This is a genomic window from Primorskyibacter sp. S187A, assembly GCF_049800955.1.
Lineage (GTDB): Bacteria > Pseudomonadota > Alphaproteobacteria > Rhodobacterales > Rhodobacteraceae > JAKVBH01.
The window spans coordinates 1,968,052-2,192,558 of record NZ_JBNAGA010000001.1 but is presented as its reverse complement, the minus strand read 5'-3'; the positions used below and the strand labels follow the sequence as shown (position 1 = coordinate 2,192,558).

The following is a 224,507-nucleotide window of genomic DNA, read 5'->3' as shown; positions in this document are numbered from 1 at the left end:
CTTCCCGGAGATGAAAGAGGAAGACCTGCTGCGGCGCTTCACGGATGAGAAGCGGAAATTCGTCTGGGTGCGCAAGAAGCTCAGCCCGGAGCAGAAGCAGGCCGTCCATGATATTGGTGAGCCCGGGCTGCTGTTTGGCCCCCGCGAGATGCGTCTTTACCCCAATGGCGCGCTGGCCGCGCATATTCTGGGCGGCACAAGTTTCGGGCGCGAGGGCGTGCATTCTGCCGAAGTCATTGGCACGGCGGGCATTGAGAAGTATTTCGACGCGCTGTTGCGCGATCCCGCCCGCGAAGGTGCGCCTCTGGAATTGTCTCTTGATCTGACGATCCAATCCGCTGTCGAGCAAGTGCTGCAAGGTGGCAAGACGATCATGAATGCCAAAGGCGCAGCGGCGGTCTTGATGGATGCCCATACGGGCGAGGTGATTTCGCTGGCCTCGCTGCCGGATTTCGACCCCAATGATCGACCGCGCCCTGCGGTGGAGGGCGATCCATCGGACAGCCCCTTGTTCAACCGCGCGGTCCAGGGGGTCTATGAGCTGGGTTCGACCTTCAAGATCTTCACCTCGGCCCAGGCGCTCGAATTGGGGTTGGTCAACCCGAATACGATGATCGACATCCGCGGGCCTCTCAAGTGGGGCAAGCACCGTATTCGGGATTTCTCCAACTACGGCAAGGAGTTGTCTACGACGAAGGTGATTGTGAAATCCTCCAACATCGGGACAGCACGGCTTGCCCAGATGATCGGGACCGAGCGGCAAAAGTCCTTCCTCGACCAGCTGGGCATGTTCGATATCACGCCGCTGGAGATTATTGAGGCGCGGGGTGGCAAGCCTCTCTTGCCGCCGCGCTGGTCGGAGTTGTCTACGATGACGGTCTCCTACGGCCACGGCATTTCCACATCGCCGCTGCATCTGGCCTCGGGCTATGCCGCGATTGCCAATGGCGGCCATCTCGTGCAACCAACCTTGCTGCGCCAGAACGGCCCACAGCTTGGCGAACGGATCATCTCCGAGCGGACCGCAGCGCAGTCACGTGCCATGCTTCGCCTCGTGGTGAGCCATCCCGACGGGACCGCCAATTTTGGCGACGTGCCGGGCTATGCTGTTGCGGGCAAAACGGGGACCGCAGACAAGACCAACGCGCGCGGCCAATATTATAAAGACAAGAACATCACGACATTCGCCTCGGTCTTTCCCGTGCACGATCCGAAGTACGTTTTGATCCTCGTGCTCGACGAACCCAAGATTTTTGCCGCTGGTGAAGAGCGGCGCACGGCAGGCTGGACCGTTGTGCCCGTCGCTGCAGAACTCATCACGCGGATTGCGCCGCTTTTGGGGCTGCGGCCCACCGTTGAACCCAAAAGCCTCGCTGGTATAAGCCTCGTGAAAGACTGAAGCCTTGCAAGGCAGGTGAGGCAGGCAAGACGGGGGACGGCGCAGGCATGAGCAAGACATTGGCGGAGCTGGGTCTGACAGCGCGTGGCGGCGCGGAGGCCCGGATCACGGGCTTGGCTGTTGATAGCCGTGAGGTCACGCCCGGAACACTCTTTGCCGCCTTGCCGGGAAGCCGGGTGCATGGCGGCGAGTTCATCCAATATGCCTTGCGCATGGACGCGGCAGCCATCCTCACGGATCGTGATGGCGCCGCAATCGCTGAGGCCGAGCTTGCTGAGAGCGGCGCAGCCCTGGTTGTTGTCGAAGATCCGCGTCAGGCGCTCGCCCATGCCAGCGCGCTCTGGTTTGGCGCGCAACCCAGGAAAATTATCGCGGTCACCGGGACCAATGGCAAAACGTCCGTGACGAATTTTTGCCGTCAAATCTGGATGTTGCTGGATCACAAAGCGGTCAATCTGGGCACGACCGGGGTTGAGGGCGCCTGGGAATTTCCGCTGCAACACACAACCCCCGAGCCCATAACCCTGCACCGCGCGCTGGCCGCAGCGGCTGAGGCAGGCGTGACTCATTGCGCCATGGAGGCCTCCTCGCATGGGCTCGATCAACGCCGCCTGGACGGGGTGCATCTCACGGCCGCGGGTTTCACAAACTTCACGCAGGATCATCTGGATTATCATGGCACGTTTGAGGCGTACTTCGCGGCCAAGGAGGCGCTTTTCTCGCGCGTGTTGCCTGAAGATGGGATCGTTGCGCTGAACATTGAGGACACCGCTGTCGCCCGTGTGGCGCCGGGCGCCAAGGCGCGGGGCCAGCGCATTATGCGGGTTGGCAAGCAGGAAGGCTGTGATTTGCAGCTGCTGCACGCCAGATTTGATGCGACAGGGCAGGACTTGCGCTTTTCCTTTGCTGGAAAAGCCCAGCAGGTGCGGCTGAACCTCATTGGCGGGTTTCAGGCGGAAAACGTGCTTCTGGCGGCGGCGCTTGTGATCGGCGCGGGCGAGAGCCCGGGCCGTGTCTTTGACACATTGGGCGATCTCAAGGGCGTGCGCGGCCGCATGGAGCTCGCAGCCACCCGGGCCAACGGTGCTGCCGTCTTCGTGGATTACGCGCACACGCCCGATGCGATTGAAACCGCGCTGTCGGCGCTCAGGCCCCATGTGATGGGACGGCTCGTGGCGATTGTCGGCGCTGGCGGGGATCGCGACGCAGGCAAGCGCATCCTGATGGGGCAGGCGGCTGCAGCCCATGCAGATCAGGTGATCGTCACCGATGACAATCCGCGCTCCGAAGACCCTGCGGCGATCCGCGCTGCCGTGCGCGAAGGTTGCCCCGAGGCCACCGAGGAGGGGGATCGCGCCAAGGCGATCCTCTTGGGCGTTGATGCGCTGGGGCCGGGTGATGCGCTTTTGATCTGCGGCAAAGGCCATGAGACCGGGCAGGAGATCGCCGGGACGAAACATCCCTTCGATGATGTGGAACAAGCCTCGATCGCAGTCGCGGCATTGGATGGGTTGGGTGCATGACGTTGTGGAATGTCGAAGAGGCCGTTGCCGCTACAGGCGGCGTGGCGCAGGGAGATTGGACCGTTACCGGCGTGTCGATTGACACACGCACGCTTGCGCCCGGAGAGTTGTTCGTGGCGCTCAAGGCGGCCCGGGACGGGCATGACTTCGTGGCCCAAGCCTTGCAAGCGGGTGCTGGGGCCGCTTTGGTGTCGCGCATCCCCGATGACGTCCCGGCGGACGCGCCCTTGCTCGTCGTGCCTGACGTTTTGACAGGCCTCGAAGATCTGGCCCGGGCGGCGCGGGCGCGCACAGAGGCCAAGGTGATCGCCATTACCGGGTCGGTGGGCAAGACCTCGACCAAGGAGATGCTGCGCGCGATGCTGGCCGCGCAAGGCCGGACCCATGCGGCCGAGGCAAGCTACAACAATCATTGGGGAGTGCCCCTGACGCTGGCCCGCATGCCGCGCGAGACAGAGTTCGCCGTCATCGAGATCGGGATGAATGCGCCCGGTGAGATTGCCCCGCTGGCACGACTTGCGCGGCCCCATGTGGCCATGGTCACAACGGTTGCCCCTGCGCATCTGGAAGCGTTTGAGAGCATCGAGGGGATCGCCCGTGAAAAGGCTTCAATCCTTGAGGGGCTCGAGCCTGCGGGTATTGCAGTGTTGAACGCTGATATCGAAACCGCGCCCATTTTGAGGGACTTTGCCGGTCGGCACGCGTCTGAGGCGCTTTGGTTTGGAACCAACGCGCCGGATTATGCCTTGGGCGAGGTATTGCTCGAGGGCGAAACCACCATCGCACAAGCGCGCGTCCCCAGTGGTCCTGTGCTCTACAAGATCCAAAGCGCCGGGCGCCACTTCGCCATGAATGCCTTGGGCGCGATGGCCTGCGTCGCCGGGGTGGGCGGTGATCTGGCCCGCGCCACCACTGCCTTGGGCCAGTGGCGCCCCTACGCCGGGCGCGGCGTGCGCGAAGAGATCGCGCTGGATGCGGGCAATGCCGAGGCGGTGCTGACACTTCTTGATGACAGCTACAATGCCAACCCGACCTCTATGGCCGCCGCGTTGGAGGTCTTGGCCGCTGCAGAGGTTCGCCATGACATTGGGCGTGTGTCCAAAGGACGCCGCATTGCGGTTCTGGGCGATATGAAAGAGCTGGGCAAGACTGCGGCCGCCTTGCATGCGGATGTCGCAAAGCTCGAATGCGTGCAAATCCTGGATCAGGTCCATTGCGTAGGTCCGCTGACCCGGCATTTGCATGCCGCGCTGCCTGAGGCCCGGCAAGGAGTGTGGGCTGAAACAGCCGCGGAGATGGCAGAGCAATTGCCGCGCCGCCTGGATGCGGGGGATGTGGTCATGGTCAAGGGATCGCTCTCTGTCGGATTGGCCGCTGTTGTTGACGCGATCCGCAAAATGGGCCATGGCGAAACACAATAAGATGTGATGAGGGACGAGCAATGCTCTATTGGTTGACGGCACTTTCCGACGGTGGGGATTTCTTCAACCTGTTCCGCTACATCACATTCCGCGCCGGTGGCGCCTTCATGACGGCGTTGATTTTCGGCTTTCTCTTCGGTCGTCCGCTCATCAATGTGTTGCGGCGCAGGCAAGGCAAGGGCCAGCCCATTCGCGATGACGGCCCCGAAAGCCACTTTGTGAAGGCCGGCACGCCGACCATGGGCGGGTTGCTGATCGTGGGCGCGCTTGTCACCTCGACGCTGCTTTGGGCCCGGTGGGACAATCCCTACGTCTGGATGGTGCTTTTCGTGACGCTTTCCTTTGGCCTGATTGGTTTTGTCGATGATTACGCAAAAGTGTCCAAACAGAATACCAGCGGCGTGCCCGGGCGCGTGCGCTTGGCGCTGGGTTTTCTGATTGCGGGCGTTGCGGCCTATTGGGCCGCGCAATACCATCCTGAAGAGCTGCAATTCAAACTGGCCCTGCCGGTCTTGAAAGACACGCTTGTAAACATGGGCTTTTTGTTCATCCCCTTTGCCATGTTCGTGATCGTTGGCGCGGCCAACGCGGTGAACCTCACGGATGGTCTGGATGGGTTGGCGATTATGCCGGTGATGATTGCCGCAGGGACCTTAGGGGTCATCGCCTATGCTGTGGGCCGGGTTGATTTTACCGAATATCTCGACGTGCATTACGTGCCCGGTACAGGCGAGATCCTGATCTTTGCCGCAGGCCTTTTTGGCGGCGGCTTGGGCTTTTTGTGGTACAACGCGCCCCCCGCGGCGGTGTTTATGGGAGACACTGGCTCGCTTGCGCTCGGGGGCGCTTTGGGCGCGATTGCCGTGGCCACGAAACACGAGATCGTTCTGGGGATCGTCGGTGGCTTGTTTGTAGTTGAGGCGCTCTCCGTCATTATCCAGGTGCTGTATTTCAAGCGCACGGGCAAGCGCGTATTCCTCATGGCGCCGATCCACCATCACTTTGAAAAGAAGGGTTGGGCGGAGCCTCAGATCGTCATCCGCTTCTGGATCATCTCGCTGATCCTCGCGATCATTGGCTTGGCGACACTCAAAGTGCGCTGAGGCAGTCTGCTCACCCGTGCCATAAATCCATCGCAGGTTTTGCCAAAAGTCAGCGTCGCGTGCCGCTGGCTCTGCTAGAGCCTTTTGTGAATGGCAGGTCCGACAATTGTCGCATTGCTTTTTTGCGCACTGTAAACTAAAGTTTACATATTGCGATAGGATTAAGTTGACATGTTGGACAGAACGCAGGGGTTGTTCGCGCCGCCTTTAACGGGTGGACCGAGGCCGGGATTGTGCACGGATTGCGGTGTGAGCCGATTGGGCGATGGCAAAGCCTGTGGGCGCGTGTGCCAGTTTATCCAGCCTGACTACCCCGGAATCGAGACCAAAGTGCACGGGCGCCGCGCGAAAGACGAGGGAGAAGAGGTGTATTTTGGCGTCTCGCGCTCCATGCTGTGCGCGCGTCTGGAGCCGGCGGCCGAAGGCGCGCAATGGAGCGGGCTGACAACTGGCCTCGCCGCGATGCTGTTGCGCGCGGGCATTGTCGATGCGGTTCTGGCCACTGCACCGGACCCGAAAGATCGCTGGAAACCGCGCCCTGTGATCGTGACTGAAGCGGAGGATATGGCCCAATGTCGGGGCATGCGCATGGGGTTTGGCCCCTTGCTCGCACTGCTGCATCCCGCACTTGACGCAGGCTATCGGCGGTTGGCGGTCGTGGGGATCCCCTGCCAGGTCCATGCCCTGCGCGCGATGGAACATGAGCTGGGCCTTGAGGCGCTCTACATCATCGGCACCCCGTGTTCGGACAACACGACAACCCCGAATTTCCACAAGTTCCTCGAGTTGCTCGACAAGAAACCCGAGACAATCTCCTATCTGGAGTTTCGCGCCGATTACCGCGTCGAGTTGCGGTTTGATGATGGTCGCAAACCTCGGACAATCCCGTTTCTTTCCTTGCCCATCTCAGATCTTCCATCGGACTTTTTCCCGATGACCTGCAAGACCTGCGTGGATTACACCAACCGCTTGGCGGATGTGACCGTGGGTTATATGGGCGGAGATGGCGATCAATGGATCATCGTGCGTAATGCGCAGGGGCAGATCATGCTCGACGCACTTGGCGAACATCTCAAGACGCGGCCATTGACGGATAAAGGCAAGCGTGAGGCGGCTGTCAAAGGCTTTCTGACCAACACAGAACGCGCGGCAGGCGGCATGCCGTTGCGGCGCTTGCCAAAGGTTCTGCGCCCTTTGGTGAGCTTTCTGCAACCGCGCACAGGCCCGCGTGGCTTGGAATTCGCGCGTGCTCGCGTTGAGATGAAGGCTATCGAGTCCATCCTGCATCTGCGTCGGGCCCATCCGGCAAAGATGAAAAACATGATCCCCAACCATATCTGGCGCCTTGCCGCGCGATATGGACTTGCGCCCGGGAAGGATGAGGTGCGCGAGGACAACTGAGCCTGCTTGCACCTCTAGGTCTTGGGGAGTAGCTCTTGGCTGCTGCTCTTCTTTTGTCTCCAAATACCTCGGGGTCTGGGGCAGAGCCCCAGCGGGGCAGGGTGATGCGCAATGAGGGCCGGATGATACCAGTACGGGGATTTGAGAACGCACGCGTGGCCGTGCTGGGGTTGGGGCGCTCGGGGCTGACGGCGGCACGGGCGCTGCGCGCGGGTAAAGCGAGACCCATCTGTTGGGATGACAACCCTCAAGCGCGCGACGCGGCGGCGCAAGACGGGTTTGAGATCCGGGATCTGTCTCGCGGAGCGGTCTGGGAGAATATCACCTGCCTGATTACTTCGCCGGGCATTCCGCATCTCTATCCTGCGCCCAACCCGGTGATCGCATCGGCGCTGGCGGCGGGCGTGTCTGTCGACAATGATATCGGGCTCTTTTTCCGCTCACTGGCCACGCCTGAGTGGAGCCAGTTTGAAAGCCCGCCGCGCGTGATTGCCGTCACGGGCTCCAATGGGAAATCCACGACCTCGACGCTCATCCAACATGTGCTGGAGCACAGCGGCCGCGAAAGCCAGCTGGCGGGCAACATAGGCCGCGGTGTTCTGGATATTGATCCCCCGGGTGACGGTGGCGTCATCGTGCTGGAGCTGTCCTCCTATCAAACCGAGCTCGCCCGCGCGCTCACGCCTGACATCGCCGTGTTCACCAATCTCTCGCCAGATCATCTGGATCGCCACGGCGGCATGGGCGGGTATTTCGCGGCCAAACGACGGCTATTCGCGGAAGGGGGGCCCGATCGTGCGATCATCGGTGTTGATGAAGCTGAAGGGCAGATTCTGGCCAACCAGCTCAGCGAAGCGCCCGGTGACGACCGCGTGCTGCGCCTGTCAGTGACCCGCAAGCTCACAGGGCCGGGCTGGCAGGTTTTTGCACGCAAAGGCTTTCTCAGCGAATATCGCAAGGGCAAACAAACAGGCAGCATCGATCTGCGCGCCATCTCCGGACTGCCCGGGCAGCACAACCACCAAAATGCCTGCGCGGCCTATGCGGCCTGCCGCTGTCTGGGCCTCGCGCCGCGCCAGATCGAAGCGGCGTTTCAAAGCTTTGGCGGGTTGCCACACCGCTCGCAACGCATCGCGGAGGCCGGGGGCGTCACTTATGTGAACGACAGCAAAGCCACCAATGTGGACAGTGCGGCCAAAGCATTGATGGCGTTCCAGAACATCCGCTGGATTTGCGGCGGGCTGGCCAAGGAAGGCGGTTTGGGCGGACTGGGTGACGGGCTCGGACATGTCCGCAAGGCGTATGTGATCGGGCGCGAGGCGGCGGGGTTCGCCATGGACCTCAAGGGGGTAGACGCGGAGGTCTGCACCACCATGGCCAAGGCTGTCGCACAGGCCATGGCAGAGGCGGAGCCCGGCGATACAGTCTTGCTGGCGCCTGCGGCCGCAAGCTTTGACCAATACGACAATTTCGAATTGCGCGGCGAGGATTTCATCGCCTGTGTGCGCGCGGGGCTTGAGGCGTGAGGCAGGTGGCATGACACTCGCGCGGGGAACCCGCTGCCTCTTGCGGCGCATGTCGGTGGACGACGCTGAGGCTTTTCTCGCCTACCGCAGCGATCCGGAGGTGGCGCGATACCAAAGCTGGCCACCGATGGATGCGACGCAAGCGCATCATTTTCTGGCAGATGTCGCCAAAGCAGAGCCTTTGTTGCGCCCGGGGCATTGGGCGCAGATTGCCATCGCGGATGGTCAAAGCAATGCGCTGCTCGGGGATATGGGGCTCTTTCTGTCGCAAGATACCAAGGAGGCGGAACTGGGCATCACCCTGTCGCGCGGCGCCCAAGGACGGGGCATCGCACATGAGGCTGTGGTCTTGGCGCGGGGTCTGATCTTCGCGCAGAGCCCGGCACAGGTGATCTGGGGGATTGCCGATTTGCGCAATGCGCCCAGCCTCACACTTCTGGCGCGCACAGGTTTTCTGTTTGACCATGACGAGACGACGGATGGTCTCGAAGAGCGTTTCTTCCGTTATCCACGCCCCGCCTCATAGCGCGAGCGCCGCAAGCCCCGCAGCGCGCCGATGTCCAGCGCGCCGGTGTGGATCACGCCCAGTTGCACCGGGATCTCGGGAAGCTCCAAAGCGCGGGCAAGGGCGAAGCGATGTTGGCCACCGCCCGCGCGGACGACTTCGCCCGTGCGCGTCACGTGGACATAGATACCGCCATGTTCGCGCCGGAAATACCCGTTCGGCAGCTCGGCGCGGCTTTTGAGACGCCCGGTTGACCGGGCCTCTTGGGCCAGCCTGTCCAATGCGGCGTATCTGGCGTGGATATCCTGCATCGTCTTGAGCCCGTCATAGCTGCCGTGCCGCGCGATCCGCGCGCGCATCTCCTCCCAAAGGCCCGTCTCTTCCCAAGGCACGCCATCGCGGAAATGCGCCAGACAGGCGCGAAACTTGATGCTCCCGCCCTCACGGCTCAGATGCGTATCCCATTCTCCCGGGACGACGCGTCCGCTGTCGCCGCGCCGGAAGTTGGGTGCGCCTTTGCCGGGCGTGTAGAGCCGCGTGATCTCGGCCGGATCGACGTAGAGGCATTCATCGCTCAACGGGGCCTCAGACCCAAAGCGTAGGCGATTGGTCATGTCGCGCAGGATCTTTGCAGGGACACGGGCCTCGATGCTGCGGGGCAGATTTGCGGGAGACAGGCTTGGAGGGAGCGAAAAGGCCATGGTGCGGAGCTATCGTGTCACAGGCTCTGCTTCAATACCGCGTGGCGATCTCGGTGGCAGCAGCATAGGCGGAGGACCAGGCCCATTGAAAGTTGTAGCCGCCAAGCCATCCCGTCACATCGACGGCTTCGCCAATGAAAAAGAGCCCGCCTTGCGTGCGGCTTTCCATCGTCTTGGAGCTCAGCGCATCGGTGGCCACGCCGCCCAGTGTGACTTCTGCGGTCCTGTAGCCTTCCGTGCCTTGCGGGCGCAGGCGCCACTGGCTGAGGCTTGCGGCAATCTCATCGATGCGCGCATCGGAGTGATCGGCGAGATTTCCGGCCAGCGAAAGCTCCTGAGCCAGATGCTGGATGAGCCGCGCGGGCAGATGCTGGGCCAATTCAGTGGTGATCTGTTTGCGACCAGACGTTTTCTTTTGCGTCTTGAGCGTTTGTGCAAGATCGCCCGTCGGGCACAGGTTGATCTCGATGTCCGCGCCTTCGCTCCAGTAAGAGGAGATTTGCAGGATCGCGGGTCCTGACAGGCCGCGATGCGTGAACAAGACAGCTTCGTCAAACGAGGTTGGGCCACAGCGCACCTGCGCGGGCGCCGCCACACCTGCGAGAGGCTTGAAGCGACCGTCCGGAAAGGTGAAGGGCACGAGGGCGGGACGGGTCTCAGTCAGGCGATGGCCAAATTGCTCCGCAATTTCATAGGCGAGGCCCGTGGCGCCCATTTTCGGGATCGATTTGCCGCCGGTGGCAACCACCAGCTGCGCCGCTGTGATGGTCTGGCGTTGGCCCTCGCGCTCCAGCGTTGCCACGAAGTGACTGCCATCGTGGTGCAGATCAACAAGCGCTGTTTGTAGCCAGACATCATTGCCTGCCGCGCGCACCTCGGACATCAGCATGGCGATGATTTGTTTCGCGCTCTCGTCGCAGAACAGCTGGCCCAGTGTCTTCTCATGCCATGCGATCTTGTAGCGATCGACAAGATCGATGAAATCCCATTGCGTGTAGCGTTTGAGCGCGGATTTCGCGAAATGCGGGTTCTCGCTCAGAAAGCAGCTGGGCTCGACACCGAGATTGGTGAAGTTGCACCGGCCGCCGCCGGAAATGCGGACTTTCTCGGCCGGGTTCTTCGCGTGATCAATCACGAGGGTGTCCGGGCCCGCATGGGCGGCACAATGCAGCCCGGCCGCACCTGCGCCGAGAATGAGTGTGCGGAGGTGCACGGCGTCTACTCCCAGCAGCTGACCAGAACAGTCATGGCCGTGGCCATACGGGTGAGATCTTCCGGGGCCATCGTGCCCGCGCTGGAGGCAGCGCGCGGTGCTAGGCCCGCGCCATTCACGACGGCGCGCAAGGCGTCTGCGTCGGTGGCAAACGCCACGTCATCGGGCAGCTGACGCCCGGCCATCTCGCGCGGTTGCAACAGCCCCACGACAGCGCCTGTGCTATCAACCACCGGGCCGCCTTCATCGCCGGGCAACGCGTTCATGGCGAGGCGATCCAGATAGGTCTCACCGCCCAGCCCTTTGACATCTGCGAGCGTCCCGAAAGTCATCGTGGGGGCCCCAAGGATGCCTTCGAAACTGTACCCTGCCACGGCCACTTCCGCTTGCAATCGCGGGGCAGCGGTGGCGAGCTCTGCAATCGCCATGGGCGACAAATCGGCCTCGGGCGCCAGAAGAGCCACGCCAAGGCTGGCATCAACGCTTGCCACCTGTGCCTTGTATTCGCCGTCCAGCGTTATGGAGCCACACCCATCCACGGCGGCCGATGTCGTCAGAACCCGGCCCGTCCGGTCAATGAAAAAGCCTGACCTAGACCGGATCGGCGTGCGCACCCGCAAGCCCGCGACAAGATCCACGGATTGTGCCGCCTCATCGACGCCCGTGCCGGCGGGCAGAACACCATCGATGCGGCGGAAGCTCTCCTGCATTTCTGCCAACACGCGCGTGCGGCGCTCTTCGTCATTTGCAGGCCAGATCAGGATAAATCCCTTGATCTCATTGCCACGCAGGGTGACCTCGGTATGTGAGACGATCTTGGCATTCTCGCCGATGATGGTGAACCCGTCCCGCCGCCGCTCGCGCGGGCCATCGAGCGGCACGATTTCGAGCGTTTGCAAGATGTCGTAGAGGCCAAAAAGCGTGGTCTGGTTGCCCGGTTGTGAGATCTGCATGACCCGCGCTGGCAGGGCGCCTTGAGGTTCATAGCGTGCGAAGGGCGCTTCATAGGCATCGAAGCGGACGACGCCTTGCGGGATCAGCATCTCGATGCCCGTTGTGGCATCTGTGATTATTTGCAGGTCCATCCCGTCGAGAACCGCGTTGTATTGCTGCAAGAGCAGCGCGCGTTGGCGCGTCGTCAAGACGCCGGTTTCCTCGAAGCCATTGGCCTCTTGCCATGCGGCCATGGAGGCGCGCGTCCCGCGTCCGAACGCACCATCGATGGCGGCGGTGTAGAAGCCCGCCCATTGCAGGGCAACTTGCAGTGCTTCACGTTCGGAGCGGTTGAGCTGCGCCTCGGATGCGCGGGCCTCGCGCGGCGTCTCGTCGGGCTCTGGCGCGGGCTCTGCGGGTGTCTGTGCCGCGGTATCAGAGGCGGTCGTGGTGTCACTTGTTTCGGTGGACGCAGGGCTCACGGGTGTTGCGGCTTCAAGCTGTGCGCCCACAGGCCAGAATTGCTGGCGAAAGGACGAGGCGAAAGCAATAAAGCTGTCAGACGGGATACGGCCTTCGGCACGCAGGCGCTGAAGCTGGCTTTGGGCATCGGGGCGCGTGAAGGGACCAAGCGCAATCGCATACCATCCGCTTCCCAGCGAAAAGCCATTCACGTCCGCAAAGCTTTGGGCGTAATCGCGCACGCGTTCTTCTGCATCAACAAGACTGGGTTGCGCCTCCACCTGAATCCAGACGCTCTCCTGCGCGAAAAGCGCGCGTGCGGAGAAGAAAAAGGCGAGGGCAAGGGAAAGTGTTAGCCGGATCATCGTAATCAAAACTTCTCTTGTATGGGCAACCGTTTGTTGCGCGACACTGTGACGTAATCAAGGAGCGGGCGCACGCAAAAAGCGCGTGATCGGAGGCCGTTTTGTGAAAGCGGCGCGCCCGCATGCGGTGCTGTGCGCCCGCAGACGTTGACCCTGCCCGCGCCACACCCTAACAGAGGCGCAATTGCCAGCCGCGATCAGAGAGTGTGAGAGACATGCCCGATACGCCCCGTTCGTTTCAGGAAATCATCCTGCGTTTGCAGGCCTATTGGGCCTCCAAGGGCTGCGCGGTCCTGCAACCCTATGACATGGAAGTGGGCGCGGGCACCTTTCACCCCGCAACAACCATGCGCTCGCTGGGCTCGCGGCCCTGGGCTGCGGCTTATGTCCAGCCCTCGCGCCGCCCGACCGATGGCCGCTATGGCGACAGCCCGAACCGCTGGCAGCATTATTACCAGTATCAGGTCATCATCAAACCGAGCCCGCCCGATCTGCAGGAGCTTTACCTTGGCTCGCTTGAGGCCATTGGCATCGACATGGCGCTGCATGACATTCGCTTTGTGGAGGATGACTGGGAGAGCCCGACGCTGGGCGCCTGGGGTTTGGGCTGGGAGGTCTGGTGCGATGGTATGGAAGTCAGCCAGTTTACCTATTTCCAGCAAGTGGGCGGACATGATTGCCATCCCGTCTCCGGCGAGCTGACCTACGGGCTGGAGCGGTTGGCGATGTATATCCTGGGTCAGGATGACGGCAATGAGATGCCGTTAAACGATCCCGATTGCCCGATCCCGATGACCTATGGCGATGTCTTCCGCGAGGCCGAGGCGCAATATGCCCGCTGGAATTTCGATGTGGCCAATACCGAGATGCTGCTCAAGCATTTTGAGGATGCCGAGGCCGAATGCGCGGCAATCCTCGCGCAGGATGCAGTTGATCCCAAGACAGGGCGCCGCATCGTCATGGCGCTGCCCGCCTATGATCAATGCATCAAAGCCAGCCATCTGTTCAACCTGCTGGACGCGCGCGGCGTGATCTCCGTCACCGAGCGGCAGGCTTACATCGGGCGCGTGCGCAATCTAGCCAAGGCCTGCGCCGATGCCTTTGTGCAAACCGAAGCCGGAGGCTGGACCGAAGAGACCGCCCCCGAGACAGCATCGTGAGGCGCGCGCTATGATGGGTAAACTCATGGGCGGGGCCATCGTGCTTGTCGCCCTCATCGCAGGCGGCGCGATGTACTATCTGCAGGTTTATGCTTTCTACGAAGAGATCGTGCCCAACGGGACCGATGACGTTGTGCTGCTGCCTTTGGATGGTGGCAGCGCGGAGCCAATCGCCTACGCGGATTTCACGGCCATCGACAGTGACAGCTCGCCCATCCGCTATCGCGCTTGTTTCACCACGACGCTGACCCCCGACGCGGCACGCAAAAGCTATACCCCGTTCGAACGTCCCGTGCCGCGCGTCGCGCCGGGGTGGTTTGAATGCTTTGACGCCGAGGCCATTGCGGCCGAGCTCGATGCCGGCACGGCGCAGGTCTTTTTGGCGGGCAAGAATGTCCGTTACGGTGTCGACCGCGTGGTGGCGCTCACAGATGATGGCCGAGGCTATGTCTGGCACGAATTGAACAATTGCGGCGAGAAAGCCTATGACGGGACCGTCGTGGGCGAGGATTGCCCGCCGCTTGAGGATTTCCAATAATGCCTGATCTTCTGATTGAACTCTTCTCCGAAGAAATCCCCGCCCGGATGCAGGCCCGTGCGGCCGCCGATCTCAAGAAGCTCATGACCGATGGCATGGTCGAGGCGGGTCTGACCTATGCCTCCGCCCAAGGCTTTGCCACGCCGCGCCGCCTGACGCTGACGGTCGAAGGGCTGACGCCTGAGAGCCCGACTGTGCGCGAAGAGCGCCGTGGCCCGAAGGTCGGCGCGCCGGACAAGGCCATCGAGGGCTTCTGCCGTGGGGCAGGGGTCGCGCGGGAGGCGCTGGAGGAGCGTGAGGAAAAGAAGGGCACCTTCTACTTCGCGACCATCGAGAAGGCGGGCAGGCCCGCAGCGGAGATCGTGGCCGAACTTTTAGAGCACACGATCCGCAATTTTCCTTGGCCCAAATCCATGCGCTGGGGCGCGGGCAGCTTGCGCTGGGTGCGTCCTTTGCACAGTATCCTCTGCATCCTCAGCGATGAAGAGGGCGCGCAGGTTGTGCCGCTGGAGGTCGATGGAATCACCGCTGGCAACACCACGCGCGGGCATCGGTTCATGGCGCCGGACGCCTTCGCAGTTACGGGTTTTGACGATTATACCACCAAGCTCAAACGCGCCTATGTGGTGCTGGACCCTGCCGAGCGGGCTGATGCGATCTGGCATGATGCAACGAATATGGCCTTCGCAGCCGGTCTTGAGGTGGTCGAGGACAAGGGGCTCTTGGCGGAGGTCTCGGGCCTCGTCGAATGGCCCGTCGTGCTGATGGGCGAGATCGGCGCGCAATTCCTCGATCTGCCGCCCGAGGTGCTGCAAAGCTCGATGAAGGAGCATCAGAAATTCTTTTCCGTACGCAATCCCAAGACAGGCCGGATTGAGCGCTTCGTGACCGTCGCCAACCGCGAAACGGCGGATCAGGGCGCGACGATCCTTGCGGGCAACCAAAAGGTTCTGGCCGCGCGTCTGGCCGATGGCGTGTTTTTCTGGGAGAACGATCTGCGTGTGGCGCAGGCGGGCATGGGCGATTGGCTCGACAGCCTCGCGAAAGTCACCTTCCACAACAAACTTGGCACCGTTGCCGATCAGATTGACCGCATCGCTGCGCTGGCGCGTGAGCTGGCGCCGGTTGTCGGCGCGGACCCCGATCAGGCGGAAGAAGCCGCGCGACTGGCCAAGGCCGATCTGGCCTCCGAGATGGTTTATGAGTTCCCCGAGCTGCAAGGCATCATGGGGCGGTACTACATCGAGAAAGCGGGCAAGGCCCCTGAAGTTGCACTCGCCGCTGAGGAGCACTACGCGCCCTTGGGTCCGTCCGACGATGTGCCCACAGCGCCCGTTTCCGTGGCCGTGGCTTTGGCTGAGAAAATCGACAAGCTGACCGGGTTCTGGGCGATTGATGAGAAGCCCACCGGGTCGAAAGATCCCTTTGCGCTGCGTCGCGCGGCTTTAGGGATTATTCGGTTGGTGTTGGAGAATGAGCTTAGTTACCGTTTCAAACCACACTTCAAAGTGAATCTATACGGTATAACTTTGATGGCTAAAGCTGCTGGTATGGGTGAGAGAAGATCCGAGGCATTGAACGCATTGGATAAAGCTGGCGAAGAAGAGCTAATTCCTAAACTCGTAGCTGATTGGTTAGAAGCACGTTTTGGTGACATCGATAGTATAACCAAAGAAATTCTTGATGATCTGAGCAACAAGGCTGAAAGTTTGCTCTCCTTCATCCACGACCGCCTCAAGGTCTACCTGCGCGACCAAGGCATCCGTCACGATGTGATCGACGCCTGTATCGCGATGGAGGGCAATGACGATCTGGCGCTGCTCGTGGCGCGGGCGCAGGCGTTGCAGGAGGTGCTTTCGACGGAGGATGGCGAGAACCTCGTGCAGGGGTTCAAGCGGGCCAATAATATTCTCTCCCAGGCGGAAGAGAAAGACGGGGTTGAGTATTCCTACGGCGCAGATCGCAAATACGTGGAAGACCCGAGCGAGACCGCGCTTTTTGACGCGCTGGACGCGGCGGAGCCTGCGATTGCCACGGCGGTTGCCGCGCAGGATTTCGCGCGCGCGATGGGGGCCATGGCGGCCATGCGCCCGGCTGTGGATGCGTTCTTCGAGGCGGTGCAGGTCAATGCTGACAATGAGGTCGTGCGGCGCAACCGCCTGAACCTGTTGTCACGCATCCGGGCTGCCTGTGCGCAGGTTGCGGATCTGACAAAGGTCGAAGGGTAGAGTAACCTGCGCAACGCCTCGCGTTGCGCCGCGCCGTTCCGCCCCCACGGGACGGCGCGTTTGCGCCGTCCCTCGGAACGGCGCTGATTTGCTCTAAAAAGGCTTGGTTGTGTTACCGCCCGCGAATGCGCGGGTCGAGCGCGTCGCGCAGGCCGTCGCCCATATAGTTCACCGACAGCACCGTCAGCGAGATCATGATGCCGGGCAACAGTACGCGTTCGGGGAAGCTTTCCATGCGCGGCACGGCATCGGCCAAGAGCTTGCCCCAGGTCGGGAAGTCGGACGGGAAGCCCACACCGAGGAAGGAGAGCGCGCTTTCTGTAATGATCGCAGTGGCCAGACCCAACGTGGCCGAAACCATGATGGGCGAGATCACGTTAGGCAGAAGGTGGCGCCGGATGATCGCGCCATTGGTTGTCCCGATGGAGCGGGCAGCTAGGATGAACTCGCGTTCCTTGAGCGCCAGCACTTCGCCACGCACGATCCGCGCGGTCTGCATCCAGGACGTGATCCCGATGATCGTCACGATCAGGATGAACATGCCGCCCTCGGGGCCAAATCGTGAGACCAGCGGCTGACGAAACAGCGTCACGGCCACAAGCAGCAGAGGCAGAAGCGGCAGGGACAGGAAGAGATCCGTCAGGCGCATCAAGACGCCGTCGAGCCGTTTGAAATAGCCTGCGGTCACACCGATAAAGGTCCCCAACACCAGACTGAGGACCATGGCGGCCCAGCCCACGGCCATCGAGGCGCGGCCTCCGGCGATGATATTGGCGAGAATATCGCGGCCAAGGTTGTCCGTGCCCAAAGGCCTGTGCCAGCCGATTTTGGCGCTGCTGTCCCACAGGCCCACGTAGATCGGGCGCATGTCCTTGGCGCGGATGTCGAGTTTTTGGGGGTCGACCGTCCAGACCCAAGGGCCAATCAAAACGCCCAGCGTGATGAAGGCCAACAGGAAGGCCCCGATCATTGCCCCTTTGTGTTTTCGGAACTGGTCCCATACGTCGAGCCATTGGCTGCGCGGCGGTTTGTCCGGCGTCGGGTCCGAGAGTGCGGCGATGGGTGTGTCGGGGCTTTGATCACTCATAGCGGATCACTCATATCTGATGCGGGGGTCAAGCAGGCCGTAGAGCACGTCTGCGATGATATTGAAGAGGACGATCAGGAAAGCGAAGATAAAGGTCAGCGTCATGACCATCGGCAGGTCATTGGCGAAGAGCGCCGTGATGAGCAGCTGGCCAATCCCGTTCACCTTGAAGATCACCTCTGTAATGATGGCGCCGCCGAAGATGTTGGGGATTTGCAGAGCAATCACCGTGACAACCGGGATCATCGAGTTGCGCAACACATGCAGCAGCAGCACGACCCGTTCGGGCATGCCCTTGGCGCGGGCGGTGCGGACGTAATCCTGATTGAGATTGTCGAGCACCGAGGAGCGCATGAAGCGGTTGAGCTGCGCAGTGATCTGCAGAGCCAGCACCATGACGGGCAGGAACATCTGTTTGAGCTGGACCACGAAACTGTCCCAATCCACGACCTCATGCACCGTGTTGTAGACCGAGGGGAACCATTGCAGCTGTACCGCGAAGATCACGATGAGCAGCGGCCCGGTAAAATACGGCGGGATGGAAAAGCCGATCATCGACACGAAGGTGCCCACATTGTCGAAGGTCGAATATTGCCGGTAGGCGGAATAGATGCCGATGGGCAGGGCGATCACGATGGCCACGAGATAGGCCACGCCTACAACCCATAGCGTCTGCGGCATGCGTTGCATCACGATATCCATCACCGGCGAACGCGTTTGCCAGGAGATCACGCGCAACTCGCCCTGATAGAGCGCCGTGTCCGGCAGCCAGCCGAGCAAGGCGGACGAGGACGTCAGATAATCGATCAGCACCTTGGGCTCGATCCAGAACATCTGCACGAGCCATTTCCAGTATTGCACATACCAGGGCGCGCCGAGCCCCAGGGCTTCGCGCATCTTTTGCTTGACCTCGGCGGGTACCGTCAGCGGCACCTGAGCCATAGGATCGCCCGGCGCCAATTGCAGGAGCAGGAAGATTGCAAGAGAGATGAACAGAAGCGTCGGTATCGCCAAAAGGGTGCGACGGATCGTGAAGGTCAGCATCTAACGCCTCGGGTCATGTCTCTGGAGGAAGCCCCGCCCGCACGTAGGGTGCGCGCAGGGGCTGGGTCTGGTTGGGCCCGCAGCGTTACGCCGCGGGCCACCGCATCAATCGATACGGTACCAATCGGCCACATTCCAAAGCTCGCTGTCCCAGACATTGAGCTTCACGCCGCCAAGGCTGTTGGCGTGGGCAGACAGACGGCCACGGTGCACAAGCGGGATCATGCCGCCGTTCTGCACCATTTTGTCGTTGAGCTCTTTGCCGATCCGGGCACGCTCTTCGAAATTGGCTGTCTTTTGCAGTTCGGCATGCAGGGCATCGTATTCCGGCATGCAGAAGCGCGAGATGTTTTCACCCTGCCATTGGGTGTCAGGGCGGGGTGCCTTGTCGCACAGGCCATTGCCGAGATAGGCCTGTGGATCTGTGCCGTTGAAGGTGTTGGCGTACATCTGCACATCGGCATAGAACTTCTGGAACGTATCGGGCGAGCCGGGGTCGCCACCGAAGAACACCGACGCATCGATGTTGCGCAGCTCGACTTCGACACCGATCTCAGACCACCACTGCTTGATGAGCGCCTGGAAGTCCTGACGCACGGCATTGGTCGATGTCTGATAGAGCATCTTCATCGGCACGCCATTGGCCTCGCGGACACCGTCGCCATCGCTGTCGACAAAACCGGCCTCATCGAGAAGCGCATTGGCGCCCGCAATGTCCTGTTGGTCGCAGCTCATGGAGGTGGAGTTGAACGCTTCCGGTGCAGGCACCCAGTTACACGTAACCTTACCGGCCTGACCATATCCGACTTCCACGAGAAGCGGGCGATCGATCGCCATGGACAGGGCCTTGTAGACGGCAGGCTCGCGCAGGAACGGATGCGGCTGCGCAGCCGTGGAGCGCTCGCCTTCCGGCAGGTCGGGCGATGGGTTCGTCTGGTTGAGCATGATGCGTTCGACCAGCGGGCCAAAGCCCGCCACTGGCGTGCCCATGCCGCCTTCTTGCATCTTGGCGATGACGTCTGGGGCCAGCTGGAGGTTCCAGCCGTAGTCAAACTCGCCTGTCTCCATGACCGCGCGGCCGGCCGCCGTGGCATCTCCGCCCCCTTTGAAGAGCACCGTCTGGAAGGCGGGCTTTGCAGGATCGCGGTAGTTGGGGTTGGCTTCCATCGTGATCACGTCATTGGGGCGGAACTCCGTGACAACGAAGGGGCCTGTGCCGATGGGCATGAAGTTCTGATCTGTGCAGGTGGAGGCCGCAGCGCCCAGACAATTGGCGAATTGAGCGGCTTGCAGGATCGGGCTCTCACCGCCAACGAAGGGACCGTAAGGGTTTGGCGTCGGGCCGCCAAAATTCACGATAACGGTGGTGGCGTCGGGCGTGTCGACCGAGGTGACGCCTTCGAACTTGGTCACCTGTGCACAACCGCCTTCGGGATGTGTGCAGTATTCATAGGTGAATTTTACGTCTGCGGAGGTGAAATCCGAACCGTCTGACCATTTCAGGCCGGGCGTGATCTTCCAGGTGATGGAGGTCAGGTCTTCGCTGACGCCGCCATTTTCCACTGTGGGAATTTCTTCAACGAGCCAGGGCACCAATGTGCCGGTCTCGTCATAGCGTGCCAGCGGCTCGATGATCATCGACGCGGATTCGACGTCTTTCGTTCCGCCAGACAAGAAGGGGTTCAGAATGGATGGGGCCTGCCAGTAGACAATGCTGACCTGGCCATCGCTGCCGCGCTCGGCAAAGGCCGCAGGGGCCAGTGCAAGCGCTGCGGCTGCACCCATGAGGGCTGTTTTGATCGTCATGTTGATCTCCGTGTTGGACCATTTTTTGGCGTGAGTAGTGCGCCGGTGTGTGGCCTTTTTGATTTTGTTTCGGGCGCTTGCAACGCACGGCGGTTTCCAACCGTTGCGCACACAACTCCCGATCCATGCCGCTATCGAAACAGGATTACCCAAAATTGCAAGCCTTGAGATGCACCTTATCTTCGGGAAAGCGCGGTCAAAGCTCAAGATCAAGGCGTCGGTGCGCAGCTCGGGGCGTGTGACACCGGGAAGGTGTTTGACGCGTGAACGCACGCGCACTAGCGTCACAAGAGCAACAGGGAGTGCGCGCGTGCTGGATAACTCAATCGCCCGGATCGAAAATCTTCGCGTCGAATTTCAGACCAAGGATGGCACTGTCGCCGGCGTGAAGGACGTCTCGTTTGACGTGGCGCCTGGCGAGACTGTGGCCATCGTGGGTGAATCAGGATCGGGCAAGTCGGTCTCGTCGCTCTCTCTCATGCGTTTGATCGAGTTTGGCGGCGGTACGATTGCGCGCGGCAAGCTGCTCTTTGATCGTCGGGAGGGCGGTCAGATCGATTTGGCCGATACCGAACAGGAGATGATGCGCCAGATTCGTGGCAATGAAATCGGAATGATCTTCCAGGAGCCCATGACGGCGCTGAACCCTGTGTTCACGATTGGACGGCAGCTGACCGAGGGTCTGCGCATGCATAAAGGCATGAGCAAGGCCGATGCCGAAGCGCGCGCGGTTGATTTGCTTAAACAGGTGCGTATCCCCGAACCTGAGCGCCGCATCTCGCAATACCCGCACGAGCTGTCTGGCGGCATGCGCCAGCGGGTCGTGATTGCCATGGCGCTGGCTTGCGAGCCGCGTTTGCTGATTGCCGATGAGCCTACGACCGCGCTGGATGTGACGATTCAGGCCGAGATCCTCGCGCTCATGGACCGGCTCAAACGGGAAACCGGCACAGCCGTGATGTTTATCACCCATGACATGGCCGTCGTCGCGCAGATGGCGGACCGGGTTGTAGTGATGTTTCGGGGCGAGAAGGTGGAGGAGGGGCCGGCCTCCCAGATTTTTGAGGCGCCCCAGCATCCCTACACCAAGGCGCTTCTCGCAGCGGTGCCAAAACTTGGCGAGATGAAGGGCAAGCCCTTGCCTGAGCCCATGAAGCTCTTCGGGGTTGAGGATCAGAAGATCGAGCCGATCCCGGGAACCAATGAGCCGCTTTTGACCGTGAAGAACCTCGTGACACGGTTCCCTGTCAAGGGCGGGTTCTTCCGCCGTACGGTTGCGCAGGTGCATGCCACGGAAGATGTCTCCTTTACACTCAACAAAGGCCAGACGCTGAGCCTTGTGGGGGAATCGGGGTGCGGAAAGTCGACGGCGGGCCGGTCCATCCTGCGGTTGGTCGAGCCCAATTCAGGCCAGATTGATCTGGCCGGGACAGACATTATGGCGCTGGATCAACGCGAGTTGCGCGAAGCGCGCCGCGATATGCAGATGATTTTTCAGGATCCCTTCGCAAGCCTCAATCCGCAGATGCAGCTGATGGATCAGGTCGCCGAGCCGATGCAGAACTTCAACGTGGCATCTGGCTCCGAAATGCAGGATCGCATCGCGATGCTCTTTGATCGCGTGGAATTGCCACGCTCGTTCATGCGCCGCTATCCGCATGAGCTGTCGGGCGGCCAACGCCAGCGGATTGCCATTGCCCGAGCGCTCGCGCTCAATCCCAAGCTCATCATCGCGGATGAAGCCGTCTCCGCGCTTGATGTGTCGGTGCAGGCGCAGGTGTTGAACCTGATGATGGAATTGCAGGCGGAGCTGGAGCTGTCCTTCCTGTTTATCTCGCATGACATGGCTGTGGTGGAACGGGTCTCGCATAATGTGGGCGTGATGTATCTCGGGCGCATCGTCGAGCTTGGCCCGCGCGCCGCCATCTTCGAGAACCCTCAGCATCCCTACACGCAGGCGTTGATCAAAGCCGTCCCCATCGCAGATCCGCGCCGGCGCAAATCCGAGACGGAATTGAATTTCAAACCGATCCCGTCTCCGATCCATCCCCTCGAGTATGATCCCGCGCCGTCGGAATACGAGAATGTCGGCCCGGGGCATTTCATTCTGACAACCGACAGCGGCTATTGAATGCGCCTGACGCAGCTGACACCGTTTATCCTGTGCGCAGATCTCGATCGGGCCATTGGCTTTTACGAGGGGATTCTTGGCTTCACTTTGGGGTTTCGCCAGGACAACTACGCCTTCCTGCGCCGGGATCAGGCCGCCTTGCGCCTGATCATGGTCGATGATGACACCGATCTGACCGCGCCTGACCGCGAAAATTCGATCTATATCGATGTGGAAGACCTCGATGCTGTCTTTGCTGAGATGAAACCACGCCTAGATAAACTGAAATCGGACCGCGTGCGCGCGCCCTTCAATCAAGCCTATGGGCAGCGGGAATTCCATATCTATGACGAGGATTGCACTTTGGTCTTCTTTGGTGAGGCAATCACATGAGTGACACGCCTGAACGTCTGTCACCGCGCGCCATTCTGGAAGCGCTCGTGGCGTTCCCGACCGTCAGTCGCGATACCAATCTGCCGCTTGTCGATTGGGTTGAGGCCTATCTGGCATCCCATGGCATCGTGTCTCACAGGTATTTGGACAAGGGCGGCGAAAAGGCGGCACTCTTTGCCCATGTCGGACCCGATATCTCGGGTGGTGTCGTGTTGTCAGGGCACACCGATGTTGTGCCTGTTGACGGTCAGGATTGGGTCAGCGATCCGTTCACTGTCGTGGAAAAAGACGGCAAGCTTTTCGGGCGCGGGACATGCGATATGAAGGGGTTCGATGCGCTGGCGATCTGGGCGCTTGTCGAAGCCCGCTACGCGAACCTGCGCACACCTCTCCAGCTGGCCCTGTCTTACGATGAAGAAATCGGCTGCACGGGCGCGCCACCAATGATCGAGGCGATGCAAGAAGTGTTGCCCAAAGCGTCTGCCGTGATTGTGGGCGAGCCGTCGCGCCTGTCTGCCGTCACGGGCCACAAAGGCGGGCTTGGATGGCAGACCCATGTGCGTGGCCATGAGGTACACAGCTCGATCATGCACACGGGAGTGAGCGCCGTGATGCAGGCCGGGGAGCTCCTGGCCTGGGCCAATGCGCAAAACGCTGCTGCGGCGGCCGCAGAGCCGCACCCATTGGCACAGGATTTCGACCCGCATTGGTCGACCTGGCATGTCGGCGTTATCGAAGGCGGCACAGCGCATAACATCACAGCAAAAGACTGCAGCTTTGCCATGGCGTTGCGCGTGGTGCCGGGCGATGATCCCGCCGAGTTGGAAGCACGCTACAAGGCGAAGGTTCAGGAGGTGCGCACAGCGATGCGCGCGGTGCATCCCGATACATCGATTACGCTGGGCCGTTTCTTCGATGTGCCTCCCTTGGTGCCTGAGGAAAATGGTGCAGCGGAGGCCATCGTGCGCCAGTTGACGGGCGACAATGGCACCCATGTCGTGAGCTACGCCACAGAAGCCGGCCAATTCCAGGAGGCGGGCTATTCCGCTGTTGTGTGCGGCCCGGGCGATATCGCGCAAGCGCATCAGCCCAACGAATTCATCGAAATATCGCAAATGGAGGCAGGCGAGGCCTTTCTCCGCAAACTCATCACATTGCTGCAAGGGGAAGAGTAGCGCATGCCAGTAAAAAACCGTTTTGCCGAGTTGCAGGCTGAAATCACCGAATGGCGTCGGGATTTGCATGAAAACCCGGAAATTCTCTTCGAGACGCACCGCACCTCCGCGCTTGTCGCCGAAAAGCTGCGCGCGTTTGGCTGCGAAGAGGTGGTCGAAGGCATTGGCCGTACGGGCGTTGTGGGAGTGATCAAGGGAAAATCCGATACCACCGGCAAGGTCATCGGGCTGCGCGCTGATATGGATGCGCTGCCGATCCTCGAGGCCACAGGGCTCGACTATGCCTCCAAGACACCCGGCGCCATGCACGCCTGCGGCCATGACGGGCACACGGCCATGCTTCTGGGCGCGGCCAAGTACCTCTCCGAGACGCGAAACTTTGATGGCACTGTTGTGGTCATATTCCAGCCCGCCGAAGAAGGCGGCGGCGGAGGTAAGGAGATGTGTGATGATGGCATGATGGACCGTTGGGGCATCCAGGAAGTTTACGGGATGCACAATTGGCCCGGCAAACCTGTTGGCTCCTTTGCCATTAGGTCTGGCGCGTTTTTTGCGGCGACGGATCAGTTCGACATCGTCTTTGAAGGCAAAGGTGGCCATGCCGCCAAGCCACAGGAAACAGTGGATACAACCGTAATGGCCGCGCAGGCGATCCTCGCCCTGCAAACGATTGCCAGCCGCAACGCCGATCCGGTGGATCGTATCGTTGTCTCCGCCACGTCCTTTGAGACCTCGTCCAAAGCCTTCAACGTGATCCCGCAGAGTGTTCATATCAAAGGCACCGTGCGCACGATGACTGCCGCCATGCGCGACCTTGCTGAACGCCGCATCAAGGAAATCTGCGCCGGGATCGCGGCGACCTTTGGCGGGCAGGTTGAAGTGACGTATCATCGTGGCTACCCGGTCATGGTCAACCATGAGGATCAAACTGCATTTGCCGCAGAAGTCGCCGCCTCTGTCTCGGGCCAATGTGATGAAGCGCCGTTGGTCATGGGGGGCGAAGACTTCGCCTTCATGCTGGAAGAACGCCCTGGCGCTTACATTCTCGTCGGCAACGGGGATAGCGCTTCCGTCCACCATCCTGAATACAACTTCAACGATGAGGCAATTCCTGCGGGATGCTCATGGTGGGCAGAAATCGTTGAGCAACGCATGCCCGCGGCGCAGTAGTCTCAGGTGATTGTCCCGGGGGCGCGGCGCGTGGCCCCCGGCACTGCAACCTCTTAGTTAGCGGTCGCTTCTGCTTTGGATTTGCTCGCTGCTTTTTTGCGGGTTGCGGGCGCTTTTGCCTTGGTGGATGCCACCTTTGGTTTCGCCGCTGCTTTTTTGGCAGGCGCTTTGCGGGCCTTTGGCGTGGGCTGTGCGGATTTCAGGCGCTCAATTGCCTGAGTCCAATGCGCGTCTGCCCGACCGTCGGGCTGCCCCTCTTCTTGCCAGATGTAAAATGCAGCTTCCGCGATCATCGCGTCGGTAATGTCTTTGGTGCTCATGGGTCCTCCAGGTAGCTATATATGCTGCGGCGCAGCAATGTTAACGCTAACGGGTTACTTCAGCGAGGCCAGTCTTGGCAAGCCAATAAAACAGGGGAATCTGCATCCGGATCAAACATGCCTGTTTTGCGGCATGCTGGCGTGTCGCGCGGAACCGCGCTAGACGGGCCGTGACAAGAGCCGACAAGGGGCAAGACATGGCGCAAGCCAACATCATGTGTATCAAGTGGGGCACGCTGTTCGGGCCTGAATATGTCAACAGGCTCTATTCCGGGGTGCGTCGCAATCTCGCCCATGACATTCGCTTCATGTGCATGACGGAACATGCCGATGGGCTGCATCCTGACATCGAAGTCTTGGACCTGCCTGTCGAGCCCTTTGCCGAGCCCATGGCGCAGGCCCTTGCCGTGGCCAACAGGCAGGGCGCGATGCGGAAAGTTTCGCTGTTCAAGCCCGGTCTCGTGCCGGACCTGCAGGGTCCTGTGCTTGGCTTCGATCTGGATGTCGTCATCACAGGTGATCTGGCGCCGATCTGGAGCATGGCGCCGGGCAAGATCGCGATGCGCCATGACTGGACGGAAAAGCGCAAAGGACGTCCAACAGGGCATGGGTCCGTTTTTCGCTTCGATCCGGCGGTGCACGGCTTTCTCTACGACGATCTTGCTGCAAACCCCTATGCCGAAGTCGAGAAGGCGCGCGGCTCGGAGCAGCGCTACACGTCGCACAAAGGCATGGATCGTGACGCTTTCGCCTATATTCCGGAGCCTTGGGTCGTGAGCTTCAAATACGATTGCAACCCGTTCCCAACCAATTACCTGCGCCCTCCGACGCTGCCCGACGAGGCGCGTGTCGTGTGCTTCCATGGACGGCCAAAAATGTCGGACGCGGTGACGGGGTATTCGGGATCCATTATACGGCGCTCAAAGCCTTGCTCCTGGCTGGCAGATCACTGGATCACGCGAACGAAGGACGACCTCGGCGCACAATGGGCGTAAGCCAGATCAAGCGATGTCGGCTTCTTCTGGTTGAAAATACGCAAATCCCGAAGGTGTCGCTTAGCCGCCGGTATGGCTCATATGACGTGTCATTTGCCCATCAAGCCGTTGACGCGAATAGTCAAAATCATGGCCTTTGGGCTTGCGCAGGATGGCGGCACGGATAGCGTCTTCCAGCGGGGCATTGTCCTCTGGATGATTGCGCAGTGCGGCGCGCAGGTCCGCGTTGTCCTCCTGCCCAAGGCACATGAACAATTCGCCCGTACAGGTCAGGCGCACGCGATTACAGCTTTCGCAGAAATTATGGGTCAGGGGCGTGATGAAGCCGATTTTCTGGCCTGTCTCTTCAAGCCGGACATACCGGGCAGGGCCGCCGGTGCTCTCAGGCAGGTCGGTGAGCGTGTAATGCTCGGCCAGCCGGGCACGCAGATCTTTGAGGGGCCAATATTGATCCAGGCGGTTCTCGTTGCCGATGTCGCCCATGGGCATGACCTCAATCCAAGTCACATCCATATCCCGCTCGGCGCACCACTCCGTGATGGGCAGAAGTTCGTCTTCGTTGAACCCTTTGAGGGCCACCACATTGATCTTGACCCGCATCCCGACGGCTTGCGCGGCATCAATCCCTTTGAGGACCTGGGCGAGGCGACCCCAACGCGTGATGTCGGAGAATTTTGCCTCATCCAGCGTATCGAGTGAGATGTTGATGCGCCGTACGCCTGCATCCCAGAGGTCCTGGGCATAGCGCTCCAGCTGCGAGCCATTGGTCGTCAACGTCAGTTCGCGCAGGGCGCCGCTGTCCAGATGCCGGGTCATGGCGCGGAAGAAGGTCATGATCTCGCGGCGCACCAAAGGCTCGCCGCCGGTGATGCGCAATTTCTCGACGCCCATATCCACAAACGCCGTGCAGAGCCGGTCAAGTTCCTCCAGCGTCAAAAGTTCCTTCTTGGGCAGGAACGTCATGTTCTCCGACATGCAATAGACACAGCGGAAGTCGCAACGGTCTGTCACAGAGACGCGGAGATAGGAAATCGGGCGCGCGAATGGATCAATGAGTTTTTCTGTCATATCTACAAGCTAAGGACCGCTGTTTCCTCCGGCAAGCACAAAGCATCATTGAAGGCCCGAAGGCAAAATCGTAAGGCTGAGGAATGAGACAGTTTGTCTGGATTCCTGTTATTGCCCTGTGCGCATGTGCCCAGCTTGCCCCTCGCGCGTCGGCGCCGGAGGTCAAACCCGAAGTTGATTCGGAGCTGCGCCCGCAGGCCCGGCCTGAGAGCCTCGACATAACCGCGCCTCCCGCACCGCCAGTCAATGCGCGCACCGCCGAGCAGTTTGACACGACAAGCGCCGAAGACCGCGCGGCGGCCGCCGCCACGCCTGCCGTCGCACAGGAGCGCGATCTGGGCACCAGCGTGGCCTCTCTGGGGGATCCCGCGCAGCCCGGTTTCTGGTTGGAAACGCCGCTTGTGCGCGAAGAAACGCAAGGGCGCGTCGTCTACAACGGCAAGTCCTCCGCCGTGACCCTGCGACCTATCGAGGGGCCCGCAACAGCCGGGAGCCGGTTGTCCCTGGCGGCCATGCGCCTGATCGGAGCGCCGCTTACGGGTCTGCCGGAGGTTCAGGTGTTCGCGAATTGAGCAATCGCCCCGCTTCCTTGCGGGCGAAAGGCTTCATGCGCGCGCCATGGGTGTCAATGAAGGCTGCGGCTTTCTCCGGATCGTGTTTGGACATGTAGCGGACCCACCAGGCAACGGCCTTTTGGATAAACCAGGCCTTGTCATCGAGATAGCCCGCGGCCCAGCCGAGTATACGATCCTGTGCAGCGCTCTCATGGGGTTTGGGATTGCGCAATTTCGCCCAGGGCAAAGTGATCACAAGGGCCGCGCGTTTGGTCCACATATGCTCAGACGTGGTCCAGAGCGCGACCTCATCGAGGCGGGAGGGATCGGCTGTGAGCCTGCGTTGACCGGCCATGCAGGCGTGATCGGCCACAGCCCAAGCGTCAAAACTGGGCACCCAATCGCAGATCAGCGCCCAGGCCTCGGCGTCGGGCCGCAGCCGGGCTTGGGTGAGCAATTTGGCTGCAAGGATGCGCGCCTCATGGATGTTTGTTGCCCATAGATCGCGCGCCAGAGACACGCGTGCCTCAACCGACAAGCTGCGCCGCCATTCCCGGGCCTTTTCGTCCAAAACCGGATTGGCAACACCCAGATAGGGCCGGTTCACCTTGTGATAGGCGGCCATTTCCTCTGCTTTGCCGGGGATGACATGCGGGTCCAGCGCTGCGAGGGCTTCCGTCGCGCCAAAGGTCATTCCACGGTGACAGACTTGGCGAGGTTGCGCGGCTGGTCCACGTCCGTGCCCTTGGTGATGGCGGTGTGATAGGCCAGCAATTGCGCCGGGATCGCGTAAAGGATCGGCGCCAGAATGGGCGGGACAGACGGCACCGCGAGGCTCCGCCAGACATCGTCACCTGCCGTTTTGATCCCTTCGGCGTCGGAGATCAAAAGCACACGCCCGGCGCGCGCCATGACTTCCTGCATGTTGGAAACTGTCTTGTCGAAAAGAGAATCTGTGGGCGCCATCACCACAACAGGAACGCTGGGATCAATGAGCGCAATGGGCCCGTGTTTGAGTTCGCCTGATGCATAAGCTTCGGCGTGTATGTAGCTGATTTCCTTCAGCTTCAATGCGCCTTCGAGCGCTAGAGGATACATCACGCCACGACCCAGGAACAAGACATCGCGCGCCTCCGCCAACTCCGCGCTGACCGCCTGCACATCGCCTGACATGACCAGCGCATCGTTGATCTGCCCGGGCAGCATGCGGAACTGGCTGAGCGTATCGGAGAGCGCGTCTTGCGTCATTTCCTTCCGGTCAGTCGCCGCGCGCAACGCCAGGGAGAGAAGCACCGTCAGCTGACAGGTGAACGCTTTTGTGGAGGCCACACCGATCTCGGCGCCGGCATGGATCGGCAGAACCACATCGCTTTCCCGCGCAATGGAGCTTTCGGGCACATTGACCACCGCGACGATCTTCTCGGCCTTGCCCTCGACATAGCGCAGCGCCGCGAGCGTATCGGCGGTCTCGCCCGATTGAGACACGAAGATCGCCAGCGTGCGCGCCGGGATCGGGGGCTCACGGTAGCGAAACTCCGACGCAATATCGACTTCCACGGGCAGGCGGGCGGTCTGTTCAAACCAGTACTTGGCGGTCAGGCAGGCGTAAAATGCCGTGCCGCAGGCGACCATGAGAACGCGGTCTACATCTGCGAAGTCCGGCAAACCGTCGGGGAACGTCAGGCCGCCGTCGGTCGTGGTATAGGCTTGCAGCGCTTTTTGGATGACCGTTGGCTGCTCTGCGATTTCCTTGGCCATGAAGTGTTTGTAGCCGCCCTTGTCCGCCGATGCGCTGTCGATGGAGACGGTCTTGATCATGCGGTTGGCGCGCCGGCCCGCTTCATCAATCACGTCGAGGCTGTAACGCGTTAGGATCGCGCGATCGCCTTCTTCCAGATAGGTGATCCGGTCCGTGAGCGGCGAAAGCGCAATCGCGTCAGAGCCTACGAACATCTCACCATCGCCATGGCCAATGGCCAGAGGCGAGCCCTTGCGCGCGGCGATGATCAGGTCTTCTTCACCGTCAAACAGAAAGGCCAACGCAAAAGCGCCTTCGAGGCGATCAAGGGTCGCGAAAGCGGCGTCTCGCGGGCTCATGCCGGCATCGAGATGCTGTTGGGTCAGCAAAGCGACTGTTTCGGTGTCGGTCTCGGTTTGGGCGGGGATGCCATGCTCGGCCAGCTCCGCGCGCAATTCACGGTAGTTCTCGATAATGCCATTGTGCACAACCGCGACCGGGCCCGAGCGATGAGGGTGGGCGTTTGTGACCGAGGGCGCACCATGGGTGGCCCAGCGTGTGTGCCCGATGCCTGATTTGCCGGGCAGGGGATCATGGACCAGCAGATCGGACAGGTTTACCAGTTTGCCCACCGCCCGACGGCGGTCGAGAACCGTGTCATTGACCGTCGCGATGCCTGCGCTGTCATAGCCTCGATATTCCAGCCGCTTGAGCGCTTCCACGAGAATGGGCGCCGCTTCATTGTTGCCCAGATATCCGACAATTCCACACATGTTACTCGCCTTTGACCTGACCGGCTTTCTTGGCGCGCAGCATCTCGAAGAGCTTGACGGCCAATCCGGCTTTGTTGGTTTGTTTTGCGCGCCCGATTGCCAAGGCCTCATCGGGCACATCCGTTGTGATCGTGGACGACGTCGCTGTCATGGCGCGATCTCCGACGCGGACAGGGGCGACGAGCATCGTGTTCGAGCCGATAAACGTGTCAGCGCCAATCTCGGTATGATGTTTCATCACGCCGTCGTAATTGCATGTCACGGTGCCTGCGCCGATGTTGCTGCGGGTGCCGACGCGGGCGTCGCCGATATAGGTCAGATGGTTGACCTTGGCGGCTTCGGCGATCTCTGCGTTCTTGATTTCAACGAAATTGCCAATCCGCGCGTGTTCGGCGATCTCCGCGCCGGGGCGCAGCCGCGCGTAGGGCCCGACAATGGCGCCGCGGCTGACGTGACAGCCCTCAAGATGCGAGAAGGCGCGGATATGCGCGCCGTTTTCCACCGTCACGCCGGGGCCGAAGACAACATGTTGCTCGATAATCGTATCGGGGCCAATGAGTGTGTCGTGGGCCAGATGAACCGTCTGAGGCGCGCTCAATGTCACGCCAATTTCGAGGAGCGTCGCGCGCTGTCTGGTCTGAAAGGCCTCTTCCGCGGCGGCCAGATCGGCGCGCGAGTTGACGCCCAAAGTCTCGCTTTCATCGCAGGCCACGGCGGTTGCCGAGAGCCCGCGCGCTTGGGCCAGAGCAGGCAGGTCGGTGAGGTAGTATTCGCCAGAGGCATTGTCATTGCCAACCTCGGCGATAAGCTCAAACATCACCTTGGCCGGGGCGAGGATCACACCGGAGTTGCAAAAGGAGATCGCGCGTTCGCTCTCATTGGCATCCTTGAACTCGACAATGCGCTCAAGCCGCTCGCCTTGCATGACAAGGCGGCCGTATTTGCCGGGATCGGCCGCATCAAAGCCCAGCACAACGATATCATGCCGCGCGCGCGCCTCCTGCATGCGGGCGATGGTCTCGGGCTGTATGAAGGGCGTGTCGCCATACAGCACGACAACATCTCCCTCAGCATCCTTCAATTGGGCGCGCGCCTGATCTACCGCATGGGCCGTGCCCAATTGCTCGTTTTGCAAAACGACCTGGACATCGGGAGTGTGCGCTTTGGCGGCCGTTTCGACAGCCTCCGCGCCATGGCCCGCAACAATGATCGTGCTCAGCGGGTCCAGCGCCTCGCCCGCCTTCATCGCATGGATCAGGAGCGGCGCATGGGCCACCTGATGGAGCACCTTTGGCAAGTCCGAGCGCATGCGCGTGCCTTTGCCGGCTGCCAAAATAACGAGATGAAGGCCCATATCTGTGTGTCTCAGCGTGTTTGTGTCGTTTTTACTTTGCTCAGCGTCAGCTTTTATCGTCTGCCGCCTTGCCTGCAAGAGGGGCTTGCGTCACATCTCATGTCACTTTGTCATGAATTGGGCATGGACTTGCCGGGAGGGTATTTTGCGCAGTGTGATTTTTGACCTCGATGGAACGCTGGCAGATACCTCCGGGGACCTGCTGGCTGCGGCCAATGCCTGTTTTCGGCAAATGGGGCATGGCGATGTGCTGGGGCCACCGGATGCCGGCATTGCGCTTCGAGGCGGCAAGATGATGCTGCGCACGGGGCTTGCTCGTTTGGGGCGCAGTGATGAGGCCGAGGTGGAGCGGTGGTATCAACCACTGCTGGAGGCCTACGGCGCCGCGCTGGACCAGCACACTTTCCTGTATGATGGCGCCATGGAGGCGGTCGAGACACTCAAGTCACACGGATTTGCCGTGGGCATTTGCACCAACAAGCCGGAAGGGCTTGCCGAAGCGCTCATGACCTCGCTGGGCGCGCGCGGGGCATTTGGTGCGCTCATTGGCGCGGATACATTGCCTGTTCGCAAACCCGATCCGGCACCTCTTGTGGAAACGGTGCGTCGGCTGAATGGCGATCCAAAGCGGACCTGCCTTGTGGGGGACAGCGATACAGATCGCAACACGGCTGCGGCGGCAGGCGTGCCGTCCATTCTGGTGACCTTCGGGCCATCAGGCGAGGATATGGCCGCGCTTGCGCCAGAGGGGCTTTTGCACGATTATTCCGACCTGCCTGCTCTGGCCGCGCAATTGGTTCCGTGAAGGCATGAACCCGACCGGCCCCGCCCGGCGCTTGACGTGGCAGGGGCAGAAACAGGGAAGAGACGATGAAAGACCACGACATACCCGTCGCGCCCGATCACGCCGAGCGTTTTGAGGGAAACTTCACTCAGCAGGAACCGATCCCGGAGACAGCCATTGCGGCGGCTGTGGCCGTCATGCAATCGGGGCGTTTGCATCGTTATAACACGGGCCCGGGAGAGCTGTCGGAGACGGCCCTTCTGGAGCAGGAGTTTGCCGCACAGACTGGTGCCAAATACTGCCTTGCGGTGGCGTCAGGAGGTTATGCCATGGCGACGGCGCTGCGCGCTATGGGCGTGGGGCCCGGCGACAAGGTGTTGACCAACGCCTTCACGCTGGCGCCAGTGCCCGGTGCGATTGCCGCGATTGGCGCACAGCCCGTTTTTGTCGGGGTGACAGAAGCGCTGACCATCGATCTCGATGATTTGGCGGCCAAGGCGGATCAGGCCGATGTCCTGCTTTTGAGCCATATGCGCGGGCATCTGTGTGACATGGATCGGCTGATGGAGATTTGCGCAGCGTCCAATATCGCCGTGATCGAGGATTGTGCGCACACCATGGGTGCGGCCTGGCGCGGCGTGCCGTCTGGGCGGGTCGGGGCGATTGGGTGCTATTCGTGTCAGACCTACAAACACGTCAATTCCGGCGAGGGCGGGCTGATCGTGACCGATGATGCCGATCTGGCAGCGCGCATGATCCTGCTGTCTGGCTCATACATGCTCTACGAACGCCATCTCGCGGCGCCCGAACCTGAGGTTTTTGAGCGCGTGAAATACGACACGCCCAATATCTCGGGGCGGATGGACAATCTGCGCGCAGCAATTCTGCGCCCGCAATTGCAGGATCTTGACCGGCAGGTGGCGCGCTGGAATGAGCGGTATCGCGTTCTGGAGGCCGGCCTGCGCGACGTTCCCGGTTTGACCATTGTCGAGCGACCAGGAGAAGAAAGCATCGTGGGCTCTTCTTTTCAGTTTTTGCTCCTCGATTGGAGCGGGGACAAGGTGCAGGAGGTTGTGTCGCGCTGCGGTGCGCGCGGCGTTGAGCTCAAGTGGTTCGGCGCTGAGACGCCGGTGGCGTTTACGTCCAAATACGATCACTGGCGTTACGCGCCTTCCGAGCCGATGCCAGCTTCGGATCGGGTTTTAGCCGCCGTGGTGGATATCCGTGTCCCACTGACCTTCACGCTTGAGGATTGTGCCCAAATCGCGCGCATAATTCGCGCGGAAACAGGGATTGTTTATCAATCGGGCGAAAATAAGGCTGAAACTGGCGGCTGATTTGGGGATTGCCCCAAGCTGCAGTATTTCTGCACCGTAGAAGTGATTCTGTTATCGACTTGAGAAGGAGAGAATTATGAAATTGTATTCCGTAGGTTTGGCCGTCGCTATGATCGGCCTGGCTGGAATGGCGCAAGCAGCGACGACCACATTTACGGCAGAAGATGTATTGCCAACCGGCCTTGGCACATTGCAAACCGAGCGTAGCAATTGGCAAACGGCAGTCGGATCGCCTGTATCCTCAGAGGGTTTTGAGGGGCTGCAAGGTGCGGTTGGCAACACATTGACCTTCGCCGATTTCACGCTGACCCATAGCGGCGGCGGACTGACGCTTTTCGGGTCCAATAGCCTCACGCGGACGGAAGGTGTGCAAGGTCTTGGCTTTTCGGGCAATGGCTCTGTCACCTTCACCTTCGCCTCCACAATCAATGCCTTTGGGATTGATTGGTCCTCGTTCGACCAAACCTCCACAGTTGTTGACTACAGCGACGATGGCGGCAACAGTCTGTCGGATCTGTTTGTGCCCGTCACGAACGCGGGGGCCGGCTTTTTCGGCATCATCGATACCGGCGGTTTCTCCAGCGTGACCTTCAATGTCTCGCAGACGGAGATCCTGGAGTTCGACAACATCGCATGGGGTACGGTTGCTCCTGTGCCACTTCCTGCGGGCCTGCCACTGCTCTTGGCAGGGCTTGGTGGGTTGGCGATGCTGCGTCGCCGCACGTAATCTCCTCTCTTTTTTTTCCGGTGGACACCAAAGTGAAGGGCGCACAGACATGTGCGCCCTTTTGCTTTGACCCAATGCGCGCCACGCCTTACTATTGAACGAGTGTTCAATAAATGGGATGCGGAGGCGCCTGCGATGTTCAATGCGGTCATGAAATTTGATCTCGGGGAAGATGTGGAGGCGCTGCGCGATATGGTGCATCGCTGGGCGCAGGATCGCGTCAAACCCATGGCGGCAGATATTGATCGAGACAATATCTTTCCGCCGGAGCTCTGGCAGGAAATGGGCGCCTTGGGGCTGCATGGGATCACGGTGAGTGAGGAGGAAGGCGGGGCAGGCATGGGCTATCTGGCCCATGTGGTGGCCATTGAGGAGGTTGCGCGGGCGTCGGCCTCGGTCTCGCTGTCTTACGGCGCGCATTCCAATCTTTGCGTCAATCAGATCAAGTTGAACGGCACCGACGCTCAAAAGGCGCGCTACCTGCCGGGGTTGATCAGCGGGGTCCATGTGGGCGCGTTGGCCATGTCCGAGCCAAGCGCGGGCTCCGATGTCGTGTCGATGAAGCTGCATGCCGAGAAGCGCAACGATCATTTTCGCCTGAATGGCAACAAATACTGGATCACCAACGGGCCGGATGCCGACACGCTTGTGGTCTATGCCAAGACAGATAAGGACGCAGGCTCCAAAGGCATCACGGCCTTTCTGATTGAAAAGACCATGGCCGGTTTCTCAACCTCGCCGCATTTTGACAAACTGGGCATGCGCGGGTCCAACACGGCGGAGCTGATTTTCGAGAATGTCGAAGTGCCATTTGAGAATATTCTGGGCGAAGAGGGACGCGGCGTTGCGGTCCTGATGTCTGGTCTGGATTACGAGCGCGTTGTTTTGGCGGGGATTGGTCTGGGGATCATGGCCGCCTGTCTGGACGAGGTGATGCCTTATGTCTCCGAGCGCGAGCAATTTGGTCGGCCCATCGGGTCGTTCCAGCTGATGCAGGGCAAGATCGCGGATATGTATACGGCGATGAATTCAGCGCGCGCTTATGTTTATGAATGTGCGAAGGCCTGTGATCGTGGCGAGGTCACGCGGCAGGATGCGGCGGCCTGCTGCCTTTATGCCTCTGAGCAGGCCATGGTGCAGGCCCATCAGGCGGTGCAGGCCCTTGGCGGCGCAGGCTTTCTCGCCGATGCGCCTGTGGCGCGGTTGTTCAGGGATGCCAAGCTCATGGAGATCGGTGCCGGGACCTCCGAAATCAGGCGTATGTTGGTGGGTCGTGAGTTGATGGCCGCAATGGGATGAAGGCGGTCTGGATCGTCGCATCAGCGCTGGCGGCTTGCGGGGCTGTGTTTGGGCTGTTGCTCAGCCGTGCAGAGCCTCTGGACGAGGGCAAGGTCATTGCGTTTTACGCCGCGCAATATGTCGCCGAGACGGGTGGGGATCTCACGGATTGCAGGGGTTTGCCCGGGCGCAGGGCCGATGTCTGGCTTATTGTTTTGTGCGAGGGTGCGGCGGGCCGGTTTTCCTATCGCATCGGCCATGACGGCCAGTTGGAACAACCGACCGGAGAGGAAGCATGATTACATTGCACCATTGTCCCCAATCCCGCTCCATGCGCACGCTTTGGCTGCTGCACGAGCTGGGCGTCGACTTTGAACTGCGCAGCTACCCGTTTGACAAGACGTTGAGGCAACCGGAGTTCCTCTCGCTCTCACCCGCAGGCCGCGTGCCTGCCCTCGAGATCGAAGGCGAACGCATGTTTGAGACGGGTGCGATCACCGAATATCTTTGCGAAAGGTTCCCCGAGGCCTGGATGGGCCGCGCGCCTGATGAGCCGGATCGAATGGCATGGCTCGTCTGGGTGCATTTTGCGGAAACCATCAGCCAGCATGTGGCGGCTCTCACGCAGCAGCACATTATGCTTTATGAAGATGCAATGCGCTCTCCCATCGTGATGAAGCTGGAAGCTGCGCGTTTGCGAAAATGCTATGAGGCAATCGAAGCGCGTCTGTCCACGCCGGTCGAAAACCGGGACTATGTGTTGACGTCAGGGTTCTCGGCGGCGGACGTTTCGGTGGGGCAGGCGGTCTACATGGGCCAGCACTTTGCACGGCTGGACGATTTTCCCGAAACCCGGGCCTGGTATGCGCGGATTTCCGAGCGCCCGGCTTTCCAGGCAGCGCTGCCTGAGACGGACGGGGAACGGCTCTACACCCAGGACTTCTATCCCGCCTGGGAAGCGTGAGGGCAATCGTGGGATTTGCGTATTTTTGGCCAGAAGAAACCTATGATGGCGCAAGAGGAGGGGCTCATGGAGAATTTTGTCGAGATCTTTGAAGTGGGTCCCCGAGACGGGCTTCAGAACGAAGAGAAGATCATACCGACCTCGGACAAGATCGCTCTGACAGATCTGTTGAGCCGCGCCGGGTTCAAACGTATTGAATGCGCGTCGTTCGTCTCGCCCAAATGGGTGCCGCAGATGGCCGATAGCGCGGATGTCATGGCGGGCATCGTCCGGGCGCCCGGCGTGTCATATGCGGCGCTTGCGCCGAACACCAAGGGGCTGGAGCGCGCCATTGATGCGGGGGCCTCGGAGGTTGCGATTTTCGGTGCGGCATCCGAAGCATTTGCCAAGGCCAATATCAATGCAACAATCGATGAAAGCCTCGCGCGTTTTGCACCTGTCATGGCGCGGGCGCAGGAAGTTGGCATGCCGGTGCGCGGCTATGTTTCAGTTGCGGTGGATTGCCCCTATTCCGGTCCAGTGGCGCCATCGGATGCGGCGCGTGTTGCAGCCGCTCTGTTCGATATGGGATGCTATGAAATCAGTCTCGGCGATACAACCGGAAGGGGCAGGCCAGATCAGGTGGAACAGATGCTTCAGGCCGTTGTCGATCATGTCCCGGCATCGGCGCTTGCGGGGCACTACCATGACACCGATGGCCTGGCTTTGGAAAATATTGAACTGTCGCTGGAGCACGGTTTGCGCGTCTTTGATGCCGCGGTGGGGGGATTGGGCGGATGTCCTTACAGCCCCGGTGCGAAAGGCAATGTCGCGACGGAACGTGTCGCCGCCCTGTTGGAGAGCCGCGGGATCGAACATGGCCTTGATATGAAAATTGTGAATGAGGCGGCCGCTTTGGCGCAATCCTTGCGGCGCCCGTCCACTTAGGCAGGAGGTCGAAATGTACCAGACGCTCAGCTTCACCTGTGATGCGAAGGGGATCGCCACCCTGACGCTCGCGCGTCCCGATAAGCACAATGCGATGTCGGGCGAGATGCTTGAAGAGATCGCTGATGCCGCCTCTCTCCTGAAGGGGCGGTCGGACGTCCGGGTTGTTGTGCTTGCCGCGGAAGGCCGCAGTTTTTGCGCGGGCGGCGATTTGGCCTGGATGCGTGCGCAGTTCGAGGCGGATGACGAGACCCGTCGCCGCGAAAGTGCGAAAGTGGCCGGGGCGTTGCTGGCGCTGGATCACTTGCCGCAGCCTTTGATTGGCAAAGTGCAGGGCAATGCCTTTGGTGGTGGGCTGGGTCTTATGGCAGTGTGTGATGCCGTGGTGGCTGTCGAAACAGCGGTATTCGGCTTCACGGAAACCCGGCTGGGGGTCATTCCTGCCAATATCGGCCCTTTCGTTGTGCGCCGTATGGGCCCCGGTCCGGCGCGCCGCGTTTTGATGTCGGCGCGGACGTTTGACGCAGTAGAGGCTCAAAGCCTCGGCTTGGTGTCTCGCGTTGTGGCGCGCGATGCCTTGGAGGCTGCCGTCGAGGGCGAGGCCGAGCCGTACCTCTCCTGCGCGCCGGGAGCGGTTGCGGAGACAAAGGCGCTTTTGCGGGATCTCGGGTACGGCGTTGATCAGGCGCAGGTCGATCTGGCGATTGAGGCCTTGGCACACCGTTGGCGCACACAAGAAGCGCAAGACGGGATCGCCGCGTTTTTCGCCAAAACGCCCCCGCCCTGGAAGCAGACATAACCGTCCTGATTGGGGCGGAGATCAAAGAGCTCCACCTTTAGCGCTAACCTAATCCCGGTTGAGACCTGTGCCGACTCGCTATCAGCACAGGAAGGCCGCTTTGTGATCACAAACGACCATTTGCCCCCGCGTCCGCAGCGCGGCCATGCCGACGATTTGCCGCATTTGAAGCATTCCGTTACGGAAGTTCATATATTTCAACGCGCTAGCGCGTTTGGATGGGGGGGGAATTAACCTTCTGTGAGTTGACCAGCCCGGCGCACATCTTTAAACCAGCGAAGCAACCAGATCAGCCATCTGGACGCGCCCTGTGTGGCGCGCGCCGAGAGGGAAAGGACCATCCTCGTGGAAGACATGCTCCGGGAATATCTCCCGATCCTCATCTTTCTGGCCGTTGCCATCGGATTGGGGCTTGTCCTGATCCTTGCCGCTGTGGTGCTGGCCGTTCGCAACCCTGATCCTGAAAAAGTTTCTGCCTACGAATGCGGCTTCAACGCGTTTGACGATGCGCGGATGAAATTCGACGTTCGGTTTTATCTCGTCTCGATCCTGTTCATCATCTTCGATCTCGAAATCGCGTTCCTGTTTCCGTGGGCCGTTGGGTTCAAGGACATCTCGATGCTGGGCTTCTGGTCCATGATGATTTTCCTTGCGGTGTTGACCATAGGCTTTGCCTATGAGTGGAAAAAGGGAGCGCTTGAATGGGAGTAGCCACCGGAGCCAACTCCGCGGGCATGGACCGCGAAGTCGCCACGCAAGAGCTAAACCGGGAATTGCAGGACAAGGGTTTCCTGCTGACCTCCACGGAAGATATCATCAACTGGGCTCGTACCGGCTCGTTGCACTGGATGACCTTTGGTCTGGCCTGTTGCGCGGTTGAAATGATGCACACCTCGATGCCGCGCTATGATGCAGAACGGTTTGGCATTGCGCCCCGCGCGTCTCCACGACAATCCGACGTGATGATCGTTGCCGGAACGCTGACAAACAAAATGGCGCCGGCGCTGCGCAAGGTCTACGATCAGATGCCCGAGCCGCGCTACGTCATCTCAATGGGGTCCTGCGCCAATGGCGGGGGCTATTATCACTACAGCTACTCCGTTGTGCGTGGATGCGACCGGATTGTGCCTGTGGACATCTACGTGCCGGGCTGTCCGCCCACGGCTGAGGCGTTGCTGTATGGTATTTTGCAACTGGCCCGCAAAATCCGTCGCACGGGTACATTGGTCAGGTAGGGGACGAATATGTCTGAAGCCCTCAAAGAGCTGGGAACGCATATTGAGCTGAAGCGTCCCGATTGCGTGCTCGGCTGGGATGTCACTTTCGGCGAGTTGAACATCGATGTCGCTCTGGGTTCGATCCATGGGCTCGTGGAGTGGCTCAAGTCCGATGCGACCTGTCAGTTCTCCTCGCTCGTGGACATCACCGGCGTTGATTATCCCGAGCGCGCGCGCCGTTTCGATGTCGTGTATCACTTCCTCTCGATGTACCGAAATCATCGGGTCCGGCTGCGTGTGGCTGTGCGTGAGGAGGATATGGTGCCTTCGATCACCGATATTCATACATCCGCCAACTGGTTTGAGCGCGAAGTGTTCGACATGTTCGGCATCTTGTTCTCCGGCCACCCCGATCTGCGTCGGATCCTGACGGACTACGGCTTTCGCGGCCACCCGCTGCGCAAGGATTTCCCGACCACGGGATATACCGAGGTCCGCTATGACGAGGCGCAAAAACGCGTGGTTTATGAGCCGGTCAGCCTGACGCAGGAATACCGCCAGTTTGATTTCATGAGCCCGTGGGAGGGCGCGGAGTACATCCTGCCGGGTGATGAAAAGACACAAGGGGAGAGCGCCTGATGTCTGCTCTCGAACGCGCGCTCTGGGTGATCACAATCGGTCCGTTTGTGCTGGCCGTTCCATCTTTGCGCCGCCGCTTTTTCAGCATGCCTGAGCGTGAGGTCGTGTGATGGAAGGCATCCTTTGGCTGATCTTTACGGTCCTCACGATTATCCCGATGCTCAAGCTGTTGCCGTTTTTCGGCATCAATAAGTGGTGGGCCTTGGCAAGTGTTATTCCCTTTGGCGTCCTCGCCCTGTTGTGGGTCATGGCGATGAAGTTGCAAGAGTTGGAGAAGCGATAATGATGGACGGCTCCAAGTTTGATGATGCCCTCACGGGCGAGCAAAAGATCCGCAATTTCAACATCAATTTTGGCCCGCAGCACCCCGCGGCTCATGGTGTTTTGCGGCTTGTTCTGGAACTCGATGGCGAGATCGTGGAGCGCTGCGATCCGCATATCGGGTTGCTGCATCGGGGCACGGAAAAGCTCATGGAGAGCCGGACCTACCTGCAGAACCTGCCTTACTTCGACCGCCTTGACTACGTGGCACCCATGAACCAGGAACATGCCTGGTGTCTTGCGATTGAGAAGCTGACGGGCGTGGAAGTGCCGCGTCGCGCCTCGCTGATCCGGGTGCTCTATTCCGAGATTGGGCGCATTCTCAATCACCTTTTGAACATCACCACGCAGGCCATGGACGTCGGCGCGCTGACGCCACCGCTCTGGGGGTTTGAGGAGCGCGAAAAGCTGATGTGCTTTTACGAGCGCGCCTGTGGTGCACGTTTGCACGCGGCGTATTTCCGGCCCGGTGGCGTGCATCAGGATCTTCCGCAGGACCTGCTCGATGATATCGTCGAGTGGGCCAATGATTTCCCGCGCGTCATCGCTGACATCGACGGTTTGCTGACTGAAAATCGCATCTTCAAACAGCGTAACGCTGATATTGGTGTCGTGAGCGAGCAAGATATTCAGGATTACGGCTTCTCGGGCGTTATGGTGCGCGGCTCGGGCCTCGCTTGGGATTTGCGGCGTGCGCAACCCTACGAATGCTACGATGAGTTCGACTTCCAGATCCCCGTCGGCAAGAACGGCGATTGCTATGACCGCTACCTTGTGCGGATGGAAGAGATGCGACAATCGCTCTCGATCATCCATCAGGCGATCGAGAAATTGAACGCACCGGAAGGCAAGGGCGATATTCTTGCACGTGGGAAACTGACGCCGCCGAAACGCTCGGACATGAAGCAATCGATGGAAGCGCTGATCCATCACTTCAAGCTCTACACCGAAGGGTTCCACGTTCCAGCGGGCGAAGTTTACGCTGCAGTGGAAGCTCCCAAGGGAGAGTTCGGTGTTTACCTTGTGGCGGATGGCTCCAACAAACCCTACCGCGCCAAGCTGCGTGCGCCCGGTTTCTTGCATCTACAGGCTATGGATCATGTCGCGGGTGGTCACCAACTCGCTGATGTTGCAGCCATAATTGGCACCATGGATGTGGTGTTCGGGGAGATTGATCGATGAAACGCTTTATGCTTTTGGCGCCCTTGGGGCTCGTCGCGGCATGTGCCATGCCGCCTGAAGGGGTCGACGAGGCGGCGGTCATGCGCTTTGACGATGCCGTCAAATCCATGGGCTGCGAGCTTGTGACCGAGCCTCATTTCCTTGCGACCGAGCTGCAAACGGGTCTGACACGAGATCAGGTCGTTGCCATGGTGCAATACAAGGTTGCACTGGAGCAGGCCGTCGCTATGGAAAGCGGCGGGCACCGGTTCACCTCCGGAGGATGCGCTGATGCTGCGTAGACTACACCCGGAGCAGCCGGACAGTTTTGCCTTTACGCCTGCCAATCAGGCATGGGCGGAAGCGCAGATCACGAAGTATCCCGAAGGTCGGGAGCAATCCGCGATCATCCCGCTTCTATGGCGCGCACAGGAGCAAGAGGGCTGGCTGACCCGGCCAGCGATTGAGGGCGTCGCAGACATGTTGGGCATGGCCTATATGCGCGCGCTCGAAGTGGCGTCGTTTTACTTCATGTTTCAGCTGCAACCTGTTGGTTCTGTTGCTCATATCCAGGTATGCGGCACAACATCCTGCATGATCTGCGGGGCTGAAGATTTGATTGCTGTCTGCAAGGACAAGATCGCCCAACAGCCGCATGCGCTGTCGGCAGATGGCAAGCTGAGTTGGGAAGAGGTCGAGTGTCTGGGGGCCTGTGCCAACGCCCCGATGGCGCAGATTGGCAAGGATTACTACGAAGACCTCACTGCGGAGAGGTTTGGCGAGATCATTGACGCTTTGGCGAAAGGCGAGGCGCCAACCCCGGGTCCGCAAAACGGTCGCTATGCGGCCGAGCCGTTGATGGGTCTGACGAGCCTGACCGAATATGAAAGCGGTAAAACTGCGCACAACGCATCTGCCCAATTTGCGACAGATATCGGGGACACCATCAAACGCATCGACGGCACAGAAGTGCCGCTTAATGTGTCGTTTCAGGCTGGTTTGAACCACGGACGCGATCTCGACGCGCCGGCAAATATCGCAACGCCCCCACAAGCCGCGCAGCCGAAATCCAGTGCGGCGCCTGCATCTGAGGCCAAAGCGACGCCGGCCCAAATCGAGGACGATCCGCTGGTCAAACCCAGCACAGTCCTTGCCGGTGAGGCAGAACTGGCAAGCCGCAAAGGCACATGGACCTACTCCGGCCAGACTGCGGCCAAACCGGCTGCACAAACCAAGACGTCTGATGCTCCCGCTGAGGGCAACGCGGGTGTCCGGCCTGCGGCATTGACTGCTGCGCGCGATGGCGGTGCCGATGATCTCAAGAAGATCAAGGGCATCGGTCCCAAACTCGAGGCTCTTTGCAACAGCCTTGGCTTTTTCCATTTTGATCAGATTGCCAACTGGACGGCGGACGAGGTCGCTTGGGTGGATGCCAATCTCGAGGGGTTCAAAGGCCGGGTCACACGCGATGCCTGGGTGGATCAAGCCAAAATCCTTGCCTCTGGCGGCGAGACGGAGTTTGCTTCCCGTGTAAGTAAAGGGGATGTCTACTGAGTAGGACGTCTCAGAATGGACAGGGAGTGACGATGATGGACAACAACAATGGAATGAGCTGCCAGGTCGGCTGTTGGGCGCTGGCTGCCGGGATTGGCGCGCTGACCTTCGTGCTTTTGCTGGTGCTTGGCAATTTCGGATTTATTGCATCCGCCTTCCTCGGCGGCATCGTCTTTGCCATCCTTGGCGCATTGTTGAGTTGGTTGTTCTGTACCGACCTGCCCAAAATGGGTGAGGCGCGCATCGTGCCCAACGGCGCGGCGTCCACGAAACCGACAACCGCTGCGGCACAGACCTCCGGGGCCCATGCGTCCTCCGCGCCTGCGCCCAAACCTGCGGCGCCGGCGAAAGAGCCCGCAGCTGAGCCTGCCAAAACTGCGCCCACCACAGCCAAAGAAGCGTCCGCATCGTCAGAAGCATCAACGCTTTTGTCTGGTGAGGAGGAGCTGGCCAATCGCAAAGGCGATTGGAAATATGAGGGCGATGCCTCGGCTGAGAAGCCTGCCAAAGCGGCAACCGCGCCTGCATCAAGCTCTGAAGGCAAACGGCCGGAAGGGTTGAGCGAGGCGCGCGGCGGACAGGCGGATGATCTCAAGCGGATCAAGGGGATCGGGCCGAAGCTCGAAACCCTCTGCAACACGCTGGGTTTTTATCACTTTGACCAGATCGCCAATTGGGGCGCTGACGAAGTGGCATGGGTGGATCAGAACCTCGAGGGGTTCAAAGGTCGCGTGACGCGCGACGATTGGGTTGAACAGGCCAAGCTTCTGGCCGCCGGAGGCGAGACGCAATTCTCGAAGAAGGTGGACAAAGGCGACGTCTACTAAGGGACCATACCGGAGGGTTGATGAGCCGCGAGAAAGATACGGAGATCGCAAAGCAGGGGCGCGTGACTGCGCTTGTGATAGCGGGCTCCATGTTGATCTGGATTGCGGCGCAAGCCCTTGGCCCGGCATTGGGTTTGCCGGGCCGTTATGCGCTCTTGGTGGATTTCTTAGTTCTCGCCGCGCTCTTCTGGGCGATGGTGAACATCTTTCAAATCTGGCGGAAACGCCGGAATAGCCAAGGGTAGCAGGGACCATGCTGCAAGATCAGGACCGGATCTTTACGAACATCTACGGGATGCACGACCGGACACTCGCGGGCGCTCAGGCGCGCGGGCACTGGGATGGCACCAAGGATATCATCGCCAAGGGCCGCGATTGGATCATTGACGAAATGAAAGCCTCCGGCCTGCGCGGGCGTGGCGGCGCGGGATTCCCGACGGGATTGAAATGGTCCTTCATGCCCAAGGAGAGTGATGGCCGGCCTGCGTATCTGGTGGTGAACGCGGATGAGTCCGAGCCGGGCACCTGCAAGGACCGCGAGATCATGCGCCATGATCCGCACACCCTGATCGAAGGTTGCCTGATCGCCTCTTTCGCCATGCAGGCCCATTGTTGCTACATCTACATCCGCGGCGAATATATCCGCGAGCGTGAAGCGCTGCAGGCTGCGATCGATGAAGCCTATGAAGCAGGCCTCGTCGGCAAGAACGCCGCGAAGTCGGGTTGGGATTTCGACATTTACCTGCACCACGGGGCAGGGGCCTACATTTGCGGCGAAGAAACCGCATTGCTGGAAAGCCTTGAGGGCAAAAAGGGCATGCCGCGCATGAAGCCGCCGTTCCCGGCCGGCGCAGGGCTTTATGGGTGCCCGACCACAGTGAATAACGTGGAGAGCATTGCCGTGGTCCCCACGATCCTGCGCCGCGGCGGCGCTTGGTTCGCAGGCTTCGGTCGCCAGAACAACGCCGGTACAAAGCTTTTTGCGATCTCCGGACATGTCAACAACCCCTGTGTTGTCGAGGAAGCCATGTCGATCTCCTTCGAGGAGCTGATCGAGACCCATTGTGGCGGCATTCGCGGCGGATGGGACAATCTCAAGGCCGTTATTCCTGGTGGATCATCGGTGCCCTGCGTGCGCGGCGAGAACATGAAAGATGCCATCATGGACTTCGATTACCTGCGCGGTGAACTGGGCTCCGGCCTCGGCACGGCGGCGGTGATCGTGATGGACAATTCTACCGATATCATCAAGGCGATCTGGCGGCTCTCCAAGTTTTACAAACATGAGAGCTGTGGTCAGTGTACGCCCTGCCGCGAAGGCACTGGGTGGATGATGCGGGTCATGGACCGATTGGTGCGCGGCGAGGCCGAGGTCGAGGAGATCGATATGCTCTTTGATGTGACCAAGCAGGTGGAAGGCCATACGATCTGCGCGCTCGGCGATGCGGCTGCCTGGCCGATTCAGGGTCTGATCAAGAACTTCCGAGACGAGATCGAGGATCGGATCAAGGCACAAAGGTCTGGGCGAACCAGTGCGGTTGCGGCTGAGTGAGGGTTTTCTCAATGCTGAAGCAAACGAGCCTCGCAGTCGCGATCTTTGCCTTTTTGGCGGGATGCCAGACGACGACAACTGGGCCATCTGGGAACTCCATCAATGCGCCTCGTCCGCAGGCACAAGAAATTCCCGAAGACTTCTACCAATTGGCGTTTAATGCTGGTGTCGCATCCACTTTAGGGCAACGCTGTCGGTCGGTTTTCTATTCGAAAACCACGGCTGACCGCGCGGAAAGGGATGCCGTACAAGACTTGATGTCACGCGGCTACATAGCCAATGACATCAAAGCTTGGACTCGCAATTTGCCAAAGGCGCGCATGCAAGCCGACCTGATCAATTACTTGGAAACCAATAACGTTGTTATTGGAGACCGAGACAGTGTGTGTGCTGCGGCACGTCGCGAAATTGCTGCGGGCAGCGCGGTCGGTCGCTTCTTGAGGGAGCGTGGGTGATGCACTTGGCTGAACTCAATGTTGGCCGTCTTCTGGCGCCCGTGGATGATCCCAGGGTGCAGGATTTCATGCGAAATCTGGATCTGGTCAATGGCTTGGGCAAACGCTCGCCGGGGTTTGTCTGGATGATGGAAGGCTCGGGTGAGCCGGGCACGGGCAATACCGAAAACAGCATTGGCGATGATCCGCAGTTTGTAGCGAACTTGTCTGTTTGGGAAAGCGTCGAGACACTGGAGCATTTTGTCTGGAACACTGTGCATCGCCAGTTCTACGAGCGGCGTCAGGAATGGTTCGAGGTGATGGGCGAGCAGCATTTCGTCATGTGGTGGGTGCCCGAAGGACACAAGCCTGCGCTGGAGGAGGCCCTGCAGCGGCTGGAGCATAAGCGGGCCCATGGCGACACCGATCACGCGTTTGGCTGGTCTTTTCTCAAGGACGCAAACGTCTGGCGAGAGCGGTCATGCTCGGACAGTACGGCGGCGGAGTAGGGTTTGAAATGACACGTCTTTTTGCAGGTTTGTTGGTATGCGCGGCTTTGGCGGCATGTGGCGGTCAGGACAAACGCATCACCTTTGACGGCGAGTTTTTCCGCGGCTCCGCCAAGGCGGTGGATCGCTCGGATCGGACTGTGTTTGATGCGGTTGTCCGGGGGGTCTCGAAATCAGAAGCTGGCGCGCGCGAAGCCGTTGCGTATGAGGGCACGAAATACTGCATCAAGTGGTTTGGTGTCTCCGAGATCGTCTGGGAGACCTCGCCGGATGCAGAGAGCTTGCCGCTGGATGGCGACAGCCTGACGTTGCGCGGGAGGTGCATCGAATGATCCGCGCTGCGTTTTTGTCTTTTGCCATGGCCACGCCAGTTCTTGCGCTTCCGCCCTTGTCGGATGTCGCGGAGATAAACGATGGTCTGCGCTCGGTTAAAATCGCCGATGAAATTCGCAGCCATTGCGGTTCGATTTCAGCGCGTATGCTTGTGGCCTGGAGCACGCTGGACGGGCTGAAGCGCCGCGCGCGCAACTTGGGCTACAGCGCTGAACAGATTGAAGATTTCGTGAAATCCAAAGCGGATCGCAAGCGCCTTGAGGGCGAAGCGGATGCTTACATGGCGGCGCGCGGTGTGACCCGTGGCGACGATCAGTCCTATTGCGCGCTGGGGCGTGCTGAAATTCAAAGTGGCACACCGATTGGTGCGCTGCTCAGAGAGAGGTGAGGGCATATGTCTGACCTGAAAAAGATCATTATCGACGACCAGGAAGTGGAAGTTGACGGTGCCATGACGCTCATTCAGGCCTGCGAGCAGGCCGGTATCGAGGTCCCGCGTTTTTGCTATCATGAGCGGTTGTCGATTGCTGGCAATTGCCGCATGTGCCTTGTGGAAGTGGTCGGTGGTCCGCCCAAGCCAGCGGCGTCTTGCGCCATGCAGGTGCGCGATTTGCGCCCCGGCCCCGAAGGCCAACCGCCTGTCGTCAAGACAAACTCTCCCATGGTCAAGAAGGCGCGTGAGGGTGTGATGGAGTTTTTGCTCATCAACCACCCGCTCGATTGTCCGATCTGTGACCAGGGGGGCGAGTGTGATCTACAAGATCAGGCGATGGCCTATGGTGTTGATTTTTCACGCTTCCGCGAGCCCAAGCGGGCGGTTGATGATCTGGACCTCGGCCCATTGGTCGAGACGCATATGACGCGCTGCATCTCCTGCACACGCTGTGTGCGCTTCACGACGGAAGTTGCCGGCATCACCCAAATGGGTCAAACCGGTCGCGGCGAAGACAGCGAGATCACGTCTTATCTGGGCGAAACGCTGAATTCGAACATGCAGGGCAATATCATCGATCTTTGCCCCGTTGGTGCGCTGGTCTCCAAGCCTTATGCCTTTACAGCCCGTCCGTGGGAATTGACCAAGACAGAAAGCATCGATGTGATGGATGCGCTTGGCTCCAACGTCCGTGTGGACACGAAGGGCCGCGAGGTCATGCGTTTTCTGCCGCGCAATCATGACGGCGTAAACGAAGAGTGGATTTCCGACAAAACGCGGTTCGTCTGGGATGGCCTGCGCCGTCAGCGACTGGATAAACCATACGTGCGTGAGAACGGCAAGCTGCGCCCGGCATCTTGGGGCGAGGCTCTGGAAAAAGCGGCCGAAGCGTTGGCGGGGGCGTCCAAGGTTGCTGGACTTGTGGGCGATCTGGCTCCTGTTGAGGCCAGCTATGCGCTCAAGCTGCTGGTCGAAGGTCTGGGCGGGGCTGTTGAGTGCCGCACCGATGGGGCGAAGCTGCCTGCGGGCAATCGCTCGGGCTATGTTGGCACGGCGCGCATCGAAGATATCGATACGGCGGAGATGATCCTGTTGATCGGGACCAATCCGCGCGATGAAGCGCCTGTTCTCAATGCGCGGATTCGCAAAGCCTGGTCCGCAGGTGCGAAGGTTGCGCTGATTGGTGAGCCCGTCGATCTTTCCTATGACTATATCCATCTAGGCACGGGCCGCGAGGCTTTGGCCAAGCTTGCGGAGATGGATCATTCGGACAAGCAAGGCGTGCCGGGCGTGATGATTGTCGGGCAGGGCGCTCTGCGCGAAGCCGATGGAGCGGCCGTTCTCGGGACGGCGATGCAAACGGCGCAAGCCGGTAATTCGAAGTTCATGGTGTTGCATACGGCGGCGAGCCGCGTGGGCGCCATGGATGTCGGCGCGGTATGTGACGGTGGTCTCGAAGGGGCCATCGAGGACGCGGATGTCATCTACAATCTGGGCGCAGACGAAGTGGAGATCGCCGCAGGCCCCACTGTGATTTATCAGGGCTCCCATGGGGATCGCGGCGCGCATCGCGCAGATATTATTTTGCCTGGAGCGGCCTACACGGAAGAATCCGGCCTCTTTGTAAACACCGAGGGCCGCCCCCAGCTGGCGTTGCGCGCGGGGTTTGCGCCGGGTGATGCAAAGGAAAACTGGGCCATCTTGCGCGCCTTGGCAGGACAGATGCGCAACATCCCGATCCCGGGCGGCTTCGGCTTGCCGTTTGATAGTCTGCCACAGCTGCGTCAGGAACTCGTCAAGGCGGTCCCGCATCTGGGCCGGATCGATGAGGTGCCTGAAAACGAATGGGATCCTCTGCCAGCGGGCAAGCTGGGCGACGCTGATTTCCGCAATGCGATCAAGGATTTCTATCTGACCAACCCGATTGCGCGCGCCAGCCAGCTCATGGCTGAATTGTCCGCCGGTCATAAAGCACGCAGCGAGGACAAGATTGCAGCGGAATGAAGCATATCTGGCCCATAGCTGTCATGGCGCTGGCGCTTGCCGCCTGCGAGGCACCGCCGTCGCAGGAGGACGCGCCGTTCGAGCCGCAATATCTCGGCATCGAGACGCGCCTCTTGGAAGGGGACCTCGTGAATTTCCATGTCGAGATGCGCGGTGCGCGCAAAACACGGGATATCGAGGATTATGCGCGATGTGCCGCAGCGCAATACGCCCTCATTCGGGGCTATGGGTTCGCTCAACACGTGCGGACGCAGGTAGAGCAGCGCGAAGGTCTCTGGATGGCCGATGCAGCCTACCTGATTTCGGACGCACTGCCGAAAGGCGTCACAAACATCGATGCGGAGGTGACAGTCGCCGCGTGTCGGGAAACAAACATACCGACTGTGTGAGGGACCATGGCTGAGTTTCTGACAACACCTTTGGGGATCGGCGTCCTCATCCTTGCGCAGTGCCTTGCGGTGCTGGGTTTTGTGATGGTTTCGCTGCTTTTCCTCGTCTATGGCGACCGCAAGATCTGGGCGGCTGTTCAGATGCGCCGGGGGCCCAATGTGGTTGGCGCCTTCGGGCTGCTGCAAACAGTGGCCGATGCGCTCAAATACGTCGTCAAAGAGGTCGTGGTGCCTGCGGGGGCCGACAAGACCGTTTTCATGATGGCGCCGATGGCGTCCTTTGTGCTGGCGGTTCTTGCCTGGGCGGTGATCCCGTTCAATGAAGGCTGGGTCCTGTCGGACATCAATGTGGCCATTCTCTTTGTCTTCGCCATTTCCTCGCTTGAGGTATATGGCGTGATCATGGGGGGCTGGGCCTCCAACTCGAAATACCCTTTCCTCGGCTCCTTGCGCTCCGCGGCGCAGATGATCTCCTATGAAGTGTCGATCGGCTTGATCATCATCGGCGTGATCATCTCCACGGGTTCGATGAACTTCGGCTCTATCGTGAATGCGCAAAGCGGGATGGGCATCCTGTCGTGGTACTGGCTGCCGCATTTCCCGATGGTTTTCCTGTTCTTCATCAGCTGTCTGGCTGAGACGAACCGCCCGCCGTTCGATTTGCCCGAAGCGGAATCCGAGCTCGTGGCAGGGTATCAGGTCGAGTATTCCTCGACGCCGTTCCTGCTCTTCATGGCCGGGGAATACATCGCAATCTTCCTGATGTGTGCCTTGACGACGCTGCTCTTCTTTGGAGGTTGGCTCTCGCCCTTCCCAGGGCTGGCGGACTGGCCGCTTCTGGGTGATGGCGTGCACTGGATGATCATCAAGATGGCGTTCTTCTTCTTCATCTTCGCGATGGTGAAGGCAATCACGCCGCGTTACCGCTACGACCAGCTGATGCGGCTGGGGTGGAAAGTCTTCCTGCCCTTCAGCCTCGTCTGGGTCGTCTTTGTGGCCTTTGCGGCCAAATTCGAATGGTTCTGGGGCGCATTCGCGCGCTGGGTCTGAGGAGAAACACATGACGCAGATCGACTACGGACGGGCCGCCAAGTATTTCCTCCTGCAGGATTTCTGGGTCGGCATGAAGCTGGGGCTGAAATATTTCTTCGCGCCCAAGGCGACGATCAACTACCCCCATGAAAAGGGCCCGCTCTCCCCGCGCTTTCGCGGTGAGCATGCGTTGCGCCGTTATCCCAACGGGGAAGAACGCTGCATCGCGTGCAAACTCTGCGAGGCGATTTGCCCGGCGCAGGCGATTACCATTGATGCTGAGCCGCGCGATGACGGATCGCGCCGGACCACGCGCTATGACATCGACATGACCAAATGCATCTACTGCGGCTTCTGTCAGGAGGCCTGCCCGGTGGATGCGATTGTCGAGGGACCAAACTTCGAGTTCGCCACGGAGACGCGCGAAGAACTGTTTTACAACAAGGACAAGCTCCTTGAGAACGGCGAACGCTGGGAAGCGGAAATCGCGCGCAACCTTGAGCTGGATGCGCCCTACCGATGAGCGAGAAAACCCCCTTTGAGTTGATGATGGAACAGGCGCAGGAGATGGCGAAGGCCTTCAATCCGCAACTGACCTCGTTCTCGCCCAAAGGGTTTGAACAGATGTGGCCCACCATGCCCAAAGACATGATGGAAATGATGTTCGGCAAAGGTCTGTCCAAGGATGGGTTGGATGCCAAGACGCGGCTTTTGCTGACGCTTGCAGGCTTGACCATGCAGGGCGCGCAGGCTGAGGCGCAGGTTCGCATGACCGTACGCCATGCGCAGGAGGCGGGTGCCACGGAAGACGAGATTGCCGAGACCATTGCCATGATGTCCATGTTTGCAGGTCTTCCGGCCATGACACGCGCGATGGAGATGGCGCGAGACGTGATGAATTCAGAAAAGGACGGGGACTGATGTTTGCCTTTGCCTTCTACCTCTTTGCCATATCCTGCGTGACGGGTGGGCTCTTTACGGTGATCAGCCGAAACCCTGTGCATTCGGTGCTCTGGCTCATCCTGAGCTTCCTGTCTGCGGCGGGTCTGTTCGTGCTGATGGGGGCAGAGTTCCTCGCGATGCTGCTCATCATTGTCTACGTCGGCGCCGTGGCCGTGCTGTTCCTGTTCGTCGTGATGATGCTGGATGTAGATTTTGCCGAGCTGAAAGCGGAAATGGCAAAATACATGCCGCTCGCCCTTTTGATCGCGGTGATACTGCTGATGCAGTTTGCCCTGGCCTATGGCGCTTGGGACAGCAATGCCGCTGCGGAAGGGCTGCGCGCGCAGCCAGTGCCGGTTGATCGGCACAATACCGAAGCCTTGGGTCTCATTCTTTACGACGAATACTTCCTGCTCTTCCAATTGTCTGGCCTGATCCTTCTGGTGGCCATGATCGGCGCGATTGTCTTGACGCTGCGCCATCGCTCCGACGTCAAACGTCAGGACGTTCTGGCGCAGATGTACCGCGATCCGGCCAAGGCCATGGAACTCAAGGACGTCAAACCAGGGCAGGGTCTCTGATCGTGATCACGCGGCTTACATATCCCCTTGCTCTGCTCGGTGCGGCGAGTGCGGCTCAAGCGATTGCTGTGCCTGAATGCACGCGCGTGACGCACATCTCGCACGCGGGCGAGGAGGATCATGTGGATCTTGGCGAGGGCCGTGTGATGTGGACGCGGTGGTGGTCTCAGGAAGGGTCCGCCAGCGATATCTTTGTGGTCGATTGCGCTGATGGCGCAGGGCTGCGGTTTCGGGTGGCGGAAGCCAACATGTCGGCGCGATTGCCTTTCGATCGCCGCACCGCAGCGATGCACATCGTAGACATTGTGCACAGCGGTGATCGTGTGTTTGCCACGATGGATCGGCTCGCGCGCGACGTGTCTGAGGTGGCCAAGGATGTGACGCATTTGCGCATGGATCATGAACCCTGCGCCTGTGCGGCCCATTATCCGGACCTGCGCGGCGACAAGACCGGATTTGAATTTGAGCGTTTGCCCGAAGGGTTTGCGCGGAACTAAAACGACACCCGTGTCTCGCGCGGGTCAAAAGACGAAAAAGCCGGGCTGCATGGCCCTAGAGGGACGACATGATCGGACTTGAACATTATCTGACAGTGGCCGCTGCGCTGTTTGTCATTGGCATCTTTGGGCTCTTTCTGAACCGGAAGAATGTCATCATCCTGCTGATGTCCATCGAGCTTATGTTGCTCGCGGTGAATATCAATCTTGTGGCCTTCTCCTGGTACCACGGTGATTTGGTAGGCCAGGTCTTCACGCTCTTTGTCCTGACTGTGGCGGCAGCGGAGGCGGCCATTGGTCTGGCCATCCTCGTGTGTTTCTTCCGCAACCGCGGCACCATTGCCGTGGAAGACATCAACGTGATGAAGGGGTAGGGCCATGGAAACGATCATCCTCTTCAGCCCGCTTCTGGGCGCATTGATCGCCGGGTTCGGCTGGCGCTTCATCACGATCAAAGGCGCGCAGATCGTTGCGACGGGCTTTCTGTTTCTGGCTTGCCTGCTGTCCTGGGTCGTGTTTTTCACGCACAGTTCAGAGACTGAGACGATCAACATCCTGCGCTGGATCGAAAGCGGGACGCTGAGCACGGAATGGGCCATTCGCCTCGATCGCTTGACCTCGATCATGCTCATCGTTGTCACGACCGTTTCCGCGCTCGTGCATCTCTATTCCTTCGGCTACATGGCCCATGACGAGCACTTCCGTGAGGGGGAGGAGAGCTACAAGGCGCGCTTCTTCGCGTATCTCTCCTTCTTCACCTTTGCGATGCTGATGCTCGTGACGTCGGACAATCTGGTGCAGATGTTCTTCGGCTGGGAAGGCGTGGGGGTCGCGTCCTATCTGCTCATCGGGTTTTACTACCGCAAACCATCGGCTGGTGCCGCGGCGATCAAGGCCTTCGTGGTCAATCGGGTGGGCGATTTCGGCTTCGCGCTGGGGATTTTCGCGATTTACTTCCTGACCGATTCCGTGCGCTTCGATGATGTCTTTGCATCCGCTGCACAGCTGGCCGACACGCAGATCACCTTCCTGTGGACCTCCTGGAATGCTGCAGAACTGATTGCCTTCCTGCTCTTCGTGGGCGCCATGGGCAAATCTGCGCAGCTCATCTTGCACACCTGGTTGCCCGACGCGATGGAGGGCCCGACGCCTGTTTCCGCGCTTATTCACGCAGCGACCATGGTGACGGCAGGTGTCTTCCTTGTGTGCCGCATGTCGCCCATCATGGAATTCGCGCCCAATGCCATGGCCTTCGTGACCTTCCTCGGCGCGACCACGGCCTTCTTCGCGGCAACCGTGGGCCTTGTTCAAAACGACATCAAACGCGTGATCGCCTATTCGACCTGTTCGCAGCTGGGCTATATGTTCGTGGCCGCAGGCGTAGGCGTCTACTCGGTCGCCATGTTCCACCTCTTCACGCACGCGTTCTTCAAGGCGATGCTGTTCCTCGGCGCGGGCTCCGTCATCCACGGGATGCACCATGAGCAGGATATGCGGAACTATGGCGGTCTGCGCAAAAAGATGCCGCTGACCTTCTGGGCCATGATGATCGGCACGCTGGCCATTACCGGGGTGGGCATTCCACTCACTGGCTGGATCGGTTTTGCGGGATTTGCTTCCAAGGATGCCGTGATTGAGAGTGCCTTTGCTGCCACGGCAGGGGGCTATGCTTTCTGGATGCTCGTAATTGCGGCACTCTTTACGAGCTTTTATTCTTGGCGGCTTATGTTCCTGACGTTCTATGGCAAGCCTCGCGGGGACAAGCATACCCATGAACATGCCCATGAGAGCCCCAAGGTCATGTTGATCCCGCTGGGCGTTCTCGCCCTCGGCGCGATTTTTGCGGGTGCGATCTGGTACTCGAGCTTCTTCGGCAAGACCAATGAAGTCGTGAAATTCTTCGGCGGCAAGTATGGCGAGCCGACCGAGGCACTGATCGAAGACGTTGCCGAGCGCAGCCCGAAAGCCTCCAAACTGCACTATGTGATGGAGAGCGCGCCAGGCGAGGCTGCGATCTATATCGCTCCTGAGAACACGATCCTGCACGAGGCGCATTACGTGCCCACATGGGTCAAACTCTCGCCTTTCATCGCAATGCTGATCGGGCTGGGCATGTCTTACTGGTTCTATATCGTGAACCCGTCGCTGCCCAAGCGCTTGGCCGAGAACCAGCGTCCTCTGTATCTCTTCTTGCTCAACAAGTGGTATTTCGACGAGATCTACGACTTCATCTTCGTGCGCCCCGCCGTATTCCTTGGACGGTTCCTTTGGAAAAACGGCGATGGCGCGGTGATTGACGGCTCAATCAATGGCGTGTCCATGGGGATCATTCCCTTCTTCACGCGCCTCGCGGGCCGTATGCAATCTGGCTACATCTTCACATATGCGTTCGGCATGGTTATCGGGATCGCTGTTTTGATCACGTGGATGACGATGTCCGGAGGGGCGAACTAATGGACAATCTTCTCTCCATCACCACCTTCGTGCCCGCCCTCGCGGCTCTTATCCTCGCGGTTTTTCTGCGCGGGGAAGATGAGGCGGCGCAGCGCAATGCCAAGTGGCTGGCGCTTGCCGCAACTGTGGCGACGTTCCTGATCTCGCTCTTCATCTACTTCCAGTTTGACCCCAACAACACCGGGTTCCAGATGGTCGAAGAGAGTGAGTGGCTGCTCGGTCTGCAATACAAGATGGGCGTTGACGGGATCTCCGTCCTCTTTGTCATGCTCACAACGTTCATGATGCCGCTGGTCATTGCCGCGTCCTGGGATGTGAAAACCCGGGTCAAGGAATACATGATCGCGTTCCTGCTTCTGGAAACGCTCATGCTCGGCGTCTTCATGGCGCTGGATCTGGTCCTGTTCTACCTCTTCTTTGAAGCAGGCCTGATCCCGATGTTCCTGATCATTGGCATCTGGGGCGGAGCGAACCGTATCTATGCGAGCTTCAAGTTCTTCCTCTACACCTTCCTGGGCTCGGTCCTCATGCTGGTGGCCATGGTTGCGATGTTTGCCGACAGCGGCACGACCGATATCGCGCAACTGATGAACCATCAATTTGGCACGGAAGCCTTCTCGATCCTCGGCATTCAGATCGTGGGCGGGATGCAGACGCTCCTGTTCCTCGCTTTCTTTGCGAGCTTCGCCGTAAAGATGCCGATGTGGCCGGTGCACACGTGGCTGCCCGATGCACACGTGCAGGCGCCGACGGCGGGCTCTGTTGTTCTGGCGGCAATCCTGCTGAAGATGGGGGGCTACGGCTTCCTGCGCTTCTCGCTGCCGATGTTCCCCGTGGGCTCCGAGGTCCTGGGGCCGCTGGTTCTCTGGATGTCCGCCATTGCCATCGTCTACACCTCGCTGGTGGCGCTGGTGCAGGAAGACATGAAGAAGCTCATTGCCTATTCGTCCGTGGCCCATATGGGCTACGTGACCATGGGGATCTTTGCGGCGAACCAGCAAGGCATCGATGGCGCGATCTTCCAGATGCTGAGCCACGGGTTCATCTCAGCCGCGCTCTTCCTCTGCGTGGGGGTCATCTATGACCGGATGCATACGCGCGAGATTGACGCCTATGGCGGGCTCGTGAACCGCATGCCGGCCTACGCGCTGATCTTCATGCTCTTCACCATGGCCAATGTCGGCTTGCCGGGGACGTCAGGCTTCATCGGTGAATTCCTGACGCTCATGGGCGTGTTCCAGGTCAACACCTGGGTCGCGGCGGTGGCCACGACGGGCGTGATCTTGTCGGCAGCCTATGCACTCTGGCTTTATCGTCGGGTTGTCTTTGGCGATCTGATCAAGGAAAGCCTGAAAACGATCACCGATATGACGATGCGCGAGCGCGCGATTTTCGCACCGCTGGTGTTCTTCACGATCCTTCTGGGTGTCTACCCGGCCCCCATTCTCGACGCTATCGGCCCTTCAGTGGCTGCACTCGTTGACCAATATGACACAGCCGTCGCGACCTTTGAGGCCGCCAGCCAAGTTGCTTCGAACTAAGGAGAGAGCGTATGATCTGGGCTGATCTCACGATTATCTTGCCGGAAATCGTCCTGTCGCTCTTCGCGATGGCGGCACTTCTGGGTGTTGTCTACACCGTGAAAGACGCGGCGGCGGGCCTTTTGACATGGGTCACGGCTGCGTTCTTTGTCGTGCTTGCGGCATGGATCGCGACGCGGGGCGGGGGCACCAACGTCGCCTTCAACGGCATGTTCATCGATGACGGGTTCTCGCGCTTTGCGAAAGTCGTGATCTTGCTCTCTGCGGCAGCCGTTTTGGCGATGAGCCAAGGGTATATGGCCAAGCGCGGATTTCTGAAGTTTGAATATCCCGTGCTCATCGCCCTGTCTGCCGTGGGCATGATGATGATGGTCTCTGCCGGTGATCTGATTGCGCTTTACATGGGGCTCGAGCTGCAATCGCTGGCCCTATACGTCGTGGCCTCGATCCGGCGCGACTCTGTCCGTTCAACTGAAGCCGGTTTGAAGTACTTCGTGCTGGGCGCGCTCTCCTCGGGCCTGTTGCTCTATGGCGCGTCGCTCATCTACGGCTATGCGGGGACGACTTTGTTCTCGGGCATCATTCAGACCGCGTCTGAAGGTTCGCTCTCGCTTGGTCTGCTGTTTGGCCTTGTCTTCATGATCGCGGGACTTGCGTTCAAGGTCTCCGCCGTGCCGTTTCACATGTGGACACCAGATGTGTACGAAGGCTCGCCCACACCAGTCACCGCATTCTTCGCGACAGCCCCCAAAGTTGCGGCCATGGGCCTCTTTGCGCGCGTGATGCATGATGCCTTTGGCAGTGCGGTTGCGGATTGGCAGCAGATCATCGCGCTGCTTTCTGTCCTGTCGATGTTTCTTGGTGCGGTCGCGGCGATCGGTCAGCGGGATATCAAGCGGTTGATGGCCTTCTCCTCCATCGCGCATATGGGATATGCGCTGATGGGTTTGGCGGCCGGCACGGCTTTTGGCGTGCAGGCGATGCTGATTTACATGGCCATTTACGTGACGATGAATATCGGCACCTTCGCCTTCATTCTCTCGATGGAGCGGGATGGCCAACCGGTGAGTGATATCGCATCGCTCAACATGTTCTCCAAACGCGAGCCAGGCAAGGCTCTGGCAATGCTCGTGCTGCTCTTCTCTCTGGCAGGTGTGCCGCCAATGGTGGGCTTTTTCGGGAAGCTCTATGTGCTGCGCGCAGCCTATGAGGGCGGGCTGGCCTGGCTCGCCATCGCCGGGGTCATCGCCTCTGTTATCGGCGCGTTTTACTACCTGCGGATCGTCTTCTTCATGTATTTCGGGGAAGAGACCAGCGAGGGGTTGGAGACGTCCAAATCTTCGGTTCTCTCAGGGTTCCTGATGGCCTCTGCGATCATCATGGTGGTCGGGATCATCAACCTCTTTGGTATCGAAACAGCAGCCCAAGCTGCAGCGGCGGCGTTGGTCAACTAGATCCGGGCCTTGGCACGTTCGGCAAGCGACGGACGCTCCGCGGGGAGTTTATCTGGCAAGATGAAGACGGACTGGCCCCAAGGTTATGGACGGCGCGTTTTGGCCCGTGTGGACAGCACGATGCTTGAAGCGGCGCGTGTGGCGCCGGAAATCAGTGGGGCCGAGTGGATATTGGCGCTCGACCAAACCGCCTCCCGCGGTCGGCGCGGCAGGGTCTGGGCGTTTCCGCAGGGCAACTTCGCCGCGACATTGGTTCTGCGTCTCGAGGGCGGGCCCGGTCAGGCCGCATTGCGCTCCTTTGTCATGTCATTGGCGCTCTTCGATGCCTTTGTAGAGACCACGGGGCGGGCTGACCTGTTCGGCTTGAAATGGCCCAATGACGTTTTGCTGAATGGCGGCAAGGTGGCTGGTATTCTGCTTGAAAGCCACATGCTGTCTGGTGGGGGGCATTTGGCGATTGGTGTCGGGATCAATCTTGTCGAAGCGCCGGCCGCGTCAGATGTTGAACCGGGGGCCGTGAGACCTGTTTCACTGCTCTCCGAGGCTGGGGTCCGGGTTACTCCGGAAGATTTTCTGGGGCATCTGGCGCAGGCGTTTGATCATCATGAGCGAACGTTTGAGACCTATGGGTTCGCGCCGATCCGGACCGCCTGGCTGGCACGCGCTACGCGGCTTGGAGAGGTCATCACAGCTCGCACGACGACTTCGGAGACCATCGGGACATTTAGCGACGTCGACATGGAGGGTCAGCTTGTGTTGGACACGGCCAAGGGCCGCGTGTCGATCCCCGCGGCCGATGTCTATTTCTGAAAGGGTGCGCCATGCTGTTGTGTATTGATTGCGGCAACACGAATACGGTCTTCTCGATCTGGGACGGGGAAAGCTGGCTGTGCACCTTGCGCACGTCGACCCATCATGCGCGGACGGCGGACGCCTATTTTACGTGGTTTTCCACATTGATCGCGCATTATGACATCAAGCTCGAGATCGAGGATGTTGTCATTGCATCGACGGTGCCGCGCGTTGTCTGGAACCTGCGCGTTTTTGCGGATCGTTTCTTTGGCGTGCGGCCGCTGGTCGTCGGCAAGCCGGAGTGCCTGTTGCCGCATGCGCCAAGGGTCGATGCAGGCACGGCGGTGGGCCCTGATCGGCTGGCCAATGCCGCCGCGGCTTATGACAGGCATGGCGGCAATTCTGTTGTTGTCGACTTTGGCACGGCCACCAACTTTGATGTTGTCGCTGAGGATGGCGCTTATGTGGGCGGTGTGATTGCGCCAGGGGTCAATCTTTCGCTTGAGGCGCTCGGGAAAGGGGCGGCAGCATTGCCCCATGTGGATATAACCCAGCCGGAGCGCGTGATCGGCACCAATACCGTTGCCTGTATCCAATCCGGTGTTTTTTGGGGCTATGTCGGCCTGATCCATGGTATCACCGAGAAAATCAAAGCCGAATATGGCCGCCCGATGAAGGTCATCGGCACAGGCGGTCTTGCCCCCTTGTTCGCACAGGGGGAACTGCTATTTGACACGATCGAAGATGATCTGACGATGCATGGGCTCACAGTGATCCATGCGTATAACAAGAAGAACGGATAACAGATGAGCACACGCCCTCGCGTGATTTACCTGCCGCTGGGTGGGGCCGGTGAAATCGGCATGAACGCTTATGTCTATGGCTATGGGCCAGAGGACAAGGAGCGGTTGATCCTTGTCGATCTCGGCGTGACCTTTCCAGATATGGACGGCACGCCGGGTGTTGATCTGATCTTGCCGGACATGACCTGGCTGATGGAGCGGCGCGACAGGCTGGAGGCGATTTTCATCACCCATGCCCATGAGGATCACGTCGGCGCTGTTGGCCATCTGTGGGAGAAGCTTGGCGCGCCGATCTATGCGCGTGCCTTCACCGCCAATATCGCCAAGCGCAAGATGGAAGATGCAGGCCAGCCTGAAGGCGCGGTCAAGGTTGTCAGCGCATGGCCACAGCAGGTTGATGCGGGGCCGTTCAAGGTGGGTTTCCTGCCGATCTCGCATTCGATCCCGGAGAGCTCTGCGCTTGTGATCGACAGCCCCGATGGCCGGATGATCCACACGGGCGATTTCAAACTCGACAAGACGCCCATCGTTGGGGAGGCCTTTGATCCCGATCTCTGGGCCGAGGTTGCCAAGTCGGGCGTCAAGGCGCTGATCTGCGATTCGACGAATGTCTTCTCGCGCCATGCGGGCCGTTCAGAGGTGAGCGTTGGCCCGGAGATCGAAGAACTGGTGGCAGGCGCCAAAGGTATGGTCGTGGCCACGACCTTTGCCTCCAACGTCGCGCGTGTGAAAACGCTGGCCGAAGCCGGGCACCGGGCCGGTCGGTCGATCTGCCTGCTGGGCCGCGCCATGCGGCGGATGATCGAGGCGGCGATCGAGACAGGTGTTTTGACCGGGTTTCCCAAGGTCATCGGGCCGGAAGACGCAGCCCATATTCCGCGCGACCATGTCATGTTGCTGGTCACGGGCTCGCAGGGCGAACGCCGCGCGGCCTCGGCGCAGCTCGCGCGTGGCAAGTACAACGGCATCGAGTTGAAAGAGGGGGATACCTTCCTGTTCTCCTCCAAGACCATTCCCGGGAATGAGAAGGGTGTGATCCGGATCGTCAACCAATTCTCCGAGAAGGGCGTGGATGTCATCGATGAGAGTTCGGGCGGGCATTACCATGTCTCGGGCCATGCCAATCGCCCCGATCTGGAAGCAATGCATGATCTGGTGCAGCCTCAAATGGTGATCCCGATGCACGGCGAACATCGACACTTGCGTGAACATGTGAAGCTCGCGAATGCCAAGGGGCGCGCCGGGGTGATCGCGGTCAATGGGATGATGATTGATCTGTCCGGCAATGCGCCCACGGTGGCGGGCTATGTTGAGACGGGGCGGACCTATCTCGACGGGTCTGTCCAGGTCGGCGCGCTGGATGGCGTTATCCGTGACAGGATTCGCATGGCGCTCAATGGTCATGTGACTGTGACGGTTTTGCTGGACGAGGATGACGAGCCGCTGGGCACGCCGTGGTGTGATCTGATGGGCTTGCCTGAGATGGGGCGGTCGCATGCGCCGCTGGTCGATGTTCTGGAGGAAGACCTCAGCCAATTCCTCGGGCGCGCGGGCGAAAAGACGCTGTCGGATGACGGGCAACTCGAGGAAGGCCTGCGCCGGATTGTTCGCAATTCTGCCATGGGCGAGATCGGGAAAAAGCCGGAAGTCACGATCGTGGTCAGCCGTCTGCAGTAGAATTGTTGGCCAGCAAGGCGAGGAGGCTATGGCGCGTTGACCTCGAAGTTGTGCGCTTTTAGTCTTCTGTCATTAATTCCGAAGATTAAGGGGGTGCAGAATGGCACTTATGAAATCGGTCGCGGCGAGCGCTGCTCTGTTGGCATTGGCGTCTGCGGCGCAGGCCGCGAGCTTTTCGTTCACAGGCACATTCGCCAAAGACAATGACGTTCAATTGTTTGACTTCACAGTGGGCGCGGAATCCGACGTTGTCTTGAAGACATATTCCTACGGTGGGGGCGTCATGGCTGATGGCACTGTCATCGACGCGGGGGGATTCGATCCGATTCTGGCGCTGTTTGATGCAAATGGTCTCTTCATTGACAGCAATGATGACGGTTCTGCCCCGGATGTGAATGCCGATCCTGTTACGGGAAGTGAGTTCGATACCTTCCTCGAAGCGACTTTGGCTGCAGGAAATTATACCGTGGCCGTCATGCAGTATGACAATTTTGCACTAGGCGATCTGAGCGACGGGTTCACCTATGATGGACCGGGCAACGAAACCTTCACGGATACCTTTGGTTGCGGCAATGGCATCTTTTGTGACGTCGGTGGCTTTGACCGTACGAACGCCTGGGCCTTTGATATCCTGAATGTTGACGAGGTTGTCGTGACGGCTCCGGTTCCGTTGCCTGCCGGGCTGCCGCTGCTTCTTGCAGGATTGGGCGGGCTGGCGATGCTGCGTCGCCGGTCCTGATCTTCTCAGGGCAGAGACCAGACATGAAAACGCCGGGCGCATGACCCGGCGTTTTTTTTGTCTTTCGCTGCCGATCAGCTTGTCCGGCGCTCGTCAAAGCTCAGCGCGATAAAGCTGGGCAGGTGATCGCCCATGCCTACGACGGGCGGGCCATTGTCCCGGTTGCCACCACGACCCCCGCGGTTGCGACCACCACGGGTGCGGCGCTCCTTGTTCGGCGCATCGTCGCGTGGGTCTGTCTCGGGCGTGGCCGGGGCTTCGTTTGCAACCTCGGCGCTGTCGACCTTGGGTTCATCCTTGGGCGCGTCGGATTTGCGAGAGCGCGAGCGGGTGCGTTTGGGTTTATCCTGCTTGTCCTGCTTGTCCTGCTTGGCTGCGTCTGGCGAGGTCTCTGTCTTGGCCTCTTCCGCGTCCACGGTTTTCTTGCCGGGGACGGGGACGCGGGTGATCTCGCGCTGGATCAGCTTTTCAACAGCGTCAAAATTCTTTTCGTCACGGGGAACGCAGATCGTGAAGGCTTTGCCTTCACGTCCGGCGCGGCCCGTGCGGCCAATGCGGTGAACATAGTCTTCGGCATGGCCGGGCACGTCAAAGTTGAACACATGGCTCACGGAGGGCACATCGAGACCCCGCGCGGCGACATCGGAGGCCACGAGGATACGCAAACCGCCTTCGCGGAAATTATCCAGCGTCTTGGTGCGTTGGGATTGGTCGAGATCACCGTGGATTGGGGCCGCGTCGTAGCCGTATTTCTTGAGCGATTTCGCGGTGATATCCACATCTGTCTTGCGGTTGCAGAAGATGATCGCGTTGGTCAGCGCCTTTCCCTCGCCATCGAGCAGACCGCGCAGAACCCGGCGCTTTTCGGAGCCTTCCCGGTCCTTGCGGGACGCCTTGAACATGACAACGCCCTGCTCAATCGTCTCCGATGCAGTTGCCTGCCGCGCGACCTCAATGCGCGCGGGGTTGGACAGGAACGTATTGGTGATGCGCTCAATCTCTGATGCCATCGTGGCCGAGAAGAAGAGCGTTTGGCGCGTGAAAGGTGTGAGGCCGAAGATGCGTTCGATATCGGGAATGAAGCCCATATCCAGCATCCGGTCCGCTTCATCCACCACCATGACCTTCACGTCCGACAGGATCAGCTTGCCGCGCTCGAAGTGATCGAGCAAACGGCCGGGCGTGCAGATCAGCACGTCCACGCCTTTGTCGATCAGCGTGTCTTGCTCCTTGAAGCTCACACCGCCAATCAGCAATGCTTTCGACAGCTTGACGTATTTCGCATAGGTGTCGAAGTTTTCGGCGACCTGCGCGGCGAGCTCTCGCGTCGGACACAGCACGAGGCTGCGCGGCATACGTGCTCTTGCGCGGCCTCGGGCCAGCATTGAAATCATCGGCAACGTGAAAGAGGCGGTTTTGCCTGTCCCGGTTTGGGCGATGCCCAGAACGTCGCGGCCTTCCATGGCGGGCGGAATGGCGCCGGCCTGAATAGGAGTAGGGGTCTCGTAGCCTGCTTCAACAACAGCCTTGAGGACTTTCGGATTGAGATCCAGATCAGAAAACTTGGTCATATGTGTCCGTTATTTGCGGACAACAATTCGGCCCGCGCGTCTGACAGAATGCGGCCCCTATGGCCCGTGGTTTTCCACATAAAAAGCATTCTTGAGGGGTCTTTTAGCGGGTGCAGCATGGCAGAGTCAAACTCTGGACAGTTCAAAGGGTTAAGCTGCAGGGAAGTGTCGCATGCGTGCCGCGCGCAAGCGCAGGTCGCGGCGGCGCAGGAGGCCTTCGCGCTCCAGCCCGGCAACATGTGAGGGCGTTGCGGCGCAGACTTCGTCGAAAAACGCCCGCAGACCAGCCTCACCATCGCTTTGCAAAATACCGGCAAAGAGCTCATGTGGTGTCAGCGTTCCGCGTCCTTTCAATTCTGCCCGGTAGGAGCCTTTGTCATGCCGGTATGTGAAATGCGCGCGCCAGGCCTCCCAGGAACGTGCATGCACGTGGCACAGATCGAGATCGTCCAGTTGCACCTGACCGGGGTTGTCTGCTTCGCCCTGCCGGACGTTGTGGATTTTGAGCTGCAAGCCCGGATGATTTGTCCGCACGAAGAGTTTGCCCGCTATGTGGGAGACAAATCCGCCGCGCAGGTAATGGCCAAAAACCGGATACAATCGGCGCGCAGCCTGAGAGCGCGCGGCGTGGTCACGGTGGAACGCTTTGAACAGCTCTGGTGCCCCGGCCAGACCTTCTATGGGGCGGACGCGTACGCAGAGGCATTCCTGTGGTAAGTCTTTCAAAACGTGCGAAATGACCCGTTCGGACCAGAGAAACTCATCCACATCGATATGCGCGAGCCAGTCTATGTCCTGTGCATGATCCAGGGCGTATTGCGCATTGCGCACTTGGCGGACCTGATGCTTGGCCGGGCGCCCGCCGCGTGCGCGCCACCAATCTGCATCACATTGCACGACGTCCACCAACGGGTGCGCGGTCAACACTTCCGCCAAGTCGTCATCTGGCGCGTCCAGAAAAAGGGACAGGCGATGCGCGCCCCGCTCGATGTGATACGCCGCGAAATCCAGGACCTCGTCGCGGGGTGCCTTGATCGTGCTCACAATGCCCCAGCGCGTCATGTAGCTGTCCGCATTGGCGGGGCGCGATCTCCGAAGACCCTGACAACCTTTGCGGCCAGCTCCAGATCATGCGTCATCAACATACCGCGCTCATCCAGGGCCTGGAGCAGCTCGGGCCGTGCGGTGCAGACCTCGTCATAAAAGCTGCGCAATCCCTCTTCGCCTTCCTCCTTGATGAGAAAGGTCAGAACATCCTGCAACGCCATCGTCTCCTTTTCCGGCGCTTTGCGATAAGAGCCGCGTTCAAGGCGAAAGGCGATGCGGTCACGGAAATGGGCAAAGCCTGACGTGTGGCAGTGGGCCAAGGCCATGCGCGGCAGCTCGGTCATATTGGTGATGTTGGCGCCGTTGCTTTTGAGCATGTGCACGCCCAGACGGGTCTCCGGGATGCCAGTGCGCGCGAAAACCTTGCCCGTGGTGTGCGAGATGAAACCGCCCGCGAGATAGGGGCCAAAGTTGGGAAAGATGGCTTCCAACACCTGTTTGCGGTGCCCGGCGCGCTTGTGCGAGCGTTTGAAATGCCGGGGCGGGCCGCTCAGTGGCGCGAGCAATTCCACCGGCCGCACTCGTGCATGGGCCATATCGGGCGGAACGAAATCGAGCGCGCGGGCCACGGGCACGGGCGAGATCAGAAACTCGTCGACATCCATGTGACCCAGAAAGTGCAGATCTGTAGTGCGCAGTGTCTCGGTTGCGTTGAAGGATTGGCGCAATTGATGGGCGGCGGGGCGTTTCTTGTTCACCCGCTCCCAATAGCGCGCGTCGCAGGATGTCACATGAACATGTGGCAGAGGCGCGAGCAGGGCTTCGGTCTCAGCGTCTGGCGCATCGAGAAAAACGTGAAGCGCATGTGCGCCAAGTTCGGTGTAATGCGCGACCCAGGCTGCGACGTCGGAAATTGGCGCGTTGGTTGTACAGACTACGCCCCAGCGCAACTGCCCCGAACGCCGCTCCGGAACAACTCCGGGCGGAACTGCGACGATGTTTTCGGGCGGCTCTTCGGGCTCACTTGGCCCGGTGTCCCGCACATCCATCGCGCGTTTGCGGTTCAACCGCGTGCGCATGATACGAAAGCGGCGAAAAACAGTGTGAGGATCATGGATGAGCTGATCGATCAGGTGATGGGCGAGGGGACGGATCACGTCGTCTCCTTGCGCATCCTGCCACAGCCGCCCCAGCATATTAACGTCCAAACCCCCGCTCGCGATGGAGAAGGGGTCCATTTCCAAAGGCAGGGTTGAATGCCGCCTGCGATCAAGCGGGAAGGGTTTGTCCGACGTTGTTCCTGAAAAGCGCCGCTCGCTTTCGTAGAGTTTCATCGTGTTGAAGAGAACGGATAGAGCGGCGCCCACTTGCCTTTGTGTGGGTGTCAGGCCGTGATCGCCGAAGGTCGTGATGGCGGAGACTTGCCAGCGCGGGTTGAGCTCCTGCAGCAAGTGATCCGCATGTTCCGCCCAAAGCCTGTGGAACAGCGCGGCGGTATGCGGCGGCTGGCTGCGCTTGCGGAGATGGGCAACAAGCAGCCCGTGCAGGACGGCAAGCTCCGAGTGTCCGGCAAGCTCGGCGCGCAGATCGAGAAGCTTACGATGGTTGCTGGATTTTGGGCGGTCGCTCCGCCGCGGGTCCTGTTCGGCTGGGGGAACAATGGCGTGTGCCAGCGCCTCGAGATCGCTGTCCAGCTCCGGCAGCGCCTCGCCCTTGGCAAAACCAAATGGCTCCAGTCGCCCTTCCATCTGGGTCAAAAGTCCTGTGATCCCGCCGGGGTAGGTCGGGGTCTTGCCGCTGGAATTGCTCATGGCTCCACCATGCTCAGCGCGCGGCGGAAGCGCAACGACAGGCACACGGGGCAGGGGCTGTTTTTCCCGCACGCGTTGCGCAAAAAACGCGAGGCACGTGGCATGAAAAAACGGCCGTCCCAGGGAACGGCCGTTTCGTGTGGGAACCTTGAGGACCCGGTTAGCTCTTGCGGTTGCGACGCATGGCGGCCAGGCCACCGATGCCAGCAATCATCAACCAGCCCGCCGCAGGCAGCGGAACAGGAGCGACAATCGCTTCGAAGGAGCCGAACACAGTCGCGTTGTTGAAGACAAGTGTTCCGGCGTCGGTTTCAACCGGCGAATTGGTCCATTGGAGGTATTCCAGATCGCCTGTGACAGGGCCGATGCTTGTGGTCATGTCCCAGCTCGAAAAGATCGAGTCTTCAGGCCCGTTCAGCAGATCGTTACCGTTTGCTCCCTCACGGCTGAATCCCACCACCTCGTTGGCGTTGTTCACGAAGGTCCGCGTCGGCGACAGAAAGTCGAACGTGCCGACGCCAAGGATTTCGATGGATGCGGAGGCGTGATTGATGAAGAACCCGCTGCCAAAGCTTTGGATGTTATTGGTGTCACCCGTTGCCGTGATCGTGACGTCAGACGTCCCGAAGACTTCGCCATTGATGGTGCCGGAGGCATCCAGCGTGGTGTGGATGAAGGTGATCTGGGCCGCTTGTGCGCCAACGGCGGTCACAAAGGTGAGCGCCAGTGCCGCAAGTATTCGAATAATGGACATAATTTGCCCCTCCTGAAGTTTAAAAATAGGAATGCGCCCCGCAAAAGTTGTGCGAAGCTACCGGATCATACCATAAAAGTGTGTCTTTGCCAAAGTCAGGACATCCTGACCCGCCGGGTCAGGTCATCATTTCCTTGGTCGCGCTGAGCGTAACGTCAGGGTAATCGCGGATCGCGCGGTCAATGTCCCATTGCAGGCGGGTCAGGTAGACCATGTCACCGTCGTTGTCGGTGGCCATATGCTGCTTGTTGGCGTTGGAGAATTTATCGAGCGCGAGCTTGTCGCCTGTGGCCCAACGCGCAGAGGTGAACTGGCTTTGTTCAAAGCGCACGGGAAGCCCGTATTCCATCTCGATCCGGCTGGCCAGAACCTCGAATTGCAGCGCGCCCACGACACCGACGATGAAGCCAGAGCCGATCATGGGCTTGAAGACCTTGGCGGCTCCTTCCTCGGCAAATTGCATCAGTGCTTTCTCAAGATGTTTGGCCTTGAGAGGATCGCCCGCGCGCACGCCCTGCAATAGCTCCGGCGCGAAGGAGGGGATGCCTGCAGCGCGCAGCATCTCGCCCTCGGTCAGTGTATCGCCGATGCGCAGCTGGCCGTGGTTGGGGATACCAATAATGTCTCCGGCCCAGGCTTCTTCGGCGAGCTCACGGTCGGAGGCGAGAAAGAGCACAGGGTTCGAGATCGCCATGGGCTTTTTCGTGCGCACATGGGTCAGCTTCATACCCCGCTTGAAATGGCCCGAGGCCATACGGACAAAGGCCACGCGGTCGCGGTGCTTGGGGTCCATATTGGCCTGCACCTTGAAGACAAAACCTGCGACCTTCTTCTCCTCCGGCGCAATCGCGCGCGGCGTGGCTTTTTGCGGCTGCGGCTCGGGGCCGTATCGCCCGATGCCCGCCATAAGCTCCTGTACGCCAAAGGAATTGATCGCGGAGCCAAACCAGATCGGCGTCATGTGTCCTTCCAGCACGGCTTGCGGATCCAGCGCGGGCAGGAGTTCCTTGGCCATCTCGATTTCTTCGAGGAACGGCTCCAGCAGGGAGGCAGGCACATGTTCGGCCAATTGCGGATCATCCAACCCGGAAATCTCGATGCTCTCGGCAATCTTGTTGCGATCCGCCCGGTCCATGATCTCAAGCCGGTCGCGCAGAATGTCATAGCAGCCAATGAAATCCCGGCCGACGCCGATGGGCCAGGAGGCAGGCGTCACGTCAATGGCGAGGTTCTCCTGAATTTCATCGATGATCTCGAACGTGTCGCGGCTTTCGCGGTCCATCTTGTTACAGAAGGTCAGGATCGGCAGATCGCGCAGGCGGCAGACCTCAAAGAGCTTTTGGGTCTGGCTCTCCACGCCTTTGGCGCCATCAATCACCATGACAGCGGCATCGACGGCGGTCAGCGTGCGGTAGGTGTCTTCCGAGAAATCGGAGTGGCCGGGGGTGTCCACAAGGTTGAAGCGGAAGTTTTGCCCGCCGGAGGCAAAGTCAAAGGACATGGCGGAGGCGGACACCGAGATGCCGCGATCCTGCTCCATCTTCATGAAATCCGAGCGCGTGCGCCGCGCCTCGCCCTTGGCGCGGACCTGCCCGGCCATCTGGATCGCGCCTCCGTAGAGCAGGAATTTTTCGGTCAGCGTTGTCTTGCCCGCATCGGGATGCGAGATGATCGCGAAGGTGCGGCGGCGCGCAATCTCGGGGGGCAATTCGGGGCGATTTGTGGCGTTGTCCAGCATGCGCCCGCGTATATGGGCGCGCGGGGAGACGCGCAAGTTTTCTCGCGGAGGCGCGGTTGGCTTTGGTGCAGATGTCGCTTTCTCCCCTCAATCGCCGCAATTCTTCAGTGGTGGTGGCCTCTGGCGGGCTATGACCGATGCCAAGCCGGGGGCGGTCCCCGCGAAGATGAGGGTGTGATCATGGCAGAAGCAGCACGGCGGCGTGGACGCGGAGGCGGCGGGGCCGCCCGGCGCGCGGAACGCAGCTCGATTTCCTTTGAAACGGCCAAATACATCGAACGCAATATCCCGCTCTTTGATGTGCTGACCGAAGAGGCCCTCGAGATCATCGAGCACAATGCCGAAGGGGTTTTGGAGGAGATTGGCGTAAACTTCGTCAACAACCCCGCCGCGCTGGAGCGATGGAAAGAGGCTGGGGCAGATGTGACGGGCGAGCGGGTCCGCATCCCGCGAGGTCTGGCACGCAAGCTTTGCGCGACGGCGCCGTCCAGCTTCATCCAGCACGCCCGTAACCCCGAACGCAATGTCGAGATTGGCGGCAAGACATTGGTCTGCGCGCCTGTATACGGCCCGCCGTTCGTGCGCGACGTCTCCGGTGGGCGGCGTTACGCGACGATGGAGGATTTCCGTAAATTCGTGAAGCTGGGGTATATGTCGAAGTGGCTGCATCACTCCGGCGGCACGGTCTGCGAGCCGACGGATGTGCCCGTGAACAAGCGGCATCTCGATATGCTGCACGCCCATATGACCCTGTCGGACAAGCCTTTCATGGGGTCTGTGACGGAGCCATCCCGCGCCGCTGATTCTGTCGAGATGTGCGAGATCCTCTTTGGAAAGGAGTTCGTTGCGCAAAACGCAGTCATGACGTCGCTGATCAACATCAACTCGCCATTGACCTTCGATGACGTGATGATGGGCGCACTCGAGGTTTATGCCAAGGCGGGTCAGGCCTGTATCGTGTCGCCCTTCATCGTTGGCGGCGCCATGGCGCCAGTTTCCGTCGCAGGAACATTGACACAGGTTCTGGCCGAGGTTTTGGCGGGCATTGCCTATTCGCAGATCATCCGCCCCGGCGCGCCCGTGATCATGGGCGCTTTCGTCACGTCGATTGACATGAACTCTGGTGCACCGACTTTTGGGACGCCTGAAGCGAGCCACATCCTGTACGGGGCGGGCCAATTGGCCCGTAGATTGGGGCTGCCGTTCCGGTCGGGAGGCGGGCTCTGCGGCTCCAAATTGCCTGATGCACAAGCCGCCTATGAGACAGCCCATACCCATAACGCGGCTCTGCTCGGCGGCGTGAACTTCATGCTCCACTCCTGCGGGTGGCTTGAAGGTGGGTTGGTCTCGTCTTTCGAGAAATTCGTCATGGATGCGGATCAACTGGGTGTTTTGCATCGCCTGGCGCGGGGCGTTGATCACGATGTGCAGGCCCAGGCGATGGATGCCATTCGGGAAGTGGGGCCGGGCGGGCACTATCTGGGCTGTGCCCATACCCAGGAAAACTTCAAAACGGCGTTCTGGAAGACCGATCTGCTGGACTACAAGCCCTTTGAAACCTGGGCCGAAGAGGGCGGACGCGATACACAGGCGCTTGCTTCAGAGCGGGTGGCGCACATGCTTGCGACGTATCAGCAACCCGCTCTCGATCCTGCCGTGTCAGAGGCGTTGGATGCCTATGTGGCGCAGAAGAAGGCCTCCATGCCGGACGCCTTCATCTGATCAGACAAGCTGCAATTTGGCGGTGCGCGCCGCACGCAACAGGCGCGCTTCGCCCATCATGGCGCTCAGAACATCGACATGCTGGGCAATATTGTAGCCCGCGTCGTCGCAACGGCGTTTTTCATCCAGATCGCGTTCGCGTTCGATCAGTTTGATGATCGCCTGTGTGCCCGAGACGGCGTTGCCGTATCCGAGGATGCGCGCGAGGTGTAAGTCACGCTGATAATTCTGTGCGCCAATACGAGCCGCCTGGATCAAAAGCCGGGGGCGGCGCAGGTCTTGAAGCATTGTCATAATGTCTTTCATCGTCGTCTCCATGGTGTAAGGCGGGCTGACCGCGCGGTTCGCCGTATGGCACAACTCAGGGGCGTGTTGCGTGATGAAAGATGCATGCGTTCGGGGGGTTCAATAGAATTTATCTTTTAGAAACAAATATCCAAGCAGACGTTCTCAGTTAACCAAACAGTAAGACCTACACCTCTAGGTTGAGTCGATCTGTGGATAAAAAAGGGGATAACTCTATGCCACCCATGGAAAGCGCACTACAGACCACTCCGGACTCCATGGGCAAATCTTTGCCCGGTTGGATGCCCGAAGAGGTGCGCCATTATCTTGCGCATGTTGAGAATGGTGCGCCGCTGCGTGCCCTGGCGCGCGCGTCGGGCTGTCATCCGTCGACCATCATGCGTCAGGTGCGTCGCATGGAAAGCCGCCGCGATGATCCCCTCGTTGATGCCGCTCTGCGCCAGTTCGGTAACGACAAAGAGACCAAGTCCATGGACGGCCCCCATATGCCGGTCGTGCCAGTGTCTTGCGATGATGAGACGCTGGAGCGTGAGGCGATCCGGGTTTTGCGCCGCATGTGTGAAAGCGGCGCCGTTCTGGCTGTTGTTCCTGATATGGAAAAGGCCGTCGTGGTACGCGAGACCCCATCTGGGACGACGCAGCGCGTGGCTGTGGTTGATACGGCGATTGCCCAGGCGATGGCCCTGAAAGACTGGATCGGGTGCAAGACGCCGGGGCGCATTTCGCGCTATGCCATCACGGCAACAGGACGCACTGCGCTCAGCCAGTTGCTCGCGCGCGCCGAGTCGCAGCGCAGTGCCGAAGTGTCGGGCCTGGCTGATGCCGCCGCGCCGTTCACCTATGGCAAGATCGCTGAACCTACGCCGCGCCCAACCACCCGGCGGGTGCGCTACGGATTGGCGGAGACGCCTCTTTCTGTTTTGGCCCGTCGACGCGGGCGCGATGGCAAGCCGTTTCTGGAGCCTGATCTTGTGGCAGCGGGTGAGCGACTGAGGGAAGATTTCGAACTTGCGCAAATGGGTCCCAAGGTAACGCAGAACTGGTCGGCGTTTCTGACCGGACCTGTCGACGGCGGCGGATCGATGGGCGGTCATGCGTCAAGTGATGCCAAGAAACGCGTGGAAGAAGCGCTCTATGATCTGGGCCCCGGGCTGGGCGATATGGCTCTGCGGTGCTGCTGCCAGCTCGAAGGGCTGGAGGCCGCGGAGCGGGACATGGGATGGGCTGCGCGGTCTGGCAAAGTTGTGTTGCGGATCGCCTTGCAGCGCCTCAAGCGGTTCTACGAAAGCAAGGGTGGCTCGCGCAGTGACATGATCGGTTGAGCCTAGCCTCCGACGATCCAGCCCACACCATACGCCACCAAAGCACAGACCCCGCCCACGGCCATGGTCTCCCAAACGCAGCGCAGCACGCGCTCGCCCGTGGCATGCCACCGCAAGAGCCCCAGAACGAGCAAGGCAAGCGCAGTGGCGCTCACGCTGAGCTGAAATGTGAGCTGATCTGCTGGCAGCAAAAAGTAGGGCAGGAGGGGGACCGTCCCAAACACAACGAAGCTGAAAAATGTAAAGAGGCCATTGACAGCCGGGCTGTCCTCGGCGGGATCCTTCATCCCGAATTCATAGGTCATCATGAGATCCGCCATGATCTCGGGATGGCGCACGAGATGAGAGGCGACCGTGTCCGCCTCGCCCGCGGGCAGGCCACGCTGGCGCAGGATTTCAAACAATTCAGTGCGTTCCTGCTCCGGGTCCCGGGCAATTTCGCGCAACTCGGCGTCGCGCCGCGCGCGGTACATGTCCGCTTCGGCGCGTCCTGACAGAAACTCCCCCAATCCCATCGACACACCATCAGCAAAGAGATTGGCCAGTCCAAAGACCAGAACCGCCAATCCACCGATCTGCGCCACACCGTCCGCGGCCGCGCCGGCGAAGCCCGCAACAATTGCGAAAGTTGTGACAATGCCGTCGTTGCCGCCGTAGATGATCTGCCGCAGAAATTCCTGCAGACGGGTCTGATCGTGGTCGGTGCGGCGGTGTTGGCTCCAATCCATGGCGCTCTCCTTGTGTCTTGTGTCGCGCGTCGGGCTGGCATGGGTCAACCGGCGTTGAGCGCAACTGACCAAAGAAAGACGAAAACGGGAAGGGGGTCGTCCCCGAAGAAACGACCCCCCCTGTGCAAGCAGCACAGCAGACGTTTCTCCACACGACTCGCGATCGCGCACAAAAACGCCATTCCATAAGATATGAGATCATTCCCATCGCGAGTGGGCTAGACCCGCTGTTACTTGCATACAATTAAAGGTGAGTCTTACAAAGGCTTTTGTGCTCTCAAGCGTCAGTGACGTTCCGTCTCAGCGCGATCGGGATCTAGGGCTTGGGGGCGGCACGCTTCAACATGCCATATAAATCTTTGGGATCATCGGGGTCTGCCAACATATCGAGCGGTAAGAACAACCCCGTTTGTGCGACAACATCCCGCAGGTATCGCAGGGCGGAAAAGTCCTCGATGGCGAAGCCCACTGAATCGAACAGGGTGACGTGGCGATCGTTCTGACGCCCAGTGGCCGCGCCGGAGATCACCTGCCACAACTCGGTTACAGGGTGATCCGGTGTCAATTGCTGGATTTCGCCTTCGATGCGTGTTTGTTCGGGATATTCCACAAAGATCTCTGAGCGATGCAGGATGTCTGCCGCAAGTTCCGTCTTGCCCGGGCAATCGCCGCCGATGGCATTAATGTGCACGCCAGAGCCGACCATATTGTCGGTCAACACCCGCGCGTTTCGTTTGTCGGCTGTGCATGTCGTGATAATCTGTGCGCCTTGCACAGCGTCTTGCGGTGTGTCGCAGATGCGGATGTTCAAGGTGCTTTGTGCGAGATTTTCGGCGCACTTTCGGCTGGACTCGGGATCCGTGTCGTAGAGCCGGATGTGTGTGATGCCCAGGACGGCCTGCATGGCCAGTATCTGGAACTCGGATTGCGCGCCATTGCCGATCATCGCCATGCAGGTGCTGCCTTTGGGCGCAAGATACCTCGCCGCCAAGGCAGAAGTCGCTGCCGTGCGCAGCGCAGTGAGCAACGTCATTTCGCTCAACAAGACGGGATAGCCCGTCGCGACATCAGCCAGCAGACCGAAGGCGGTTACCGTTTGCAGACCGTCTGCTGTATTTCTGGGATGCCCGTTGACGTATTTGAACCCATAGCTCTCGCCGTCGGATGTTGGCATCAACTCAATCACACCCACATCGGAGTGGGACGCCACGCGCGGGGTCTTATCGAAGGAGGGCCAGCGTTTGAAGTCATCCTCAATGTAGCGCGTGAGATCGCGCAGGACCTGTGCCAGACCGATCTGGTGCACGATCTGCATCATGTGATCGACCGAGACGAAGGGCACGAGCGCTTTATCCGACGGAGGCGTGGCTGTTGTGGGGATGGTCATGCGTTGGCTCCTCAGGAATAGGCGCGCGTGGGCCTGTCAAAGACGCGGCGGCCGAGCGCCGATGCGGCCAGATCGACCATGGCCATGGCCGTGCGCCCGCGTTCATCGAGAAAAGGGTTGAGCTCGACAAGATCGAGCGAGGTCAGGCACCCGCTGTCGCAAACCATCTCCATCACCAGATGCGCCTCGCGAATGCTGGCGCCGCCGGGCACGGTCGTGCCGACAGCAGGGGCGTAGATGGGGTCCAGAAAGTCGACATCAAGCGAGACGTGCAACGCGCCGTTTGCTGCCTTGACCCGGTCGAGAAAGGCGGCGAGGGGTTTGGCGATGCCCTGTTCGTCGATGGCGCGCATGTCGTAGAGATCAATGTCCGTCTCAGACAATGCGATGCGCTCGGCGGGATCGACGGATCTCAGCCCCAGCATGCAGATATTCCCCGGCGAAACGGGTGCGTCCACAGGGGGGAAGCCGGGGAAGCCGGACCGACCCGTCACGTAGCCCACAGGCGTGCCATGCAGATTGCCCGAGGTCGTTGTCTCGGCGGTATGAAAATCGGAATGCGCGTCTAGCCAAAGCATGAATTGTGGCCTGTTCCGTGTGGCCGCATGGAGCGCCACGCCCGCAACGCTGCCCATGGAGAGCGCATGATCGCCGCCGAGGAAAATCGGCAGATGATCGTCCATCGCGTCGCGCGCGGCGTCGCGCAACCGCTCGGTCCATCCGATGGTTTCGGCGGCGCAATGCAGATGGGGCAAGGGGCATGCGCCACCTTCGTTGGGCGCGAGATTGCCCATATCCGTGACGTGGTGGCCAAGATCTTGCAGAGCGTCAGAAAGGCCTGCGGTTCGGTACGCGTCCGGGCCCATCATGCAGCCACGACGCGCTTTGCCACAATCCACGGGTGCGCCAATAAGGAGGATGTTTTGTGTTTTCATGGGGCACCAGTACGGCGCGGTTTGGGCTGTAATCTACTGTTCAAAGCGGTCAAGATGATCTTCCATTTCCCGGAATGGGCATATAGGTTGGTCGTTATGGATGATCTGGATCGTCAACTCATTGCGCTTCTGCGGCAGGACGCGCGGGCATCATTGTCTGATCTTGCCGCCGGGTTGAGGCTGACCCGGGCGACGGTGCGCGCGCGCATTGCGAAGCTGCGCGACAGGGGAGAAGTCCTCGGTTTCTCAGTTGTGCTCAAATCGGATGTGATGGAAGCGCCCGTGCGTGGTCTCATGATGATTGGCATTGAGGGGCGCGGCACGGAACGTATTTTGCGACAGCTCCAGGGCTACCCCGACGTCACGCGGGTCTGGTCCACCAATGGGCGTTGGGATGTCATCGCGGAGATTGGCACACAAACACTGGAGGCGTTTGACGATGTCCTGTTCCGCATCCGCCGCCTTGATGGCGTGACGACATCAGAGACATCGCTTTTGCTCTCGACGCGCAAATCCGGTGGATTGCAGGGCTAAACCTTGCGCGCAGGTCATTTTCGCTCAAGAAAGCGCGGGACCTGCCTGCGGAGCGCGCCATGACACAGCTGAGCCCACCCCGACCAGATCCCTTGCTCCTGTTGCCGGGCATGATGTGTGATGCGCGTTTGTTTGCACCACAGATCGCGCGGTTCTCCGTTGGACGCACGGTTCAGGTCGCGCCCATCAATAGCGCGGATCGGATTGAAAAGATCGCCAGGCACGTTCTGGAGCAGGCGCCACCCCGATTTGCGCTTCTGGGCCTCTCGATGGGCGGGATTGTCGCGATGGAAATATGCCGGCAGGCGCCCGGGCGGGTCACGCGCGCGGCCTTTCTCGATACCAATCCAAAGGCGGAACGGGAGGTGGTCAAGGCCGGACGATGGCCTCAGATACAGGCCGCGCGAGACGGGCGGTTGGCCAGTGTCATGCGCGATGAAATGAAGCCGAATTACCTTACGGATGGCCCGCGGCGGGCGGAGGTACTGGATCTGTGCATGGACATGGCTCTGGCGCAGGGGCGAGAGGTGTTTGAACGGCAATCCCTTGCCTTGATGCACCGGCCCGATCAACAAGACACGCTGCGCCAGCTAAAGGTTCCCACACTCGCGCTGTGCGGGCGGGATGACATGCTATGCCCCATTCATCGCCATGAATTGATTGCCGCGCTTGTGCCGGGCTGCGGGCTCGAGATCATCGATGGCGCCGGGCATTTGCCGACGCTGGAACAACCTGAGAAGACCAATGCGGCCCTAGCGCGCTGGCTGGAGCGCTGACAGCAAAAAGGCGACGCAACCGCCGCCTTTTGCCGGGTTCCCTCCCGTGGCTAACCAAATGGCGCAAGAGATGCGCGCCAAAGGTCGAAAGGTCTGTCTAGATCAACATGCCGCCATCGGCATCGTCGCCCGCTTCTTCCAGAAGGCGATCAAAATCCGGGATCGTCACATGGCGCTTGCCTTCAAGGCGGATGACATCATCGCGTTTGAGCGCGGAGATTTGCCGGCTCACCGTTTCAAGGGTCAATCCAAGGTAGTCAGCCATCGCTTCGCGCGTCAGGGGCAGATCAAAGACCAGTTCGTCGCCGCCTGCGCCCAGATTGAGCGATGCATCGCGCCGGGCGATGATCGACAGGAGCGATGCGATCTTTTCGCGCGCCGTCTTGCGGCCCAGCACAAGCATCCATTCGCGCGCCGCATCAAGCTCATCCAACGTCATCTCCAGCAAGCGCTCCGCGATATGCGGCGTCGTTTGCATGAGCGCTTCGAACGGTTTCTTGCGGAAACAGCACATGACCATGTCCGTGGTTGCGACAACATCATAGGCCGCAGCGGACCGTCCCGGTCTGCCCACGAAGTCGCTGGGCAAAAGCAGGCCCACCATCTGGGTGCGCCCGTCTTCCATGGTTTGTGTCAGGGTCGCGATGCCAGAGACAACGGATCCGACAAAGTCCATCCTGTCGCCAGACCAAATGATATGCTGACCTGCTTCGAAAGAGCGGTAATACTTGATCTCTTCAAGTATTTCTAATTCGTCCGTCTCACACTTCGCGCAAACAGCGCGGTGTCGGATCGGGCAATCCCCACACTCTATGGAAAACGCCTCAATAGCTTGACTGGCCATGCATGTCCGTCCGATTGATCTGTGTCAATGTTCGCTCCCCAATTGAGGTATACACCGGATTGCATGGTGACACGAACAGAACTTTCCCGCTTGGGTCTATTTGACGCGAAGGTGCCGCGGTACACGAGCTACCCCACGGCGCCGCATTTTGCTGGAGGCGTGGGTGCGTCTGAATTTGCGAAATGGATCCGGGCAATCCCCGAAGGTGGAGAGATTTCGCTGTATATCCATGTGCCTTTTTGCAGGCGACTGTGCTGGTTTTGTGCCTGCCGGACGCAAGGCACGCAATCAGAAGACCCGGTAAATGCTTATGTCGAAACGCTGTTGTCCGAGGTGGCGGCGTTTGGCGAGATTTTGCCGAAAGACGTGCGTTTGTCCCGTCTGCATTGGGGCGGCGGCACGCCGACCTTGCTCAAGCCGGCCGTCATGGAGCGCTTGGGGCGCGCGATTTTTGACGTGGCGCCCATGGCGGAGGAGGGGGAATTCTCCGTCGAGATCGATCCATGCGAGATCGATGCCGAGCGGTTGGACGTGCTGGCAGATCTTGGAATGGGGCGCGCCTCCATCGGCGTGCAGGATTTCGATCCGGCCATTCAGGAAACGATTGGACGCATCCAAAGTTACGATGCAACGCGCGATGCGGTCGAGATGATCCGGGCCCGTGGCATTTCGTCGCTCAACGCGGACATCCTCTACGGCTTGCCGCATCAGACCAAGGCACGGATCACCGAATCAGTTCAGAAATTGTTGAGCCTTCAGCCTGATCGCGTGGCGCTTTATGGCTATGCCCATGTGCCCTGGATGGCGCGCCGTCAGGCGATGATCCCGTCCGATGCACTGCCCACGCCTGATGAGCGCCTCGATCTGTTCGAAACCGCGCGCAGGCTCTTCATGTGGGACGGCTATGACGAGATTGGCATCGACCATTTCGGCCTGCCGGATGACAGCATGACTCGCGCCATGAAAGCGGGAACGCTGAAGCGCAATTTCCAAGGCTATACCGATGATCCTGCGGATGCGCTGGTGGGGCTGGGGGCGTCATCGATTTCCCGCTTTCCTCAAGGGTTTGCGCAGAACGATGCCTCGACATCCGCCTACACCAAAGCCGTCAGGGCAGGCGCTTTCGCGACATCGCGGGGCCATGTCTTTTCAGCGGATGACAATCTGCGCGGACGCATGATCGAAGCCTTGATGTGTGATTTCCGCATCTCCCGGGAGGAGATTTGTACGCGGTTTGATCTCTCAGCGGCTGCCTTTGATGAGATCATCCAGCCTATGCGCCGCGAGTTCGGGCATTTGATCAACATCTCCGATGAGGGCGTGTTTGTTCCTGCCGAGGCCCGGCCGCTTCTGCGCATCATGGCACGGGCGCTTGATGCCTACGATCTGAGCAAGGCGGGCCATAGCTCAGCCATCTAGCCTGAGCCGCTGTGATGCATGACCCGAGGGTCCGGATCAGTGTCTACTCTGGTTTCAACGTGTTGAGGCGCGGCGCAGCAATTCGGCCGCGTCGGGCCGTTTGGCCAGCCGTTCGCTGACTTCAAAATCACTGCGCAGGCCTGTATCGCGCCCGGCCGTCGTGCTTGCGAGCGAGGAGGCGATATCCTCGGGCAAGACGGGACGGGTCTGGGAATCCACCAAGAGACTCTCGGCGGCGATGCCTTCGGCATAGATGATCTGGTGCTCATCAAAGAGCAGTTGGAAATAATCGACATACCCGCCCGTGCGCCGGGTGACGCTTGTGCCGTTGAGCAGATGTTGCGCGCGGACCATCACTTCGGAGCGCCCCGCGCCAAGCGTATCCTCGCGCTGATAGATAAACAGGCGGTGGTCCGGGCTGACCAGAAGATCCCCCAGATTGTTCAACGTGCCCGCGCGGATCAGGATCGGTGCGAAGGCGCCTGCTGCTTTCATGGTGCTTTGGCCAATCCAGCGCACCTCCTGCGGCCCGGCATCACGGGTCAGGACCCTGTCTCCCGGACGCAGGTCCTCGATCGGGCATTGTGCGCCGGTGGCCATTGTGATCCGTGTGCCGCGCGTGAAACTGACACAGCCGACATGCGCAAATTTGGTGCGCGCTTCATCCCGGTTCAGGCCAATGATGCGATAATCGCAGCGCGGCGCGAGTTGGTGCAGTGGCAGGGCATAGACCGCATCGATCATGCCGTCGGCATCGACCTCCACAAGGATAATGCATTCGACCGTGCCGCCATCAGGCGCCATCAATGTCACACAGCAATCGAGGTGCAACTTGTGACCCGGCGTGCCCGCCGTTGTCCCTTGGGCCACTTCGAAACTCCCGTCCTCGTGGGACGACAGCGCAATGGTGACGCGCGCGGCGTCGGGTGCGAGGTGGTAGATGTCATCGGGTTGAATATCCTCGGCCACGCCGATGGGATCGCCGAGATTGGCGCCTCCGACAACGCGGAGATCCTCGGCCACGTAGGCTGGGATGGATTGAACCGGTCGGCGCACTGACACCCTCCTGAACCATGATCAGCATGGCGGAAACAATCGCCAAATTCCACGGGGAATGTGGCGATATCGGGGTCAACGCTTGGCCTTTTGCGGACCACAGGCTAAGCGATAGCCAAACAGGGAGGATCAAATGGATCTTGGAATCGCAGGAAAACGCGCGTTGGTCTGTGCCAGCTCGAAGGGTTTGGGCCGGGGATGTGCGGAGGCGTTGGCGGCCGCCGGTGTGCATCTCGTCATGAACGCGCGCGGCGCAGAGGCGCTGGAGGAGACCGCGGCGGCGATCCGCGCGGCGCATGATGTGGAGATCACAACTGTCGCTGCCGATGTGACGGCCGATGCAGGGCGCGCCGAGGTTCTGGCAGCAGCAGGCGATGTGGATATCCTTGTCACCAATGCAGGCGGTCCGCCTCCGGGGCTTTGGTCTGATTGGGATCGCGAGGATTTCATCGCCGCGCTTGATGCCAATATGCTGACGCCCATCGCGCTCATGAAGGCGTTGTTGCCGGGCATGATGGCGCGGGGATGGGGCCGCGTTGTCAATATCACGTCGCAATCCGTGAAGGCTCCGATCCCGGTTCTGGGCCTCTCCAATGCCGCGCGTACAGGGCTGACAGGCTATGTCGCAGGCACGGCACGTCAGGTTGCGCCCTCCGGTGTGACGATCAACAATATCCTGCCCGGCATTCACGACACGGACCGCGCGACAGCGCTTGATACCGGCGTCAGCCAGCAGCAGAGCATCACGATGGATGAGGCCCGCGCCAACCGCGAAGCCACAATCCCCGCCCGCCGCTATGGCACGCGCGAGGAATTCGGCGCGACCTGCGCGTTCCTGTGCTCACAGCATGCGGGCTTCATCGTCGGACAGAACATTCTGCTCGATGGCGGGGCCACCAATGCCACGATCTGATAAATGATTGATCTTTGGATATTCGTTCCGGCCTGTTTTGCGATCAACCTCGCATTCGGGCCGAACAACCTCATGGCGATGACCAATAGCGCGCAGCATGGCGTGGGCTTTGCTGCCACGGCGGCGCTTGGTCGTCTGGCGGCTTTCGCGCCGATGATCCTGATCTCCGCGTTGGGTCTTGGCGTTATTCTCGCAACATCGGCTATGGTCTTCACAATCGCGAAGGTGATTGGCGCGGCTTACCTGATCTATCTGGGCGTCAAACTCCTGCGTGCGCCGCCGCCTGATCTGCGCGCAACAGCGGCCGCGCACCTTCGAGGGGCCGCTCGGCGGGAGGCGTTTGTTGCTCTGTCCAATCCCAAAGCCATCCTGACCTTCGCAGCGTTCCTGCCGCAATTCGTGAGCCAGGAAGCGTACTGGCAGGGCTACGCCATCGTCGGCGGGTTGTTTCTGGTTCTGGAGTTCGCGGCCATTCTGACCTACGCCACTGTCGGTCGCTTTGCGGCGCGGGGTGCCAAACGGCGCATGGGGCTGGTCCAGAAGCTCTCGGGCGGGACGATGATTGTCTTTGGTCTGGGCCTTCTGCTGGCGCGCCGGCCGGGGGCTGTCTGATGGCGCGCGGACCCGACGGGCAGGGCGGCGGCGCGGGGTTTTCTCTGGCAGATCAGCTCTTTAACGCGGACAGCCTTGGGGATTTGGCCCGTGAGTTCAGCACTCTTCCGGGTTTTGATGCGGAGCGGTTTCACCGTGAGGCCTTGGCGGGCATGGCCACGCGCACCTTGCTCGATCGCTTGGAGCATATTGCCGATTGCCTCGAGGCCCAGCTCGCCCCCGACTTCCCGACCATGGCAGATCAGCTGGAGGCCGCGATGCCGCCGCCGCTCTCGCCACAACAGGTTGATGATGATTTTGGCCGCTTCATCCATGCGCCGCCCGGCATTCTGGCCGTGCGCCATGGTCTCGAAGAGCATCGCGAGCGCGCCTTGGATCTGCTCTTTGAAGCCACCAAGCGGTTCTCGATGGAATTCTACATCCGGCCGTTTCTGAACCGCTGGCCTGACGAAACGCTGGCGCGGTTGCGGCTCTGGGCAAGGGATGAGAATTATCATGTGCGCCGTCTGGTGAGCGAGGGCACACGGCCGAAGCTGCCATGGGCCAAGAACATCACGCTTGACCCGCAAGTGCCTCTCGAATTTCTGGCCAGGCTGCATGCAGACCCGACACGATATGTGACCCGATCTGTCGCCAATCATTTGAATGACATATGGAAAATTGCGCCCGAGGCTGTCTATGAAACGCTCGCGGATTGGCAAAAACGCGCAGCGCAGGATCCAAAGGAGCTGGCGTGGCTGACCCGCCACGCGCTGCGCTCTGCGGTCAAGGCGGGGGCACCGGAGGCACTGGCGCTCCTGGGTTACCGCGCGGATTCGTCGTTGAGACTGCTCTCTTTCGCAACCGCACAAAAAGAGGTGCCGCGCGGCGCGCCCTTGGTCTTTGAGGCGGCGCTCACGGCGGATTGTGATCTGCCGGTGATCGTGGACTACATCATACACTTCGTGAAGGCGGATGGACGCACCGCGCCCAAGACGTTCAAGCTGAAACAGGCGATGATTTCAGCGGGCCAACCCCTGCGTGTCAGCAAGACTCACAAGCTGAAATGGGACGCCACGACCTTCCGCCTCTATCCCGGGGTGCACCGGGTTCAGATGCAGGTCAACGGGATGGTGCTTGGCGATCTCAGTGTCACGCTTCAGGGCTAGGGCGGCTGTTGTTGACCTCTTTGGCCGCGCTTGATAGCCGTGCCTGAGTGTTTTCATCGGGAACGATCTAGTGAGCGACATGGCCCCTCGCCTCGAAGTGCGCAACCTGCGCCGCAGCTTTGACGAGCTCACCGTTGTGGACGATGTGTCTTTCTCGATCCAGCCGGGGCAGGTCACTTGCCTTTTGGGGCCGTCAGGATGCGGGAAATCGACGACGCTGCGCATGATTGCAGGGGTCGACAAACAAGACAGTGGCGAGATCTATGTCGATGGCGATCTGGTCTGTGACACTGTCTTCCGCGTGCCGCCGGAGCGCCGCGCCATCGGGCTGATGTTTCAGGATTTCGCGCTTTTCCCGCATCTGACCGTGGGGCGAAATGTGGCCTTTGGCCTTCAGTTGCCCAAGGCCGAGGCGCAGGCGCGTGTCCGGGAACTCCTTGAAAAAGTTGGGTTATTACGCTTCATCGATGAATTTCCGCACCAGCTGTCGGGCGGGGAACAACAGCGCGTGGCGCTGGCGCGCGCCCTTGCGCCGCGGCCCAAGGTCATGCTGATGGATGAGCCGTTTTCCGGCCTCGACAACCGTCTGCGCGACGGGATCCGCGACGAGACACTGGCGCTGCTCAAAGACGAAGACACGGCCGTGCTGCTCATTACCCATGAGCCCGAAGAGGCCATGCGCATGGCCGATGAAATCGCCTTGATGCGCAATGGCAAGATCGTGCAGGCGGGCGCGCCTTACAACATCTACAATGCACCAGCGGATAAAGCAGCTGTTGCATTTTTCAGCGATATCAATGTGATAGAAGCCGAAGTGAATGGCGCTTTGGCCAAGACGCCCTTTGGCCAGTTCCTGTGTCCCGGCGTGCCCGATGGCGGGCAGGTGGAGATCGTGTGCCGCCCGCAATACGTCAATCTTGACTTTGATCGCAACGGCGAGAGGCCTGCGCCCACGGTGCAAAACGGCACGGCGGCGCGGGGGACAGTTCTGCGCGCGCGGTTTATGGGCTCGGAAAGCCTGATCGAGTTTCGCATGGAAGAAAGCGGCGATCTGATGCGGGTCACGGTGCCCAATGTCTTCCTGCCAAAGCCCGACACGGTTTTTTGGCTCACGGTGCGGCGCGACAAGTGCTTCACCTTTCCCAAAGGTTAAAGCGCCGGGCGCAGGGGCTTTTGTACGAAAGACCCCGCAAATCGCACAAAAGCCCTCGGGTCGGGCCGCCTCACCGTACGCTCGCTGCGCAACGGGCCTCCCAGGCCGCGAGATCACGGCCCGCCTCATCCACAAACAGCGCGGGCTGCGGTTCCACCTCCGACACGGCGCTGACGTCGCCTTCAACGAAATCCGCCCGCGTCTCGGACCACCCCACGAACGACCACAGCCGCCCCCAATGGCGCAGCGCGAGGGGGCGCAGCAGGTGGACCTCATCACGCCAGCGCAGACGTAATTTCTGTTTGGCCCGCAGCGCCGCGCGAAAGGCGGGCAGATGCCCCAGCGCCGCAGGGGCAATGGCCGCGGCGGCGGCAAGATCATCTGGCCGGGAGCGGTCGTTGGGCAGCGCCTCATCCAGCCGTTCGGAGAGCGCGGCGGCGGCTCGGGCGAGATCTGCGTCCTGACCGGCCTCGATCACGGCCAGACCGAGGTAGAGCGCTTCGAGCTCCCGCTCGCTCAGGCTGACGGGGGGCAAGGTCAGCGCATGGGTCGCGCGGTAGCCCTGTCCGCGCGTCCCGGTGATGGCGACGCCGCCCGCGCGCAGCGCATCCATGTCGCGGTAGATCGTGCGCATTGTGACGCCGAGATCGCGCGCCAGATCTTCGGCGCGCACAGCCCCGCCGCTTTGCAGCGCAGCCATGAGGGCAGACAGACGATCACGGCGAGACATAGGGTTCTCCTGACAGTATAGTGTCAAAATACGAACAAATTCTGCCAAAACAATCCCTGAAATGCGGTTTTGCCGAAAGGCCATCCCCCATAGTTTTAGGGCAACAATTGATTCCTACGGAGTGAAACACATGGGACTTGGTAACATTGGCCTTCCCGGCCTTCTTCTCATCGCGGTTGTCGTGCTGGTGCTCTTTGGGCGGGGCAAGATCTCCTCGCTCATGGGCGAGGTTGGCAAGGGGATCACGGCCTTCAAAAAGGGCGTGAAAGACGGCTCGGAAGAGCTTGAGAATGACGCGGTCGAAGCGGCCAAAGATGTCACGCCTGAGGGCGACAAAGACAAGGTCTGAAGCCGTTGGGTGGATTAAGCTGGGGGGAAATGGTGATCGTGGCCATCGTGGCCCTGATCGTTGTTGGCCCCAAGGACTTGCCTGTCATGTTTCGGCGTGCGGGCGAATTTGTGGGCAAGATGCGCGGGATGGCGCGGGAATTCTCGCGCGCCATGAACGACGCTGCCGATGAGGCAGGGGTGCGCGACGTGCAGGCCCAGATCAAGGCCGCGACCAATCCGGTGGGCACGGCGATGGACGGCGTCAAGGACGCTGCCAAATCCATTGCCAATCCGCTGGATGATGTCGATCCATCGTCAAATACGGGCAAACTTTCGGCCGAGCGCGCCGCGCAAAAGGCCGAGATCGAGGCCAAAACGGCGCGACTGAATGCGGAACGCATGCAGAAGGATGCGGAAGCGGCGCTCAAGCGCGCTGAAGAGCTGGAGGCCCAGTCCACCGTGGCAAAAGCCCCCGATGCGAGCGCAGAGAAGAGCACATGAGCGATAGCAACCCCATTGACGACAGTCAGGCCCCGCTGATCGAGCATCTGGCGGAGCTGCGTACGCGGCTCATTCGATCGATCCTCGCCTTTATCGTGGCCATCACGGTCTTTTTCATCCCAATCGATGGGGCGTTTATTGCCGAACATGTGCTGGAGTTCATGCTCCGCCCCATTGAGACGACCCTGCGGTCCTTGGGCGACCCTTCGCCGACGTTGCAATACACAAGCCCGCAGGAATATCTCTTCACGCTCTTTCGCATCTCCATGGTCTTTGGATTCGCTCTGGCTTTCCCGGTGATCGGGTTTCAGCTGTGGCGTTTCGTGGCGCCGGGGCTTTACAAGAACGAGAAGGGGGCCTTTCTGCCCTTCCTGATTGCCTCGCCGGTCATGTTCCTGCTGGGCGCGTCTTTCGCGCATCTGGTCGTCACACCGCTGGCCATGGCGTTTTTCCTGGGCTTTGCGGATGTCTCGTCGATCTTTGCCAACCTGTTGGCGGGCGCGGCGCCTGATGCGTCTTTGCCGCCCTCGGGCGGATTGGCGGTGCCCCAGACGGAAGACGGGCTGCGGATCACCTTCTTTGGCAAGGTCAACGAGAGCCTTGGCATCTCGCTCACCTTCATCATGGCCTTTGGCATGTGCTTCCAGCTGCCGGTGTTGCTCACGCTGATGGGCAAGGCGGGGCTTGTTTCGGCCGAAGGGCTGGGCTCGGTGCGCAAATACGCGATGGTGGGCATTCTTGTTCTGGCCGCGCTGGTGACGCCGCCCGATGTGGTCACGCAGATCATCCTCTTCACGGTCGTCTACGGGCTCTATGAGATTTCGATTTTCCTCGTTCGACGGGTCGAGAAGAAGCGGGAGAAGGATTTGCGGGCGCAAGGTCTGTGGTTTGATGAGGACGAAGACGAGATGGATGATCCTCTGATGGCTGAATTTGACGAAGACGAGGCCAAAAAGCCGTGACCAAGCCTTTGAAGCGGATTGCGGCGGCGCTGGAGCGGTTGGCTCCTGCGCCGCTCGAAGCGCCTGACTTCGCCGGAGCGGACGCCTATCTGTGGCATGTGGAGCCGGACCGTCTGGCGCCTGTTCCGAAGGTCAGCCGGGTGGATCTATCACTCCTGATTGGCGTGGATCGCGCGCGGGATACGCTGTTGGCCAATACCTTGCAGTTTGCCCGTGGCTTGCCTGCGAACAATGCGCTGCTCTGGGGTGCGCGGGGCATGGGAAAATCGAGCCTTGTCAAGGCGGTGCATGCCGAAGTTCTGGCGCAAGGTGAAGCGCTCAAGATCGTGGAATTGCAACGTGAGGACTTGCCCTCGGTGGGTCGTCTGCTGGGCTATCTGCGCGACAGCTCGGAGCGGTTTTTGCTCTTTTGCGACGATCTGAGTTTCAGCCACGATGACCAGCATTACAAATCGCTCAAGGCGGTTCTGGATGGTGGAATCGAGGGGCGGCCAGAGAATGTGGTGTTCTACGCGACGTCCAACCGTCGCCATCTGATGCCGCGCGACATGATCGAGAACGAGCGCTCCTCGGCGATCAATCCCGGTGAGGCGGTTGAGGAGAAGGTTTCGCTCTCCGATCGCTTCGGGCTCTGGCTGGGCTTTCATCCATGTACGCAGGATGAATATCTCGAGATGATCCGAGGCTATTGCGCGGCTTATGACGTGGTGGTGCCCGAGGATGTGCTCGTGGCCGAGGCCATCGAATGGCAGGCCACGCGCGGCAGCCGGTCTGGTCGCGTGGCCTGGCAGTTTTTCACCGACCTCGCCGGACGGCACGGCGTCGCGCTCTAAGACGCGCGCGGTTTACCAATAGGCGGGATCGTCAAAGGGCGCGACGCATTGGCCGGGGCCTGCAAGCGGGCCAAGCGCCTCGCCCGTCAGGGATTGTCCCAACCAGCCGTCGGGATAGCTCAGCGGCTGCGGCGCTCGGGCGATCTCTTCGGTGATCTGGGCAAAGCCCACACGCGCATAAAACCGGATATCGCCATAGGTCAGCACGACATCCACGCCGTTTTGGCGCAGATGTGTGAGCCCTGCGGTGATGAGCTGTTGCCCAAGCCCGCGCCCCTGATGCGCTGTTGCGATGGCCATGGGCGAGAGCAGGAAGACGCAAGCCTCTGCCTCAGGGTAGCGCATCCGGGTGAAGACCACCGCGCCTGTCAGGACGTCGCCCTCCTGTGCTGTCACCACAACGCGATCCGGCGCGGGCACCTCCGTCAGAAGGCGCCCGGCCAGCGCACCCACGAGCGCGCCTTCCGAGGCATTCTCCGAGGCGGTGAACGTCTCCTGAAAGAGCGCGGCAATCGTGGTTGCGGGGGCTTTGGGATTTGTGTCGATATGCATGTCTGTGTCTCCTGAAGAGGGGGGCTATCTTTGATTAAGCTGCGCGCGCACGGCCTGCACCCCTTTGCGCGAGACGCGGTAGGGTTTGCCGTGGACAGAGCGGATGAAACGCCGCTTTCTGAGGCGGTCGAACACGGCAAGGGAGCAATCCGACAGGACATGTCCATGGCGCGTGTAACAGGTGATGGTGCGAATTTTGCCGTTCTCACCCCGATCATAGTGGATGGCTCCACCCAGGGCGAGTTCGTGCAAAACACGCTGTTCGTGCTTTGAGATATTCACGGGAAGGTCTCGTTTGTGAAAGAAACACCGATCACGCCGCGCAGCAGATCGCGTGCGCGGGTGGGGTTGGAGACGCGATCAAAGCACAGGCGCGCCCACAGGCGGGACCGTGTCTTGGATGCGTTGGCTTATGCCCGGGTCTCTTTCATAAACGCTCCGTCGCGGGCGGGATCGCCCTTGGGTCGTGCCGATCTAGGCGCAAGGGGCCTTTGGGGCAAGCCCGCCTGAGACAAAACCGGCAAGTGTGTTGCGGCGCGTCCATAGCGCCACAACCGCCGGATTTGCGCGAGATGTCGCGGTTCCCCGTATTCAGCGCAGATAGGGCATCGGATCGACGCTCTCAAACCCTTCACGCACTTCGAAATGCACGTAAGCGGGATCGCCCGCATTGACCCGTGCTATGGTCTGGCCCCGGCCTACGCTATCGCCTTTTTTCACGGAGATATCGGAGACATTGGCATACACCGTCAGCAGGTTGTCAGGGTGTTTGACGACGATGATGGGGACCTGATCGGCATCCGAGGTGATGGCGGCGACAGTGCCTGCATCGGCGGCTTTGACAGCTGTGCCTGCCGGGACGGAGATGTCGATCCCTTCATTGCGGCCCTTGGCATATTCGCGAATGATCGTGCCCTGGACCGGGAAGACCATGCGGCCTGTGGCGGCTGGTGCGGCCGCCTGCACGACAGGCGCTTCCTGAACGGGTGCTGCAACGGGCTCGGAGGCCGCAGGCGGCACTTCGTCGGGCAGGGGCGTTGCGGCAGAGGGCGGTGTGGGCGTGGGCGAGCCGGAGCCGGGCTCTGGCGTGTCATTGGCCACGGTGCGCACGGGGGCCGCTTCCTGCGCGGTCGGGATCAGGAGGAACTGACCTTCGCGGATCGTAAAGTCCCGATCGAGGCTGTTCCAATCGGCCAGTGCGCGCACGGTCACGTTGTAAAGCCGTGCAATCGTGAAGGCTGTCTCGCCGCGTGCCACCTTGTGGCGCACAGGCTCAAAGCCCGTTTGCACGTCATCGGGCAGCTCCTGCGAAGTCACGGGCGTGGGCGCGGCATTGTCGATCGCATTGCCCGCAATGGCACTCACGTCAATCTCGGAGGCCGGGCGGATGGGCCCGGTGATGGCTGCGCCCGTGGCGGGTGAGGGCTCTGCCACGCGACCCGGCAGGGCGATGATCTCGCCCGCGCGCAGCGGATCATCCACCTTGATGCCGTTGAAGCGGCCCAGGGCGGCGGCATCGGCGCCAATCCGCGCAGCGAGCGTGCTCAGCGTGTCATTGCGGCGGGCCACGGCCACCTGATAGCCGGGATAGGAGATGATCCCGCGATCATCGGGCTCGGGCCGTTTGGCGGTCGCGTTCTGGGCGGCCTGGGCCGTATCGAAGCGATTGTCGCCCAACAGGCCGCGCATATCGAAATCGAGCGGTTGGCCTTCGCAGGCAGCCAGCGCCAGAAGGCTCGTGCCAAGCAGGGCGGTGCGCCAGCGGGCGATGCGGGGACGGGTCATGCGGGCGCGGGGCATGCGGTTACGGGCCAATCGGGGAAAGGCCATGCGCGATTGCAGGGGCGGATAAAACATCTCGACATCCTCAAAAGGGCCGTCCCGGTGTCTCCCGGGTTGGGCACGAAACTCTGCTCAGGTCTCTCGACCCAGCCCCTCCACGAGGGGCACGAAACGCACGGGGCGCAGCTCGTCATATTCCAGACCCGCCTCGGTACGCTCCACGCGGATGAGGCTTTGCACGGCGTCAGACTGGCCCACGGGCACCACCATGATACCGCCCATTTTGAGCTGGGCCAAGAGGGGGCCGGGCGGGTCCTCTGCGGCCGCTGTCACAAGAATGCGATCAAAGGGGGCCTGATCGGGCAAACCGTGGGAGCCATCGCCTGTGATCGCGGTGATATTGGTGATGTCCATGTCGTCAAAAATCGCGCGCGCCTCGCGCACGAGGCGTTGGTGGCGGTCAATCGTGTAGACGCGGCGCGCGATCTGGCTCAGGACAGCGGCCTGATAGCCAGAGCCTGTGCCCACTTCGAGCACCTTGTCACGCGGCGAGATGTTGAGCGCTTGCGTCATCAGCCCCACGACGGAGGGTTGCGAGATGGTCTGGCCGCAGGGGATCGGCAGAGGCATGTCCTCATAGGCGCGATCCTCGAAGAGCCCCGTCACGAACCGGCCCCGGTCGACCTTCTCCATCGCCTCCAGCACGCGCGTATCCGTCACGCCTTTGGAGCGCAGCGCGAAGAGAAATTGCATCTTGTGTTCGGCGTCGAAGGTCAACGGGCGGGCCTTAAGCGAGGTGATCATGGAGGGCAGACAGCGCTGCGGCATCGGTCAGATCGGCGCGCATGGGAGTGATCGAGATATAGCCATCGAGATTGACGGCAGCATCGGAGCCCGGCTGCGCAGGCGCGCGCTGATCGCCGCCCTTGATCCAGAGAAAGCGGCGGCCCGAGGGGGAATTGTGCGGCTCGACGGCGAAATGCGTGCCTTTGCGGATGCCCTGCGGGGCAGCGGCCATGCCTTTTACCTCTGCTCCGGGCACAGGCGGGAAGTTGATATTGTGAAAGAGCTGGTAATCGCCCTTGGGCGCAGGCGCGTCCAGAACCGCGCGCACGGTCGCCGCGCCATGCTGGCGCGCGGCCTCGAATGTGTCATCGAGGTTGATATTGCCCGGCCCGTAATATTGCGAAAGCGCCATGGCGGGTATGCCCTGAAGGGCGGCTTCCATCGCGCCGCCTATCGTGCCGGAATAGAGCGTGTTCTCCGCCGAATTGTTCCCCCGGTTCACGCCTGAGAGCACCAGATCAGGCCGCGCAGGCAGCACATCGTGCAGGCCCACCAGCACGCAATCCGCCGGGCTGCCTTCGGCCGCATAGCGCCGCTCGCTCATCTTCGTGACCATGAAGGGGTGGGTGTAGGAGATACAATGGCCGACGCCGGATTGCTCAAACGCGGGGGCCACGGTCCAGACTTCGCCGCCGGGGCCTGCGATCTCGGTCGCAATTTCTTCGAGCACGGCGAGGCCCGGGGCATTGATGCCGTCGTCATTGGTGAGAAGGATACGCATGGGCTACCTCGGCTGCTTTGCGCCTGACTTACGGTCTCGCGCCACGCCCGGCAAGCATTGCCGCGCGGCAAGGGGGGCAAAGGGCGCGAAAGGGGCGCAAGTGATGTATCTGTGCCCGATGTTGGGCGGGTTATGCCGGGGGCAGTTGGCGCAAAAAGCTGGTCAGGTAGGTGAGATGGGCCTGTGGGACCCAGAGCGTCAGCCCGTCAGCCCGCCCCTCAGCTGGCCCTGTCACCAGTGCCGAGATGCCCGCGACGTGCAGCGCGGCGGAGCGGGAGCCGTGGGGCGGCGGTGATATCAGGCCATGGGCCAGCATGTCCCAAGCGCATGTGCCCGAAAATCTCAGCGGCGCGTAGAGCGCGCCTGCCCGGCTCACGGCAAATCCCGCCGCATGCCAGCCCGCAGGCTGGGGCAGGGGCGCGCGTGTCACCAGCAACATCCGGTCGCGCGCGATGCGGATCGCGGTTTCGGCAGGATCCGCCCGCCCGCCGAAGCCCGCCTCGGGGATGTCGGGCGCAAGGAGGCGCAGGGCGGCGTCCAGTTGCCCCGAGATCAGGGATTGATGGCCCGTTGCAACGCGCGTGATCTCGCAGTCAGGTTTTGCGAGGCGCTCGCCCTCCTGCAGAGGCGTGTCTGTCCAGATCCGTTCATCCATTCGTTCATCCATGCAGGTGCGCTCCTGTCGGGTCGAAGGCGCAGGGCGGGCAGAGCGTGGCCTCCCGCACAATGCCATTGTTGAAGAGCCGTACAGTCTCGCCGATCCGCGCGCGCCCGTTTTCAACCAGCGCCAGCGCGATGGGGCGGCCCATATTGGGGCTCATGTAGCTTGACGTGACAAACCCCATGGAGCGCCGTGGCCCCTCCCGGGTGATGACATGGGATCCTGTCTCGATGACATCGCCGCCGGGCGGCACCGCGAGCCCGACAAGCTGCCGTCGTGTTTCGCTTTTGGCCTCAGGGGTAAAGAGCGCGCGCTTGCCAAGATATTCCTCGGTGCGCGTCTCGCGCGGGCGCATCCAGCCCAGATCATGCGGCATGGTCAGCCCGTCAGTATCCTTGCCGATCAGGATGAAGCCCTTTTCCGCGCGCAGGATCATGAGAGCCTCAAGCCCGATCCACCCGCCCTCAAAAGAGTGCAGCGCCGCGTCGAGCCGGGCGTGCAGCGTCTCGGCATGGGCGGCATGGATGCTGAGCTCATAGCTCACATCACCGGTGAAGCTGATCCGGGCGACGCGCAGGTCCTGGCCTTCAAAGGCGATCTCGGCCACGCCCATGGGCGGCACATCCGGCAAGGGGATGCCTGCGGCCTGACAGAGCGCCCGGGCGCGCGGACCGGTGACGCAAAGCGTTGCCAGCCCCTGGGTGACGTCATGGATGAAGGCACGCGCCCGCCCGATGCGGTCCTGCCGCGCATCCTCAAGCGCAAAGCGCACGCCATCCACGTGAGACGAGGAGGCCGAGACCAGAAACCGATCCTCGCCCAGGCGCAGCGTGACCCCATCGTCAAAGACAATGCCTGTCTCGCTGAGCATGAAGCCGTAGCGTGCCCGCCCCGGCTTGAGCGAGGACATGCGCATGTAGCTGGCGAAATCGAGCAGCTCCGCCGCGCCCGGGCCGATGATCTCCAGCTTGCCCAGGGGTGAGGCGTCATAGAGGCCCACGGTTGTGCGGGCCAGTTCTGCCTCCTGCTGTGCAATCTGCGTCTCGTCTCCGGGCCCATAGACCGACGGGCGCAGCCAGCCGCCATATTCGCGAAACCTTGCGCCCCGCGCGTGATGCGCGGCCTCCAGCGCGAGCCGCTTGGGCGCATGGTAGAGCGCGCCGCGCGCGGGCCCGGCGATGGCGCGCAGGGGAACCGGCTGAAACGGCGGGCGATAGGTCGTCGTGCCGGTTTCCGGGATCGTGCGTCCGGTGCTCTCTGACATTGCGGCAAGGCCTGCGAAATTGGCGCTGCGGCCTTGGTCAGTGGCCATGCCGAGGGTGGTGTAGCGTTTGAGATGCTCGACGGAGACAAACCCCTCGCGCGCCGCAAGCCCCACGTCCTTGAGCGTCACATCGTTTTGCAGATCAATCCAGTGTCGCCCGGGCAGCGTGGGATCGGGGCGCATCGGAGCTGCACTTGTGCTTTCGCCCGCCGCCTGCGGCGCATGGCCCTGACCGCCGCCAGCGGCGTGGCCCTCGCGCAGCGCGCCCGCCAGATCCAGCGTTCCGTTGGCCGCGCCCACCACCTGCAGGGGCGCTGTGTCGGGGCGTGGCACGAGCATATCGCGCGCGGCGGTCCAATCGAGCTTGCCCCCGGCCTGACACCACAGATGGACCGTGGGCGTTGTCCCGCCTGAACACAGGATCGTATCGCAGGAGACGCGCGCGCCACCCACCGTCGCAGCTTCGACGCCCCGCCGCCCGTGGGCAGCCTCCACGCGTCCCGTGATATGTGGCACGTCTGGATCCTGTGGTGCGTCCGTGCGGGGATCCACCCGTGTGACGTCTGCGCCTGCCTCCAGCAGCGCACGGGCCACAGCGCGGCTGCGATCACTGGCGCTGGCCAGCAGGATACGCCGCCCCGGGACCGCGCCGTAGAGCGCCAGGTGATGCAGCGCTGCCTCGGCAGACATCACGCCGGGCCGGTCGTTGTTGGCGAACCAAAGCGGGCGTTCCAGAGCGCCTGCGGCAAGAACTGTCTGAGCGGCACGAATGCGCCAATGGGTCTCCGGACCGCACAAGCTCTGCCCGCGCTGCCATGCGGAGAACATGCCATGATCGAAAGCGCCCCACAGGGTGGTGTTTGTCAGGACGCGCCCGCCAGCCTCGTGGATGGCATCGCGGCAGGATGCGACAAAATCCTCCCAAGGGGCGCCGTCAATCTCTCCGCCGCGCCAGTGCAGCGCGCCGCCAAGGTTCCGCGCGTCTTCCACAAGCCAGACCTTGCGGCCTTGTGTGGCGGCGGCCTTGGCTGCGGCCAGCCCCGCAGGGCCCGCGCCGATCACCAGCACATCGCAGGCCGCCGAGACCTGCGCCACATCTCCCGGCGGGGCCTTTCGCGGATCTATGGCTCCTAGACCCGCCATGCGCCGGATCATGGGTTCATAGACCTTCCAGGGCAGGGCCATGAACGTCTTGTAGTAAAATCCGGCGGGCAGGAAGCGCTGGGCCAAATCGAGCCAGGCCAGCCTGTCTCCGCGCGCATGGGGGCGGGCGTTCACCGCACGGACCTCCATGCCTTGCGCGGCCGGGACCAGCGTCGCGCGGGCATTGGGCCAGTGTTGACCCGCGTGGGTCACGTCAAAGACGGCGTTGGGTTCGTCTGCGCCCATGCCCCAGAGGCCGCGTGGGCGGTGGTATTTGAAGCTGCGCCCGAGGATGCGCTGGCCTGATGCCATGAGCGCGGAGGCGAGGGTGTCGCCCTCGAAGGCGGCAATGTCTTGTCCGTCGAAGCGGAACTGTACCGGGGCGGCACGGTTGATCTGTGTGCCGCGTGTCGGATGTCTCCAGCCGCTCATGCCGGCACTCCGGGCAGCGGTTTTGCGCCGTGGATGGCGCGGGTTACGCTGTTGCGGGTCAGGACGAAATATTCGCCGCAGGGCAGGTGCAGCCAGATCTCGCGCACTGTTCCCTTGGGGGCGTGGGCCGCGAAGAGGTAAGCTGCCCAATCTTCGTCAGAGACCTCTGCTGCGGGTTCGGGGCGCGCGCGACCGGCCTCGGTGGCGAAGTGAAACTCCGTCTCATCGCGGGGGCCGCAAAAGGGGCAGGGGAAGGTTTGCATGGCTGTGCCCTCTCTCTAATGCGCGATGCCGGAGCCTGCGGCTTCATCGATCAGGCGGCCGGTGGTGAAGCGGTCCAGATCGAAGGGGCGGCTGATCTCGTGATGCTGGCCCGTGGCGAGCAGATGCGCGAGCAGCCAGCCTCCGGCGGGAATGGCCTTGAACCCGCCTGTGCCCCAGCCGCAGTTGATATAAAGCCCCTCTGGCCCGGCCGGGCCGATGAGGGGCGAGCTGTCGGGGACCACGTCAACCACACCGGCCCATTGGCGCAACAGCTTGAGCTGTCCGAAGGCTGGAAACATCTCCAGCAGCCCTGCGGTTATGGCCTCCTGCACAGGCAGATTGCCGCGCTGGCCATGGGTGGGCACCCGGTCGAGCCCGCCGCCAAACACCAGTTCCCCCTTGTCTGACTGGCTGACATAGGTGCCCGTGCCGAGATAGAGCAGGACCGTGTCGAGGCAGGGTTTCACAGGCTCCGAGACGAAGGCTTGCAAGGCGTAATCATGGATCGGCAGCTGCACGCCCACATGGGCCATCAGGCCCGGCGTGGCGCCTGCGGCGGCAATGCCAATTCGGTCGGTCTGGATCGGGCCAAGGCTGGTCTCGATGCGTCTCACAGCGCCGCCTTTTGTCTCGATATCGGTGACCTCGCAATTCTCGATGATATCGACACCAAGAGCGCTTGCGGCGCGCGCATAGCCCCAGGCCACCGCATCATGGCGCGCGGTGCCTGCGCGGCCCTGCCAGATGCCGCCCATGAGCCTGTAGCGCGCATCGGGCCCGGTATCGGCCAGCGGCACTTTTGCGGCCGCCTCGCGCGCGGTCATGAGCTTGCCGTCGACGCCGTTGAGTTGCATGGCATTGGCGATGCGGTTACAGATCTCCATCTGCGCGGGCGTATGGGCGGCGATCAGCATGCCGCGCTGGGAGAGCATCACGTTGTAATTGAGCTCCCGGCTCAGCCCCTCATAGAGCCGCAGCGCCAGATCATAGAGCGCGACGCTTTCGGGGTAGAAATAATTGGAGCGGCACACGGTCGTGTTGCGCCCGGTATTGCCGCCGCCGATCCAGCCCTTCTCGAGCACGGCGATCCGCGTCATCCCGTGGTGTTTCGCCAGGTAGTAGGCTGTGGCCAGCCCATGCCCGCCACCACCGATGATCACCGCGTCATAGGCGGGTTTGGGGCTGGCCTTGCGCCAAGCTTGGGGCCAGCTTCTGTGGCCGGTCATGCCTTGTTTGAGAAGCGAGAGGGCAGAATACCGCATCAGGTCAGCGCGCCTCCATTTGTGAGACATCGGCAATGAAGGCCGCCAGCGCATCCGCGCAGGGCTCCTGGCCTGTGAAGCCCTTGAGGTAGGGGCCCACGCGCGAGAGGCGCAGATCCATAGGTTCGCGCACATCGAGCGCATGATAGCCAAGTTGCATGAAATAGAGGATCCGCGCGCGCGCGTCGGCCTCCTCGGGATCATAGCCATGGCGGATGAACATCTCCGTGACGGCCTTGATCCTTGCGGCATCGGCGGCATCGACACGGGCGCGCAGCGCCTCATCGCGTCGGGTCCATTCCCGCACGGCAAAATCGAGCCCCTGATCGAAGCTTGCGGGATCAACGAAACAGCGGAAAAAATTGCAGACGGCCTCGGTGATCGTCGCAGCCGGGCGGGCGCAATGGGCGGTGATGCGCGCGGTGTTGCGGGCCTCCCATTCGTCGAGAAGAGCGTGCAGCAGGTCCGTCCGGTTGCGGAAATACCAGTAGAAGCTTGAGCGGGAGACGCCCATGCGCTGGGCCAGCGTCAGGATTTTGACCTGATCTGCGCCGTCATGCACCAGCGTATCGCGCGCCATGGCAAGCCAATCCTCGCGCGTGACCTTGGTGTGGCCCGCGAGAGGGGCGCGGGAGGGATCGTCGCGGTGCAGGAGGGGGGCATCAGACATGGGAAAATCGTCTCACGGGGTTTCGCAGGGTGTCAACTTTCGGGCGGAGCGCCGCCGTCCGCACGGCGCCGCTCGATAAAGGCGCGCAGGGCCTCGCGGCGCTCAGGATCAATGGCGCTGATCGGGGGCTGGGCCAGAATGGCCTCCCAGACATCGGTGGCCCGCTCCGTGGCAGAGCGCCCGCCGCGCTCGGACCAGGTGCCGAAATTGGCGTAATCGTGCACGATGGGCTCATAAAACTCCGTGCTGTAGCGCTCCATGGTCTGGGGCGCGGCAAAGAAATGGCCCGAGGGCGCCACATGGGAGAGCGCATTGGCAAACCCGATCTCATCGGCCCCCGCCTTGCGGCCCGCGCAGAGCTCGGCCACCATGTTGAGCACTTCGACGTCCGTCACGATCTTCTCATAGCTGACCGTTAGCCCGCCTTCGAGCCATCCGGCGGAGTGAATGATCACGGTCGCGCCCGAAAGCAGGCAGCCCCAGAGCCCCAGCTGGTTTTCATTGGCGGCCTGCACATCGTTGGTGTTGGAGGCCGAGCCCGCCGCCGAGCGCCAGGGCAGGCCCAGCAGGCGCGCCATCTGGCCTGCGGCGAGCGAGGCCTGAAAGTGGGTGGGCGTGCCGAAAGCCGGAGCGCCGGATTTCATATCCACATTGGAAGTGAACGTGCCGTAGCAGACCGGTGCGCCGGGGCGGGCAAGCTGGGTCAGGGTGATGGCAGCGAGGCATTCAGCGTGGCTCAGGGTGATGGCGCCTGCGACGGTGATGGGCGCCATGGCCCCCATGAGCGTGAAGGGGGTCACGATGGAAAGCTGGCCCGCGCGCGCGAAGTCGATCAGGCCCTGGGCCATGGGCACATCAAGCGTGCGGGGACTGTTGGTGTTGATGATCGTGTAGGCATGCACGCCGGATTGAAAATCCTCTTCCGAGAGGCCGCGCGCGAGGCGGATCATTTCGAAATTGTCCTGCGTCTGCGGCGTGCCCCGGGCGAAGAGGAAGGGGAATTTATCCGTCATTTCCATCTGGGTCTGCGTGGTGAAATAATGGCGCAGATGGGTGGGGACATCTTGCGGCTCGACCGAGGGCGACATCATCTGGAAGACGTCATAATGATGCGCGATGCGGGTGTATTCCTCAAAATCGCGGGCCGTGCCGGGGCGGCGGCCGCGTTTGAGATCGGTGGCATGGGGCGCACCTGCGCCGGGCTGGAAGGCAAGCGCGCCGAGTTCCAGCGTCACGTCGTGCGTGGGCGTGCCCGCCTGACAATGGATGGAGCGCGGCGCGGTTTTCAGGGCCGCAGAAATGATCTCGCGGCCCAGATAGACCATCTCACCCTCCACCCGTGCGCCGGCTTCAGTGTAGATCTTGCGCGCCTCGGGCAGCAACACGGAGAGGCCCAGCTCTTCGAGCATCCGCAGCGCGGTCTCGTGCATGTTCTGCGCCTCGTCCTCGGAGAAGACGGACATCAGCGGGAAGGGATTGCGCAATTGGCGGTAGTTGGTCTCGCGCTTGGGCGCGTTGGAGGTTTTGCGTGCGCGCCGGGCCATGGGCTGTCCTTTGTAAAGATGGGTTTCGAACCGGCTTGCGCCGGTCCGACCGGCTGGGGGCTCTGCCCCCAGACCCCCGGCGTATTTTCAGCCAGAAGAAGACGGGGGTTCAAGGGGGGGGCAGGGGCGCTGCCGGGAGTGGCGTTGGTGTCAGCCGCGCATGGCGGTGCCTTTGGGATCATAGGGCGAGGGCGCAATGACCTGGGCTTGCCGCTCGACGCCCACGACATGCACGCTCAGCTCCGTGCCAATGTCGCTGGCGTCGCGGTCAATCATGGCCATCGCCAGCGAGGTCTCGGTTGTGTGGCCGTAGCCGCCAGATGTCACGAAGCCCACTTTTTTGCCATTGTGCCAAACAGGTTCAAAGCCGCTGGCATCGGCGCCCTCGGCCTCGATCTGCAAGGTGACGATCTTTTGGGCGGGGCCATCCCCGTCGCGCTCGGCTATGGCTGCGTCACGGCCGATGAAAGCGCCCTTGTCCCAGGCAATCCAGCGGTCCATGCCGGTCTCGCCGGGGGTGTAGCCCTGCGTGAACTCAGCCGACCAGATGCCGAAGCTTTTCTCCAGCCGGAGCGACAGGAGTGCATTGAAGCCGTATTCGCGGATGCCAAGCTCGGCGCCTGCCGCCAGCAATTCGCGGCGCAGGCCGATATGCTCAGCTGCCGCGCAATTGATTTCATAGCCCAGTTCCCCAGCCACCGAGATACGCGCGACTTTGCAATGATAGAGCCCGATATTGAAGCTGGCGCAGCCCATGAAGGGCAGATCGGCAATGGGCCCGTCGGTCAGTTTCTCGAGGACCTTGAGGCTGTTGGGACCGGCCAGCGAGAAGCCCACGGTGGCATCGGAGAGATCGGCGATCTCGACATTCTCGCCCCTATGGTCGTGGAACCAGCGCATGTGCCATTCGCGCAGGTAGTAGCTGCCCATGATCCAGTATGTGCCATCTCCCCAGTTGAAGACGGTCAGGTCGCCTTTTAGTTTGCCTGTTTGCGCCAGCATGGGCGCGAGGCGGGCGCGGCCGGGGCCGGGGAGTTTGGAGGCCATGATGTGATCGAGCCAGGCCTCTGCCCCCGGGCCCTTGACCTCGAAGCGGGAGAAGCCCGAGATATCGAGCAGACCCACCGCCTCGCGCACGGCTTTGCATTCCGCGGCCACGATGTCATGGGCGTTGGAGCGCTTGAGCGTGGGCTTTTCGACGAAATCTTCGGTGGGCGCGAAATAGAGCGGCACCTCTAGCCCGTAGGACGCGCCCCAGCGGCAGCCCGCGGCGCTCATGTCGCTATGGGCGGGCGACATCTTGAGGGGCCTGCCCGCGGGTAGCTGCTCGTTTGGATAGGTCATCACGAAGCGGCGCGAGTAGAACTGGCCTGTGGTCTCCTTGATGAAGCGCTTGTTCTGGGCGTAATCGCCGTAGCGCGCCACATCCATGCCGAAGACATCGGCCTCCGGCTCGCCGTGGATCATCCATTCGGCCAGCGATTTGCCGACGCCGCCGCCCTGAAGGAAACCCGCCATGACCGCGCAGGCGCACCAGTAATTCTTCTTGCCGCGCACCGGGCCCACGAGCGGGTTGCCATCGGGCGAGAAGGTGAAGGCGCCGTTGACCCATGTCTTGACGCCGACCTCTTGCAGCGCGGGATACCGCTCGAAGCCCAGGATCAGCTCTTTCTCGATGCGGTCGGGGTCTTCCTGTTGCAGCTCAAAGCCGTATTCCCAGGGCGCGCCATCGACCATCCAATGCTCGTGATCGATCTCGTAGATGCCCAGCAGGATGCCCTTTTGGTCCTGCCGCATATAGGTGAAACCTTCGAGGTCCACCGTCATGGGCACTTCGAAATCAAGCGCTTCCAGTTCGGGGATCGTGTCGGAGATGAGGTAGTGGTGGTTGAGCGGCGAGACCGGCAGTTCGATCCCTGCCATCCGGCCCACCTGCTTGGCCCAGAGGCCCGCGGCATTGACCACGTGTTCGCAGGTGATCGTACCTTTTTCGGTCACGACCTGCCAGCCGTCGGGGGCCTCGTGCAGTTCCAGAACGCGGTTGTGCTCGATGACCTCCGCGCCGCGCTTCTTGGCGGCGCCTGCGTAGGCATGCACCGTGCCAGTGGTGTCGATATACCCTTCACGGTCGGCCCACATGCCGCCCAGAATGCCCTCGGTGGACATGATGGGGCAAAGCGCGCCAGCCTCTTCCGGGGTTACAAGGCGGCAATCCTCGATGCCGATGGACTGAAACGTCCGGTAGGCCGATTGCAGCCATTCCCAACGGTCGGGCGTGCCCGCGAGGGTCAGCCCGCCGGTCATGTGCAGGTTGATGTCCTGCCCGCTTTCCTTCTCGATCTCGGAGAGCAGATCGATTGTATAGGCCTGAAGGGCGGCGATATTGGGATCGGCATTGAGCGCATGGATGCCGCCCGCAGCATGCCAGGAGGAGCCGGCCGTCAGGATGTTGCGCTCGATCAGGCAGACATCGCTCCAGCCGAATTTGGCGAGGTGATAAAGCACCGAAGCGCCCACGACACCGCCGCCGATAACCACCACACGATAATGACTTTTCATGGCGCTCTCCCTTGGCCTTTTGCGCAGGCTAGCGCCGCGTTCGCACTCTGTCTAGACAGAAGTGTCCAGAGTGCAGCGTATGCTCTAGCGTGGTCTGTCGTATTGAGCGAAAGGCGGCTCAAGGCGCGGGCATTTGCTGTGTCGCGCAGTGGATCCCGCCGCCCATCTCGCCCAGGGGATCGACATTGAGAAGAATGATCTCACGTCCCGGATAGTGCCGCGCGAGCGCGTTGCGCGCGATGGCGTCGGTCCGGTCATCACCAAACTGGGCCGCGATCACAGCGCCATTGCAGACGTAGTAATTGGCGTATGAGGCCACGAAATCAGGGGTGCGCACGCGCGGGCGCTCAGGTTCGGTGATGACCTCGACGTCCAGACCTTCTGCCACCAGCCTGTCATGGGTTTGGATGGCGGCGGCGTGGAACGGATCTATCGGATCGGGCCGCTCGGGCAGATTGATCAGAACCTGCCTCGGACCGGTAAATCGCGCGAGGCTGTCGATGTGGTAATCGGTAATGTCCTCGCCCCAGACGCCCTCAGACCAGATCATCCGCCGGGCGCCATAGGCGGTCAAAAGACGGTCTTCGATTTTGGCGCGCGAGAGGCCGGGGTTGCGATTGTCATTCACCCAGGAGCTTGCGTGCGCCATGAGCAGGCCGTGGCCATCCTGTTCGACACCGCCCGCTTCCCCCACCAGACCCGACGGCAGAAGCTCCAGCCCCAAGCGTTGGGCCACGCGCTGGGCGATCTGAGCGTCGCGCCGATGAACCTGCTTGCGGCCCCAGCCGTTGAACCGGATGTGACGGATGGCGAGACTGCCCGCGCCGTCGATCACGAAGATCGGCCCTGCATCGCGACACCACAGGTCTTCGGTGGGAATATCCCACAGCGTTACGTCATCCGACAGCATTTTGCGGGCGCGCCGATGATACTCTTTCGCTGCCAGCATTGTCACAGGCTCAAAGGCGGCGATGGTGTTGGCGATGTCTGCAATGGCCCGCTGCGTCATCTCCAGAAACACGGGATCGGGGTAGACGCGGCGATGAACCGGCCATTGCATGAAGGTCTGTGTGTGGGGGGCTTCTTCGGCAGGGACGTAGAAGCCTGAGGCGGCCAAAGGCGCGCGGGGTGCTGTCACGCTGAGGGCTCCGAATGATCCCGCGGTTTTCAGAAGACGTCGCCTGAGCATCTCGTCTCTCCTGCGCGTTTGTGTGTACTTTCTGACGCCTGTGTGGTGCGCGGATCTGAGCGTGGTCTGCGTGGGCGCATTGGTCAACAGAAGACGGCAGTGCTCTTGCCTCGCCCCCTAGGGTTTACCGTGATCCGGCGACCTGCAAAGGGCGCGCGTGCGTCGGTTCGACGCCAAAACTTGGAGGTGCATTTTTCATCAAGTGATTGAAAAGAATGGGCCAAATGAAATTGCATTCATAATTGCGCGCGCTCTACACTGCGGGCTCAACCTTGGGAGGAAGCAATGAAGACATTTACGAAGATTGTCGCTGTGGCCGCATTGGCCTTCGCGACACCGGCCATGTCACAAGAGCGTCTCGCACTTGGCGCAACCAATGCGCAATCGTCACATTACGCCTATTTTGCGTCGCTCGCCAAAATCATCAACGAGACCTATCCGGACAAATATCAGGCCAGCGTCGTCGAGACCGGGGCCACGGTCGACAACCTCAAGCGTATGGCGCGGGGGCAGCTGGATGTGGGTCTGATCACGACATCGGCCTTGTTCCACGCCAACAACGGCATCAAGACATTTGATGGCCAGAAGATCGATTCACCCCTGCTGTGGGCCTATAGCCTTGCCCCGCAAAACGTCATCGTGCGTCAGGATGCGGGCGTGAACAGCATTGCGGATCTCGCAGGCACACGCTTCGGCCCGGGCCAGCGCGGCAGCTCGACAGAGGCCACCAGTCAGGAGGTGCTGTCGCTCTTTGGCGTGGAGCCGGAATGGGTGCGCGGATCGAATGGCGAACTTGCGGCGGCCATCAAGGACAATCGTGCCATCGGCTTCATCAAGTCCGCCGTGGGCACGCGGTTTGACGCGCTGACCACCGATATCGCGACCTTCACGCCTGTGCAGGTCCTGCCTGTTCCGGAAGACAAGATCGCCATGATCCGCGAGCAGCTGCCGGAACTGTCCATCGTCGATATGCCGGGCGGTGAGATGGAAAACACCGGGCCTTATCAGACATGGGGCTTCATGATCGGCGTTTCTGCACGGCCCGATATGCCTGAGGAGCTGGCCTATGACATGGTCAAGGCTGTGATGGAGGATGATGTCGAACAGGTCACGGCGTTTCCGGCCATTGAGGGGGCAAATCTGGCAGAGTTGACGCTGGCTTATGCGACCTCGCCGCTGCATCCCGGCGCCATCCGCTGGTTTGAAGAGAACGGCTATGACGTTCCCGACCGCCTGCGTCCCGGCTCCTGAACCACACTGACAAATGCGAGACCTGCGCGCACATGGTGCGCGGGTCTTGTCATGCGAGGGGGGCCACATGGCGACGCAGGACATTGATCCAGATGTGACAACAGGCGAGACAGACACGTCGCTGCGCATGCGCGCGGCGGAGGCCATTGCCGTGGGCATTGGCCTTTTTGTCTTCTACACGTCTTTCTTCGGCGCCTTTGAAACGCTCATCCAGCGGGCGTCCTTTGTCGGGCTGATCGTCATCATGGCGGTGCTGCTTTATCCGACGGGGCAGGGCAAACGCTGGCGGGCTCTGGGCATCGTGGTCGATCTTGCCATGGCCGGATGGGTCATTGCATCGGCGGTCTATGTGGTCGCCAATTTCGAGCGCATCATGGTCGATCTGCCTTTTGCAGAACCCGTTGATGCCTGGCTGGGCTTTGGCACGCTGATCGTCATTCTGGAGCTGGCGCGGCGCACGGCTTCGCTCGTCTTTCCGATTATCGTGGGCGGTATGGTGGCCTATGCCTTTTTCGGCGATGCGATACCGGGGGCCTTAGGGCATCGTGGCTTTGATATCTATTACATCACCGAGGTGATCTTCCTGTCTGACCGGGGCCTTTGGGGCATGTTGGTCTCGATTGCCTCGACGACGCTCGCGGCCTTTATCCTCTTTGGCGCATTGCTTTTGCACACCGGGGCAGGGCAGACCTTCTTTGATCTCTCCGCCAGAGCGGGCGGGGCCAGCCCCGGAGGTGCCGCAAAGATCGCCACCATTGCCAGCGGCCTCTTCGGCTCGATCTCCGGCTCCTCGGTGGCCAATATCGCAACGACGGGCAATTTCACCATCCCGCTCATGAAGCGCTTGCGCTACCCCGCGCCCTTTGCAGGCGGGGTTGAGGCTGTGGCCTCCACCGGGGGGCAGTTGGCCCCGCCGATCATGGGCACGGCGGCGTTTGTCATGGCGGAACTGGTGGGTGTCAATTACTGGACCATTGCGGCCGTGGCCTTCATGCCCGCGTTTTTGTTCTACCTCGGTGTGTTCACCACGATCCACCTGATCGCCAAGCGCACCAGCCTTGGCCAGGTGGATGCGACCGATCTGCCCGATTGGAAAGCCGCCCTCAATTGGCAGCGTCTGGCCCCGATCCTTGCGGGGATCGCGGGGCTGGCTTGGGGCATCTGGAACGGCAACTCGATCCAGCTGACCGCCTGTTTCGGCATGATCGGGATCATCGTGGCCTACAGCGTCGGTACGCTTGCCAGCGGCGGCACGTGGTCCGACATTGCAAGGACGCTCCTGCGCGCGTTCCGCGACGGGGGCAAAGGCGTGGTGATCGTCGGCATCCTGCTGGTTGCGGCGCAGGTCTTTGTGGCCATGGTCAATCTGACCGGGGTCGGGATCGCGGTGACATCGCAGATCATCGGCGTGGCCGGGGGCAATATCTGGGCCATTGCCAGTATCATGGCGGTGGTTTGTCTGATTGCTGGCATGGGGCTGCCGACGTCGGCAGCCTATGTGCTGGTGGCAGCGGTTTTTGCGCCGGTATTGATTCAGCAGGGGTTGGATCCGGTGATGGTGCACCTGTTCGTGCTCTACTACGCGGCTCTGTCGGTGATCACGCCGCCAGTGTGTGTGGCGGTGTTCGTGTCATCTACAATTGCACAGGCGCCATGGACCCGTGTCGCGCGGGACACGTTGCGCCTGGGCGGCGTGGGCTATGCGCTACCGATGCTCTTCATCGCCTATCCCGGGTTGCTGTTGCAGGGCGGCCCGGAGGCCATTGCGCATGCGGCCTTCTCCGGGATCGTCTTTGTCATCTCCGTTGCCGCGCTCTCGGCCAACCAGCAAGTGGCTGTGTTGCGATATGCCTCGGCGCTTTTGTGGATCGCGGTGGCGGTGCTGGCGCTCTTGCCGGGCTGGACGGCTTCGATCATCGCCGCTGTGATCCTGATTGCGGCCTTTCGCTGGCCCGCGCCCTTGCCAAAGGCTGCGTAGTCGCGGCGGGTTGAGAGGGGGCGCGGGATCTCTCCTGTCCGTCTCCCATGGGCGGGTGCTGCAGCGGAGCAAGGTACAAGGCCTTGCAAGGACGGGCCGTCCTTGCAAGGCCTCGCGTCCGAAAACGAGCCTCGGATCAGCTCTCGACCGCCGCTTTCAACTCGGCATTAAAGGTCTGATAGAGCGGCAGGAGTTGGGCCACGAAATTGGCCGCATAGGGGTTGTCGACAATCTCGTCAGTCTGAAGGAAGAGCGTTTTGTCGCCGCAGCTCTGGACAGTGTAGGCATGATTGTCATGCCCGCCACCGATCTCTGTGGGAAACGGATCTGACCAGCCAAAACTCACGCCTTCTTGCAGCATCAGCTGGTGCGGGATCTTGTTGACGATCGGAGCGCCGCTTTCATCCTGACCGAACAGAAAAGTGATCTCCACCTGACCCCCGTCCCGGATATCGCCGGTCATGTCTTGCAGTGTCGTCGTGCTCCACGCGGACATGGCGCCGAAATTGGTCAAGACCTTCCAGACCTCCGCAGGGGTGGCATCAATCAGGATCGAGGTCTGGATCGTTGCATGGGTGGCGCTTGTTTGGGCAATGTTGCCCTGCGTCAAGGCAGCGTCGCAGGCCGACTGCGCAGGCGCGGGTCCGCCAAGCGACAGGACGCATAGGGCAACGGCAAGGCCGGGGGTTTTTGAAAGATGGGAAAACGTCATGGGAACTCCATTGTAACGAAGGGTTTGCAGGAAACGCCTGCACGGCAGTCGCGCCCTCGCGGACATCGCGGCGAGGTACTTCGGGCGCAGGCCACCGCGCGCAGGGCAGGGATGACTACGAGGCTTTGGCCAGCATTCTGTTGACCAGAAGATCATCGCGCAGGATTTCAGCCTCACGGGTTGCCAGCTCGGTGACATCCCAGTTGGCGCTGAGGTAGCGCCCCTTGGCCCAGTCTGCCGCACCAGAGCAGAGCCAGACCGCGAAACTCGCCGCGAGATCGGGCTCGTCTACAAGGTATTCATGCATATGCGCTGGCATGCTGTGGCCAATATCGGTTGCAACGCCGCCGGGATGCATGGCGAAGCATTTGATCCCGTCTGCGTCATGATCGCTTTGGACAAATTCAAACAGCCGGTTGATCGCATGTTTTGACGTCTGATAATCCGAGGCCCCCGGCGTGACAAATTGCGCGCCGACGGAGGAGACAAGGATGAGATGTCCGCCACTGCGCCCTTGCGCGCCAAAGGTGGCGGCGCTTTTGACAAGCGCGGGCAGGGCAAACCGGATGACATGGTATGCACCCCGCAAGTTCACTTCCCAATTGTGCCACCATCCCTCGGGATCGCTCTCGCCAATCTTGACCCACGGGCCCAGATATCCCGCATTTGCGTCTGCAATATCCAAGGCCCCGAAACGTGACACACAATCCTCTACCGCGGCCTCAACCTGCTGCGCTTGTGTCACGTCACACAGCGCATAGGCGCATTGTGTCTGTGGGTTGGTCTGCTCAACGAGGCGTTGTGTCTCTTGCAGAGCTTCCTCGGAGCGGGCGGTCAGGTAGATGGCGCGGGCTCCGGCCTCAGCAAAGGCCACAGCCGTGGCTTGCCCAATGCCTTTTGATGCGCCTGCGATAAAGACAACCTTGTCTGCCGCACTGTTTTTGAGAGCGGATCGGGGGTCAATGGCGTCATACCGTGCATGATGGGATGTCAAATCGAGGAACTGGTTTTGGATGGAAGACATGGGGCAAAGAGACCTTACTGTGTATTTATGAATTGACACATTAGTGTAACCGCGGGCTTACTTCATGGGATTTTTGCAAACCTGTACGATCGTACACATGTCCCGGAGCACCAATGGAAATCGGATTTAGCGAAACATTGATGGAGGAGATCACCGATCTGGCTCCAGCGGGTTTTCGCATGGTGCGCCATGCCGCGATTTTTGATCCGGTGATCGATTTCGTTGACGGCATGTCCGAGGAATGGGCGGATATCTATCTCAAACGGGGCTATGCCATTAGCGACCCGGTGTTTTTGTGGTCCATCCTCAACACAGGCGCGATCCGCTGGAATGAGGTTCGAAAAAACGATTTCAACGATATTCTCGAAAAGGCAAAAGCCTATGAGATGAACTATGGCGCGGTGGCGTCACAAGTAGTCAACGGGCGGTTTTCCATTCTGTCCATTTCCCGCCAGGACCGCGATTATACCGATAGCGAGGTCGCGCGCTGTGCGGAATTGCTGGAGAGCGCAATCATGGAGCGCCAGCCTGAGGCGGTTTTGAAGCCGGCTGAACAGGTCATCCTGCAGGCCCTGGCGCGTGGTGAGAGCCTCCAGCAATTGGCTGAGGATAGCGAGAGCCCGATCTCTACGATCAAGACGCGGCTGAAGCGGGCCCGCCTGGCGCTGAATGCCAAGACGGCCACGCAGGCCGTCGCCGAGGCGACGCGCCGAAATCTGCTTTAAAGCACGTCGCAAAAATCCTGGATCACGAAAACACTGCCAGGCACCTGCTTCCCCGTGATTTTCGTGATGCTCGATCTCTCAGGTGTCCGTCGACGTGCTTTGGCCACGCGGACGCGGTGGTCCGGTGTACCTGAATGGTGCGCGCGGTTGACGCCGCCCTGGCGCTCCTGTCTTGTCAAGTGCATGACCACCCGTTTGAAAACCTGCGCGGGGCTTGTCGCCACGCTGTCTGCGGTCTCGTTTCCGCTCGACGCGCAAAGCTGCGCGCGCGATGCGATGCTCGTGTTTGACGGATCGGCCTCCATGGCCGCGCCAAGCGTGCAAACGGAGGGGGCCCAACGCATCGATGATGCACGGCAGGCGCTGGCGGAGGCTTTGCCCGGTATCGCGCCGATCCGGCGGATCGGGCTGATGACCTATGGCCCGGGGCCGGAGAATTCCTGCGACAGTATCAATCTGAAATTCCCGCCCATCCCGGAGGCGGCGCAGCCGATCATGGAGGGCTTGGCCTGGCTTGATCCTAACGGGCTGACCCCCTTGACCGAGGCCGTGCGCACGGCGGCTGAGGTGTTGAATTATCAGACAACGCCCGGCATCATCGTGCTTGTGACCGATGGAAATGATACTTGTGGCGGTGCGCCTTGCGCCTTGGGGGCAGAGCTTGCACGCGCAGCCGCCAATCTGACGGTTCATGTGATCGGGTTTCGCGTGGATACCGAGCGTTTGGGCCTGCGCAGCGCAGATGTGCATCTTTTCCCTGACGGTATCTCGGCCGCGAAATGCCTGTCTGATCAAACCGGGGGCTCTTATGTCTCAACCCAGACGGTTGAGCAGTTGCGCGATGCGCTGCGTCAGACGTTGGGCTGCGCCTTCCTCAGCTGAGAGCACACCGCGCTCTGGGACGCGGCCGGGCGCTGCGGCATTGATAAATCACGCGGCCCCTCTAGCTCGCTCCCAAAGCAGACCAGATCAAAACGAGGCATCCCTTGCACCCCGAGCCGAATACCCATGGCGATCTGATCGACGCCTATCTGCACCTGACCAAAGAGGTGTTGCCCGCGCTGGCGCGGGACCCGCATCGGGATTGGCCTGTGCGGGAGGACCATTGCTTTCAGCGTATCGTGTTGGACACGCTGTGTGGCGGTGTGTGGTACGCGCATCTGGAGCGCCCGGCCTACAAACATCTGACCCATGATCAGGCGCAAAGGGCCGTCGATCTGTGTCATGCGATTGCACAGGGCCGCGCGGATTTGCGGGAGCTGAACCAGCAATCCCTGATCTGGCGGGGCAAAGGGCCGCGCGCGGCTGAGAGCAGATGAAGGAGAGGTCAGAATGCCCAAACGGACGTCGCTGAAGGATGCCAAGCGCGTCGAGACTGCCGATGATCTCGATGACATCGTGCAGGACAAACGCGAAGGCTGGCGCGCCACGGCGGCCAAGGCACGGCGCAGGCATCGCCGGTATTCAAAACGCCTTACCGATGAGATCGCGCGGCTCGCCCAGCATGACGACGATCTGTCGGATGAATGACACCAACGTGACACACTAAAGAAAGGCGGACCGCCTGTGAAAAGCACGATTGAACTCAGAGATCTGGAGCTTGCCCCGTCGCTGGGAACCTATGGGCCGGGGGACGTCGTGCCGGATGTGCATCTGCTGGATCTGACGCTCACGATTGATCCGCAGCTTGTCTTTATCGATCAGGACGGCATGGAGCGGGTGTTTGATTACGATCCATTGGTGGCCGAGATTGATCGGCTGGCGGGCGAGGGGCATTACCACACGCAAGAGCGCCTCATGACACGGATCGTGGGGGCCTGTGCGGGATATGCCGCGATCGAGGCCGTTGAGCTGTGCCTGAGCAAGCGGCCTGTGATGCGGGGAAGCGGCACGCTGGGCGTCAGACTCTGTGTGGACGCGGCTGAGCTGGCGGCGCTCCGTGCCTCTTGAGCCGGCCCATGTCCGTGGTGTCTGCACCCCATGGGCTTGCGACCTTTCGTCAAAACCGCTCGATCTTTGCGCCATTGCGTTATGTCGCCGCCCATGAGCAACGCAACCAAGACACCTTTTGACAGGCTCCTGCAGTTGATCCTGGGCCTGCTGCACATGCCGCCCGGGCGGTGGCGCATTGCAATTGCGTTCGGCTACGGGCTGATATGCCATGTGATCTTTGCCTTGGCTGTCGGGGCGATGATCCTGGCCATGTTCTTTGGCATGAGCCAGAGCCTTGGGGCGGTGCCGCGCCCGTGGTCCTATCTCGTCAATGCAGGCCTGCTTCTGCAATTCCCGCTCACACATTCGATCTTGCTGAGCCCGCGCGGCAGCAGGTGGTTGAACCGGTTGGCCCCGTCCGGATACGGCCGGACCTTGAGCACAACGACTTATGCGATCATTGCCTCCGTACAGCTGTTGTTGCTTTTCGCGCTCTGGACGCCCAGCGGCGTAATCTGGTGGCGCGCGGAAGGCGCGGTCTTTTATGTCATATGCGGGCTCTACTTGGCGTCCTGGCTGTTGCTCATCAAAGCCAGCTATGACGCGGGCGCGGAGGTGCAATCGGGGGCATTGGGCTGGATGTCACTGGCGCAGGACAAGGCGCCAGTCTTTCCCGATATGCCCACCGCCGGGCTCTTTCGCATTATCCGACAGCCCATTTACGTGTCTTTCGCGCTGACGCTTTGGACCGTCCCTGTCTGGACACCGGACCAGCTGGCGCTGGCCCTCACGTTGACGGCCTATTGCCTGGGCGCGCCGCGGCTCAAGGAAGCCCGGTTTGCAAAGCGCTACGGCGCCCGGTTCCACGCGTATCAAAGGCGCGTGCCCTACGCCGTGCCACAGATCAAAGGATCAAAATCCCATGACCAGCATGCACCGGAATGATCTCACCATCTATGACGCTGTCGCCGATCAATGGTGGTCCGATGAGGTGCGCTGGGTCCGAACGCTCAAGAACCTCGTGCCGGGGCGGCTTGCGTGGTTCGACCGGCATCTTGACTGGACGGGCCAGCGCGTCCTCGATCTTGGCTGCGCTGGCGGTTTCATGGCCGAGGCCCTGACGGACAAGGGTGCACAGGTCACCGGGATCGATCCGGCAGAGGACGCGATTGCCGCCGCGCGCCGCCGCGCTGCGCAGGTCGGACAGGAGATTGCCTACGATGTCGGCGTGGGCGAGGCCTTGCCCTATGACGATGGGCGCTTCGATGCGGTGGTCTGCGTGGATGTTCTGGAGCATGTCCGCGATCTGACCCGAGTTGCGGCTGAGGTTGCCCGCGTGCTCCGGCCCGGTGGTGTGTTTCTCTACGATACAATCAACCGCAATCCCCTCGCGCGTTTGGCGACGATCACGATTGCGGAAGACATCCTTGGTCTCTTGCCCAAGGGTACGCATGATCCGGAGCTCTTCATCAAACCCGGGGAATTGACGGCGGCCCTGTCGCAGGCCGGGCTTGTGCCCGGGCCTCAGACCGGCCTCGGGCCGCGTGGAATCAATCGCCGGGGGGATTTCGTGTTTGGCCCACTTCCCTTCAAGACGATCATTTACATGGGGCTGGCCCGCAAACCCGCCTCTTCCGCCTGATCCTCCGAGTTATCGCAGCGGTGGCTCGTCTCCTGCGTCGCGCCAGCAACGTTTGTGGGGCACTTTGCCCTTGCCCGCCGCAAAAGGCTGGGCTCTCTTGGCGCGGGGAGGATTGCTCATGAAAGCAGGAACGATCGGACGCGTGCAATCGCCGCGTATCATCCGTGTCGGCGGCGGTGTTGCGGCGGAGACGGGGGATGTCCTGAACCAACTGGGTCTCTCGCGGCCGTTGATCGTGACCGATGAAACCGTTGCACGGCTGTATCTCGATCAATTGACGGCGGTGCTGGACAAGAGCGGTCAGAGCTGGGGGGTGTTTGATCAAGTGATCCCGGATCCCACCGATGTCTGCGTCGATGCAGCGCGCGCGGCGTTTCGGGCCGGGGCGTATGATTGCGTCATCGGGTTCGGGGGCGGCAGCCCGATGGATGTTGCCAAGGCCGTTTCGTTCATGGCTGTGAACCCCGGGCATGTGCGGGACTACAAGGCGCCCGCGCAGATTGACCGCTGCGGCGTGCCCATCATCCTGATCCCGACCACGGGCGGGACGGGATCAGAGCTGACGCGGTGGTGCGTGATCACGGATACGGAACACCCGGAGAAATACAATCTCTCAGGGCTGGCCTGCGTGGCCACGGCGGCGCTTATTGACTGGACCTTCACGCTGAGCAAACCAGCCCGCATCACAGCTGATACAGCGGTCGACAGTCTGACCCATGCCATTGAGGCCTATGTCAGCCGCAAGTCGTTTCCCTATGCCGATGCCTTCGCGCTCTGCGCCATGCCTTTGATTGCAGACCATGTCCGGCGCGCCTATGCTGAGCCTTCGGATGCTCAGGCGCGCGAGGCGCTGATGCTCGCGGCTTCGCAGGCGGGGATGGCGTTCTCCAATGCGTCGGTCGCGCTGGTTCATGGGATGAGCCGTCCCATCGGGGCGCATTTTCATGTGGCGCACGGGCTGTCGAATGCCATGCTTTTGCCCGAGGTGACGGCCTTTTCCGTGCGGGATGCGCCAGAGCGATATGCGCAATGCGCGCGGGCCATGAAAATGGCGTCCGATAGCGATGATGACGCATCGGCCTGCGCAAAGCTGGTGGAGGGTTTGCGGGCGTTGAACCGCGATCTGGCGGTGCCGCGCCCGTCGGAATTGGGCCACGCGGCAGATGAGGCGATGTTCTCCCTGATGGCAGAACAGGCGCTGGCCTCGGGCTCGCCCGCCAACAATCCCCGAATTCCAACCCAGCAAGAGATCATCGCGCTCTACCGGGCGATCTGGTAGCGCGTGTCGCGTCAAGACGACAGAGAAGATGGCGGCGCCAACTTTGGTCTCTTCAATGAGCTCGTCTTTCCAAGGGGGAGGGCAGAGTGATCGGGAGGTTCGCGCAAACCGCAATGGACCGATGCGCATCAAAGCTTGCATTTTAGACCCCGGCGGCTCAACGATCCGGAAGCCGCACGGCGAGAGCAAGCACCAACAAATGGCTTGGCCGCCAGCGGTTGAAGACAAAGGGGCGGCGCACAGAGCGCTTCGCAAAGGGGAGATCCTGTCATGGCAACATTCGCGCGCAGACCAGAACGGTCCAGCTACGACGTCATCATCATCGGCGGCGCGATCATGGGCTCGTCTACCGCGTGGTTTCTCACGGAGAACAAGGATTTCGATGGTTCCGTCCTCGTGATCGAGAGAGACCCCAGCTACGCATCCTGTTCCACGGCGCATACGAATTCCTGCATGCGCCAGCAATTCTCTGCGGCGCTGAATGTGCAGATCAGCCAGTTTGCGGCGGAATTCGTCAAGGACCTGCCAGAGCGGATCGGCGATGCGCGCGTGCCGCCACAGACGATCCAAAATTACGGCTACCTCTATCTCGCAGATACCGATGCCTTTGCCAAAACGCTGCGCGAAAACCAGCAGGTCCAACTGGCGCAGGGCGCCGAGACCGAGATTTTGAGCGCGGACGAGATCAAGGCGCGCTACCCGTTTTACGCAGTGGATGACATCGTGGCAGGCTCCATCAACCGCAAGGACGAGGGATATTGGGACGGGGGCACGGTCTTTGACTGGTGGCGGCGCTCGGCGCGCGAACGGGGCGTGGAATATGTTGACAACGAAGTGGTGGCGCTTTCGCTCAACCCTGGCGGCACAGCGGTGAACTCCGTGACCTTGGCCTCGGGCGAGGTCATCTCAGCGGGTCAGGTGGTCAACGCCTCCGGCCCCCGCGCGGCGCGGACGGCGCGCATGGCAGGCATCGATGTGCCCGTCGAGCCGCGCAAGCGCTTCACCTGGATTTTCTCCGCAGCCGAGCCGCTGGATCGGGAGCTGCCGCTGACCATTGATCCCTCAGGCGTGCATGTCCGGCAGGACGGGCCCCAGACCTACCTCGCGGGCTGCCCCGCCGATCCTGATCCGGCGGTCGCGTTTGATGATTTCGCCATGGATCATAGCCGTTGGGAAAGCCATGTCTGGCCCATCATCGCCACGCGCATTCCCCAATTCGAGGCCATCAGAGTGATCACCGAATGGGCGGGGCATTACGCCTACAACACCTTCGATCAAAACGCGATCCTGGGGCCCCATACAGAGATTGAGAACTTCCTCTTTCTCAACGGCTTCTCGGGCCACGGGCTGCAACAATCGCCCGCAATGGGACGAGGCATGGCCGAATGGCTGACCTACGGGGAATACCGCGCGCTGGATCTGTCGCCCTTCAACTACGCGCGCATTCCGGACAACCGCCCGATGCTGGAGAAAGCCGTGATCTGAGGGCTGTTGCGGGCGGGATCAGCGAATGAATTGATCGACGTAGTCTTCGCCCAAGCCCACTTCGGCGAAATGCTTGCGGCACAGGTCGATCTTGCTGAAGACATCCTCATACCCCGTGACCGCGCCCCAGGGATCGACGTAGCACATCACGCCATTGACCTGAAAAAACGTGACCATCTCCTCGACATCCTCAGGCACCACAAGCGTATGGGTTTCCCCCGGCGGCTCATAGACATAACCGCCTTCCTCGGCCACCCAATCATGCTCCAGATAATGCCAGCGGCCCTTGAGAACGAAGCCATGCACCGGCTGGGGATGGCGATGGCGCGAGAGGACCCCGGCTTTCTTGACCTTGAGCAGGTTCATCCAATAGCCCTGTGAGCGGTTGAGGCACAGGGGGCGAAACCAGACGTTCTCCGCCTGCGGCACCCAGAGCCGCTCATCCTCGGTCAAGGCATTGGGGATGACGATTTCGTCCTGCGCATCCTTGGGGAAGGGCAGTTGATAGGGCATCCGTGACAGATCTTCGTCTTTCATGGGTCTCTCCTCAAAAGGCCAGGGTGTTGCGGGCCAAGTGTTTGCGGGCCAAATCTCTACATCGCCAGATAGCCACCATCGACCGGATAGACCGATCCGGTGACGAAGCTGGCCTGATCGCTCAAAAGCCAGTGCACCAGCGCGCCGACGTCTTCTGGCTTGCCCCAGCGCTTCAGGGGCGTGCGGGCCATGATCCCGGCCGTGCGCGCGGGATCGTCGCGCAAGGCTTGGGTCATTTCTGTCTCGATCCAGCCCGGCGCGATGGCGTTGACGCGAATGCCGTCCTCGGCCCATTTGCCCGCAAGCGCCTTGGTCAGCTGCGCCACGCCGCCTTTGGATGCGGAATAGGCGGGCACCAGCGGCCCGCCAAAGGTGCTGAGCATCGAGGCGGTGTTTACAATCGCGCCGCCGGAGGCCGCGAGCAGAGGCTGTGCGGCGAGGCAACACCGCATGGTGCCCGTGAGGTTCACATCCAGCACGCGTGCGAAAGTGTCGATGTCATATTCCGCGCCGCGCACCAGAATGCCCGCACAATTGACCAGCGCATCAAGCCCGGTCAGCCCGCCAAAGAGCGCATCGACCGAGGCCTGATCCGTCACGTCGAGGAGGTGTGTCGTGATCCCGTCTTGCGGCGCGAAGGCGTCCAGTTCGTCTTGTGACACAGACGCCGCCACAACCGACCAGCCGTGCCGGGCCAGCGTTCGGGCGACGCCTGCGCCGATCCCGCGCGTACCGCCTGTGACGAGCGCATGCTTCATGTCTGATCCTCCCATGCGCCGGGGCGGGGCCCGGGCGCGTCCGGGGTATCATCCAATGATATTGGCGATTTGGGAAGCATGTTTGCGTAAATTGCCCTCGCGCACCGCACCCCGCGATGCTCTCGCGGGATGCAGCCATGAGTGGGTCTGGATCACTCGCCGAGCGCAATGCCTTCGCGCCGGGGATCTGCGCCGCCCTTCAGGGTCTCGCCGACCTTGATCACATGCAGCCCCGAGGTCAGGCCGCGCAGGTTCACCTTGAAGCCCATCTCGGTCAGCGGGCCTTCCAGCGCAGCCGCATCGGTGCCCTCTTCCAGATCATAGGTGCCGAAGCGATTGACCAGATGTGGCAGGGACACGGCTTGCTGCACATCCATGCGCCAATCGAGATGCGCGATGATCGACTTGGCCACGTAACCAATGATCCGGCTGCCGCCCGGTGATCCGATGACGAGATCAGGCGCGCCGTCTTTCAACACGATGGTGGGCGACATTGACGAGCGCGGGCGTTTGCCGGGCTCGATCCGGTTGGCGATGGGCACGCCGTCGCGGTGGGTGCGGAAGGAGAAATCCGTCAGCTCATTGTTGAGCAGAAAGCCCCGCACCATGAGACGCGAGCCAAAGCCGTTCTCGATGGTTGTCGTCATCGAGAGCGCGTTGCCGTATTGGTCCACGATGGAGATATGCGAGGTCGAGGCTAGCTCGAGTGAGACGTCATCAGCCCAGAGCTGCGCGTGATCCCACTCGGGCGCCCCGGGGGCCACCTCGCTCAGCGCCATATCTCCTTCCAGAAGTGCTGCGCGGCTGTCGAGATAGGCAGCGTCCGTCAGCCCTTCGGTGGGCATGGGCACGTAATCGCTGTCGGCCATGTAGCGGCCCCGATCGGCAAAGGCCAAGCGCGAGGCATCCCCGATGAGCCGCCAGGCCTCCGCGCTTTCAGGCCCCATGGCCGCCAGATCGTAGCGATCCAGCATGCCGAGGATCTGCCCCACAGTGAGCGCGCCTGAGGAGGGCGGGCCCATGCCGCAGACCTCATGGGCGCGGTAGGGCACACAGACCGGCGCGCGCTCGATCACCTTGTAGATCGCGAGATCCATGGCGCTCAGCACGCCGGGATTGCCCGCTGCGGTACGGACCGTGGCCACGATGTCGTCCGCGATGGGCCCCGTGTAGAAGGCGTCGCTGCCATGGGCGGCGATCAGGCGGAGCGTGTTGGCGTAGTCATCATTGACCAGCGTGTCGCCCGCTTGCAGGGCCTCGCCGCCGGGGAAGAAATATTCCGCTGTGCGGGTGAAGGTCTGTAGCCGCTCTGCGCCGCCCGCGATGGAGCTGGCCATGCGCTCGGAGACGGTGAACCCGTCCTCGGCCAGCGAGATTGCCGGTCCAAAGAGCCCGGCCCAATCAGCGCGGCCCCAACGTTTATGGGCCTCTTCCATGAGCATCGGCGTGCCCGGTGTGCCGACCGACCTGCCGCCCACAACCGCATCCCAGAAGCCCATGGGCTCGCCCTCGGCGGTCTGAAAGAGCCGGGGCGTCACGGCCAAAGGCGCGGTTTCGCGCCCGTCCAGCGTCGTGACCGCGCCGGAATTGGCATCGTACCACACGAGGAAGGCCCCGCCGCCCAAGCCCGACGATTGCGGCTCCACAAGGCCCAAGACGGCCTGCACGGCAATCATCGCATCAGCGGCTGTCCCGCCTTCGCGCAGCACGGCAGCACCTGCTTCTACCGCCAGCGGATTGGCGGCGGCAACCATCCAGTTCTCCGCACTTGTGGGCGTGCCCGCGTTCTTGGCCGCCAGCGCCGCCTGTGCCGCATCGGACAGGGTGTCGAAGGCCGACGTGTCGCTGGCCATCTCCGGGTCAACCGCGTCTGCGGCTTGCTGGGCGTGCAGGGGCGTGATCCCGCAGGTCAAAAGAAATGCGGTTTTAAGTAGAATGCGTGGCATGAAAGACTCCCTGAGATTGTTTGCGCCCATGCTGACGGGTTCAGGGAAAATTGCAAACCCTTTGGGGCTGCGCCGCGAAACAAGCGCTATTTGACCGCGCCCGCCGCCATGCCTTTGATGATGTATTTTTCAAGAAAGATCGCCACGAAGACGAGGGGCAGGATCGCGGCCGAGGAAAGGGCGGCCATGGACCACCAGTTGATCCCCTGCGAGCCGGTCTGCGAGGCGACCATGACGGGCAGGGTGGTGGCATTTGTCGCGGTCAGGAGGGCCGCGAAGAAATACTCGTTCCAGCAAAGTACAAGGCTTAGGATAAACGCCGCGACCATGCCAGGCAGCGCAATGGGCAGCACGATCTGGATGAATGCGCCCCAGATGCCAAGGCCATCGACGAGGGCGGCTTCCTCCAATTCAATGGGGATGCCCTGAAACTGATCGCGCATGATCCAGATCACGATAGGCAGGACCATGAGCGTATAGAGCAGGATGAGCCCGATGCGGCTGTCCAAGAGCGCCAGCGATTTGTAGAGCACGAGGAAGGGCAGAGCGAGGACCACCGGCGGCAGGATCATCTGGCTCAGGAAGAAGAACGAGATGTCGGAGTTGCGCATGAAGCCGAAGCGATAGTTGAAGCGCGACAGGCCATAAGCCGCCAGCGAGCCGAGGATGACCGCAAGAAGCGAGGCCGAGACGGAGATCACGGCGGAATTCCAGAAGCGCTTGAGGAATTCTTCCCGCACGGTCGAAACCTCGCCAATGAGGCGCGGGGAGATGCCGATGCTCTCCCAACCCTTCCAGCGGGGCGTGAAATCGACCCAAGGGATGAGGTTGCCCTTCATCACATCGGGCGCGAGTTTGAAAGAGGTGGTGATGGTCCAGAAGATCGGGAAGAGGCAGATCACGGTCCATGTGATCAGCGCGCCATAAATGGCAATCCGACTGGCCCACCATTTGGTGCGCACGCGCCGGTCGGCGTCATGATCTTTGAAGATGGCCTGATTGGTCGTGGCGTCAGTCATGCGGGCCGCTCCATCCAGCGCGAGACGAGTTTAAGAAGGGCTGTGACGAAGATCACGATCAGCACCAGATAGATCATCGCCAGCAGCGTCCCGTAGCCCACATTCGAGCGGTCGCGGTACTCGCGGAAGATGAAGCTGGTCACACTGTCAGTCGCGCCGCCGGGCCCGCCCGAGGTCACGTTGATGATGATGTCGGCGAGCTTGAGCTTGAAGATGATGCGGATCACGATGGCCGTGACCGAGACAGGCAGCATCAGCGGGAAGATCACCTCCTTGAAGCTCTGCCAGCCCGAAGCGCCATCGACTTTGGAGGCCTCCAGCACCTCCTTGGGCAGGGCCTGTAGGCCTGCGAGCAACATGATCATCATGAAGGGAATGAAGGTCCAGGCGTCCATCGCCATGATCATGAAGCGCGCGATCTCGGGGCTGCCGAAGAAGCTTGGCTCGCCGCCCAATTCGCGGATCACCCGGGCGATGGGGCCAAACCGCACCTCGAGCATCGACTTGCCGATCATCCAGGAGACGGCCACAGGGCTCAGCATCAGGGGCAGCAGGAAGACCACGCGGAAGAACTTGCGCGCCCGGATCTGCGCGTTGAGCAGCAGCGCGAGGCCAAAGGCAATCACATACTCGACGCTGACGGCGAGCACGTAATAAACCATGTTTTTCAATGCGTTCCAGTAGAATCCATCGTTCCACATCTCGCGCATATTGTCCCAGCCGTTGGGCTGGGGACCGTTGGGCGAGGCAAGGTTCCAATCGGTAAACGAGATATAGAGCGCAAAGAGCAGCGGGAAGACCACGAGGCTGATCACAAAAAGCGCGGCAGGCAGGACAAAGAGCGTCCGCTTGCCCTTCTCGCCATTCACGATCACCTGTGCGGCGCAGAGCGCGAAGCCCCAGAGCACATAGGCATAGAGCACCGGGCGCCATGTCTTGAACCCGGCGGCGATGCGGCCTGTCTCATGGCCCATCTGCCAGAGTGCAAGAACGACAACCAAAGCCGCCGAACCCCAGACCATGGCCTTGCCCAGACGCCTGCGGCTGTCCGAGATATTGTCTGCGGTCACGGTATGAAGGAGATCGCCATCGGTGCTGCTCATGACGCAAGGTTAACCACAGGACGGGCCGCTGTTAATAGGGTAAATGACTGGTCTTGCGGGAAATCCATCGGCACGCGCGTCACGCCCCGATCTCGCGCGCGATGTCCTTTGTTTGCTCGTAGAGCCTGCGGAAGAGCGCGTAACTCGTGTCATAGGCCGGGTCGCTCTGCGCCGTGATCACCTGTTGGGGCGGGTTCCACGCGGCGATATCGGCGCGGCTGACAAGGCCCACGGCGAGGGCGGCGAGAAACGCGTCACCGTAGCTCGCGCCCACCGTCTTCTCGCAAACAATCTGGTCAATGCCGGTGATGTCGGAGGTGGCTTGTAGCCAGAGCGCATTTTTCGTCCCGCCGCCGACAGCGAGCAGGCGGGTGGGTGACTGGCCCAGCTCTGCGAAGGTCTCCGTCACGTGGCGCGTGCCATAGGCGATGCCTTCGATGAGCGCGCGGTAGATGTCGCCCCGGCTGTGCGTGAGGTTGAGCCCGAAGAGCGCGCCCTTCGCGTGTACGTCATGGATGGGCGTGCGCTCGCCGGAGAAATAGGGCAGCATCAGCAGGCCATTGGCACCGGGCGGAGAGCCTGCGGCTTCTGCTGCCAGCGTCGGGAACGCGCTCTCCTTGGGCAGATCGGGCGCAAATTGATCGCGGAACCAATGGGTCAGCGTACCGGAGGTCGCCAGACCCGCCATCGAGGCATGTTCTCCCTCAAAGAGCCAGGGCGCGTACCAGATGCGAGCATCGGCAACGCGGGATTGCGCGCGCAGGATGATGAAGATCGTCGAGCCATACATCATCATCATGTCGCCCGGTCCATCGACACCCACGGAGAAGGCTTCGGCGGCGGCGTCAATGGTCCCGGCGGTCACCGGCGTGCCCGGCGCGAGGCCCGTCTCTGCGGCGGCCTTTGCGGTGATCTCGCCTGCGATTTCGTTTGACCAAAGCAGGCGGGGCAGCTTGTCGAGCCCCACGATGTCATCCGCCAGATCGTCGGTCCAATTTTGCGTAGCCACATCATAGAGCGGCGAGAAATTGGCGGCCGTGTAGTGATCGATCACCACTTCGCCGGTGAGCCGCTGCACCAGAAAGCTCGTCGAGGTCAGGATATGGGTGGTTTGCGCGAAGATCTCGGGCCGGTGCCGCTGGAGCCAGAGGATCTTGGGGCCGACCGATTGTGAGGTCAGCGCATTGCCGCAACGCGTGATGATGGTCTCCTCGCCGATCCGCTCGCTCAACTCGCGCACCTCCGCCTCCGCGCGGCCATCGACGCCGTAGAGAACCCCGTTCATGAGGGGGCTGCCCGCAGCGTCCACCGGCAACATGCAAGGCCCAATAGCGCTACAGGCCACGGCCTTGATCTCCGCCGGATCGACGCCGCTCTCGCGCAAGATCGTCTGGCTCACATTGACGAAATCGCCCCACCAATCCTCTTCGGGGCGGTGCTCGGCCCAGCCCGGCTCAGGCACAAGCATCTCGTGCCCGCGCGCGGCCTGGGCATGGATGCGCCCGGTCTCATCAACCAGAACGCCTTTGGTTTCATAGGTGCCGATATCGATGCCAAGTGTGTAAGCCATCAGGTATATGCGTCCCGGTCGAGGTCAAAATCAGGGGTGATGCGGGCCAGCGCTGCGCTGAGTAATTGTGCAAGTGCTGCGAGGTCCCGGGCGTCGCAAAGCTCGCGCGCAGAGTGGGAATGGCGCATGGGGAAACACAGATCGATGGAGGCCACGCCCGCGCCCACAAGCTGGACGTAGGAGAGATCCGTCAGGACGCCGACCTGCGCGCTGCGCTGCAGGGGCAGGCCTTCGGCAGCTGCGCTCTCCTCCATCAGATGCACCATGGCGGGATGCGGGATCACGCCATTGAGCGTGCCGCGTCCGTGGAAGGAGTAGAGCCCCATGCCAGGCCCGCCGCCTAACGTGACATCGCCGCGCGCGCCCATGTCGGGCGTGTCCGTGGCCAGCGCCAGGTCAATCTGGATCGCGATATCGGGCAGGAGCTGTTGCGCCAGCGGCTGCGCGCCGCGCAGGTTGAATTCCTCCAGCACGGTGAAAGCCAGATCGACCGGCGGGCCGCTCTCGCGCGCCTTGAGCTGTCGCGCCACTTCCAGGAGCACGGCGCAGCCCGCCCGATCATCGACCGATGTGCCCATGATCCGACCATGGGCCAACGTGCTGGCGTGCGGCGCATAGACCACCGGCGTGCCGATGCGGATGCCCGCGGCCTCCACCTCTTCAGCGGAGCACATGCCGGTATCGACGTAGAGCTCGGCATAAGGCAGGACTTTGTATTTCTCCTCCGGCGTCGTTGCATGGTGGCACTTGTTGGCGATCACACCGGGCACATCACGGCCTTCGCCCACGCAGATCAGCACCTCCTGCGCCGCCAGCGCCCGTTCGGGCACACCGCCCAACCGCTCCAGCCGGATCAGCCCATCGGCCTCGATCCGCCGCACGATGAAGCCCAGCTGGTCCATATGGGTGAACAGCATGACCTTGGGGCCTTGCCCCGGGAAATGCGCGACAAGATTGCCCAGCCGGTCTGCGCTGCTTTCAATGCCCATGGCCTCCAGCTTGCTACGGAGCGCGCGGCGCACCCGATCTTCATGGCCTGAGAGGCCGGGGATACGCATCAGATCCAGCGTGTCGGTTGTAATGCGCGTCTGCGCGCTCTGCGCGGTCATGCGCGCGCCGCCCGTGCCCGGGCCATGAAATCACGCGCGCGCTCAGGATCTACCGGGTTCCATGTGTCGCCATCCACCTTGAGCGAGGAGCCCACGATGCAGCCATCGGCCACGGCCAGCACATCGGCCACTGTTTCGTGTTTCACCCCGGTATTGGCCATGACCGCCACGTCCGGGACCACCGCCTTTACCGCTTCGAGATCGGACATTTCCGCCGCCTCGCCGGTGATCTGGCCCGAGACCAGCACCGCATCGGGGATCGACGAGAAGACCGCCGAGCGCGCCCGGTCGGGCAGGGGGCGGGCATCGAGCGAATGGGCGAACTCGGCGCTGACATTATAGAGCATCGCCATATCCGGGCGTCCCAGCCGGTCGCGGTAGCGCATGGCGCGGCCCGCATCGGGCGTCCAGGGGCCCATGTCGGAGGCGTAGGTCCCGGTGAAGATTTCGCGCACGAAGCCCGCGCCCGTGGCCGCACCAAGCGCCACGCTCGACATCGGATCCCAGAGCACATTGACGCCGAAGGGCACTGTGATCTCTGCCCTCAGCTGCCCGATGATGGCGGCCATGGTGGCGGTGGAGGCGGTATCAACCTCGAACTCATAGGGCCGGTCGTTCTCATTGCCGAACATGACCGCGTCAAAGCCCGCCTCCTGCAAGGCCAGCAAATCAGCACGCGCCGCAGCCACCAGATCCAGTGCGGGGTCAAAAAGCGGCGATCCGGGCAGCGCGCCGATATGGACCATGCCGATCACTGGCTTCGTCTCGCCGAAGACGGCTTTGAAGTTTTTGGTCATGTGCCTCTCCCTCTTCGGGTGTGAGATTAGGTGGATAAGGCTAGGCAGGCAAAGACAAATGCGTCTAAGCTCGCGCGCACACCGCGCAGACAATCAGGGGGAGACAGAGATGGCTTTGAAGACACGGCATTACGATCGGCTGGGCAATGGCGGGCTGACCTTTACGGAGCTGGGTTTTGGCACAGCCCCCTTGGGCAATCTCTACAAAGCGATCAGCGACGCCGACGCGCGCGCCACGCTGGATGCGGCATGGGCCGGGGGTGTCAGGTATTATGACACCGCTCCGCTCTATGGTCTGGGCCTGTCGGAGACCCGCCTCAACCCCTTCCTGCGCGACAAGCCGCGCGACGACTACGTGCTCTCCACCAAGGTGGGTCGGCTCATGCAGCCCTGCGCGCCGGAGCATCGCACCGGGATCGGCAAATGGTTTGAGGTGCCCCAGCGGCGTGAGCACTACGATTACACCTATGACGGGGTGATGCGCTCGTTCGAGGCTTCGTTCAATCGCCTCGGCGTGGACCGGATCGACATTCTCTACGTGCATGACCTCTGCATCTTCTCCCATGGCTCGAAAGAGATCTCCGACATGCGGATCGAGGAGTTCTTCGGCGGGCGCGGTTATGACGCGATGGTCTCCCTGCGCGATCAGGGGCTGATCAAGGCGATTGGCGGTGGGATCAATGAATGGGAGGTCTGCCAGACGCTGGCGGAGCGGGGCGATTTTGACCTCTTCCTGTTGGCCGGGCGGTATACGCTGCTGGAGCAGGCCGCGCTGGACAGTTTCCTGCCACTTTGCGAGGCGCGGGGCATCGGCATTGTCACCGGCGGGCCCTACAATTCCGGCATTCTGGCCACCGGCGCGCGGCAGGGGGCCTATTACAATTACGACCCCGCCCCGCAGGAGATCCTCGACAAGGTCAACGCCATTGAGGCGGTTTGCGAGGCCCATGGGGTGCGCATGGTCGATGCGGCGTTCCAGTTCCCGCTCCTGCATCCCGCCCATGTCGCCGTGATCCCGGGCGGGCAGGGCACCACCGAGATGGCGGGCAATCTGGAGGCCGCGCAGGCGGAGATCCCGGCCGGGCTCTGGTCCGATCTCAAGTCGGAAGGTCTGATGCGCGAAGACGCGCCGACAGGCGGGTGAGCCTGATGAAGATCGACGCCCATCAGCATTTCTGGCAGCCCTCGCGCGGCGATTACGACTGGATGCCCAAGGACAATGCCACGCTCAACCGCGCCTACGCGCCCGCCGATCTGGCCGGGCATCTGGCGCGCAACGGGATCGATGGCACTGTGCTCGTGCAGGCCGCCGCGACCGTTCACGAAACGGAATATATGCTGGGCCTCGCCGATGCGACGCCCTTCATCAAAGGCGTGGTGGGCTGGGTGGATTTTGAGGATCCCGGTCATCTGGCCCATCTCGAACGGCTCGCGCAGCACCCGAAATTCCTCGGTGTGCGGCCTATGATCCAGGACATTCCGGATGTGAACTGGATGCTGCGCGATGATGTGCAATGGGCTTACGCGGCGCTCATCGATCTGGACCTCACGTTTGATGCCCTGGGCTTTCCCCAGCATATCGAGAATTTCGCGACGCTCATGGCGCGCTACCCGGAGATGCGCGTGGTCTACGACCATTGCATGAAGCCGCAAATCCGCGATCAGCGGGCCGGGCGGGATGCGTTCTCAGCCTGGGCCGATGGCATGTCCCGGCTGGCGGAAGAGACCTCGGGCTGTTGCAAATTCTCCGCGCTGGTCACGGAGGCCGATGATGGATGGTCGCCTGAGGATCTGCAGCCTTTTGTGGCGCACGTGCTCAAGGTCTTCGGGCCGGAGCGGGTCATGTGGGGATCAGACTGGCCGGTGTGCCGTTTGCAGAGCGATTACCAGAGCTGGCACGACATCGCGCGCGGCTTCACGGCCCGGATGAGCGCGGCGGATCAGGCGATGATCTTTGGCGGCACAGCGGCGCGGTTTTACCGGCTCGTGTGATCTATCAGGAAAGCGGTGACGGCTGCGTGGGTCAGTCCTGCGCGTGCTTGCAGGTCTGAGGCCACATGCAGGGCGGCGGCGGCCTGGGCGAAAGGTAGGGCGTCCACCAGCGAGGTCCCGCGCGCGACCTTTGCCGCCAGCGCGCCCACGAACATGTCGCCTGCGCCATGGGTCGAAACAACCTCGACCGGGACGCCCGCATGGGCTTTGCCGCGATAGAGGACACCGTCCGCGCCCAGCGTTGTCAGGGTGTCTGTGCCATCCGTTTTTCCAGCGTAGAACGCAGCTTCCACGCGGTTCACGATCAGCAGATCAAGCGCGTCCATGAGCGCCGCGCTCACCTCACGGGCGGGGGCGGCATTGAGCCAGACCTGCGCGCCCATGGCCCGCGCCTGCTGTGCGACGGCGAGGTTCACGGCCTCGGGAATTTCGTTTTGCAACAACACGATGCGCGTCTGCGGAGGGAGGACAATCTCTTCTGCTGCGATATTGAGATTGGCCGCTGAAACGATCACCGCGCCATAGCCGCCCTGCGCATCCACGATGGCCGCGCTCATGCCGCTGGGGCCGGGGTCGTGTTGCAGTTGTGTGATGTCGATGCCGCTGGCCGTGAGCGTCTCACGCAGCGTGGCACCAAAGCCATCCGCGCCCACGCGTCCGGCGAAAGCCACCTCCGCGCCCATTTTGGCCGCCGCCAGCGCCTGATTGCCGCCCTTGCCACCAAAGACATATGCCACGTCATGGCCCGTCACGGTCTCGTCCAAACCGGGCAGATGTGGCGCGTTCAGCACCACATCGAGATGCAGGGAGCCTACAACGAAGACGCTCACCTGAGCATCGCCGCCTGCACCAGCCGCATGGCCAGAGGCGCGTCTTGCCGGGCGATGGCGCTTTGCAGCTCCGTGTTCTGTACCAGACCCGCCGCAATCGCGCGGAGTTTTTCGACCACCTCGATATTCGTGCGCGCCTCTTCCACAGGATCAAGCCCGGAATGATCGGGGAAGGTATCGAAGTAAATCGCGCCGTCATAGCCCGCGCGCTCCAGCTCCACGAGCAGCTCAACCGTCTGGATCGGATGCACCGCGCCGACCATCAAGCCATTGTCCCACTTGCCGTAGCCATCATTGAGATGCACGCCGAGGATACGCGAATGGCGCGCGACGAGGGCGGCGGCGAAAGCGGGCATTTCGTCGGCGTAGAGCACATGGGCAAAATCCAGTGTGACCCCGGTGTTGGGCCGCGCGATCTCCTTGATCGCGAGCAAAGTCGTGGCGGCATCGGGCATGAGCGCAAAGGCGCGGGGCTCATTGGGCTTGTATTCCAGCGCGATATCGATGCCCGGGTTGTGATCGGCCACTTCGATCATGGCCTCGATCGTTTCACCCCAGCTGCGGGCGTAATCCATCTGGAAGGAGTAATCGAATCCGTCTTGGCCCATCCAGAGCGTCATGAGTGAGCCGCCCATCTCCGCCAACACATCCAAGCCCCGCTTGGTCTCGTCAATGGCGGCGCGGCGGACGGTGGCGTCGGGATGGGTGAAGGCGCCCAGCTTGTAGCCCGGATCGGTGTAATAGCGCATGGCCATGCCGTTGAGCACCATGCCGTTGTCGTCCAGCGCGGCCATGAGATCGCGGGGCGTGTCGTCCTGAAAGTGATCGGGGTAGTTGAGATCCGCCGCCGTGAGCCCAGCCGTCGCGGCGCGGGCCAGGAGATCCGCCGCGGTGATCGTGTTCTTGCCGGGCCAATAGGCGGCGGCGCCGATCTTGAAGGCGTTGAGGCGGGCGGCGAAACGGGGCGTTTGGTCTGTGCTCATGAGCCACAATAGTGGCGAGGGCGCGGAGAGTTCAATGCCGCTCCTTAGCCGCCTGTTCCTTAGCCATCTGTCGACTTCTCGAAGAGCTCTCGCCCATAGGCGGAGTGCAGCGTACCCGCGCGCAGTTGGGCCACGTCGGTCGTTTCCTCAATGCGACCCGCCCGCAAGATTGCGAGGCGATCACAGAGGAAGCTCACCACGGGCAGATCATGGGTCACCAGCAGGAAGGTCAATTCGCTCTCTTCGCGCAAGGCCTTGAGCAGGTTGAGGATTTCGGCTTGCACCGAGACATCAAGCGCGCTTGTGGGTTCGTCCAGCAACAAGACTTGGGGCTCCAGCATCAACGCGCGGGCGATGGCCACCCGCTGGCGCTGGCCGCCGGACAGCTGATGGGGCAGGCGAAAACGGAAACGGCGGGGCAGGCCCACGGCATCGAGCATCGACAAGACGCGCGCCTCACGGTCCGGCAAACGGTGAATGATCAGCGGCTCGCTCAACGTATCGTCTATCGTGCGGCGTGGATGCAGGCTGCCGTAGGGGTCCTGAAAGACCATCTGCACCTGCCGGGAGAGGGCGGCGCGGCGACCCGGCTGCAAAGTGCGGTCCGCGATCTGCAAGCCGCCTTGCCACGTCTTGATCTGGCCTGCCAGCGCCTTGAGGATCGTCGATTTGCCCGAGCCGGATTCACCGACCAGCGCAAAGCTCTCGCCCCTGGCCACGCTGAAAGAGACGTCGTGCAGGACCCGGGCATTGCCAAAGTGGACGGAGAGATCACGCACCTCGATCATATTGCGTTCCGGTCCAGAACCGGCAGGCGCGGACGGGTCTCATCGATCCGGGGCAGGCTGGCCACGAGGCCCTTGGTATAAGGGTGCTGCGCGGCGTAGAGTTGGCCCGCGCTGAGCTCCTCGACAATGGCGCCTTGATACATCACGAGGATCCGGTCGCACCAGCGCGCCACCATGTTGAGATCATGGGAGATCAGCATCAGCCCCATGCCGCGCCGGGTTACCAGATCGTCGAGAATGTCGAGCACTTGCCCGCGCACCGAGACATCAAGCGCGCTGGTTGGCTCATCTGCGATCATGAGCGCGGGCTCCATCACGACCATCATCGCAATCATAACCCGCTGGCCCATGCCGCCGGAGACCTCGTGGGGGTAGAGCCCGGCCACGCGGGTCGGGTCCTCGATGCGCACGGCCTTGAGCGCGGCCAGCATTTTGGTGCGTCGTTCGCGTCGGGACAAGGCGCCATGCACGGCCATGGCCTCCTCGATCTGGGCGCCGATGCGGATCACCGGGTTGAGCGAGAATTTCGGGTCTTGCAGCACCATGGACATACGCGCGCCGCGCATGCGCCGCAGGTCGCGCTCGGAGAGATTGCGCAGATCGGTGCCGTCAAACATCAGCCTGTCCGCCGTGACGCGTCCGGGAGACGGGATCAGGCCCATCACGGCGCGGCCGGTCATGCTCTTGCCCGAGCCGCTCTCGCCCACGATGCCCAACCGCTCGCGGCCCAACTCGAACGACAGTCCGCGCACGACCTCGACCGGGCCTTGGTCGGAAGGGAAGGTCACGCGCAGGTTTTCGACGGATAGAAGGCTCATCCGCGCGACCTCTGCTTGGGATCGAGCACATCGCGCAGCCCGTCGCCAAAGAGGCAAAAGCCAAGGGACACAATCACGATGGCAAAGCCCGGCATGGTCGCGACCCACCATTGATCGAGGATGAAAGAGCGTCCGCGCGAGATCATCGCGCCCCATTCCGGCAGGGGCGGCTGCGCGCCGAGGCCCAGGAAGCCAAGGCCCGCTGCCGTCAGGATGATGCCTGCCATGTCCAGCGTCACGCGGACGATGGTGGACGACATGCAGAGCGGCATGACGTGGCGTGTGATGATGCGGAAGGAAGACGCGCCCTGCATGCGGATCGCGTCGAGAAATTCGGCATTACGGAAGGTCAGCACTTCGGCGCGCGCGATGCGGGCATAGACGGGCCAGGCGGTGATGGCGATGGCGATGACGGCGTTCTCGATGCCCGGACCCAGAGCTGCGACAAAGGCCAGCGCGAGGATCAGGCGGGGCAGGGATAGGAAGATATCGGTGAGCCCCATCAGGATACGGTCCACCCAGCCGCCGAAATAGGCCGCGACGGTGCCAATCGCGAGGCCCAGCGGCGCGGCGATGACGGCGACCAGCAAGACGATCATCAGCGTGATGCGCGCGCCGTGGATCACGCGCGAGAGGATGTCGCGGCCCAGCTCATCGGTGCCCATCCAATGGGCGGCCGAGGGCGGTTGCAGCCGTTTGCCGAGATCGCCCTCGACCGGAGAATAGGGCGTGAGCCAAGGCGCGAAGGCCGCCACGAGCAGGAGCATGACGATGATCGCAAGGCCCACCATGGCCAGCGGATTGCGCGAGAGCGCGCGGGCCAGCCGGTAACTCTGGCCCAGTTGTGCCTGCAGGCGGGTCTCGGGATCGTCCGAGAGGAGCCAGTCGCGGGAGAGGCGTTTCGTGCTCATGCGCGCGCCCTCGGATCGAGGATCTTGTAAAGCGCGTCGGACCCTTTGTTGATGCCGACGAAGACCGCGCCAATCACCAGCGTCGCCCCCAGCACGGCGTTCATATCAGCGTTGAGCAGCGCGGTCGTGAGGTAATTGCCGATGCCGGGCCAGCTAAAGACCGTCTCGATCATCACCGAGCCTTCGAGAAGCCCCGCATAGCTGAGCCCGATCACGGTGATGAGTTGCACGCGAATGGGCCGGAAGGCATGACGCCAGAGGATCAAGCGCTCCGGCACGCCTTTGACCCGTGCGGTGATGATGTATTCCTGGCTGAGTTGCTCTAGCATGAAGCTGCGCGTCATCCGCGCGATGTAAGCCAGCGCGAAGAAGCCAAGGATCGTGGCGGGCAGGACGATATGGGAAAGCGCGCTGCGGAAAGCCTCCCAATTGCCCTCGATGGCGCTGTCGATGAGCAAGAGACCGGTGCGCGGTGTGACCATCCCGTCGAGGAAAATGTCGATCCGGCCCGGGCCGCCCGTCCAGCGCAGGTTGGCATAGAAGATCACGAGACCCACGAGCCCCAGCCAGAAGGCCGGGATTGCATAGCCCGCAAGGCCGATGACGCGGATGACCTGATCGATCCATTGCCCCTGCCGCGCGGCGGCAAAGACGCCCATGGGCACGCCAAGGGCCACGCCGATAATTATGCCAAGCGTCGCCATCTCCAGCGTTGCAGGAAAGACGCGGGTGAGATCCTCGGCCACAGGCCGCCCTGTCGAGACGGACATGCCAAGATCGCCTTGGAGGACCTGCCAGACATAGCGGGCGAACTGGATTACCATTGGATCATCCAGCCCCATTTCTGCGCGCACCTGCTCGTAGGTCTCCAGACTGGCACGATCGCCCACCACCGCCAGCACGGGATCAATGGGCACCACGCGGCCGATCACAAAGGTGATCGCCAACAGGCCAAGAAACGTGACAGCCAGGGTCAGGAGAAACTGGAGGGCAGATACGGATCGGGTCACAAACGTCTCCTCTGCGGGCAGACTAGCAAGACTTTTTTGACGCATCAAAATTTTTTTACTAGCATCAAAAAAGGCCCAGGGAGGAATCATGACGCAGAGCGCGCGCCAGCTTGATCCGGTACAGCCGCCCGCTTTTGGGGGCCGGATCCGGGAGATGCGCCGCAAGGCGCAGCTGACGCTGCAGGCTCTTGCCGATCAGGCGGGTATCTCCGTCGGGTTTCTCAGCCAGGTGGAGCGCGACAAGGCCACCCCGAGCCTTGGGACATTGGCCAGCCTCGCAGCGGCGCTGGACGTCGAGATCGACGTATTCATCGCCACACCCAAACCCGCTGACAGTGTGACCCGGGAGGGCGAGCGGCCTCTGTTCGGGCTGGCGGATTCCTCGTTGGCCTATGAGCGCTTGTCGACGGTGCTGCCGGGAGGCACACTGTCATCGCTGATCGTTCATATCCCGGTAGGCTATCATTCCGAGATCACGGCCCATGTGGGCGAGGAGATTATCGTCGTGCTGGACGGGCAAGTACGCCAGACTCTAGGGGATGCGACGTTTTTGCTCGGCCCCGGCGACAGCCTGCACTTCATGGGCGACACGCCGCATTCCTTTGCCAATGTTGGCCGAGGGCCCGCGCGGCTTTTATGGACAGGCACTTCCCCAAGACTGATCGGGCCCAAGCCCGGCGTTTCAACCAAGATCGATTCCAACAGGAGAGACACATGACCTATGTACCGACTTTTGCCAAAGCCCTTGCGGTCAGCCTGATCGCCCTGTCATCGGCGCCCGCGCTGGCAGATACGCCGGCCAATGCGCTGGTGATTGCGCAGAACATTGACGACATCGTCACGATTGATCCGGCGACGGCCTATGAGTTCTCTTCCGGGGAATACGTCACCAACACCTACGATCAGCTCGTGCAATATGACGCAACTGACACAACGACCCTCGCGCCGGGCCTCGCCACCAGCTGGGAGATTGATGCCGCGGCCAAGACCGTGACCTTCACATTGCGCGAAGGGGTCACGTTCCATTCCGGCAATCCGCTGCGCGGCGCCGATGTCGTAGGCAGCTGGAAGCGCGTCCTGGTGCTCAACAAGGCGCCTGCCTTTATCCTCGGCAATCTCGGCTGGACGGCGGACAATATCGAAGAGATGGTCACGGCCGATGGCAATGTTGTCACCGTGCGGTGGGAAGGGGATTTCGCGCCGTCTTTCGTTTTGAACGTATTGGCATCGCGTCCGGCCACGATTGTTGATGTCGAGACGGCCATGGCCAATGAGGTCGATGGCGATATGGGCCACGCCTGGATGAACCAGAACAGCGCTGGCACAGGGCCGTTCTCGCTGGCGCGTTATGCGCCGGGTGAAGTCATGATGCTGAACGCAAACCCCAATTACTGGAATGGCGCGCCCGGGATCGAGCGGGTTCTGATCCGGCATGTGGCAGAAGCTGCGACGCAGCGCCTTTTGCTGGAATCCGGCGATGTCGATATGGCCAAAAACCTGACGCCCGATCAGGTCGCGGGCCTGTCGAGCAATGCCGATGTGAAGATCGAGACCTATCCGCAAACCGCGGTGCATTGGTTCAGCTTCAACCAGAAGTATGAGCCGCTGACCAATCCGGCCTTGTGGGAAGCGTCGCGTTATCTCGTGGATTACAACGGCATGGCCGACAGTTTCCTCAAGGGGCAGATGGAGGTCCATCAGGCGTTTTGGCCCGAAGGCTTCCCCGGCGCGTTGACTGATACACCGTTCACCTATGATCCCGAAAAGGCCAAGGCGATCCTGGAGGAGGGCGGGGTCGAGCTGCCACTCACAATTGAGCTCGACGTCATCAACGCGGCCCCCTTCACCGATATGGCGGCCTCGCTCCAGCAGACCTTTGCCCCGGCTGGGATCAACTTCGAAATCCTGCCCGGCACAGGCGCGCAGGTGATCACGAAATACCGCGCGCGCACCCATCAGGGCATGCTGCTCTACTGGGGCCCGGACTTCATGGACCCGCATTCCAACGCCAAGGCCTTCGCCTATAATTCCAACAATTCCGATGACGCCTATGTCTCGACGACCACATGGCGCAACGCATGGATGCCGCCTGCGGAGATCAACGAGAAGACCAAGGCGGCGCTGGCTGAACAAGATGCCGCCAAGCGCGATCAGATGTATGTCGAGCTGCAGGAGGCCATGCAGGCCGAGGCGCCGTTTGTGATTATGTTCCAGGCGATCAAGCAGGTGGCCATGGCCAATAATGTCTCCGGTTTCGTCAACGGCGCGAGCTCGGATTACGTGTACTACCGTCTCGTCGAGAAGAACTGATCAGACGGGGTCTGGCTGGGCGTACTCCCTGCGCCCGGCCATTCGCAAAAACCTGTGCGGAAGAGCTGCGGGAGCCATGACATGACTGCTGACGCCACATTTTCGGCCCTGCATGCCGCAGCCGATGACGCCTGCGGCGCCCGGCTTTTTACCGTGACCGTGCTGGATCATGCGGCAGGGCTTGCGCGCCGGGCCTATTCCTCTCATCCCGAAGATTATCCCGTCACCGGGACGAAACCCATGGGGGCCAACCCCTGGATGGAGCAAGTCATCGGGCGCGGAGAGGTTTTTGTGGCCAATGAAACGGCGGGGTTTTCGCCCTATTTTTCAGATCACGCGCTGATCAATGCGCTGGGGTGCGAGGCGGCCATGAATATTCCGGTCTCTCGTGATGGTCGGGTCGTGGGGACGGTCAATATTCTTGATAAGCCTGGACACTTCACGCCCGCGCGCGTCGCCACCTTGACGGCGCTGGTGGAGAAGCACCGCGCGGCCCTTCTCGAAGCGTTTGCCCAGGTGTCGATGGGCTAGGTCCCGCCTCAGCGCATCGCGTCGCGCAACGCGTCGCTGCCTGCGCGCAGAAGCGCCACATCCGTCCCGCAGGCCACAAAGGTAAACCCGTCTTCGACAAGCTGCTTGGCAAATACAGGGTCCAGCACAAGCGTGCCCACGGGCACCCCCTTGGCGATCAGGCGCTTGGCCACAGGCAGGATCGCGTCCCAGACATCCTTGTGCATCGCATCGGGCAATCGCCCGAGATCGGCGGCAATGTCTGCCGGTCCAAAGAAAATTCCGTCGCATCCATCGACCGCTGCGATCTCTTCGGCGCAGTCCAGGGCGGCCTGGGTCTCGATCTGCAACAGGATTGCCGTCTCCTCTTCGACGCGCTCGAAATAATCGCTGACGCGGCCAAAGTTGTTGCCCCGCTGAATGCCGCTGACGCCCCTGATCCCGCGCGGCGGATAGCGGCAGGCGCGCACGGCTGCCTCCGCCTCAGCGGCATTCTGCACCATGGGGATGAGCAGCCCCGGCGCACCCGCATCGAGGACCCGCTTGATCATGACCGCGTCGTTCCACGCGGGCCGAACCATCGCAGTTGTGTGGTAGGGGGCAAAGGCCTGCATCTGGGTGGAGGCCGTGGCCACATCGGTGTGGGCATGCTCCATATCGATGATCACCCAGTCGAAATCCGCGCCTGCAACCACCTCGGCGCAAAAAGGGCTGGCCATGGAGACCCAGAGGCCAATCTGTGGCTCGCCCGCGCGGATCGCCTTGAGAAAACGGTTGGATTTCAGTTTCATCGCCTGCGCCTCCCGGGGTTGCATTTGCGAAACGCTAGCGCAGTTCACAGCGCCGCGAAAGGCCGATACCGGGCCTATTCGGCGCCGCGCCCCAATCTGTTGGCGTAGAAGAACGCAATGGCCTGCGCTCTGTTTTTGACGCTGAGCTTGTCGTAGAGGTTGGAGAGGTGAAATTTGACCGTATTGGTCGAAATGCCCAGCTCCTTGGACAATTCACGATTGGTCAGCCCCTTTGAGAGCGCCTCGAGCATCACACGTTCCTTGCGCGACAGCGAGGCAATCGGATCGGTTTGCAGATCGCGGATATCGATGAACGGGAAGACCATCTTACCCCTCGCCACGTCCAGGCAAGTGTCGATCAGGCCCTCGACCTCGGACGAGCGTGGCGCAAACCCGGCCGCGCCCGCGGACATGGCCAGACGTGGCAGCTCCGGGCTGTCATCGCCGTAGACAATCAATCGCGGCGCGCGTTCGTTCTCGCGCAGCACTTCGATGAGCTTGGCCCCGCCCAGAGCAGGCAGGTTCCAATCGATTACGCCAATGGACACCGGCAAGCGCATGACCGTGGCCAGAAACCCTTCGGCAGAGGCCGAAGTTGCCAGAAGGGAGAATCGTTCATCACGTTCAAAAATTTCGGACATGGCCGAGAGGACCAGCGGATTGCTGTCGGCCAACACGATGTCAATGGGCGTCTGCACAGCGGTTAATCCTTTGAAAGTGCGATTGATTTCACAATAAACTACCCATTTGAGTGGGCTCTAATTTCGCATACATCGGCATACTTATACTTTTGGGTGGGGCTTTTCCCATACTAATAGCTTCCCAAAAGCAGGTATAACCGGCGTTGTGGCATAAGTCACCCTCAGATCAACTGCATGACAGGCGAGGACGGCGCGGTGCTGTCCTATCGGAGGAGTGCCCACATGACGATTCACCCGTTTCCACAATTGGAGATCCCCGACACTCTGGCGGCAGGCCCCGGGCCTGGCAATACAGATGCGCGCGTGCTCGCCCGGTTTATGGCGGCGGGTGTTGCCGATCACATGCAGCCAGAGGTTCTGCGGGGCATGGTCGAGTGCAAGCACATGCTGCGCGCGATCTGGGGCACCGAGAACACATATACATTTGGTGTCGCAGGCACAGGCTGGTCCGCGCTCGACATGATGTTTGCAGCGATCAAGCCGGGCGACAAGGTTGTCGCCTTCGCCAATGGCACGTTTTCGGGCATCGACGCTTTGACAATCCGCATCCGCGCGGCCACGCCGGAAGAGCTGTCGGAAAACAGCCTCGACCCGAAAGCCGCCTCTGTCACCATCATTGACGTGCCCCATGGCGAAAGCGTCACGGGCGAGATGGTTGAGGCTGCGCTGGCGGAGCACAAACCCAAATGGGCCTTCATGGCGCATTGGGAAACCGGCTCGGGCCGGATCAACGACTTGCAGGGTTTCTCGGATGCCTGCGCCAAACATGGCGCGATGGGCCTCGTCGATGCCGTCTCCAGCCTCGGGGTTGAAAACTTCAGCATCGACAGTTTTGAGGGTGTGCACGGTTGGGCATCTTGCCCGCAGAAGGGCATTTGCTGCCTGCCGTTGACCTATGCGCCCGTGAGCTTCACCGATGCCTATATCGAGACGCTCAAAGCCGGTGGCGCCTACACCTATTGCCACCACCCGATCTTCGAGGCGCGCCATTGGGGCATCGTCGATGGGCAGGATGTTGAGAAAGGCACCTACCACCGGACCCATTCCCCCTATGCCGTGGCGGCCTTCCATGAAGCGCTGCGTCTCACGCTGGAGCAGGGGATCGCATCGCGCGCGGCTGACTACAGCTTCCACGAAGCTGCCCTGCGCCGCGCTGTCGAGGAGATGGGCTGTGAGGTCACTTCCAACATGACCTCCCTCGTGGTGCTCAACCTGCCGGGCGATCTGGCGGGGCGCGAGATGGAGCTTGTGCAGATGTGCCGTTCCGAAGGCTTCGGCATCTGGCCCACGCTGAGCGCGCCGGTACAGGTCCGGATTGGCATTCTCAATCAGCTCAACCGCGCTGCGATCGAAGAGATCGTATCGCGCTTTGCCGATGCCTTCGCGCGCATGGGCGGTCAGGTGGATCACGCAGCGATCATGGCCGGTCTGGCAGACCATTACGACAGGGCGATGGCCGCGGAGTAACCACGACGACGATCACAAACGCACGGGAGGGCGCTTGCTATGGATATTCATGAATACCAAGCCAAGGAAATACTCGCCAATTTTGGCGTGGGGGTGCCCCCCGGTGCATTGGCCTACAGTCCGGAACAAGCGGCCTACCGGGCGCGGGAACTGGGCGGCGAGGCCTGGGTTGTCAAGGCGCAGGTTCATGCGGGCGGGCGCGGCAAGGCGGGCGGCGTCAAGGTCTGCAACTCTGATCAGGAGATTTATGCCGCCTCCGAGGGCATGTTTGGCCAAAAGCTTGTGACCCATCAAACCGGGCCCGAAGGCAAAGGCGTCTACCGGGTTTATGTCGAGGCGTCTGTGGGCATCGCCCGCGAGATCTACCTCGGCCTGGTTCTGGACCGCTCTTCGCAGCGCGTCATGATCGTGGCCTCTGCCGAGGGCGGCATGGAGATTGAGGAAATCTCCGCCAATGAACCTGACAGCATCGTGCGCGCCATTGTCGAGCCGGCGGTTGGGTTGCAGGAGTTTCAGGTGCGTGAAATCGCGTTCCAGCTGGGGATGGATCCGGCCGTGACGCAGCACATGGTGCGCACCTTGCAGGGCTGTTACCGCGCCTTCACAGAGCTCGATGCCACGATGGTCGAGATCAACCCTCTGGTTGTGACCGTGGACAACCGTGTTCTGGCGCTGGATGCGAAGATGACCTTCGATGACAATGCGCTCTTCCGCCACCCGCAGGTGGCCGAACTGCGGGACAAATCCCAGGAAGATCCGAGGGAGAGCCGTGCGGGGGACCGCGGGCTGAACTACGTCGGGCTCGAGGGCAATATCGGCTGCATCGTGAACGGAGCAGGTCTGGCCATGGCTACGATGGACACGATCAAGCTGGCGGGCGGAGAGCCTGCGAATTTTCTCGACATTGGTGGCGGCGCCACGCCCGACAGGGTTGCCAAAGCGTTTCGGCTGGTCATGTCGGACAGCAATGTTCAGGCCGTTCTCGTCAATATCTTTGCCGGTATCAACCGGTGTGACTGGGTGGCGGAAGGCGTGGTGCAGGCTCTGCGCGAAACCCGCGTCGATGTGCCGGTCATCGTGCGATTGTCCGGCACGAATGTTGAGGAAGGCAAGAAGATCCTCGCAAAGTCCGGCCTGCCGATCATCCGCGCCAATACATTGTCGGAAGCCGCCGAGCGCGCTGTGGATGCCTGGCGCAATGACGTCGCACAAGGAACGCAAGTGAGGGCTGTGTCATGAGCATTCTTCTGAACAAAGAGACCAAGGTCATCGTGCAGGGCATCACCGGGCGCATGGCGCAATTTCATACCGATGACATGCTGAAATACGGCACGAACGTTGTCGGCGGTGTTGTTCCGGGCAAGGGCGGCCAAACGGTCTGCGGTGTGCCGGTCTTCAATACGGTCAAAGAGGCCGTTGCGGCCACGGGTGCGGAGGCGAGCCTTGTCTTCGTGCCGCCCCCCTTTGCCGCCGATAGCATCATGGAAGCCGCCGACGGGGGCATTCGCTATTGCGTCTGCATCACGGATGGCATCCCCGCGCAGGACATGATCAAGGTCAAACGCTACATGTACCGCTATCCCAAGGAGCGGCGCATGGTTTTGACGGGGCCCAATTGCGCGGGCACCATTTCGCCCGGCAAGGCGTTGCTTGGCATCATGCCCGGCCATATTTATCTGCCCGGCTCGGTGGGCATCGTTGGACGCTCCGGAACCTTGGGGTACGAGGCGGCCAGCCAGCTCAAGGAGCTGGGCCTGGGCATCTCCACGTCCGTCGGCATCGGCGGCGATCCTATCAATGGCTCGAGCTTCCGCGATATTCTGGAGAGGTTTGAAGCGGATCCCGAGACAGAGGTGGTGTGCATGATCGGCGAGATCGGCGGGCCACAGGAGGCGGAAGCGGCGGAGTATATCCGTGATCACATGACCAAGCCGGTTGTGGCCTATGTGGCGGGTTTGACAGCACCCAAGGGCCGGACCATGGGCCATGCGGGCGCAATCATTTCTGCCTTTGGCGAAAGCGCGTCCGAGAAGGTGGAAATCTTGTCGGCGGCCGGTGTCACGGTCGCTGAACATCCCAGCCAGATCGGAGCAACCATCGCAGGCGTGATGGAGAAAATGGGGAGGGCGGCATGATGAACGTGGTCCATATCAACACCGGCGCCAAGCCCAAGGTCCTCGTGACCCGGCGATGGCCTGGCGCCGTGGAGGCGCAGCTGTCTGCCAGCTACGAGACCACGTTGAACCGCTCCGACACACCGCTCACTCCGGGTGAATTGCGCGATGCGCTCAAGACGTTTGACGCCGTGTTGCCCACCGTTACTGACAGCCTCGGACCGGATGCGCTGGATGTTGCGAAACCGACGACCAAGATCCTGTCGAACTACGGGGTTGGCGTTAGCCATATTTGCACCGAGAGCGCGCGCAAGCTGGGCCTTTCAGTCACAAACACGCCTGACGTGCTCTCGGAATGCACGGCTGATATCGCCATGACCTTGATGCTGATGGTCGCCCGCCGTGCCGGTGAGGGCGAGCGGGAATTGCGCGACGGCGGTTGGACCGGCTGGCGCCCGACGCATCTGGTAGGCACGAAAGTCTCCGGCAAGACGCTGGGCATCGTGGGCTATGGCCGGATCGGCGAAGAGCTCGCGCGCCGCGCGCATCATGGCTTTGGCATGGATGTGGTGGTCTACAATCGTTCAACAGTGGCACCGGAGCGGCTGGCGCGCAATGGCGCGCGGCAGGTGGAGAGCCTCGACGCGCTCCTGCCGCTGTGTGACTTTGTCTCGCTGCATTGCCCCGGTGGCGCGGAGAACCGCCACCTCATCAATGGCCGCATGCTTGATCTGATGCGGGAGGACGCTTTTCTCATCAACACAGCGCGCGGCGAAGTGATCGATGAAGCGGCACTGGCCCATGCGTTGATGTTTGAAAGCATCGGCGGCGCGGCGCTTGATGTGTTTGAATGTGAGCCGCGGATCAATGCTGATCTGGTGCAATGCGATAACCTGGTGATGCTGCCGCATCTGGGTTCAGCGACCCGCGAGGCGCGCGAAGCCATGGGCTACCGCGTTCTCGACAATCTGGGAGATTTCTTTGAGGGCCGGGATCCGCGCGACCGCGTGATTTAAGGCCCGGGTCTGATAAACGCAAAAAGGCGGCGGATGTGGATCATCCCGCCGCCTTTTTCATGTGCTCGGGCCACAAACCCTAGCCGCGCGTTTCCGTCTCGCCCTCATGCAAGGTCGACCATGTCGCATCACGTGGCGGGGCCGGCGGGGTTTCGCAGGCGCGCTGATGGATGATGACCTTGGCGATGAAATGTGCAGAGACCGGCGCCGTCACGAAGAGAAATGCCATGATCAGCAATTCATGCAGGGACGGATCGCCACCCGCAAGCGCTTTCAGGATGGAGGACAAGAGCAGCATCCCGATGCCCACCGTGCCAACCTTTGTGGGGGCGTGCATCCGTGTCATCGGGTCATTGAATTTCAGCAGACCAATCGCGCCAACGAGCACGAAAAGCGCGCCGATGAGAAGCGAAAGTGCTGCGGCATAGGTGAAGAGGATGTCCATGCTCATTCGATAATGTCTCCCCGCAGGATGAAGCGCGTCAGCGCAACGGTTGAGACAAAGCCCAACATGGCGACCAGCAGGGAGACCTCGAAGTAGATCTTGAACCCTTTGGAGATGCCAAGGACGACGATGATCCCAAGGGCATTGATGACCAGCGTATCCAGCGCAAGGATCCTGTCAGCGCTTGTGGGGCCGATCAGCAACCGCACCACACACATGATTTGGCCAATGGCCAGCGCGACCAGCGCAATGGCAATCGTGATGTCGAGAAAACCTACAGCAGAACTCATGAGAAAATCTCCAGCAATCTGCGCTCGTAGCGCTCCTTGATCTCGTCGCGCACCGCTTCCGCATCATCGGTATGCAATACGTGAACGAGCAGGCTATGGCCTTCCGCCGAAAGATCGGCCGAGACGGTGCCCGGCGTGAGTGTGATCGTGCCCGCAAGCAACGTGATCGCCTCGGGCTGTTTCAGCTCCAGCGGAACGGCAATCCAAGCCGGTTTCAGCTTGCTGTTGGGCACCGCAAGAACAATCCAGGCCACCTGAATATTGGCAATGATAATGTCCCAGAGCACCATGATCGTATAGGTTATCATCTTGCCCATCCGGAAGCCCTGGGGCGTATCTGGCCACCAGATCGAGGTGATCCAGGGGATGAGGATGCCCAGGATCAGCCCGAAGACAGCCATGCCCGCCGTGATATCGTTCTGGAGCATAACCCAGACGATGGTCAGGATCAGAGTCAGTAGCGGATGGGGTATCAGCCAACGAAACGCATGCGCCATGTCAGTGATCCTCCTTGGGTGTGCTCAGTTTGCCCGGCGTGTCCAGAACCACGGCCTTGTATTCATCCGGCGCAAAAAGCTCTTCGGCGATGGTGGTCGTGTAATTGTGGACCTGCCCGGCAAAAACCGTGTGCAACGTCAGCATGGCGAGCAATCCGCCCACGGCGACGAAAGACAGCGTGTGGGGCCGGGTGGCATCTTCCGACATGGTGCTTTCGTCAGGCGCGACGCTATGGGCTTTCCAGAAGATCATGCTGCCCGCGCGGCCAAAGCCTACGATGCTGATAAGGCTGGACGCCAGCACGACAGTCCAGACCCAGGCCATCGAGGGGCTGTCATACGCCGCTTCAAGCACCATGAGCTTGCCCAGAAAGCCCGACAGGGGCGGCAGGCCTGCCATGGCGATGGCGCCAGCAAAAAAGAGCGCTGCGGTCATGGCGGTGGCGATCATGGCCGGTTGCGCGCTGAGAATAACGTTGCCGCGCCCGGTGCGCACGAGATCCGAGATCAGGAAGAGCGCCGCGCCCGCCAGTGTCGAATGCACGATATAGTAGAGCGCGGCGGCAATGCCTGTGGGCGTGAAGAGCGAGATAGCCACCATAACCATGCCCATGGAGCCAATGACCGAGAAGGCCACCAGCCGGTCCAGCTTCCTCGCTGCCAAGACACCGATCATGCCAATGGCCAGCGAGATGAGGGCTGCGGGTTGCAGCCAGACGTCATGCAGACCGGAGGTGACTTCAAGCTCGGGTGGGAAGATCATCGTGTAGACACGGATGATCGCATAGGCGCCCACCTTCGTCATGATCGCAAAGAGTGCGGCCACTGGAGCAGGCGCTTCTGCATAGCTCGATGGCAGCCAGAAGTGCAGCGGCACAAGCGCGGCCTTGATCGCAAAGACCAAGAGCAGCAGCACGGCGGCCACGCGGATCCCCACGGTCTCTTCCGGGCTGACCAGCGCCACACGGTTGGCGAGATCGGCCATGTTGAGCGTGCCCGTCTCGGCATAGATGGAGCCAAGTGCAAACAGAAAGAGCGTGGAGCCGATCAGGTTGAACAGCACATATTGGACGCCTGCGCGCAGCCGATCATTGCCGCCCGCGTGGATCATCAGGCCATAAGAGGCGATGAGCAACACTTCGAAGAAGACGAAGAGGTTAAAGAGGTCACCGGTCAGGAACGCGCCAATGATGCCCATCAGCTGGAACTGGAAGAGCGCATGGAAGTGCCGCCCCCGATTGTCCCATCCCGAGCCAATGGAATAGAGCATCACAAAGAGCGCGAGGATTGAGGTCAGCAGGATCATGATCGTCGAGAGCCTGTCGCCCACGACAACAATTCCGAAGGGCGCAGCCCAATCACCCAGTCTGTAGTAGACCACAGAGCCGTCGGAGACCTGCCAGGCCAGCGCTGCAGATACAGCGATCAACATCGAGATGCTGGCCAGTGAGGCGGCGCGCTGAATGCCGATATGATACCGCGCGGCCAGAACGATAAAGGCCGCGATGAAAGCCGGCATCACAATGGGGACAACGATCCAATGGCTCATGACCGTGTCTCCCCTGCATCGGCATCCGGCAGATCATCAACATGATCATCATCTGATCCCAGATAGGCGCCCAGACCGATCATCACCACAACGGCCGTCATCCCGAAGGAGATCACGATCGCCGTGAGCACAAGCGCTTGGGGCAGGGGGTCTGCATAAAGCGTGACATCCTTGCTCAGGATCGGCGGGGCGCCGATGGTCAGTCGACCGGAAGCAAAGAGGAACACGTTAACCGCATAGGTCAGCAGCGAAATCCCGAGGATCACCGGGAAGGTCCGCAGCCGCAGCACCAGGTAAATACCGGCTGCGGTCAGAATGCCGATGGCGGAAGCGACAAGAAATTCCATGTTATCGGCTCCCTTCCGTTGGGGCGGCGGCGGTGTCAGTGGCCTGCTCCCGTGATGGGTCTATGTCCATCGGATACTCCGTCTCCGGCGTGTCACTGCGCCGGGCCAGGCGTGAGAAGCTCTCCAGCGAGAGCATCACCGCGCCGACGACAGCCAGGAACACGCCCACATCAAAGAGCGCGGCAGTGGCCAGCTCAAACTCGTTGAAAGGTGGGATGCGCACATAGGTGAAATCCGACGTCAGGAAGGGTTTGGAGACAAACCATGACCCTATGCCAGTGAGCCCTGCGATGAGAACGCCCGCGCCGATGACGCCGTGATAGGGATATCTCAGACGCGCCGAAGTCCAGGTAAACCCGCTGGCCATGTATTGCATGACCACCGCAATGGAGACCACAAGACCGGCGATAAACCCGCCGCCGGGCTCGTTGTGGCCACGCAGGAAGATGTAGAAGCCGACCATCAGCACCACCGGCATGATCACCCGCGTCATGACAACCATCATCATCGGATGCATGTCGCCCGCGCGGGGTTGGTCAGGCGTCCAGTTCAGCAAGCGCCGCCGCACAGGCCCGTCGAGCAAGGTTTCCGTGAGCGCGTAGATCAACAAGGCGGCAATCCCCAGAACGATGATCTCGCCATAGGTGTCAAACCCCCGGAAATCGACAAGGATGACGTTGACCATATTGGTCCCGCCGCCGCCCTTGTAGGAATTGGCGACGTGGAATTCCGAGATCGGAGAGGTGACCGCCTCGCGCAGCATGTAGTGATAAGCCAATGCGAAGGTGGCCAAACCGCCCAGAATGGCAATGCCCCCATCGCGCATCCGCCGCAGGACGGAGCTCTCAACCGGTGTTCGGTTGGGCAGGAAGTTGAGCGCGAGCAGCAGCAGGATGATCGTGACAACTTCCACGGTAAACTGCGTCATCGCGAGATCCGGCGCGCTGAGATAGACAAAGCCCACCGAGACCATGAGCCCGACGATCCCGATCAGTATCAGCGCCAAAAAGCGGTTGCGATGCATGATTACCAGGCTGGCAGTGGCCACAACCAGCAACGCCCAGCCTGCGATGGGAACTGCACCTGCCTCTTGCAGAGGCCGCGTGGCGGCGCCGACCGTGCCCGTTGTCCAGGCGTGATAGCCCGCCGCGAGGATTGCCACGAACCCGATCAGCGCGTAGCGCGTGAAAGCGCCATTGTGCAGGCTATGAATGAAGCCTTGCGCCGCGCGGGCCACGGCCTCCACGAGGGCATCGAAGATGGTCTTCGCCTCGGGCCGCGGTGCGACATCCCAGAGCTTCAGGAGGGGCGAGAAGATCAACATCAGCGCCAAGCCACCAACGACCGCGATGACAGACATATAAAGCGCAGGTACCAGACCATGCCAGATCTTGAAGTAGTTCTTGGGCACCTCGACTTCGCCATGAAGCAGCGACCCGGTCACCATTTTGACGAAAGGTTCCGCCAGGAACGGCGCCACGCCAATCGCCACAACAAGCGCGACCAGGATCGCAGGCGGCAGCCACATGCCGGGGTTCGGATCATGGGGCTTGGCCGGATAATCATCGCGGACGGGGCCGAGGAACGTGTGGCCAATCAGGCGGAAGCAATAGGCGGCCGAGAAAAGCGAGCCGACCGTGGCCAGCGCGGGCACGAGCCATGGGTTGTCAAAGAGTACCGTATGGTTCGCCTCCTCAAGCATCATTTCCTTGGACAGGAAGCCGTTAAGGAAGGGAATACCGGCCATCGAGAGCGCGGCCAGCGTCGCGATGACGAAGGTCACCGGCATCAGCTTGCGCAGGCCCCCAAGCCGCCGGATGTCACGCGTGTGGGCTTCATGATCGACGATACCTGCGGACATAAAGAGCGCGGCCTTGAAGGTCGCGTGGTTCAGGATGTGAAAGACCGCAGCCATTGCGCCAAAGGCGGTGCCGGTGCCCAAAAGCATGGTGATGAGGCCGAGGTGGCTCACGGTCGAGAAGGCCAACAGGGCTTTGAGATCATGTTTGAAAAGCGCAATGATCGCGCCCAAAACCATGGTGATCAGACCGGCCGTTGTCACAATGACAAACCACTCCGTCGTGCCAGCCAAGACAGGCCACATACGCGCCATCAGGAAAATGCCTGCTTTGACCATGGTGGCAGAGTGCAGATAGGCCGAAACGGGCGTCGGGGCGGCCATCGCGTGGGGCAGCCAGAAATGGAAGGGGAATTGCGCTGACTTTGTGAAACAGCCGATGAGGATAAGGATCAGCGCGGGCACATAGAGAGGATCGGCCTGAATAAGCTCGCGGTTCTCCAGGATCACGCTGAGATCGTAGCTGCCCACGATCTGACCGAGGATCAGCATGCCACCAATCATGGCCAGCCCGCCCATTCCGGTGACGGTAAGTGCCATCCGCGCGCCCTGCCGTCCTTCGGGCAAGTGTTTCCAATACCCAATGAGCAGGAAGGAGGATAGCGACGTTAGCTCCCAGAAAATCAAGAGTAGCAGAATGTTATCACTCAAAACGATCCCAACCATCGCGCCCTGGAAGAGCAGCATATAGGTGAAGAATTCGCCCATATTATCGCTGCGGCTCAGGTAATGGCGCGCGTACGCGATGATCAACAAACCGATGCCGAGGATCAAAAGCGCGAAGAAGAAGCCCAGCCCGTCGAGCATCAAGGTCATGTTGAGACCAAGCTCGGGGATCCAGTCGATTCGTGCTGTTACGACTTCACCGGCAAGGATCGCAGGCAGGTTCGTCAAGAGACCGATAAAAGCGGTTAGGGTGACTGTGAAAGTCACGCCGGCGCAGGCCGCGCGGCCTGCGGAATTCATAAGTCCAGGCAGCAATGCGCCCAGGAATGGCAAAAGAACTATGATGAAAAGTGACACTGTCGCTCCCTTTGCAATCCTGCGCTGTTATTTGCGATTTGGTGATCTTGTGCAAACGCATTCTCCCAACATGCGACGCGCGCCCGCACCAAAAGGAGGGGGCACCGCGTCTCTAATGTTGGGTGCGGCGGCGCTAAACCCGCCTGAACCCGGCCTCAATCTCGCAAACTCCCGCATAGGTAGGGAGCATTTCCCAAATTGGAATATGGCACATTACGGATTCAGCTTTTTGAAGGTCAGTTTGTCTTATCTTTGATGTCTCAGGCGATGAAGATGCCGAATTTGGCTCGTGATTCAGGGCGAAAGCGCGCCAGCCACGGTCAAAACAGTCCCGGAAATGAACTGCGCCTGGCGCGACGCCAGCCAAAGTGCGGCTTCTGCAATGTCGTCCGGCGTAGCGATGCGGCCCAAAGGTGTGGCTTGGGCCACTGCGGCGGGGCGGTCAGGATTACCTTCGCGTGCATGCAGGTCCGTGGCCGTGGTGCCGACACGCAGGGCCGCCACCCGTATGCCCAAGGGCCCCAGCTCCTTGCCAGCGCCGATCGTCAGCGTTTCAACCGCCCCTTTGGAAGCCGCGTAATGCACATATTCCCCGGGTGAGCCCATGGTGGCCGCGACAGATGACATATTGATGATGGTGCCGCCCGCGCCGCCTGTGTCGCAACGCATACGCCGTATTGCCTCTTGCAGGCAATAGATCGTGCCAAACACATTGGTCGCGAAAGTGTCTCGCAGCGCGTCAGGCGTCAGATCATCCAGCGCGCTCGCTCCGCCAATGATTCCGGCATTGTTGATCAGGCAGGTGATGCGGCCAAGCTCTGCGTCACAGGTATCAAACATCGATGCCACCTCTGAGGGAGCCGACACATCTGCCTGAACGGCCAATGCGCGTGCGCCCTGCGCCTCGCATTGGGACACGGTGCGTTTGGCGCCCTCAGCGTCGGCGCGATAATTGACACAGACGTCATATCCAGACCGGGCGAAGAGCACAGCCGTCGCCGCGCCAATGCCTTTGCTCGCGCCGGTTACAAGGGCAATGCGACGGTCTGTCATGCGGAAGCCCTCGTTTGGCCAGTCTGCGTGTCGGTATGGAGCCATACCATTCGGTCAATAAACCAGAGTTTGCCGCCCATGAGCAGAACAAGCCCCAAAAGCGTTGCCCACAGATCGAGCACCCAAAGCCCATAGGTGAGGGGGCCGAGACCCGAAGCGCTGACCCAAGCGAGTACGTGAGGCGCGCGCCTGTGATGTTCGGGCAGGGGCGCGGCCGCGCGGTTGAGCCAGATCCGCTCGCCCAGAACACCTTTTGACATCCAATTGTCCAAGTGCTCGGGCTTCGCGAAGGCGCGCGGGTTCCACCATGTCCAGACAAGGACCAGGGCCAAGGGGCCAAGTGCCCAAAGCCCCAGCCAGTCCCGGCTCCAGATGGCAGCTGCCAACAAGGGGGGAATCGAAAGCCTGCTCCACCCGCTCCAGGGATTGGCGTGTTTGTCCCACGTGTCCTCATTCATCGCCATCAAGCGTTCTGTCAGGCTGATCTTGCGCATTTGGAAACCCTTCAAGGGATGTGGTTCTTCAATATTTTTTAGTGTCTTATCAGGTTTAGGTACCTTTTTGTATGTTTTTCTTGCGGCCAACCATACCGAAATGTATGCTCGTGGGTGTATAGAAAGGATGACTGCATGACTTCACTTCCCTTTGCGCTTGCCGGTGGCCTCGCAGCCACGTGGCTGCTGATCCACCTTATCTGGGGCGGTCGTGACATCGCGCGCCCCTTGGTCCGCGCGACTTCCCTCGATCCTGTTGTGCGACATACGCAATACCTGTGCTGGCACTTCACCTCCGTGGCCATCGGGTGCATGGCAATTTTCTTTGGGTGGGCGGCTTTGTCAGGGCCCATCGCCATGGCCACAGCGGGCACTTTGCTGGCTCTTGGGTTTTTCTGCGTTGGCGTGGGGTTGGTGGCGGCGCTCAGGGAAAGCCATGCCCGGTTGCCGCAAGGTTGGCTTTTTCTGCCTGTGGCGGCTCTGGGTCTTTGGGGGCATCTGGCATGAAGAAGCGTCGCTTCAAAAAGGACGACTGGCTGCGCCATGGTTTGACGCAATTGTCCGAGAAGGGCCCCGAGGCCGTGAAGCTGGAAGCGATCTGTGCCTCTGCGGGCCTGACGCGGGGGTCGTTCTATCATCACTTTGAGGATCATGACAGTTACCTGCACGCTGTAGCGCGGATGTGGCTCGAAGAGCAGACACATGCGGTGGCGCGCGAAATGGAGGCGGACAGCTCGGCTGATGCGCAAAGCGAAGCGCTCACGGAAGCTGCGATGGGCATAGACTATCGTCTCGAACTGGGGATCCGCGAATTGGCGCGCCGTTTGCCCCCGGTGGCCAAAATCGTGACGCAGGCCGATCAGCTGCGCTTGGGCATTCTGAGCGACCTCTATGCCCGCCGGTTTGGCCTTGAGCCGGCCCGTGCCGAGGCCTTGGCGTTTCTGGAATATGCGGCCTTCAGTGGGCTGATCCTGCTGGAGCCCGACATGCCGCGCGCGCGTCAGATGGCTCTGGCCGAGCTTTACGACACAACCATTGCGACAGCTCTGGGCAAAGGAGACTGACATGCGTCGTGTGATGGTCTGGCTATGGCAACGGGAATTCCTGTGGCGGTTGTCGCGCAGTATCGGTGCCCGTGTCACCCGGGCGGACCTGAGGCGGGTCGAGCACCGGTTGCCGCAGGCCCATATGCCGGGTGTTGATGCTGCGCAGGGGGCTAACCTGATCCTCGCGCGCAGCCTGCATGCCGCTGTGATCTACCTTGAAGAAGATGTCGCACTCGCGCCGGAGCTTGCCGTAGCCCGTGCGCGGGAGGCCTTTGCGGCAACCGGCACGTGGCTCGCGCGGGGCGCTGTGCGCTTGTGGCTGGCGCTGGAGCGTGATCCCTTTGCAGGTGTCGAGACCCGTGGTCCCGCAGCATTGGCCAGAGCGCTTTGGGGGGAGGGCATGGCGCTGGAAGAGCGGCGCCGCCCGCACGAGGTATCGCTCTGCGTGACGCAATGCCCCTTTCAGGAGTATTTCTGGAATGCCGCGCGCTCTGATCTGACGCCGATTGTCTGTGCCTGGGATACCGCTTGGCATGAGGAGATCAATGCGTCGCGCAAGCCCATCCGCGTGGAGATGCGCGGCTGTCTGGCCGAAGGCGCACCGCAGTGCGATTTCACCTTCCGACGCATCCAGTAGCGAGCACGTCTGGACACGAAAGGCGGCAAAGAATGGCCAATATCCTGGCAAAATCAACTTTAAGTTGATGGGTGCGCCTGTGCCGAGTCACACTTCGCCTATTTTAGAGCGGAGATTTCAATGTGGTATTTTATGCAACGCGCCATGACGCGCGGACTCTTGGTTCTTTGGGCCACGTGTTGCGGCACAGCGCTGTGGGCCACCAATCACGAATTCGCAGAACCGGAGGATCGGCCACGCGTTGTGCGGTATGCCTGCTGCGAAACGGTGGACATTTTTAACGGCGCGTCCCTGAACGCGCGGGTCATTGGCCGGCTCAATCGCGAAGAGCTGGTTTATGTGTTCAACCTGCTTGGGCAGGGATTGCCAGCGAGCCTCGCGGGATGCTCGGGCACGCCCGCGCCATGCGGTACGACCTGGGCCGAGATCTATGCAACGGAGCAGCGCATCGAAGGCTTTGTGCCGCTCAATGCTCTTTTCGTCAGAGATCTGATCCCGACGGAGGACCGGTTGCAATACGAGATCGGATTTGAACGGCTCTACACCGGCATCGCCGACGCGTTGCAGGATCAGGTCATCGCGCCTCCGAATTGCGGAGACGCCTCCAATACCAACATGTTCCGCGGATCTGACCTGCCCGGCGATTGGATCATGTCGCCGGACCGCACGATGCGGCGCACCTGCGACAGTCTGGTGGCCATCCCGGCGTATCGGCTGCTGTCTTGCGCGGATTTGGACGAGGACAGCGATGCCTTCGACGCCTGCCGGTTTCGCACCTCAGCGGAATGTGAGGCGGGCGGTCAGCCACGCGCTCCCTCGCGCAGTCTGTCCTTTTGCGAAAAGACCTTCGAGCCGCGCCGTGCGCAATGCCGGATTTGCCGGGATTGGTATGCGCTGACGGGTCAGGATGCGAGTGGATGGAAAACAAATGGTGAGCTGGTGGATGGATGCCTTGCGCAGATCAGTGACCCGCTCACCTGTTTGCCGCCTTCTGGCGGGGGTGGCGGCGGCGGTGGCACACCGGGCGAAACGCCTGCGGCGGGCGACGGCTTTGCGCAAAGCGGCGAGGATGGGGAATGGGACCCCAATGATGTCCCGGGCGCACCTGAGCCGCTTGTTGTTGAGCCGGACGGGCCGCAGAGCCTCGCTGCGGCAGGTGGCGCGCAAGCGGGACAGTCCAATTGCGTGGGCCTGTGTCAGGAGCGGTTGCAAACCTGGCGCGCATCAAGCTGCCGCAACTACATTGGCGCGGCGGATCGTAAATTGCTGGCTGATCATGAGGATTACGCCTGCGGCGAGCTGCCCTTTGGCAAAACCCACCCGCTCTATTTCCTCAATATGGACACAGGCCAGATGTCCGGCGCGCCGGACCCGGATTGGAAGTGGTTGCAATCGGTGCCGTTTGGCGCGGGAGAGAGCCTGATTGTCCAGATGGGTCGGGCCAACCGGCAGACGGGGTATGTGGGTCGGATCAATGACCTGACGCGCGCGGCCGCGAATTGGCGTGTGAATGTGCGCGAGCGGTTGGGGCAACAAAACTTCTGGTTTCGCCTGAAGCCGGTGCGGGGCGCGCGGCTTGAGCTGGAGGCCTGCCTGTTCCTGCCGGGGGTCACGCTGGACACGGTCCCGGTGCGGCCTGATACAACCTCGCAACTGGGCCTTTGGGTCGAAGAGATCGATCTGGGCCGTGTTGCTTTCGATCGGGTTGAGCTGTGTCAGGGGTATACGGTCTCCGCCACGGATGCCTATGCGCTGCGGGTGCGACCCTATCGGTTTGGCGATCTGACGCTCGACATTGCGCCGGGGTCGCTGGAAGGGGTGGACATCACCTACACCGCCCTGACGAATGGCGCGACAGTGGCGGCTCCCGTAGCCAATATTCTGCTCACAGCCTTTCAGATCAAAACCGAAATTGCTGAAGCCCTGTCGTCGTCCGCTGCGGCGGAGAAAATCGCGCAGCTTCTCGTGATTGTATATGAAAACGATATCCGAACGAAGCTCGTGAATACGCTGCAAGACGCCATTGATGCAGGGATAGACGATCTGAACGCTGCAATCGATGCGCCGGATCTTCTGGGGCGCATGTGTGGCGCGCTGGCGCCGGAGGTGCGGCCCAGTGATCCCAGTTTCTGGTTCAACACCTTCTTGCGTTGGCAATGCGATGGATTTGCGGCGGAGCCTGATTTGCGCGCATTCCTCAGCCATTCGGAGAGTGAGGGGCAGGGGTGTTACCGCGAGGATTGGTTTATCAATCCCCAAGACGCGCGCCGCGCGCAATGGTGGACGCCCTATACCGGGCAATCCTGGGCCTATAATCTTGTCAATACCTCAGATCAGGGCTGCCGTGTCGTCGGGGATATCGGCACACGGCTTGATCGCGACACCTGGCCCACCATGATCTGCGCCATGGCGATGCAGAACACCTGGTTCAACGGCACAGCCTTCCCGCGAGAGCGCGCCCTGCAGCGTGCGATCCAGAACAACTGTGCGGGCTTCGTGCGCCAGTCAATGACGCGTTATTATGGCGATGGCAGCGATCTTCAGGATCTCTTTATTCGGGTAAATCAACCCTCCACCCCCGCAGGCGGCATCGGCGAAATTCGACTGGAATAGCCATTCCGCACAAGGGATCAGGGCAGCAGATAGGCATCCTGCCGGCCTTTGAGAAAAGACCAGATGGCGCGGGTAATCCGGTTGGAGCGCGCGCTGTTCCGGAAAAGCCTGATCTCAAGATCCACGGTCCAGTCCGGCGCGCCTGTCTCGACGAGTGCGCCGGTCTCAAGGTCAGGGGTTACGAGGCTGCGCGGCAGCCAGGCCACCCCATCGCCCGCTCGGGCGCGAATGCGTAATGCGCCGGCCATGGAATTTTCATAGACTGTGCGGAGCCGTGGATGCAGGCCGCGCGCGTCAAACATCATATCCAGATGGGCGCCAATGGGCGCGCTGTCGCCAAAGCGCAGGAAGGGCATTTCGATGTCCGTCGCCTCGAAGCGGTAAATCGGCGCGCCGTCCTTGTCGGGTTTGCACACGGCGATGAGCCTGTCATCCCCGATGCGCACGCTGTCTGTCGCTGGGCGGGGCAGGATTTGAGGCGCTTCATAGGCAATCACGAAATCCACATGGCCCTGCTCAAGATCGCGCAGACAATTGGGCAGATCATCCGCCCGCAAACGCGACAGGATGGGCCCGTATGCCTCCTCCAGCGCTTGCAGCCAAGCCGGGTAGAACCGCCATCCGATGGAATGCTGGGTGCCAAAGGTGACGACATAGGTATCTGGTAAAGACTGCGCCTCGAGGATTTGGCTGCGCTCCTGTTCGATGCGTGTCAGTGCCTGAAGGCCAGCCTCCAGCATCTGGTTGCCCGCCTCGGTGAGCGTCACGGGCTGGCGCGAGCGATCCACGAGCGTGACGCCAACCCAGGCTTCGAGTGATTTGATCCGGCGGCTGAACGCAGGCTGGCTCATGTGCCCCATGGTGGCGGCCTGAGAGAAATTGCCGGTCTCCCGGAGACGGTCGAGATCACGAAAGAGCTTGATGTCCATGACGCATGGTCTCACCCGGCGAATGATTATGCAAGTTTTGCATAATGTCATTCAAACATAGCATTAGTGACCGCGCGCGTTCTGGTGCAGGCTCACAGAAGAACACAAAAGGGAGGCTTGCATGGCCGAAGCAGAGATGGTGACGCGTAACGGAGCGCGGATTGATTTTGATCGGTTTCCGCGCACAGCTTTGTGCCACCAGCCGACTCCGATTGAGGCGATGCCGCGGTTGAGTGCGCATCTGGGCGGTCCCACCCTGTTCATCAAGCGCGACGATTGCACGGGGCTGGCCACCGGTGGCAACAAGACACGCAAGTTGGAGTTCCTCGTAGGCGAGGCGCTGGCGCAGGGCGCGGACATGCTGGTGACGCAGGGGGCTGTGCAATCCAACCACGTGCGTCAGACGGCGGCTGCGGCCTGCAAGATGGGCATGGCATGCCACGTGCTGTTGGAGCGCCGCGTGCCGGATCGCGACGCGTCTTACGAGACGACAGGCAATGTCCTGCTCGACAACCTGTTTGGCGCGACCCATGAGTTTCGCGGTCCCGGGCTCGATATGAATGCAGAGGCTGAGGCTGTGGTGGAGCAACTGCGGGCCAAGGGGCACAAGGTCTATTTCATCCCAGGCGGCGGCTCGAACCCCGTCGGCGCGCTGGGATATGCCAATTGCGCTCAGGAGATTGCCGATCAATGCGCGCACACAGGCCAATCCTTTGATTGGCTCGTCATGGGGACAGGCAGCACGGGCACGCAAGCGGGTCTCGTCGCGGGGTTCAGCGCGATCGGGTATGATCTGCCGGTGATGGGCGTCAGCGTGCGCCAACCCAAAGCCCGCCAGGTCGCCGCAGTCCACGGTCTGACCCAGCGCACGGCAGAGAAGCTCGGGGCAGAGGCCGTTCCCGAAAGCAAGATTTTCGTTGATGACGGCTATGTGGGCGAAGGCTACGGCATTCCGGCAGAGTCCACTTTGGAGGCAATCCGCCTCTTGGCGCGGCAAGAAGGGCTTTTGCTTGATCCGGTCTATTCCGCGAAGGGCATGGCAGGCTTGATCGGCATGATCCGGCAGGGTTTCTTCAAGCCCAGCGACAATATCCTGTTTCTGCATACCGGAGGGGCCACAGCGCTCTTCGCCTATGAAGATCAACTCACGTAACAATGACGCATAAAAGGCCGGAAAACGGCTGACCAACAGAGGAGAAGACCATGAAAACACATTTGAAATCAACGGTCATAGCGGCCACGATCAGCGCCTTCGCGCTGCCGGCTTTCGCATCGGAAGAGGTCAAGATCGGCGTGCCATCCTGGACCGGGGCGCAGGCAATCGCCCATGTTCTGGGCGAAGTTGTCTCGTCACGCATCGGCGGCACGGTTGAATACGTGCCGGGCAACAATGCCACGATCTTCCAGGCGATGGATCAGGGCAAGGGTGACATTGACGTGCATCCCGATGTCTGGCTGCCCAATCAGGAAAGCTTCACGAAGAAATACGTCGATGAAGCGGGCACGGTAACGCTCTCGTCCAATCCCTATCAGGGCAACCAGGGCTTCTGCGTTACGCAGGATTTCGGCGCCAAGATGAACATCACCGATATCGCCGATCTGGGCCGCCCCGATGTGGCCATGGCGATGGACAGCGATGGCAATGGCAAGGGCGAGATGTGGATCGGCGCGCCGGGCTGGGCCTCGGCCAATGTGAACGAAGTCAAGACGCGTGATTACGGCCTGCTGGATTTCATCGAGCCCATCCGCGCCGAGGAAGCCGTCAAGACGGCGCGCATCAAGGACAGCATCGCCAAGGGCGAGGGATATGCGTTCTATTGCTACAAGCCCCATGCGGTCTGGTTCATGTTTGACGTACAGATGCTGTCAGAGCCGACCTTCGATCCGGCCAAATACACCATGGTGCAGCCCTCTGATGACGCGGATTGGTATGAGAAATCCATGGTCGCGACGAAAGACGCGCTCAAGGATGTCCAGATCGCCTGGTCCAACTCGCTGGAGGATCGCTCACCAGCCATCGCGGAATTCTTTGCGAATTTCGCGCTGACGGCGGATGACGTGAGCGGTCTGGCCTTTGAGATCAGCGCCAACGGAGTGGATCCGGCAGACGCGGCCAAGGCTTGGGTCGCGGCGAATTCCGATCGCGTTGACGGCTGGCTCGGTCTCTGACGACCTTCACGTCCGTGAGTGGGTAATATCGGAGGGCGCGGGACCATGACCCGCGCCCTCCCAAAGCGGCACTGAAAACGGCACTGGCAGCGCGGAAACAGGGAATGGGCTCAATGACCGATGATACCGTGATTGAGATTTCCAATGTCTGGAAGATTTTTGGCGCCGCTGCCCAAGAGGCCCTGAAGGCGATCCGTGAGCGCGGCCTGAACAAGGCGGAGGTGCTTGCGGAGATGGGCGCTGTGGTCGGTGTTGCGGACGTGAGCCTTTCGGTCAATCGTGGCGAGATTTTCTGCATCATGGGGCTCTCTGGCAGCGGCAAGTCGACTTTGGTGCGTCACTTCAATCGGTTGCTGGAGCCCACCGCGGGCAAGATCGAGATCGAAGGCACCGATGTCATGGCGCTCGGACCGCGGGAATTGCAGAAATTCCGCAATCAGAAAATCGGCATGGTCTTTCAGAACTTTGCCCTGATGCCGCATCGCTCTGTTCTGGATAACGTGGCGATGCCGCTGGAAATTCGCAACGTGCCCAAGAATGAACGTATGCGGCAGGCGGCGGCCATTCTCGACATTGTGGAGCTTGGCGCCTGGGGGGCCAAATTTGCCCATGAGCTCTCAGGCGGGATGCAGCAGCGGGTGGGCCTTGCCCGCGCGTTGGCGGCAAACCCCGATGTGCTCTTGATGGACGAGCCGTTCTCTGCGCTTGATCCGCTGATCCGCAGGCAATTGCAGGACGAGTTCATTCGCCTGTCCAAAATTCTGAAAAAGACAACGATTTTCATCACCCATGATCTCGATGAGGCCGTCCGCATCGGGGACCGGATTGCGATCATGCGCGATGGCAAGATGGTCCAGATGGGAACGGCTGAGGATATCGTGATGCACCCCGCCGATGATTACGTGGCCGATTTCGTGGCCGGGATCTCGCGGCTCAAGGTCGTTCATGCCCATGCGGTGATGCGGCCTGTCGATGAGGTTGTGGCCCAAAACGGACCACTGGCCGCCGATGCGCCACGGGTCGGCGAGAGTGAGACGCTGAGCACGCTTATCAACCTTGCCATTGATGACGAACACCCGATCATCGTTGCCAAGGACGGTGTCGATCTGGGCGTCATCACCCGCGCGGATCTCTTGCGCACTGTGATCGAGGGGACGGAAGTATCATGAGCGATGCCACGACAGATCTGGGTGTGAACCCGCTGGAAGATACCGAATCCGACGCCGCGCAGGCCTATGCTGAGGAGCGCCGCGCCAATATCCGCACCTTTGTGCGCACCAATCCCGATTACTACATCCGCATGTTTGACAAGATCGGGGCTTCCGCAAATTTCACCCCGACATTCAACCTCTTTGCGGGCCTTTTCGGGCCGGTCTGGTTTGGCGCACGCGGTCTTTGGAACTGGGCCCTGCCGTTTCTCATCCTCGAGACGCTTGCCCTCGTGCAGATCGCGCGTGGTCTCTTCGGGGATCTGGCAGCTGATGCGATGGCGCGGATTGCCTCTATTGAGGGCACGTTGGAGCTGCGCCGCCAACAGCTGGCGGCTGCCATTGAGAATGGTTCCGACAGGGTTGATGCCTTCCGACGCACGGTAGAGTCCCTGGAGGCCAATATCGGCGGCATCCGTGCCGAGGCGGAAGCGCTGGCCGCGGAAGGCCCCACAATCGCTTTGACCGGTGTGGTTCTTCTGGCTCTGGTGAAGCTTGTGCAGGCTTTCAGCGCCAATACCGCCCTTGAAGCACGGTTCTCGGATTGGCTCAGTGATCGCAGCGTCCGATCCGGACTGCCCGTGCAGCAGATTGTCTTCAGCGCGATTTTCATGGCGTTGATCGCCATTGCGGCGATGGTGCATTACTCATTCCCGGGCCGCTTTGGTCTGCTCACGGAATTCCCCACGGACCCGGATATCCGGCTGGTCAGCATTGATGGCGTGGAGGGGTTCTTCAACTGGGCGGTGATCAACGGTGAGGCGCTGTTTGATGGCATTACCTATGTCATCCGCCTTGTGCTGGACGCCCTGGAGATCGTTTTTGTCTCCACACCCTGGATCGTGATTGCGTCGCTTATTATCCTGCTCACTTGGCTGACCGCTGGCGTGCGCATGGCGATCTACTCAGGCGCTTTCCTCGCCTACATGGGTCTCTTGGGCTTTTGGGAAAAAGCCATGACGACGCTTGCTTTGCTGGGTACAGCCGCCTGTCTGTCCATCCTCATCGGCATCCCGCTGGGCATGTTTGCCGCGCGCCGTCCGCGGTTTTATGCAGCGATCCAGCCGGTTATGGATTTCATGCAAACCATGCCCGCTTTCGTCTTCATGATCCCGGTCATTGCCTTTTTCGGCACGGGCAAGCCTGCTGCCGTTGTCACGACCATGATCTTTGGGGGCACACCGGTTGTGCGTCTCACCGTTCTGGGGCTGCGCGGGGTGCCTGAAAGCGTGCGCGAAGCGGCGATCAGTTTTGGGGCCAACAAGTGGTATTTGCTGACCAAGGTTGATCTGCCGCTGGCCAGCCCCTCCATCCGGGCGGGGATCAATCAGACGATTATGCTGTCGCTGGCCATGGTGGTTGTGGCGTCTCTCATCGGGGCGAAAGGGTTGGGCGAAGACGTGCTGGAGGCGCTGCAATATGCCAATGTGGGGCAGGGGATCCTCGCCGGGTTTTCGATCCTGTTTTGTGCCATGATCCTCGATCGTATCGTGCAGGGCGGGCGCAAGTGATCCCACTGGTCCTTGTGCATGGGTTCATGGGCGGGGCGGCGCAATGGGCGGATCAAACGCCGTTGTCCGCCAAACGAGAGCTTGTGTGCGTCGATCTTCCGGGCTTTGGCGCCAATGCCGGGATGGCGCCGCTCACCTCCATTGCCGCCTATGCGGATTGGGTTTTGGATGCGCTCGACCGGGAAGGGCACACGCGCTTTGATCTTCTGGGCCATTCGATGGGGGGCATGATCGTGCAGGATATGGCGCGCCGGGCCCCTGAGCGTCTGCGCAAGCTGGTGCTCTATGCCACGGGGGCTGTTGGCGTTCTTCCTGAACGTTTCGAGCCGATTGCCGTGTCCATGGAGCGCGCGCGCATGGATGGCGCGCAGGCCACGGCGCAGCGGATCTCGGCCACGTGGTTCTTGCATGGCGACAAAGCCGCCGGATACCCGGCCTGCTCGCATGTTGCGCAACGCGCGGGGCTCCCCGCGATCCTGGCAGGCCTGGCGGCGATGCGCGAGTGGTCCGGCGCCGAAACGCTGCATCAGATCGCAGCCCCGACGCTGGTTATTTGGGGCGATCAGGATCGAACCTATGGCTGGCCCCAGATAGAGCGCCTGTGGACGACAATTCCCGAATGCCAGCTTGCTGTCGTGCCAAACTGCGCCCATGCCGTGCATATGGAGGAGCCGGTACTCTTCAATGCGCTGCTGTCGCGCTTCTTGGAGTGAGCTGCGCCCGACTCCCAAAAAGTGTATTTACACCAAAATCTTGTCGGGCTTGGCTCAACTGACACGTGAGCAGAGAGAACCTGTCTTATCTCCGGTGTCCGCTTACCTCAGGCTTTCAAATCCTCAAGGATCAAATCCGAGGCTTTCTCGCCAATCATGATCGCCGGTGCGTTGGTATTGCCGGACACGATCTCCGGCATGATCGAGCAATCGGCCACGCGCAGACCTTGGATGCCATGCACCCGCAGCCGGGCGTCCACGACACTCATGGCATCCGAGCCCATTTTGCAGGTGCCGGTGGGATGATAGATCGAGGCGGTATTGTTGCGCACCCAATCGAGCGTCGCTTCATCATCCTCCATGGGCAGATCGGCATGGGGCCGGAACTCTTCCGAGATCTTCTCCGTCAACGGCGCGTGCCGTGCGATTTTTCGTGCGATTTTCACACCGGCCACGGCGGTCTGGCAATCGGTCTCTGCGGAGAGGTAATTCGGTATGATCTTCGGGTACGCGCGCGGATCTGACGAGGCGAGGCGGATTTCCCCTTTGGATTCGGGGCGCAGCTGGCACACCGACATGGTGAAGGCGGAAAACGGGTCCGCGCCTTTGCCGGGGTTTTCTGCAGAGAGCGGCTGCACGTGGAACTGGATGTCGGGCGTTTCCAGATCAGACCGCGTTTTGAGAAAGCCTGTGGCGAGGCTGGCGGCCATGGTCATCGGGCCTGTGCGCGTCGTCAGGTATCGCCAGCCAATTTTGGCCTGACCGAGAAGCGAGCTGACCTCATCATTCAGGGTGGGTTCGTTGCATTTGTAGACGAGCCGCGCCTGAAGGTGGTCTTGCAGGTTTTTGCCGACGCCCGGCAAATCCGCCAAAACCTCGATCCCGTGGTCTTTGAGCTGATCTGCCTCGCCCAGCCCGGAAACCATCAGCAACTGCGGCGAATTGATGGACCCACCGGAGAGAACGATCTCCTTGTTCGCGCGGATTTCATGCATATCGCCGGATTTGTTGCGGTACGCGATGCCGACCGCGCGTTTTCCCTCGAACAGGATGCGATCGGCCTGCGCATTGGTGATGATGCGCAGGTTGCGCCGACCGCGAGCGGGCCCGAGATAGGCGACGGCAGAAGAGCAGCGCCGACCGTTGCGGGCCGTGAGTTGGAAAAAGCCAACCCCCTCCTGTTCGGCGCCATTGTAATCGGGATTGAACTTGTAGCCAGCCGCTTGAGCCGCTTCGACCCAGGCATTGGTGATGGGGCGTTCAATGCGCATGTTGGACACGTGCAAGGGCCCGCCGGTGCCATGGAACTCATCGGCGCCGCGCTCGTTGTTTTCGGCGCGTTTGAAAAGGGGGAGCACGTCTTGCCAGCTCCAGCCGGTATTGCCCATCTGCGCCCAGCGGTCGTAATCCTGCGATTGGCCGCGCACATAGAGCAGACCGTTGAGGGAGGACGAGCCGCCCAGAACACGGCCACGGGGCCATTCGATGGATCTCCCGTTCAGCCCGGGATCGGGCTCTGTCTTATAACACCAGTCCACGGACGGGTTGTGTATCGTCTTGAAATAGCCAACGGGGATGTGGATCCAGGGGTTCAAATCTCTCGGACCGGCTTCCAGCAAAACCACATTCAAATCGGGACTGGCGCTCAGTCTGTTGGCCAGAACGCATCCTGCAGAGCCTGCGCCTACGATGACAATATCTGCATTCACGACAAATTTTCCTCCCATTGGCAAAAAAAGCCTATGCAGAAGCGCCAAGATATTCTAGCCTTTTTTTTGATATAAAACGTCTCAATAATGAGCAAAACGGGAGGAAAGAATGGGATTATTTGACCGTGTGAAGGGCGTATCTCGCCGCGATTTTTTCAGAATTGCCGGGACTTACGGGATGAGCTCTACCTTGCTGGCGGCAGGCACCTTTGGGGGTGCGATGACGGCAGCCAATCTCGCGAAGGCGGCTGAATCCACCTACAACAAGCGTTTTTCCAAGGAAGCGAAGCACACTCTGAAGTTCGGCGCAGCCGGCTTCAACCCGCAAAACCTGCTCATCGAGCGGGCCGGGTGCCTTGAGTTTGCCCGCGATCTCGAAGAGCGCACCGACGGCGAAATTCGCATCGAATTCATCGGCAACAACCAGATCTGTGGCCAGCTGTCCTGCGTTGAGAAAGCGCAGCAGGGGATCATCGACCTCTATGCGGCCTCGACACAGAACTCCGCCGGTGGCGCGCCTTACCTGAACGTGTTGGACTATGCCTACATGTTCCGTTCGCGTGCGGACCAGTATTACTTCATGTACTCGCCCGAGAGCCAGCGCATCCTGCGTGAGCCCTTCGAGAAGCGCCATGGCCTGAAGTTCCTCTTCACCCATGCCGAACTGCGCGGCATCATGATGGGCCAGAACTTCGCGGACAAACCGACTGTCACGAAGATCGAAGACATCATGGGCACGAAAAACCGCGTCACGGGCACGCAGCTCGGCCGGATTGCCATGAACGCGCTCAACCTGAACCCGGTTCCTGTGGCATGGGAGGAGACACTCGACGGCCTGAAGCAGGGGCTGATCGATGGCGCCGAGACATGGGCCTCGGCCGTGGCTTACGCCAACATGTCGCCGGTCGTGAGCCAGGTTGTCGATCTGCGGTTCTTCTGCGGGACAGAGCACACAGCCATGAACGCATCCACATTCGACGGTCTGGGCGGCGAATTGCAGGACGCGGTAATGGAAAGCTCCTACCTGACGCAGGTCCACGTGCAGGCTGCCAACGAAGCAGCGCTCGTCAACACAGTGGGTCACACCAACCCGCCGCGTCCGGGCACGATCTTCGATCAGCACGGTGTCCGCGTTGCGGCCCTGGCCGACGAAGAGGTGCGCAAGGCCGAAGAAATGTGTTCGCCCGAATTCCAGCCGCAGCTCTGGGAGCAGTGGCGTGAGCGGATCAACGGCTGGGCCGGTGGCATCGACACCTACCAGGACATCTACAACGAAGTGCGCAACAACCCGCACACATTGGCTGAAAACGTCGAGCCCCGTCGCTGGTGGCGTGGCTAATCGACCCCAGGTCGGTTTTCAGCAATGACATATGTCCCCGGGCAGAACGTGCCCGGGGCCTTTAACGACTTTCTTCAGACATTTCGCGTCGCGCGTCTCACTGTGACGAAACAGGCGTGTGCCGCACCCAGGGAGGGGTTCCGTCATGGAAGTTATTGCGGGCATGGGAGAGATACTCTCCGCGCTCTTGGCCAATGATTCATTCGAGTTGCAAAGCGTCATGCGCAACAACCCCGGCCTGTGGCCGCTTGGGTTGGTTGTGACGTTGGTGGGAGGGGCGCTTGTCGCGGTTCTCTACAAGGCGGTTCCTCTGGTGGAAAAGCACCTTGAGCCTGCGGTCATGGTCGTGGCCTATCTCGCCATCGGCTACATCATTTTCTCGGGTGTGGTGCAGCGGTTCTTTCTCGATGGTCAGCCGCCCTGGTCGACGACGATTCCGCCCTTCCTGTTCCTCGTCATGACCTGGGTCGGGTGCAGCTATAACGTCAAACTGCGCACACATCTGGCGTTTGCTGAATTCCGCAAAGCCTCCCCCCGTCCGGTGCAACTTGTCTTGCTCATGGTGGATGCGGTCCTTTGGATTGGTTTTGCGTGGATCGTGATCGTCACGACGACGCAGGAGAGCGTGCGCGCCGCCGCCAACTTCGCCATTATGCTGGGCACCGACAACGTGCTTCAGTGGTGGTTCCTTGCGACAGTGCCGGTTGCGTTCATCCTGCTGACGGCACGGGTGTTGCAAAACGCGGCGGATGATCTGCGCCGCTACCGCGATGGCAGCGATATGATCGAAGCGGCTGTGATTGGAGGTGACGCATGACCGATGCAACAATCATCACAGCCATCTCCATTGGCGTGACCTTCCTCTTCATGATGGGCGTGCCTGTCTTTCTGGTCATTGGCTATTGGGTCATTGGCATGTCGTTCCTGCTGGAATTGCCCCTCCTGAACATGGGCGCGGCGCTTCAGGATGTCTTCACAGACGGTTTTGCACTTCTGGCAATGCCGCTCTTTATTCTGACGGGTGACCTGATCAACCGCTCGGGCATCGCCCGGCGTCTGTCTGACTTCGCCTATTCCTGCCTGGGTTGGATCCGGGGCGGGTTGGCCATGGCCTCGCTCGGGGCCTGCGGGCTCTTTGCCGCGATCTCGGGCTCCAACTCGGCCACAACGGCGACCATCGGCTCGATGCTGCATCCCGAAATGGTCAAGGGCGGCTATGACGAGCGCTTTTCGGCGGCCACGGCTGCTGCGGGCGGCACAGTGGGGATCATCATCCCGCCCTCGATCATCTTCATCGTCTACGGCTTCTTGCTGAACCTGCCGATCTCAGACCTCTTCATGGCAGGAATTATTCCCGGCGCGCTGATGGTTCTGGGCATGATGGTGGCCTGTTTCGTGGTTTGCCTGAAAAACGGCTGGGGCTTTATCATTGGGCTGGATGCGGTCCGTGTGCTCAAGACGTCCATCGGGGCATGGCTGGGCTTCTTTGCCATCGGCCTCGTGCTCTGGGGCATCTACACCGGTAAGTTCTCGCCCACGGAAGCGGCCGGCGTGACGGTCGGTTTCGGCATCATCGCGGGTCTGCTGAGCTGGGTCGTGACGAAGATCTTCTCGATGGATCAAAGCCTCGATTGGTCGCAGAAGTCGATCCCGGGCATGATGGTCGTTGAAGGCTTCACCATCCCCGAGATCCCCGGAATCGTGATGCGGTCGGCCCAGATTACGGGCATCCTCGCACCGCTGATCGCGGTGTCCGTGGTGATGCAGCAGATCCTCTCGCTCTTGGGTGCGCAGCAGGTGATCGGCGATTTCGTGACATCCATGGGCGGCTATCACGCGGTTCTGTTCACGGCGATGGCGATTGTCTTTGTCTCGGGCATGATCCTGGAATCCCTGCCGGTGACGATCATTCTCGCCCCGATCCTGGCCCCGATTGCGGCGAGCGTCGGCGTCGATCCGATCCACTTCTCGGTGATCTTCCTCGTGGGGGCCTCGATTGGCTTCATCACACCACCCTACGGCCTCAACCTCTATGTGGCCTCTGGTGTGACGGGGGTGCCGTACTTCCAGCTTCTGCCCTATGCGACGCTCTATCTGGTGTCCTTGCTCGTGGTCTGGGTAACAGTCGCCTTGACACCGCAGCTGGCCTTGTACCTTGTGGAAATAGGGCGATAGTGTTGGTGGAGCGTTATGAGGCATGCCTGACGGTTTGAAACATACCAAAAAGGCGCAGACGCCTACCAATCTGCGCCTTTTGCTTCTCGTCGAACATGTGGCGGAAGCGGGTGAGCCCGTCTCCGCAGCCTCACTGGTCAAGTCACTCGATCTGCCCAAGCCAACCGTGCATCGTTTGCTGAGCACCGCAGAAGAGCAGGGCTATCTGCAACGGGATGTGGATGGCCGCTCCTATGGGCCCGGGCCGCGCCTGCGCAAGCTTGCGGCCAACACGCTCTCGTCCCAACGCGTGCGCACGGAGCGACTGGCGATCATGCGGGCGCTGTCGGAGGAAGTGGAAGAAACCTGCAATCTCGCCGCGCCGGGGCGGCAGGGAATGGTCTATCTGGACAGGGTCGAGACGCATTGGCCCCTGCGCATCCAACTGCCGAGGGGGACACAAGTCCCGTTTCACTGCACAGCCAGTGGCAAGATGTATCTCTCCACGATGCGGCCCGACCGGCTGGCGCGCTGGATGTCATCTTATGAGCTCACGCCGATGACGGATCACACCCTTGTGGATCCCGAGGCCCTGATGGCCGAACTGGAGGAGACGCGCAAACGTGGCTATTCCGTCGATTATCAGGAGTTCATGGATGACATGTGTGCGATCGCGGTGGCGATCCGTGACGACATGGGACGGTTGTTGACGACGCTGTCTGTCCACGCACCGGTCCAGCGCCATTCGGTTGACAGTCTCGTGGCTTATCTCGCGCCGCTTCAGCGGGCGGCTGACAAATTGGGCGAATTGATCGACTAGCGCCGCGCGGGCTCAGCTTTGCGGGAGGCCCTTCCAACGTGCATCCAGAGCTTCAAGCGCCTTGATGCGATCCGCCGTTTTGGGGTGGCTCATGAGCCAGGCGGGCATGGCCCCGGATCGCGCTTGCGTCAGGGCTTCGAGTTTTTCAAAGAGTGTGATCTGCGGGGCAATCCCGATCCCGGCCTTGGTCAGCAGGGCGGCGGCATAGGCATCCGCCTCGTATTCATCAGAGCGCGACAGCCGCGCCGCCAGAAGGCTCGCCAGAGCGTTGGCAATCCAGACGCCAATGCCCGGCAGGAAGCGCGACAGGACCATGGCCAGCGCCGTGCGCAGCGCGTTCTGGCCCGAAAAGTCGATCATGCGCCGCCGCGAATGCCCAAGCGCTACGTGGCCCAGCTCATGGGCAATGACAGAGGCCATTTCTTCGGCTGAGACCTCGCCCTGACGAAACTTGCGATAAAACCCGCGCGTGATGAAAATCCGCCCATCGGGTGCTGCCAGCCCGTTCACAGGGTCAATCTCGTAGATATGCACCCGGATCCGGTCCAGATCGAGCGAGGCGGCCATCCGGTCGGTCAGCTTGGCCAGAACCGGGTCCGCCAATTCCGTCGAGCGTGCATCAAGCTCGCGCTTGGTCCGCCAGACCGAAAAGCGGTACATCACGAGCGCATAGGCCACGGCCAGAAGGATAGGGGTGATCTTGATCATAAGTGGGATATGGGGCCGCCCGGGCCCCGGGGCAAGCGCTAGCCCGCGCCTTCACCAATTGTGATACGCGTGATCTGCGTGCCCCGACCAAAGACGCGCACCCAGATGTAATACTGCCGGTCGCCAGAGCGGATCTTCTGTCCTGCGCGAGCGTAGTAGCTGGGATCGGCCACGCAAACGCTGCCAAACGCCGCGCGCATGGCGGGATCATCAAACCAGACATCGCCCTGGTCCTGATCGTCCCGCTTGCCAAAGCGGTGGTAATTGGCCCTGTCCTGGCGGGCGATGGTGCAGATATCATTAAGGGGCGCGCCACGGGAATTGACTGCATCCTTTGGGCTCATGCTGGCGAAATACTCACCGAGCATAGTCTCGGCCCGCGCGCCCGTCGTGATAGCTGTGACTGTGAGCAGAGCAAGGCAGGTCAGGGCAGGGCGTCGGACTACGTGCATGGCGAAGGGCTTTCTGTTGAAATCTATGGCCCCAGGATAGGCGCCTCGCGCGTTGTGCGGCAAGGGCGATCAGCCCTTTGCCAGCGCTTTCATCCCACGCTCCAGCCCTTCAAGCGTCATGGGCACCATGGCGTCCTCGAATATCTCGCGGATCATGGAGATGGATTGGGTATACTCCCAGTGCCGTTCCGGGACCGGGTTGATCCACAGATGATTGGGCCATTGCGCGCGGGCGCGTTGCAGCCAGACGGAGCCTGCTTCGGGGTTCCAATGCTCATTGGCCCCGCCCGCAAAGGCGATCTCGTAGGGTGACATCGAGGCATCGCCCACAAAAATGCATTTGTAATCCGGCCCATAGGTGTTGAGCACCTCATGGGTCGGCGTCTGTTCCTGCCAGCGTCGGGCATTGTCGCGCCAGACGCCCTCATAGAGGCAATTGTGGAAGTAGTAGTATTCCAGATGCTTGAACTCGGCGCGCGCAGCAGAGAACAGCTCTTCCACGACCTTGATATGGTCATCCATCGATCCGCCCACATCGAGAAAGAGCAACACCTTGACCGCATTGCGCCGCTCGGGCCGCATCTGCACATCGAGATAGCCGTTCTCGGCGGTTTTGCGGATGGTGCCATCCAGATCAAGCTCATCGGCTGCCCCATCGCGGGCCCAGGCGCGCAGCCGCTTCATGGCGACCTTGATATTGCGCGTGCCCAATTCGACATCGCCGTCGAGGTTCTTGAATTCGCGCTTGTCCCAAACCTTGACCGCGCGGCGGTGGCGGCTCTCGTTCTGGCCGATGCGCACACCTTCGGGGTTGTAGCCATAAGCGCCAAAGGGGGAGGTGCCGCCGGTGCCAATCCATTTGCTGCCGCCCTGATGGCGACCTTTTTGTTCCTCAAGCCGTTTCCTGAGCGTTTCCATGAGCTTGTCGAAGCCGCCCAGAGCTTCGATCTCCGCCATTTCCTCCGGCGTAAGCATCTTCTCAGCCTGTTTGCGCAGCCACTCCTCAGGCAGGTCCATGGCATTCAGAACGTCATCGGCGGAGATATCCTCCAGCCCGCGAAACGTATGGGCAAAGGCCTGATCAAAGCGGTCGATATGGCGCTCGTCTTTGACCATGATGGTACGCGCCAGATAGTAGAACGCCTCGACATCATAGGTCGCCAGACCCGCGCGCATGCCCTCCAGAAACCCCAGATATTCGCGCAAGGACACCGGCACACCGGCCTTGCGCAGGGTTTCAAAGAAGGGAACAAACATCAGACCAGCACGCGGTGGACAACAAGCGTCGCGATTGTGCCCAACAGGCAGAAGGCCAGCCCGTAGCCCGCTGCATATTGCAGGATATCCGCGCGTGTGCCGCCGCGTTTCTTGGCTGTGTAGCCCCCGATCCCGGCTCCCAGGATCAACCCACCTATGACCAGCATGCCGCCTCTTTATGCTTGTGGCGGCCTGTCAGGTCTTCTCTGCGTCAGCCGCGCGCTTCCTTGAGCGGAGACAACCGTGTGATTTCGCGCATTTTCGCGCGCACAGCCCAATCCGCGCCGAAGCCGTAGCGTGCCCACCCCAGAGAGTCCATCCGCACGGCATTGGCTTCCGACACTCGCCCAGATAGGTCCAGCGCTTCAGCGCGCAAGAGCATCAATGTCGCGAGCAGGGCGGCATTTTCATATTGGGCCGCAGTGGCCTGTGCGGGGCCCACCAGCCGCAGGACTTCATCGGGACGATTCTCGGTCAGCGCGTAGGCTGCGAGTTGCGAGGCGACATAGGCCTGATGCAACTCGGTGCCGGGGGTCGCGCGGAAGTAGTCGCGCGCCATTTCGAACTGCGCCTTGCCGGAGCGCGGGTTGGTGGCTTGCAGAATGCGGCCCTTGGCATAATGCGCAAAGCCCGAGCGGTGATCGCGCCAGCCCATGGTCTGGGCGATGCTGAGCGCCTCGTCGGCGGCGCGTCTGCGCTCGCCAGGGCGCGAGCCCGGGCCCAGAGCCGCTTCAACGGCATCAATCCAGGAGCGGGGAGTTTTTCGGCTGCGCAAGGTGCCCCGCCCTTCGCCGCGCGGATTGAGCCGTGCGAGGATGGCTGGCAGACGGTTGGATACATCGCGCATCGACATGCCCGCCCGCAGCGCAGGGTCATAGGTGGCCCGCAGGATCAACATGTCAAACCCAGTCAGGACCGTGTGGACATTGTCATCGTTGAAGACGGAATCCGACAGGCGGTACAGGTCGTTCAACGGGCCAATGGATTGTGCGAGCTCTTCATGCAGGCAATCGCGCACCTCTTGAGGGCTGGAATCATTGGGCACGAAGATGGCCACGCGCTGACGCTCGGAGATATTGGCCCAGTTCAGCTTGGGCGAGCGCCGCATGCCGCGATATTCCGACAGCGAGCTGACATTGGGCACCACGAAACAGGCGGCCTGCGGCAGCAGACGACGGATGTCATCGCGGCTCACGGCCTGAATGGTCACGTTGGCCTGACGCGCCTCCTGTTGCAGCGATATGTCGATGCCTGCCTCGGTGCGGAAACGGTGCAGCAATCGGTTGAGATCACGGCCCAGCGAGGGCGGGGGGGCGCCTGTCACGCGCACTGAAATCGGTCCTTCAAAGCGCGAGAACCGCGACAAGGCCCGACCCGATTCAAGCCGGAAGGTCAAATCCATGAAATCGCGCGCGATATCGGAATTTGATTTGAAGGGCGCTGCCGGGCGCGGCGTAGAGAAGCTCTTCATCGGCGGCAGCGAGGTCTCGAAGCTGGCGGCGCGCGACGGCATGTCCCCGGGTGTCACCGGCATACAGGCACTCAGCATCAAATAGAATGGAAGCAGGATCCGGCGCATGGTCACTCAGGCTCTCTGATACTTGATGAAAGGGGTCAGCTGCGCCACGCGGTCATATAGAACCCGCGCGTCACTGTTGAACTCCTGAGTGAGCCAGTAGGTGCTGTCCGCGCCCATATCGTCCGCCGCCTTGTAGACGCGCTCGATAAGCGTCCGCCCGATCCCGCGACCGCGGCTTTCGGGGGAGGCATAAAGGTCCTGCAGATACAGGACCTTCCCGGGCTTCCAGCAATGATCATGCACGATCACATGCACGAGCCCCAATAAGGCGCCGTTCTCTTCCGCCACAAAACCGAACATGTCCGGCTTTGAAATATCCAGAAGTCGTGAAAAGGTCAGATCGAACTGTTGCGGCGGCAAAGCGGTGTCATAAAACGACAGATACCCGGTCCATAGATCACCCCATTGCACCCGGTCATCGGATGCCAAGGGTCGGACATGCACGTGGGGAGATCCCGCGTTCTGGGTCATGTGTTTATCTCTGCCTGCTCTCTCAGATGCCTTAAGACATCTTCAATGGCTTTGTCGCCTTTTGGGAAACTATGAGGCAGTTTTGTGTGCGTGTCAGCGATTTACGGCAGAGTTGTGTTTTGTGGATAAAACCGTTGCAATTCCGCCAAAATCAAGGGGTTGGCTTGTGGATAACACTCCACGTTGCACCAAATGTAGGGGCTGTCTTCGCGCGGTTGACGCAAGCTATTGTTTACGTCACCCCACGCCGGGAGCGCCGCCAAGGCCATTGGGTCTATGCCGCGTGCTTACGCAAATGGTGGCCAAGGCTCAGGTGATATGAGCTGCAACACGGCCGGTAACGCCCGTTTCGGCGGCCTCGGAAGTACGACACGCACCTTTTCTCTTCCTTATGATCGGCGGGCACACGATCCCATTGTTCGCCCCAAACTTAACCGTGCAAAACCTGGCCTCGGGCTTGCGGCTTTGAGTGCGGCCACCCCGATTGCTTTGGAAGCTACCTGATGGGCCGTTCGAAGAGTTTGCAAGCGTGGAAAGATGGTGCCTTTGTCTTCCTGCTGAACCGGAAAGAGGTGATTTTCATGTGGGCGCGTGTGCCTAAATGCGTTGATCTGCAGAGAGGATCTGCCCCTGTGCCGTTCCTGAATCTGGCTGGCATGACCACCATTGCGCTTAACGAAGCTTTTGCGGGCAAGAGCGGCCGCCATTTCGCGCGGCACAAGAAGGCTGCAGGCCGCATATAAGCCGCGCTGATATCAGGCGCCATGCGAACGCGCTGACACGCCCACGGCTTATACGCGGCCGCTATTCGCGAAGAGCCGCGTCACTGGGCGGTTCGGGCGGACCATCGGCGCCACAGGCGGCAAGGGTAAGCAAGGCCGTCACGATCATCCATTTCATGCCAATATCTCCGTCCAGCGGGCGATTTGCGTGCGCACCTGAGCTGGCGCCGTTCCGCCGTAGGAGGTGCGTGATGCCACGGAGTTGTGCACGCCCAGAACGGTAAAGACGTCCCCGGTGATCGCGTCATGGACCTCTTGCATCTCCGCAAGGCTCAGATCCGGCAAATCGCAGCCCTTGGCTTCTGCCTTGGCCACCAAGGTGCCTGTTACGTGATGCGCGTCGCGGAAGGGCATGCCCAGGACGCGGACCAGCCAATCTGCAAGATCGGTCGCGGTGGAAAAGCCGGTGCCCGCTGCCGCTTCCAGCGCGGAGACATTGGCGCTCAGATCGCGCACCATGCCCTCCATGGCCGCCAGGGCCAGCATGTAATTGTCGGCTGCATCAAAGAGCTGTTCCTTGTCCTCCTGCATGTCCTTCGAATAGGTCAGCGGCAGGCCCTTCATCACGGTCATCAAGGCAACATTGGCCCCGAAGATCCGCCCGATTTTGGCGCGGATCAGCTCTGCCGCATCGGGGTTTTTCTTCTGCGGCATGATCGAGGAGCCGGTGGAGAAGCGATCCGACAGGGTCACGAAGCGGAACTGCGCGGAGGACCAGATGACAAGTTCTTCTGACAAGCGCGACAGATGCATGGCCGAGATCGATGCGGCGGCCAGGTATTCCAGTGCGAAATCCCTGTCTGAGACGGCATCAAGCGAATTGGCCATGGGGCGATCAAAGCCAAGCGCTTGGGCGGTCATCTCCCGGTCAATCGGAAACGACGTGCCCGCGAGGGCCGCAGCACCCAGAGGGCTTTCGTTCATCCGCTTGCGCGCATCGGCAAAGCGCGCCCTGTCGCGGGCGAACATCTCCACATAGGCCATCATGTGATGGCCCCATGTGACGGGCTGGGCCACCTGAAGATGGGTAAAACCCGGCATGACCCAATCCGCACCGGCCTCTGCCTGCGCCAGAAGCGCCTGCATTAGCGCCTTGAGCGCGCCATCGACGGCGTCGCATTGGTCGCGCACCCAAAGGCGGAAATCCGTGGCCACCTGATCGTTGCGCGAGCGGCCCGTGTGCAGGCGTCCTGCCGCTTCGCCAATAATCTCGCGCAGCCGCGCTTCGACATTCATGTGAATGTCCTCCAGCGCGGTTGAGAAGGCAAAATCGCCCGTTTCAATCTCTGACAAGACCGTGAGCAGGCCTTCCCGCATGGCGTCTGCGTCGCTAGGTTCCACGATACCTGTGGCGGCCAACATGGCGGCATGGGCGCGCGAGCCTGCAATATCCTGCGCCGCCAATCGCTGGTCGAAGCCGATCGAGGCATTAATTGCCTCCATGATCGCATCCGGGCCTGCGGCGAAGCGGCCACCCCACATCTGATTGGAGGATTTGTCCGACATGAAACTGGTCCTGAGATCTCTGAGCTTGGCCTTCCTTTATCTGGGCCTTGCGGTGAGCGCAAATGCTGCGGATGTGACTGCGGCAAAAGCGGCCTTGTCCGGCGACATGTTGAAACTCCGGTTTCACGAAGTGCCCCAGACCACCGCTTTCGTCAGGTTTCAGGATTTTGACGGAAATCCTCTGTCGATGGCCGAGTATCAAGGTAAGCTCACGGTGGTGAATTTCTGGGCCACGTGGTGCGCACCGTGCCGCAAGGAAATGCCGCATCTGGCCGAGTTGCAAACGGAATTCGGCGGCGAGACCTTTGATGTCGTGACCATTGCCACGGGCCGCAACAACCCGGCTGCCATGGTGCGTTTCTTCGACCAGATCGGCGTCGAGAACCTGCCACTGCACCGTGACCCCAAAGGCAAGCTGGCGCAGTCACTTGGGGTGACGGGCCTGCCCACAACCGTCGTCTTTGACGCCGAGGGCAGGGAACTTGCTCGGATGGTGGGCGATGCGAACTGGGCCTCAGACAGTGCCAAGGCAATGATCCGCGCGCTCTTGCCCCAAGGCTAAAGTCTGCGCCCCTTCATCTTGCCAGATAAACTCCGGGGAAGACCCGGAGGGTCGGGGGCAGAGCCCCCAACCACTAGGGTATGGCCAGCAGGCCAACCCGCTTCAGACAAAATCGAAGCGTTTGTTGAGCGGCAACTCCCGCACGCGCTCCCCCGTCAGATCAAAGAGCGCATTGGCCAAAGCCGCAGGCGCAGGCGGCGTGCCGGGTTCTCCCGCGCCGCCCATGTGATCGTTGGTCTCCAGAATACGGACTTCAAACGCCGGCGTGTTGTGCATGCGCAAGGCGTCGTAGTCAGGGAAGTTGAGCTGATCGACCGCCCCATTGGTTAAGGTGATCTCCTCCGTCATCGCCGCTGACAGCCCATAGATCATCCCGCCAAACATCTGTGCCTCGATGATCGAGGGGTCCAGCGCCACGCCCATATCGCAGGCGATCCAGGCCTTGCTGAGCCGGATCAATCCGTCTTCCTCACGCACTTCCAGCACCTGCGCGACGGGCGTGCCGAAGCTATAAGTCATGGCCACACCGCGCCCAACGCCCTCCGGCGTTTGGCCGGTCCAGCCTGACATCTCGCGGACGGCATTCAACACCTCCCAGCTTGGACGGTGCTCGTCGCGGGCCAGCTCCATGCGAAACTCAAGCGGGTCGCGGCCCGCAGCATGGGCCATCTCATCCATGAAGCTTTCCATGAAGAATCCGTTGTAACTATTTCCAACGGCGCGCCAAAATCCGACTGGAACGTCTAGCGCGGCATGATGGCCCGCAATACGGAAGTTGGGAATGGCGTAGGGCTGATTGAACGCGCCTTCGACCAGAACCTTGTCCGGCCCGCCGGGCTCCATGCCCGTCGCCCGACCGATGGCCTGCTTGACGAGGGCCGCGGAAGAAATCCTGCCATTCAGAGTGACCGCCTTGCCATCTGACACAGCGCCCTTGAAGCGCGCCATCGCCATGGGGCGATAGAAGTCATGGGTCATGTCTTCTTCGCGTGACCATGTGACCTGCACGGGCGTGCCGGGCATGGCCATGGCGACTTTTGTGGCGATGAGAGAGAAGTCCATCTCGCCGCGCCGCCCGAATCCGCCACCCAGATAGGTTGTTTCGACCTCAACCTGATCGGAGCTCAGCCCCGCCAGTTCGGCACAACGGTCGCGTGTAAACGTCGGGGCCTGATTGGGCGCCCAGATATGCAGCCCGTCGGCATCAATGAGGGCCGTGGCCGTTTGCGGCTCCATCGTCGCATGGGCGAGATGGGGCACCATGTATTCCGCCTCGATCACCGTCGCGCCAGAGGGGGTGCGGCTCGCGTCCCCATCGTCGCGCATGGTCGAGTTGGGTTCGGTCTCAAAGCCTGCCCGGACGACATCGGCCATCTCTGCAACGCTGGCGGGCAGCGGGGACGGCCCCCACTCAACCTCAACCGCATCCAGTGCCTGCATGGCGATCCATGTGTTGTTGGCCACAACGGCATAGCCATCGCCCAGATCCACCACACGGTCGACCCCGGCGATCTCTTCGGCGGCGCGTGTGTCGAGGATCTTGGCGCTGCCGCCGAGATGCGGATTGCGGCGCACAGAGGTGAATTTCATGCCCGGAAGGCGCACATCGACGCCAAACTCAGCAGTTCCCGTGACCTTCTCGACCATGTCGACGCGGGGCATGGATCTGCCGAGGTACTTCCAATCGGAAGGATCGCGCAGCGTGATCCGGGGCGGGTCGATCGCTGCGGCTTCTGAGGCCAGCTCGGTATAGGGCAGGGCGGTGCCATCGGGCGCGACCACAGATCCGTTCTCCGTGCGCAACACGGCAACCGAGACGCCCAGCCGTTCTGCCGCAACCGCCTTCATCATTTCGCGCGCGGTGGCGCCGGCCACGCGCATCCGCTCAAAGCCATCTTTCATGGCCGTCGATCCGCCGGTGACTTGCAGATCGAAGAGCTTGCCGATGTCGCCCAGCACATCGCCCACGGCATGCTGCAGTTTTGACGCGTCATACCCCTTTCCGGGCAGGCCCTCGCCAATCATCGCCGAATTGTAATAGGCCTTCGCCGCAGGCCCGTGAATGACGCGAATGTCTTCCCAGGCGACATCCAGTTCTTCTGCGATGAGCGCGGCCAAAGTGGTCCGTGTGCCCTGGCCCATCTCGGCACGGGGCGCGACGAGGGTCACGCCCTCCTGATCGATCATCACGAAGGGGTTGAGCGCGCTTTCGCCCTCCGCTGGTTTGAGCGGATTAGGCGGCGTTTTTCGAATTTGATAGACGCCAAAGGCAACGCCACCGGTGATGGCAACGGCCCCAAACAGGAATGTCCGACGGGCGATTTTTCCAATACTGGCCATGTTTTACGCCTCCTCGTTGAGTGCGGCGGCTGCGGTTTTGATGGCGGCCCGGATGCGTGGGTAAGTGCCGCAACGGCACAGATTGCCCTGCATCGCCGCGTCAATATCGTCATCGCTGGGATTGGGGATTTCTGCGAGGAGGGCCGCGGCCTGCATGATCTGGCCGGACTGACAATAGCCGCATTGCGCCACCTGATGATCGACCCAGGCCTTCTGGATCACGGCCATATTCTCCGGCGTGCCCAGCCCTTCAATCGTCGTGACTTCACCCCAGACATCCACCAAAGCTACCTGACAGGAGCGAACGGCTTCGCCGTTGATCTGGACGGTGCATGCGCCACATGCTGCGACGCCGCAGCCAAACTTCGTGCCGGTCATGTTCAATTCATCGCGCAGCACCCACAGGAGAGGGACTTCCCCGGGCAGGTCGACCTCATGGGCCTGACCATTAACCGTCAGTGACGTAGACATTGCGCATTCCTCCAGACAGGTGAACCTTCGTTCCTGACATAAAATGCAATAAATGTCAGAGATGTCAAATAATGATGCGCCGATTGTTTGACAAAATCTGTATTTATTGTCAGAACGCCTTGAAGTACCGGAGGAAATACATCTTGACCGCGTCCGATGATCCGCGCGTCCTGACCATTTTACAGGCGGCGAGCCAAAGCTTTGGCCAATATGGATATCGCAAAACCTCCATGGAAGACATAGCACGCGCGGCCTCCATGTCGCGCCCGGCGCTCTACCAATTCTTTCCCAACAAAGAGGCCATTTTCCGGGCGCTCTGCATCCAGCTCTTTGCGGCCAAGACAGCTGCGTTGAGGCTGGCACTGGCGCAAACCGGGCGGACCACGGACGTGCTGCGCAGCGCGGTGCGCGCGGAGGCCCAAGAATTCATGGCGGTCGTTCTGGAATCGCCCCACGGGCAAGAGCTCATGGATGTGGGCCATGCTGTGGCCGCCGATATCGCGACCGGGGGCGAGGCCGAGATCGTCAATCTCTATGCTGCGTTTTTCGACCGGCACGGCGCATCAGATGCACCGCAACTGGCGCAAACCTTTCTGGAGGCCAAGGGCGGGCTCAAGGTTTCGGGACGGCCACGAGATGACTATATGGCGCATCTTGATCGCCTTGCCTTCGCCTTTGGCGCTCTCCTCGAGCGCCCGGCCTAGCTCTGCCGGCCCCCCTTGGCGCGCACGTGGCTTGAGGCGGGCAAGGTGGCAGGACTGTCCGGGCTACATCTGGCCGCCGGCAATCTCGATACATTGCCCATTGACCGAACGCGCCGCATCCGAGCAGAGCCAGCGCGCCGCACCTGCAATCTCGTCGACCTCAAGCATCGTGCGATGGCGGTTGGATTTGACAAGGAGTTGCCGCGCTTCGTCTTCGCTCATGCCGGTCTTTGCGGCGATATCGGCTGAATTGCGCGTGACAATCGGTGTCTCGACATAGCCCGGGCAGATTGCGTTGAACGTGTAGGGCGCGGCGATGTAATCCTCGCTGAGGCCGCGGGTCAGCCCAATCAGCCCGTGTTTGGACGCAGTATAAGCCGGCGCGCCGCGCAAGCCACGAACGCCCGCAATAGACGCCATCGTGATGACACGGCCCCACTCGGTTGTGCTCATGGTTTTCATGGCTTCGCGCAAGGTCAGGAAGGCGCCGTCGAGATTGGTGGCGAGGATCTTGCGCCAGAACGCCATGTCCATCTTGGCCAGTGTGCGGCCCTCGGCCAGCCCGGCATTGGCAACGACGATCTGAACAGGGCCATGCGCGGCGGTGGCCTCCGCGAAGCCTGAGACCACACTGTCTTCATTGGTCACATCCATGGCCAACGGATGGAGCCCCGGGGTTGCGACCTCTTCGAGAACCTCAATGCGTCGCCCCGTGATCGTGACGGTTGCCCCGTCCTCTGCCAGCCCGCGCGCGATGGCCAGCCCGATCCCCGTGCCGCCGCCTGTCACGACCGCGTGTTTGCCTGCCAAATGCATCCTGTATCCTCCCGTTTGGCCCAGATTTGTCCGCCCGCGACAGAATGGCAAGTGGGACAAGAGGGGGAGTTTGGGCAGGTTGCAGGCGAGACAAAGGTGCCCCGATGAAGTGGATCGACATTCCTCCCGTATGGCTTGCATGTTTTTTAGCCATTGCATTTGCGCAATCCCGCTATGCGTCAATGGGTCTGACCTTTCCGGGGCCGATCCCGGATTTTTTGGGCGGTGTGCTTGTTGGGGCAGGGCTTTTGCTGATCGCGCTGGCCGCATGGGAATTTCGCCGTAAACGGACGACAATCATCCCCCACAACACGCCATCAGCGCTTGTCACAAGCGGAATTTTCTCGCGCTCCCGCAACCCTATCTATCTGGCGGACATACTTATTTTTCTCGGCCTGATCCTGCGGTGGGATGCGGTGCTCTCGCTGCCGCTGGTGCCTGTGTTGCTTTGGATCATTGAGCGGCGTTTTGTCATTCCCGAAGAGAGCCGGATGCGCCGGGAATTTCGCGCGGATTTTGCGAGATATGAGCGCAAAGTGCGGCGCTGGTTGTGACGTAGCGGCAAGTGGTAGCGATAACAGCTTCCGCTGCCGACTTGTAAGATTATTGCGCGCGCTATAGTGCATCCGCAATGAAATGGGACCACCTTAGGGGGAGAACCACGTGAAGATCGGAACACCTAAAGAAACGTATGAGGCGGAAGCCCGCGTCGCGATGACGCCGGAGTCCGCCACAGCGTTGCAGAAACTGGGCCATGAGTGCTTGATTGAGGCTGGCGCGGGGGCCGCTGCAGGCTTCTCGGATGCGCAATATGCCGAGGCTGGCGTAGAGGTTGTCAAAACCGCTGCTGCCCTCTGGAAAGCCGCTGATATTGTCGCGAAGGTCCGGGTGCCGGATGATGCGGAGATGAAGCGCCTGCGCGACGGCCAGACGCTGATCTCCTTCTTCTCGCCTGTTGCGGATGAGGCCAAGATGCAGGCCGCCGCCAAGAAGGGCGCCACCGTCATCGCGATGGAGATGATCCCGCGTATTTCGCGTGCCCAGAAGATGGATGCGTTGAGCTCCATGGCCAATATCGCGGGCTACCGCGCGGTCATTGAGGCGGGCAACAATTTCGGACGGTTCTTCACAGGTCAGATCACCGCCGCCGGCAAAGTGCCGCCTGCGAAGGTTTTGGTTGTGGGCGCGGGCGTTGCGGGTCTCGCAGCCATTGGCACATCGACCTCGCTGGGCGCTGTAACCTACGCGTTCGACGTGCGGCCCGAAGTGGCCGAACAGGTCGAATCCATGGGCGCGGAATTCGTCTATCTCGATTTCGAGGAAGAGCAGCAGGACGGCGCGGCCACCGGCGGCTATGCCTCGGTCTCCTCTCCCGAATTCGCCGCAGCACAGCTCGCCAAGTTCCGCGAGTTGGCGCCTGATATCGACATCGTCATCACCACGGCTCTGATCCCCAACCGCGAGGCGCCGGAGCTTTGGACCGAGGACATGGTCAAATCCATGAAGCCGGGCTCCGTCATCGTCGATCTCGCGGCTGAGAAGGGCGGCAATTGCAAGCTGACCGTGAAGGACGAGAAGATCGTCACAGACAACGGCGTAACCATCATCGGCTACACCGATTTCCCAAGCCGGATGGCGGCCCAGAGCTCCTCGCTCTACGCGACCAACATCCGCCACCTGATGACGGATCTGACGCCTGAGAAGGACGGTGTGGTCAATCACAACATGGAAGACGATGTCATTCGTGGCGCGACCATTACCCATGAGAAGGACGTCACCTTCCCGCCGCCCCCGCCGAAAGTGGCGGCCATTGCGGCGCAGAAGAAGCCAGAAGTCAAAGAGCTGACCCCCGAAGAGAAGCGCGCCGCAGAAGTGGCTGCTTTCAAGGCGGAAACCAAGACCCAGGTGACATTGCTCGGTGTGGGCGGCGCGCTGGTGCTTGGCGTGGGGCTCATCCCCGGCATGCCCGCGAGCTTCATGCAGCACTTTATCGTCTTCGTGCTTTCCGTCTTCATCGGCTTCCAGGTGATCTGGAACGTGGCGCATTCGCTGCACACGCCGCTCATGGCTGTGACCAATGCGATCTCGTCGATCATCATTCTGGGCGCGTTGATCCAGATTGGCTCCTCAAGTTTGCTGATCACGCTACTGGCCGCGCTCGGTATTTTCATGGCTGCCGTGAACATCTTCGGTGGCTTCCTCGTGACACGGCGCATGCTCGCCATGTTCCAGAAATCGTAAAGGAACGGGGCAAATGGAAAACGCATTCACCATTGCGGCCTATGTGGTCGCTGCCATCCTCTTCATCCTGTCGCTGGGGGGCCTCTCCGGGCAGGAAAGCGCCAAACGCGCCGTGTGGTATGGCATTGTTGGCATGGCCATTGCGGTTGTTGCCACGCTTGTGGGCCCGGGCTCCGGTCTGGGCATTGTCTCGATTGTTCTGATCGCGCTTGGCGCGGCGGTGGGCTACCAGCTCGCCACCAAGGTCGAGATGACGCAGATGCCCGAGCTTGTGGCTATCATGCACTCGCTCGTGGGTCTGGCCGCGGTCTTTGTGGGCTTCAACGCTGACATCATGATCAACTACGTGGGCGGCATCTATGAGGCGCAGGGGCTTGTCCTTGGCGCTGTGGGCGAGGATGGCGTCAAGGCCATTGGCCTGCCCAAGGAGGCCTATGACAGCCTGTCGGCCTTCGGTCAGCTGATTGCCAAGAAATCCGGTGTTGAGATCGGGATCCTGCGGGTCGAGCTTGTGCTGGGCATCTGGATCGGTGCCGTGACCTTCACAGGCTCGGTCATTGCCTATGGCAAGCTGGCCGGCAAGGTGGACTCCGCTGCCACCAAACTGCCCGGTGGTCACCTTCTGAACATCGCGGCGGCCGTGGGCTCCGTGGTCCTGGCGGCGATGTATCTGGGCGGCGCAGGCTCCTGGACGCTGGTGCTGCTGACGCTCCTGGCGCTCTTTATCGGTTATCACCTCATTATGGGTATCGGCGGGGCGGACATGCCTGTCGTGGTCTCGATGCTCAACTCCTACTCCGGTTGGGCCGCGGCCGCGATTGGCTTCTCGCTCGGCAATGATCTCCTGATCGTGGTCGGCGCGCTTGTGGGCTCGTCGGGTGCGATCCTGTCCTACATCATGTGCAAGGCGATGAACCGCTCGTTCATCTCGGTCATTCTTGGTGGCTTTGGTGGTCCTGCAGGTGAGCAGATGGCGGTCGAAGGCGAGCAGATCGCCATCGAGGCCGATGGTGTGGCGCAAGCCCTTGATGAAGCCGACAGCGTCGTCATCATTCCGGGCTACGGTATGGCCGTGGCGCAAGCCCAGCAAAACGTGGCCGAGCTGACGCGCCGCCTGCGCGCCAAGGGCAAGACTGTGCGCTTCGCGATCCACCCCGTTGCGGGTCGTCTGCCCGGGCACATGAACGTGCTCCTGGCTGAGGCGAAAGTGCCTTACGACATCGTGCTGGAGATGGATGAGATCAACGATGATTTCCCCGAGACAGATGTCTCCATCGTCATCGGCTCCAACGACATCGTGAACCCTGCCGCGCAGGACGATCCCAACTCCCCCATCGCCGGTATGCCGGTTCTGGAATGCTGGAAGTCCAAGCAGGTGTTTGTCTCCAAACGGGGGCAGGGCACAGGCTATTCCGGCATCGAGAACCCGCTCTTCTTCAAGGAGAACACGCGGATGTTCTACGGCGATGCGAAGGCCTCGCTCGACAAGCTGCTGACGATGATCGACTAACGATCACTCAAGCACAACAAACACAGGTCGGGCGGGGATTTCCCCGCCCTTCTTTTTGCCTTACGCCCGGCGCGCGTCCCGCCTAGCGAGGAATCTGATCCCCCAGAACATCACCAGGAGCCCGAAGCTCAGAACGATGATTGATCCCGCCGGATGCGCCGCCGTGGCGAGCCCCAGAACGCGCTGCATGAGCAGTTCGGTCATAACTTGACCCGCCAACCCATAAAGCGCTCCGCCAACAATCAGCGCCGCCACCAGCAACCGCACCTTGCGCTCGGGCAAGTTGGACCGGCCCATGAGCACATCCCGGGCCGTGCGAAAGGCGGAGGGGCGCAAAGCTCGTGGCAGGGAAAGCGTCGCCGAAAACAGAAAATACGGCACAATGGCGACCGCCAATGCCACACCGCCGCTGATAGCCACTGCAAAAGGCAAATGGGCCAAAGCGCACAGCGCGCCGATCCCAAAACAGACGGCGACAAAACGAAGATCTTCCACGGATGTCATGGCCGGACTCCTCATTGCACAGATGAGGTCAATTTGAGCAAACCGCGCTCGACGCGACAGGGGAATAACGCGGCGACGGCATCAGTTGGGGGCAAAATCACCTCTCAGCGATCGCGCGTCAATCAGTAGCGCAGGTGCGCTCTGTCCTGATCTATGCGACGTCCATTGCGACCTTGTCGCGCAAACGCAATCCTGTTGGGTCAAAGGGCGGCTCCGCCAGACGGGTCGCGTTTACGTGCCCGCCCAGAATGGCCACATGCACCGTTTCACCCGGAGCTACACTGCCCGCTTTGACATAGGCGATTGCGAGGGATTGCGCGGTGCCGGGGCCAAAGCCGCCTGATGTGACCTGACCCACGGGCGTGCCATCGGGCAGAAAGAGTGGCTCGCCGCCAAGCGCGTCGGCTTTCTCTGCCTCAACCGCAAAGATTGCCATCTCCTCACGCGGAGCGTTTTCCGCAAGCGCGAGATAGGCGTCTTTGTTGAGGAAGTCTTTGTCCAGCTTGATGAGCCCTGCAAGCCCGCTCTCTTGCGGCCACCATTCGGGGCTGTATTCGCGGCCCCAGGAGCCATAGCCCTTCTCCAGCCGCAGATTCATCAGCGCCCGTGCGCCAACTGGCCCGGCGCCAAACTCCTTGCCTGCTTCCAGCAGTGCGCCGTAAAGCGCCACCTGATCGGCGGCGGCGCAGTGCAGCTCCCAGCCCAGATCGCCCGTGAAGGAGACCCGAAGCGCCAGGCACTCGATCCCCGCGACACTCATCCGCGCCGAGCGCATGAAAGGCATGGCGTCGTTCGAGAGGTCGTGATTGGTGAGCCGCGCTAGGAGCGCACGGGACTGTGGCCCGGCCACGTTGAAGCCGCAGAGCGCCTCGGTCTGGCTCTCGAACGTGGTGCCCTCGGGCAGGGGGATCGCCTTGAAGAAGCGCAGGTGAAACCGCTCTGCCGCCCCGGAGCCGATAATCCAGAACTCCTCCTCGCCCGTGCGCGTGACCGTGAAATCTCCGGCAATGCCGCCACGTTTGCCAATCAACGGCGTCAGGCAGGAGCGGCCTACGTCTTTGGGCATACGGTTGGCAAAAAGCGCATTGAGCCAGACTTCCGCCCCGGGCCCGGCCACGCGATACTTGGCGAAGTTGGAGATATCGATGATGCCCGCCTTGGCGCGGAGCATCTCGCCCTCAGAGCGCACCACATCCCACCAGGGCTGGCGCGTATAGCCTGCGCTATCGTCGACGTCGCCAAAATAGGCTGGATGCTCCCAGCCGTAGTTGAGGCCAAATCGCGCGCCCATCTCGCGCTGCATCTCATAGGCGGGACGTGTGCGCACTGGCCGTCCAGCCGTACGTTCCTCGCCGGGGAAGTGGATGGCAAAACGGTGCGCGTATTGATCGCCGACGCGCGCCTTGGTGAAGTCTTTCCCGGCCCAAGCCCCGTAGCGCGCGAGATCCCATCCGAAGAGGTCGAGCGTGGGCTCACCCTCGACGATCCATTCCGCCGCCAAACGCCCCAGACCGCCCGATTGCGAGAATCCCGGGATAATCCCGTTGCAACAAAAATAGCCTGTGAGTTCAGGCACAGGGCCAAACAGCGCCGAGCTATCGGGCGACCAGATCATCGGGCCATTGATCACGCGTTTGATCCCGGCCTCGCCTACGGCAGGCACCCGGTCAATGGCACGCATCATGTTGTCCTCAATGCGCTCCAGATCATCGGCAAAGAGCTCGTGGCCAAAGCCCTGGGGCGTGCCATCTTCCGCCCAGAAGCGCACATCGCGCTCATAGGCGCCCACAAGGAGGCCTTTTCCTTCCTGGCGCAGATAATACTCGCCATCGCGGTCCGCGACAGAAGGGAGTCGGCGGTCCATGGCGTCAATCTCGCCGATCGTTTCGGTGACGAAATACTGGTGCTCGGTGGGCAAGAGCGGCAGCTCGATGCCGGCCATCTGCCCCACTTCGCGCCCCCAGAGACCGGCCGCATTGATGACCCATGGTGTCCGGATATCGCCCTTCTCGGTGCGCACGATCCAACTGCCGTCAGGTTGCGCTTCCGTGCCGATGACGGGGCAGAAACGGATAATCTCCGCGCCGTTTTGACGGGCGCCCATGGCATAGGCGTTGGTGACGCCCGAGGGATCCACATTGCCGCCGTCCGGCTCATACATGATGCAGCGGATGCCGTCGTAATTGACCAGCGGATGCAAACGCTCCGCCTCATCGCGGCTGACCTCATGGAAATTCATGCCATAGCGGCGCGCCTTGGCCTCTTGCAGGCGCAGCTGATGCTCGCGCGCCTCGGTCTGGGCCAGATAGAGCGAACCCGGTTGAAAGACACCGCAGCTCTGGCCGGTCTCTTCTTCGAGCTCCTTGTAGAGCGTCATGGTATAATGCTGCAGGCGGGAGATATTCGTCACATCATGCAGCCCGTGAATGTTGGCTGCGGCATGCCAGGTGGAGCCGGAGGTCAACTCGTCGCGCTCCAGCAACACGACATCGGACCAGCCGAGCTTGGTCAAATGGTAGAAGATCGAACAGCCGATCACACCGCCGCCAATAACAACTGCCTGAGCCTCTTTGCGCATGATTTGCCTCCCTGTTTGCGCAAACCTGCACGGGGCGCAAAACCCTGTGCCGACCATTCCCGACATAAACGGACCTCGCGGGCGACGTCTCGCGCCCGGGGCGTGAGAATTTACTCTGATGCGGGCATCCCGGGTCGATCTGGCTCTGTCTTGAAGTCCCTCCGCAAGACGCATCAAATTGCGCTCAAACAAAGGAGGTCTCGGCACGGGCTGGCCCCGATTATTCCCCATTGTCGTGATGTGGATGCGGGGCTTGAACAACACTGGATGAGATGATGCGTCTAGCCCTTTGCCTTGCTTTGGCTTTTTCCGCACTCTGGGTGCAGCCCAAGCTCAGTGCCGCGCAGGTGACGGATCGGTTGGAGACGCGCGGCGCGCTGTTGGGATGGGAGGCTGTGGGTCGGATTGACATGGAGAGCGGCTTTTGCACAGGCGCTCTCATTGCGCGCGATCTGGTTCTGACAGCGGCGCATTGTGTCATGCCGCAGGGCGGTCTGCGTGACCCGGGCCGCGAGCGTATTGTCTTTCGGGCGGGGCACGCCAATGGCGTGGATCTGGCCACGCGCGACGTCGTGAAGATTGTTGTAGATCCAACCTATCGCCCGACCGGGACAGGCAAGATCACGGGCGACATGATCCGCCATGACATCGCCCTGCTGCAACTGGACAGCCCGATCCACGATGTGGGCATTGACCCCTACGCCATCCTCGATGGTCTGTCCCGCCAGGACGAGGTCATCCTCGCGTCATATGGGCAGGGTCGGACGGAAAGCCTCACCCTCGAGCGAGGCTGTTTGCTGGAGGCGCGCTATTCGGGGGGGATCGTGCAATTCGACTGCGATGCCACATTCGGCTCGTCAGGTGCGCCTGTCTTCAAGCGGGACAATGGCCGTTTGCGCATTTTCTCGATCATCTCGGGAGGGGGTGAAGATGAGACCGGTCGCAAACGTGTCTTCGGGATGAACCTGCCACAGAAAGTTGCCCAGCTGAAAATTCGTATGCGCAACTCGCCCCATCCCAGCCGATCAAACACGGGCTTCAAGCGCATTGGCGCGGGCGAGCGCAATACGGACGCCAGCAGCCGGCGCTTCATTCGCGCGCCGGGCGGTTAGGTCGAGGGTGTCTCGCTGGGGGCTGCACCGGGCATGCCGCGTTTGTGGGCCAGATTGGTGAGCCAATCGGGGTCCATCTCGGGCACCGATGACAACAACAACTCCGTGTAATCGGGGTGCGGCGGTTGCAGGACACTCGTCTTGACGCCTTGCTCCACGACCTTGCCCTGGTTCATCACGACGATCTCATCCGAGATGGCTTCGACAACAGCGATGTCGTGGGTGATGAAGAAGTAGCTGAGGTTCTTTTCGGCCTGCAGCTTGAGCAAGAGCTTCAGGATGCCTTCTTGCACGATCTGATCGAGCGCCGAGGTAACTTCATCACAGATGATGACCTCCGGGTCCGCCGCCAGCGCGCGTGCGATGCAGATCCGTTGCTTCTGTCCGCCCGAAAGCTCGGAAGGCAGACGGTCGATGAACTCTTCCGAGAGCTCGATATCTTCGAGCAGCTGGATCACACGTTTCTCGCGCTCCGCGCCGCTGACGCCCTGGTAGAACTCCAGGGGTCGCCCGATGATCTCGCCCACGGTCTGGCGCGGGTTCATGGCGGTGTCGGCCATCTGGTAGATCATCTGGATGCGGCGGAGCTGGTCCTTGCTGCGTTCCTTGAGCTGGGCGGGCAGGGTCTCGCCGTTAAACGTCACGGAACCTGCGGAGGGCGGCAGCAGGCCGGTCATGACCCGTGCGGTGGTCGATTTGCCGGAGCCGGATTCGCCCACGATCGCCACGGTTTTGCCGCGGGGCAGGGCGATATTGACGTCAAAGAGCACAGGCACCTTGCCATAGGCCGCGCTGACCTGATCGACACTGAGCACGATGTCCTCGGAGCTCTCAGGCTCTTTGTAGAGCGCGCGCACGGACCAAAGCGACTTGGTGTAATCCTCCTGCGGATTGGTGAGCATCTCGCGGGTCTCTGCTTCCTCGACCTCTTCACCATAGCGCAGCACTTTGATCCGGTCAGCCATCTGGGCCACGACGGCAAGGTCATGGGTGATGTAGATGGCGGCGGCGTTGTGCTCGCGCACGGCCTTGCGCATCGCCAGCAGCACCTCGACTTGGGTTGTCACGTCAAGCGCCGTTGTGGGTTCGTCAAAGACGATGAGCTTGGGGCGCGAGGACATGGCCATGGCTGTCATGACGCGCTGCAACTGACCACCAGAGACCTGATGCGGAAAGCGCTCGCCGATGCTCTCTGGGTTGGGCAGCATCAAGCTGTCATAGAGCGCGACGGCGTCTTTCTCGGCTTCCGCGCGGCCCGAGATCCCGTCACGTACGGTCGCGCCAATTGTCTGATCCATAAGCCTGTGCGCCGGGTTGAAGGAGGCGGCGGCGGATTGCGCCACATAGGTGAGCTGCGTGCCCCAGAGCTTGCGCTTGTCGGTCTCGGAGGCTTGCACAAGATCCACCCCGTCAAACACCGCAGAGCCTGCAGTGATCCGGCAGCCCGCGCGCACAAAGCCCATGGCCGCAAGCCCCAGCGTGGATTTGCCCGCGCCGGATTCGCCGATCAGGCCCAAAACCTCGCCGCGCCGCAATTGCAGATCGACCCCCTTGATGATCGGGTTCCACTTCTCATCGGCAAAGCCTTCGATCTTGAGGCCTTTGACGTCCAGAAGGATATCGTTTTGATCAATGCTCATCGCTTCAGTGCTCGTCTCTTAGGCCAGAAGATTTGTGCAGGAACCAGTCGACCACGAAGTTCACGCCCACGGTGATGATCGCAATCGCCGCTGCCGGGATCAGGGGAGTGATGCCTGCCTTCAGATCGAACTGCGCAAACTGGATAAGTGCTGCATTCTCGCGCACCATGGAGCCCCAATCGGCCGTCGGCGGCTGGATGCCCACACCGAGGAACGACAGGGCAGCGATTGTGAGGAAGACGAAACAGAAGCGCAGGCCAAACTCGGCCACCAGCGGCGGCATGATATTGGGCAGGATCTCGCGCCGCATGATCCAGCCCAGCTTTTCGCCCCGGAGCCGCGCGGCCTCCACGTAATCCATGACCACAACATTGATCGCCACGGCCCGGGTCAGGCGAAAGACGCGGGTGCTGTCCAGCAGGGCGATGATGATGATGAGCGAAAGCGCATTGGACCCGAAGATCGACAGAAGCATCAGCGCGAAAATCAGCGATGGGATCGCCATGAGCACATCGACAAAGCGCGACAGCGCCTGATCCACCCAATTGCGCGTAATCGCCGCCACAAGGCCCAGACCGCCGCCAATGACAAAGGCCAGCAGCGTTGTGATCAGCGCGATCCCCATCGTGTTGCGCGCGCCGTAGATGAGGCGGGAGAAGACATCGCGCCCGATCTGGTCGGTGCCCAACAGGTGATCGGAGGACCAGGGCGCGTAAGCGGCAAAGGAGCTGTCAGCTTCGCCATAAGGGGCAATCAGCGGCGCGAAGAGCGCCACGAAGACATAGACGAAAATAATGATCATCCCAAGCCAGGCCGAGAACGGCGCTTTCTTGAGCTCGATCCAGGCGCGTTGGGACCATGTCCGGCGGGTGCGGACGGCACCCACCTCGGCGGCGGCGGAATATGTATTGGGTTCGCTCATCTTGGGTGCAAAAGCCTCGGGTTGGTCACGATGCCGATCACATCAGCGATGAGGTTGAGGATGATGTAGGTGCCCGCGAAAAAGAGCGCGCAGGCCTGCACGACCGGAATATCGCGGCTGGAGACCGCATCGACCATCAGCTGGCCCACACCGGGATAGACGAAGACCACCTCGACCACGACGACCCCCACCACGAGATAGGCAAGGTTGAAGGCAATCACGGTGGCAATCGGCGCCCATGCATTGGGCAGGGCATGGCGCAGGATGACCCGGCGCGGGCTTTCGCCCTTAAGCCGCGCCATCTCGATGTAAGGCGAGGCCAGGAGGTTGATGATCGCGGCCCGCGTCATGCGCATCATATGGGCCACGATGACCAGCGTGAGCGTCATGGCTGGCAGCATCGACGTGTAAACCCTGTCCCAAAAGCCCATGCCCGGTTGGACTGTCGCCAGCGAGGGAAAGACGGGGTAGAGCGTGCCAAATACGAGGATCAGGATGTAGGCCACGAAAAATTCCGGGAAGGAGATCGTCGTCAACGTCGCCGCTGACGCTGTCTTGTCATAAAACGAATTGCGCCAGAGTGCGGCGGTAATGCCCAGAAAAAGCGCCAGAGGCACGGCAATGACAGCAGTCAGCGTCGCGAGAAACAGCGTGTTTTCCAGGCGCGGCATCACCAGATCGACCACGGGGCGGGACCGGTCCACGCCCGAGGCCGCACGGCCCGAGAATGAGGTGCCCAGATCGCCCTGCAGCACACCCGCGACCCACTGGAAATACCGCGTGATGGGTGGTTGATCGAGGCCCAGTTCACGCCGGAAGGCCGCAACGGTCTCCTCGGTGGCCGCCTGGCCCAGAACAGCTTCGCCAAAATCGCCGGGCAACATGTTGACCGCTGAAAAGATGATGACGGAGACGACGAAGAGCGTGAGCAGTCCAAGACCGACGCGCTTGAAAATGGTTGCAAGAACCGGATGCAATGCTTCCCCCTGTCAGGCGCGTGCGTCACGCCCTTTGTCGTTTTCTGCCCTTACCCTTCCAAGAATTCCTTCAAATGCAAAGCTTTTTTTTCACAGCGAATTCGTGATGTCGCAAACATTGCATTTTCCGGGCGGGTAGTGAAAACTCTGCGCATAACTAGCCAAGGGAGGCATCCGTCAGATGACTGACAGATACAAAGCGTATCTCGATACGCAAACAATGAAATACACTTCAGGCCAGATCGGCCGACGCACGTTCATCCGCTCTGTTGTGGGAGCCGGTGTTGCAGTGCCGGCGGCTCTGTCCATGGCCAGCCAGGTTGAAGCGATGACGCCCAAGATGGGCGGCGATCTGAAGATTGGTCGCGGCCATGGCTCGACGACAGACAGCATGGATCCGTCCACCTACGAAAATTCCTTCACAACAGCCATGGGCTATCTATGGGGCAACCATCTTGTGGAAGTTGGGCCCGACATGAAGCTGCGCGGCGAACTGGCGGAGAGCTGGGAGCCCCGCAACGGTGGTTCCACCTGGGTCTTTAATCTGCGCCCGGATGTAACCTTCACCAACGGCAAGACAGTGGCCCCCGAAGACGTGATCGCCACGTTCAACTACCACCGGGGCGATGATTCCAAATCGGCTGCGAAAGGCTTGCTGACGCCGGTCACCGATATCAAGGCGGAAGGCAATTCGGTCGTCTTCGATCTGACGGCTCCGAATGCGGACTTCCCCTATATCGTTTCGGATTACCACCTGATCATTATGCCCTCCAAGGACGGCATGGTCGATCCGACATCGGGCATCGGGACAGGCGGCTACGTCATCGAGACTTTTGAGCCCGGCGTGCGGGTTCTGGCCTCCAAGAACCCGAATTACTTCAAGTCCGATGCGGCCTTTGTGGACAGCGTCGAGATGCTCTCGATCGTCGATCTGACCGCGCGTCAGAACGCGCTTTTGTCCGGTCAGGTGCATGTGGCGGACCGTCTTGATCCCAAGACCGTCGCGCTGCTGGCCCGCGCGCCCAACATCAACGTGAAGGAAAGCACGGGCTTTTTGCACTACACCTTCCCGATGCGCGTCAATACGGCTCCGTTTGACAATTACGATCTGCGCATGGCGCTCAAGTGGTCGGTCAACAAGCAGGAAATGCTCGACAAGATCCTCCTCGGTCACGGCACCATTGGCAACGATCACCCGATCTCGCCTTCTGTTCCCTTCTGGGCCGATCTGCCACAGCGTGATTTCGATCCCGACAAGGCGGCCGAGCATTACAAGAAGTCCGGCCATTCCGGCCCGATCCAGCTGTCGGCCTCCGACGCGGCCTTCGCGGGTGCGGTGGATGCGGCTCAGCTCATTCAGGCCTCCGCAGCGCAAGCCGGCATCGAGATCGAAGTGGTCCGTGAGCCGTCCGATGGCTACTGGTCCAACGTCTGGAACAAGAAGGGCTGGTGCGCGTGCTATTGGGGCGGCCGTCCGACGCAAGACTGGATGTATTCCTCGGCCTATGTCGATTCCACCGAGTGGAACGATACAGCTTGGCGCGACACGGAAAGCGCTGTGCGCTTCAATGAGGTCGTCAAAACGGCACGTGCCGAGCTTGACGAGAGCAAGCGCGCCGAGATGTACAAGGAAGCGCAAATGCTCATCCATGATGATGGCGGCGTGATCCTCCCGATGTTTGCCAATTACATCGAAGGCCTGTCCAACAAAGTGGCCCATGGCGAAGCGACCGCTTCGAACTGGGGCATGGATGGTGAGAAAGCGCCGGAGCGCTGGTGGCTCACCTGATCGTCAGGTTTCTTAAAGTGGAAAAGGCGCCGCAAATGTGGCGCCTTTTTCTTTTATATCAGAGGCTTTCAGCCGCCGGTTAAAGCGCTTGTAATCTCGATGGGTTGTCCTTGCGCGAGGGATATATTGGCCGCTTCCGCCAGAGCCAGCGCATTGACACCGTCCTGAATGCCCGCTGGCACCGGCGCGCCCTCCACGCAGGCATCCACGAAGGCCGCCCATTCGATTCCATAGGCGCGCATGTAGCGTTCGAGGAAGAAATGCATGGGCTTGGCAGAGGTCACACCCCTGGCATTGGCCTCTACAACCGTGTTTTCGAGCACGTTTTCCGCCTGCAGCATGCCCTCAGACCCCAGAAGCTCAACCCGTTGATCATAACCAAAGGCTGCGCGGCGCGAGTTGCGGATCGTGGCCAGACGTCCATCAGAATAGCTCAGAGTAACGACAGCGGTGTCGATGTCGCCCGCCGCGCCAATCTGCGCGTCTACCAGACAAGATCCATGGGCCATGACGCTCTGGGGCATGCCGAAGAGGAAGGCTGCCATGTCGAAATCGTGGATCATCATGTCCCGGTAGAGACCGCCAGAGACCTTGATGTAATCTACGGGCGGTGGGGCGGGGTCGAACGAGGTGATGGCAAGCAACTCACCCTTGCCGATCGCGCCTGCCTCAAAGCGCGCCTTGAGGGCTGCGAAGTTGGGATCGAAGCGGCGGTTGAATCCCATCATGATTGGTTTGTCATGGGAGCCCGCGCGGGCGAGGACACCGTGGGCGCGTTCAAGGGACAGATCAATGGGCTTTTCGCAAAAGATGGCCTTGCCTGCGGCGACACCCGCTTCGATCAGGTCCGAATGGGTATTCGTGGAGGAGGCAATCAGGATAGCATCAATGGCGGGATCACCGAGGATCTCGTCAGGCGAACGGGCGGCAATGTCATACTCCTGCGCCAGTGCCTCTGCCGCCTCTGACACCACATCGGTGACGGCCACGAGCGTGGAGCGGGGATCGGTCTTGATGGATGCCGCATGGACCTTGCCGATGCGCCCTGCACCGAAGAGAGCAACTTTCATGGTGATTTCCTCGTGTTTCGCCTTGGTCGCGACATGAGCGCAATTTGCAACCGGTTGCAAGCGCCCTGTCACCTGCGCCTAGATCAGATCGCGGGGGATTGCGTCCGTCAGGGTTTTTTCGAAGAAGACATCGTCGCCGATATACGCCGTCAGAGTTGCCTTGAAATGGAAATGCGTGGCGTCGCACCAGAAATTCGAACTGGTCTGGGTCCGCACGTCCCAATCGTCGCGTCTAAGCTCCTGCTCCCATGTGATCTCCGCTTGGGCAGAGAGGGGGTCTTCGCCGATGGTCCATGTCTCGACACTGCCTGACCCGGATGCGAGGCCATGGGCCAGATCACGGTTCAGGCCGTTGTCCATGGTAAAGCGCAAGGTTTGCGTGCCGGTGCGCATGTCGACATGTTGATCGCGCGCGTAGCTTGCTGCGCGCAAAACCTCATGGTCCCAAGGGGGCGATGTTTCCGGTGGCTCGAAGCGCCATTCCGCATCCGTCGCCGTAGGGCGCACGGGCAGCGAAAGCGCGCCGCCTGTGATCGTGAGACCTTTGGCATGGGCAGGGGGCCAGAGGGTTGGCCAATATTGCGTCGAGACAGCAAGCCGCAGCCGATGGCCCGCAGGCAAGCGATAAGCGATCTGATCAAGCGTCAGGGTCACATCGATGGGCGCGCCGGGCGTGAGCGCCTCGGGCGATGCATGGCTCTCATGGTGGCAAAGGTTGAGATAGCCCCATGTAATCATGGCGGAGGTACCATCGGGGAAGACATCTGTGAGCCGCACCGCGACAAGGCCGGTCTCGCCCTCTGGCGTCAGGCGTAACCTGACGTTGGGCGCGCCCACGATGTCGCACTCTTCTTGTGCCACATCGGCGTCGAAACAAGCCGAGAAGGCATCGTCTTGGCGCTGATCAACGGGCAATTCGGCGTCAAAGGCAAAGGGAAAGAACTCTCCCGCCGCCGCGCCGCAATGGGCGGGGCTGTTGACATAGATCTCAAAAGGCCGAGGCGCCGTCGGGAGCTCAGCGTTCAAGCTCCCGTCCTGCGTCAGGACAAAGGATTGCGATTTGATCTCGGTCTGCGTCCAGTCCGGCTCAGCGATCCACTGCCCGGGACGTGCGTCAAACCAGGGTTTGGGCCGCAAGGAGTACATCAGCCAGAGCCGCATATCCGGGTCATCCTCGACGCCGGTCTCGATCCCTTTGAGCCAGCGATCCCACCAGCGCTTGGCTTCCTGTAGAAAGCCGATGCGCGGCTCAGGCCCGGCATAGAAGGGGTATTTGTGGTTCCACGGGCCCACGATCCCTTTGGTCCCGGGCACGTTCTCCACCAGATGGGCAATTGTGTTGCGATAGCCATCAGCCCAGCCGCCAACGCTCAGGACCTTGGCCTTGAGACGGCTGTAATCCTCGCAGACCGACCCATGCTCCCAGTACGCATCGCGGTGTTGGTGGCGCAGCCACGTGGAGAGCAAAAACGGTTGCGCCTCCAGCCGCGCGCGCCACATCTCGCGCCATTGATCGCCGACAAGCGCCGGATCAGGCGGCCGGGAGGAATAGGACCACATCTGACTGGCCCAGCCGAAATTCTCGCCCAACAGGCATCCGCCCTTGTAGTGGATGTCATCGGCATAGCGATCCACGGTGGAGCAAATGGTGATGATGGCCTCCAGCCCCTCGGGTTGCAAAGCGGCGACCTGCAAGGCGTTGAACCCGCCCCAGCTGATGCCCTGCATCCCAACCTTGCCCGTGCACCAGGGTTGCGCGCGCGCCCAGGCAATCACATCGCAGGCATCCTGCAATTCTTGCGCGGTGTATTCATCCTCCATGAGCCCGCCGCTCTCGCCATTGCCGCGCATATCGACACGCAGGCAGGCATAGCCGTGACCCGCGTACCACGGATGCATCATCTCATCGCGGGCAATCGTCCCGTCGCGTTTGCGGTAGGGGAGAAACTCAAGGATCAGCGGGACGGGCTCCTGGCTCTCAGGTCGCCACAGGCGGGCGGAGAGGTCCGTCCCATCGGGCAGGGTGATGCGCTGATCTTCGGTGACAGCGATCTTGAAGGGAAAGTCGGTGCGAATATTCATCTGCCAAGCATGCCCCGTCACGCGGGGCAGGGAAAGACGATTCGAAGCGCCAAGGGCGCGTTTGATCAGCTGCGCGTGAGGGCGCGTTCGATGGAATGCGCGATAAAGCGCGGCATCTCCCGATGGGTGCCTATGGGCTCTAGCATGTGCCCGATAAACCCGGCAGCTCTGGCGGCCTCCGGCAGGTCTTCGAGAACATGGCCGCGTTTGGTGGCGAAGAACGGAAGGCAAATGTCATCCGGACCAAGACCGCTCAGAACCTCTTCTAGGCTGGGTGGTTGCTCCACAAAGCCCGTTCGGACCTCCGCGAACGGCAGCATATGCTGAACAGACGCGGCAAAGGCCCGGGTGACCCATGCAGGGCGGGGGCTGCGCCCGGAGCCGTGACCTGCCACAACGAGCGTCCGCTCCGCGGCGGGCGGGCCAGTGTCTGCGGTTAGTTTCGCAAGCCATCCCGCCACAAATTCGGGCAAGCCCGGATCGCCGCCGAAGGGTGGCAGAATATGCAGGGGCGCGGTGCCCAGCCGTTTGGGCAATTGCACCTGCGTGAACCAGCCATCGGCCATGAAAAGCGGGTAGAGCGGCGCGCCCTCGGGCAGCGTGGCGACCATGGCCTCCAACGCATCGGGGGCCGCCAGTGAAACGCCCTGAACGTCCAGCAGATCGCTTGCGGCGCTCACAGAAGCGGCAAAGGCTTCAATCTCGCGCTGGCCCACCTCGGGCGCGGACGGTTGTCCATGGCTGACGATAAGAGCTTTTCGCACGCGGCACCTCGGGTTAGCTGCGCGAGAGCTTAGCGGTCTGTGCGCTTGCGTCCAGTGGCTGTGGCGCTTACCCCGAGGGGAACGCAAGCCATGATGGGTGAATGGCAGAGAGGAGGGCTGTCATGGCCAGTGCAAACAATCCACATAGCTGGCCCCAAACAAGCCCGCTTGGGGCTTTGGGACCTCATGTGCCCGGCGCGGCCCTGCCTGCCAAAGTGTCGCCCAGAGCTGCCAATGATGTGACCGACAAGCGCCTCGACAGGCTTGAGGACGTGTTTGAGCGCTTTCAGCTCAAAAATGGCGATGTGCTCTCTTTCCATCATCATTACCGCAACGGTGATAGCGTGATGAATTCCGTGATCGCTCTGGCGCAGCGCCGGGGGTTGCGGGGCTTGACGCTGGCACCCAGCTCGATCTTTCCCGTCCATGCTCCGTTGGTCTCAGCGCTGGAAGACGGCACGATTGCCCATATAGCGACGGATTACATGCGCGGCCCCGTGGCAGATGCGGTGCAGGCGGGCAAGTTGCCGGGCGTGGCCATTTTGCAGTCCCACGGTGGACGGGCGCGCGCTTTGGCGTCTGGCGCACTCCGCGTTGATGCGGCTTTTATTGCGGCGCCTGTTGCGCGCGCATGCGGGGATGCGACAGGTCGGGCGGAGCCTGCAGCCTGTGGCCCCTTGGGCTATGCTGCGGTCGATGCGCTCTATGCGCGCCAAAGCGTTGTTGTTGCGGGCAAGCTGCAAGACGCGCGGCTGGCGTGCTGTGATATCGAGGGTCGCTTTATCGATGCCGTTGTCGAGGTGGAAACGGCTGGCGATCCATCCGGTCTTGCCACGGCGACAACGGCCCCGTCCCGGACCGCGCAGGCCCGCGCCATTGCCGCGCTGACGGCAGATGTTGTTGCGGCGTCCGGGCTGCTGCAGGAGGGTCTGTGCCTGCAAAGTGGTGCAGGAGGATTTTCGCTGGCCTGTGTGCCCGAGATTGGCCGCGCCATGGTTGCGCAGGGCGTGACAGGTGGGTTTCTGTCCGGGGGCATCACCGGCGCGCATGTGGCGTTGCTCAGGGCCGGGCTCTTCCGGGAGATCCATGACGTGCAGTGCTTTGACCGGGCGGCTGTGGCCTCTGCCATTGAGACCCCGTCCCATCACATGATGTCTGCCGCGCGGTATGCGAGCCCATTGGAGAACAACATCGTGTCGCAACTGGATGTCATGCTGCTGGGGGCGGTCGAGGTGGATTGCGGGTTTAACGTCAATGTCGCGCTTGGCGCGCAGGGCAGGATATTGGGGGGCCCGGGGGGGCACCCTGATGCAGCCGCGGGCGCGTCTCTCAGCATTGTCACAACCGATCTCAGCGCGGGCGGGCATGCCAAGATCGTGAAAGAGGTCCAGACCATCACAACGCCGGGCGCAGATGTCGATGCGATCGTGACGCCAGAGGCCGTGGCCATTAACCCGGCGCGCCCAGAGCTGGCGCGGGCCTGTGCCAGGGACGGGTTGCCCGTCATCAAGGTGGAAGATCTTGCCGCCCGTGCCGCACAGGCAGGGGCGGTACCGACGGCCTCTGCGCGGCCGGAGCGCCCCAAGGTCTTCATTGAACATCGCGAGGGCGGTGTTCTCGATGTCTTTTGACGCGCTGCACAAAGCCTGTGCGGATCTGCGTCGCGATTAGACGTGCAATGCCACTGGAAGCGCTCTAGGTCAGAGCCTAAGGCGCTCCATCATGGGGCGCGGCGCATCCAGGGGGCCGGACATGGCAGCTACACCAGACGTTGATCTGACCAAAGGCCCAATCTCTGGCCATTTCCGTACTCTGGCGATCCCGGCGGCCATTGGGATGCTCTTCAGCACGCTCTATAACGTCGTTGATATGTTTTTTGCGGGCCTGCTTTCTACATCCGCGCAAGCGGGGCTCGCTCTTGGCACGCAGGCGTTTTATCTTGCCATGGCGGTGGGCATTGGCCTCGGCGCTGCCATGGGCGCGCTTGTGGGCAACCGGATTGGAGCGGGCGACAAGCCTGCGGCCCGCGATCTTGCTGCGCAAGGTCTGAGCTTCGGCGCAATTGGCGCGGCGCTTCTTGCGGTCGCGGGGCAGTTTTATGGCCCGGCCCTGATCCAACTTGTCTCCGAGCCCGGCGCCTATCGTGACGCGGGCCTGCGCTATTTCGATATCCTGACCTTCGCCTTGCCCGGCTTCCTTTTGGCCTTTGCCTGCAACGGTATCTTGCAGGCCCATGGCGACAGCAAATCCTATCAGCGCGCGCTTGTGGTCGCGTTTTTTGCCAATGTCGTGCTCAATCCGTTTTTCATGTTTGGCATTCCGGGCGTCTGGGGCGGCATCGGCTTTGACGGGTTGGCGGTGTCCACCGTGCTCTGTCAGAGCGGCGTGATGATCTACATGATCCTGCAGGTATTGGGGCGCAATTCGATGGCGGACCTTGCGGCCGGGCATTTCCGGCCAAGCCTCTCGAAATTCACAGAGATTTTCTGGCAGGTTTTGCCAACGGGTGTCTCATTCCTTGTCATGTTGCTCGCAGGGTTCGTCATGCAATTTGCCCTCAAGACCTTTGGCGAACACGCCATTGCGGGCTACGGCGTGGCTATCCGGCTGGAGCAAATCCTGCTCTTGCCAATCCTGGGCATGACGGGCGCGCTTTTGCCCATTGCCTCGCAAAATTTCGGGGCAGGACATCATGATCGGGTGCGCGAGGCGCTCTTTTTCTGCTGGAAGACCGGGGTCATCATGTGCGTGATCGCGTTCCCCATCCTGTGGATTTTCGGGGGACGTGTTTTGTCCCTGTTCAATGCCGATCCGGAAGTGGTCCGCGTCGGGCTGGCCTATCTGCGCGTGGAATCGGTCATCCTGCCCGTCTACATGATGCTGTTTGCGATCAACTCCTTCCTGCAGGCGCTCAAACGCCCGGTTTGGACAGTCTGGATCAGCTTGTATCGACAAGGCTTCGGCATCGCGTTTTTTGTCTGGGTTTTCGTGGGCCTGCTGGGATTTGACGAAACGGGTGTCTGGTTCGGCACGGCGGCGGCGGTGATTACGGGCGGCATGATCGGCTTTGTCATCGTGCGCCATCTCGCGATCCGAGAGCTGGGCGGGTTTTGGCCCGGCGGGCGCGCGACGGCGCCGTCCGCAACCTGAGGGAAGACGAGCATCCTCCCGGCGATGCAATTGCCTCAGGCTCTCTTTTCCAGTAGTCAGGCGCGCGCAGGGAATGTCCTCGCTTCTGCACATCCACAGCCTCCGCCCCAACGATAGAGTTCAGCGCAATGCAGCTCACTCAACACGCCAGATTATCCGTCGCACCCATGATGGATTGGACCGACAGGCATTGTCGCTACATGCATCGGCTGATCTCGCGGCAGGCCTTGCTCTATACCGAGATGGTCACGGCGCCGGCGCTGGTGCGCGGGGGGGCGGTGCATCTTCTGCAGTATAATGCCGAAGAGCATCCGGTGGCGCTTCAACTGGGCGGCTCTGATCCGCGAGAGCTCGCGCTGGCCGCACGATTGGGCGCGCAGGCGGGATATGACGAGATCAACCTGAATGTAGGATGCCCGTCGGATCGTGTGCAATCGGGCACGTTTGGCGCGGTTTTGATGCGCGAGCCGGCGCTTGTTGCGCGCTGTTGTCGGGCGATGCGCGAGGCGAGCGATGTTCCTGTGACGGTGAAGTGCCGGATCGGTGTGGATGATCAGATGCCGGAGGAGGTTTTGCCGGAATTTCTGGCGCAGGTCATCGCGGCCGGTGTGGAACGCGTCACGATCCACGCCCGCAAGGCCTGGCTCAAAGGGCTGAGTCCCAAGGAAAACAGGGATATTCCGCCGCTTGACTACGAGCTTGTCTCGCGCATGAAGATGCTCTTTCCGCATTTGCACATCTCGATCAATGGCGGCATCACGACGTTGGAGCAGGCAGAGGCGTTTCTCGATGCGGGGTTGGATGGCGTCATGATTGGGCGCGCGGCTTATCACACGCCATGGGATGTTCTAGGCGCGGCAGACGCGCGGATATTTGGGGAGCAACGCGTGTCTTCGCCGGAAGAGGTCGTACGTGAAATGCTGCCTTATATCGAGGCGCGGATGAGCGAGGGAGTGCGTCTGCATGCGATCACGCGGCATATGCTGGGCCTTTTTGCGGGCCGCCCCGGGGCGCGCGCCTGGCGCAGGACGCTCTCGGAAGGGGCCTCAACGCCCGGTGCGGGCCCGGATCTGGTGGAGGCCGCGCTCAACGCCCTGCCGCCATCGCGCTCTGTAGCCTGACGGGCAGGCGGCGCACGGTGACGGAGTTTGACGCAAAGGGCTATGCCCGGTTCCCGGCAGAACCTGCGACCCGAGCTTGGGCTGACGCGGCCTTGAGCGCGGTCAAACCCTGCCTCACGCATCCCGATCATGCCGCACAATGGGTCTGTGGGCAGACGTGGTTTGTTGGTGTGGATGTCCTGCCCAATGATGCGAAAGGCACGGTCTCAGGTGTCCCGCTCACGGGTAAGGCGCTCGACGCGGCGCAGGCTTTGATGGGGCCTCAGGACTTGCACGCCGCGCAGGTTTCCGTCACGCGGGCAGGCTATCCCAAGCCGCGCGTGGGCGAGAGCGAGGCGGCCTATGGTTTCCGGATGCGCCGGGACGCCGCACATGTGGACGGTCTCCTGCCCATAGGGGAGGCGCGCCGCCGCAAATTGCGCGAACCGCATGCCTGGATCCTTGGCATTGCCCTGAACGCGGCAGATCACGACGCGAGCCCGCTTGTCGTCTGGGATGGCAGCCATATCCCCTTGGGGCGTGCTTTGAGCGCGGCCTTGCGCGATGTGCCGGCCACGCAGTGGGCCGACTTTGATCTGACCGAGATCTACACCCGGACACGCCGCGACGTCTTCGAGACATGCCCTCGCAAGACCCTTCCGCTGAAAACAGGCGAGGCGGTTTTGCTGCACCGACATCTCTTGCACGGTGTGGCCCCCTGGGGGGAAAATGCGCAGTCCGATGCGCTTGGCCGCGCGATCGCTTACTTCCGACCGCAACTCCTGAGCAATTGGGAATCTTGGCAAATCTGATGCGTAGGCGGCGACAGCCACCGCGACGGCAGCCTATTGTTGCCAGCTACTAATCCTATCATGGGGTTGGACTCGACAAGAGGTATTAACAAAGAGTTAAAATGCGGCGTTACCAGTTCGGAGGCGTCCTATGGAAATGCTGCTCTTGTTGTTATTGCCTGCTCTCTTTGTCGGAGGCGACGCTCTGGGCGGCGGTGAGGATGACGGCGGGTCGAGCTCTGGCGCATCCGAAGGCTCCGATGCGGCCACTGGATTTGCAACCGATGGCGATGACGCCTTGACGCTCTCGGAGGCGGGAAATCTGCTGGATGCGTTGGATGGGGCCGATACGGTAACGGGTTCGTCCGGGGAGGATACGATCCTTGGCGCGGACGGGGATGACGAAATACACGGCTCAGGCGGCGATGATACGCTCGATGGCGAAAATGGCGCCGACATTGTCCATGGCGGTGCGGGTGATGACCTGATCTACGGTGGCGACGGGATCGACCGGCTCTACGGCGAGGCAGGCAACGATGGCCTCAGCGGCGGCCGCTTTGCTGATCTGCTGGATGGCGGCGACGGTGCTGACTCCCTGTTTGCAGGGGCTGGCGATGACACGCTGCAAGGCGGCGCGGGTGATGACATCCTGTATGGCGGCAAAGGGTCTGACCAGATCGAAGGCGGCGCGGGCGATGATACGCTGGGCGCCTATTACGATGGCAACGACAATTCGTTCTTCGCCAATGCCGACCGCGCGGACCCCGACACGATCGACGGCGGCGCAGGCGATGATGCGATATTGCTGGGCACCGGCGATGTGGCGACAGGCGGGGCGGGGTCGGATGATTTCGCGACGGGCTACTGGGTTGGCGCGCAGGTGCCTGAGGTTACGGATTTTGAGGCGGATGAGGATATCCAGATCATCCTGCCTGCATACGAGCTTGGCGCCTGGACGGCTGCGCTTGAGGAAGCCGAGGACGGTTCCGGCGATGTCACTGTTCAGATTTCGCAGCCCGGCGACACAGCAGATGAGGCGCGCGATGTGATGGTGATCCGCGGCGGGGCCGGGATTGTCAGCCTGGAGAATATCTCTTTCGTCTCGGGCGATTTTGCGATCTGAGCTCTCTGGTTTCGGATCAATAGACCTGAACGCCCGCGTCTTGCCTTATCGCTTGAGCCGCGCGGCGCGCCCGCCCCGGCGCTTTTGCAGGAGGCCTTTGCGTTCCGGCAGGCTGGCCATGACCTCGCGGCGCGCCTCAGGAGACATCTTCGACCATTGCGTGATCTCGTCAATCGAACGCAGGCAACCGGTACATATCCGCGCCTGCGGATGCACGACGCAGATTTTCACGCAAGGGCTCTCGATCTCATCGCGACGCCACAGATCGTCTTTCATGCTCATCCCTCGTTATCCGGCGCTCAAATGGCGCAGGCGGTCCAATACGCCCTGCAGTATATAGCTCGCCGCCACATGGTCGATGACCTCTGCGCGACGTTTTCGTGTCGTATCCGCCTCCAGAAGCGCGCGTTCGGCCGCGACTGTGCTGAGCCGTTCGTCCCAAAACCCGATAGGCCCATCCCAACGCGCGGCAAAATTGCGCGCGAAAGCCCGGGTCGATTGGCAGCGGGGGCCTTCTGAGCCGTCCATGTTGCGCGGCAACCCCAGGACCAGCCCCTGGATATCCCGCGCCCGGATGACCTCTTCGATCCGTGTGGCATCCACGCCGAATTTCTTGCGCCTGACCGTTTCCAGAGGCGTCGCCACGCCGCGCATCCCGTCAGATACGGCAAGGCCAATGGTCTTTTCGCCAAGATCCAGACCGATGAGCGCACCATGCACAGGCAGGCTTCCGGCAAAATCGGTCATGTCTTCGTAAATCATGGCACAGCCCTACAACTCGCGGCGCAATGGCAAAAGCGAAAACTGTTCAACATCCCTATGAAAACGGGCCGCGTCGGAAACATGCATCAAGGGGACGGATTCGAGAGTCGGGCGCGGGCGAAATTGGCCATAACACGGAAGTTGAAGACCGATGTGATCTGTTGAGCGGAGCCCCTGCCTGATGAAACGCTATTCTGCCTTTGCTGTTGCACGAGAAGCGCTGAGCTACCACCAGGGGTGGGAGCGCGCCTGGGCCTCACCTGAGCCCAAGAAGACCTACGATGTTATCATCGTCGGGGCTGGTGGCCACGGGTTGGCAACCGCCTATTATCTTGGCAAGAACTTCGGCATCACCAATGTGGCCGTGATCGAAAAGGGCTGGCTCGGCGGTGGCAATACAGGCCGGAATACAACGATCATCCGCTCCAACTACCTGCAAGACCCCTCCGCCGCGATCTACGAGAAAGCGCGCAGCCTCTACGAGACGCTGAGCCAGGATTTCAACTACAACATCATGTTCAGCCCGCGCGGCGTGATCATGCTGGCGCAGACCCATCACGAAGTTCGCGGCTACCAGCGCACTGCCCACGCCAACGCGCTGCAAGGCGTGGAGACGCGGTTCATCGGGCCGCAAGAGGTCAAGAAGCTCGTGCCGATCATCGAGCTCAAAGGCCCGCGTTACCCCGTCATGGGCGGGTTGTGGCAGGCGCGTGGCGGCACGGCGCGGCATGATGCGGTGGCCTGGGGGTATGCACGGGCCTGTTCGGCCATGGGGATGGATATCATCCAGAAATGCGAAGTGACGGGCGTGACGCGAGAGGGCGGCGCCGTAACGGGCGTTGAGACGTCCAAAGGCCATATCGGTTGCAAGAAACTGGGCATGGTCGTCGCTGGTCACGCCAGCGTGGTCTCCGAGATGGCAGGCTTCCGGCTCCCGATTGAGAGCGTCGCGCTCCAAGCTCTTGTGTCTGAGCCGATCAAGCCCTGCATGGATGTGGTTGTCATGGCCAATACGGTGCACGGCTACATGAGCCAGTCTGACAAAGGTGAGATGGTCATCGGCGGCGGCACCGATGGGTACAACAACTACACTCAGCGCGGCTCGTTCCATCACATCGAGGAAACTGTGCGCGCGCTTTGTGAGACCTTCCCGATGATTTCGCGCCTCAAGATGCTGCGCCAATGGGGCGGTATCGTTGATGTGACGGGGGATCGCTCGCCCATCATCTCCAAAACTCCGGTGGAGGGTGTCTTCATCAACTGCGGTTGGGGCACCGGCGGGTTCAAGGCCATCCCGGGCTCCGGATGGGCCATGGCGGAGCTGATGGCCAAGGGGCACTCGCCGCTGGCCGATGCCTTCGGGCTCGAACGGTTCCGCGAGGGGCGCTTCATCGACGAATCGGTCGCTGCGGGGGTGGCCCATTGATGCGCGTGGTTTGGGCAGAGTTTGGCCGGGCAAGACCCGCCCAAGTCGCAAGATCCCGCGCCATGGCGCCGGGGAATACCGCTTATGTTGCCCCTGCCAGCCTCCCGTTTGACCATGTGAACTCCACAATGGAGGAAAACTCATGGCAGACTTTTCGACCCCTTCCAGCAGCGGCAGCCGTTGGCTCATCTACGCCGGCATCGCGGTGGCAGCAATTGCCTTGCTTGCCCTCTTCGCAGGCGGCACGGCAACCCAAGTTGACCCCGCAGCGCCGGACGCTGGCGCGGCACCGGCGCCCGCTGAGGCCCCGGCCGTCGCAACCGACTGACACGACCCAAAACGACAACCCGCGGGAGGGGCGGGCGCTGACGGCGCGCGCCCCTCTTTGCTGCGCCAAGAGCGGAGTAAGCCCATGCTGACCCTCGAATGCCCCTGTTGCGGCCTGCAGGCCGATGAGACCGAACTGCACGCAGGCGGTGAAGCCCATATCAAGCGCGCATCCACAGGCGATACGGACGAAGCCTTCGAGGAATACCTCTTCATGCGCGAAAACCCCAAGGGTGTGCATTTCGAACGCTGGCGCCATGCCAATGGCTGCGGCAAGTGGTTCCACGCGGCCCGCTGCACCCAAACCCTTGAGGTCTTCGGCACCTATTCTGCGCAAACCCTCGAGCCGCCAAAAGAGATCAAAGCCGCGATAAGCGCAAAGCGGCCCGGCTGGTCATGGAGGACCTTCTCCTGATGCTTCTTCTGGCCAAAAATACGCATATCCCAACGCCCACCACAGGCACGAAAGTCTGATACGATGAGCACACGTCTTCCAAACGGCGGTCGTTTGATCGACCGAAATACAACGCAGCGCTTCCAGTTCAACGATCGTTGGATGAAGGGCTTCAAGGGTGACACCCTGGCGTCGGCACTGTTGGCCAACGGGCAGACCCTTGTGGGGCGCTCTTTCAAATACCACAGGCCGCGTGGGATCGTGGCGTCGGGGTCCGAAGAGCCTAATGCGCTGGTGGGCCTGGGCAAGGGCAATCGGTTTGAGCCCAATCAACGGGCCACGACCACAGAGCTGTTCGACGGGCTTTATGCGGCGTCGCAAAACCATTGGCCGTCGCTGCAATTTGACGTGGGCCAGATCAACATGGCGGTCGCGCGGTTCCTGCCCGCCGGGTTCTACTACAAGATGTTCATCCATCCGCGGCCCTTCTGGAAACACGTCTACGAGCCATTCATTCGCAAATCCGCAGGTCTGGGAAAGGCGCCTGATACCGAGACCCGCGATCCCGACACCTATGAGCATTTCAACATCCACACCGATTGTCTTGTCATCGGCGGGGGCATCGCAGGCTTGCTTGCGGCCCGGGCCGAGGCGGCCAAAGGCCACGACGTGATGGTGATCGAGCAAACCGCCCATTGGGGTGGACGCACGCCCGTTGATGGGGGTGAAGTGGATGGATTGCCCGCAGATGAGGCCGTCACCGCCCTCGTGGATGAACTTGCCGCCATGCCCAATGTCCGCATGCGCATGCGCACGATGGGGGCAGGCGTTTATGATCATGGCTACGTTCTGGCCTATGAGCGGCTCACCGATCATCTGGATCAATCCGCCAAGAACAGCGCTGGCCCGCGTCATCGCCTCTGGCGGATCCGCGCAGGCGAAATCATAACGGCTACCGGTGCGATCGAACGGCCTTTGTCTTTTGCGGGCAATGACTTGCCGGGCGTCATGCTTGCCTCCGCCGTGCGGGATTATGTGGTGAATTACGCCGTCAGCCCCGGTGCGCGGACAGTTGTTGTCACCAACAACGACGATGCCTACAGAACCGCCATCGCGTTGCACGAAGCGGGGCAGGTTGTCCCCGTGATCGTCGATGCGCGTCGCGAAGCCAACGGGGATCTGCCCGCGCAGGCGCGCGCGCTTGGACTGCGGGTCGAGACCGGTAAGGGCATTGCCAAGGTGAAGGGGCTCACGGAGGTCATCGCCGTGCGCCTCTGCGATCAATCGGGCGATGGGTCTGATGCGGAAGAGGATATCCATTGTGATGTGGTTGCGATGTCCGGGGGCTGGTCGCCTGTGGTGCATCTGTGGTCCCATTGCGGTGGCAAGCTGTCCTGGGATGAAGGAAACGCCTGTTTCCGTCCCGATCCTGCAAACCCGCCGACAGATGCTTCAGGCGGTGGTTTCGTTCGCGCGGTCGGCGCGGCCAATGGGGAGATGACGCTTGCGGCGTGTATGGCGGACGCGGGTGGCGCGGCCCATGCGCCGAGCGAAGCGCCCATGCAGCCGGTCTGGCTCATGCCGCAGCAAGCCAAGATGAAGCTGCGCATGAAATCGTGGCTCGATTATCAGAATGACGTCAAAGTCTCCGATGTCCAATTGGCCGCGCGCGAAGGCTTCGAATCCGTTGAACACGCCAAGCGCTACACCACTTTGGGGATGGCGACAGATCAGGGAAAACTGAGCAACATCAATGGTCTGGCCATCCTTTCTGATGCGTTAAATCAACCTATTCCGCAAACCGGCACAACGACATTCCGTCCGCCGTACACTCCCATTTCCATGGGCGCGATCGCGGGTGAGGCTAAAGGCACGCTGTTTCAGCCGATCCGCAAGACGCCCATCCATGATTGGTCGGATGCCAATGGCGCGGATTGGGAGCCGGTGGGCCATTGGCGCCGTCCCTACGCCTATGTGCGCAAGGGCGAAACGGTGGAGCAGGCCGTACACCGGGAAGTGCGCAATACGCGATCGCACCTTGGTTTGCTGGATGCCTCGACGCTGGGCAAGATCATCGTGAAAGGGCCGGATGCGGGCCGCTTCCTCGATATGCTCTACACCAACATGATGAGTAACCTGAAGCCGGGGCGCTGCCGCTATGGGCTCATGTGTTCGGAGAATGGCTTTCTGAGCGACGATGGCGTGGTTGCGCGTATCGATGAGGACACCTGGCTCTGCCACACGACTTCGGGCGGCGCGGACCGTATCCATGCCCATATGGAGGAGTGGCTCCAGACCGAATGGTGGGACTGGAAAGTCTGGGTCGTGAACGTGACCGAGCAATATGGCCAGATCGCCGTGGTCGGGCCCAATGCGCGCAAAGTGCTGGAAAAGCTGGGTGGCATAGACGTGTCGAAAGACGCGCTGACCTTCATGGGCTGGGCCGATGGCACGCTGGCGGGCATTCCCGTGCGCGCCTATCGTATCTCGTTCTCCGGCGAATTGTCTTATGAGATTGCGGTGCCTGCTGGCCGGACGCTCGAGCTTTGGGAGAAGCTGATGGAGGCCGGTGCGGAGTATGGCGCCATGCCATACGGGACGGAATGCCTGCACATCATGCGCGCCGAGAAGGGCTTCATCATGATTGGCGACGAGACCGACGGGACTGTTATTCCGCAGGATCTCGGGCTGCAGTGGGCATTGTCCAAGAAAAAGGAAGATTACATGGGCAAACGGGCCCATGCACGGATCGATATGGCCCGTGACGATCGCTGGCAGCTTGTGGGGCTTGAGACGACCGACAAGTCTGTTTTGCCGGACGGCGCTTACGCCGTGGGGTCGGGCAATAATGAGAACGGCCAACGCAATATGATTGGCCGGGTGACGTCGACCTATTTCTCGCCGACGCTCGAGCGTGGCATTGCCATGGGGCTTGTGGAGCACGGTCCGCAGCGCATGGGCGAGGTGATCACATTCATGCGCGATGACGGCACCACGGAAGTCAAAGCGAAGATTGTCGATCCGGTCTTCTTCGACAAGGACGGGGAGAAGCAGAATGTCTGATGCTGTATCCGCGCTGCAAGGCGCGCAATTTGACGGGTTGGTTTCGCTGCGCGATTTGGGCCCGCAAGGCATGATTTCGCTGCGCGCCGACCTTGCGGACGCATCCGTCAAGAAAGCCGTGAAAGCGGCAATAGGCGTCGATGTGCCAGCACGCCGCCAGGCCTCGCTGACAGATGCGGGCGGGGCGCTTTGGATGTCGCCGGATGAGGCCATGCTGCTATGCGCCTATGGTGATGTGCCCGATGTGCTGGCAAAGCTGCAAAAAGCTCTGGGCAGCGCCCACGCCTTGGCGGCAGACGTCTCCGATGCCCGTGTGGTCATCCGCATGGAGGGGCCTGCGGCGCGGGAAGTTCTGGCGAAGGTCTGTCCGGCGGATCTGCGCGCGGAGAAGCTGCCTGTCGGGGAGGTGCGTCGCACGCGTTTCGCGCAGGTTGCAGGGGCGTTCTGGTTCCGCGATGACGAGACGGTGGACGTGGTCTGCTTCCGGTCCGTAGCGGGCTACGTGTTTGATCTGCTGTCGACTGCTGCGGATCCACAGGCCGCTGTCGGGCACTTCTGATCCATGCGGCGCGCGGCGCTGATGCTGGGCCTGACTTTGGCGCTTGGCGCCTGTCGGGCTGATGAGAGCGTGGCGGCCTATGGGGCCGGTGAAACCCTTTGGCAGCTGGTCCGAATTGATGGCGCCCCGTTTGAGGCGCACGCGACGATGCGCTTCGGCGAAAGCGGTGCGGTGTTCGGTCAAGCGCCTTGCAACAGCTTCAGCGCTCGCCAGAGCGCTCCGTATCCGTGGTTCGAGCTGGGACCAATCCGTGCCACCAAGAGGGCATGTCCGGATCTGGAGGCCGAAGCGCGGTTCTTCGCCAGCCTTGGTGAGATGACCTTGTCTGAAGTGTCCGGCACTGTGCTCGTGCTGAGCAATGATGCCGGGCGCAGTATGGAATTCAGGGCTGAGAACGGGACTGAGAACGGGGCGGAGACAGCGGCCGAGTGAGAAGCTCTGCAAATCGAGCGCGCGCCTCAGGTATGGGCCGCGTCCCCAAAGCGCGTGCGACCTTGTGTCCGAAGAAATACCCTGTCGTACCAAGAGCTTGCGCAATCTCCGCGTCTGGCGCCTCGCCCTGACCCAGAAGGCAGGGCGGCAGTGGCAGCAATTTGTCCGCCCAATCTCCCGCGCCTTGCCGCGATACCGCGCGCCCGGATTTGGGCGAGACATAGGTCAGATCCTCTGTCTGGCCCGTTACCGCGCAGGCGCTGAGATCCAGCCCGTAACCCAATGCGTCCAGCAAGGCCAATTCCCAGTTCAGATAGGCCAGTGGCCACAGATCGTCCTGGCCCATCAAATCGAGCAGCTGTTCGGAGCGGCGGTAGAGATCGGGCAGGGGATCGCGCTCGGGCAGGCAAAAGAGCAGCAGGGCACAGACGGCGTTGAGACCCGCCAAGGCGCGCCGGTTGTGCATGGCAACCGCCGTCCTCGCCCGCACAGGCTCCACCGTGAAGCTGCCCAGATGATCCTCCAGCCGCGCCTTCCATATCACATCCAGCTGCGTGCCCGGCTGGAGATGCGGCGCCATCTTCCGGCTCGCCCCCCCGCGCAACACACCCGCATGGCGGCCCCGCGCCGGGGTGAAGACCTCGAGGATCGCCGCCGTTTCGCCGTGGCGGCGTGCCGAGAGCAGGAAGCCTTCGTCACGCCATTCCATCACATCTCATCCAGCAGATGACGGCCCTGGCGATCCTCCACTTCAATGACCCAGAGATCAGGATCGGAGGTTTTCTCGCTGGCAAGGCGCGCGGTAATGTCCTGCTCGGGACCGGAGAGGCAATCCTCCCAACGCGTCTCATCGGCCATGAAATCGTAACGCCGCGCAAAGAGACGGGCGTTTCCGTCGAGCGTGTTGAGAACCACCCAGACGACGCCCGCAGTATCATCGCCATGGGCGGTCACGAAGGCGGGGATGTCCATCAAGCGAAGGCGCGCCAGATAGGCATCCACCCAGAACCGCGAGGTGAGCCTAGGCGTTGCCATCGCGGAAATCGAGCCCCATCTCGGAATAGCGCGCGGCCTCTTCGAGCCATTTCTCGCGCACTTTCACCTGAACGAAGAGGTGGATGCGGCGGCCCAGAAACTCTTCAAGCTCTTCGCGGGACGCCTTGGAAATGGCCTTGATCGTCTCACCCTTGTTGCCCAGCACGATGCCTTTGTGCCCGTCTCGGGCCACGTAGACGATCTGGTCGATCCGGGCGGAGCCATCCTTGCGCTCCTCCCATTGCTCGGTCTCGACCGTCAACTGGTAGGGCAATTCCTGATGCAGGCGGAGGGTCAGCTTCTCACGCGTCATCTCGGCGGCGATCATGCGCATGGGCAGATCGGCGATCTGATCTTCGGGATAGAGCCAAGGGCTTTCCGGCAGCTGGCCTGCGAGCCATGTCTTGAGCGTGGCGCAGCCATGGCCCTTTTCGGCGGAGATCAGGAAGGTTTCCTCAAAAGGAAAACGCTCGTTGAGATCCTTGGTGAGCGCCAGCAGCACCTCGGCCTTGACGCGGTCGATCTTGTTGACGGCCAGTGCGATCTTGCGCCCCTCGCCGATCTCAGTCAGCCGCTCAAGAATGGCTTCCACGCCTTTGGTCACACCGCGATGCGCCTCCACAAGCAGCACCACCACATCGGCATCCGCAGCCCCGCCCCAAGCGGCTGCGACCATGGCACGATCCAGCCTGCGGCGCGGCTGAAAAAGGCCGGGCGTATCGACAAAAACGATCTGGCTCGCACCTTCAAGGGCAACGCCGCGGATACGCGCGCGCGTGGTCTGCACCTTGTGGGTCACGATGGAGACCTTGGCCCCAACCATCCAATTGGTCAGCGTGGACTTGCCCGCATTGGGCTCACCGATCAGGGCCACAAAGCCCGCGCGTGTCGGGCCCTCGCGGCGATCCTGCGTATCATCTGGCATGGGAGCATCTGTGCTCATATCGTGGCGCTCTTTCGCGGTTTTCAGAAAGCCGGGGTGTAGCGGGTTTTGCCTCTGCATGCCAGAGGAACCTCTTGACCCGCGTCTGCGTTACACCTTCAGGGCGCGATGGACCTTGACCTTGCGCGCGCGCAGGCTCAGTTAAGGGCCAGATCAACACCAACGAGGGGGCCCCAGAATGGCTTTTGAACTTCCAGATCTTCCTTACGCACATGATGCTCTCGCCGGGAACGGCATGTCCAAAGAGACCATGGAATACCACCATGACATTCACCACAAAGCCTATGTCGATAACGGCAACAAGCTGATCGCGGGCACCGAGTGGGAAGGCAAGTCCCTCGAAGACATCGTCAAAGGCACCTATGATGCGGGCGCCGTCGCGCAATCGGGCATCTTCAACAATGCCTCCCAGCATTGGAACCACATGCAGTTCTGGGAGATGATGGGCCCGGGCGGCAATGCGATGCCGGGTGAGCTGGAGAAGGCCATTGTCGAGAGCTTTGGGTCGGTCGATGAGATGAAGTCACAATTCGCCGCCGCAGGCGCGGGCCAGTTTGGCTCCGGCTGGTGCTGGCTTGTGAAGGACACCGACGGCGGCCTGAAAGTGACGAAGACAGAGAACGGCGTGAACCCGCTCTGCTTTGGCCAGACGGCGCTTCTGGGCTGCGATGTGTGGGAGCATTCCTACTATATCGATTTCCGCAACAAACGGCCTGCCTATCTCGATAACTTCCTCAATAACCTTGTGAATTGGGAAAACGTCGCCTCGCGCATGTAAGCGCTAGCGTTGAGCCCGAGACACGAAGCGCCCTGCCATTTGGCGGGGCGTTTTTTTTGCTGACCTCCACCAGAAGTGTTTCGGGCACGTCCGTGCTGGGGAATTCTGTAGAGGAAAGCGGCGACATGAACAGACTAAACACTGGAGGAGCCGAGATCATGTGTGCGGTGCTCTTCAGCTAGATGACTCTTGACCTGTCTGAGGGCGAGCTGGCGGAGATTTTCGACACCGTCAATTCCCATTATCGGGGCCCTCACAAGGTCTTTCAGACAGCTTTTCCGTCACGCCTCGGTGATCATGTCACCGTCGATTCGTTGGTGCTCATGGCATGACGTGTCCAGACTACTGGAGCACTGCCATGAATATCTCTCAACCACGTCCCGCTGACACCTGGTCTCCGCTCTACTTCCTCGCGTCACTTGGCGCAGGGGGGCTGACTGTGACCTTCTTCATGTTTCTGATGTTCTGGGTGCCCCATCCGGGACAGCCGGTCCCTGTCTTCGAAGACATTTTGGCGGCATTCACACAGGGCGGCATGGCCTTGCAGACTGCTATCATCGTCGCGGTGACGGGGATCGCAGGATTTGCCTTCCTCAACATCAAACTACTGATCTGGAACCTCAGGCGGCTGGCCGCGTTCAAGAAAACAGCCGCCTATACCAGGCTCATGACCTCCAACGGCCAGACGCAGTTCCTGGCCATGCCTTTGGCGCTGGCGATGACGGTGAACGCTGGCTTCATCCTCGGGCTCGTTTTTGTGCCGGGCCTCTGGAGCGTTGTCGAATACCTCTTTCCGCTGGCGATGGTTGCCTTCGCTTTGATCGGGTATCTTGCGTTCCACCGCATCGGTGGGTTCTTGGGCCGGGTCCTGAGTGACGGCGGTGTGTTTGACGTGACTGCAAACAACTCCTTCGCGCAGCTCCTGCCAGCTTTTGCGCTGTCGATGGCCGCCGTCGGCATGTCCGCGCCTGCGGCCATGAGCAATGTGCCAACGACTGTTGGTATCTCGCTCGTTTTTTCAATCATGCTCGGCACCATCGCCGCGTTTTATGCAGTGGTGGCCGCGATTGTCGCGTTCAACGCGATGCTGCATCACGGCACAGCCAAGGAAAGCGCGCCGACGCTGATGGTTGTCGTGCCGATCCTGACGGTCCTCGGCATCATGACCATTCGGCAGGAGCATGGCCTGCACACAACCTTTGAAGCTCATGGCGGTATGGCGGACAACCTGCTTCTGACCACTACGATCCTTGCCATTCAGGGCGTGTTTCTCGCGCTCGGCCTGTTGGTCCTGAAGCGTCAGAAATATGCGGATGCCTATCTGCGCGGAGAGGGCAATTCGGCGGGGTCCTATGCGCTGGTTTGCCCAGGCGTTGCCCTGAGTGTGATGCTGCATTTCTGGATCAACAAGGGCCTTGTCGGGGCTGGTCTGATCGCCAAGTTCGGCATCGCCTACTGGGCGCTGACCTCGCTTGCGATTGCCGCGCAGGTCTCAATGATCGTCCTCGTACTTCTGCTGAACAAACGACACTTTGGGCGTCCGGCCGATGGCCACGCCGTTCCAGCCGAGTGAATGCCTCTTGTCAGACGCCCGGCTCATCTGAGCCGGGCAATGGAGCCAAAATGAACAGCCATACCAATATGAGCCAAGACGCATCTCTTGCGCGCGCTGTTCTCGATGCAGGCGGTGTGGTGAGGCGTGCGGATGAGGGTCAGCCGGCGTTTCGCTGGCAGGGCCAAGCGGCAGACGACACCATTCCAACGGTCGGGGCGCTGTTCTGGGCGTTCCGGATCATGGTGGGTCTGGTCTTCGCGTTCGTTGGCGTTCCGGCCTATTTCTTTTGCGGGTCGTCGTTCAGAGGACAAACCTACCCGCGATGGGCCCTTTGGGCGGCGGTGATCGCGCTCTCGACGCCGTGGATCGCCGCTGAAACGGAATGGGACATGGCCGAATTCGGTGGTCAACTCAGGGTCTTGGATGATGTTTTGTCCACCGCGCTGTCGGCCAGTCACCTGAGCGTTGCTGATCTGCTTCTTGCGCTTGCGGGCTTCATGGGCCTTTGCACGAGTTCTCTTCGCTGCCGAGATGGGTGTGAGGCTGAAACAAATCCGCAAAGGCCCGGTCCGGGGCGTGGCAGAGACCAACGCGTAGGACGGATGCCGCCGGAACAGATGTTTCGGACGAAAGGTCCATCGTGATCAAAGTGCTCCGATCTTCCCAGCCCGTTCTTCAGAAACAAACGACCTAACGAAAGCTCTCTCCATGCGTCCCTTCATTCCCGCCCGTTTCGAACACATCGCTTTTGGCCTGTTGTTGTCCTGCTTCATGTCGCTGCTGATTTCCGGCGTTGCGACCTTTCTCGCCACCGGCCTCGTTGCGGGCTTTGTGGGCACCTGGCTGTCGTCGTGGCTGTCGTCCTGGGCAATCGCCTTTCCGACCGTGCTTGTGGTGGCACCTTTTGTAAGGCGCGTTTTGCACCGCCTTGTGATCCCAGCGACGGCTTGAGCATGAGCGGTTCAGCCAATCCAAAACGAATATCAATCCCCCGGAATAATCCGGCCAACCCAAGGAGATACTCCATGAGAAAACTGATCCTTTCTGCCGCTATCACTGCCTTTGCAGCAGGGACGGCCTACGCGTCTTCCGAGGCTGAGGAAAAGCTTGTGACAGTTGTGACTTCTGCCGATGCGCAAACGCAGCTGATGGCGATGGTCCTGACGATGCAGGCCGCGCAACAGGGCGCTCAGACGCATATCATGCTCTGCGGTCCTGCCGGTGATCTTGCTTTGAAAGACGCACCCGCAAGCGCCACCGCCGGTCAGCCGCCCCGAGACATGAGCCCGCAAGGCCTGATGCAGATGATCCGCACCAACACCGGCGCGACGGTTGAGGTTTGTGCCATCTATCTGCCGGGTAAAGGCGCGGATCAATCGGTGCTTTTGGATGGGATCGGCGTGGCCAACCCCGCTGATATGGCGCGCCGCTTGATGGACGATGACACCCGCATTCTCAATTATTGAAAACAGTATTGAAAACACGAGAAAAAGCCGCGCCGGTTTGAACTGGCGCGGCACTTCGATGGTGTTTTCAGAGGTGTGACGGAATGCGCCAGATACGACGCCCGGCACAGGCGCTTGATGTCTACATCGCGATGATCTGTTTGGTCACCACATAGGTGGCCGGAACAGCGGCCACAAAGCCGATCCCCGCTGCAACCATCAACGGCCACAATGTGTCATGGCCCATAACAAGAGCGGCAACGATTGCACTCCCGGCGAGAGTTGTTGAGATCAATGAAAAGAGCATTCCTGCAAGTCTCAGCATGTCAAATCCTCCACGGCAACTGCTTGGGGAAAGATAGCAAGGAAAATCGCGTAGTGCTTTGATTTCAATCAAAACAATGCGAAAATCACCTCGCATTGAATGCTCGGTCTGACCTATGCGGCCAACTGGGTTCTTGCTTGCGCGAGACAGGCGCCGATTGTTTTGAAAACATCGACATTTGGTGTGCTTTTTCGCCAGGCCAGAGCGACCTGCCGCGGGATGGCACCCGCGACATCGCCGAGATGCAATCGGTGCCCTTTGGAGATGCCACCGTCTACTGCCAGCTTTGGCAAGAGCGTGATCCCAAGGTCTTCTTCGACCATGGCAACAAGAGTTGAGAGGCTTGTGGCTGAAAAACTCTCATCCGCGTCGAGGGTGATGCCGGAGAAGCTGGACAGCGCATGTCTTTGCAGACAGTGACCTTTTTCCAGAAGCAGAAGGTGGCGATCCTTCAAATCATCGGCGCCGATCGTGTCCCGGTTGCCCAAAGGATGATCAACGGGGGTAGCGAGGTAATACCCGTCCGAGAAAAGGACTTGCCTCTCGATCTGCGCTGGCAACGGGTGGGGGAGGGCGAGTAACAGGAGGTCCAGGCGACCGTCCATCAACCCATCGACCAGCTGGTCTGTGAGCTCCTCGCGCAGAAAGAATTTCGTCTCAGGCAAGCGCTGGCGCAAAAGCGGCATGGCCTTGGGCATCAGGTAGGGACCAACTGTGGGGATTGTGCCAAACCGAATGCTTGAGGTGCCAGCCGCGTTTTCCCGCTTTGCCCGGTCTTCGAAGTCCTGGACTTCGGACAGAATACCGCGCGCGCGTTCTGCCAGCTCTTTGCCGACAGGCGTCATCATGACGCTGTGCTTTGTCCGCTCCGCAACCTGAACGCCAAGGCGTTCTTCCAGCTCCTTCAAGCCGGTGGACAAGGTCGACTGCGTGACGTTGCAAAGCTCTGAGGCGCGCGAGAAATTCAGCGTGTCGTCCAGAGCGACAAGAAAGCGGAGTTGGCGCAGGGTCGTCATGGGTAATCGCTTTATTGAATGACCGTCTGTGATACAATCAATTTCCCAAATAATCCGGGATCTCCTATTTTTGTCTCAAAGCCCCAAAAAAGGAAGATGACCATGAACGCACATACACCGGTCTCAAATGAAGCCCGCGTGGGCTTGCCTCGTCTGAACGAAACAGCGCCCGCCTTTGACGCGCTGACAACGGACGGTCGCAAAACCAATGAAGACTACAAGGGCAAGTGGCTGATCCTGTTTTCCCATCCCGCGGATTTCACCCCTGTCTGCACGACGGAATTTGTGGCCTTTGCCAATCGCGCCGAGGACTTTGCCGCGTTGAACACCGAAATGCTGGGTCTCTCGATCGACAGCCACTATGCACACATCGCCTGGATGCGCTCGATCAAGGATAATTTCGGAGTAGACATCCCGTTCCCGATTATCGCCGACCTTGACATGAAGGTGGCGCAGGCGTTCGGCATAATCCAGCCTGGCGCCTCTGACACGCAAGCCGTGCGCGCAACCTTCATCATCGATCCGGACGGTATCTTGCGGGCGATGGTCTATTATCCGATGACCAATGGACGCTCAGTTGACGAATTCGTTCGTCTGGTGAAGGCTTTGCAAACATCGGACGAGAACAAGGTTGCAACGCCGGAGAACTGGCAACCTGGCGACGATGTAATCGTACCGCCGCCCGCAACCGCCGCCGCCGCCGAGGCGCGCATGTCGGAAGGGTTTGAGACCAAGGACTGGTACTACTCGACCAAGTCCCTCTGAATGCCTACTAGAGTTTGGCGTCGTCAGAAGCAGCGACGCCGAGCATTTTAAAGTAAGCTCTATCCGGGACCAAACGATGGAACATACATGGATCGACAAATTCAAGGGTCTTGGCCGCCTCCCGGCGGAGATCAGGGATGAACTGGTCTCGGGAAGCGAAATCGTTCGGGTCCCGCCCGGAACGCAGATCTTTGCACCGGGGCAGACCGCGGACAACCTTTGGTTGTTGCTCGATGGCACGGTGAAGGTTCAGCAAAAGTCAGAGACGGGTCGGGAAATATTCCTCTATCGTGTGCACGCGGGCGAAAGCTGCGTTTTGACGACGGCCTGTATGCTGGCTTTTGAGGATTATGCTGCCGAGGGGACGTCTGAGACTGAAGTCGAGGCGGTTGCGATCCCAAGAAAGACATTTGACGATCTCGTGGCGAAATCGCCCGTGTTTCGGGAGTTTGTCTTCACCGCCTATTCGCGCCGGATCACCGATCTGTTCACCTTGATTGATGACATCGTATTCCAGCGCATGGACGTGCGCTTGGCCTCCCGTCTGCTGGAACTGGCTGACGAAAAGGGTGTGGTCCACGCGACCCATGCCGTTCTGGGAACGGAATTGGGGACAGCACGCGAGGTCATTTCGCGCACATTGTCCGAGTTTCACCGGCGTGGCTGGATCGAGCAATCCCGTGGAGAGGTCAGGCTCATTGAGCCGGATGGTTTAGCGCATCTCATCAAGTCGTCTGGTGGCCAGCATTGATTGATGTCAACGCGGCGCGCACATATGCCGATTAAACTGCCTTCAACGATTGGAAGACTGTTGAAGGGCTCACATGATCGTTCTCGTCGGTTACGTCTCAAAAAGTGGCCAAACGCGAGCTATCGCACGGCAAGTCATGCACGATCTAACCGCGGCGGGGGCCTCCGTCGAGCTGCTGCCTCTTGATGACGCAGATGGCAACGACGTCCGTCGCTATGATGCTGTTGTGCTTGCCGCCGCGGTCTATGCAAACAAATACCCCAAGTCGCTGAGCGAATTTGTGCACCAAAACGCGGCACCGCTGAACGCGAGGCCGACCTTGTTTCTGTCGGTGTCATTGACGGCTGCTGGTCACGACTCAGCAGACTGGGCCGGACTGCGCAGCATTGAGACAAACCTGACCAAGGCGACAGGCTGGAAACCAACAAGAGTTATCCAGGTTGCGGGCGCTTACATGCCCAGTAGCTATGATGTGTTCACGCGGTTTATCATGCGGCGTATCCTTGCAGAAAGGGACGCAGGGCAAAATCCGGACCATGATCACATCTATACTGACTGGCAGGACTTAAAGAACGAAGTCACAGTTTGGTGGCAGGAGACTGTGCAGCCGACCTTATCCTAGCCAAGTCTGGGGTCATGCGTGCACGGAATCAGGGTGCACAAATTTAGGTTTGGCTTGTCGTGCAGAAGATTTTAAGTGCCGACGTCGGTGGCCACATTGGCGGGTACTTGACAGAAATACACGTCGACCAACGTCATTCGTGCCGAGTTTGGTGACTAGGTCACCGAAGCGTCGGCGCACCCTGTGCGATATCTCCCACAGAGATTCGCAAAGGAGTGAAACATGACCACCAATATGGGAAAATTTGATCGAGGCGGACGCCTCGCGATTGCCGCGGCGCTGCTGGTTCTGGCCCTTGGCACCAGTGTATTGGGCGCAGGTATCCTTTTCTGGCTGGCCCTGATCGTCGCAGGCGTTTTCACGCTGACGGCCTTTGTCAGCAACTGCCCGCTCTACAGCATCATTGGCCTGAAGACGTGTAAGGCATGCTGATGATTGAGACGGCGTTCACACCGATCGCCTCCCTCACGGGGGGCGTTCTGATTGGCATTGCCTCGACGCTTTTGATGCTGACACTGGGTCGTGTGATGGGTGCAACGGGCGTCCTGGCCGGTCTGTTTCAACCGGCCTCATCCGACGACTTCGCATGGCGCGCTGCTCTGCTTGCTGGCATGGTCAGTGGCCCCGCGCTTGTCTGGTTGATCTCGGGAGACATGCCCGCAGTCGAAGTGCCGATTTCTACGGTCGCGCTGATTGTTGGAGGTCTGATCGTCGGGGTCGGCGTGACCTACGGTTCTGGTTGTACGTCCGGCCATGGTGTCTGCGGGATGGCGCGGCTCTCACCGCGCTCCATTGTGGCCACAGTGACATTCATGATCTTCACCGGGCTGACAGTTTACCTCGTGCGTCATGTGTTTGGAGGCTAGAGCATGCGTCTTCTTTCAATATATCTGATCGGCCTCATTTTTGGCGTAGGGATTGCGATCTCCGGCATGGCGAACCCTGCCAAAGTGCTCAATTTCTTCGACATTGCAGGGGCCTGGGATCCATCGCTGATCTTCGTCATGGGAGGCGCGCTGGTCACCACCTTTATCGGCTACAAGATCGTTTTCGGCCGGTCTGCGCCCGTGTTTGAAGATGGCTTCAACCTTCCTGCCCATCGCCGGATTGACGCACGCCTGATCGGCGGCTCTGCTGTCTTTGGCATCGGCTGGGGCATCGCGGGCTTCTGCCCGGGCGGCGCGCTGCCTGCACTTGGGACGGGCCGCTGGGAAGTCTTTGCCTTCACGGGCGCGCTGATCGCGGGAATTTTCCTGGCCAAATTCGTTCAATCCATCGGAGCACCAAAGGCGCAGCCGGCGTCTTGAGGAGGAGAGGCATATGACACACTATCCTGTCGACATCACCGTGAAACCCGACGTTCAGGCCTTCTTTGACGAGGCGACGAACACCATCACCTATATCGTCAAGGACCCCGCATCCAATAGCTGCGCGCTCGTCGATACCGTGATGGATATCGACTACGCCGCCGGTCGCATCACCTTTGATCATGCTGATGAGCTGATCCGCCAGATCGAGACGCAAGGTCTCAAGCTGGAGTGGATCATCGAAACGCACGTCCATGCCGACCACTTGAGTGCGGCGCCCTATATCCAGCAAAAGCTGGGTGGGAAGATCGGCGTGGGATCAAAGATCACTGTCGTGCAGGAAACATTCGGCAAAGTGTTCAACGAAGGCACCGAGTTCGAGCGGGACGGCTCGCAATTCGACGCGCTCTTCGAGGATGGCGACACCTATATGGTCGGCGACATGCAGTGCTTTGCCATCTACACGCCCGGCCATACCCCGGCCTGCATGGTGCACGTCATGGGCGATGCGGCGTTTGTCGGCGATACGCTCTTCATGCCCGACGGAGGCTCCGCGCGCTGCGACTTTCCCGGCGGCTCTGCCGAAGAGCTTTATGACAGCATCCAGAAGGTGCTGGCCCTGCCTGATCAGACACGGCTGTTCATGTGTCATGACTACGGCCCGAACGGGCGCGCAATTGCATGGGAGACGACCGTTGCCGAGCAAAAGGCCGACAACATCCATGTCGGCGCGGGCAAAACCAAGGAAGACTTCGTCAAGTTCCGCACCGAGCGTGATGCGCAGCTGGATATGCCCAAGCTCATCATTCCGTCCCTGCAAGTGAACATGCGCGCAGGCGAAGTCCCGACCGACAAGGACGGCAACCCGATGCTCAAAGTACCGATCAACGGCCTGTAAACACATCCGGACGAGGGACCCACATGGACATGAAGAAAATCACCGACAAGGTTTCGGTCAGCCCGCAAATCACGGCCGAAGACATGGGCGAAATCGCGGCGCAAGGCTTCCGTGCCATCATCTGCAACCGCCCCGACGGTGAAGGCGCGGACCAGCCCTCATTTGAAGAAATCGAGGCAGCTGCCAAGACGGCAGGAATTGAGGCGCGCTATGTGCCGGTCCAATCCGGTATGGTGCGCGATGAAGATGTCGCGGCTTTTGGGGCGGCTTTAAATGAGATCCAGCGCCCGGTGCTCGCCTATTGCCGGACGGGAACGCGTTCTGCCACTCTGTGGTCTTTCCACGAATCCAAGAAGCGCCCCATGCCCGAGATCCTCGCCGCAACCAAGGCCGCTGGCTACGACATGAACGGTGTCGCGCGGCGGATTGCCAATGGCGGCAAGACACCAACTGATACAGGTGATGCGCATTTCGAGGTCGTTATTGTCGGGGCCGGGGCAGGGGGGATTTCTGTCGCGGCGAGCCTGAAATCGCGCAAACCGGGTCTTAAGATCGCTGTGATCGACCCGGCGGACATTCACTATTACCAGCCCGGCTGGACCATGGTCGGCGGCGGCATCTTTGATGCGCAGCAAACAGCCAAGACAATGGGCTCCCTCATTCCTCAAGGCGTGCACTGGATCAAATCAGCGGTGGCCGCATTTGAGCCGCAGAACAACGCCGTCATCCTCGATGGCTGCCGCGTCGTGAAATATGATCGGTTGGTGGTCTGCCCGGGTCTCAAGCTTGATTGGGATGCTGTCGAAGGCCTGGAAGAAACGCTGGGCCGAAATGGCGTGACCTCAAACTACCGTTATGATCTCGCACCTTACACTTGGCAGTTGGTGAAAGATCTGAAAGAGGGCCGCGCCCTCTTCACCCAGCCGCCGATGCCCATCAAATGTGCCGGAGCGCCCCAAAAGGCAATGTATCTGTCTGGTGATGCCTGGCACCGCAATGGTCGCCTGAAAGACATCAACATTCAGTTCATGAACGCAGGCGGTGTGCTGTTTGGCGTGAAGGACTACGTTCCAGCGCTTGAGACATATGTCGAAAAGTATGACGCGACGCTGAACTTTTTTCACAACCTGACAGCCGTTGATGGCGCGGCCAAGACTGCAACCTTCAAGGTCGCCAGGCCGGACACGGATCCGGCCGAGGTCACGGTCGCGTTCGACATGATGCATGTCTGCCCGCCGCAGGTGGCCCCAGACTTCATCCGCGTCTCTCCACTGGCAGATGCGGCAGGTTGGGTCGGTGTGGATCAGGCGACGCTGCGGCACAAGACCTTCGACAATGTCTGGTCTCTTGGGGATGTCATGAACGCGCCAAACGCCAAGACGGCAGCTGCGGCGCGCAAACAGGCACCCACTGTGGCGGACAATATCGTTGCCGATATCGCAGGTCGCTCGCCCACATCCGCTTATGACGGCTATGGATCCTGCCCGCTCACGGTGGAGCGCGGCAAGATCGTGCTGGCCGAGTTTGGCTACGGTGGGGTTCTCAAGCCCAGCTTCCCGTCCTTCCTGCTCGATGGCACCAAACCCAGCCGAGCGGCGTGGTTCCTGAAAGAGACCATGCTGCCCCCGATCTACTGGAAGGCCATGCTGAAGGGTAAGGAGTGGATGGCCAAGCCTGAAAAGATCAAGGTCGCAGCCGAATAAGGCGCGATCAGGACGTCGCGCAACCCTCGCTTCTTGCGCGATGAGTGGCGGACGGTCTCTTGTGCGAACAGAAGAGGCCGTCCGTCTTTATAGCCGCGGCCAGGAAATCTAAAACGTGCCGCTGCTCCAACTTTTGTTTTGATGCGTAATTTGTTCCGAAAACCGCTTTTCGGATTGCGCTCTTGGTTGACGGACCCCCCCCATGTCCCATTCCTTGCGCCGGTTCATTCCAATTTTTGACTGGGGTCGTCAGTACGACCGCAAGGCCTTGTCGAATGACATGATCGCGGCGGTGATCGTTACGATCATGCTGATCCCGCAATCGCTGGCCTATGCGCTGCTCGCGGGTTTGCCGCCCGAAGCGGGCATCTATGCCTCCATTGCGCCGATCATCCTCTATGCGATCTTTGGCACGTCGCGGGCGCTGGCCGTGGGACCAGTGGCTGTTGTGTCATTGTTGACGGCGTCTGCCATTGGCCAAGTGGCCGAGCAGGGCACGACGGGCTATGCCGTCGCCGCGCTAACGTTGGCATTCCTGTCGGGGGGCTTTCTGGTTCTGTTGGGCGTGTTGCGCCTTGGGTTTCTTGCCAATTTCCTGAGCCATCCGGTGGTTGCGGGATTTATCACCGCTTCGGGTATTTTGATCGCCACGAGTCAGCTCAAGCATATCCTTGGGGTTTCTGCCCACGGCCATACGCTCCCCGAAATGATGATGTCGATCTTTGCGCATTTGAACGAGATCAACTGGATCACAGTGATCATTGGGGTGAGTGCCGCGGGCTTTCTGTTTTGGGTCCGGGGTAATCTCAAACCGCTGTTGAAACGGCTTGGCACAGGACCAGTGCTCACCGATCTTCTGTCCAAAGGCGGCCCGGTCTTCGCGGTCGTGGGAACAACGCTTGCCGTGTGGGGGTTCGGGCTGGCCGAACAGGGTGTGAAGACTGTTGGCGATGTGCCGCAAAGCCTCCCACCGCTCACAATGCCGGGCCTGTCCGGCGATCTCGTTGGCACATTGTTGATCCCGGCTATCCTGATCTCCATCATCGGCTTTGTCGAAAGTGTCTCGGTGGCGCAGACACTTGCTGCGAAGAAACGTCAACGCATTGACCCCGATCAGGAACTCATTGGCTTGGGCGCTGCCAACCTCGGGGCTGCCTTTACCGGTGGGTTTCCCGTGACAGGCGGGTTCTCGCGCTCCGTCGTGAACTTCGACGCGGGCGCCGAGACGCCGGCAGCAGGCATTTACACAGCGATTGGCTTGGCCGTCGCCGCCGTGGCGCTGACGCCGCTGGTGTTCTTTCTGCCCAATGCGACCTTGGCGGCGACCATTATCGTCGCTGTTCTTTCACTCGTGGATCTGTCGATCCTGAAGAAAACATGGGGTTATTCTCGTGCCGACTTCATCGCTGTAGCTGCCACGATCCTTCTGACGCTTGGTATGGGTGTAGAGGTTGGTGTGGCGAGCGGTGTGATCGTTTCCGTCCTTCTGCATCTTTACAAAACGTCTCGGCCACACGTGGCTGAAGTCGGTCTTGTCCCGGGCACTCAACACTTCCGCAACATCCATCGCCATGCAGTCGAAACGACACCATCGCTTGTGACATTGCGCGTCGATGAAAGCCTGTATTTCGTGAACGCCCGCTTCCTGGAGGATCTTATCCAGCAACGTGTGACCGACGGCTGTGCGGTGCGCGACGTGGTCTTGATGTGCTCGGCCGTGAATGACGTGGATTACTCGGCGCTGGAAAGCCTTGAGGCGATCAATCTGCGGCTCAAGGACATGGGCGTGCGCCTGCATCTGTCAGAGGTGAAAGGCCCTGTGATGGACCGGTTGAAACGCTCGCATTTTCTGGAGGATATGGGCGGTGAGGTGTTTCTATCGCAATACGATGCCTGGGAGGAACTCAGCTGAGGTCCCGTGTCTCAAGCCGCGGAGCAAACCCAAGGCACCTGGCAAAATGGCCAAAGTCTGTTCTGGGACTACAGAGAACGACCATTTCTTGATGGTCGACATGGAAATGAAAGAAAGAGAGCTTTTGCTTGTTCCGAGGGTCGATGGATTGAGGGGCTGTCCTATCGAAAGTGGGTAAATTGCATGCAATCCAAACCGAAAGGTGCATTCCGCGCCCCAGACGGTTGCTTGCGCAACCGCAGCGAACGCACGCTTTGTCTCGCAAAGCGGCTTGACGCGGCATTCGATGTGGGGTGCAGGAGCCTTGTCGCACCGATGCGACGCAGACAGTGATGGAAGGGATCTGGGTGGGAACAACGCCTCCCGTGCAGGGGCGTCGCTCCCGTCGTGTTCAGGATTGCGTGGGGAAGTAATCCTCGCAGCCACCCTCGCGATAGACATCCGCCGTGCAGCAATGAAGCCCGCCGCCGAAGGCGTAGGCGTCGCGCAGGTCGACCTCGACGACCTCCATGCCGAGCTTGTCCATCTGTTCGGCCTGATAGACCTCGGATTTCTCGACGCAGACCGTCTTGGGATCGAGCACCAGCACGTTCATCGAAAGCCAAGTGGAGGAATAACACAGCGGCGGCGGCGTATTGTGCGCGGGTTGAGCCGCGTCCACGATCTCCCAGTCGTTGTCGTTGAACATCTTGCGCTGATCGTCAGGCAGGCGGCGCTGGGGATTGTTCAGGATGAGGCCGGGGCGCAGGGGCGTGAAGGTCGCGTCGATGTGGATCGGGTAGGGGTCGCCGGGGAAGTTCACGGTATGGACCCGGTGATCGGGGAAGTGGCGGCGCAGCCATTCGATGCCTTTGAGGTTCGTCGTGAACCCGTGTTGCACGACGAGGTCGCGGCCAAAGCGCAGCACGTCGGCGGCGTCAAAAAGCGGCTCTTCCTCCGTCGTGACGAAGAACTTTTCTGCCGCCCATTCCAGCCGCTTGGCATCGCCGATCTTCTCGGAGAGGTAGTCGGGATGGTAATCCGCATCCGTCAGGCGCGGCTTGGGCGCAGCCTCATGGCGGAAGTTGGGGTCCTCTTCCCAGTAGCGCTGCAACAGGGGTCGGTAGTTGAGATATTCAAACCAGCGGCACCGGTAAGACATCGTCGCCTCAAGAATTTCCGAGCCCACTGTCAGCAGCACATCGCGGGGCGGCATGCAGCCGAACTGGCTGTCTGTGTGGAAATCAGGCGTTGTCACAGGTTGGGAATGATCAATGGAGGTGGGCCGATCCACGCGCACGCCACGGGCCTCGAGCTGTGCCGCGAAATTGTCCAAGAGCTCATTGGCCCGGTCAATCGTCTCCTGCGGACGACGGCCCCATTGGCCGCGCATATCGCTGTCTTCGGGGACTTTCGCATCCAGCGCGGGCTCTTCGGGCGGGATGTGGCAATCATCCGCGCGGCCCACGATCACATGTTTGAGCGGGTCCCATTCGTTCCAGCTGTTGACGATTGTTTTCGGCATGTCTGTCTCCCCTCGAGCATCGTCTGTCTTCCAGCGGGGCCTAGGAGATTTGTCGGCGCACGACAAGAGGGGAACAGCCGCAGGGGTGCAAGCAAGGCGACGGGTGCTTGGGGATTGCTGCGCTCTGGAATTTGAGAAATCTCAATTATTCATTCGAAACAAAGGGATAGCTTGTTTTGACACTCTGTCGCCATACCTCTGAACTCTATTGGGACCTTTCGGGAGACAGAATATGAACAGAAGGCATCTTTTTGGTTTGGCAGCAGGGGCTGCAACGGCGGCGACCGCGCTGCGCGCCTCTGACACGATGGATCACGGCGGCCATGATCATAGTGGCCACGACCACTCCGCGCATGGCAAGCATGCGAGCCTCGCCGTTGCGAGTGCGGATTGCGGTGCGAAAGCTGTGGCCTGTCAGGCCCATTGCATCGTGTTGATCAAGGCGGGCGACACGTCGATCATTGATTGCCTCACATCCGTGACAGATCTGGTGCCGACCGCAGCTGCCCTCAAAGCGCTGGCTTCATCTGCCTCACCGCATCTGGGCCACATGGCATCGGCGGCGCGCATGGTGGTCAAAGCATGTGAGACGGAATGCTTGAAACACGCGGAAGACCATGCCGAGTGCAAAGCCTGTGCGGACAGCTGTGCTGCATTGATCAAAGAGATTGACGCCCTGGCGTAACGCGGGGCGGAGCTGTCAGGACGTTAGCCGTCAGCTGTCGCCAAAATCGTAGCGAAACGTACAACAGGACGCGCCCGCCAGAATGGTTTGGGCGCGTTCGAATTTTGCGTCTGGATTGAACCCCTCAATCAGTGCGCCGTCGCGGTTGCAACTCAAGATCGCGCCCAGATCCTCGATGCCCAGACTGCGATACATCTCGGCATATCGACATCGCGTCACGTTGAAGTCCAGATGTCTGCCATCATCGCGAAGAACCTCAATTTCCAAGGCGTTGTTGGCAGTCCAGTATTGAAGCGTATCCTGGAAAGCGCTGCTGTCGGCGCCGTGTTCCTTGGCCAGCGCAGCCCCTTGGTCACGCGCGATGTCGATGATCGTTTCGCGCACCACATCGAGAACCTCAGCGCCAAAGCGGTCGGCCAGCGCAGATATTACAGGTGCCAGAATGCGAGCTTCCGTTTCGCGGCGCAGCAGGACGCCCAATTCCTGCGTCAAGCGATCCGGAGGCGGGGTCTTGGGGCTGTCTGACTTGGTCATGAGAAGTACCTTGCATCCCGGCGCATGGCAGCGCAAGGCTGCGGCAGGCAAAGGGGACGGGGATGCGACGCGAAACGGTTGGTGTGCTGATGATGGTCGGCACGTGCCTCGTCTGGGGGCTCTCGCCACTCTACTATGCTTTGCTCCAACATATTCCGCCGCAGGATGTCCTCGCGCATCGTGTGGTCTGGTCCCTTGTGTTCTTCATGCTGCTTTTGGGCGCGCAGGGGCGGTTGCGCGCTTTGGTGCCACTGCTGGCATGGCGCAGCATTGGCTGGGTGATGCTCGCTGCGGCCTGTATCTGGGCCAATTGGTATACCTTCGTTTGGTCAATCGGGGCCGGGCGGGTGACAGAGGCGTCACTTGGCTATTTCATCTTCCCTCTGGTGAGCGTCGTGTTCGGGGCGGCGCTTTTTGGCGAGCGTTTGGGGCGGTTGCAATGGGTCTCTGTTGCCTTGGCCGCGCT

General features: G+C 61.0%; 224 protein-coding genes (2 of these 224 only partly in view). 133 read left to right on the top strand and 91 right to left on the bottom strand.

What is annotated here, in order from left to right; all coding sequences use genetic code 11:
• From ACP15S_RS10915 to ACP15S_RS10885, 7 genes are all read left to right on the top strand, one after another.
• Window positions 1-1,399, top strand: the 3' portion of a protein-coding gene (locus ACP15S_RS10915; protein WP_425039602.1) for a peptidoglycan D,D-transpeptidase FtsI family protein. It extends 392 nt beyond the left edge of the window; 1,399 of the gene's 1,791 nt are visible here — the last part of the coding sequence; the start codon falls outside the window, past its left edge; the stop codon is at window positions 1,397-1,399.
• A gap of 47 nt (window positions 1,400-1,446) precedes the next feature.
• Window positions 1,447-2,922: a UDP-N-acetylmuramoyl-L-alanyl-D-glutamate--2,6-diaminopimelate ligase gene (locus tag ACP15S_RS10910; protein WP_425039601.1), complete on the top strand. Its 1,476-nt coding sequence runs from the start codon at window positions 1,447-1,449 to the stop codon at window positions 2,920-2,922.
• Window positions 2,919-4,343, top strand: coding sequence for a UDP-N-acetylmuramoyl-tripeptide--D-alanyl-D-alanine ligase (locus ACP15S_RS10905; protein ID WP_425039600.1), 1,425 nt, complete (start codon window positions 2,919-2,921; stop codon window positions 4,341-4,343). The genes ACP15S_RS10910 and ACP15S_RS10905 overlap by 4 nt, the downstream gene beginning before the upstream one ends.
• 20 nt (window positions 4,344-4,363) lie before the next feature.
• Entirely contained in the window at window positions 4,364-5,446 is a 1,083-nt protein-coding gene (mraY, locus tag ACP15S_RS10900; protein WP_425039599.1) for a phospho-N-acetylmuramoyl-pentapeptide-transferase, read from the top strand.
• Window positions 5,447-5,617: 171 nt separating this feature from the next.
• Entirely contained in the window at window positions 5,618-6,847 is a 1,230-nt protein-coding gene (locus tag ACP15S_RS10895) for a Coenzyme F420 hydrogenase/dehydrogenase, beta subunit C-terminal domain (protein WP_425039598.1), read from the top strand.
• A 122-nt stretch (window positions 6,848-6,969) separates the two neighbouring features.
• The gene (gene murD, locus ACP15S_RS10890; RefSeq protein WP_425039597.1) at window positions 6,970-8,373 is read left to right on the top strand and encodes a UDP-N-acetylmuramoyl-L-alanine--D-glutamate ligase; all 1,404 of its coding nucleotides are present in this window, start codon (window positions 6,970-6,972) and stop codon (window positions 8,371-8,373) included.
• 10 nt (window positions 8,374-8,383) lie between these two features.
• Window positions 8,384-8,899: a GNAT family N-acetyltransferase gene (locus ACP15S_RS10885; protein WP_425039596.1), complete on the top strand. Its 516-nt coding sequence runs from the start codon at window positions 8,384-8,386 to the stop codon at window positions 8,897-8,899.
• Here ACP15S_RS10885 and ACP15S_RS10880 read toward each other — a convergent pair.
• From ACP15S_RS10880 to ACP15S_RS10870, 3 genes are read right to left on the bottom strand one after another with little or no spacing between them, the layout of a single operon-like run.
• Window positions 8,878-9,579, bottom strand: coding sequence for a hypothetical protein (locus ACP15S_RS10880; RefSeq protein WP_425039595.1), 702 nt, complete (start codon window positions 9,577-9,579; stop codon window positions 8,878-8,880). The genes ACP15S_RS10885 and ACP15S_RS10880 overlap by 22 nt on opposite strands.
• Before the next feature lie 31 nt (window positions 9,580-9,610).
• On the bottom strand, window positions 9,611-10,792 hold the full coding sequence (locus ACP15S_RS10875) for an NAD(P)/FAD-dependent oxidoreductase (protein WP_425039594.1): 1,182 nt from the start codon (window positions 10,790-10,792) through the stop codon (window positions 9,611-9,613).
• Between the two features lie 5 nt (window positions 10,793-10,797).
• Window positions 10,798-12,552: a trypsin-like peptidase domain-containing protein gene (locus ACP15S_RS10870; protein ID WP_425039593.1), complete on the bottom strand. Its 1,755-nt coding sequence runs from the start codon at window positions 12,550-12,552 to the stop codon at window positions 10,798-10,800.
• Between the two features lie 215 nt (window positions 12,553-12,767).
• Here ACP15S_RS10870 and ACP15S_RS10865 point away from each other — a divergent pair, with 215 nt between their 5' ends.
• Genes ACP15S_RS10865 through glyS form a run of 3 tightly spaced genes read left to right on the top strand, consistent with a single transcriptional unit; the run spans window position 12,768 to window position 16,478 of the window.
• Window positions 12,768-13,712, top strand: a complete 945-nt coding sequence (locus ACP15S_RS10865; RefSeq protein ID WP_425039592.1) for a glycine--tRNA ligase subunit alpha — start codon at window positions 12,768-12,770, stop codon at window positions 13,710-13,712.
• Window positions 13,713-13,722: 10 nt separating this feature from the next.
• Window positions 13,723-14,250, top strand: a complete 528-nt coding sequence (locus ACP15S_RS10860) for a DUF6446 family protein (protein ID WP_425039591.1) — start codon at window positions 13,723-13,725, stop codon at window positions 14,248-14,250.
• Entirely contained in the window at window positions 14,250-16,478 is a 2,229-nt protein-coding gene (glyS, locus tag ACP15S_RS10855) for a glycine--tRNA ligase subunit beta (protein ID WP_425039590.1), read from the top strand. Before ACP15S_RS10860 ends, glyS begins: the two co-directional genes overlap by 1 nt.
• 112 nt (window positions 16,479-16,590) lie before the next feature.
• On the opposite strand, the gene ACP15S_RS10850 is transcribed toward glyS, so the two are convergent.
• The 3 genes from ACP15S_RS10850 to ACP15S_RS10840 all read right to left on the bottom strand — a co-directional run bounded on the left by ACP15S_RS10850 (window position 16,591) and on the right by ACP15S_RS10840 (window position 20,415).
• Window positions 16,591-17,565, bottom strand: coding sequence for an ABC transporter permease (locus ACP15S_RS10850; protein WP_425039589.1), 975 nt, complete (start codon window positions 17,563-17,565; stop codon window positions 16,591-16,593).
• A gap of 6 nt (window positions 17,566-17,571) precedes the next feature.
• Window positions 17,572-18,609: an ABC transporter permease gene (locus tag ACP15S_RS10845; protein WP_425039588.1), complete on the bottom strand. Its 1,038-nt coding sequence runs from the start codon at window positions 18,607-18,609 to the stop codon at window positions 17,572-17,574.
• A 105-nt stretch (window positions 18,610-18,714) separates the two neighbouring features.
• Window positions 18,715-20,415, bottom strand: coding sequence for a peptide ABC transporter substrate-binding protein (locus ACP15S_RS10840; RefSeq protein WP_425039587.1), 1,701 nt, complete (start codon window positions 20,413-20,415; stop codon window positions 18,715-18,717).
• A 310-nt stretch (window positions 20,416-20,725) separates the two neighbouring features.
• Between ACP15S_RS10840 and ACP15S_RS10835 the strand changes: the two genes are divergently transcribed.
• The 4 genes from ACP15S_RS10835 to ACP15S_RS10820 are packed head-to-tail and all read left to right on the top strand — an operon-like array spanning window position 20,726 to window position 25,263.
• Window positions 20,726-22,546: an ABC transporter ATP-binding protein gene (locus ACP15S_RS10835; RefSeq protein ID WP_425039586.1), complete on the top strand. Its 1,821-nt coding sequence runs from the start codon at window positions 20,726-20,728 to the stop codon at window positions 22,544-22,546.
• Window positions 22,547-22,918 carry a VOC family protein gene (locus tag ACP15S_RS10830; RefSeq protein WP_425039585.1) on the top strand — a complete coding sequence of 124 codons (372 nt, stop codon included), beginning with the start codon at window positions 22,547-22,549 and terminating at the stop codon, window positions 22,916-22,918. It abuts the gene before it with no gap.
• Entirely contained in the window at window positions 22,915-24,093 is a 1,179-nt protein-coding gene (gene argE / locus ACP15S_RS10825; RefSeq protein ID WP_425039584.1) for an acetylornithine deacetylase, read from the top strand. Before ACP15S_RS10830 ends, argE begins: the two co-directional genes overlap by 4 nt.
• A gap of 3 nt (window positions 24,094-24,096) precedes the next feature.
• Entirely contained in the window at window positions 24,097-25,263 is a 1,167-nt protein-coding gene (locus ACP15S_RS10820) for a M20 aminoacylase family protein (RefSeq protein ID WP_425039583.1), read from the top strand.
• A gap of 53 nt (window positions 25,264-25,316) precedes the next feature.
• Here the strand turns inward: ACP15S_RS10820 and ACP15S_RS10815 are convergent, their stop codons facing one another.
• On the bottom strand, window positions 25,317-25,556 hold the full coding sequence (locus tag ACP15S_RS10815) for a DUF2934 domain-containing protein (protein ID WP_425039582.1): 240 nt from the start codon (window positions 25,554-25,556) through the stop codon (window positions 25,317-25,319).
• Window positions 25,557-25,780: 224 nt separating this feature from the next.
• Here ACP15S_RS10815 and ACP15S_RS10810 point away from each other — a divergent pair, with 224 nt between their 5' ends.
• Entirely contained in the window at window positions 25,781-26,578 is a 798-nt protein-coding gene (locus ACP15S_RS10810) for a glycosyl transferase (RefSeq protein ID WP_425039581.1), read from the top strand.
• 60 nt (window positions 26,579-26,638) lie between these two features.
• On the opposite strand, the gene moaA is transcribed toward ACP15S_RS10810, so the two are convergent.
• The gene (moaA, locus tag ACP15S_RS10805; RefSeq protein ID WP_425039580.1) at window positions 26,639-27,646 is read right to left on the bottom strand and encodes a GTP 3',8-cyclase MoaA; all 1,008 of its coding nucleotides are present in this window, start codon (window positions 27,644-27,646) and stop codon (window positions 26,639-26,641) included.
• Between the two features lie 83 nt (window positions 27,647-27,729).
• Here moaA and ACP15S_RS10800 point away from each other — a divergent pair, with 83 nt between their 5' ends.
• Window positions 27,730-28,218 carry a hypothetical protein gene (locus ACP15S_RS10800; protein ID WP_425039579.1) on the top strand — a complete coding sequence of 163 codons (489 nt, stop codon included), beginning with the start codon at window positions 27,730-27,732 and terminating at the stop codon, window positions 28,216-28,218.
• On the opposite strand, the gene ACP15S_RS10795 is transcribed toward ACP15S_RS10800, so the two are convergent.
• From ACP15S_RS10795 to glmU, 3 genes are read right to left on the bottom strand one after another with little or no spacing between them, the layout of a single operon-like run.
• Window positions 28,181-28,894: a DNA alkylation repair protein gene (locus ACP15S_RS10795; RefSeq protein WP_425039578.1), complete on the bottom strand. Its 714-nt coding sequence runs from the start codon at window positions 28,892-28,894 to the stop codon at window positions 28,181-28,183. The two genes, ACP15S_RS10800 and ACP15S_RS10795, sit on opposite strands and share 38 nt — an antisense overlap.
• Window positions 28,891-30,711: a glutamine--fructose-6-phosphate transaminase (isomerizing) gene (gene glmS, locus ACP15S_RS10790; protein ID WP_425039577.1), complete on the bottom strand. Its 1,821-nt coding sequence runs from the start codon at window positions 30,709-30,711 to the stop codon at window positions 28,891-28,893. The genes ACP15S_RS10795 and glmS overlap by 4 nt, the downstream gene beginning before the upstream one ends.
• A gap of 1 nt (window position 30,712) precedes the next feature.
• Window positions 30,713-32,065, bottom strand: coding sequence for a bifunctional UDP-N-acetylglucosamine diphosphorylase/glucosamine-1-phosphate N-acetyltransferase GlmU (glmU, locus tag ACP15S_RS10785; protein WP_425039576.1), 1,353 nt, complete (start codon window positions 32,063-32,065; stop codon window positions 30,713-30,715).
• 145 nt (window positions 32,066-32,210) lie between these two features.
• Here glmU and ACP15S_RS10780 point away from each other — a divergent pair, with 145 nt between their 5' ends.
• The 37 genes from ACP15S_RS10780 (at window position 32,211) to ACP15S_RS10600 (ending at window position 62,766) form a co-directional block, all read left to right on the top strand.
• Window positions 32,211-32,870 (top strand): HAD hydrolase-like protein, encoded by a 660-nt coding sequence (locus ACP15S_RS10780; RefSeq protein ID WP_425039575.1) that lies wholly within the window; start codon window positions 32,211-32,213, stop codon window positions 32,868-32,870.
• 65 nt (window positions 32,871-32,935) lie between these two features.
• Window positions 32,936-34,186, top strand: a complete 1,251-nt coding sequence (locus tag ACP15S_RS10775) for a DegT/DnrJ/EryC1/StrS family aminotransferase (protein ID WP_425039574.1) — start codon at window positions 32,936-32,938, stop codon at window positions 34,184-34,186.
• 76 nt (window positions 34,187-34,262) lie between these two features.
• Window positions 34,263-34,913, top strand: a complete 651-nt coding sequence (locus ACP15S_RS10770) for a VPLPA-CTERM sorting domain-containing protein (protein ID WP_425039573.1) — start codon at window positions 34,263-34,265, stop codon at window positions 34,911-34,913.
• Between the two features lie 135 nt (window positions 34,914-35,048).
• Window positions 35,049-36,212, top strand: a complete 1,164-nt coding sequence (locus ACP15S_RS10765) for an isovaleryl-CoA dehydrogenase (protein WP_425039690.1) — start codon at window positions 35,049-35,051, stop codon at window positions 36,210-36,212.
• Window positions 36,209-36,490 (top strand): hypothetical protein, encoded by a 282-nt coding sequence (locus ACP15S_RS10760; protein WP_425039572.1) that lies wholly within the window; start codon window positions 36,209-36,211, stop codon window positions 36,488-36,490. Before ACP15S_RS10765 ends, ACP15S_RS10760 begins: the two co-directional genes overlap by 4 nt.
• On the top strand, window positions 36,487-37,155 hold the full coding sequence (locus tag ACP15S_RS10755; RefSeq protein ID WP_425039571.1) for a glutathione S-transferase family protein: 669 nt from the start codon (window positions 36,487-36,489) through the stop codon (window positions 37,153-37,155). The genes ACP15S_RS10760 and ACP15S_RS10755 overlap by 4 nt, the downstream gene beginning before the upstream one ends.
• A 45-nt stretch (window positions 37,156-37,200) precedes the next feature.
• Entirely contained in the window at window positions 37,201-38,082 is an 882-nt protein-coding gene (locus ACP15S_RS10750) for a hydroxymethylglutaryl-CoA lyase (protein ID WP_425039689.1), read from the top strand.
• 13 nt (window positions 38,083-38,095) lie between these two features.
• Complete coding sequence (locus tag ACP15S_RS10745; protein WP_425039570.1) at window positions 38,096-38,881, top strand: crotonase/enoyl-CoA hydratase family protein; 786 nt, start codon at window positions 38,096-38,098, stop codon at window positions 38,879-38,881.
• 345 nt (window positions 38,882-39,226) lie between these two features.
• Window positions 39,227-39,592, top strand: a complete 366-nt coding sequence (locus ACP15S_RS10740; protein ID WP_425039569.1) for an NADH-quinone oxidoreductase subunit A — start codon at window positions 39,227-39,229, stop codon at window positions 39,590-39,592.
• Complete coding sequence (locus ACP15S_RS10735; RefSeq protein ID WP_425039568.1) at window positions 39,583-40,116, top strand: NuoB/complex I 20 kDa subunit family protein; 534 nt, start codon at window positions 39,583-39,585, stop codon at window positions 40,114-40,116. The genes ACP15S_RS10740 and ACP15S_RS10735 overlap by 10 nt, the downstream gene beginning before the upstream one ends.
• A 9-nt stretch (window positions 40,117-40,125) precedes the next feature.
• On the top strand, window positions 40,126-40,737 hold the full coding sequence (locus ACP15S_RS10730) for an NADH-quinone oxidoreductase subunit C (RefSeq protein WP_425039567.1): 612 nt from the start codon (window positions 40,126-40,128) through the stop codon (window positions 40,735-40,737).
• A 109-nt stretch (window positions 40,738-40,846) separates the two neighbouring features.
• Window positions 40,847-41,020 carry a hypothetical protein gene (locus tag ACP15S_RS10725; protein WP_425039566.1) on the top strand — a complete coding sequence of 58 codons (174 nt, stop codon included), beginning with the start codon at window positions 40,847-40,849 and terminating at the stop codon, window positions 41,018-41,020.
• Between the two features lie 2 nt (window positions 41,021-41,022).
• Window positions 41,023-42,240 (top strand): NADH-quinone oxidoreductase subunit D, encoded by a 1,218-nt coding sequence (locus tag ACP15S_RS10720; RefSeq protein WP_425039688.1) that lies wholly within the window; start codon window positions 41,023-41,025, stop codon window positions 42,238-42,240.
• Entirely contained in the window at window positions 42,237-42,521 is a 285-nt protein-coding gene (locus tag ACP15S_RS10715) for a hypothetical protein (RefSeq protein WP_425039565.1), read from the top strand. The genes ACP15S_RS10720 and ACP15S_RS10715 overlap by 4 nt, the downstream gene beginning before the upstream one ends.
• A complete protein-coding gene (locus ACP15S_RS10710) occupies window positions 42,511-43,773 on the top strand; it encodes an NADH-quinone oxidoreductase subunit E (protein ID WP_425039564.1) in 1,263 nt (420 codons plus the stop codon). The genes ACP15S_RS10715 and ACP15S_RS10710 overlap by 11 nt, the downstream gene beginning before the upstream one ends.
• Window positions 43,774-43,805: 32 nt before the next feature.
• Window positions 43,806-44,600 (top strand): endonuclease, encoded by a 795-nt coding sequence (locus ACP15S_RS10705; protein ID WP_425039563.1) that lies wholly within the window; start codon window positions 43,806-43,808, stop codon window positions 44,598-44,600.
• Between the two features lie 20 nt (window positions 44,601-44,620).
• Window positions 44,621-44,845: a DUF5337 domain-containing protein gene (locus ACP15S_RS10700; protein ID WP_425039562.1), complete on the top strand. Its 225-nt coding sequence runs from the start codon at window positions 44,621-44,623 to the stop codon at window positions 44,843-44,845.
• Window positions 44,846-44,853: 8 nt separating this feature from the next.
• Window positions 44,854-46,152: an NADH-quinone oxidoreductase subunit NuoF gene (nuoF, locus tag ACP15S_RS10695; RefSeq protein ID WP_425039561.1), complete on the top strand. Its 1,299-nt coding sequence runs from the start codon at window positions 44,854-44,856 to the stop codon at window positions 46,150-46,152.
• 11 nt (window positions 46,153-46,163) lie between these two features.
• The gene (locus tag ACP15S_RS10690; protein ID WP_425039560.1) at window positions 46,164-46,607 is read left to right on the top strand and encodes a DUF5333 family protein; all 444 of its coding nucleotides are present in this window, start codon (window positions 46,164-46,166) and stop codon (window positions 46,605-46,607) included.
• Window positions 46,607-47,095 (top strand): DUF3291 domain-containing protein, encoded by a 489-nt coding sequence (locus tag ACP15S_RS10685; protein WP_425039559.1) that lies wholly within the window; start codon window positions 46,607-46,609, stop codon window positions 47,093-47,095. The genes ACP15S_RS10690 and ACP15S_RS10685 overlap by 1 nt, the downstream gene beginning before the upstream one ends.
• 8 nt (window positions 47,096-47,103) lie before the next feature.
• Window positions 47,104-47,427: a hypothetical protein gene (locus tag ACP15S_RS10680; RefSeq protein WP_425039558.1), complete on the top strand. Its 324-nt coding sequence runs from the start codon at window positions 47,104-47,106 to the stop codon at window positions 47,425-47,427.
• On the top strand, window positions 47,424-47,816 hold the full coding sequence (locus ACP15S_RS10675) for a DUF5333 domain-containing protein (protein ID WP_425039557.1): 393 nt from the start codon (window positions 47,424-47,426) through the stop codon (window positions 47,814-47,816). Before ACP15S_RS10680 ends, ACP15S_RS10675 begins: the two co-directional genes overlap by 4 nt.
• Window positions 47,817-47,822: 6 nt before the next feature.
• A complete protein-coding gene (gene nuoG / locus ACP15S_RS10670) occupies window positions 47,823-49,865 on the top strand; it encodes an NADH-quinone oxidoreductase subunit NuoG (RefSeq protein ID WP_425039556.1) in 2,043 nt (680 codons plus the stop codon).
• Window positions 49,862-50,254 (top strand): hypothetical protein, encoded by a 393-nt coding sequence (locus ACP15S_RS10665; RefSeq protein WP_425039555.1) that lies wholly within the window; start codon window positions 49,862-49,864, stop codon window positions 50,252-50,254. Before nuoG ends, ACP15S_RS10665 begins: the two co-directional genes overlap by 4 nt.
• Before the next feature lie 6 nt (window positions 50,255-50,260).
• Entirely contained in the window at window positions 50,261-51,304 is a 1,044-nt protein-coding gene (gene nuoH / locus ACP15S_RS10660; protein WP_425039554.1) for an NADH-quinone oxidoreductase subunit NuoH, read from the top strand.
• Window positions 51,305-51,314: 10 nt separating this feature from the next.
• Complete coding sequence (gene nuoI / locus ACP15S_RS10655; protein ID WP_425039553.1) at window positions 51,315-51,809, top strand: NADH-quinone oxidoreductase subunit NuoI; 495 nt, start codon at window positions 51,315-51,317, stop codon at window positions 51,807-51,809.
• The gene (locus ACP15S_RS10650) at window positions 51,806-52,207 is read left to right on the top strand and encodes a carboxymuconolactone decarboxylase family protein (protein ID WP_425039552.1); all 402 of its coding nucleotides are present in this window, start codon (window positions 51,806-51,808) and stop codon (window positions 52,205-52,207) included. The genes nuoI and ACP15S_RS10650 overlap by 4 nt, the downstream gene beginning before the upstream one ends.
• Complete coding sequence (locus ACP15S_RS10645; protein ID WP_425039551.1) at window positions 52,207-52,809, top strand: NADH-quinone oxidoreductase subunit J; 603 nt, start codon at window positions 52,207-52,209, stop codon at window positions 52,807-52,809. Before ACP15S_RS10650 ends, ACP15S_RS10645 begins: the two co-directional genes overlap by 1 nt.
• Window positions 52,810-52,811: 2 nt before the next feature.
• Window positions 52,812-53,306 carry a hypothetical protein gene (locus ACP15S_RS10640; protein WP_425039550.1) on the top strand — a complete coding sequence of 165 codons (495 nt, stop codon included), beginning with the start codon at window positions 52,812-52,814 and terminating at the stop codon, window positions 53,304-53,306.
• A gap of 68 nt (window positions 53,307-53,374) precedes the next feature.
• Window positions 53,375-53,680 carry an NADH-quinone oxidoreductase subunit NuoK gene (gene nuoK / locus ACP15S_RS10635; RefSeq protein ID WP_425039549.1) on the top strand — a complete coding sequence of 102 codons (306 nt, stop codon included), beginning with the start codon at window positions 53,375-53,377 and terminating at the stop codon, window positions 53,678-53,680.
• Window positions 53,681-53,684: 4 nt separating this feature from the next.
• Entirely contained in the window at window positions 53,685-55,760 is a 2,076-nt protein-coding gene (nuoL, locus tag ACP15S_RS10630; RefSeq protein WP_425039548.1) for an NADH-quinone oxidoreductase subunit L, read from the top strand.
• Window positions 55,760-57,301 carry an NADH-quinone oxidoreductase subunit M gene (locus ACP15S_RS10625; RefSeq protein ID WP_425039547.1) on the top strand — a complete coding sequence of 514 codons (1,542 nt, stop codon included), beginning with the start codon at window positions 55,760-55,762 and terminating at the stop codon, window positions 57,299-57,301. The genes nuoL and ACP15S_RS10625 overlap by 1 nt, the downstream gene beginning before the upstream one ends.
• 11 nt (window positions 57,302-57,312) lie before the next feature.
• Entirely contained in the window at window positions 57,313-58,755 is a 1,443-nt protein-coding gene (nuoN, locus tag ACP15S_RS10620; protein ID WP_425039546.1) for an NADH-quinone oxidoreductase subunit NuoN, read from the top strand.
• 60 nt (window positions 58,756-58,815) lie between these two features.
• Entirely contained in the window at window positions 58,816-59,565 is a 750-nt protein-coding gene (locus ACP15S_RS10615) for a biotin--[acetyl-CoA-carboxylase] ligase (RefSeq protein ID WP_425039545.1), read from the top strand.
• Between the two features lie 11 nt (window positions 59,566-59,576).
• Window positions 59,577-60,350, top strand: a complete 774-nt coding sequence (locus ACP15S_RS10610; RefSeq protein ID WP_425039544.1) for a type III pantothenate kinase — start codon at window positions 59,577-59,579, stop codon at window positions 60,348-60,350.
• Window positions 60,351-60,353: 3 nt separating this feature from the next.
• Window positions 60,354-62,027 carry a ribonuclease J gene (locus ACP15S_RS10605; protein ID WP_425039543.1) on the top strand — a complete coding sequence of 558 codons (1,674 nt, stop codon included), beginning with the start codon at window positions 60,354-60,356 and terminating at the stop codon, window positions 62,025-62,027.
• A gap of 100 nt (window positions 62,028-62,127) precedes the next feature.
• A complete protein-coding gene (locus ACP15S_RS10600; RefSeq protein ID WP_425039542.1) occupies window positions 62,128-62,766 on the top strand; it encodes a DVUA0089 family protein in 639 nt (212 codons plus the stop codon).
• A gap of 74 nt (window positions 62,767-62,840) precedes the next feature.
• On the opposite strand, the gene ACP15S_RS10595 is transcribed toward ACP15S_RS10600, so the two are convergent.
• The 5 genes from ACP15S_RS10595 to ACP15S_RS10575 form a co-directional block, all read right to left on the bottom strand.
• Window positions 62,841-64,337 carry a DEAD/DEAH box helicase gene (locus ACP15S_RS10595; protein WP_425039541.1) on the bottom strand — a complete coding sequence of 499 codons (1,497 nt, stop codon included), beginning with the start codon at window positions 64,335-64,337 and terminating at the stop codon, window positions 62,841-62,843.
• A 150-nt stretch (window positions 64,338-64,487) separates the two neighbouring features.
• Window positions 64,488-65,399 (bottom strand): glycosyltransferase family 2 protein, encoded by a 912-nt coding sequence (locus tag ACP15S_RS10590; RefSeq protein WP_425039540.1) that lies wholly within the window; start codon window positions 65,397-65,399, stop codon window positions 64,488-64,490.
• Window positions 65,396-67,195, bottom strand: a complete 1,800-nt coding sequence (locus tag ACP15S_RS10585; RefSeq protein ID WP_425039539.1) for a glycosyltransferase family 2 protein — start codon at window positions 67,193-67,195, stop codon at window positions 65,396-65,398. The genes ACP15S_RS10590 and ACP15S_RS10585 overlap by 4 nt, the downstream gene beginning before the upstream one ends.
• Before the next feature lie 160 nt (window positions 67,196-67,355).
• Complete coding sequence (locus tag ACP15S_RS10580; RefSeq protein ID WP_425039538.1) at window positions 67,356-67,949, bottom strand: VPLPA-CTERM sorting domain-containing protein; 594 nt, start codon at window positions 67,947-67,949, stop codon at window positions 67,356-67,358.
• Between the two features lie 118 nt (window positions 67,950-68,067).
• The gene (locus ACP15S_RS10575; protein WP_425039537.1) at window positions 68,068-69,687 is read right to left on the bottom strand and encodes a peptide chain release factor 3; all 1,620 of its coding nucleotides are present in this window, start codon (window positions 69,685-69,687) and stop codon (window positions 68,068-68,070) included.
• 180 nt (window positions 69,688-69,867) lie between these two features.
• Between ACP15S_RS10575 and ACP15S_RS10570 the strand changes: the two genes are divergently transcribed.
• Window positions 69,868-71,409: a trimethylamine methyltransferase family protein gene (locus ACP15S_RS10570; protein ID WP_425039536.1), complete on the top strand. Its 1,542-nt coding sequence runs from the start codon at window positions 69,868-69,870 to the stop codon at window positions 71,407-71,409.
• Here the strand turns inward: ACP15S_RS10570 and ACP15S_RS10565 are convergent, their stop codons facing one another.
• The gene (locus ACP15S_RS10565) at window positions 71,410-71,715 is read right to left on the bottom strand and encodes a DUF6477 family protein (protein ID WP_425039535.1); all 306 of its coding nucleotides are present in this window, start codon (window positions 71,713-71,715) and stop codon (window positions 71,410-71,412) included.
• A gap of 257 nt (window positions 71,716-71,972) precedes the next feature.
• On the opposite strand from ACP15S_RS10565, the gene ACP15S_RS10560 reads away from it, so the two are divergent.
• Window positions 71,973-73,037, top strand: coding sequence for a DUF6456 domain-containing protein (locus tag ACP15S_RS10560; protein WP_425039534.1), 1,065 nt, complete (start codon window positions 71,973-71,975; stop codon window positions 73,035-73,037).
• Between the two features lie 2 nt (window positions 73,038-73,039).
• On the opposite strand, the gene ACP15S_RS10555 is transcribed toward ACP15S_RS10560, so the two are convergent.
• The 3 genes from ACP15S_RS10555 to rocF all read right to left on the bottom strand — a co-directional run bounded on the left by ACP15S_RS10555 (window position 73,040) and on the right by rocF (window position 76,087).
• The gene (locus ACP15S_RS10555) at window positions 73,040-73,765 is read right to left on the bottom strand and encodes a VIT1/CCC1 transporter family protein (RefSeq protein WP_425039533.1); all 726 of its coding nucleotides are present in this window, start codon (window positions 73,763-73,765) and stop codon (window positions 73,040-73,042) included.
• Between the two features lie 316 nt (window positions 73,766-74,081).
• Window positions 74,082-75,152 carry an ornithine cyclodeaminase gene (locus ACP15S_RS10550; protein ID WP_425039532.1) on the bottom strand — a complete coding sequence of 357 codons (1,071 nt, stop codon included), beginning with the start codon at window positions 75,150-75,152 and terminating at the stop codon, window positions 74,082-74,084.
• Between the two features lie 11 nt (window positions 75,153-75,163).
• Complete coding sequence (gene rocF / locus ACP15S_RS10545) at window positions 75,164-76,087, bottom strand: arginase (RefSeq protein WP_425039531.1); 924 nt, start codon at window positions 76,085-76,087, stop codon at window positions 75,164-75,166.
• Window positions 76,088-76,183: 96 nt separating this feature from the next.
• Here rocF and ACP15S_RS10540 point away from each other — a divergent pair, with 96 nt between their 5' ends.
• Together ACP15S_RS10540 and ACP15S_RS10535 are read left to right on the top strand one after the other, a co-directional pair.
• Complete coding sequence (locus tag ACP15S_RS10540) at window positions 76,184-76,621, top strand: Lrp/AsnC family transcriptional regulator (protein WP_425039687.1); 438 nt, start codon at window positions 76,184-76,186, stop codon at window positions 76,619-76,621.
• A gap of 59 nt (window positions 76,622-76,680) precedes the next feature.
• Window positions 76,681-77,397, top strand: coding sequence for an alpha/beta fold hydrolase (locus tag ACP15S_RS10535; protein WP_425039530.1), 717 nt, complete (start codon window positions 76,681-76,683; stop codon window positions 77,395-77,397).
• Window positions 77,398-77,494: 97 nt separating this feature from the next.
• Here ACP15S_RS10535 and fnrL read toward each other — a convergent pair whose 3' ends face one another.
• Window positions 77,495-78,241: a transcriptional regulator FnrL gene (fnrL, locus tag ACP15S_RS10530; protein WP_425039529.1), complete on the bottom strand. Its 747-nt coding sequence runs from the start codon at window positions 78,239-78,241 to the stop codon at window positions 77,495-77,497.
• 63 nt (window positions 78,242-78,304) lie between these two features.
• On the opposite strand from fnrL, the gene hemN reads away from it, so the two are divergent.
• Window positions 78,305-79,660, top strand: a complete 1,356-nt coding sequence (gene hemN, locus ACP15S_RS10525) for an oxygen-independent coproporphyrinogen III oxidase (RefSeq protein WP_425039528.1) — start codon at window positions 78,305-78,307, stop codon at window positions 79,658-79,660.
• A gap of 54 nt (window positions 79,661-79,714) precedes the next feature.
• Here the strand turns inward: hemN and ACP15S_RS10520 are convergent, their stop codons facing one another.
• Window positions 79,715-80,716, bottom strand: coding sequence for a Hint domain-containing protein (locus ACP15S_RS10520; protein WP_425039527.1), 1,002 nt, complete (start codon window positions 80,714-80,716; stop codon window positions 79,715-79,717).
• Between the two features lie 133 nt (window positions 80,717-80,849).
• Here ACP15S_RS10520 and ACP15S_RS10515 point away from each other — a divergent pair, with 133 nt between their 5' ends.
• The 4 genes from ACP15S_RS10515 to ACP15S_RS10500 all read left to right on the top strand — a co-directional run bounded on the left by ACP15S_RS10515 (window position 80,850) and on the right by ACP15S_RS10500 (window position 84,542).
• The gene (locus tag ACP15S_RS10515; protein ID WP_425039526.1) at window positions 80,850-81,629 is read left to right on the top strand and encodes an SDR family oxidoreductase; all 780 of its coding nucleotides are present in this window, start codon (window positions 80,850-80,852) and stop codon (window positions 81,627-81,629) included.
• Between the two features lie 3 nt (window positions 81,630-81,632).
• Window positions 81,633-82,241 (top strand): LysE family translocator, encoded by a 609-nt coding sequence (locus tag ACP15S_RS10510; protein WP_425039525.1) that lies wholly within the window; start codon window positions 81,633-81,635, stop codon window positions 82,239-82,241.
• Entirely contained in the window at window positions 82,241-83,389 is a 1,149-nt protein-coding gene (locus tag ACP15S_RS10505; protein ID WP_425039524.1) for a hypothetical protein, read from the top strand. Before ACP15S_RS10510 ends, ACP15S_RS10505 begins: the two co-directional genes overlap by 1 nt.
• Before the next feature lie 79 nt (window positions 83,390-83,468).
• A complete protein-coding gene (locus ACP15S_RS10500) occupies window positions 83,469-84,542 on the top strand; it encodes an ABC transporter ATP-binding protein (protein WP_425039523.1) in 1,074 nt (357 codons plus the stop codon).
• A 70-nt stretch (window positions 84,543-84,612) separates the two neighbouring features.
• Here the strand turns inward: ACP15S_RS10500 and ACP15S_RS10495 are convergent, their stop codons facing one another.
• Complete coding sequence (locus tag ACP15S_RS10495; RefSeq protein ID WP_425039522.1) at window positions 84,613-85,272, bottom strand: helix-turn-helix transcriptional regulator; 660 nt, start codon at window positions 85,270-85,272, stop codon at window positions 84,613-84,615.
• Window positions 85,273-85,402: 130 nt separating this feature from the next.
• Between ACP15S_RS10495 and ACP15S_RS10490 the strand changes: the two genes are divergently transcribed.
• From ACP15S_RS10490 to ACP15S_RS10475, 4 genes are read left to right on the top strand one after another with little or no spacing between them, the layout of a single operon-like run.
• Window positions 85,403-85,621, top strand: a complete 219-nt coding sequence (locus tag ACP15S_RS10490; protein WP_425039521.1) for a twin-arginine translocase TatA/TatE family subunit — start codon at window positions 85,403-85,405, stop codon at window positions 85,619-85,621.
• Window positions 85,622-85,626: 5 nt separating this feature from the next.
• Window positions 85,627-86,103, top strand: a complete 477-nt coding sequence (tatB, locus tag ACP15S_RS10485) for a Sec-independent protein translocase protein TatB (RefSeq protein WP_425039520.1) — start codon at window positions 85,627-85,629, stop codon at window positions 86,101-86,103.
• A complete protein-coding gene (tatC, locus tag ACP15S_RS10480; protein ID WP_425039519.1) occupies window positions 86,100-87,065 on the top strand; it encodes a twin-arginine translocase subunit TatC in 966 nt (321 codons plus the stop codon). The genes tatB and tatC overlap by 4 nt, the downstream gene beginning before the upstream one ends.
• The gene (locus ACP15S_RS10475; RefSeq protein ID WP_425039518.1) at window positions 87,062-87,898 is read left to right on the top strand and encodes an ATP-binding protein; all 837 of its coding nucleotides are present in this window, start codon (window positions 87,062-87,064) and stop codon (window positions 87,896-87,898) included. Before tatC ends, ACP15S_RS10475 begins: the two co-directional genes overlap by 4 nt.
• 12 nt (window positions 87,899-87,910) lie before the next feature.
• On the opposite strand, the gene ACP15S_RS10470 is transcribed toward ACP15S_RS10475, so the two are convergent.
• From ACP15S_RS10470 to ACP15S_RS10410, 13 genes are all read right to left on the bottom strand, one after another.
• A complete protein-coding gene (locus ACP15S_RS10470) occupies window positions 87,911-88,450 on the bottom strand; it encodes a GNAT family N-acetyltransferase (protein ID WP_425039517.1) in 540 nt (179 codons plus the stop codon).
• Between the two features lie 24 nt (window positions 88,451-88,474).
• Complete coding sequence (locus tag ACP15S_RS10465) at window positions 88,475-88,732, bottom strand: YjhX family toxin (RefSeq protein WP_425039516.1); 258 nt, start codon at window positions 88,730-88,732, stop codon at window positions 88,475-88,477.
• Between the two features lie 309 nt (window positions 88,733-89,041).
• Window positions 89,042-90,235 (bottom strand): peptidoglycan DD-metalloendopeptidase family protein, encoded by a 1,194-nt coding sequence (locus ACP15S_RS10460; protein WP_425039686.1) that lies wholly within the window; start codon window positions 90,233-90,235, stop codon window positions 89,042-89,044.
• 129 nt (window positions 90,236-90,364) lie between these two features.
• Entirely contained in the window at window positions 90,365-91,036 is a 672-nt protein-coding gene (locus ACP15S_RS10455; RefSeq protein ID WP_425039515.1) for a protein-L-isoaspartate(D-aspartate) O-methyltransferase, read from the bottom strand.
• Complete coding sequence (surE, locus tag ACP15S_RS10450) at window positions 91,020-91,799, bottom strand: 5'/3'-nucleotidase SurE (RefSeq protein WP_425039514.1); 780 nt, start codon at window positions 91,797-91,799, stop codon at window positions 91,020-91,022. The genes ACP15S_RS10455 and surE overlap by 17 nt, the downstream gene beginning before the upstream one ends.
• Before the next feature lie 130 nt (window positions 91,800-91,929).
• Complete coding sequence (locus ACP15S_RS10445) at window positions 91,930-92,466, bottom strand: hypothetical protein (RefSeq protein WP_425039513.1); 537 nt, start codon at window positions 92,464-92,466, stop codon at window positions 91,930-91,932.
• On the bottom strand, window positions 92,459-95,299 hold the full coding sequence (locus tag ACP15S_RS10440; RefSeq protein ID WP_425039512.1) for a 2Fe-2S iron-sulfur cluster-binding protein: 2,841 nt from the start codon (window positions 95,297-95,299) through the stop codon (window positions 92,459-92,461). The genes ACP15S_RS10445 and ACP15S_RS10440 overlap by 8 nt, the downstream gene beginning before the upstream one ends.
• A complete protein-coding gene (locus ACP15S_RS10435) occupies window positions 95,296-95,562 on the bottom strand; it encodes a sarcosine oxidase subunit delta (protein ID WP_425039511.1) in 267 nt (88 codons plus the stop codon). Before ACP15S_RS10435 ends, ACP15S_RS10440 begins: the two co-directional genes overlap by 4 nt.
• Window positions 95,563-95,577: 15 nt before the next feature.
• Window positions 95,578-96,828, bottom strand: coding sequence for a sarcosine oxidase subunit beta family protein (locus ACP15S_RS10430; RefSeq protein ID WP_425039685.1), 1,251 nt, complete (start codon window positions 96,826-96,828; stop codon window positions 95,578-95,580).
• Window position 96,829: 1 nt separating this feature from the next.
• Window positions 96,830-97,495, bottom strand: coding sequence for a TetR/AcrR family transcriptional regulator (locus ACP15S_RS10425; protein WP_425039510.1), 666 nt, complete (start codon window positions 97,493-97,495; stop codon window positions 96,830-96,832).
• 32 nt (window positions 97,496-97,527) lie between these two features.
• Window positions 97,528-99,039 (bottom strand): trimethylamine methyltransferase family protein, encoded by a 1,512-nt coding sequence (locus tag ACP15S_RS10420; protein WP_425039509.1) that lies wholly within the window; start codon window positions 99,037-99,039, stop codon window positions 97,528-97,530.
• A gap of 150 nt (window positions 99,040-99,189) precedes the next feature.
• On the bottom strand, window positions 99,190-101,598 hold the full coding sequence (locus tag ACP15S_RS10415; RefSeq protein ID WP_425039508.1) for a GcvT family protein: 2,409 nt from the start codon (window positions 101,596-101,598) through the stop codon (window positions 99,190-99,192).
• Window positions 101,599-101,716: 118 nt separating this feature from the next.
• The gene (locus tag ACP15S_RS10410) at window positions 101,717-102,787 is read right to left on the bottom strand and encodes an agmatine deiminase family protein (protein WP_425039507.1); all 1,071 of its coding nucleotides are present in this window, start codon (window positions 102,785-102,787) and stop codon (window positions 101,717-101,719) included.
• Between the two features lie 285 nt (window positions 102,788-103,072).
• Between ACP15S_RS10410 and ACP15S_RS10405 the strand changes: the two genes are divergently transcribed.
• Complete coding sequence (locus ACP15S_RS10405) at window positions 103,073-104,038, top strand: TAXI family TRAP transporter solute-binding subunit (RefSeq protein WP_425039506.1); 966 nt, start codon at window positions 103,073-103,075, stop codon at window positions 104,036-104,038.
• A gap of 67 nt (window positions 104,039-104,105) precedes the next feature.
• Window positions 104,106-106,016, top strand: a complete 1,911-nt coding sequence (locus ACP15S_RS10400) for a TRAP transporter permease (RefSeq protein WP_425039505.1) — start codon at window positions 104,106-104,108, stop codon at window positions 106,014-106,016.
• Between the two features lie 136 nt (window positions 106,017-106,152).
• Here the strand turns inward: ACP15S_RS10400 and ACP15S_RS10395 are convergent, their stop codons facing one another.
• A complete protein-coding gene (locus tag ACP15S_RS10395; RefSeq protein WP_425039504.1) occupies window positions 106,153-106,728 on the bottom strand; it encodes an SRPBCC family protein in 576 nt (191 codons plus the stop codon).
• Between the two features lie 115 nt (window positions 106,729-106,843).
• Window positions 106,844-107,752 (bottom strand): SDR family oxidoreductase, encoded by a 909-nt coding sequence (locus ACP15S_RS10390; RefSeq protein WP_425039503.1) that lies wholly within the window; start codon window positions 107,750-107,752, stop codon window positions 106,844-106,846.
• A gap of 113 nt (window positions 107,753-107,865) precedes the next feature.
• On the opposite strand from ACP15S_RS10390, the gene ACP15S_RS10385 reads away from it, so the two are divergent.
• From ACP15S_RS10385 to ACP15S_RS10345, 9 genes are all read left to right on the top strand, one after another.
• Complete coding sequence (locus tag ACP15S_RS10385) at window positions 107,866-108,477, top strand: autoinducer binding domain-containing protein (protein ID WP_425039502.1); 612 nt, start codon at window positions 107,866-107,868, stop codon at window positions 108,475-108,477.
• Between the two features lie 183 nt (window positions 108,478-108,660).
• Window positions 108,661-109,359: a vWA domain-containing protein gene (locus tag ACP15S_RS10380; protein ID WP_425039501.1), complete on the top strand. Its 699-nt coding sequence runs from the start codon at window positions 108,661-108,663 to the stop codon at window positions 109,357-109,359.
• A gap of 104 nt (window positions 109,360-109,463) precedes the next feature.
• Window positions 109,464-109,796: a hypothetical protein gene (locus tag ACP15S_RS10375; RefSeq protein ID WP_425039500.1), complete on the top strand. Its 333-nt coding sequence runs from the start codon at window positions 109,464-109,466 to the stop codon at window positions 109,794-109,796.
• A 13-nt stretch (window positions 109,797-109,809) separates the two neighbouring features.
• Window positions 109,810-110,007: a hypothetical protein gene (locus ACP15S_RS10370; protein ID WP_425039499.1), complete on the top strand. Its 198-nt coding sequence runs from the start codon at window positions 109,810-109,812 to the stop codon at window positions 110,005-110,007.
• Between the two features lie 36 nt (window positions 110,008-110,043).
• Window positions 110,044-110,427: a dihydroneopterin aldolase gene (locus tag ACP15S_RS10365; protein ID WP_425039498.1), complete on the top strand. Its 384-nt coding sequence runs from the start codon at window positions 110,044-110,046 to the stop codon at window positions 110,425-110,427.
• A gap of 93 nt (window positions 110,428-110,520) precedes the next feature.
• The gene (locus ACP15S_RS10360; RefSeq protein ID WP_425039497.1) at window positions 110,521-111,354 is read left to right on the top strand and encodes a methyltransferase family protein; all 834 of its coding nucleotides are present in this window, start codon (window positions 110,521-110,523) and stop codon (window positions 111,352-111,354) included.
• On the top strand, window positions 111,332-112,051 hold the full coding sequence (ubiG, locus tag ACP15S_RS10355) for a bifunctional 2-polyprenyl-6-hydroxyphenol methylase/3-demethylubiquinol 3-O-methyltransferase UbiG (protein ID WP_425039496.1): 720 nt from the start codon (window positions 111,332-111,334) through the stop codon (window positions 112,049-112,051). Before ACP15S_RS10360 ends, ubiG begins: the two co-directional genes overlap by 23 nt.
• A 118-nt stretch (window positions 112,052-112,169) precedes the next feature.
• Complete coding sequence (locus tag ACP15S_RS10350; RefSeq protein ID WP_425039495.1) at window positions 112,170-113,330, top strand: iron-containing alcohol dehydrogenase; 1,161 nt, start codon at window positions 112,170-112,172, stop codon at window positions 113,328-113,330.
• A gap of 270 nt (window positions 113,331-113,600) precedes the next feature.
• On the top strand, window positions 113,601-114,815 hold the full coding sequence (locus ACP15S_RS10345; protein ID WP_425039494.1) for an NAD(P)/FAD-dependent oxidoreductase: 1,215 nt from the start codon (window positions 113,601-113,603) through the stop codon (window positions 114,813-114,815).
• Between the two features lie 18 nt (window positions 114,816-114,833).
• On the opposite strand, the gene ACP15S_RS10340 is transcribed toward ACP15S_RS10345, so the two are convergent.
• From ACP15S_RS10340 to ACP15S_RS10305, 8 genes are all read right to left on the bottom strand, one after another.
• Window positions 114,834-115,352, bottom strand: coding sequence for a 2,4'-dihydroxyacetophenone dioxygenase family protein (locus ACP15S_RS10340; protein ID WP_425039493.1), 519 nt, complete (start codon window positions 115,350-115,352; stop codon window positions 114,834-114,836).
• Between the two features lie 56 nt (window positions 115,353-115,408).
• Complete coding sequence (locus ACP15S_RS10335) at window positions 115,409-116,110, bottom strand: SDR family NAD(P)-dependent oxidoreductase (RefSeq protein WP_425039492.1); 702 nt, start codon at window positions 116,108-116,110, stop codon at window positions 115,409-115,411.
• A 152-nt stretch (window positions 116,111-116,262) separates the two neighbouring features.
• Window positions 116,263-118,056 carry a gamma-glutamyltransferase gene (ggt, locus tag ACP15S_RS10330; RefSeq protein WP_425039491.1) on the bottom strand — a complete coding sequence of 598 codons (1,794 nt, stop codon included), beginning with the start codon at window positions 118,054-118,056 and terminating at the stop codon, window positions 116,263-116,265.
• Between the two features lie 86 nt (window positions 118,057-118,142).
• Window positions 118,143-119,075, bottom strand: a complete 933-nt coding sequence (locus ACP15S_RS10325) for a carbohydrate ABC transporter permease (protein ID WP_425039490.1) — start codon at window positions 119,073-119,075, stop codon at window positions 118,143-118,145.
• Window positions 119,072-120,178, bottom strand: coding sequence for a carbohydrate ABC transporter permease (locus tag ACP15S_RS10320; RefSeq protein WP_425039489.1), 1,107 nt, complete (start codon window positions 120,176-120,178; stop codon window positions 119,072-119,074). Before ACP15S_RS10320 ends, ACP15S_RS10325 begins: the two co-directional genes overlap by 4 nt.
• Window positions 120,179-120,257: 79 nt before the next feature.
• The gene (locus ACP15S_RS10315; RefSeq protein ID WP_425039488.1) at window positions 120,258-121,748 is read right to left on the bottom strand and encodes an FGGY-family carbohydrate kinase; all 1,491 of its coding nucleotides are present in this window, start codon (window positions 121,746-121,748) and stop codon (window positions 120,258-120,260) included.
• Window positions 121,748-122,857: a M20/M25/M40 family metallo-hydrolase gene (locus tag ACP15S_RS10310; RefSeq protein ID WP_425039487.1), complete on the bottom strand. Its 1,110-nt coding sequence runs from the start codon at window positions 122,855-122,857 to the stop codon at window positions 121,748-121,750. Before ACP15S_RS10310 ends, ACP15S_RS10315 begins: the two co-directional genes overlap by 1 nt.
• Window positions 122,854-123,654 carry a BtpA/SgcQ family protein gene (locus ACP15S_RS10305; protein WP_425039486.1) on the bottom strand — a complete coding sequence of 267 codons (801 nt, stop codon included), beginning with the start codon at window positions 123,652-123,654 and terminating at the stop codon, window positions 122,854-122,856. The genes ACP15S_RS10310 and ACP15S_RS10305 overlap by 4 nt, the downstream gene beginning before the upstream one ends.
• Before the next feature lie 109 nt (window positions 123,655-123,763).
• On the opposite strand from ACP15S_RS10305, the gene ACP15S_RS10300 reads away from it, so the two are divergent.
• Complete coding sequence (locus ACP15S_RS10300; protein WP_425039485.1) at window positions 123,764-124,798, top strand: aldo/keto reductase; 1,035 nt, start codon at window positions 123,764-123,766, stop codon at window positions 124,796-124,798.
• Between the two features lie 5 nt (window positions 124,799-124,803).
• Window positions 124,804-125,646 (top strand): amidohydrolase family protein, encoded by an 843-nt coding sequence (locus ACP15S_RS10295; RefSeq protein ID WP_425039484.1) that lies wholly within the window; start codon window positions 124,804-124,806, stop codon window positions 125,644-125,646.
• Here the strand turns inward: ACP15S_RS10295 and ACP15S_RS10290 are convergent.
• The 6 genes from ACP15S_RS10290 to ACP15S_RS10265 are packed head-to-tail and all read right to left on the bottom strand — an operon-like array spanning window position 125,631 to window position 130,986.
• Complete coding sequence (locus ACP15S_RS10290; protein ID WP_425039483.1) at window positions 125,631-126,476, bottom strand: PfkB family carbohydrate kinase; 846 nt, start codon at window positions 126,474-126,476, stop codon at window positions 125,631-125,633. The two genes, ACP15S_RS10295 and ACP15S_RS10290, sit on opposite strands and share 16 nt — an antisense overlap.
• The gene (locus ACP15S_RS10285; RefSeq protein ID WP_425039482.1) at window positions 126,473-127,459 is read right to left on the bottom strand and encodes a TIM barrel protein; all 987 of its coding nucleotides are present in this window, start codon (window positions 127,457-127,459) and stop codon (window positions 126,473-126,475) included. The genes ACP15S_RS10290 and ACP15S_RS10285 overlap by 4 nt, the downstream gene beginning before the upstream one ends.
• Window positions 127,460-127,518: 59 nt before the next feature.
• Complete coding sequence (locus ACP15S_RS10280; RefSeq protein WP_425039481.1) at window positions 127,519-128,247, bottom strand: ABC transporter ATP-binding protein; 729 nt, start codon at window positions 128,245-128,247, stop codon at window positions 127,519-127,521.
• Window positions 128,244-129,065, bottom strand: a complete 822-nt coding sequence (locus ACP15S_RS10275; RefSeq protein ID WP_425039480.1) for an ABC transporter ATP-binding protein — start codon at window positions 129,063-129,065, stop codon at window positions 128,244-128,246. Before ACP15S_RS10275 ends, ACP15S_RS10280 begins: the two co-directional genes overlap by 4 nt.
• On the bottom strand, window positions 129,062-129,976 hold the full coding sequence (locus ACP15S_RS10270; RefSeq protein WP_425039479.1) for an ABC transporter permease: 915 nt from the start codon (window positions 129,974-129,976) through the stop codon (window positions 129,062-129,064). Before ACP15S_RS10270 ends, ACP15S_RS10275 begins: the two co-directional genes overlap by 4 nt.
• The gene (locus tag ACP15S_RS10265) at window positions 129,973-130,986 is read right to left on the bottom strand and encodes an ABC transporter permease (RefSeq protein ID WP_425039478.1); all 1,014 of its coding nucleotides are present in this window, start codon (window positions 130,984-130,986) and stop codon (window positions 129,973-129,975) included. Before ACP15S_RS10265 ends, ACP15S_RS10270 begins: the two co-directional genes overlap by 4 nt.
• Window positions 130,987-131,074: 88 nt before the next feature.
• Here ACP15S_RS10265 and ACP15S_RS10260 point away from each other — a divergent pair, with 88 nt between their 5' ends.
• The 3 genes from ACP15S_RS10260 to ACP15S_RS10250 all read left to right on the top strand — a co-directional run bounded on the left by ACP15S_RS10260 (window position 131,075) and on the right by ACP15S_RS10250 (window position 133,827).
• On the top strand, window positions 131,075-131,704 hold the full coding sequence (locus ACP15S_RS10260) for a helix-turn-helix domain-containing protein (RefSeq protein ID WP_425039477.1): 630 nt from the start codon (window positions 131,075-131,077) through the stop codon (window positions 131,702-131,704).
• Entirely contained in the window at window positions 131,701-133,296 is a 1,596-nt protein-coding gene (locus ACP15S_RS10255; protein ID WP_425039476.1) for an ABC transporter substrate-binding protein, read from the top strand. Before ACP15S_RS10260 ends, ACP15S_RS10255 begins: the two co-directional genes overlap by 4 nt.
• A gap of 81 nt (window positions 133,297-133,377) precedes the next feature.
• Window positions 133,378-133,827 carry a GAF domain-containing protein gene (locus ACP15S_RS10250; protein ID WP_425039475.1) on the top strand — a complete coding sequence of 150 codons (450 nt, stop codon included), beginning with the start codon at window positions 133,378-133,380 and terminating at the stop codon, window positions 133,825-133,827.
• 8 nt (window positions 133,828-133,835) lie between these two features.
• Here ACP15S_RS10250 and ACP15S_RS10245 read toward each other — a convergent pair whose 3' ends face one another.
• Together ACP15S_RS10245 and ACP15S_RS10240 are read right to left on the bottom strand one after the other, a co-directional pair.
• A complete protein-coding gene (locus tag ACP15S_RS10245) occupies window positions 133,836-134,597 on the bottom strand; it encodes an HpcH/HpaI aldolase family protein (RefSeq protein WP_425039474.1) in 762 nt (253 codons plus the stop codon).
• A 74-nt stretch (window positions 134,598-134,671) separates the two neighbouring features.
• Window positions 134,672-135,274 carry a LuxR C-terminal-related transcriptional regulator gene (locus ACP15S_RS10240; RefSeq protein WP_425039684.1) on the bottom strand — a complete coding sequence of 201 codons (603 nt, stop codon included), beginning with the start codon at window positions 135,272-135,274 and terminating at the stop codon, window positions 134,672-134,674.
• Between the two features lie 246 nt (window positions 135,275-135,520).
• Here ACP15S_RS10240 and ACP15S_RS10235 point away from each other — a divergent pair, with 246 nt between their 5' ends.
• Genes ACP15S_RS10235 through ACP15S_RS10220 form a run of 4 tightly spaced genes read left to right on the top strand, consistent with a single transcriptional unit; the run spans window position 135,521 to window position 139,895 of the window.
• The gene (locus ACP15S_RS10235; RefSeq protein WP_425039473.1) at window positions 135,521-136,765 is read left to right on the top strand and encodes an aminotransferase; all 1,245 of its coding nucleotides are present in this window, start codon (window positions 135,521-135,523) and stop codon (window positions 136,763-136,765) included.
• Window positions 136,766-136,804: 39 nt separating this feature from the next.
• Window positions 136,805-138,004, top strand: a complete 1,200-nt coding sequence (locus tag ACP15S_RS10230) for a malate--CoA ligase subunit beta (RefSeq protein ID WP_425039472.1) — start codon at window positions 136,805-136,807, stop codon at window positions 138,002-138,004.
• Entirely contained in the window at window positions 138,001-138,900 is a 900-nt protein-coding gene (sucD, locus tag ACP15S_RS10225; protein WP_425039471.1) for a succinate--CoA ligase subunit alpha, read from the top strand. The genes ACP15S_RS10230 and sucD overlap by 4 nt, the downstream gene beginning before the upstream one ends.
• Window positions 138,897-139,895, top strand: coding sequence for a 2-hydroxyacid dehydrogenase (locus tag ACP15S_RS10220; protein ID WP_425039470.1), 999 nt, complete (start codon window positions 138,897-138,899; stop codon window positions 139,893-139,895). The genes sucD and ACP15S_RS10220 overlap by 4 nt, the downstream gene beginning before the upstream one ends.
• 79 nt (window positions 139,896-139,974) lie before the next feature.
• Here ACP15S_RS10220 and mnhG read toward each other — a convergent pair whose 3' ends face one another.
• The 8 genes from mnhG to ACP15S_RS10180 form a co-directional block, all read right to left on the bottom strand.
• The gene (gene mnhG / locus ACP15S_RS10215) at window positions 139,975-140,346 is read right to left on the bottom strand and encodes a monovalent cation/H(+) antiporter subunit G (protein ID WP_425039469.1); all 372 of its coding nucleotides are present in this window, start codon (window positions 140,344-140,346) and stop codon (window positions 139,975-139,977) included.
• On the bottom strand, window positions 140,343-140,630 hold the full coding sequence (locus tag ACP15S_RS10210) for a K+/H+ antiporter subunit F (protein WP_425039468.1): 288 nt from the start codon (window positions 140,628-140,630) through the stop codon (window positions 140,343-140,345). Before ACP15S_RS10210 ends, mnhG begins: the two co-directional genes overlap by 4 nt.
• Window positions 140,627-141,127 carry a Na+/H+ antiporter subunit E gene (locus tag ACP15S_RS10205; protein ID WP_425039467.1) on the bottom strand — a complete coding sequence of 167 codons (501 nt, stop codon included), beginning with the start codon at window positions 141,125-141,127 and terminating at the stop codon, window positions 140,627-140,629. Before ACP15S_RS10205 ends, ACP15S_RS10210 begins: the two co-directional genes overlap by 4 nt.
• Window position 141,128: 1 nt before the next feature.
• The gene (locus ACP15S_RS10200; protein ID WP_425039466.1) at window positions 141,129-142,676 is read right to left on the bottom strand and encodes a monovalent cation/H+ antiporter subunit D; all 1,548 of its coding nucleotides are present in this window, start codon (window positions 142,674-142,676) and stop codon (window positions 141,129-141,131) included.
• Complete coding sequence (locus tag ACP15S_RS10195) at window positions 142,673-143,023, bottom strand: Na+/H+ antiporter subunit C (protein ID WP_425039465.1); 351 nt, start codon at window positions 143,021-143,023, stop codon at window positions 142,673-142,675. The genes ACP15S_RS10200 and ACP15S_RS10195 overlap by 4 nt, the downstream gene beginning before the upstream one ends.
• A gap of 1 nt (window position 143,024) precedes the next feature.
• Entirely contained in the window at window positions 143,025-145,904 is a 2,880-nt protein-coding gene (locus ACP15S_RS10190) for a monovalent cation/H+ antiporter subunit A (RefSeq protein WP_425039464.1), read from the bottom strand.
• A 294-nt stretch (window positions 145,905-146,198) separates the two neighbouring features.
• Window positions 146,199-146,957, bottom strand: a complete 759-nt coding sequence (locus tag ACP15S_RS10185) for an SDR family oxidoreductase (protein ID WP_425039463.1) — start codon at window positions 146,955-146,957, stop codon at window positions 146,199-146,201.
• On the bottom strand, window positions 146,954-147,451 hold the full coding sequence (locus ACP15S_RS10180; protein WP_425039462.1) for a DUF6653 family protein: 498 nt from the start codon (window positions 147,449-147,451) through the stop codon (window positions 146,954-146,956). Before ACP15S_RS10180 ends, ACP15S_RS10185 begins: the two co-directional genes overlap by 4 nt.
• Before the next feature lie 135 nt (window positions 147,452-147,586).
• Here ACP15S_RS10180 and ACP15S_RS10175 point away from each other — a divergent pair, with 135 nt between their 5' ends.
• From ACP15S_RS10175 to ACP15S_RS10160, 4 genes are all read left to right on the top strand, one after another.
• Window positions 147,587-147,958, top strand: coding sequence for a hypothetical protein (locus ACP15S_RS10175; protein WP_425039461.1), 372 nt, complete (start codon window positions 147,587-147,589; stop codon window positions 147,956-147,958).
• On the top strand, window positions 147,955-148,515 hold the full coding sequence (locus tag ACP15S_RS10170; protein WP_425039460.1) for a TetR/AcrR family transcriptional regulator: 561 nt from the start codon (window positions 147,955-147,957) through the stop codon (window positions 148,513-148,515). Before ACP15S_RS10175 ends, ACP15S_RS10170 begins: the two co-directional genes overlap by 4 nt.
• A gap of 1 nt (window position 148,516) precedes the next feature.
• On the top strand, window positions 148,517-149,134 hold the full coding sequence (locus ACP15S_RS10165; protein ID WP_425039459.1) for an L-2-amino-thiazoline-4-carboxylic acid hydrolase: 618 nt from the start codon (window positions 148,517-148,519) through the stop codon (window positions 149,132-149,134).
• 144 nt (window positions 149,135-149,278) lie between these two features.
• On the top strand, window positions 149,279-151,747 hold the full coding sequence (locus ACP15S_RS10160; RefSeq protein WP_425039458.1) for a hypothetical protein: 2,469 nt from the start codon (window positions 149,279-149,281) through the stop codon (window positions 151,745-151,747).
• A 17-nt stretch (window positions 151,748-151,764) separates the two neighbouring features.
• Here the strand turns inward: ACP15S_RS10160 and ACP15S_RS10155 are convergent, their stop codons facing one another.
• Window positions 151,765-152,676: a LysR family transcriptional regulator gene (locus ACP15S_RS10155; protein ID WP_425039457.1), complete on the bottom strand. Its 912-nt coding sequence runs from the start codon at window positions 152,674-152,676 to the stop codon at window positions 151,765-151,767.
• Window positions 152,677-152,797: 121 nt separating this feature from the next.
• On the opposite strand from ACP15S_RS10155, the gene ACP15S_RS10150 reads away from it, so the two are divergent.
• From ACP15S_RS10150 to ACP15S_RS10130, 5 genes are all read left to right on the top strand, one after another.
• Window positions 152,798-153,829 carry a D-cysteine desulfhydrase gene (locus ACP15S_RS10150; protein ID WP_425039456.1) on the top strand — a complete coding sequence of 344 codons (1,032 nt, stop codon included), beginning with the start codon at window positions 152,798-152,800 and terminating at the stop codon, window positions 153,827-153,829.
• Window positions 153,830-153,879: 50 nt separating this feature from the next.
• Window positions 153,880-154,845: a glycine betaine ABC transporter substrate-binding protein gene (locus tag ACP15S_RS10145; RefSeq protein WP_425039455.1), complete on the top strand. Its 966-nt coding sequence runs from the start codon at window positions 153,880-153,882 to the stop codon at window positions 154,843-154,845.
• A gap of 113 nt (window positions 154,846-154,958) precedes the next feature.
• A complete protein-coding gene (locus tag ACP15S_RS10140; RefSeq protein WP_425039454.1) occupies window positions 154,959-156,014 on the top strand; it encodes a quaternary amine ABC transporter ATP-binding protein in 1,056 nt (351 codons plus the stop codon).
• A complete protein-coding gene (locus tag ACP15S_RS10135; RefSeq protein WP_425039453.1) occupies window positions 156,011-157,564 on the top strand; it encodes an ABC transporter permease in 1,554 nt (517 codons plus the stop codon). The genes ACP15S_RS10140 and ACP15S_RS10135 overlap by 4 nt, the downstream gene beginning before the upstream one ends.
• On the top strand, window positions 157,561-158,277 hold the full coding sequence (locus ACP15S_RS10130) for an alpha/beta fold hydrolase (protein WP_425039452.1): 717 nt from the start codon (window positions 157,561-157,563) through the stop codon (window positions 158,275-158,277). Before ACP15S_RS10135 ends, ACP15S_RS10130 begins: the two co-directional genes overlap by 4 nt.
• 107 nt (window positions 158,278-158,384) lie before the next feature.
• Here ACP15S_RS10130 and ACP15S_RS10125 read toward each other — a convergent pair whose 3' ends face one another.
• Window positions 158,385-160,004 (bottom strand): GMC family oxidoreductase, encoded by a 1,620-nt coding sequence (locus ACP15S_RS10125; RefSeq protein WP_425039451.1) that lies wholly within the window; start codon window positions 160,002-160,004, stop codon window positions 158,385-158,387.
• Window positions 160,005-160,095: 91 nt separating this feature from the next.
• On the opposite strand from ACP15S_RS10125, the gene ACP15S_RS10120 reads away from it, so the two are divergent.
• From ACP15S_RS10120 to ACP15S_RS10105, 4 genes are all read left to right on the top strand, one after another.
• A complete protein-coding gene (locus ACP15S_RS10120) occupies window positions 160,096-161,325 on the top strand; it encodes a TRAP transporter substrate-binding protein (RefSeq protein ID WP_425039450.1) in 1,230 nt (409 codons plus the stop codon).
• 145 nt (window positions 161,326-161,470) lie between these two features.
• Window positions 161,471-162,142, top strand: a complete 672-nt coding sequence (locus ACP15S_RS10115) for a TRAP transporter small permease (protein ID WP_425039449.1) — start codon at window positions 161,471-161,473, stop codon at window positions 162,140-162,142.
• Window positions 162,139-163,500 carry a TRAP transporter large permease gene (locus tag ACP15S_RS10110; protein WP_425039448.1) on the top strand — a complete coding sequence of 454 codons (1,362 nt, stop codon included), beginning with the start codon at window positions 162,139-162,141 and terminating at the stop codon, window positions 163,498-163,500. Before ACP15S_RS10115 ends, ACP15S_RS10110 begins: the two co-directional genes overlap by 4 nt.
• 22 nt (window positions 163,501-163,522) lie before the next feature.
• Entirely contained in the window at window positions 163,523-164,299 is a 777-nt protein-coding gene (locus tag ACP15S_RS10105; RefSeq protein ID WP_425039447.1) for an IclR family transcriptional regulator, read from the top strand.
• Between the two features lie 12 nt (window positions 164,300-164,311).
• Here the strand turns inward: ACP15S_RS10105 and ACP15S_RS10100 are convergent, their stop codons facing one another.
• The 7 genes from ACP15S_RS10100 to argH form a co-directional block, all read right to left on the bottom strand.
• Window positions 164,312-165,007 carry a M48 family metallopeptidase gene (locus tag ACP15S_RS10100; protein ID WP_425039446.1) on the bottom strand — a complete coding sequence of 232 codons (696 nt, stop codon included), beginning with the start codon at window positions 165,005-165,007 and terminating at the stop codon, window positions 164,312-164,314.
• A gap of 38 nt (window positions 165,008-165,045) precedes the next feature.
• The gene (locus ACP15S_RS10095; protein WP_425039445.1) at window positions 165,046-165,459 is read right to left on the bottom strand and encodes a hypothetical protein; all 414 of its coding nucleotides are present in this window, start codon (window positions 165,457-165,459) and stop codon (window positions 165,046-165,048) included.
• A 69-nt stretch (window positions 165,460-165,528) separates the two neighbouring features.
• A complete protein-coding gene (locus ACP15S_RS10090; RefSeq protein WP_425039444.1) occupies window positions 165,529-166,716 on the bottom strand; it encodes a vWA domain-containing protein in 1,188 nt (395 codons plus the stop codon).
• Complete coding sequence (locus ACP15S_RS10085) at window positions 166,716-166,883, bottom strand: apolipoprotein acyltransferase (RefSeq protein ID WP_425039443.1); 168 nt, start codon at window positions 166,881-166,883, stop codon at window positions 166,716-166,718. The genes ACP15S_RS10090 and ACP15S_RS10085 overlap by 1 nt, the downstream gene beginning before the upstream one ends.
• A gap of 44 nt (window positions 166,884-166,927) precedes the next feature.
• Window positions 166,928-168,250, bottom strand: a complete 1,323-nt coding sequence (locus ACP15S_RS10080) for a DUF2927 domain-containing protein (protein WP_425039442.1) — start codon at window positions 168,248-168,250, stop codon at window positions 166,928-166,930.
• A 51-nt stretch (window positions 168,251-168,301) separates the two neighbouring features.
• A complete protein-coding gene (locus tag ACP15S_RS10075; protein WP_425039441.1) occupies window positions 168,302-168,766 on the bottom strand; it encodes an N-acetyltransferase family protein in 465 nt (154 codons plus the stop codon).
• 896 nt (window positions 168,767-169,662) lie between these two features.
• Window positions 169,663-171,054 carry an argininosuccinate lyase gene (argH, locus tag ACP15S_RS10070; protein WP_425039440.1) on the bottom strand — a complete coding sequence of 464 codons (1,392 nt, stop codon included), beginning with the start codon at window positions 171,052-171,054 and terminating at the stop codon, window positions 169,663-169,665.
• Between argH and ACP15S_RS10065 the strand changes: the two genes are divergently transcribed.
• Entirely contained in the window at window positions 171,053-171,616 is a 564-nt protein-coding gene (locus ACP15S_RS10065) for a TlpA family protein disulfide reductase (RefSeq protein WP_425039439.1), read from the top strand. The genes argH and ACP15S_RS10065 overlap by 2 nt on opposite strands.
• A 102-nt stretch (window positions 171,617-171,718) precedes the next feature.
• Here ACP15S_RS10065 and ACP15S_RS10060 read toward each other — a convergent pair whose 3' ends face one another.
• Both ACP15S_RS10060 and ACP15S_RS10055 read right to left on the bottom strand, forming a co-directional pair.
• Window positions 171,719-173,956 (bottom strand): molybdopterin cofactor-binding domain-containing protein, encoded by a 2,238-nt coding sequence (locus ACP15S_RS10060; RefSeq protein WP_425039438.1) that lies wholly within the window; start codon window positions 173,954-173,956, stop codon window positions 171,719-171,721.
• Window positions 173,957-173,959: 3 nt separating this feature from the next.
• Entirely contained in the window at window positions 173,960-174,427 is a 468-nt protein-coding gene (locus ACP15S_RS10055) for a (2Fe-2S)-binding protein (protein WP_425039437.1), read from the bottom strand.
• A 143-nt stretch (window positions 174,428-174,570) separates the two neighbouring features.
• On the opposite strand from ACP15S_RS10055, the gene ACP15S_RS10050 reads away from it, so the two are divergent.
• Window positions 174,571-175,131 (top strand): TetR/AcrR family transcriptional regulator, encoded by a 561-nt coding sequence (locus ACP15S_RS10050; protein ID WP_425039436.1) that lies wholly within the window; start codon window positions 174,571-174,573, stop codon window positions 175,129-175,131.
• A 63-nt stretch (window positions 175,132-175,194) separates the two neighbouring features.
• Here the strand turns inward: ACP15S_RS10050 and ACP15S_RS10045 are convergent, their stop codons facing one another.
• Window positions 175,195-175,947 (bottom strand): SDR family NAD(P)-dependent oxidoreductase, encoded by a 753-nt coding sequence (locus tag ACP15S_RS10045; RefSeq protein ID WP_425039435.1) that lies wholly within the window; start codon window positions 175,945-175,947, stop codon window positions 175,195-175,197.
• Between the two features lie 104 nt (window positions 175,948-176,051).
• On the opposite strand from ACP15S_RS10045, the gene ACP15S_RS10040 reads away from it, so the two are divergent.
• The 3 genes from ACP15S_RS10040 to ACP15S_RS10030 all read left to right on the top strand — a co-directional run bounded on the left by ACP15S_RS10040 (window position 176,052) and on the right by ACP15S_RS10030 (window position 179,698).
• The gene (locus ACP15S_RS10040; RefSeq protein WP_425039434.1) at window positions 176,052-176,501 is read left to right on the top strand and encodes a methyltransferase family protein; all 450 of its coding nucleotides are present in this window, start codon (window positions 176,052-176,054) and stop codon (window positions 176,499-176,501) included.
• A 109-nt stretch (window positions 176,502-176,610) separates the two neighbouring features.
• On the top strand, window positions 176,611-178,188 hold the full coding sequence (locus ACP15S_RS10035; protein WP_425039433.1) for a Re/Si-specific NAD(P)(+) transhydrogenase subunit alpha: 1,578 nt from the start codon (window positions 176,611-176,613) through the stop codon (window positions 178,186-178,188).
• Between the two features lie 13 nt (window positions 178,189-178,201).
• Complete coding sequence (locus ACP15S_RS10030; RefSeq protein WP_425039432.1) at window positions 178,202-179,698, top strand: NAD(P)(+) transhydrogenase (Re/Si-specific) subunit beta; 1,497 nt, start codon at window positions 178,202-178,204, stop codon at window positions 179,696-179,698.
• A 60-nt stretch (window positions 179,699-179,758) separates the two neighbouring features.
• On the opposite strand, the gene ACP15S_RS10025 is transcribed toward ACP15S_RS10030, so the two are convergent.
• Window positions 179,759-180,202 carry a hypothetical protein gene (locus tag ACP15S_RS10025; RefSeq protein ID WP_425039431.1) on the bottom strand — a complete coding sequence of 148 codons (444 nt, stop codon included), beginning with the start codon at window positions 180,200-180,202 and terminating at the stop codon, window positions 179,759-179,761.
• A gap of 151 nt (window positions 180,203-180,353) precedes the next feature.
• On the bottom strand, window positions 180,354-182,780 hold the full coding sequence (locus tag ACP15S_RS10020) for a GcvT family protein (RefSeq protein ID WP_425039430.1): 2,427 nt from the start codon (window positions 182,778-182,780) through the stop codon (window positions 180,354-180,356).
• A gap of 272 nt (window positions 182,781-183,052) precedes the next feature.
• Between ACP15S_RS10020 and ACP15S_RS10015 the strand changes: the two genes are divergently transcribed.
• Window positions 183,053-183,892: a trypsin-like serine peptidase gene (locus ACP15S_RS10015; protein WP_425039429.1), complete on the top strand. Its 840-nt coding sequence runs from the start codon at window positions 183,053-183,055 to the stop codon at window positions 183,890-183,892.
• Here ACP15S_RS10015 and ACP15S_RS10010 read toward each other — a convergent pair.
• The 3 genes from ACP15S_RS10010 to ACP15S_RS10000 are packed head-to-tail and all read right to left on the bottom strand — an operon-like array spanning window position 183,889 to window position 187,431.
• Entirely contained in the window at window positions 183,889-185,532 is a 1,644-nt protein-coding gene (locus tag ACP15S_RS10010; RefSeq protein WP_425039428.1) for an ABC transporter ATP-binding protein, read from the bottom strand. The genes ACP15S_RS10015 and ACP15S_RS10010 overlap by 4 nt on opposite strands.
• A gap of 4 nt (window positions 185,533-185,536) precedes the next feature.
• Window positions 185,537-186,454, bottom strand: a complete 918-nt coding sequence (locus tag ACP15S_RS10005) for an ABC transporter permease (protein WP_425039427.1) — start codon at window positions 186,452-186,454, stop codon at window positions 185,537-185,539.
• The gene (locus tag ACP15S_RS10000; RefSeq protein WP_425039426.1) at window positions 186,451-187,431 is read right to left on the bottom strand and encodes an ABC transporter permease; all 981 of its coding nucleotides are present in this window, start codon (window positions 187,429-187,431) and stop codon (window positions 186,451-186,453) included. The genes ACP15S_RS10005 and ACP15S_RS10000 overlap by 4 nt, the downstream gene beginning before the upstream one ends.
• Before the next feature lie 181 nt (window positions 187,432-187,612).
• Here ACP15S_RS10000 and ACP15S_RS09995 point away from each other — a divergent pair, with 181 nt between their 5' ends.
• Window positions 187,613-189,220: an ABC transporter substrate-binding protein gene (locus ACP15S_RS09995; RefSeq protein WP_425039425.1), complete on the top strand. Its 1,608-nt coding sequence runs from the start codon at window positions 187,613-187,615 to the stop codon at window positions 189,218-189,220.
• A gap of 68 nt (window positions 189,221-189,288) precedes the next feature.
• On the opposite strand, the gene iolG is transcribed toward ACP15S_RS09995, so the two are convergent.
• The 3 genes from iolG to ACP15S_RS09980 all read right to left on the bottom strand — a co-directional run bounded on the left by iolG (window position 189,289) and on the right by ACP15S_RS09980 (window position 193,136).
• Entirely contained in the window at window positions 189,289-190,290 is a 1,002-nt protein-coding gene (gene iolG / locus ACP15S_RS09990; RefSeq protein ID WP_425039424.1) for an inositol 2-dehydrogenase, read from the bottom strand.
• Window positions 190,291-190,368: 78 nt separating this feature from the next.
• The gene (locus ACP15S_RS09985) at window positions 190,369-192,372 is read right to left on the bottom strand and encodes a CocE/NonD family hydrolase (protein WP_425039423.1); all 2,004 of its coding nucleotides are present in this window, start codon (window positions 192,370-192,372) and stop codon (window positions 190,369-190,371) included.
• Window positions 192,373-192,437: 65 nt separating this feature from the next.
• Window positions 192,438-193,136 (bottom strand): sirohydrochlorin chelatase, encoded by a 699-nt coding sequence (locus ACP15S_RS09980; protein ID WP_425039422.1) that lies wholly within the window; start codon window positions 193,134-193,136, stop codon window positions 192,438-192,440.
• Between the two features lie 122 nt (window positions 193,137-193,258).
• Here ACP15S_RS09980 and ACP15S_RS09975 point away from each other — a divergent pair, with 122 nt between their 5' ends.
• From ACP15S_RS09975 to ACP15S_RS09955, 5 genes are all read left to right on the top strand, one after another.
• Window positions 193,259-194,767, top strand: a complete 1,509-nt coding sequence (locus ACP15S_RS09975; RefSeq protein ID WP_425039421.1) for a citrate lyase subunit alpha — start codon at window positions 193,259-193,261, stop codon at window positions 194,765-194,767.
• A gap of 121 nt (window positions 194,768-194,888) precedes the next feature.
• Window positions 194,889-196,286, top strand: coding sequence for an MATE family efflux transporter (locus ACP15S_RS09970; protein ID WP_425039420.1), 1,398 nt, complete (start codon window positions 194,889-194,891; stop codon window positions 196,284-196,286).
• Between the two features lie 128 nt (window positions 196,287-196,414).
• Window positions 196,415-197,407 (top strand): tRNA dihydrouridine(20/20a) synthase DusA, encoded by a 993-nt coding sequence (gene dusA, locus ACP15S_RS09965; protein WP_425039419.1) that lies wholly within the window; start codon window positions 196,415-196,417, stop codon window positions 197,405-197,407.
• A gap of 17 nt (window positions 197,408-197,424) precedes the next feature.
• On the top strand, window positions 197,425-198,198 hold the full coding sequence (locus ACP15S_RS09960) for a hypothetical protein (RefSeq protein ID WP_425039418.1): 774 nt from the start codon (window positions 197,425-197,427) through the stop codon (window positions 198,196-198,198).
• Window positions 198,199-198,328: 130 nt separating this feature from the next.
• A complete protein-coding gene (locus tag ACP15S_RS09955) occupies window positions 198,329-199,300 on the top strand; it encodes a calcium-binding protein (protein WP_425039417.1) in 972 nt (323 codons plus the stop codon).
• Between the two features lie 45 nt (window positions 199,301-199,345).
• On the opposite strand, the gene ACP15S_RS09950 is transcribed toward ACP15S_RS09955, so the two are convergent.
• A complete protein-coding gene (locus tag ACP15S_RS09950) occupies window positions 199,346-199,576 on the bottom strand; it encodes a DUF1289 domain-containing protein (RefSeq protein ID WP_425039416.1) in 231 nt (76 codons plus the stop codon).
• A 12-nt stretch (window positions 199,577-199,588) separates the two neighbouring features.
• Window positions 199,589-200,062: a Holliday junction resolvase RuvX gene (gene ruvX, locus ACP15S_RS09945; protein WP_425039415.1), complete on the bottom strand. Its 474-nt coding sequence runs from the start codon at window positions 200,060-200,062 to the stop codon at window positions 199,589-199,591.
• A gap of 181 nt (window positions 200,063-200,243) precedes the next feature.
• On the opposite strand from ruvX, the gene ACP15S_RS09940 reads away from it, so the two are divergent.
• The 6 genes from ACP15S_RS09940 (at window position 200,244) to ACP15S_RS09915 (ending at window position 206,263) form a co-directional block, all read left to right on the top strand.
• The gene (locus ACP15S_RS09940) at window positions 200,244-201,488 is read left to right on the top strand and encodes a sarcosine oxidase subunit beta family protein (protein ID WP_425039414.1); all 1,245 of its coding nucleotides are present in this window, start codon (window positions 200,244-200,246) and stop codon (window positions 201,486-201,488) included.
• Between the two features lie 142 nt (window positions 201,489-201,630).
• The gene (locus ACP15S_RS09935) at window positions 201,631-201,816 is read left to right on the top strand and encodes a hypothetical protein (RefSeq protein ID WP_425039413.1); all 186 of its coding nucleotides are present in this window, start codon (window positions 201,631-201,633) and stop codon (window positions 201,814-201,816) included.
• 84 nt (window positions 201,817-201,900) lie between these two features.
• Complete coding sequence (locus ACP15S_RS09930; RefSeq protein ID WP_425039412.1) at window positions 201,901-202,230, top strand: sarcosine oxidase subunit delta; 330 nt, start codon at window positions 201,901-201,903, stop codon at window positions 202,228-202,230.
• A 63-nt stretch (window positions 202,231-202,293) separates the two neighbouring features.
• Window positions 202,294-205,272, top strand: a complete 2,979-nt coding sequence (locus ACP15S_RS09925; protein WP_425039411.1) for a sarcosine oxidase subunit alpha family protein — start codon at window positions 202,294-202,296, stop codon at window positions 205,270-205,272.
• The gene (locus ACP15S_RS09920) at window positions 205,265-205,831 is read left to right on the top strand and encodes a sarcosine oxidase subunit gamma (protein WP_425039410.1); all 567 of its coding nucleotides are present in this window, start codon (window positions 205,265-205,267) and stop codon (window positions 205,829-205,831) included. The genes ACP15S_RS09925 and ACP15S_RS09920 overlap by 8 nt, the downstream gene beginning before the upstream one ends.
• A gap of 3 nt (window positions 205,832-205,834) precedes the next feature.
• Window positions 205,835-206,263: an META domain-containing protein gene (locus ACP15S_RS09915; RefSeq protein WP_425039409.1), complete on the top strand. Its 429-nt coding sequence runs from the start codon at window positions 205,835-205,837 to the stop codon at window positions 206,261-206,263.
• Here ACP15S_RS09915 and recO read toward each other — a convergent pair.
• Genes recO through era form a run of 3 tightly spaced genes read right to left on the bottom strand, consistent with a single transcriptional unit; the run spans window position 206,214 to window position 208,241 of the window.
• Window positions 206,214-206,972: a DNA repair protein RecO gene (recO, locus tag ACP15S_RS09910; protein WP_425039408.1), complete on the bottom strand. Its 759-nt coding sequence runs from the start codon at window positions 206,970-206,972 to the stop codon at window positions 206,214-206,216. The two genes, ACP15S_RS09915 and recO, sit on opposite strands and share 50 nt — an antisense overlap.
• Window positions 206,972-207,298, bottom strand: a complete 327-nt coding sequence (locus ACP15S_RS09905; protein WP_425039407.1) for a DUF1491 family protein — start codon at window positions 207,296-207,298, stop codon at window positions 206,972-206,974. Before ACP15S_RS09905 ends, recO begins: the two co-directional genes overlap by 1 nt.
• A complete protein-coding gene (gene era / locus ACP15S_RS09900; protein ID WP_425039406.1) occupies window positions 207,285-208,241 on the bottom strand; it encodes a GTPase Era in 957 nt (318 codons plus the stop codon). The genes ACP15S_RS09905 and era overlap by 14 nt, the downstream gene beginning before the upstream one ends.
• 178 nt (window positions 208,242-208,419) lie before the next feature.
• Between era and ACP15S_RS09895 the strand changes: the two genes are divergently transcribed.
• The 5 genes from ACP15S_RS09895 (at window position 208,420) to ACP15S_RS09875 (ending at window position 212,040) form a co-directional block, all read left to right on the top strand.
• On the top strand, window positions 208,420-209,019 hold the full coding sequence (locus tag ACP15S_RS09895) for a superoxide dismutase (protein ID WP_425039405.1): 600 nt from the start codon (window positions 208,420-208,422) through the stop codon (window positions 209,017-209,019).
• Between the two features lie 358 nt (window positions 209,020-209,377).
• On the top strand, window positions 209,378-210,592 hold the full coding sequence (locus tag ACP15S_RS09890; RefSeq protein WP_425039404.1) for a TsoY family (seleno)protein: 1,215 nt from the start codon (window positions 209,378-209,380) through the stop codon (window positions 210,590-210,592).
• A 50-nt stretch (window positions 210,593-210,642) separates the two neighbouring features.
• A complete protein-coding gene (locus tag ACP15S_RS09885; RefSeq protein ID WP_425039403.1) occupies window positions 210,643-211,218 on the top strand; it encodes a cytochrome ubiquinol oxidase subunit I in 576 nt (191 codons plus the stop codon).
• 64 nt (window positions 211,219-211,282) lie between these two features.
• Window positions 211,283-211,525, top strand: coding sequence for a DUF2798 domain-containing protein (locus ACP15S_RS09880; protein ID WP_425039402.1), 243 nt, complete (start codon window positions 211,283-211,285; stop codon window positions 211,523-211,525).
• Between the two features lie 74 nt (window positions 211,526-211,599).
• Window positions 211,600-212,040: a hypothetical protein gene (locus tag ACP15S_RS09875; protein WP_425039401.1), complete on the top strand. Its 441-nt coding sequence runs from the start codon at window positions 211,600-211,602 to the stop codon at window positions 212,038-212,040.
• 121 nt (window positions 212,041-212,161) lie between these two features.
• Here the strand turns inward: ACP15S_RS09875 and ACP15S_RS09870 are convergent, their stop codons facing one another.
• The gene (locus tag ACP15S_RS09870; RefSeq protein ID WP_425039400.1) at window positions 212,162-212,344 is read right to left on the bottom strand and encodes a CTP synthetase; all 183 of its coding nucleotides are present in this window, start codon (window positions 212,342-212,344) and stop codon (window positions 212,162-212,164) included.
• A 113-nt stretch (window positions 212,345-212,457) separates the two neighbouring features.
• Window positions 212,458-213,360 carry a hydrogen peroxide-inducible genes activator gene (locus tag ACP15S_RS09865; RefSeq protein WP_425039399.1) on the bottom strand — a complete coding sequence of 301 codons (903 nt, stop codon included), beginning with the start codon at window positions 213,358-213,360 and terminating at the stop codon, window positions 212,458-212,460.
• Between the two features lie 102 nt (window positions 213,361-213,462).
• On the opposite strand from ACP15S_RS09865, the gene ACP15S_RS09860 reads away from it, so the two are divergent.
• The 9 genes from ACP15S_RS09860 (at window position 213,463) to ACP15S_RS09820 (ending at window position 221,318) form a co-directional block, all read left to right on the top strand.
• The gene (locus tag ACP15S_RS09860) at window positions 213,463-214,125 is read left to right on the top strand and encodes a peroxiredoxin (RefSeq protein WP_425039398.1); all 663 of its coding nucleotides are present in this window, start codon (window positions 213,463-213,465) and stop codon (window positions 214,123-214,125) included.
• Window positions 214,126-214,201: 76 nt separating this feature from the next.
• On the top strand, window positions 214,202-214,876 hold the full coding sequence (locus ACP15S_RS09855) for a Crp/Fnr family transcriptional regulator (RefSeq protein ID WP_425039397.1): 675 nt from the start codon (window positions 214,202-214,204) through the stop codon (window positions 214,874-214,876).
• 73 nt (window positions 214,877-214,949) lie between these two features.
• A complete protein-coding gene (locus ACP15S_RS09850; protein WP_425039396.1) occupies window positions 214,950-215,498 on the top strand; it encodes a flavodoxin domain-containing protein in 549 nt (182 codons plus the stop codon).
• 222 nt (window positions 215,499-215,720) lie between these two features.
• Window positions 215,721-215,930: a YgaP family membrane protein gene (locus ACP15S_RS09845; protein ID WP_425039395.1), complete on the top strand. Its 210-nt coding sequence runs from the start codon at window positions 215,721-215,723 to the stop codon at window positions 215,928-215,930.
• A complete protein-coding gene (locus ACP15S_RS09840) occupies window positions 215,930-216,364 on the top strand; it encodes a YeeE/YedE family protein (RefSeq protein ID WP_425039394.1) in 435 nt (144 codons plus the stop codon). The genes ACP15S_RS09845 and ACP15S_RS09840 overlap by 1 nt, the downstream gene beginning before the upstream one ends.
• 3 nt (window positions 216,365-216,367) lie before the next feature.
• Entirely contained in the window at window positions 216,368-216,805 is a 438-nt protein-coding gene (locus ACP15S_RS09835) for a DUF6691 family protein (RefSeq protein ID WP_425039393.1), read from the top strand.
• A gap of 13 nt (window positions 216,806-216,818) precedes the next feature.
• Window positions 216,819-217,703, top strand: coding sequence for an MBL fold metallo-hydrolase (locus tag ACP15S_RS09830; protein ID WP_425039392.1), 885 nt, complete (start codon window positions 216,819-216,821; stop codon window positions 217,701-217,703).
• A 23-nt stretch (window positions 217,704-217,726) separates the two neighbouring features.
• Entirely contained in the window at window positions 217,727-219,406 is a 1,680-nt protein-coding gene (locus ACP15S_RS09825) for a TIGR01244 family sulfur transferase (protein WP_425039391.1), read from the top strand.
• Window positions 219,407-219,608: 202 nt separating this feature from the next.
• Window positions 219,609-221,318 (top strand): SulP family inorganic anion transporter, encoded by a 1,710-nt coding sequence (locus ACP15S_RS09820; RefSeq protein ID WP_425039390.1) that lies wholly within the window; start codon window positions 219,609-219,611, stop codon window positions 221,316-221,318.
• 391 nt (window positions 221,319-221,709) lie between these two features.
• Here the strand turns inward: ACP15S_RS09820 and ACP15S_RS09815 are convergent, their stop codons facing one another.
• Window positions 221,710-222,822 carry a serine/threonine protein kinase gene (locus ACP15S_RS09815; protein ID WP_425039389.1) on the bottom strand — a complete coding sequence of 371 codons (1,113 nt, stop codon included), beginning with the start codon at window positions 222,820-222,822 and terminating at the stop codon, window positions 221,710-221,712.
• A 232-nt stretch (window positions 222,823-223,054) separates the two neighbouring features.
• On the opposite strand from ACP15S_RS09815, the gene ACP15S_RS09810 reads away from it, so the two are divergent.
• Window positions 223,055-223,507, top strand: a complete 453-nt coding sequence (locus tag ACP15S_RS09810; RefSeq protein WP_425039388.1) for a Csp1 family four helix bundle copper storage protein — start codon at window positions 223,055-223,057, stop codon at window positions 223,505-223,507.
• A gap of 30 nt (window positions 223,508-223,537) precedes the next feature.
• Here ACP15S_RS09810 and ACP15S_RS09805 read toward each other — a convergent pair whose 3' ends face one another.
• Complete coding sequence (locus tag ACP15S_RS09805) at window positions 223,538-224,041, bottom strand: L-2-amino-thiazoline-4-carboxylic acid hydrolase (protein WP_425039387.1); 504 nt, start codon at window positions 224,039-224,041, stop codon at window positions 223,538-223,540.
• Window positions 224,042-224,103: 62 nt separating this feature from the next.
• On the opposite strand from ACP15S_RS09805, the gene rarD reads away from it, so the two are divergent.
• A protein-coding gene (gene rarD, locus ACP15S_RS09800) for an EamA family transporter RarD (RefSeq protein ID WP_425039386.1) crosses the window boundary here: on the top strand, window positions 224,104-224,507 show its 5' portion. Its footprint extends 529 nt past the window's final position; 404 of the gene's 933 nt are visible here — the first part of the coding sequence; the start codon lies at window positions 224,104-224,106; its stop codon lies beyond the right edge, outside the window.

Bases quoted from the DNA above. Each gene is read 5' to 3' on its own strand.
- ACP15S_RS10910 (WP_425039601.1), top strand. From the start codon at position 1,447: ATGAGCAAGACATTGGCGGAGCTGGGTCTGACAGCGCGTGGCGGCGCG.
- ACP15S_RS10905 (WP_425039600.1), top strand. From the start codon at position 2,919: ATGACGTTGTGGAATGTCGAAGAGGCCGTTGCCGCTACAGGCGGCGTG.
- mraY (WP_425039599.1), top strand. From the start codon at position 4,364: ATGCTCTATTGGTTGACGGCACTTTCCGACGGTGGGGATTTCTTCAAC.
- ACP15S_RS10895 (WP_425039598.1), top strand. From the start codon at position 5,618: ATGTTGGACAGAACGCAGGGGTTGTTCGCGCCGCCTTTAACGGGTGGA.
- murD (WP_425039597.1), top strand. From the start codon at position 6,970: ATGATACCAGTACGGGGATTTGAGAACGCACGCGTGGCCGTGCTGGGG.
- ACP15S_RS10885 (WP_425039596.1), top strand. From the start codon at position 8,384: ATGACACTCGCGCGGGGAACCCGCTGCCTCTTGCGGCGCATGTCGGTG.
- ACP15S_RS10880 (WP_425039595.1), bottom strand. From the start codon at position 9,579: ATGGCCTTTTCGCTCCCTCCAAGCCTGTCTCCCGCAAATCTGCCCCGC.
- ACP15S_RS10870 (WP_425039593.1), bottom strand. From the start codon at position 12,552: ATGATCCGGCTAACACTTTCCCTTGCCCTCGCCTTTTTCTTCTCCGCA.
- ACP15S_RS10865 (WP_425039592.1), top strand. From the start codon at position 12,768: ATGCCCGATACGCCCCGTTCGTTTCAGGAAATCATCCTGCGTTTGCAG.
- ACP15S_RS10860 (WP_425039591.1), top strand. From the start codon at position 13,723: ATGATGGGTAAACTCATGGGCGGGGCCATCGTGCTTGTCGCCCTCATC.
- glyS (WP_425039590.1), top strand. From the start codon at position 14,250: ATGCCTGATCTTCTGATTGAACTCTTCTCCGAAGAAATCCCCGCCCGG.
- ACP15S_RS10850 (WP_425039589.1), bottom strand. From the start codon at position 17,565: ATGAGTGATCAAAGCCCCGACACACCCATCGCCGCACTCTCGGACCCG.
- ACP15S_RS10845 (WP_425039588.1), bottom strand. From the start codon at position 18,609: ATGCTGACCTTCACGATCCGTCGCACCCTTTTGGCGATACCGACGCTT.
- ACP15S_RS10840 (WP_425039587.1), bottom strand. From the start codon at position 20,415: ATGACGATCAAAACAGCCCTCATGGGTGCAGCCGCAGCGCTTGCACTG.
- ACP15S_RS10830 (WP_425039585.1), top strand. From the start codon at position 22,547: ATGCGCCTGACGCAGCTGACACCGTTTATCCTGTGCGCAGATCTCGAT.
- argE (WP_425039584.1), top strand. From the start codon at position 22,915: ATGAGTGACACGCCTGAACGTCTGTCACCGCGCGCCATTCTGGAAGCG.
- ACP15S_RS10820 (WP_425039583.1), top strand. From the start codon at position 24,097: ATGCCAGTAAAAAACCGTTTTGCCGAGTTGCAGGCTGAAATCACCGAA.
- ACP15S_RS10815 (WP_425039582.1), bottom strand. From the start codon at position 25,556: ATGATCGCGGAAGCTGCATTTTACATCTGGCAAGAAGAGGGGCAGCCC.
- ACP15S_RS10810 (WP_425039581.1), top strand. From the start codon at position 25,781: ATGGCGCAAGCCAACATCATGTGTATCAAGTGGGGCACGCTGTTCGGG.
- moaA (WP_425039580.1), bottom strand. From the start codon at position 27,646: ATGACAGAAAAACTCATTGATCCATTCGCGCGCCCGATTTCCTATCTC.
- ACP15S_RS10800 (WP_425039579.1), top strand. From the start codon at position 27,730: ATGAGACAGTTTGTCTGGATTCCTGTTATTGCCCTGTGCGCATGTGCC.
- ACP15S_RS10795 (WP_425039578.1), bottom strand. From the start codon at position 28,894: ATGACCTTTGGCGCGACGGAAGCCCTCGCAGCGCTGGACCCGCATGTC.
- glmS (WP_425039577.1), bottom strand. From the start codon at position 30,711: ATGTGTGGAATTGTCGGATATCTGGGCAACAATGAAGCGGCGCCCATT.
- glmU (WP_425039576.1), bottom strand. From the start codon at position 32,065: ATGGGCCTTCATCTCGTTATTTTGGCAGCCGGCAAAGGCACGCGCATG.
- ACP15S_RS10775 (WP_425039574.1), top strand. From the start codon at position 32,936: ATGAAAGACCACGACATACCCGTCGCGCCCGATCACGCCGAGCGTTTT.
- ACP15S_RS10770 (WP_425039573.1), top strand. From the start codon at position 34,263: ATGAAATTGTATTCCGTAGGTTTGGCCGTCGCTATGATCGGCCTGGCT.
- ACP15S_RS10765 (WP_425039690.1), top strand. From the start codon at position 35,049: ATGTTCAATGCGGTCATGAAATTTGATCTCGGGGAAGATGTGGAGGCG.
- ACP15S_RS10760 (WP_425039572.1), top strand. From the start codon at position 36,209: ATGAAGGCGGTCTGGATCGTCGCATCAGCGCTGGCGGCTTGCGGGGCT.
- ACP15S_RS10755 (WP_425039571.1), top strand. From the start codon at position 36,487: ATGATTACATTGCACCATTGTCCCCAATCCCGCTCCATGCGCACGCTT.
- ACP15S_RS10750 (WP_425039689.1), top strand. From the start codon at position 37,201: ATGGCGCAAGAGGAGGGGCTCATGGAGAATTTTGTCGAGATCTTTGAA.
- ACP15S_RS10745 (WP_425039570.1), top strand. From the start codon at position 38,096: ATGTACCAGACGCTCAGCTTCACCTGTGATGCGAAGGGGATCGCCACC.
- ACP15S_RS10735 (WP_425039568.1), top strand. From the start codon at position 39,583: ATGGGAGTAGCCACCGGAGCCAACTCCGCGGGCATGGACCGCGAAGTC.
- ACP15S_RS10730 (WP_425039567.1), top strand. From the start codon at position 40,126: ATGTCTGAAGCCCTCAAAGAGCTGGGAACGCATATTGAGCTGAAGCGT.
- ACP15S_RS10725 (WP_425039566.1), top strand. From the start codon at position 40,847: ATGGAAGGCATCCTTTGGCTGATCTTTACGGTCCTCACGATTATCCCG.
- ACP15S_RS10720 (WP_425039688.1), top strand. From the start codon at position 41,023: ATGGACGGCTCCAAGTTTGATGATGCCCTCACGGGCGAGCAAAAGATC.
- ACP15S_RS10715 (WP_425039565.1), top strand. From the start codon at position 42,237: ATGAAACGCTTTATGCTTTTGGCGCCCTTGGGGCTCGTCGCGGCATGT.
- ACP15S_RS10710 (WP_425039564.1), top strand. From the start codon at position 42,511: ATGCTGCGTAGACTACACCCGGAGCAGCCGGACAGTTTTGCCTTTACG.
- ACP15S_RS10705 (WP_425039563.1), top strand. From the start codon at position 43,806: ATGATGGACAACAACAATGGAATGAGCTGCCAGGTCGGCTGTTGGGCG.
- ACP15S_RS10700 (WP_425039562.1), top strand. From the start codon at position 44,621: ATGAGCCGCGAGAAAGATACGGAGATCGCAAAGCAGGGGCGCGTGACT.
- nuoF (WP_425039561.1), top strand. From the start codon at position 44,854: ATGCTGCAAGATCAGGACCGGATCTTTACGAACATCTACGGGATGCAC.
- ACP15S_RS10690 (WP_425039560.1), top strand. From the start codon at position 46,164: ATGCTGAAGCAAACGAGCCTCGCAGTCGCGATCTTTGCCTTTTTGGCG.
- ACP15S_RS10685 (WP_425039559.1), top strand. From the start codon at position 46,607: ATGCACTTGGCTGAACTCAATGTTGGCCGTCTTCTGGCGCCCGTGGAT.
- ACP15S_RS10680 (WP_425039558.1), top strand. From the start codon at position 47,104: ATGACACGTCTTTTTGCAGGTTTGTTGGTATGCGCGGCTTTGGCGGCA.
- ACP15S_RS10675 (WP_425039557.1), top strand. From the start codon at position 47,424: ATGATCCGCGCTGCGTTTTTGTCTTTTGCCATGGCCACGCCAGTTCTT.
- nuoG (WP_425039556.1), top strand. From the start codon at position 47,823: ATGTCTGACCTGAAAAAGATCATTATCGACGACCAGGAAGTGGAAGTT.
- ACP15S_RS10665 (WP_425039555.1), top strand. From the start codon at position 49,862: ATGAAGCATATCTGGCCCATAGCTGTCATGGCGCTGGCGCTTGCCGCC.
- nuoH (WP_425039554.1), top strand. From the start codon at position 50,261: ATGGCTGAGTTTCTGACAACACCTTTGGGGATCGGCGTCCTCATCCTT.
- nuoI (WP_425039553.1), top strand. From the start codon at position 51,315: ATGACGCAGATCGACTACGGACGGGCCGCCAAGTATTTCCTCCTGCAG.
- ACP15S_RS10650 (WP_425039552.1), top strand. From the start codon at position 51,806: ATGAGCGAGAAAACCCCCTTTGAGTTGATGATGGAACAGGCGCAGGAG.
- ACP15S_RS10645 (WP_425039551.1), top strand. From the start codon at position 52,207: ATGTTTGCCTTTGCCTTCTACCTCTTTGCCATATCCTGCGTGACGGGT.
- nuoK (WP_425039549.1), top strand. From the start codon at position 53,375: ATGATCGGACTTGAACATTATCTGACAGTGGCCGCTGCGCTGTTTGTC.
- nuoL (WP_425039548.1), top strand. From the start codon at position 53,685: ATGGAAACGATCATCCTCTTCAGCCCGCTTCTGGGCGCATTGATCGCC.
- ACP15S_RS10625 (WP_425039547.1), top strand. From the start codon at position 55,760: ATGGACAATCTTCTCTCCATCACCACCTTCGTGCCCGCCCTCGCGGCT.
- nuoN (WP_425039546.1), top strand. From the start codon at position 57,313: ATGATCTGGGCTGATCTCACGATTATCTTGCCGGAAATCGTCCTGTCG.
- ACP15S_RS10615 (WP_425039545.1), top strand. From the start codon at position 58,816: ATGAAGACGGACTGGCCCCAAGGTTATGGACGGCGCGTTTTGGCCCGT.
- ACP15S_RS10610 (WP_425039544.1), top strand. From the start codon at position 59,577: ATGCTGTTGTGTATTGATTGCGGCAACACGAATACGGTCTTCTCGATC.
- ACP15S_RS10605 (WP_425039543.1), top strand. From the start codon at position 60,354: ATGAGCACACGCCCTCGCGTGATTTACCTGCCGCTGGGTGGGGCCGGT.
- ACP15S_RS10600 (WP_425039542.1), top strand. From the start codon at position 62,128: ATGGCACTTATGAAATCGGTCGCGGCGAGCGCTGCTCTGTTGGCATTG.
- ACP15S_RS10595 (WP_425039541.1), bottom strand. From the start codon at position 64,337: ATGACCAAGTTTTCTGATCTGGATCTCAATCCGAAAGTCCTCAAGGCT.
- ACP15S_RS10590 (WP_425039540.1), bottom strand. From the start codon at position 65,399: ATGACGCGCTGGGGCATTGTGAGCACGATCAAGGCACCCCGCGACGAG.
- ACP15S_RS10585 (WP_425039539.1), bottom strand. From the start codon at position 67,195: ATGAGCAATTCCAGCGGCAAGACCCCGACCTACCCCGGCGGGATCACA.
- ACP15S_RS10580 (WP_425039538.1), bottom strand. From the start codon at position 67,949: ATGTCCATTATTCGAATACTTGCGGCACTGGCGCTCACCTTTGTGACC.
- ACP15S_RS10575 (WP_425039537.1), bottom strand. From the start codon at position 69,687: ATGCTGGACAACGCCACAAATCGCCCCGAATTGCCCCCCGAGATTGCG.
- ACP15S_RS10570 (WP_425039536.1), top strand. From the start codon at position 69,868: ATGGCAGAAGCAGCACGGCGGCGTGGACGCGGAGGCGGCGGGGCCGCC.
- ACP15S_RS10565 (WP_425039535.1), bottom strand. From the start codon at position 71,715: ATGAAAGACATTATGACAATGCTTCAAGACCTGCGCCGCCCCCGGCTT.
- ACP15S_RS10560 (WP_425039534.1), top strand. From the start codon at position 71,973: ATGGGCAAATCTTTGCCCGGTTGGATGCCCGAAGAGGTGCGCCATTAT.
- ACP15S_RS10555 (WP_425039533.1), bottom strand. From the start codon at position 73,765: ATGGATTGGAGCCAACACCGCCGCACCGACCACGATCAGACCCGTCTG.
- ACP15S_RS10550 (WP_425039532.1), bottom strand. From the start codon at position 75,152: ATGACCATCCCCACAACAGCCACGCCTCCGTCGGATAAAGCGCTCGTG.
- rocF (WP_425039531.1), bottom strand. From the start codon at position 76,087: ATGAAAACACAAAACATCCTCCTTATTGGCGCACCCGTGGATTGTGGC.
- ACP15S_RS10540 (WP_425039687.1), top strand. From the start codon at position 76,184: ATGGATGATCTGGATCGTCAACTCATTGCGCTTCTGCGGCAGGACGCG.
- ACP15S_RS10535 (WP_425039530.1), top strand. From the start codon at position 76,681: ATGACACAGCTGAGCCCACCCCGACCAGATCCCTTGCTCCTGTTGCCG.
- fnrL (WP_425039529.1), bottom strand. From the start codon at position 78,241: ATGGCCAGTCAAGCTATTGAGGCGTTTTCCATAGAGTGTGGGGATTGC.
- hemN (WP_425039528.1), top strand. From the start codon at position 78,305: ATGGTGACACGAACAGAACTTTCCCGCTTGGGTCTATTTGACGCGAAG.
- ACP15S_RS10515 (WP_425039526.1), top strand. From the start codon at position 80,850: ATGGATCTTGGAATCGCAGGAAAACGCGCGTTGGTCTGTGCCAGCTCG.
- ACP15S_RS10510 (WP_425039525.1), top strand. From the start codon at position 81,633: ATGATTGATCTTTGGATATTCGTTCCGGCCTGTTTTGCGATCAACCTC.
- ACP15S_RS10505 (WP_425039524.1), top strand. From the start codon at position 82,241: ATGGCGCGCGGACCCGACGGGCAGGGCGGCGGCGCGGGGTTTTCTCTG.
- ACP15S_RS10500 (WP_425039523.1), top strand. From the start codon at position 83,469: ATGGCCCCTCGCCTCGAAGTGCGCAACCTGCGCCGCAGCTTTGACGAG.
- ACP15S_RS10495 (WP_425039522.1), bottom strand. From the start codon at position 85,272: ATGTCTCGCCGTGATCGTCTGTCTGCCCTCATGGCTGCGCTGCAAAGC.
- ACP15S_RS10490 (WP_425039521.1), top strand. From the start codon at position 85,403: ATGGGACTTGGTAACATTGGCCTTCCCGGCCTTCTTCTCATCGCGGTT.
- tatC (WP_425039519.1), top strand. From the start codon at position 86,100: ATGAGCGATAGCAACCCCATTGACGACAGTCAGGCCCCGCTGATCGAG.
- ACP15S_RS10470 (WP_425039517.1), bottom strand. From the start codon at position 88,450: ATGCATATCGACACAAATCCCAAAGCCCCCGCAACCACGATTGCCGCG.
- ACP15S_RS10460 (WP_425039686.1), bottom strand. From the start codon at position 90,235: ATGACCCGTCCCCGCATCGCCCGCTGGCGCACCGCCCTGCTTGGCACG.
- ACP15S_RS10455 (WP_425039515.1), bottom strand. From the start codon at position 91,036: ATGATCACCTCGCTTAAGGCCCGCCCGTTGACCTTCGACGCCGAACAC.
- surE (WP_425039514.1), bottom strand. From the start codon at position 91,799: ATGCGTATCCTTCTCACCAATGACGACGGCATCAATGCCCCGGGCCTC.
- ACP15S_RS10445 (WP_425039513.1), bottom strand. From the start codon at position 92,466: ATGGATGAACGAATGGATGAACGGATCTGGACAGACACGCCTCTGCAG.
- ACP15S_RS10440 (WP_425039512.1), bottom strand. From the start codon at position 95,299: ATGAGCGGCTGGAGACATCCGACACGCGGCACACAGATCAACCGTGCC.
- ACP15S_RS10435 (WP_425039511.1), bottom strand. From the start codon at position 95,562: ATGCAAACCTTCCCCTGCCCCTTTTGCGGCCCCCGCGATGAGACGGAG.
- ACP15S_RS10425 (WP_425039510.1), bottom strand. From the start codon at position 97,495: ATGTCTGATGCCCCCCTCCTGCACCGCGACGATCCCTCCCGCGCCCCT.
- ACP15S_RS10420 (WP_425039509.1), bottom strand. From the start codon at position 99,039: ATGGCCCGGCGCGCACGCAAAACCTCCAACGCGCCCAAGCGCGAGACC.
- ACP15S_RS10415 (WP_425039508.1), bottom strand. From the start codon at position 101,598: ATGAAAAGTCATTATCGTGTGGTGGTTATCGGCGGCGGTGTCGTGGGC.
- ACP15S_RS10410 (WP_425039507.1), bottom strand. From the start codon at position 102,787: ATGCTCAGGCGACGTCTTCTGAAAACCGCGGGATCATTCGGAGCCCTC.
- ACP15S_RS10405 (WP_425039506.1), top strand. From the start codon at position 103,073: ATGAAGACATTTACGAAGATTGTCGCTGTGGCCGCATTGGCCTTCGCG.
- ACP15S_RS10400 (WP_425039505.1), top strand. From the start codon at position 104,106: ATGGCGACGCAGGACATTGATCCAGATGTGACAACAGGCGAGACAGAC.
- ACP15S_RS10395 (WP_425039504.1), bottom strand. From the start codon at position 106,728: ATGACGTTTTCCCATCTTTCAAAAACCCCCGGCCTTGCCGTTGCCCTA.
- ACP15S_RS10390 (WP_425039503.1), bottom strand. From the start codon at position 107,752: ATGTCTTCCATCCAAAACCAGTTCCTCGATTTGACATCCCATCATGCA.
- ACP15S_RS10385 (WP_425039502.1), top strand. From the start codon at position 107,866: ATGGAAATCGGATTTAGCGAAACATTGATGGAGGAGATCACCGATCTG.
- ACP15S_RS10380 (WP_425039501.1), top strand. From the start codon at position 108,661: ATGACCACCCGTTTGAAAACCTGCGCGGGGCTTGTCGCCACGCTGTCT.
- ACP15S_RS10370 (WP_425039499.1), top strand. From the start codon at position 109,810: ATGCCCAAACGGACGTCGCTGAAGGATGCCAAGCGCGTCGAGACTGCC.
- ACP15S_RS10360 (WP_425039497.1), top strand. From the start codon at position 110,521: ATGAGCAACGCAACCAAGACACCTTTTGACAGGCTCCTGCAGTTGATC.
- ubiG (WP_425039496.1), top strand. From the start codon at position 111,332: ATGACCAGCATGCACCGGAATGATCTCACCATCTATGACGCTGTCGCC.
- ACP15S_RS10350 (WP_425039495.1), top strand. From the start codon at position 112,170: ATGAAAGCAGGAACGATCGGACGCGTGCAATCGCCGCGTATCATCCGT.
- ACP15S_RS10345 (WP_425039494.1), top strand. From the start codon at position 113,601: ATGGCAACATTCGCGCGCAGACCAGAACGGTCCAGCTACGACGTCATC.
- ACP15S_RS10340 (WP_425039493.1), bottom strand. From the start codon at position 115,352: ATGAAAGACGAAGATCTGTCACGGATGCCCTATCAACTGCCCTTCCCC.
- ACP15S_RS10335 (WP_425039492.1), bottom strand. From the start codon at position 116,110: ATGAAGCATGCGCTCGTCACAGGCGGTACGCGCGGGATCGGCGCAGGC.
- ggt (WP_425039491.1), bottom strand. From the start codon at position 118,056: ATGCCACGCATTCTACTTAAAACCGCATTTCTTTTGACCTGCGGGATC.
- ACP15S_RS10325 (WP_425039490.1), bottom strand. From the start codon at position 119,075: ATGACTGACGCCACGACCAATCAGGCCATCTTCAAAGATCATGACGCC.
- ACP15S_RS10320 (WP_425039489.1), bottom strand. From the start codon at position 120,178: ATGAGCAGCACCGATGGCGATCTCCTTCATACCGTGACCGCAGACAAT.
- ACP15S_RS10315 (WP_425039488.1), bottom strand. From the start codon at position 121,748: ATGGCTTACACACTTGGCATCGATATCGGCACCTATGAAACCAAAGGC.
- ACP15S_RS10310 (WP_425039487.1), bottom strand. From the start codon at position 122,857: ATGACCGCGCAGAGCGCGCAGACGCGCATTACAACCGACACGCTGGAT.
- ACP15S_RS10305 (WP_425039486.1), bottom strand. From the start codon at position 123,654: ATGACCAAAAACTTCAAAGCCGTCTTCGGCGAGACGAAGCCAGTGATC.
- ACP15S_RS10300 (WP_425039485.1), top strand. From the start codon at position 123,764: ATGGCTTTGAAGACACGGCATTACGATCGGCTGGGCAATGGCGGGCTG.
- ACP15S_RS10295 (WP_425039484.1), top strand. From the start codon at position 124,804: ATGAAGATCGACGCCCATCAGCATTTCTGGCAGCCCTCGCGCGGCGAT.
- ACP15S_RS10285 (WP_425039482.1), bottom strand. From the start codon at position 127,459: ATGAGCACAGACCAAACGCCCCGTTTCGCCGCCCGCCTCAACGCCTTC.
- ACP15S_RS10280 (WP_425039481.1), bottom strand. From the start codon at position 128,247: ATGATCGAGGTGCGTGATCTCTCCGTCCACTTTGGCAATGCCCGGGTC.
- ACP15S_RS10275 (WP_425039480.1), bottom strand. From the start codon at position 129,065: ATGAGCCTTCTATCCGTCGAAAACCTGCGCGTGACCTTCCCTTCCGAC.
- ACP15S_RS10270 (WP_425039479.1), bottom strand. From the start codon at position 129,976: ATGAGCACGAAACGCCTCTCCCGCGACTGGCTCCTCTCGGACGATCCC.
- ACP15S_RS10260 (WP_425039477.1), top strand. From the start codon at position 131,075: ATGACGCAGAGCGCGCGCCAGCTTGATCCGGTACAGCCGCCCGCTTTT.
- ACP15S_RS10255 (WP_425039476.1), top strand. From the start codon at position 131,701: ATGACCTATGTACCGACTTTTGCCAAAGCCCTTGCGGTCAGCCTGATC.
- ACP15S_RS10250 (WP_425039475.1), top strand. From the start codon at position 133,378: ATGACTGCTGACGCCACATTTTCGGCCCTGCATGCCGCAGCCGATGAC.
- ACP15S_RS10245 (WP_425039474.1), bottom strand. From the start codon at position 134,597: ATGAAACTGAAATCCAACCGTTTTCTCAAGGCGATCCGCGCGGGCGAG.
- ACP15S_RS10235 (WP_425039473.1), top strand. From the start codon at position 135,521: ATGACGATTCACCCGTTTCCACAATTGGAGATCCCCGACACTCTGGCG.
- ACP15S_RS10230 (WP_425039472.1), top strand. From the start codon at position 136,805: ATGGATATTCATGAATACCAAGCCAAGGAAATACTCGCCAATTTTGGC.
- sucD (WP_425039471.1), top strand. From the start codon at position 138,001: ATGAGCATTCTTCTGAACAAAGAGACCAAGGTCATCGTGCAGGGCATC.
- ACP15S_RS10220 (WP_425039470.1), top strand. From the start codon at position 138,897: ATGATGAACGTGGTCCATATCAACACCGGCGCCAAGCCCAAGGTCCTC.
- mnhG (WP_425039469.1), bottom strand. From the start codon at position 140,346: ATGAGCATGGACATCCTCTTCACCTATGCCGCAGCACTTTCGCTTCTC.
- ACP15S_RS10210 (WP_425039468.1), bottom strand. From the start codon at position 140,630: ATGAGTTCTGCTGTAGGTTTTCTCGACATCACGATTGCCATTGCGCTG.
- ACP15S_RS10205 (WP_425039467.1), bottom strand. From the start codon at position 141,127: ATGGCGCATGCGTTTCGTTGGCTGATACCCCATCCGCTACTGACTCTG.
- ACP15S_RS10200 (WP_425039466.1), bottom strand. From the start codon at position 142,676: ATGAGCCATTGGATCGTTGTCCCCATTGTGATGCCGGCTTTCATCGCG.
- ACP15S_RS10195 (WP_425039465.1), bottom strand. From the start codon at position 143,023: ATGGAATTTCTTGTCGCTTCCGCCATCGGCATTCTGACCGCAGCCGGT.
- ACP15S_RS10185 (WP_425039463.1), bottom strand. From the start codon at position 146,957: ATGACAGACCGTCGCATTGCCCTTGTAACCGGCGCGAGCAAAGGCATT.
- ACP15S_RS10180 (WP_425039462.1), bottom strand. From the start codon at position 147,451: ATGCGCAAGATCAGCCTGACAGAACGCTTGATGGCGATGAATGAGGAC.
- ACP15S_RS10175 (WP_425039461.1), top strand. From the start codon at position 147,587: ATGACTTCACTTCCCTTTGCGCTTGCCGGTGGCCTCGCAGCCACGTGG.
- ACP15S_RS10170 (WP_425039460.1), top strand. From the start codon at position 147,955: ATGAAGAAGCGTCGCTTCAAAAAGGACGACTGGCTGCGCCATGGTTTG.
- ACP15S_RS10165 (WP_425039459.1), top strand. From the start codon at position 148,517: ATGCGTCGTGTGATGGTCTGGCTATGGCAACGGGAATTCCTGTGGCGG.
- ACP15S_RS10160 (WP_425039458.1), top strand. From the start codon at position 149,279: ATGACGCGCGGACTCTTGGTTCTTTGGGCCACGTGTTGCGGCACAGCG.
- ACP15S_RS10155 (WP_425039457.1), bottom strand. From the start codon at position 152,676: ATGGACATCAAGCTCTTTCGTGATCTCGACCGTCTCCGGGAGACCGGC.
- ACP15S_RS10150 (WP_425039456.1), top strand. From the start codon at position 152,798: ATGGCCGAAGCAGAGATGGTGACGCGTAACGGAGCGCGGATTGATTTT.
- ACP15S_RS10145 (WP_425039455.1), top strand. From the start codon at position 153,880: ATGAAAACACATTTGAAATCAACGGTCATAGCGGCCACGATCAGCGCC.
- ACP15S_RS10140 (WP_425039454.1), top strand. From the start codon at position 154,959: ATGACCGATGATACCGTGATTGAGATTTCCAATGTCTGGAAGATTTTT.
- ACP15S_RS10135 (WP_425039453.1), top strand. From the start codon at position 156,011: ATGAGCGATGCCACGACAGATCTGGGTGTGAACCCGCTGGAAGATACC.
- ACP15S_RS10125 (WP_425039451.1), bottom strand. From the start codon at position 160,004: ATGGGAGGAAAATTTGTCGTGAATGCAGATATTGTCATCGTAGGCGCA.
- ACP15S_RS10120 (WP_425039450.1), top strand. From the start codon at position 160,096: ATGGGATTATTTGACCGTGTGAAGGGCGTATCTCGCCGCGATTTTTTC.
- ACP15S_RS10115 (WP_425039449.1), top strand. From the start codon at position 161,471: ATGGAAGTTATTGCGGGCATGGGAGAGATACTCTCCGCGCTCTTGGCC.
- ACP15S_RS10110 (WP_425039448.1), top strand. From the start codon at position 162,139: ATGACCGATGCAACAATCATCACAGCCATCTCCATTGGCGTGACCTTC.
- ACP15S_RS10105 (WP_425039447.1), top strand. From the start codon at position 163,523: ATGCCTGACGGTTTGAAACATACCAAAAAGGCGCAGACGCCTACCAAT.
- ACP15S_RS10100 (WP_425039446.1), bottom strand. From the start codon at position 165,007: ATGATCAAGATCACCCCTATCCTTCTGGCCGTGGCCTATGCGCTCGTG.
- ACP15S_RS10095 (WP_425039445.1), bottom strand. From the start codon at position 165,459: ATGCACGTAGTCCGACGCCCTGCCCTGACCTGCCTTGCTCTGCTCACA.
- ACP15S_RS10090 (WP_425039444.1), bottom strand. From the start codon at position 166,716: ATGTTTGTTCCCTTCTTTGAAACCCTGCGCAAGGCCGGTGTGCCGGTG.
- ACP15S_RS10085 (WP_425039443.1), bottom strand. From the start codon at position 166,883: ATGCTGGTCATAGGTGGGTTGATCCTGGGAGCCGGGATCGGGGGCTAC.
- ACP15S_RS10080 (WP_425039442.1), bottom strand. From the start codon at position 168,250: ATGCCGGTGACACCCGGGGACATGCCGTCGCGCGCCGCCAGCTTCGAG.
- ACP15S_RS10075 (WP_425039441.1), bottom strand. From the start codon at position 168,766: ATGACCCAGAACGCGGGATCTCCCCACGTGCATGTCCGACCCTTGGCA.
- ACP15S_RS10065 (WP_425039439.1), top strand. From the start codon at position 171,053: ATGAAACTGGTCCTGAGATCTCTGAGCTTGGCCTTCCTTTATCTGGGC.
- argH (WP_425039440.1), bottom strand. From the start codon at position 171,054: ATGTCGGACAAATCCTCCAATCAGATGTGGGGTGGCCGCTTCGCCGCA.
- ACP15S_RS10060 (WP_425039438.1), bottom strand. From the start codon at position 173,956: ATGGCCAGTATTGGAAAAATCGCCCGTCGGACATTCCTGTTTGGGGCC.
- ACP15S_RS10055 (WP_425039437.1), bottom strand. From the start codon at position 174,427: ATGTCTACGTCACTGACGGTTAATGGTCAGGCCCATGAGGTCGACCTG.
- ACP15S_RS10045 (WP_425039435.1), bottom strand. From the start codon at position 175,947: ATGCATTTGGCAGGCAAACACGCGGTCGTGACAGGCGGCGGCACGGGG.
- ACP15S_RS10040 (WP_425039434.1), top strand. From the start codon at position 176,052: ATGAAGTGGATCGACATTCCTCCCGTATGGCTTGCATGTTTTTTAGCC.
- ACP15S_RS10030 (WP_425039432.1), top strand. From the start codon at position 178,202: ATGGAAAACGCATTCACCATTGCGGCCTATGTGGTCGCTGCCATCCTC.
- ACP15S_RS10025 (WP_425039431.1), bottom strand. From the start codon at position 180,202: ATGACATCCGTGGAAGATCTTCGTTTTGTCGCCGTCTGTTTTGGGATC.
- ACP15S_RS10020 (WP_425039430.1), bottom strand. From the start codon at position 182,780: ATGCGCAAAGAGGCTCAGGCAGTTGTTATTGGCGGCGGTGTGATCGGC.
- ACP15S_RS10015 (WP_425039429.1), top strand. From the start codon at position 183,053: ATGATGCGTCTAGCCCTTTGCCTTGCTTTGGCTTTTTCCGCACTCTGG.
- ACP15S_RS10010 (WP_425039428.1), bottom strand. From the start codon at position 185,532: ATGAGCATTGATCAAAACGATATCCTTCTGGACGTCAAAGGCCTCAAG.
- ACP15S_RS10005 (WP_425039427.1), bottom strand. From the start codon at position 186,454: ATGAGCGAACCCAATACATATTCCGCCGCCGCCGAGGTGGGTGCCGTC.
- ACP15S_RS09995 (WP_425039425.1), top strand. From the start codon at position 187,613: ATGACTGACAGATACAAAGCGTATCTCGATACGCAAACAATGAAATAC.
- iolG (WP_425039424.1), bottom strand. From the start codon at position 190,290: ATGAAAGTTGCTCTCTTCGGTGCAGGGCGCATCGGCAAGGTCCATGCG.
- ACP15S_RS09985 (WP_425039423.1), bottom strand. From the start codon at position 192,372: ATGAATATTCGCACCGACTTTCCCTTCAAGATCGCTGTCACCGAAGAT.
- ACP15S_RS09975 (WP_425039421.1), top strand. From the start codon at position 193,259: ATGGCCAGTGCAAACAATCCACATAGCTGGCCCCAAACAAGCCCGCTT.
- ACP15S_RS09970 (WP_425039420.1), top strand. From the start codon at position 194,889: ATGGCAGCTACACCAGACGTTGATCTGACCAAAGGCCCAATCTCTGGC.
- dusA (WP_425039419.1), top strand. From the start codon at position 196,415: ATGCAGCTCACTCAACACGCCAGATTATCCGTCGCACCCATGATGGAT.
- ACP15S_RS09955 (WP_425039417.1), top strand. From the start codon at position 198,329: ATGGAAATGCTGCTCTTGTTGTTATTGCCTGCTCTCTTTGTCGGAGGC.
- ACP15S_RS09950 (WP_425039416.1), bottom strand. From the start codon at position 199,576: ATGAAAGACGATCTGTGGCGTCGCGATGAGATCGAGAGCCCTTGCGTG.
- ruvX (WP_425039415.1), bottom strand. From the start codon at position 200,062: ATGATTTACGAAGACATGACCGATTTTGCCGGAAGCCTGCCTGTGCAT.
- ACP15S_RS09940 (WP_425039414.1), top strand. From the start codon at position 200,244: ATGAAACGCTATTCTGCCTTTGCTGTTGCACGAGAAGCGCTGAGCTAC.
- ACP15S_RS09935 (WP_425039413.1), top strand. From the start codon at position 201,631: ATGGCAGACTTTTCGACCCCTTCCAGCAGCGGCAGCCGTTGGCTCATC.
- ACP15S_RS09930 (WP_425039412.1), top strand. From the start codon at position 201,901: ATGCTGACCCTCGAATGCCCCTGTTGCGGCCTGCAGGCCGATGAGACC.
- ACP15S_RS09925 (WP_425039411.1), top strand. From the start codon at position 202,294: ATGAGCACACGTCTTCCAAACGGCGGTCGTTTGATCGACCGAAATACA.
- ACP15S_RS09920 (WP_425039410.1), top strand. From the start codon at position 205,265: ATGTCTGATGCTGTATCCGCGCTGCAAGGCGCGCAATTTGACGGGTTG.
- ACP15S_RS09915 (WP_425039409.1), top strand. From the start codon at position 205,835: ATGCGGCGCGCGGCGCTGATGCTGGGCCTGACTTTGGCGCTTGGCGCC.
- recO (WP_425039408.1), bottom strand. From the start codon at position 206,972: ATGGAATGGCGTGACGAAGGCTTCCTGCTCTCGGCACGCCGCCACGGC.
- ACP15S_RS09905 (WP_425039407.1), bottom strand. From the start codon at position 207,298: ATGGCAACGCCTAGGCTCACCTCGCGGTTCTGGGTGGATGCCTATCTG.
- era (WP_425039406.1), bottom strand. From the start codon at position 208,241: ATGAGCACAGATGCTCCCATGCCAGATGATACGCAGGATCGCCGCGAG.
- ACP15S_RS09895 (WP_425039405.1), top strand. From the start codon at position 208,420: ATGGCTTTTGAACTTCCAGATCTTCCTTACGCACATGATGCTCTCGCC.
- ACP15S_RS09890 (WP_425039404.1), top strand. From the start codon at position 209,378: ATGAATATCTCTCAACCACGTCCCGCTGACACCTGGTCTCCGCTCTAC.
- ACP15S_RS09885 (WP_425039403.1), top strand. From the start codon at position 210,643: ATGAACAGCCATACCAATATGAGCCAAGACGCATCTCTTGCGCGCGCT.
- ACP15S_RS09880 (WP_425039402.1), top strand. From the start codon at position 211,283: ATGCGTCCCTTCATTCCCGCCCGTTTCGAACACATCGCTTTTGGCCTG.
- ACP15S_RS09875 (WP_425039401.1), top strand. From the start codon at position 211,600: ATGAGAAAACTGATCCTTTCTGCCGCTATCACTGCCTTTGCAGCAGGG.
- ACP15S_RS09870 (WP_425039400.1), bottom strand. From the start codon at position 212,344: ATGCTGAGACTTGCAGGAATGCTCTTTTCATTGATCTCAACAACTCTC.
- ACP15S_RS09865 (WP_425039399.1), bottom strand. From the start codon at position 213,360: ATGACGACCCTGCGCCAACTCCGCTTTCTTGTCGCTCTGGACGACACG.
- ACP15S_RS09860 (WP_425039398.1), top strand. From the start codon at position 213,463: ATGAACGCACATACACCGGTCTCAAATGAAGCCCGCGTGGGCTTGCCT.
- ACP15S_RS09855 (WP_425039397.1), top strand. From the start codon at position 214,202: ATGGAACATACATGGATCGACAAATTCAAGGGTCTTGGCCGCCTCCCG.
- ACP15S_RS09850 (WP_425039396.1), top strand. From the start codon at position 214,950: ATGATCGTTCTCGTCGGTTACGTCTCAAAAAGTGGCCAAACGCGAGCT.
- ACP15S_RS09845 (WP_425039395.1), top strand. From the start codon at position 215,721: ATGACCACCAATATGGGAAAATTTGATCGAGGCGGACGCCTCGCGATT.
- ACP15S_RS09840 (WP_425039394.1), top strand. From the start codon at position 215,930: ATGATTGAGACGGCGTTCACACCGATCGCCTCCCTCACGGGGGGCGTT.
- ACP15S_RS09835 (WP_425039393.1), top strand. From the start codon at position 216,368: ATGCGTCTTCTTTCAATATATCTGATCGGCCTCATTTTTGGCGTAGGG.
- ACP15S_RS09830 (WP_425039392.1), top strand. From the start codon at position 216,819: ATGACACACTATCCTGTCGACATCACCGTGAAACCCGACGTTCAGGCC.
- ACP15S_RS09825 (WP_425039391.1), top strand. From the start codon at position 217,727: ATGGACATGAAGAAAATCACCGACAAGGTTTCGGTCAGCCCGCAAATC.
- ACP15S_RS09820 (WP_425039390.1), top strand. From the start codon at position 219,609: ATGTCCCATTCCTTGCGCCGGTTCATTCCAATTTTTGACTGGGGTCGT.
- ACP15S_RS09815 (WP_425039389.1), bottom strand. From the start codon at position 222,822: ATGCCGAAAACAATCGTCAACAGCTGGAACGAATGGGACCCGCTCAAA.
- ACP15S_RS09810 (WP_425039388.1), top strand. From the start codon at position 223,055: ATGAACAGAAGGCATCTTTTTGGTTTGGCAGCAGGGGCTGCAACGGCG.
- ACP15S_RS09805 (WP_425039387.1), bottom strand. From the start codon at position 224,041: ATGACCAAGTCAGACAGCCCCAAGACCCCGCCTCCGGATCGCTTGACG.